The sequence below is a fragment of the Microbacterium sp. ABRD28 genome (assembly GCF_003850245.1).
GTDB lineage: Bacteria > Actinomycetota > Actinomycetes > Actinomycetales > Microbacteriaceae > Microbacterium.
Window position 1 is genome coordinate 898,465 of sequence record NZ_CP031015.1, and the last position, 228,604, is coordinate 1,127,068.

General features: G+C 70.5%; 205 protein-coding genes, 2 tRNA genes, 2 pseudogenes and 1 riboswitch (2 of these 210 running past the window's edge). Of the genes and pseudogenes, 114 read left to right on the forward strand and 95 right to left on the reverse strand.

The features are described from left to right. The 4 genes in view from DT073_RS04520 to DT073_RS04530 are tightly spaced (at most 55 nt apart) and all read left to right on the forward strand, a layout consistent with a single transcriptional unit that may run on beyond the window. Positions 1-661, forward strand: partial view of a GTP pyrophosphokinase gene (locus tag DT073_RS04520; protein ID WP_124292306.1) — the 3' portion only. It extends 53 nt beyond the left edge of the window; only the last 661 of its 714 coding nucleotides appear in the window; the start codon falls outside the window, past its left edge; its stop codon occupies positions 659-661. A gap of 55 nt (positions 662-716) precedes the next feature. After that, positions 717-1,592, forward strand: a complete 876-nt coding sequence (locus DT073_RS15960; RefSeq protein ID WP_205783022.1) for a transposase — start codon at positions 717-719, stop codon at positions 1,590-1,592. A gap of 49 nt (positions 1,593-1,641) precedes the next feature. After that, positions 1,642-2,862: a cation:proton antiporter gene (locus DT073_RS04525; protein ID WP_205783024.1), complete on the forward strand. Its 1,221-nt coding sequence runs from the start codon at positions 1,642-1,644 to the stop codon at positions 2,860-2,862. Further along, on the forward strand, positions 2,859-3,350 hold the full coding sequence (locus tag DT073_RS04530) for a glutaminase (protein WP_124292308.1): 492 nt from the start codon (positions 2,859-2,861) through the stop codon (positions 3,348-3,350). The genes DT073_RS04525 and DT073_RS04530 overlap by 4 nt, the downstream gene beginning before the upstream one ends. A gap of 21 nt (positions 3,351-3,371) precedes the next feature. On the opposite strand, the gene DT073_RS04535 is transcribed toward DT073_RS04530, so the two are convergent. Next, on the reverse strand, positions 3,372-4,118 hold the full coding sequence (locus DT073_RS04535; RefSeq protein ID WP_124292309.1) for a glutamine amidotransferase-related protein: 747 nt from the start codon (positions 4,116-4,118) through the stop codon (positions 3,372-3,374). Positions 4,119-4,196: 78 nt separating this feature from the next. On the opposite strand from DT073_RS04535, the gene DT073_RS04540 reads away from it, so the two are divergent. The 4 genes from DT073_RS04540 to DT073_RS04555 are packed head-to-tail and all read left to right on the forward strand — an operon-like array spanning position 4,197 to position 9,466. Next, on the forward strand, positions 4,197-4,814 hold the full coding sequence (locus DT073_RS04540) for an RNA polymerase sigma factor (protein ID WP_240638766.1): 618 nt from the start codon (positions 4,197-4,199) through the stop codon (positions 4,812-4,814). Next, positions 4,801-5,271, forward strand: a complete 471-nt coding sequence (locus tag DT073_RS04545; protein ID WP_124292311.1) for a hypothetical protein — start codon at positions 4,801-4,803, stop codon at positions 5,269-5,271. Before DT073_RS04540 ends, DT073_RS04545 begins: the two co-directional genes overlap by 14 nt. Before the next feature lie 53 nt (positions 5,272-5,324). Then, on the forward strand, positions 5,325-6,980 hold the full coding sequence (locus DT073_RS04550) for a S8 family peptidase (RefSeq protein WP_124292312.1): 1,656 nt from the start codon (positions 5,325-5,327) through the stop codon (positions 6,978-6,980). Between the two features lie 38 nt (positions 6,981-7,018). Beyond that, the gene (locus DT073_RS04555; RefSeq protein WP_240638767.1) at positions 7,019-9,466 is read left to right on the forward strand and encodes a CHAT domain-containing protein; all 2,448 of its coding nucleotides are present in this window, start codon (positions 7,019-7,021) and stop codon (positions 9,464-9,466) included. A 193-nt stretch (positions 9,467-9,659) separates the two neighbouring features. On the opposite strand, the gene DT073_RS04560 is transcribed toward DT073_RS04555, so the two are convergent. The 5 genes from DT073_RS04560 to DT073_RS04580 form a co-directional block, all read right to left on the reverse strand. Continuing rightward, a complete protein-coding gene (locus tag DT073_RS04560) occupies positions 9,660-10,271 on the reverse strand; it encodes a LysR substrate-binding domain-containing protein (RefSeq protein ID WP_124292313.1) in 612 nt (203 codons plus the stop codon). Positions 10,272-10,316: 45 nt separating this feature from the next. Further along, positions 10,317-10,724, reverse strand: coding sequence for a transferase (locus DT073_RS04565; RefSeq protein WP_124292314.1), 408 nt, complete (start codon positions 10,722-10,724; stop codon positions 10,317-10,319). A 152-nt stretch (positions 10,725-10,876) separates the two neighbouring features. Beyond that, positions 10,877-11,650: a DNA-formamidopyrimidine glycosylase family protein gene (locus DT073_RS04570; RefSeq protein WP_124292315.1), complete on the reverse strand. Its 774-nt coding sequence runs from the start codon at positions 11,648-11,650 to the stop codon at positions 10,877-10,879. Further along, positions 11,643-16,394: an ATP-dependent helicase gene (locus DT073_RS04575; protein ID WP_124292316.1), complete on the reverse strand. Its 4,752-nt coding sequence runs from the start codon at positions 16,392-16,394 to the stop codon at positions 11,643-11,645. The genes DT073_RS04570 and DT073_RS04575 overlap by 8 nt, the downstream gene beginning before the upstream one ends. Positions 16,395-16,483: 89 nt before the next feature. Beyond that, complete coding sequence (locus DT073_RS04580; protein ID WP_124292317.1) at positions 16,484-18,079, reverse strand: ABC-F family ATP-binding cassette domain-containing protein; 1,596 nt, start codon at positions 18,077-18,079, stop codon at positions 16,484-16,486. Positions 18,080-19,108: 1,029 nt separating this feature from the next. On the opposite strand from DT073_RS04580, the gene DT073_RS04585 reads away from it, so the two are divergent. After that, a complete protein-coding gene (locus DT073_RS04585; protein ID WP_124292318.1) occupies positions 19,109-19,453 on the forward strand; it encodes a hypothetical protein in 345 nt (114 codons plus the stop codon). 21 nt (positions 19,454-19,474) lie between these two features. Here the strand turns inward: DT073_RS04585 and DT073_RS04590 are convergent, their stop codons facing one another. Beyond that, the gene (locus DT073_RS04590) at positions 19,475-20,164 is read right to left on the reverse strand and encodes an alpha/beta hydrolase (RefSeq protein ID WP_124292319.1); all 690 of its coding nucleotides are present in this window, start codon (positions 20,162-20,164) and stop codon (positions 19,475-19,477) included. Between the two features lie 87 nt (positions 20,165-20,251). Between DT073_RS04590 and DT073_RS04595 the strand changes: the two genes are divergently transcribed. Both DT073_RS04595 and DT073_RS04600 read left to right on the forward strand, forming a co-directional pair. After that, a complete protein-coding gene (locus DT073_RS04595) occupies positions 20,252-20,875 on the forward strand; it encodes an NUDIX hydrolase family protein (protein WP_124292320.1) in 624 nt (207 codons plus the stop codon). A 9-nt stretch (positions 20,876-20,884) separates the two neighbouring features. After that, positions 20,885-21,721 carry an AlbA family DNA-binding domain-containing protein gene (locus DT073_RS04600; protein WP_124292321.1) on the forward strand — a complete coding sequence of 279 codons (837 nt, stop codon included), beginning with the start codon at positions 20,885-20,887 and terminating at the stop codon, positions 21,719-21,721. A gap of 37 nt (positions 21,722-21,758) precedes the next feature. Here DT073_RS04600 and DT073_RS04605 read toward each other — a convergent pair whose 3' ends face one another. Next, positions 21,759-22,430 (reverse strand): Type 1 glutamine amidotransferase-like domain-containing protein, encoded by a 672-nt coding sequence (locus tag DT073_RS04605; protein ID WP_124292322.1) that lies wholly within the window; start codon positions 22,428-22,430, stop codon positions 21,759-21,761. Positions 22,431-22,614: 184 nt separating this feature from the next. Between DT073_RS04605 and DT073_RS04610 the strand changes: the two genes are divergently transcribed. From DT073_RS04610 to DT073_RS04625, 4 genes are all read left to right on the forward strand, one after another. Continuing rightward, on the forward strand, positions 22,615-23,643 hold the full coding sequence (locus DT073_RS04610; protein ID WP_124292323.1) for a TerC family protein: 1,029 nt from the start codon (positions 22,615-22,617) through the stop codon (positions 23,641-23,643). After that, positions 23,640-24,053, forward strand: coding sequence for a hypothetical protein (locus DT073_RS04615; protein WP_124292324.1), 414 nt, complete (start codon positions 23,640-23,642; stop codon positions 24,051-24,053). The genes DT073_RS04610 and DT073_RS04615 overlap by 4 nt, the downstream gene beginning before the upstream one ends. A gap of 66 nt (positions 24,054-24,119) precedes the next feature. Continuing rightward, complete coding sequence (locus DT073_RS04620) at positions 24,120-24,419, forward strand: helix-turn-helix transcriptional regulator (RefSeq protein WP_124292325.1); 300 nt, start codon at positions 24,120-24,122, stop codon at positions 24,417-24,419. A 9-nt stretch (positions 24,420-24,428) separates the two neighbouring features. Continuing rightward, positions 24,429-25,355, forward strand: a complete 927-nt coding sequence (locus DT073_RS04625) for a nuclease-related domain-containing protein (protein WP_124292326.1) — start codon at positions 24,429-24,431, stop codon at positions 25,353-25,355. 46 nt (positions 25,356-25,401) lie between these two features. Here DT073_RS04625 and DT073_RS04630 read toward each other — a convergent pair whose 3' ends face one another. After that, positions 25,402-26,919, reverse strand: coding sequence for a D-alanyl-D-alanine carboxypeptidase family protein (locus DT073_RS04630; RefSeq protein ID WP_124292327.1), 1,518 nt, complete (start codon positions 26,917-26,919; stop codon positions 25,402-25,404). Between the two features lie 36 nt (positions 26,920-26,955). Beyond that, a riboswitch (TPP riboswitch) is annotated at positions 26,956-27,065 on the forward strand. Here DT073_RS04630 and DT073_RS04635 point away from each other — a divergent pair. From DT073_RS04635 to DT073_RS04645, 3 genes are all read left to right on the forward strand, one after another. After that, positions 27,058-27,702, forward strand: a complete 645-nt coding sequence (locus tag DT073_RS04635; protein WP_124292328.1) for an ECF transporter S component — start codon at positions 27,058-27,060, stop codon at positions 27,700-27,702. It overlaps the preceding riboswitch by 8 nt. A gap of 4 nt (positions 27,703-27,706) precedes the next feature. Further along, the gene (locus DT073_RS04640) at positions 27,707-29,179 is read left to right on the forward strand and encodes an ABC transporter ATP-binding protein (RefSeq protein WP_205783026.1); all 1,473 of its coding nucleotides are present in this window, start codon (positions 27,707-27,709) and stop codon (positions 29,177-29,179) included. Beyond that, positions 29,176-29,964, forward strand: a complete 789-nt coding sequence (locus DT073_RS04645; protein ID WP_124292329.1) for an energy-coupling factor transporter transmembrane component T family protein — start codon at positions 29,176-29,178, stop codon at positions 29,962-29,964. The genes DT073_RS04640 and DT073_RS04645 overlap by 4 nt, the downstream gene beginning before the upstream one ends. A 22-nt stretch (positions 29,965-29,986) precedes the next feature. On the opposite strand, the gene DT073_RS04650 is transcribed toward DT073_RS04645, so the two are convergent. Together DT073_RS04650 and DT073_RS04655 are read right to left on the reverse strand one after the other, a co-directional pair. Next, positions 29,987-30,496, reverse strand: a complete 510-nt coding sequence (locus DT073_RS04650; protein WP_124292330.1) for an SRPBCC domain-containing protein — start codon at positions 30,494-30,496, stop codon at positions 29,987-29,989. Continuing rightward, positions 30,493-31,227 carry an aminoglycoside 3'-phosphotransferase gene (locus tag DT073_RS04655; protein ID WP_124292331.1) on the reverse strand — a complete coding sequence of 245 codons (735 nt, stop codon included), beginning with the start codon at positions 31,225-31,227 and terminating at the stop codon, positions 30,493-30,495. Before DT073_RS04655 ends, DT073_RS04650 begins: the two co-directional genes overlap by 4 nt. Before the next feature lie 178 nt (positions 31,228-31,405). On the opposite strand from DT073_RS04655, the gene DT073_RS04660 reads away from it, so the two are divergent. The 4 genes from DT073_RS04660 to DT073_RS04675 all read left to right on the forward strand — a co-directional run bounded on the left by DT073_RS04660 (position 31,406) and on the right by DT073_RS04675 (position 34,943). Then, the gene (locus DT073_RS04660; RefSeq protein ID WP_124292332.1) at positions 31,406-32,440 is read left to right on the forward strand and encodes a TerC family protein; all 1,035 of its coding nucleotides are present in this window, start codon (positions 31,406-31,408) and stop codon (positions 32,438-32,440) included. 111 nt (positions 32,441-32,551) lie between these two features. Beyond that, on the forward strand, positions 32,552-33,313 hold the full coding sequence (locus tag DT073_RS04665; protein WP_124292333.1) for an SDR family NAD(P)-dependent oxidoreductase: 762 nt from the start codon (positions 32,552-32,554) through the stop codon (positions 33,311-33,313). Continuing rightward, positions 33,310-34,116 carry an enoyl-CoA hydratase/isomerase family protein gene (locus DT073_RS04670; protein WP_124292334.1) on the forward strand — a complete coding sequence of 269 codons (807 nt, stop codon included), beginning with the start codon at positions 33,310-33,312 and terminating at the stop codon, positions 34,114-34,116. The genes DT073_RS04665 and DT073_RS04670 overlap by 4 nt, the downstream gene beginning before the upstream one ends. After that, positions 34,113-34,943 carry an SDR family oxidoreductase gene (locus tag DT073_RS04675; protein WP_124292335.1) on the forward strand — a complete coding sequence of 277 codons (831 nt, stop codon included), beginning with the start codon at positions 34,113-34,115 and terminating at the stop codon, positions 34,941-34,943. Before DT073_RS04670 ends, DT073_RS04675 begins: the two co-directional genes overlap by 4 nt. Here the strand turns inward: DT073_RS04675 and DT073_RS04680 are convergent. Beyond that, positions 34,883-36,262 carry a flavin monoamine oxidase family protein gene (locus DT073_RS04680; protein ID WP_124292336.1) on the reverse strand — a complete coding sequence of 460 codons (1,380 nt, stop codon included), beginning with the start codon at positions 36,260-36,262 and terminating at the stop codon, positions 34,883-34,885. The genes DT073_RS04675 and DT073_RS04680 overlap by 61 nt on opposite strands. Positions 36,263-36,343: 81 nt before the next feature. Here DT073_RS04680 and DT073_RS04685 point away from each other — a divergent pair, with 81 nt between their 5' ends. Then, the gene (locus DT073_RS04685) at positions 36,344-36,916 is read left to right on the forward strand and encodes a TetR/AcrR family transcriptional regulator (protein WP_124292337.1); all 573 of its coding nucleotides are present in this window, start codon (positions 36,344-36,346) and stop codon (positions 36,914-36,916) included. A 13-nt stretch (positions 36,917-36,929) separates the two neighbouring features. Here DT073_RS04685 and DT073_RS04690 read toward each other — a convergent pair whose 3' ends face one another. Beyond that, positions 36,930-37,397, reverse strand: coding sequence for a GNAT family N-acetyltransferase (locus DT073_RS04690; RefSeq protein WP_124292338.1), 468 nt, complete (start codon positions 37,395-37,397; stop codon positions 36,930-36,932). Between the two features lie 197 nt (positions 37,398-37,594). Between DT073_RS04690 and rlmN the strand changes: the two genes are divergently transcribed. The 7 genes from rlmN to DT073_RS04725 all read left to right on the forward strand — a co-directional run bounded on the left by rlmN (position 37,595) and on the right by DT073_RS04725 (position 45,200). Continuing rightward, complete coding sequence (gene rlmN / locus DT073_RS04695) at positions 37,595-38,824, forward strand: dual-specificity RNA methyltransferase RlmN (RefSeq protein WP_124292339.1); 1,230 nt, start codon at positions 37,595-37,597, stop codon at positions 38,822-38,824. Between the two features lie 54 nt (positions 38,825-38,878). Next, the gene (locus tag DT073_RS04700; RefSeq protein ID WP_124292340.1) at positions 38,879-39,784 is read left to right on the forward strand and encodes an ABC transporter ATP-binding protein; all 906 of its coding nucleotides are present in this window, start codon (positions 38,879-38,881) and stop codon (positions 39,782-39,784) included. Beyond that, the gene (locus DT073_RS04705) at positions 39,781-40,623 is read left to right on the forward strand and encodes an ABC transporter permease (RefSeq protein WP_124292341.1); all 843 of its coding nucleotides are present in this window, start codon (positions 39,781-39,783) and stop codon (positions 40,621-40,623) included. Before DT073_RS04700 ends, DT073_RS04705 begins: the two co-directional genes overlap by 4 nt. Before the next feature lie 44 nt (positions 40,624-40,667). Beyond that, the gene (locus DT073_RS04710; RefSeq protein ID WP_124292342.1) at positions 40,668-42,665 is read left to right on the forward strand and encodes an ABC1 kinase family protein; all 1,998 of its coding nucleotides are present in this window, start codon (positions 40,668-40,670) and stop codon (positions 42,663-42,665) included. A 107-nt stretch (positions 42,666-42,772) separates the two neighbouring features. Continuing rightward, a complete protein-coding gene (locus tag DT073_RS04715; RefSeq protein WP_240638768.1) occupies positions 42,773-43,702 on the forward strand; it encodes an aldo/keto reductase in 930 nt (309 codons plus the stop codon). A 23-nt stretch (positions 43,703-43,725) separates the two neighbouring features. Continuing rightward, complete coding sequence (locus DT073_RS04720; RefSeq protein ID WP_124292343.1) at positions 43,726-44,739, forward strand: aldo/keto reductase family protein; 1,014 nt, start codon at positions 43,726-43,728, stop codon at positions 44,737-44,739. Continuing rightward, on the forward strand, positions 44,739-45,200 hold the full coding sequence (locus DT073_RS04725) for an NUDIX hydrolase (protein ID WP_124294353.1): 462 nt from the start codon (positions 44,739-44,741) through the stop codon (positions 45,198-45,200). The genes DT073_RS04720 and DT073_RS04725 overlap by 1 nt, the downstream gene beginning before the upstream one ends. A gap of 7 nt (positions 45,201-45,207) precedes the next feature. On the opposite strand, the gene DT073_RS04730 is transcribed toward DT073_RS04725, so the two are convergent. The 6 genes and pseudogenes from DT073_RS04730 to DT073_RS04755 all read right to left on the reverse strand — a co-directional run bounded on the left by DT073_RS04730 (position 45,208) and on the right by DT073_RS04755 (position 51,163). Further along, the gene (locus DT073_RS04730) at positions 45,208-46,053 is read right to left on the reverse strand and encodes a hypothetical protein (RefSeq protein WP_124292344.1); all 846 of its coding nucleotides are present in this window, start codon (positions 46,051-46,053) and stop codon (positions 45,208-45,210) included. 38 nt (positions 46,054-46,091) lie between these two features. Further along, positions 46,092-46,613 (reverse strand): ribonuclease H family protein, encoded by a 522-nt coding sequence (locus DT073_RS04735; protein WP_235015001.1) that lies wholly within the window; start codon positions 46,611-46,613, stop codon positions 46,092-46,094. Between the two features lie 37 nt (positions 46,614-46,650). Continuing rightward, on the reverse strand, positions 46,651-48,180 hold the full coding sequence (locus tag DT073_RS04740) for a carboxylesterase/lipase family protein (RefSeq protein ID WP_124292346.1): 1,530 nt from the start codon (positions 48,178-48,180) through the stop codon (positions 46,651-46,653). Next, positions 48,180-48,659, reverse strand: a complete 480-nt coding sequence (locus DT073_RS04745) for a GbsR/MarR family transcriptional regulator (protein ID WP_235014999.1) — start codon at positions 48,657-48,659, stop codon at positions 48,180-48,182. Before DT073_RS04745 ends, DT073_RS04740 begins: the two co-directional genes overlap by 1 nt. Next, a complete protein-coding gene (locus DT073_RS04750) occupies positions 48,652-50,259 on the reverse strand; it encodes an ABC transporter permease (protein WP_240638769.1) in 1,608 nt (535 codons plus the stop codon). The genes DT073_RS04745 and DT073_RS04750 overlap by 8 nt, the downstream gene beginning before the upstream one ends. Next, positions 50,256-51,163: pseudogene (locus tag DT073_RS04755) on the reverse strand (ABC transporter ATP-binding protein). Before DT073_RS04755 ends, DT073_RS04750 begins: the two are co-directional and overlap by 4 nt. Positions 51,164-51,309: 146 nt before the next feature. On the opposite strand from DT073_RS04755, the gene DT073_RS04760 reads away from it, so the two are divergent. The 8 genes and pseudogenes from DT073_RS04760 to DT073_RS04795 all read left to right on the forward strand — a co-directional run bounded on the left by DT073_RS04760 (position 51,310) and on the right by DT073_RS04795 (position 58,372). Continuing rightward, positions 51,310-51,954: a GntR family transcriptional regulator gene (locus DT073_RS04760; RefSeq protein ID WP_205783027.1), complete on the forward strand. Its 645-nt coding sequence runs from the start codon at positions 51,310-51,312 to the stop codon at positions 51,952-51,954. Then, a complete protein-coding gene (locus tag DT073_RS04765; protein WP_124292348.1) occupies positions 51,951-53,477 on the forward strand; it encodes an MmgE/PrpD family protein in 1,527 nt (508 codons plus the stop codon). The genes DT073_RS04760 and DT073_RS04765 overlap by 4 nt, the downstream gene beginning before the upstream one ends. Continuing rightward, positions 53,477-54,385, forward strand: a complete 909-nt coding sequence (gene prpB / locus DT073_RS04770; RefSeq protein ID WP_124292349.1) for a methylisocitrate lyase — start codon at positions 53,477-53,479, stop codon at positions 54,383-54,385. The genes DT073_RS04765 and prpB overlap by 1 nt, the downstream gene beginning before the upstream one ends. 40 nt (positions 54,386-54,425) lie before the next feature. Next, on the forward strand, positions 54,426-55,616 hold the full coding sequence (locus DT073_RS04775) for a bifunctional 2-methylcitrate synthase/citrate synthase (protein ID WP_124292350.1): 1,191 nt from the start codon (positions 54,426-54,428) through the stop codon (positions 55,614-55,616). A 116-nt stretch (positions 55,617-55,732) separates the two neighbouring features. Beyond that, positions 55,733-55,960 (forward strand): annotated as a pseudogene (locus DT073_RS16050) (hotdog fold thioesterase); the annotation flags it as partial. Between the two features lie 109 nt (positions 55,961-56,069). After that, on the forward strand, positions 56,070-57,242 hold the full coding sequence (locus tag DT073_RS04785; RefSeq protein WP_124292351.1) for a thiolase family protein: 1,173 nt from the start codon (positions 56,070-56,072) through the stop codon (positions 57,240-57,242). A 19-nt stretch (positions 57,243-57,261) separates the two neighbouring features. Continuing rightward, entirely contained in the window at positions 57,262-57,819 is a 558-nt protein-coding gene (locus tag DT073_RS04790) for a DEAD/DEAH box helicase family protein (RefSeq protein ID WP_124292352.1), read from the forward strand. A 103-nt stretch (positions 57,820-57,922) separates the two neighbouring features. Further along, the gene (locus tag DT073_RS04795; protein ID WP_124292353.1) at positions 57,923-58,372 is read left to right on the forward strand and encodes an NUDIX domain-containing protein; all 450 of its coding nucleotides are present in this window, start codon (positions 57,923-57,925) and stop codon (positions 58,370-58,372) included. On the opposite strand, the gene DT073_RS04800 is transcribed toward DT073_RS04795, so the two are convergent. Further along, positions 58,362-58,742, reverse strand: a complete 381-nt coding sequence (locus DT073_RS04800) for a hypothetical protein (RefSeq protein ID WP_124292354.1) — start codon at positions 58,740-58,742, stop codon at positions 58,362-58,364. The two genes, DT073_RS04795 and DT073_RS04800, sit on opposite strands and share 11 nt — an antisense overlap. 378 nt (positions 58,743-59,120) lie before the next feature. Here DT073_RS04800 and DT073_RS04805 point away from each other — a divergent pair, with 378 nt between their 5' ends. Further along, complete coding sequence (locus tag DT073_RS04805) at positions 59,121-60,119, forward strand: DUF2332 domain-containing protein (protein ID WP_124292355.1); 999 nt, start codon at positions 59,121-59,123, stop codon at positions 60,117-60,119. A 91-nt stretch (positions 60,120-60,210) separates the two neighbouring features. Here DT073_RS04805 and DT073_RS15815 read toward each other — a convergent pair whose 3' ends face one another. Continuing rightward, entirely contained in the window at positions 60,211-60,384 is a 174-nt protein-coding gene (locus tag DT073_RS15815) for a hypothetical protein (RefSeq protein WP_164478145.1), read from the reverse strand. 37 nt (positions 60,385-60,421) lie between these two features. Then, on the reverse strand, positions 60,422-61,117 hold the full coding sequence (locus tag DT073_RS04810) for a Pr6Pr family membrane protein (protein WP_240638770.1): 696 nt from the start codon (positions 61,115-61,117) through the stop codon (positions 60,422-60,424). 302 nt (positions 61,118-61,419) lie between these two features. On the opposite strand from DT073_RS04810, the gene pulA reads away from it, so the two are divergent. Continuing rightward, a complete protein-coding gene (gene pulA, locus DT073_RS04815; protein WP_124292357.1) occupies positions 61,420-67,434 on the forward strand; it encodes a pullulanase-type alpha-1,6-glucosidase in 6,015 nt (2,004 codons plus the stop codon). Positions 67,435-67,509: 75 nt separating this feature from the next. Here the strand turns inward: pulA and DT073_RS04820 are convergent, their stop codons facing one another. Both DT073_RS04820 and DT073_RS16145 read right to left on the reverse strand, forming a co-directional pair. After that, positions 67,510-67,887, reverse strand: a complete 378-nt coding sequence (locus tag DT073_RS04820) for a bleomycin resistance protein (protein ID WP_124292358.1) — start codon at positions 67,885-67,887, stop codon at positions 67,510-67,512. Between the two features lie 25 nt (positions 67,888-67,912). Continuing rightward, the gene (locus DT073_RS16145; protein WP_268815541.1) at positions 67,913-68,047 is read right to left on the reverse strand and encodes a hypothetical protein; all 135 of its coding nucleotides are present in this window, start codon (positions 68,045-68,047) and stop codon (positions 67,913-67,915) included. A 362-nt stretch (positions 68,048-68,409) separates the two neighbouring features. Between DT073_RS16145 and DT073_RS04825 the strand changes: the two genes are divergently transcribed. After that, a complete protein-coding gene (locus DT073_RS04825) occupies positions 68,410-69,027 on the forward strand; it encodes a hypothetical protein (RefSeq protein ID WP_124292359.1) in 618 nt (205 codons plus the stop codon). A gap of 170 nt (positions 69,028-69,197) precedes the next feature. Here DT073_RS04825 and DT073_RS04830 read toward each other — a convergent pair whose 3' ends face one another. Further along, positions 69,198-72,689 carry a choice-of-anchor I family protein gene (locus DT073_RS04830; RefSeq protein ID WP_124292360.1) on the reverse strand — a complete coding sequence of 1,164 codons (3,492 nt, stop codon included), beginning with the start codon at positions 72,687-72,689 and terminating at the stop codon, positions 69,198-69,200. A 232-nt stretch (positions 72,690-72,921) separates the two neighbouring features. Between DT073_RS04830 and DT073_RS04835 the strand changes: the two genes are divergently transcribed. Genes DT073_RS04835 through DT073_RS04845 form a run of 3 tightly spaced genes read left to right on the forward strand, consistent with a single transcriptional unit; the run spans position 72,922 to position 75,730 of the window. Then, positions 72,922-74,052, forward strand: a complete 1,131-nt coding sequence (locus DT073_RS04835) for an acyl-CoA dehydrogenase family protein (RefSeq protein ID WP_164478146.1) — start codon at positions 72,922-72,924, stop codon at positions 74,050-74,052. Further along, a complete protein-coding gene (gene mmsB, locus DT073_RS04840) occupies positions 74,049-74,957 on the forward strand; it encodes a 3-hydroxyisobutyrate dehydrogenase (RefSeq protein ID WP_124292362.1) in 909 nt (302 codons plus the stop codon). Before DT073_RS04835 ends, mmsB begins: the two co-directional genes overlap by 4 nt. Then, positions 74,954-75,730, forward strand: coding sequence for an enoyl-CoA hydratase-related protein (locus DT073_RS04845; RefSeq protein ID WP_124292363.1), 777 nt, complete (start codon positions 74,954-74,956; stop codon positions 75,728-75,730). The genes mmsB and DT073_RS04845 overlap by 4 nt, the downstream gene beginning before the upstream one ends. 1 nt (position 75,731) lies before the next feature. Here the strand turns inward: DT073_RS04845 and DT073_RS04850 are convergent, their stop codons facing one another. After that, complete coding sequence (locus DT073_RS04850; RefSeq protein WP_240638771.1) at positions 75,732-76,262, reverse strand: MarR family winged helix-turn-helix transcriptional regulator; 531 nt, start codon at positions 76,260-76,262, stop codon at positions 75,732-75,734. A 102-nt stretch (positions 76,263-76,364) separates the two neighbouring features. On the opposite strand from DT073_RS04850, the gene DT073_RS04855 reads away from it, so the two are divergent. The 6 genes from DT073_RS04855 to DT073_RS04880 all read left to right on the forward strand — a co-directional run bounded on the left by DT073_RS04855 (position 76,365) and on the right by DT073_RS04880 (position 82,894). After that, entirely contained in the window at positions 76,365-77,141 is a 777-nt protein-coding gene (locus tag DT073_RS04855; protein WP_124292364.1) for an electron transfer flavoprotein subunit beta/FixA family protein, read from the forward strand. 7 nt (positions 77,142-77,148) lie between these two features. Further along, on the forward strand, positions 77,149-78,126 hold the full coding sequence (locus DT073_RS04860; RefSeq protein WP_124292365.1) for an electron transfer flavoprotein subunit alpha/FixB family protein: 978 nt from the start codon (positions 77,149-77,151) through the stop codon (positions 78,124-78,126). Positions 78,127-78,357: 231 nt separating this feature from the next. Beyond that, the gene (locus tag DT073_RS04865; RefSeq protein WP_353681946.1) at positions 78,358-79,890 is read left to right on the forward strand and encodes a cytochrome b/b6 domain-containing protein; all 1,533 of its coding nucleotides are present in this window, start codon (positions 78,358-78,360) and stop codon (positions 79,888-79,890) included. A gap of 93 nt (positions 79,891-79,983) precedes the next feature. Continuing rightward, on the forward strand, positions 79,984-81,315 hold the full coding sequence (locus tag DT073_RS04870) for a sensor histidine kinase (protein ID WP_124292367.1): 1,332 nt from the start codon (positions 79,984-79,986) through the stop codon (positions 81,313-81,315). Further along, entirely contained in the window at positions 81,303-82,010 is a 708-nt protein-coding gene (locus DT073_RS04875; protein WP_124292368.1) for a response regulator, read from the forward strand. The genes DT073_RS04870 and DT073_RS04875 overlap by 13 nt, the downstream gene beginning before the upstream one ends. Continuing rightward, positions 82,007-82,894 (forward strand): DUF4097 family beta strand repeat-containing protein, encoded by an 888-nt coding sequence (locus DT073_RS04880; RefSeq protein ID WP_124292369.1) that lies wholly within the window; start codon positions 82,007-82,009, stop codon positions 82,892-82,894. The genes DT073_RS04875 and DT073_RS04880 overlap by 4 nt, the downstream gene beginning before the upstream one ends. Here DT073_RS04880 and cofE read toward each other — a convergent pair. Continuing rightward, the gene (gene cofE, locus DT073_RS04885) at positions 82,870-83,703 is read right to left on the reverse strand and encodes a coenzyme F420-0:L-glutamate ligase (protein WP_124292370.1); all 834 of its coding nucleotides are present in this window, start codon (positions 83,701-83,703) and stop codon (positions 82,870-82,872) included. The two genes, DT073_RS04880 and cofE, sit on opposite strands and share 25 nt — an antisense overlap. A 7-nt stretch (positions 83,704-83,710) precedes the next feature. Continuing rightward, on the reverse strand, positions 83,711-84,217 hold the full coding sequence (locus tag DT073_RS04890) for a GNAT family N-acetyltransferase (protein WP_124292371.1): 507 nt from the start codon (positions 84,215-84,217) through the stop codon (positions 83,711-83,713). A 118-nt stretch (positions 84,218-84,335) separates the two neighbouring features. Here DT073_RS04890 and DT073_RS04895 point away from each other — a divergent pair, with 118 nt between their 5' ends. Next, entirely contained in the window at positions 84,336-84,896 is a 561-nt protein-coding gene (locus DT073_RS04895; protein WP_124292372.1) for an acyl-CoA thioesterase, read from the forward strand. A 6-nt stretch (positions 84,897-84,902) separates the two neighbouring features. Here the strand turns inward: DT073_RS04895 and DT073_RS04900 are convergent, their stop codons facing one another. After that, entirely contained in the window at positions 84,903-85,202 is a 300-nt protein-coding gene (locus DT073_RS04900) for a DUF7882 family protein (RefSeq protein ID WP_124292373.1), read from the reverse strand. Between the two features lie 135 nt (positions 85,203-85,337). Here DT073_RS04900 and DT073_RS04905 point away from each other — a divergent pair, with 135 nt between their 5' ends. After that, positions 85,338-86,108 carry an EAL domain-containing protein gene (locus DT073_RS04905; protein ID WP_164478147.1) on the forward strand — a complete coding sequence of 257 codons (771 nt, stop codon included), beginning with the start codon at positions 85,338-85,340 and terminating at the stop codon, positions 86,106-86,108. Between the two features lie 60 nt (positions 86,109-86,168). Here DT073_RS04905 and DT073_RS04910 read toward each other — a convergent pair whose 3' ends face one another. Next, positions 86,169-86,438, reverse strand: coding sequence for a hypothetical protein (locus tag DT073_RS04910; RefSeq protein ID WP_235014993.1), 270 nt, complete (start codon positions 86,436-86,438; stop codon positions 86,169-86,171). A gap of 48 nt (positions 86,439-86,486) precedes the next feature. Here DT073_RS04910 and DT073_RS04915 point away from each other — a divergent pair, with 48 nt between their 5' ends. After that, positions 86,487-86,780 (forward strand): DUF7882 family protein, encoded by a 294-nt coding sequence (locus DT073_RS04915; protein ID WP_124292375.1) that lies wholly within the window; start codon positions 86,487-86,489, stop codon positions 86,778-86,780. Between the two features lie 26 nt (positions 86,781-86,806). Here DT073_RS04915 and DT073_RS04920 read toward each other — a convergent pair whose 3' ends face one another. Then, positions 86,807-88,753 (reverse strand): bifunctional diguanylate cyclase/phosphodiesterase, encoded by a 1,947-nt coding sequence (locus tag DT073_RS04920; RefSeq protein ID WP_240638772.1) that lies wholly within the window; start codon positions 88,751-88,753, stop codon positions 86,807-86,809. Between the two features lie 145 nt (positions 88,754-88,898). Here DT073_RS04920 and DT073_RS04925 point away from each other — a divergent pair, with 145 nt between their 5' ends. The 8 genes from DT073_RS04925 (at position 88,899) to rocD (ending at position 97,860) form a co-directional block, all read left to right on the forward strand. After that, complete coding sequence (locus DT073_RS04925) at positions 88,899-89,453, forward strand: hypothetical protein (RefSeq protein WP_124292377.1); 555 nt, start codon at positions 88,899-88,901, stop codon at positions 89,451-89,453. Positions 89,454-89,474: 21 nt separating this feature from the next. Beyond that, entirely contained in the window at positions 89,475-93,188 is a 3,714-nt protein-coding gene (locus tag DT073_RS04930) for a proline dehydrogenase family protein (RefSeq protein WP_124292378.1), read from the forward strand. Beyond that, positions 93,188-93,661 (forward strand): GNAT family N-acetyltransferase, encoded by a 474-nt coding sequence (locus DT073_RS04935; RefSeq protein WP_205783029.1) that lies wholly within the window; start codon positions 93,188-93,190, stop codon positions 93,659-93,661. Before DT073_RS04930 ends, DT073_RS04935 begins: the two co-directional genes overlap by 1 nt. 276 nt (positions 93,662-93,937) lie before the next feature. Next, positions 93,938-94,390 carry a hypothetical protein gene (locus DT073_RS04940; protein WP_240638773.1) on the forward strand — a complete coding sequence of 151 codons (453 nt, stop codon included), beginning with the start codon at positions 93,938-93,940 and terminating at the stop codon, positions 94,388-94,390. Next, positions 94,390-94,614: a helix-turn-helix transcriptional regulator gene (locus DT073_RS04945; RefSeq protein ID WP_124292379.1), complete on the forward strand. Its 225-nt coding sequence runs from the start codon at positions 94,390-94,392 to the stop codon at positions 94,612-94,614. The genes DT073_RS04940 and DT073_RS04945 overlap by 1 nt, the downstream gene beginning before the upstream one ends. Before the next feature lies 1 nt (position 94,615). Further along, positions 94,616-95,608, forward strand: coding sequence for an NAD(P)-dependent alcohol dehydrogenase (locus tag DT073_RS04950; protein WP_124292380.1), 993 nt, complete (start codon positions 94,616-94,618; stop codon positions 95,606-95,608). Between the two features lie 123 nt (positions 95,609-95,731). Beyond that, positions 95,732-96,637 carry a dimethylargininase gene (gene ddaH / locus DT073_RS04955; RefSeq protein ID WP_124292381.1) on the forward strand — a complete coding sequence of 302 codons (906 nt, stop codon included), beginning with the start codon at positions 95,732-95,734 and terminating at the stop codon, positions 96,635-96,637. Continuing rightward, positions 96,634-97,860 (forward strand): ornithine--oxo-acid transaminase, encoded by a 1,227-nt coding sequence (gene rocD / locus DT073_RS04960; RefSeq protein WP_124292382.1) that lies wholly within the window; start codon positions 96,634-96,636, stop codon positions 97,858-97,860. Before ddaH ends, rocD begins: the two co-directional genes overlap by 4 nt. A gap of 6 nt (positions 97,861-97,866) precedes the next feature. Here the strand turns inward: rocD and DT073_RS04965 are convergent, their stop codons facing one another. Then, positions 97,867-99,447, reverse strand: a complete 1,581-nt coding sequence (locus tag DT073_RS04965; protein ID WP_240638774.1) for a molybdopterin-dependent oxidoreductase — start codon at positions 99,445-99,447, stop codon at positions 97,867-97,869. 190 nt (positions 99,448-99,637) lie between these two features. On the opposite strand from DT073_RS04965, the gene DT073_RS04970 reads away from it, so the two are divergent. After that, positions 99,638-103,681, forward strand: coding sequence for a carbohydrate binding domain-containing protein (locus DT073_RS04970; RefSeq protein ID WP_276310445.1), 4,044 nt, complete (start codon positions 99,638-99,640; stop codon positions 103,679-103,681). A gap of 88 nt (positions 103,682-103,769) precedes the next feature. Continuing rightward, positions 103,770-104,945, forward strand: coding sequence for an alpha/beta hydrolase (locus tag DT073_RS04975; protein ID WP_124292384.1), 1,176 nt, complete (start codon positions 103,770-103,772; stop codon positions 104,943-104,945). A gap of 9 nt (positions 104,946-104,954) precedes the next feature. On the opposite strand, the gene DT073_RS04980 is transcribed toward DT073_RS04975, so the two are convergent. Further along, positions 104,955-106,166 carry an ATP-grasp domain-containing protein gene (locus DT073_RS04980; protein WP_124292385.1) on the reverse strand — a complete coding sequence of 404 codons (1,212 nt, stop codon included), beginning with the start codon at positions 106,164-106,166 and terminating at the stop codon, positions 104,955-104,957. A gap of 95 nt (positions 106,167-106,261) precedes the next feature. On the opposite strand from DT073_RS04980, the gene DT073_RS04985 reads away from it, so the two are divergent. The 4 genes from DT073_RS04985 to DT073_RS05000 all read left to right on the forward strand — a co-directional run bounded on the left by DT073_RS04985 (position 106,262) and on the right by DT073_RS05000 (position 111,304). Then, complete coding sequence (locus tag DT073_RS04985; RefSeq protein ID WP_124292386.1) at positions 106,262-107,935, forward strand: circularly permuted type 2 ATP-grasp protein; 1,674 nt, start codon at positions 106,262-106,264, stop codon at positions 107,933-107,935. Further along, entirely contained in the window at positions 107,929-108,861 is a 933-nt protein-coding gene (locus DT073_RS04990; RefSeq protein WP_124292387.1) for an alpha-E domain-containing protein, read from the forward strand. Before DT073_RS04985 ends, DT073_RS04990 begins: the two co-directional genes overlap by 7 nt. Next, complete coding sequence (locus tag DT073_RS04995; RefSeq protein ID WP_124292388.1) at positions 108,858-109,703, forward strand: transglutaminase family protein; 846 nt, start codon at positions 108,858-108,860, stop codon at positions 109,701-109,703. Before DT073_RS04990 ends, DT073_RS04995 begins: the two co-directional genes overlap by 4 nt. Positions 109,704-109,822: 119 nt before the next feature. Continuing rightward, positions 109,823-111,304 (forward strand): radical SAM domain-containing protein, encoded by a 1,482-nt coding sequence (locus DT073_RS05000; RefSeq protein ID WP_124292389.1) that lies wholly within the window; start codon positions 109,823-109,825, stop codon positions 111,302-111,304. 296 nt (positions 111,305-111,600) lie between these two features. Here DT073_RS05000 and DT073_RS05005 read toward each other — a convergent pair whose 3' ends face one another. The 4 genes from DT073_RS05005 to DT073_RS05020 are packed head-to-tail and all read right to left on the reverse strand — an operon-like array spanning position 111,601 to position 115,743. Further along, positions 111,601-112,752, reverse strand: a complete 1,152-nt coding sequence (locus tag DT073_RS05005; RefSeq protein ID WP_124292390.1) for an ABC transporter ATP-binding protein — start codon at positions 112,750-112,752, stop codon at positions 111,601-111,603. Then, on the reverse strand, positions 112,749-113,633 hold the full coding sequence (locus tag DT073_RS05010) for an ABC transporter permease (RefSeq protein ID WP_205783031.1): 885 nt from the start codon (positions 113,631-113,633) through the stop codon (positions 112,749-112,751). The genes DT073_RS05005 and DT073_RS05010 overlap by 4 nt, the downstream gene beginning before the upstream one ends. After that, the gene (locus DT073_RS05015) at positions 113,630-114,508 is read right to left on the reverse strand and encodes an ABC transporter permease subunit (protein WP_240638775.1); all 879 of its coding nucleotides are present in this window, start codon (positions 114,506-114,508) and stop codon (positions 113,630-113,632) included. The genes DT073_RS05010 and DT073_RS05015 overlap by 4 nt, the downstream gene beginning before the upstream one ends. Beyond that, the gene (locus DT073_RS05020) at positions 114,505-115,743 is read right to left on the reverse strand and encodes an ABC transporter substrate-binding protein (RefSeq protein ID WP_124292391.1); all 1,239 of its coding nucleotides are present in this window, start codon (positions 115,741-115,743) and stop codon (positions 114,505-114,507) included. Before DT073_RS05020 ends, DT073_RS05015 begins: the two co-directional genes overlap by 4 nt. A gap of 93 nt (positions 115,744-115,836) precedes the next feature. On the opposite strand from DT073_RS05020, the gene DT073_RS05025 reads away from it, so the two are divergent. Next, positions 115,837-116,601 carry a TVP38/TMEM64 family protein gene (locus tag DT073_RS05025; protein ID WP_124292392.1) on the forward strand — a complete coding sequence of 255 codons (765 nt, stop codon included), beginning with the start codon at positions 115,837-115,839 and terminating at the stop codon, positions 116,599-116,601. Continuing rightward, positions 116,594-117,223, forward strand: coding sequence for a CDP-alcohol phosphatidyltransferase family protein (locus tag DT073_RS05030; RefSeq protein WP_124292393.1), 630 nt, complete (start codon positions 116,594-116,596; stop codon positions 117,221-117,223). The genes DT073_RS05025 and DT073_RS05030 overlap by 8 nt, the downstream gene beginning before the upstream one ends. A 10-nt stretch (positions 117,224-117,233) precedes the next feature. Here the strand turns inward: DT073_RS05030 and DT073_RS05035 are convergent, their stop codons facing one another. Further along, a complete protein-coding gene (locus DT073_RS05035) occupies positions 117,234-118,715 on the reverse strand; it encodes a dihydrolipoyl dehydrogenase family protein (RefSeq protein ID WP_240638776.1) in 1,482 nt (493 codons plus the stop codon). Positions 118,716-118,810: 95 nt separating this feature from the next. On the opposite strand from DT073_RS05035, the gene DT073_RS05040 reads away from it, so the two are divergent. Further along, complete coding sequence (locus tag DT073_RS05040) at positions 118,811-119,506, forward strand: class I SAM-dependent methyltransferase (protein ID WP_124292394.1); 696 nt, start codon at positions 118,811-118,813, stop codon at positions 119,504-119,506. Positions 119,507-119,598: 92 nt separating this feature from the next. Here DT073_RS05040 and DT073_RS05045 read toward each other — a convergent pair whose 3' ends face one another. Next, positions 119,599-119,778, reverse strand: coding sequence for a hypothetical protein (locus DT073_RS05045; RefSeq protein ID WP_124292395.1), 180 nt, complete (start codon positions 119,776-119,778; stop codon positions 119,599-119,601). Next, entirely contained in the window at positions 119,775-121,427 is a 1,653-nt protein-coding gene (locus DT073_RS05050; protein ID WP_124292396.1) for an MFS transporter, read from the reverse strand. Before DT073_RS05050 ends, DT073_RS05045 begins: the two co-directional genes overlap by 4 nt. A 158-nt stretch (positions 121,428-121,585) precedes the next feature. On the opposite strand from DT073_RS05050, the gene DT073_RS05055 reads away from it, so the two are divergent. Both DT073_RS05055 and DT073_RS05060 read left to right on the forward strand, forming a co-directional pair. After that, on the forward strand, positions 121,586-122,824 hold the full coding sequence (locus tag DT073_RS05055; protein ID WP_124292397.1) for an amidohydrolase: 1,239 nt from the start codon (positions 121,586-121,588) through the stop codon (positions 122,822-122,824). A 3-nt stretch (positions 122,825-122,827) separates the two neighbouring features. Next, on the forward strand, positions 122,828-123,127 hold the full coding sequence (locus DT073_RS05060; RefSeq protein WP_124292398.1) for a hypothetical protein: 300 nt from the start codon (positions 122,828-122,830) through the stop codon (positions 123,125-123,127). Here the strand turns inward: DT073_RS05060 and DT073_RS05065 are convergent. Further along, positions 123,119-124,048 (reverse strand): hypothetical protein, encoded by a 930-nt coding sequence (locus tag DT073_RS05065; protein WP_124292399.1) that lies wholly within the window; start codon positions 124,046-124,048, stop codon positions 123,119-123,121. The genes DT073_RS05060 and DT073_RS05065 overlap by 9 nt on opposite strands. A 94-nt stretch (positions 124,049-124,142) precedes the next feature. On the opposite strand from DT073_RS05065, the gene DT073_RS05070 reads away from it, so the two are divergent. Beyond that, positions 124,143-125,591 (forward strand): MFS transporter, encoded by a 1,449-nt coding sequence (locus DT073_RS05070; protein ID WP_164478149.1) that lies wholly within the window; start codon positions 124,143-124,145, stop codon positions 125,589-125,591. A gap of 18 nt (positions 125,592-125,609) precedes the next feature. Here the strand turns inward: DT073_RS05070 and DT073_RS05075 are convergent, their stop codons facing one another. Next, positions 125,610-126,974, reverse strand: a complete 1,365-nt coding sequence (locus DT073_RS05075) for an MFS transporter (RefSeq protein WP_124292401.1) — start codon at positions 126,972-126,974, stop codon at positions 125,610-125,612. Further along, positions 126,971-127,402, reverse strand: coding sequence for a MarR family winged helix-turn-helix transcriptional regulator (locus DT073_RS05080; RefSeq protein ID WP_240638777.1), 432 nt, complete (start codon positions 127,400-127,402; stop codon positions 126,971-126,973). The genes DT073_RS05075 and DT073_RS05080 overlap by 4 nt, the downstream gene beginning before the upstream one ends. Before the next feature lie 548 nt (positions 127,403-127,950). Between DT073_RS05080 and DT073_RS05085 the strand changes: the two genes are divergently transcribed. Then, the gene (locus DT073_RS05085) at positions 127,951-128,817 is read left to right on the forward strand and encodes an alpha/beta fold hydrolase (protein WP_124292402.1); all 867 of its coding nucleotides are present in this window, start codon (positions 127,951-127,953) and stop codon (positions 128,815-128,817) included. Between the two features lie 162 nt (positions 128,818-128,979). Here the strand turns inward: DT073_RS05085 and DT073_RS05090 are convergent, their stop codons facing one another. Continuing rightward, a complete protein-coding gene (locus DT073_RS05090) occupies positions 128,980-130,497 on the reverse strand; it encodes a DEAD/DEAH box helicase (RefSeq protein WP_124292403.1) in 1,518 nt (505 codons plus the stop codon). A gap of 379 nt (positions 130,498-130,876) precedes the next feature. On the opposite strand from DT073_RS05090, the gene DT073_RS05095 reads away from it, so the two are divergent. The 5 genes from DT073_RS05095 to DT073_RS05115 all read left to right on the forward strand — a co-directional run bounded on the left by DT073_RS05095 (position 130,877) and on the right by DT073_RS05115 (position 136,314). Beyond that, the gene (locus DT073_RS05095) at positions 130,877-132,478 is read left to right on the forward strand and encodes a glycoside hydrolase family 6 protein (protein WP_124292404.1); all 1,602 of its coding nucleotides are present in this window, start codon (positions 130,877-130,879) and stop codon (positions 132,476-132,478) included. A 242-nt stretch (positions 132,479-132,720) separates the two neighbouring features. Further along, a complete protein-coding gene (locus DT073_RS05100; protein ID WP_124292405.1) occupies positions 132,721-133,335 on the forward strand; it encodes a hypothetical protein in 615 nt (204 codons plus the stop codon). A 9-nt stretch (positions 133,336-133,344) separates the two neighbouring features. Next, on the forward strand, positions 133,345-134,394 hold the full coding sequence (gene lplAB, locus DT073_RS05105) for a lipoate-protein ligase LplAB (RefSeq protein WP_124292406.1): 1,050 nt from the start codon (positions 133,345-133,347) through the stop codon (positions 134,392-134,394). Continuing rightward, positions 134,391-135,317 (forward strand): DNA-methyltransferase, encoded by a 927-nt coding sequence (locus tag DT073_RS05110; protein ID WP_124292407.1) that lies wholly within the window; start codon positions 134,391-134,393, stop codon positions 135,315-135,317. Before lplAB ends, DT073_RS05110 begins: the two co-directional genes overlap by 4 nt. Positions 135,318-135,327: 10 nt before the next feature. Further along, on the forward strand, positions 135,328-136,314 hold the full coding sequence (locus tag DT073_RS05115) for an LLM class F420-dependent oxidoreductase (protein WP_124292408.1): 987 nt from the start codon (positions 135,328-135,330) through the stop codon (positions 136,312-136,314). A gap of 106 nt (positions 136,315-136,420) precedes the next feature. On the opposite strand, the gene DT073_RS05120 is transcribed toward DT073_RS05115, so the two are convergent. After that, positions 136,421-137,911, reverse strand: coding sequence for a carboxylesterase/lipase family protein (locus tag DT073_RS05120; RefSeq protein WP_124292409.1), 1,491 nt, complete (start codon positions 137,909-137,911; stop codon positions 136,421-136,423). Between the two features lie 117 nt (positions 137,912-138,028). Here DT073_RS05120 and DT073_RS05125 point away from each other — a divergent pair, with 117 nt between their 5' ends. From DT073_RS05125 to DT073_RS05135, 3 genes are read left to right on the forward strand one after another with little or no spacing between them, the layout of a single operon-like run. Next, entirely contained in the window at positions 138,029-138,868 is an 840-nt protein-coding gene (locus DT073_RS05125; RefSeq protein WP_124292410.1) for a sugar phosphate isomerase/epimerase family protein, read from the forward strand. Then, positions 138,865-139,992, forward strand: coding sequence for a Gfo/Idh/MocA family protein (locus tag DT073_RS05130; RefSeq protein ID WP_124292411.1), 1,128 nt, complete (start codon positions 138,865-138,867; stop codon positions 139,990-139,992). The genes DT073_RS05125 and DT073_RS05130 overlap by 4 nt, the downstream gene beginning before the upstream one ends. A gap of 4 nt (positions 139,993-139,996) precedes the next feature. After that, positions 139,997-140,590: a TetR/AcrR family transcriptional regulator gene (locus tag DT073_RS05135; RefSeq protein ID WP_124292412.1), complete on the forward strand. Its 594-nt coding sequence runs from the start codon at positions 139,997-139,999 to the stop codon at positions 140,588-140,590. 19 nt (positions 140,591-140,609) lie between these two features. On the opposite strand, the gene DT073_RS05140 is transcribed toward DT073_RS05135, so the two are convergent. The 3 genes from DT073_RS05140 to galT all read right to left on the reverse strand — a co-directional run bounded on the left by DT073_RS05140 (position 140,610) and on the right by galT (position 143,980). Beyond that, positions 140,610-141,446 carry an alpha/beta fold hydrolase gene (locus tag DT073_RS05140; RefSeq protein ID WP_124292413.1) on the reverse strand — a complete coding sequence of 279 codons (837 nt, stop codon included), beginning with the start codon at positions 141,444-141,446 and terminating at the stop codon, positions 140,610-140,612. 123 nt (positions 141,447-141,569) lie between these two features. Further along, positions 141,570-142,763 carry a galactokinase gene (galK, locus tag DT073_RS05145; RefSeq protein ID WP_124294364.1) on the reverse strand — a complete coding sequence of 398 codons (1,194 nt, stop codon included), beginning with the start codon at positions 142,761-142,763 and terminating at the stop codon, positions 141,570-141,572. A 17-nt stretch (positions 142,764-142,780) separates the two neighbouring features. Next, positions 142,781-143,980, reverse strand: a complete 1,200-nt coding sequence (gene galT / locus DT073_RS05150; RefSeq protein WP_124294363.1) for a galactose-1-phosphate uridylyltransferase — start codon at positions 143,978-143,980, stop codon at positions 142,781-142,783. Between the two features lie 43 nt (positions 143,981-144,023). Here galT and DT073_RS05155 point away from each other — a divergent pair, with 43 nt between their 5' ends. Next, positions 144,024-145,070 carry a LacI family DNA-binding transcriptional regulator gene (locus DT073_RS05155; RefSeq protein WP_240638778.1) on the forward strand — a complete coding sequence of 349 codons (1,047 nt, stop codon included), beginning with the start codon at positions 144,024-144,026 and terminating at the stop codon, positions 145,068-145,070. A gap of 5 nt (positions 145,071-145,075) precedes the next feature. Here DT073_RS05155 and galE read toward each other — a convergent pair whose 3' ends face one another. From galE to pgm, 3 genes are all read right to left on the reverse strand, one after another. After that, positions 145,076-146,056 (reverse strand): UDP-glucose 4-epimerase GalE, encoded by a 981-nt coding sequence (gene galE, locus DT073_RS05160; RefSeq protein WP_124292414.1) that lies wholly within the window; start codon positions 146,054-146,056, stop codon positions 145,076-145,078. Between the two features lie 36 nt (positions 146,057-146,092). Next, positions 146,093-146,650, reverse strand: a complete 558-nt coding sequence (locus DT073_RS05165) for a LacI family DNA-binding transcriptional regulator (protein WP_124292415.1) — start codon at positions 146,648-146,650, stop codon at positions 146,093-146,095. Between the two features lie 94 nt (positions 146,651-146,744). Further along, positions 146,745-148,385: a phosphoglucomutase (alpha-D-glucose-1,6-bisphosphate-dependent) gene (gene pgm / locus DT073_RS05170; RefSeq protein WP_124292416.1), complete on the reverse strand. Its 1,641-nt coding sequence runs from the start codon at positions 148,383-148,385 to the stop codon at positions 146,745-146,747. Positions 148,386-148,454: 69 nt separating this feature from the next. Between pgm and pheA the strand changes: the two genes are divergently transcribed. Then, positions 148,455-149,429: a prephenate dehydratase gene (pheA, locus tag DT073_RS05175; RefSeq protein ID WP_124292417.1), complete on the forward strand. Its 975-nt coding sequence runs from the start codon at positions 148,455-148,457 to the stop codon at positions 149,427-149,429. Between the two features lie 58 nt (positions 149,430-149,487). After that, positions 149,488-150,732 (forward strand): low temperature requirement protein A, encoded by a 1,245-nt coding sequence (locus DT073_RS05180; RefSeq protein ID WP_124292418.1) that lies wholly within the window; start codon positions 149,488-149,490, stop codon positions 150,730-150,732. On the opposite strand, the gene DT073_RS05185 is transcribed toward DT073_RS05180, so the two are convergent. Beyond that, positions 150,711-151,193, reverse strand: a complete 483-nt coding sequence (locus tag DT073_RS05185) for a MarR family winged helix-turn-helix transcriptional regulator (protein ID WP_124292419.1) — start codon at positions 151,191-151,193, stop codon at positions 150,711-150,713. The genes DT073_RS05180 and DT073_RS05185 overlap by 22 nt on opposite strands. Positions 151,194-151,275: 82 nt before the next feature. Here DT073_RS05185 and DT073_RS05190 point away from each other — a divergent pair, with 82 nt between their 5' ends. After that, a complete protein-coding gene (locus DT073_RS05190) occupies positions 151,276-153,465 on the forward strand; it encodes an MMPL family transporter (RefSeq protein ID WP_124292420.1) in 2,190 nt (729 codons plus the stop codon). A gap of 220 nt (positions 153,466-153,685) precedes the next feature. Here DT073_RS05190 and DT073_RS05195 read toward each other — a convergent pair whose 3' ends face one another. The 5 genes from DT073_RS05195 to DT073_RS05215 form a co-directional block, all read right to left on the reverse strand. Continuing rightward, the gene (locus DT073_RS05195) at positions 153,686-154,777 is read right to left on the reverse strand and encodes an LLM class flavin-dependent oxidoreductase (RefSeq protein WP_124292421.1); all 1,092 of its coding nucleotides are present in this window, start codon (positions 154,775-154,777) and stop codon (positions 153,686-153,688) included. A 17-nt stretch (positions 154,778-154,794) separates the two neighbouring features. Continuing rightward, positions 154,795-155,469 carry an NADPH-dependent F420 reductase gene (locus DT073_RS05200; protein ID WP_124292422.1) on the reverse strand — a complete coding sequence of 225 codons (675 nt, stop codon included), beginning with the start codon at positions 155,467-155,469 and terminating at the stop codon, positions 154,795-154,797. 109 nt (positions 155,470-155,578) lie between these two features. After that, the gene (locus DT073_RS05205) at positions 155,579-156,931 is read right to left on the reverse strand and encodes a cryptochrome/photolyase family protein (RefSeq protein WP_124292423.1); all 1,353 of its coding nucleotides are present in this window, start codon (positions 156,929-156,931) and stop codon (positions 155,579-155,581) included. Between the two features lie 40 nt (positions 156,932-156,971). Continuing rightward, a complete protein-coding gene (locus DT073_RS05210) occupies positions 156,972-157,826 on the reverse strand; it encodes an alpha/beta hydrolase fold domain-containing protein (protein ID WP_124292424.1) in 855 nt (284 codons plus the stop codon). Between the two features lie 33 nt (positions 157,827-157,859). After that, positions 157,860-159,239, reverse strand: coding sequence for a diacylglycerol/lipid kinase family protein (locus DT073_RS05215; RefSeq protein WP_124292425.1), 1,380 nt, complete (start codon positions 159,237-159,239; stop codon positions 157,860-157,862). A gap of 44 nt (positions 159,240-159,283) precedes the next feature. On the opposite strand from DT073_RS05215, the gene serS reads away from it, so the two are divergent. Together serS and DT073_RS05225 are read left to right on the forward strand one after the other, a co-directional pair. After that, entirely contained in the window at positions 159,284-160,558 is a 1,275-nt protein-coding gene (gene serS / locus DT073_RS05220; RefSeq protein WP_124292426.1) for a serine--tRNA ligase, read from the forward strand. Beyond that, positions 160,555-161,475 carry an HAD family hydrolase gene (locus DT073_RS05225; protein ID WP_124292427.1) on the forward strand — a complete coding sequence of 307 codons (921 nt, stop codon included), beginning with the start codon at positions 160,555-160,557 and terminating at the stop codon, positions 161,473-161,475. The genes serS and DT073_RS05225 overlap by 4 nt, the downstream gene beginning before the upstream one ends. 15 nt (positions 161,476-161,490) lie before the next feature. Here DT073_RS05225 and DT073_RS05230 read toward each other — a convergent pair whose 3' ends face one another. Next, complete coding sequence (locus DT073_RS05230) at positions 161,491-162,582, reverse strand: hypothetical protein (RefSeq protein WP_124292428.1); 1,092 nt, start codon at positions 162,580-162,582, stop codon at positions 161,491-161,493. Positions 162,583-162,773: 191 nt separating this feature from the next. Here DT073_RS05230 and DT073_RS05235 point away from each other — a divergent pair. The 3 genes from DT073_RS05235 to DT073_RS05245 all read left to right on the forward strand — a co-directional run bounded on the left by DT073_RS05235 (position 162,774) and on the right by DT073_RS05245 (position 164,348). After that, positions 162,774-162,858 (forward strand) — tRNA-Ser (locus DT073_RS05235). A 112-nt stretch (positions 162,859-162,970) separates the two neighbouring features. Continuing rightward, on the forward strand, positions 162,971-164,185 hold the full coding sequence (locus DT073_RS05240) for an LCP family glycopolymer transferase (RefSeq protein ID WP_240638780.1): 1,215 nt from the start codon (positions 162,971-162,973) through the stop codon (positions 164,183-164,185). Positions 164,186-164,256: 71 nt separating this feature from the next. Continuing rightward, positions 164,257-164,348: transfer RNA gene (locus DT073_RS05245), tRNA-Ser, on the forward strand. 10 nt (positions 164,349-164,358) lie between these two features. On the opposite strand, the gene DT073_RS05250 is transcribed toward DT073_RS05245, so the two are convergent. Both DT073_RS05250 and DT073_RS05255 read right to left on the reverse strand, forming a co-directional pair. Continuing rightward, positions 164,359-164,679, reverse strand: a complete 321-nt coding sequence (locus DT073_RS05250) for a DUF222 domain-containing protein (protein WP_124292430.1) — start codon at positions 164,677-164,679, stop codon at positions 164,359-164,361. A gap of 115 nt (positions 164,680-164,794) precedes the next feature. Continuing rightward, entirely contained in the window at positions 164,795-166,504 is a 1,710-nt protein-coding gene (locus tag DT073_RS05255) for a DEAD/DEAH box helicase (RefSeq protein ID WP_124294366.1), read from the reverse strand. 209 nt (positions 166,505-166,713) lie between these two features. Here DT073_RS05255 and DT073_RS05260 point away from each other — a divergent pair, with 209 nt between their 5' ends. Continuing rightward, a complete protein-coding gene (locus DT073_RS05260; RefSeq protein ID WP_124292431.1) occupies positions 166,714-168,072 on the forward strand; it encodes a hypothetical protein in 1,359 nt (452 codons plus the stop codon). Here DT073_RS05260 and DT073_RS05265 read toward each other — a convergent pair. Continuing rightward, the gene (locus DT073_RS05265) at positions 168,035-168,781 is read right to left on the reverse strand and encodes a maleylpyruvate isomerase N-terminal domain-containing protein (RefSeq protein WP_124292432.1); all 747 of its coding nucleotides are present in this window, start codon (positions 168,779-168,781) and stop codon (positions 168,035-168,037) included. The genes DT073_RS05260 and DT073_RS05265 overlap by 38 nt on opposite strands. 133 nt (positions 168,782-168,914) lie before the next feature. On the opposite strand from DT073_RS05265, the gene DT073_RS05270 reads away from it, so the two are divergent. From DT073_RS05270 to DT073_RS05285, 4 genes are read left to right on the forward strand one after another with little or no spacing between them, the layout of a single operon-like run. Beyond that, positions 168,915-169,430 carry a thioredoxin gene (locus tag DT073_RS05270; protein WP_164478150.1) on the forward strand — a complete coding sequence of 172 codons (516 nt, stop codon included), beginning with the start codon at positions 168,915-168,917 and terminating at the stop codon, positions 169,428-169,430. A 9-nt stretch (positions 169,431-169,439) separates the two neighbouring features. After that, positions 169,440-170,180 carry a cytochrome c biogenesis CcdA family protein gene (locus tag DT073_RS05275; protein WP_124292434.1) on the forward strand — a complete coding sequence of 247 codons (741 nt, stop codon included), beginning with the start codon at positions 169,440-169,442 and terminating at the stop codon, positions 170,178-170,180. After that, positions 170,137-170,967: a response regulator transcription factor gene (locus DT073_RS05280; RefSeq protein WP_124292435.1), complete on the forward strand. Its 831-nt coding sequence runs from the start codon at positions 170,137-170,139 to the stop codon at positions 170,965-170,967. The genes DT073_RS05275 and DT073_RS05280 overlap by 44 nt, the downstream gene beginning before the upstream one ends. Further along, on the forward strand, positions 170,964-172,169 hold the full coding sequence (locus DT073_RS05285; protein ID WP_124292436.1) for a sensor histidine kinase: 1,206 nt from the start codon (positions 170,964-170,966) through the stop codon (positions 172,167-172,169). The genes DT073_RS05280 and DT073_RS05285 overlap by 4 nt, the downstream gene beginning before the upstream one ends. On the opposite strand, the gene DT073_RS05290 is transcribed toward DT073_RS05285, so the two are convergent. The 7 genes from DT073_RS05290 to DT073_RS05320 form a co-directional block, all read right to left on the reverse strand. Next, entirely contained in the window at positions 172,099-173,778 is a 1,680-nt protein-coding gene (locus DT073_RS05290; RefSeq protein WP_124292437.1) for a thiamine pyrophosphate-binding protein, read from the reverse strand. The genes DT073_RS05285 and DT073_RS05290 overlap by 71 nt on opposite strands. Before the next feature lie 184 nt (positions 173,779-173,962). Beyond that, positions 173,963-174,769, reverse strand: coding sequence for an HpcH/HpaI aldolase family protein (locus DT073_RS05295; RefSeq protein WP_124292438.1), 807 nt, complete (start codon positions 174,767-174,769; stop codon positions 173,963-173,965). Next, a complete protein-coding gene (locus DT073_RS05300) occupies positions 174,754-175,539 on the reverse strand; it encodes a 2-keto-4-pentenoate hydratase (RefSeq protein ID WP_124292439.1) in 786 nt (261 codons plus the stop codon). Before DT073_RS05300 ends, DT073_RS05295 begins: the two co-directional genes overlap by 16 nt. Before the next feature lie 18 nt (positions 175,540-175,557). Continuing rightward, positions 175,558-176,703: a 3,4-dihydroxyphenylacetate 2,3-dioxygenase gene (gene hpaD / locus DT073_RS05305; RefSeq protein WP_124292440.1), complete on the reverse strand. Its 1,146-nt coding sequence runs from the start codon at positions 176,701-176,703 to the stop codon at positions 175,558-175,560. A 10-nt stretch (positions 176,704-176,713) separates the two neighbouring features. After that, positions 176,714-178,228: a 5-carboxymethyl-2-hydroxymuconate semialdehyde dehydrogenase gene (gene hpaE, locus DT073_RS05310; RefSeq protein ID WP_124292441.1), complete on the reverse strand. Its 1,515-nt coding sequence runs from the start codon at positions 178,226-178,228 to the stop codon at positions 176,714-176,716. An 18-nt stretch (positions 178,229-178,246) separates the two neighbouring features. Further along, positions 178,247-178,948, reverse strand: coding sequence for a GntR family transcriptional regulator (locus tag DT073_RS05315; RefSeq protein WP_124292442.1), 702 nt, complete (start codon positions 178,946-178,948; stop codon positions 178,247-178,249). Beyond that, positions 178,930-180,429 (reverse strand): fumarylacetoacetate hydrolase family protein, encoded by a 1,500-nt coding sequence (locus tag DT073_RS05320; RefSeq protein ID WP_124292443.1) that lies wholly within the window; start codon positions 180,427-180,429, stop codon positions 178,930-178,932. Before DT073_RS05320 ends, DT073_RS05315 begins: the two co-directional genes overlap by 19 nt. Positions 180,430-180,546: 117 nt before the next feature. Here DT073_RS05320 and DT073_RS05325 point away from each other — a divergent pair, with 117 nt between their 5' ends. The 4 genes from DT073_RS05325 (at position 180,547) to DT073_RS05340 (ending at position 184,433) form a co-directional block, all read left to right on the forward strand. Continuing rightward, positions 180,547-181,929: an MFS transporter gene (locus tag DT073_RS05325; RefSeq protein WP_124292444.1), complete on the forward strand. Its 1,383-nt coding sequence runs from the start codon at positions 180,547-180,549 to the stop codon at positions 181,927-181,929. A 59-nt stretch (positions 181,930-181,988) separates the two neighbouring features. After that, entirely contained in the window at positions 181,989-182,216 is a 228-nt protein-coding gene (locus DT073_RS05330; protein WP_124292445.1) for an RNA-binding S4 domain-containing protein, read from the forward strand. 64 nt (positions 182,217-182,280) lie between these two features. Next, positions 182,281-183,498 carry an FAD-binding domain-containing protein gene (locus DT073_RS05335; RefSeq protein ID WP_124292446.1) on the forward strand — a complete coding sequence of 406 codons (1,218 nt, stop codon included), beginning with the start codon at positions 182,281-182,283 and terminating at the stop codon, positions 183,496-183,498. After that, positions 183,495-184,433 (forward strand): DUF2207 domain-containing protein, encoded by a 939-nt coding sequence (locus DT073_RS05340; protein ID WP_124292447.1) that lies wholly within the window; start codon positions 183,495-183,497, stop codon positions 184,431-184,433. The genes DT073_RS05335 and DT073_RS05340 overlap by 4 nt, the downstream gene beginning before the upstream one ends. On the opposite strand, the gene DT073_RS05345 is transcribed toward DT073_RS05340, so the two are convergent. Beyond that, positions 184,349-185,743 (reverse strand): MFS transporter, encoded by a 1,395-nt coding sequence (locus DT073_RS05345; protein WP_124292448.1) that lies wholly within the window; start codon positions 185,741-185,743, stop codon positions 184,349-184,351. The two genes, DT073_RS05340 and DT073_RS05345, sit on opposite strands and share 85 nt — an antisense overlap. Before the next feature lie 74 nt (positions 185,744-185,817). Continuing rightward, on the reverse strand, positions 185,818-186,960 hold the full coding sequence (locus DT073_RS05350; RefSeq protein WP_124292449.1) for a serine hydrolase domain-containing protein: 1,143 nt from the start codon (positions 186,958-186,960) through the stop codon (positions 185,818-185,820). A 61-nt stretch (positions 186,961-187,021) separates the two neighbouring features. On the opposite strand from DT073_RS05350, the gene DT073_RS05355 reads away from it, so the two are divergent. After that, positions 187,022-187,561, forward strand: coding sequence for a PadR family transcriptional regulator (locus DT073_RS05355; protein ID WP_124292450.1), 540 nt, complete (start codon positions 187,022-187,024; stop codon positions 187,559-187,561). A 66-nt stretch (positions 187,562-187,627) separates the two neighbouring features. Here DT073_RS05355 and DT073_RS05360 read toward each other — a convergent pair whose 3' ends face one another. Then, positions 187,628-188,254 carry a LysE family translocator gene (locus DT073_RS05360; protein ID WP_124292451.1) on the reverse strand — a complete coding sequence of 209 codons (627 nt, stop codon included), beginning with the start codon at positions 188,252-188,254 and terminating at the stop codon, positions 187,628-187,630. A gap of 116 nt (positions 188,255-188,370) precedes the next feature. Between DT073_RS05360 and DT073_RS05365 the strand changes: the two genes are divergently transcribed. Then, positions 188,371-188,823 carry an Lrp/AsnC family transcriptional regulator gene (locus tag DT073_RS05365; RefSeq protein WP_124292452.1) on the forward strand — a complete coding sequence of 151 codons (453 nt, stop codon included), beginning with the start codon at positions 188,371-188,373 and terminating at the stop codon, positions 188,821-188,823. On the opposite strand, the gene DT073_RS05370 is transcribed toward DT073_RS05365, so the two are convergent. From DT073_RS05370 to DT073_RS05400, 7 genes are all read right to left on the reverse strand, one after another. After that, complete coding sequence (locus DT073_RS05370) at positions 188,783-191,407, reverse strand: AMP-binding protein (RefSeq protein WP_124292453.1); 2,625 nt, start codon at positions 191,405-191,407, stop codon at positions 188,783-188,785. The genes DT073_RS05365 and DT073_RS05370 overlap by 41 nt on opposite strands. A gap of 55 nt (positions 191,408-191,462) precedes the next feature. Further along, positions 191,463-192,173 (reverse strand): hypothetical protein, encoded by a 711-nt coding sequence (locus DT073_RS05375; protein ID WP_124292454.1) that lies wholly within the window; start codon positions 192,171-192,173, stop codon positions 191,463-191,465. Between the two features lie 31 nt (positions 192,174-192,204). Then, on the reverse strand, positions 192,205-192,744 hold the full coding sequence (locus DT073_RS05380; RefSeq protein ID WP_124292455.1) for a flavodoxin domain-containing protein: 540 nt from the start codon (positions 192,742-192,744) through the stop codon (positions 192,205-192,207). Between the two features lie 10 nt (positions 192,745-192,754). Next, entirely contained in the window at positions 192,755-193,147 is a 393-nt protein-coding gene (locus DT073_RS05385; RefSeq protein WP_124292456.1) for a TM2 domain-containing protein, read from the reverse strand. Next, complete coding sequence (gene mgtA / locus DT073_RS05390; protein ID WP_124292457.1) at positions 193,144-195,744, reverse strand: magnesium-translocating P-type ATPase; 2,601 nt, start codon at positions 195,742-195,744, stop codon at positions 193,144-193,146. The genes DT073_RS05385 and mgtA overlap by 4 nt, the downstream gene beginning before the upstream one ends. Before the next feature lie 16 nt (positions 195,745-195,760). Next, positions 195,761-196,513 (reverse strand): SDR family NAD(P)-dependent oxidoreductase, encoded by a 753-nt coding sequence (locus DT073_RS05395; RefSeq protein ID WP_124292458.1) that lies wholly within the window; start codon positions 196,511-196,513, stop codon positions 195,761-195,763. A gap of 108 nt (positions 196,514-196,621) precedes the next feature. Next, positions 196,622-197,386 carry a universal stress protein gene (locus DT073_RS05400; RefSeq protein WP_353681947.1) on the reverse strand — a complete coding sequence of 255 codons (765 nt, stop codon included), beginning with the start codon at positions 197,384-197,386 and terminating at the stop codon, positions 196,622-196,624. A 102-nt stretch (positions 197,387-197,488) separates the two neighbouring features. On the opposite strand from DT073_RS05400, the gene DT073_RS05405 reads away from it, so the two are divergent. After that, on the forward strand, positions 197,489-198,355 hold the full coding sequence (locus DT073_RS05405) for an aldo/keto reductase (RefSeq protein WP_353681948.1): 867 nt from the start codon (positions 197,489-197,491) through the stop codon (positions 198,353-198,355). Positions 198,356-198,395: 40 nt separating this feature from the next. Here the strand turns inward: DT073_RS05405 and DT073_RS05410 are convergent, their stop codons facing one another. Continuing rightward, complete coding sequence (locus DT073_RS05410; RefSeq protein WP_124292460.1) at positions 198,396-199,286, reverse strand: SDR family oxidoreductase; 891 nt, start codon at positions 199,284-199,286, stop codon at positions 198,396-198,398. A gap of 137 nt (positions 199,287-199,423) precedes the next feature. On the opposite strand from DT073_RS05410, the gene DT073_RS05415 reads away from it, so the two are divergent. Continuing rightward, the gene (locus DT073_RS05415) at positions 199,424-201,235 is read left to right on the forward strand and encodes a glycoside hydrolase family 15 protein (RefSeq protein ID WP_124292461.1); all 1,812 of its coding nucleotides are present in this window, start codon (positions 199,424-199,426) and stop codon (positions 201,233-201,235) included. Positions 201,236-201,248: 13 nt separating this feature from the next. Here the strand turns inward: DT073_RS05415 and DT073_RS05420 are convergent, their stop codons facing one another. From DT073_RS05420 to DT073_RS05455, 8 genes are all read right to left on the reverse strand, one after another. After that, entirely contained in the window at positions 201,249-202,802 is a 1,554-nt protein-coding gene (locus DT073_RS05420) for a GMC oxidoreductase (protein ID WP_124292462.1), read from the reverse strand. Then, the gene (locus tag DT073_RS05425; RefSeq protein WP_124292463.1) at positions 202,799-204,172 is read right to left on the reverse strand and encodes an alpha/beta fold hydrolase; all 1,374 of its coding nucleotides are present in this window, start codon (positions 204,170-204,172) and stop codon (positions 202,799-202,801) included. Before DT073_RS05425 ends, DT073_RS05420 begins: the two co-directional genes overlap by 4 nt. After that, the gene (locus DT073_RS05430; RefSeq protein ID WP_124292464.1) at positions 204,169-205,068 is read right to left on the reverse strand and encodes an SDR family oxidoreductase; all 900 of its coding nucleotides are present in this window, start codon (positions 205,066-205,068) and stop codon (positions 204,169-204,171) included. The genes DT073_RS05425 and DT073_RS05430 overlap by 4 nt, the downstream gene beginning before the upstream one ends. A 122-nt stretch (positions 205,069-205,190) precedes the next feature. After that, positions 205,191-205,919, reverse strand: a complete 729-nt coding sequence (locus DT073_RS05435) for a 5-oxoprolinase subunit PxpA (RefSeq protein ID WP_124292465.1) — start codon at positions 205,917-205,919, stop codon at positions 205,191-205,193. Further along, positions 205,916-207,412, reverse strand: coding sequence for an amidase (locus tag DT073_RS05440; RefSeq protein ID WP_124292466.1), 1,497 nt, complete (start codon positions 207,410-207,412; stop codon positions 205,916-205,918). The genes DT073_RS05435 and DT073_RS05440 overlap by 4 nt, the downstream gene beginning before the upstream one ends. A gap of 19 nt (positions 207,413-207,431) precedes the next feature. Then, positions 207,432-208,418, reverse strand: a complete 987-nt coding sequence (locus DT073_RS05445) for an ABC transporter permease (protein WP_205783033.1) — start codon at positions 208,416-208,418, stop codon at positions 207,432-207,434. Next, positions 208,415-209,926, reverse strand: coding sequence for a sugar ABC transporter ATP-binding protein (locus tag DT073_RS05450; protein ID WP_124292467.1), 1,512 nt, complete (start codon positions 209,924-209,926; stop codon positions 208,415-208,417). Before DT073_RS05450 ends, DT073_RS05445 begins: the two co-directional genes overlap by 4 nt. A 48-nt stretch (positions 209,927-209,974) precedes the next feature. Then, complete coding sequence (locus DT073_RS05455; RefSeq protein ID WP_124292468.1) at positions 209,975-211,069, reverse strand: sugar ABC transporter substrate-binding protein; 1,095 nt, start codon at positions 211,067-211,069, stop codon at positions 209,975-209,977. 131 nt (positions 211,070-211,200) lie between these two features. Between DT073_RS05455 and DT073_RS05460 the strand changes: the two genes are divergently transcribed. After that, on the forward strand, positions 211,201-211,980 hold the full coding sequence (locus tag DT073_RS05460) for a FadR/GntR family transcriptional regulator (RefSeq protein ID WP_124292469.1): 780 nt from the start codon (positions 211,201-211,203) through the stop codon (positions 211,978-211,980). A 12-nt stretch (positions 211,981-211,992) separates the two neighbouring features. Here DT073_RS05460 and DT073_RS05465 read toward each other — a convergent pair whose 3' ends face one another. From DT073_RS05465 to DT073_RS05475, 3 genes are read right to left on the reverse strand one after another with little or no spacing between them, the layout of a single operon-like run. Beyond that, on the reverse strand, positions 211,993-213,294 hold the full coding sequence (locus DT073_RS05465) for a glycosyltransferase family 2 protein (RefSeq protein WP_124292470.1): 1,302 nt from the start codon (positions 213,292-213,294) through the stop codon (positions 211,993-211,995). Then, positions 213,291-214,262 (reverse strand): hypothetical protein, encoded by a 972-nt coding sequence (locus DT073_RS05470; RefSeq protein WP_124292471.1) that lies wholly within the window; start codon positions 214,260-214,262, stop codon positions 213,291-213,293. Before DT073_RS05470 ends, DT073_RS05465 begins: the two co-directional genes overlap by 4 nt. Then, a complete protein-coding gene (locus DT073_RS05475) occupies positions 214,259-215,200 on the reverse strand; it encodes a WcbI family polysaccharide biosynthesis putative acetyltransferase (RefSeq protein ID WP_124292472.1) in 942 nt (313 codons plus the stop codon). Before DT073_RS05475 ends, DT073_RS05470 begins: the two co-directional genes overlap by 4 nt. Before the next feature lie 167 nt (positions 215,201-215,367). Here DT073_RS05475 and DT073_RS05480 point away from each other — a divergent pair, with 167 nt between their 5' ends. Genes DT073_RS05480 through DT073_RS05495 form a run of 4 tightly spaced genes read left to right on the forward strand, consistent with a single transcriptional unit; the run spans position 215,368 to position 219,390 of the window. After that, complete coding sequence (locus tag DT073_RS05480; RefSeq protein ID WP_124292473.1) at positions 215,368-216,417, forward strand: glycosyltransferase; 1,050 nt, start codon at positions 215,368-215,370, stop codon at positions 216,415-216,417. Further along, positions 216,414-217,568 carry a glycosyltransferase gene (locus DT073_RS05485; protein ID WP_124292474.1) on the forward strand — a complete coding sequence of 385 codons (1,155 nt, stop codon included), beginning with the start codon at positions 216,414-216,416 and terminating at the stop codon, positions 217,566-217,568. The genes DT073_RS05480 and DT073_RS05485 overlap by 4 nt, the downstream gene beginning before the upstream one ends. Further along, positions 217,565-218,569 (forward strand): glycosyltransferase, encoded by a 1,005-nt coding sequence (locus DT073_RS05490; protein ID WP_205783139.1) that lies wholly within the window; start codon positions 217,565-217,567, stop codon positions 218,567-218,569. The genes DT073_RS05485 and DT073_RS05490 overlap by 4 nt, the downstream gene beginning before the upstream one ends. After that, positions 218,566-219,390 carry a glycosyltransferase family 2 protein gene (locus tag DT073_RS05495; protein ID WP_124292476.1) on the forward strand — a complete coding sequence of 275 codons (825 nt, stop codon included), beginning with the start codon at positions 218,566-218,568 and terminating at the stop codon, positions 219,388-219,390. The genes DT073_RS05490 and DT073_RS05495 overlap by 4 nt, the downstream gene beginning before the upstream one ends. Before the next feature lie 18 nt (positions 219,391-219,408). On the opposite strand, the gene DT073_RS05500 is transcribed toward DT073_RS05495, so the two are convergent. After that, positions 219,409-219,678: a hypothetical protein gene (locus tag DT073_RS05500; protein WP_124292477.1), complete on the reverse strand. Its 270-nt coding sequence runs from the start codon at positions 219,676-219,678 to the stop codon at positions 219,409-219,411. A gap of 277 nt (positions 219,679-219,955) precedes the next feature. Here DT073_RS05500 and DT073_RS05505 point away from each other — a divergent pair, with 277 nt between their 5' ends. Together DT073_RS05505 and DT073_RS05510 are read left to right on the forward strand one after the other, a co-directional pair. Then, positions 219,956-221,665, forward strand: a complete 1,710-nt coding sequence (locus tag DT073_RS05505; RefSeq protein ID WP_124292478.1) for an alpha-keto acid decarboxylase family protein — start codon at positions 219,956-219,958, stop codon at positions 221,663-221,665. 73 nt (positions 221,666-221,738) lie between these two features. Next, the gene (locus DT073_RS05510) at positions 221,739-222,434 is read left to right on the forward strand and encodes a TMEM175 family protein (protein ID WP_124292479.1); all 696 of its coding nucleotides are present in this window, start codon (positions 221,739-221,741) and stop codon (positions 222,432-222,434) included. A 13-nt stretch (positions 222,435-222,447) separates the two neighbouring features. Here DT073_RS05510 and DT073_RS05515 read toward each other — a convergent pair whose 3' ends face one another. Both DT073_RS05515 and manD read right to left on the reverse strand, forming a co-directional pair. After that, positions 222,448-222,981, reverse strand: a complete 534-nt coding sequence (locus DT073_RS05515) for a gluconokinase (protein WP_240638782.1) — start codon at positions 222,979-222,981, stop codon at positions 222,448-222,450. Continuing rightward, positions 222,978-224,216: a D-mannonate dehydratase ManD gene (manD, locus tag DT073_RS05520; protein WP_124292480.1), complete on the reverse strand. Its 1,239-nt coding sequence runs from the start codon at positions 224,214-224,216 to the stop codon at positions 222,978-222,980. The genes DT073_RS05515 and manD overlap by 4 nt, the downstream gene beginning before the upstream one ends. Before the next feature lie 159 nt (positions 224,217-224,375). Between manD and DT073_RS05525 the strand changes: the two genes are divergently transcribed. Continuing rightward, the gene (locus tag DT073_RS05525) at positions 224,376-225,362 is read left to right on the forward strand and encodes a LacI family DNA-binding transcriptional regulator (RefSeq protein WP_124292481.1); all 987 of its coding nucleotides are present in this window, start codon (positions 224,376-224,378) and stop codon (positions 225,360-225,362) included. 60 nt (positions 225,363-225,422) lie between these two features. Beyond that, positions 225,423-226,397: a hypothetical protein gene (locus tag DT073_RS05530; protein WP_124292482.1), complete on the forward strand. Its 975-nt coding sequence runs from the start codon at positions 225,423-225,425 to the stop codon at positions 226,395-226,397. Here DT073_RS05530 and DT073_RS05535 read toward each other — a convergent pair. Both DT073_RS05535 and DT073_RS05540 read right to left on the reverse strand, forming a co-directional pair. Beyond that, positions 226,365-227,234: an ABC transporter permease gene (locus DT073_RS05535; protein WP_124292483.1), complete on the reverse strand. Its 870-nt coding sequence runs from the start codon at positions 227,232-227,234 to the stop codon at positions 226,365-226,367. The two genes, DT073_RS05530 and DT073_RS05535, sit on opposite strands and share 33 nt — an antisense overlap. After that, a complete protein-coding gene (locus DT073_RS05540; protein WP_124292484.1) occupies positions 227,231-228,208 on the reverse strand; it encodes an ATP-binding cassette domain-containing protein in 978 nt (325 codons plus the stop codon). Before DT073_RS05540 ends, DT073_RS05535 begins: the two co-directional genes overlap by 4 nt. A gap of 174 nt (positions 228,209-228,382) precedes the next feature. On the opposite strand from DT073_RS05540, the gene DT073_RS05545 reads away from it, so the two are divergent. Then, positions 228,383-228,604: the 5' portion of a MetQ/NlpA family ABC transporter substrate-binding protein gene (locus tag DT073_RS05545; RefSeq protein ID WP_124292485.1), read on the forward strand. Its footprint extends 774 nt past the window's final position; 222 of the gene's 996 nt are visible here — the first part of the coding sequence; it begins with the start codon at positions 228,383-228,385; its stop codon lies off the right edge, out of view.

The window sequence follows — 228,604 nt, forward strand, 5'->3', positions numbered from 1 at the left end:
GCGCGCGCTCCGCGACGAGATGCAGCGGTTCCTCCTGGAGTACCGCTTCGGCATGCAGGAGATCGAGACGAAGATCGCCATCCTCCGCGATGAGTTCCTGTACCTGCACGACTACAACCCCATCGAGCATGTCTCGAGCCGGGTGAAGTCGCCCGACAGCATCGTGGACAAGGTGGCGCGCAAGGGCATCGATCCCGAGTTCGCCGCGGTCCGCGAGCACATCACCGACATCGCGGGCGTCCGCATCACCTGCAGCTTCGTCACCGACGCCTACCGGCTGTTCGACCTGTTGACGCGCCAGGACGACGTGACGGTGCGCACCGTGAAGGACTACATCACCGACCCCAAGCCGAACGGCTACAAGAGCCTTCACGCGATCGTGGAGGTGCCGGTGTTCCTCTCCACCGGTCGTGTCACCGTGCCGGTGGAGGTGCAGTTCCGCACCATCGCCATGGATTTCTGGGCGAGCCTCGAGCACAAGATCTACTACAAGTACGACCGGCAGGTTCCCGAGGGACTGATCGAGAGTCTGAGGGATGCCGCCGACACCGCGGCCGAGCTCGACGCCCGCATGGAGCGGCTGCACCGTGAGCTGCACGCGCCGGCCGTCCCGCCCGCCGAGCCGGCACCGGTGCCACGCCGGGGCGCGCTGGCGGTCTGACGCCGCGCGACAACCCCGCCCGGTCGGCGTGAGCGGCACGGGGCAGAATGGGGCGATGGCCGGTGGTGCGGGCGACGAGAACGGCGGCGACGCCGGCGAGCTCGATGCCGTCGCCGCCGAGCTCTACGCCCTACGCCCCGACGAGTTCACCGTCGCACGCAACGCCCGCGCCCAGGCCGCGTCGCGGGCGCTCGGCACCCGCATCCGCGCCCTCCGCAAGCCCGCGGCCTCCGCCTGGGCGGTCGACCTGCTGGCCCGCGAGGGCCTCCTCGCCGAGGTGCTCGAACTCGCCGCGGCGCTGCGCGAAGCGCAGGACGACCTCGACGCGCGGGAGCTGCAGCGCCTCGGCCGGGAGCGCCGCGCTCTGGTCCAGGCGCTCACCCGCCAGGCGGTGTCGCTCGCCGCAGATCAGGGCGTGACGGTGAGTGCGGCCGCGCGCGACGACGTCGCCGCGACGATCACCGCCGCTCTCCTCGACCCGCTCGCCGGTGCGGCGGTCGCGACCGGGCGCCTCATCCGGCCCCTCGAGGCGACCGGCGTCGATCCGGTCGACCTGTCCGAGGCCGTGGGCGGCAGCATCCCCGGGGTTCCCGACGCTCCGGCTCGCCCGGCTCGCACGGATGATCTCGCCGCGCGCCGGGCCCGCAAGGCCGCCGAGCAGGCGGTGCGCGCAGCGGAGCGCGGCGCGAGTGACGCCGAGCGTGAGCTCGCCCGGGCCGCCGCCGTGCTCGCCACAGCGACGGAACGTGCCGAGCACCTCTCCGACCGGGTGGAGGAACTGCGTGCGCAGCTTGCGCGCGTGGAGAAGGATGCTCGCGCCGCCGCCGACGCGCGGACGGCGGCCGAGGGCGCGCGCGCCGCCGCCGCCGAGCGGGTCGACGTCGCGCGCCGCACCCTCGAAACCGCCCGCGAGGCCCTTCCCCCGGAATGATCGCCGCTCTGCGCTGACTCGCGACCCGCCGCTCGCTACGCTGAGCGACGTGAACGGGTTGGACATCGCCGCCGTGGTGATCGCGCTGGTCGCCGTCGCGGCGCCGCTGCTGGTCCGCGGCCTCAGCCGCTGGGTCGCCGTGCCCATCGTGGTGTTCGAGCTCCTCCTCGGGATCCTCGTCGGGCCGCAGGTTCTCGGCTGGGTCGGCGAGTCGGCGTTCATCGACTTCCTCAGCGAGTTCGGGCTCGTCGCGCTGTTCTTCATCGCCGGCTCCGAGATCGAAGCAAGCGCACTGAGAGGGCGGAGCGGCCGCTTCGCGTGGTTGGGCTGGGCGATCAGCATCGCCGTCGGCGTGGGGATCGGCTTCGTCCTCTCCCCGGGCGAGGCCGGCGTCATCATCGGCATCGCGCTGGCCTCCACGGCGCTCGGCGCCCTGGTGCCGATCCTCCGCGACAGCGGCGACCTGCCCACCCCGTTCGGCCGCTCGGTCATGGCGGTCGGCACTGTCGGCGAGTTCGGTCCGCTCATCGCGATCACCCTGTTCCTCGGCGGACGCGACATCGGCACGGCGACCGTGGTCCTCCTGGTCTTCCTCGTCGTCGCGGCCGGTGCGATGGTGCTCGCGTACCGGATGCCGCAGGGCCCGCTCTACACGGTCGTCACCGCCACCCTCCACACCTCGGGCCAGTTCGCCATCCGGGTGATGTTCCTCATCATCGCCGCGCTGGTGGTGCTGAGCGTCATCCTCGGTGTCGACGTGCTGCTGGGCGCCTTCGCGGCCGGGGTGATCTGGCGCCTCCTCATGCGAGGGGCGGGCGAGAAGCAGCGCAAAGACGTCGAGACCAAGGTCGAGGCGGTGGCGTTCGGCTTCCTCATCCCGGTGTTCTTCATCGACACCGGCATCGAGTTCGATCTGGCGAGCTTCATCGCCGAACCCCTGCTGATCCTGGCCGTCCCCGTCGCCCTCATCGGGCTGCTGGTCGTGCGGGGGCTGCCCTCGATGCTGGCTGCGCCGCCGGGATCGAGTGCGCGCGACCGCGTGGCGACGATGTTCATGGGTGCGACCGCTCTGCCCATCATCGTCGCGGTGACGACGATCGGCGTCGACGAGCAGGTGCTCGACGGGTCCACGGCGGCGGTGCTGGTCGGGGCCGGGATGCTCTCGGTCCTCCTCTTCCCGCTCCTCGCCGCGATCACGCGCGGGAAGCGCGCGAGATCCGCAGGCGACAGTCTCGAGTGGGATTCCGCCCCGATGGCCGATCCCGCGTGAGCTCCCTCGACGATCTGCTCGCCGCCGCCCGTACGCGGCTGGCCGACGCGCCGCGTGAGGGGCTCGGGGAGCTGCTCCCCCCTCGGCGCCTGCTGGGCATCCCGCGCGCTCCCCGGATCGTCCGGCGGGGCGCCGCGTGGCATCTCGGAACACTCCTGCTCACCGACGACGAGCTGCTGGCGACGGGTGACATCCTGCGTGCGCGCGCCGAAGTGCGGCGCGGGTTCACCGCCGAGTCGCAGCGGCAGCGGGCGGCGCTGGCCGCGGCGGCTCGACGGGGCGGGTTCGCCGAGGGCGAGACCGTCCACGTCGGATGGCAGCGCCTGGACCTCGACGCGATCGGCCGCGGCGTCGCATCCGGCCCGGTGAAGATGGTCGACGACGAACCATGCGTCCGGTGGAGCGCGACCGGCGGCTATGTCCCGCTCGCGGGATATCTCGACGAACGGGTCGGACTGCTCATCGATCCCCCCGGAGGGGCGACCTGAGCGCTCCTGCCGGAGCAGGTGTCAGGCCGGTGCGCCGAAGCGCGCACCGAACGCGGCGAGCAGGCGAGCCGGTTCGCTGACCGGCGTGGCGAGCACCCGCTCGGCGATGACGTCGTAGTCGCGCGCGTCGTAGTAGCCGTCATTGCGGTAGACCTGCATGCGCTCGGTGAAGGCCCTCGGGGTCAGCTCGGGGTGGAACTGCGTGGTGTAGAGCCGATCGCCGACGCGGTAGGCCTGCACCGGGCAGGCCTCGTTCGTGGCGAGGTGCACCGCGCCCGTCGGCAGGGCGGCGGTGCCCTCCTTGTGGCCGGTCAGAGCCGAGAACGTCGACGCGAGCGAGGCGAAGAGCGGGTCGTCCTGCGCGGCGGGCGTCAGCGACACGTCCGTGGGGCCGGCATCCTCGGGGAATCCGCGGCTGACCTGGCCGCCGAGGAGGCGGGTGACCACGCTGATGCCGTAGCACGTGAACATCGCCGCGAGGCTGTCGCCCCCGGCCGCGGCAGCGGCGACCCGCTCGAGGTCGCGCTCGACGCGGCGCTGCACCTCGGTCTTCGACGACTCCGGGTCGACGACGTTGAAGGGGCTGCCGCCGATCACCACGGCGCGGTAGGTCTCGAGCGCGTCATCCGGCAGAGGAGAGCGAACCAGATCGTGGCGATGCATCCGCTCGGTGCCGACACCCATCGCCTCACGGAAAGACGTGTATTCGGCCTCTGCCGCAGCTTCCTGGGGCCGCGCGCAGAGATAGAGCAGATCGGCGGAGGTCACCCGTGAAGTTTAGGTCGGCCGAGGATGTATCACACGCCCGGGTGGTGCCTCTGTTCGGGTGTGGCCACAATGGGCGCTATGACGCATGCTGACGCGGATGCCGGGGTCGACCCTGCCCGCCCCCTGCGTTGGGAGCTCGCCGCCACCCTGTTCCAGCGGTGGCGAGACGGTGACCGCAGCGCGATGGACGATCTCGTCCGACTGATGACCCCGACCCTGTGGCACGTGGTCCGGGCGTACGGCATCGACGCGGCGCTCGCCCAGGACGTCGTGCAGACGACGTGGCTGACCCTGGTGCGTCGGCACGAATCGATCGTCGAGCCCCTCGCCGTCTCGGGCTGGCTCACCACCACCGCCCGCCGCGAGGCGTGGCGGGTCGGTCGCCAGCAGCGCCGTGCCGACCCCACCGAGGTCGACGACCTGGAACCGCATCTGCCGACCCAGGAGTCGGCCGAGCGGACGGCGCTTCGCGACGATGCGTCGCGGCGTCTCTGGGTCGCGGTGGCCCGACTCAACGAACGCTGCCAACGCCTGCTGCGCGTGGTCGCCTTCGACGAACGACCCGATTACGCCCGCATCGCGACAGATCTCGCGATGCCGATCGGCTCCATCGGTCCGACGAGGCAGCGGTGTCTCGGCAAACTGCGGGCGATCCTCGCAGAGGAAGGAGAGGACGGCAGAGATGACGACGGATGACTCCGCCGATGCCCGTCTGTTCGCACGGCTTCGCGCGGTGTGGGAGGAGGTCGACCCGATGCCCGCGAGCCTGGTCGATCGGATGGTCGCCGCCGTGGCGGTCGAAGACCTCTCCCGCGAATACGCGCTCCTGACGCTCGTCGAGGGCACGCTCTCGGCGACACGCGGCGACGCCGATACGGCCACGCTGCAGTTCAGCGACGGCCGCACGAACGTGCTGCTGCACCTCTCCGTCGCCGACGACGGCCGTCGCCGGGTGGACGGCTGGGTCGATGCGGCCCCGGTGTCGATCCGGCTCGTGCAGCAGGCTCGCGAGTGGACGACGGATGCCGGCGAACACGGCCGGTTCGCCTTCATCGACATTCCGCCGGGCCTGACCCGCCTCCGACTGTCGCTTCCCGGCGTGCAGGGGGAGACCGACCCCCGCGAGTTCCAGACCCCGCAGTTCGAAATCTGATCCTGCCGCGCCCGCGGGCGCGGCCTCGCCCATGATCGAGGAGACGCTTCACCATGGTCCGACCCGACGGAACACCTGATTGGCGCGATCGCGTCGACGCCGCCCGCCCCCGCGGGGTGCCCCTGGATCCCACCAGCGAACGCGTCGAGGGGGTGCGGCCCTACCCGACCGCATACGACCCCGACCATCTCCTCCTCACCGACGATGAGCTGCTGGACGAGATCCTGTCGATCCTCCGCGGCGCGGCCGGCGACTTCGGATGGGGTGTGCGCCTGGAGACGGTCAGGGGTGAGCGCCTCACCGACGAAGCGGCGCGGGAGCGCGCGGGCGCCGCGCGGCGCGAGCTCGGTCTTCCTCTTGTGCTCGTCGCGCGGATCTTCCCCGACCCGCAGCCTGATCGCGACGACGAACCGGTTCCCCCCATCGACGCGTGGCGGCTGCTGCAGCGGGCGCGCGGCCGTTCGGGGAAAGGACTGCCGGGGGTGGGGCTCGACCACATCATCTCCATCGACCCGTACGGGTCGACCAATCCGTACGGGTCGACGAACCCCTACGGGTCGACGAACCCCTACGGTTCGACGAACCCCTACGGTTCGACCAACCCCTACGGGTCGACCAACCCCTATGGGTCGACCAACGCACCCGGACCCGGTTCCTACGCCTACCCCGGTTCCGGTGGTCGCGAGGTGGTGTCGTACATCGGAGACCCGCCTCGCCGCGACGACGAATCGATCACGGGGCGGCGCCCCGTGGTCGCCTTCATGGACACCGGATGCGGGCGGCACGCCTGGCTGCCCGACAGCATCGTCGATCGTCATCTGCACAACGGTGGTGAGCCGGTCGGCGTCGTGGGGGCGGCCACCGACCCGGAGGAGATCGGCGACGTGTCAGGCCCCTTCGACGGCTTCCTCGACCAGGCCGCGGGACACGGCACCTTCGTCGCCGGGGTGGTCCGGCAGATCGCGCCTGACGCCGATCTCATCTCCATCCGCGTCGCCGACAGCCAGGGGACCCTCTTGGAGGGTGAGTTCCTCGAGGCCGTGCGGACGGTGGCGGAACTGGTGATCCGCTACGCCCGCGGTGAGGGTGGTCGGCCGATCGACGTGCTGAACCTCTCCCTGAGCTACTACCACGAGACGCCCGAGGACGGTCAGTTCGACCAGACGCTGGTGACCTACCTGGTGGCGGCGCGCCGCCACGGCTGCGCGGTCGTCTGCTCCGCCGGCAACGACGCCACCGACCGCCCCGCGTTCCCCGCGGCACTGTGGCAGTGGCCGGATGCCGACTTCACGGTCGAGGACCCCGATGACGCCGCACCGCACCTGTCGGTCGGAGCGCTCAACCCCAACGGCAAGAGCGTCGCCCTTTTCAGCAACGTCGGCGACTGGGTCCGCGTGTACGCCCCGGGGGTCGCCGTCGTCAGCTCGGCGCCACCGCTGAACGGGGGCATCCAGGCCGGCACCCGAAACGACCGCTACGGCCTTCGACGCGAGACGATCGACCCCGATGACTTCACCGGGGGCTTCGTGATCTGGAGCGGCACCTCCTTCGCCGCCCCGCATATCGCGGGCGCCCTTGCCGAGATGGTCGGGGTGGGGCTCATGGACGGCTCGCTCGATGACAAGCCCGAACCGCGGGTGAAGGCTCTCCGCAAGGCCGGTGCGAAGCTCGAGAAGCAGTGGAAGGGCACGACGCGGGCACCCGCTTGAGATCCCCGGTGGCGAACCTGTCTGCGCGAAGATGAAGGGTGGCCACGAGAAGCGCCGACGATCTGCACCGACTCGCCGTCGAGTTGTGCATCTCCGGACGATACGCGCGCGCGCTCCGCGTGCTTGCGCAGGCCTCCGGCCGCACCGCTGATCCCGACCTCCTCGCGCGCATCGAGGGGACCCGGGCTCTGGCGTTGCAGCGCACCGGGGCGCCCGCCGACGCCGAGCAGGTGCTGCGAGGAGCCCTTTCCGCACGCGGACTGACGACGCACACCCGCGCCATCCTTCGCGGGCAGCTCGGGGCGCTGGCGATGTACGGCGGACGGCTCGACGAGGCCGAGCGCCTGTTCGGCGAGGCGATCCAAGCCCTGGACGAGGTCGACCCTCTCGCCTCCGCCCGGGTGCGGATGAACCGGAGCCTGGGACGGATGCAGCTGCGCGATCTCGAGGGGGCCGCGGCGGACGCCGAGTGGGCTGCCGCGCGCTTCGCCGCCTCGGGCCTCGCGACCGACGAAGCGCACGCCCGGCACAACCTCGGCTACATCGCCCTCCTCTCGGGTGACCTGGTCACGGCGCTGGAGGCGATGCTCACGGCTCGCCCCGCGGCGGCGACGACCCCCGTCGCGGGCGCGGTGGGCGACATGGACCGAGCCGAGGTGCTGCGAGAAGCGGGGCAGACAACCGAGGCCGAGCGCCTGCTCGAGCGCGTCGCGGCCGTCTTCGGCGCCCACCGGATGCCGCAGTCGCGGGCGGAGGCGGAGTTCCAGCTGGCGCGATCGCTCCTCACTCACGACCCCGAGCGTGCGCGAAAGGTCGCGCTCGCGGCATCCCGCAGATTCCAGCGCCTCGGGAACGAGGCCTGGGCGCACCGGGCGGAGGCGATCCGCCTGCGTGCCCAGCTGCACACGTCACGCCCTGGGTCGAGGCCGGAGCTCGCCGAGCGGGTGGAGGAGACCGCGGCCGGTCTCGGGCGGGCGGGGTTCCGCGGCGAGGCGACCGCGCTGCGTCTGACCGCCGGCGCGGCCGACCCCTCGCTCGACGCGCGTCGCGTGCGCATCGGTGAGGATGCCCCCCTGGAGGTGCGCCTGATCGCCCACGAAGTGAGGGCCGCGCGCGCCCGGCGACGGGAGCGGTACGCCGACGTGCGACGGCATGCGGCGCGGGGGATCGACACCCTGGCATCGTGGACGGCGACCTTCGGGAGCCTGGATCTGCAGACCTCGGCGGCGATGCACGGTGCGCGGCTCATGTACGCCGGCCTCGACGCGGCGCTGCGCTCGCAGGACCCGGAGGTGGTGTTCGCGTGGACCGAGCGCGCCCGGCACCTCAGCCATCAGTCGACTCCGCTGCGCCCGCCCCCTGACCCGCAGCTGGCTGCCGAGCTCGCGGAGATGAGGACGATCCGCGCGGAGCGGCCGGGGATCGACTGGCTCGACGATCCGCGCGCGGCCGAGCTGCGGGAACGCGCGCGCCGACGGCAGTGGGCGGGAACCCGTGCCGGCGAGGCGTCGGAGCGCGCGACGCTGCAGACCCTGCGCGAGGTCCTGGGCGCCGATACCGCGGTGTTGAGCTTCCTGTACACCGGGGCCGAGCTCGCCGTCCTGGTGACGGACAGTGAGCAGGACAGCCTCATCCGGCTCGGTGACCCCGACCGGGTCAGCCGGCTGCTGCCGGGACTGCGTGCGGATCTCGACATGGCGGCCGCGGTGCGGTCGGGCCCGATGGTCGCCGTCGTTCAGGCCGCGCTGCAGACCCGGTTGGCCGAGATCGGCGCCGACATCCTCGATCCCGCGCTGGCACGCACCGATCGCCGGCGACTCGTGCTCACCGTCCCCGGCATCCTCAGTGGTGTGCCGTGGGGGATGCTTCCGTCGATGGCAGGACGGGTGTTCACGGCGGCGACGTCGGCGACGCGCTGGGTGCGCGCGATGTCCGAGACGCCCGTGGTGGGAGGTTCGACCGGGTTCGTCGTCGGGCCGGGCGTGCCGCGTGGCGAGGAGGAAGTCGCCAGGGCGGGGGCTGCCTGGCCGTCGTCGGCGACGCTGCTCGCCGACGACGCGACGGTGCGCGCGGCGGCCGGGCTGGCCGCGTCGTCGGGCATCCTCCACATCGCCGCGCACGGCCGCCACACCGCTGACAATCCGCTGTTCTCGGGTTTGGAACTCACCGACGGCGTGCTCTTCGGATACGACATCGACCTCATCCCCGAGGTTCCCCGCGTCGTGGTGCTGTCGGCGTGCGAGGTCGGGCGGTCCTCGGTGCGGTGGGGGGAGGAGGCGCTGGGCATGGCCCGCATCTGGCTGCACGGCGGAGCGGAGTCGGTGATCGCCGCACCTGTCCGGGTGGCCGACGACGACGCATGCGAACTGCTGGCGGTGATGCATGAAGGCCTCGCCGCGGGCGAGGCCCCGGCTGAGGCGCTTGCTGCGGCCGCGCGACGGACGGGAATTCGGGCACCGTTCCAGGTGCACGGCCGCGGCTTCTGAAAAAACTTGCACGCGGCGTGTATCAGGGGACCGACGTGCCGCTCCGACACTGTGAAGCGGCAGTGAGTGCGGTCGGCCGAAGCCCGACCGGGGGGCACTCGAGGATCTGCCGGGGGGCGCGCTCCCGCGGGGCGTGATGATCCGTGTCGCTTCCGGGGGTGTCGCGGGAGTTTCGGTCCGCGGCACCCCTGTATCACGTGCGCGAAGAACGGGCGCTGCGGCCGCGAACGATGCCGATGAAGGTCTGGATGTGGGCCTCGATCTCCCCGTCGGGAGGATCGATCGGCCACGCGAGACCGACGGATGACACGGGGCCGTCGCTCAGCGGACGGAACGTCGCATCTCGACGATGGTGCAACCGCGCCAATGACATCGGGACGATGACGATCCCGGCACCGCTTGCTGCGGTGGCGATGGCCTCTGCGGTGTCGAGCGAGCCACCGAAGGTCGCTGCTGTCGTGCCCGCCACCTCGACACCGAGCACATCGTCCGACGGAGTGAAGACGGTCTCTCCGGCCAGATCGCCGGAGCTCAACTCGTCGGCAACGGTCAGGTGGGAGTCGGTGGACATCACGACGACGGGCTCTTCGTCGTAGAGAGGGATGAGATGCAACCCCGCCTTGTCGATCGGCTGCCGTACGAGAGCCGCGTGGACCTCCCCCGCAACGAGACGACGACGCTGATCTGACACCGAGATCGGCACGAGCTCGAGCGCGACCCGCGGCATCCGCTCCCGCCAGATCCCGATCCACTTCCCGGGGGTGGCTCCGGGAACTGCACCGAGAAGGAAGGGCCGCGCCGTCATGCGTTCAGGCTAGCGGCGGCAGCCGGAGCTGCGCGGCGGATGAGATCAGGCGGCCAGTCGGAAACCGCGGCGGTCGGTCGCCACCCGCTCACCGTCGGCGATCGTCTCGTCGTCGCGAATGAGGGAGTTCACCGCGACCCGGGCGTTCGCACCGATGTTCGTGCGGACGCCGATGCGTGCGCCGCCGCCGATGACCGCGCCGGGTCCGACGTGAGCGTGGGGAGCGATGTGGACCTCGGGGCCGATCATGGCCTCCGCCTCGATCCACGCGCCGCGCCCGATTCGGGCACCGGCGGCGATCTGGGCACCCGGTTCGACGTAGGCGCCGGCCTCGACGATGGCGGTCGGGTGCACTTTCGCGCCGTGGGCGATCAGTCCGCGCCCGTTGACGTGCTTGCGGTAGCGGAGCGTCTCACCCTGGTCGTTCTCGATGTCGACGTAGTTCTTACCCACGATCTCCTCCTTCAGCGCGGTTGTTGCGCCGAGTACAGATACAACCGATGCCTGCACAGATACATTCCCTCGCATCAGCCTTCTTGGATGCAGGGGCTTGCAAAGTCTTCGTCGCGGAGGTAGGCAGCGGATGGGTGGACGGGCTCGACAGATCAGGTCTGACAGACCGGGCACCAGAAGATGATGCGCTCCCGCGTCGGATCGGCCCCGAGTTCTCCGCCGATGATCTGCGTGCCGCATCGTCGGCAGGGCCGTCCCTCACGGCGATAGACCCAGGTGCTCTGACCGGGGCGCGAGTCGCCGGTGAACGTCCGACCCGAGCGATCGCGGTTGGCCCGGATCATCCGTGCCCCGACATCGAGCAGTGCCGCCGCGTCGACCTCGGGTGCGGGGGTGGTGGGACGGATGCCGCGGACGAAGAGGATCTCGTTGGCGTACTCGTTGCCGAACCCCGCGACGTTGCGCTGCTCCAGCAGGGCGACATGGATCTCGCGGGGGTCTGCGGAGACCCGTCGTGCCGCCTCGGCCGGGTCCCAGTCCTTCGACAGGGGATCGGGGCCGAGGTGATCGACGAGCTCGCCTTCGCGTTCGGTCGGGACGACGGCGATGTCCGCCAGGTCGAATCCGACGGTGTCCCATTCGGTCGTGCCGACGATCGCACGGACCTTGTACCCGGGCTTGCGCCACCTCCCGCCGCGGCGATAGACGTGCCACTCGCCCTCCATCTTCAGATGGCTGTGCAAAGTCCAGGAGCCGATGCGGTGCAGGATGTGCTTGCCCCGCGGAACCACCGCGTGCACGGTCTCACCGGACAGGTCGACCGTCGCCACCTGCGGAACCCGCAGATCGAAGCGCGCCACCGGGTGACCGGCGAGTGCCTCGTGGAGCCGCCGCGCCGCACGGAACACGGTGTCGCCCTCAGGCACGGCGCCCCGGTCCTCCCGCACCGGCTGCGGCCGCGGTGGCGCGGCGCAGTGTCAGACCGCGCGGGCTCTCGACGAAACCGGCCTCGCGCAGGGCGCCTCCCACGGGCGTGCCGAGAACGAACGAGCCGTTGACCTGTTCGATCGTCACCGTGTCGAGCCGGCGCGCGGCGATCGTCGCGGCCAGGTCGCGCGCTGCCGACTGCAGTGAGGCGACATCATCGGTGAAGGCGAGGGTCGATTTGCCCCCGCGCTCGACGTACAGCACCAGACGACCGTCGACGAGGACGACGAGGCCGCCGGCTTTCCGGCCGGGGCGGTGGGAGACGCCCTCGACCCGAGGCCAGCCAAGAGCGGCGCCGTAGGGGTTGGCGGGGTCGGTCGCAGCGAGGGTGACGGCGGCCCGTGGCGGCGGGTCGGCCAGAGCGGCGAAGTGGCGCAGGCGATCGACCGTGCTCGACGCGGCGAACTGGGCGGCGCCGAGCTTCTCGATCACGTACCCGCGTCGGCAGTGACCGGCCTCCTCGAAGCCCGCGAGCACCCGGTAGGCCTGAGCGAAGCCGCCCGGCATCCCCTCGGATTGGACGGAGCCGCGCGTCACCACCCCGTAGCGGTCGAGCAGCAGGCTCGCCGCCGCCGTCGCCCGCAGCGCGGGGTCGGGCTCGACCGCGGGAAGGAGCGCCCAGCGCCCGCCGATCGCCGGCGGGCGCGGCGGTGCCGACGGGGTGACACGGGGCAGGGCCGCGCCGCGATACATCCGCGCGCGCGGCGCACGCCGGCTGACGCGGTGGGCCTGCGAGCCACCGGCGAGAAGGGTGCGAATGGGCGCGAAGGTGTCGTTGGTGACGCGACCGGTCCACGTCAGCGCCCAGAGGGCATCGATCACGGACTGCTCGTTCTCGGCGTCGGCCAGTGAGCGCAACTGAGCCGCGAAGTAGGCGCCGCCGGCCTCGAGCACCTCGATGATGCGCGCTTCGAGCGAACCCTCGGTGAGCTCGTCCTCGGTCGGTGCGAGCGTGAGCGGCACGGAGTCGGCCGGATGCAGGGCGATCCAGCCGTCGCGCCCGGGAAGCGACCCGTGTCCGGACCAGACCACCTCGCCGCTGGTGGTCAGCTCATCCAGGAGGGCCGGGGTGTAGTCGCTGACCCGCGAGGGGAGGATGAGCGACTCCCATGCGCTGGCCGGGACGGGAACCCCCGCCAGCTGCTCGACGACGGCGGCGACGCCGTCGATGCCTTCGAGGGGCCGGGTGACATGCTGCCATTCGGGCAGGAATCGCGCGAAAGCGTCGGGGGGAACGGGCTCGACGCTGCCACGGATGGCGGCGAGCGAGCGCATCCGCAGGCGGCGCAGCACCTCGCTGTCGCACCACTCGGCCTCCTCGGCGCGACCGGTCCGGTCGTCGCCCACGGGAAGGAAGAACCCGCTCGAGAGGCGCCCCTGCGCTTCGAGGCGCTGCAGGGTGAGGCGGGCGACGGCGGTGCCGATGCCCAGGCGGGTGGCGACGTCATCGGTTCGGAACGGGCCGTGGGTGCGCGCGTAGCGCGCGACGAGGTCGCCGAGCGGATCGGCCAACGGCTCGAGGAACGCCACCGGGATGCCCACGGGCAGGGCCACGCCGAGAGCGTCGCGGAGACGGCCGGCGTCTTCGATGCCGGCGACGCGGGGCACACCGCCGATCGTGACGGGGATCGCGCGTCGCGACTCGACGAGGGCGTCGAGCAGTGCCTGGGCGGTCTTCCGCTCGGGTGCGGCGGATGCCGCCCCTTCGTCCGGCTGAAGGCGCGCGGTCACGTCGTCTGCGTCGAGCGGCCCGAGCAGTCGCAGCAGATCGGCGACCCCTTCGATCCCCTTCACTCGGCGTTCCGGGTCGAGCCGTTGCACTTCGCGTTCGAATTGCGTGATGACGTCGGGATCGAGCAGCTCCCGCATCTCGACCTTGCCGAGCAGTTCGCCCAGAAGCGCGGGGTCGACCGACAGGGCGGCAGCGCGACGCTCGGCGAGCGGCGAGTCGCCCTCGTACATGAACGCTCCGACATATCCGAACAGCAGGTCGCGAGCGAAGGGGGACGGCTGGCTGGTGGTCGTCTCGATCAGCCGGATGCGACGGTCGGCGATGCTCGCAGCGATGCGCAGCAGCGCCGGCAGGTCGTACACGTCCTGCAGCACTTCGCGGAGTGTCTCGAGGATGATCGGGAAGGTCGGGTAGCGCCGCGCGACCTCGAGCAGCTGGGCGGCACGTTGACGCTGCTGCCACAGCGGGCTCCGCCGGTTGGGGTTCGTCCGCGGCATGAGGAGGGCGCGGGCGGCGCATTCGCGGAACCGGGAGGCGAACAGCGCCGACCCGCCGACCTCGTCGGTGACGATCTGCTCGAGCTCGTCGGGTTCGAACACGAACAGCTCCGCGCCGGGCGGCTCGGCCGTGGCATCCGGCACCCGGGCGATGATGCCGTCGTCGCTGGCGACGGCCGCGCCTTCGACGCCGAGGCGCTCGCGGATCCGGGCGTTCACCGCGAGCGCCCAGGGCGCGTGCACCTGCATGCCGAACGGGGAATGAAGGATGACACGCCAGTCGCCGACCTCGTCGCGGGAGCGCTCGACCGTCAGCGTGCGGTCTGTCGGGAGGGATCCGGTCGCCTCGCGCTGCTCGGCGAGGTAGGTGAGGAGGTTCTGCTGCGCGTGGGGGTCGAGCCCCGCGGCGTCGAGGCGCTGCGCCGCCTTCTCGGGCCCCGCCGAGGTCACTTCTCGGGAGAACTTCCCGAGGGCTTCGCCGAGTTCGGCGGGGCGACCGATCCCGTCACCGTGCCAGAAGGGAAGCTTGCCCGGCTGGCCGAAGGCCGGCACGACGTTCACCCGATCGTGCGTGATCTCCACGATTCGCCAGCTGGTCGTGCCGAGCGTGAACACGTCGTTGACGCGGGATTCGTAGACCATCTCCTCGTCGAGCTCGCCGACGCGGGCGTTGCTGCTCTCGCCGGCGACGAACACCCCGAACAGCCCCCGGTCGGGGATCGTCCCCCCACTCGTCACGGCGATCCGCTGGGAGCCGGGACGACCGGTGAGGGTGCCGTGGTCGCGATCCCACACGAGCCTCGGCCGAAGCTCGGCGAACTCGTCCGACGGGAAGCGCCCGGCCAGCAGGTCGAGTGTGGCCTCATAGGCGGAGCGGGGGAGGGTGCGGAAGGGGGCGCTGCGTTTGACCGTCTCGAACCAGCCCTCCACGTCGATCGGTCCGAGGGCGCATGCGGCGACGGTCTGCTGGGCGAGGATGTCGAGGGGATTCTGCGGGACGGCGATCGCCTCGATCTGTCCGGCGAGCATCCGCTCGGTGACGATCGCCGTGTGCAGCACATCGCCGCGGTGCTTGGGGAACAGGGCGGCGCGGCTGACCTCGCCCACCTGGTGGCCCGCACGCCCGATGCGCTGCAGCCCCGATGCGGCCGACGGCGGAGCTTCGACCTGGATGACGAGATCGACCGCGCCCATGTCGATACCGAGCTCGAGGCTCGACGTCGCCACGACGCAGCGGAGCACGCCCGACTTCAGCTCCTCCTCGACCTGGGCGCGCTGCTCCTTCGACACCGAGCCGTGGTGGGCCTTCGCGAGAACGGCGGGCGCGCCGGCCGACGACCCGGCCTGGGCCATCATCGCCGCCGGGACCGTCGGATCGGGGACCTCGGCGCCGATGCGCTCGGCGTAGATCTCGTTCAGCCGACCGGTCAATCGCTCGGCGAGACGTCGAGAGTTGGAGAACACGATCGTCGATCGGTGGGCGAGGATGCGGTCGACGATCGCCTCCTCGACGTGCGGCCACAGCGACCCGGTCCGCTCCTCCGGAGCGGAGTCCGGTGCGTACCAATCGCCGGAGGCGTCGCCGCCGTCCACCGGTTCGGGGGGTGCTCCCGGCGGCGGTGGCGGATTGAGCATGTCTTCGACGGGCACCACCACGCGCAGGTCGAACGCCTTGGCCGATCGTGGTGCGACGATCTCGACCGGTTGCGACCCTCCGAGGAACCGGGCGACCTCGTCGATCGGACGGACCGTGGCCGAAAGGCCGATGCGCTGCGCCGGCGCCGCGCCCGCATCGTGCGACTGACGCAACGCGTCGAGGCGTTCGAGGCTCACCGCCAGGTGCGCGCCGCGCTTGGTGGCGGCCACCGCGTGCACCTCGTCGATGATGACCGTGTGCACCTCGCGGAGAGTCTCACCGGCCTGGCTGGTGAGCATGAGGTACAGCGACTCGGGCGTCGTGATCAGGATGTCGGGGGGATCGGTGACGAGCTTGCGGCGGTCGCTCGATGAGGTGTCACCCGACCGCACACCGACGGTGACGTTCGGCACAGGCTGGCCCAGGCGCCGGCCCGATTGGCCGATGCCGACCAGCGGAGAGCGGAGGTTGCGCTCGACGTCGACCCCCAGGGCCTTCAACGGCGAGATGTAGAGCACCCGGGTGTGGGCAGGCGGAGTCGCCCGGGCGCCGCGGCGGCGACGGGGAGCATCGTCGGAGGTCGTCGCCGGGGCATCCTTCTCCCGGAAGATGCGGTCGATGGCCCACAGGAACGCCGACAGCGTCTTGCCCGAGCCGGTCGGTGCCACCACGAGTGCGTGCTTGCCGTGGGAGATCGCATCCCATGCCCCGGCCTGCGCCGCGGTCGGTTCGGCGAAGGCGCCACGGAACCAGTCCTGGGTCGCAGGACCGAAGCGGCCGAGCACCTCAGGTGCCGCCACCGTCGAGGCGTCGCTCATCCCTCCATCTTCCCGCGCACCTCCGACATCGGGGCGGGCTTGACCGGACCCCTCCTCATTCCCCGTCCTGCGGGTTCTCTCCGCTGAGGTCAGAGCTCTTCCAGCGCACCGTCCCGCAGCTCGAGCACGAGGTCCACGCCGAGCCGGCCGAGGAACGCGTCGTCGTGGCTGACGACCAGTACCGCCCCCCGATACGACGAGAGTGCTGCGACGAGCTGGTCGACGGTGTCGAGATCGAGGTTGTTCGTCGGTTCGTCGAGCACCAGAAGGTGAGGTGCCGGGTCGGCCAGGAGGAGGCGGGCCAGCGCCACCCGGAATCGCTCCCCGCCTGACAGCGCCGACACCGGGCGGTCGACCGCCGCGCCGCGGATGAGGAATCGGGCGAGCCGGTTGCGCAGTTCCACCGTGCCGGTGTGCGGCGCGGCGGCGGCGATGTTCGCGAGCACGGAATCCTGATCGTTCAGCCCGTCGACCCGCTGCGGGAGGTAGCCGATCCGGTCGGTGTGAGGTTCGATCAGGATGTCGCCGACGGAACCGCCCCCGCCGACGAGCCGTTCCAGCAGGGTGGTCTTCCCCGCCCCGTTGGGGCCGACGAGGGCCACCCGTTCTGGGCCCTGGATGATCCACGCGCGCTGATCGCCGGCGATGGTGGCGATGCGGCGTCCCGCCGCGACCCCCGGGTCGGGCAGGTCGATGCGCACCGCGTCGTCGTCACGGATCCGACGCTCGGCGAGGTCGAGGGCTGCACGGGCGGCCTGCTCGCGGTCTGCCATCTCGCTGCGGTACTTGCCCGCAGACACCTGGGCGGCCCGCTTCAACCCGCCCGCGACGATCTTCGGAACGCGCTTCTCGCGCTCTGCCTTGCGTCCCATCGCCAGGCGGTGCGAGATCTTCGTCTCGGCTTCGATGCGGTCGCGGCGCTCTCGGCGGTAGTGCTGAGCGGCGGCGCGCTCGGCCTGGCGCGCCGCGTCTTGTTCCGCATCGAGCCAGGCTCGCCACTGCGAGTAGGGCCCGCCGAACACCGACAGCGTGTGGTCGTACAGCTCGGCGGTGTCGTCCATGCGCTCGAGCAGGGAGATGTCGTGGCTGACGACGATGAGCGTTCCCTGCCACTGGTCGACCAGGTCGTAGAGGCGGTGGCGCGCATCGCGATCGAGGTTGTTCGTCGGTTCGTCGAGCAGGGTGATGGCCGCCCCGCCCGCGCGGAGGCCCGCGATCGCGGCGAGCACGGCCTCGCCGCCCGAGAGCTCTCCCACGCGGCGGTCGAGCATGTCGGGCTGGAGGCCCGCCTCCGCGAGGGCGGCGTGACAGCGCGCCTCGATGTCCCAGTCGTCGCCGACGGCGTCGAAGTGCCGCAGGGCGACATCGCCGGCCTCGATCGCGCGGACCGCGCGCAGGGCCGGGCCGGCGCCCAACAGGTCGGCGACGGGGATATCGACGTCGAGCGTCAGCCGCTGCGCGAGGGTCGCCACATCACCGGTGCGCTGGATGCGCCCCGCAGTCGGGATGAGATCGCCGGCGACGAGGCGGAGGAGAGTGGTCTTGCCCGTGCCGTTTCGGCCGACGAGGCCCGTGCTGCCCGCGGGAAAGGAGCCCGAGACGTCGCGGAGCGCGACCGTCCCGTCGGGCCAGTGGAAAGAGACGTCGTCGAGGACGACGGAGGGGTGAACGGATGACTGCGGCACGAGGCCTCCCGGGTGTCTGAGGGATGCGCAGACACCGGGCGCCGAAATGCGGCAGAGAAGACCTGACGGATGCGGCGGGTCGACGGTGTTAGCGCGTGAACGCGGAGCCGTCGGATACCTTCACCGGATTTCCTCACGTCGGGGACAGGACCTGAACACTGTAGCGGGTCATCCCGGGCGGCGCGCAAGGGTGACGCGGCCTCGACCCGTCGAGAAACGCTGCCCGTGGGCCGTGCGGGCCGCGCTTTCTGACGGCTCGCGGGGTGAGTCGCGCTTCGGGCGCGCCGGCGCGTAGCCGACCCGTCGAGAAACGTCGCCCTCGCGCCGTGCGAGCCGCACTCTCTGGCCGGTCGCGGGGCGAGCGGCGCTTCGCGCGCAAGGGTGACGCGGCCTCGACCCGTCGAGAAACGCTGCCCGTGGGCCGTGCGGGCCGCGCTTTCTGACGGCTCGCGGGGTGAGTCGCGCTTCGCGCGCGCCGGCGCGTAGCCGACCCGTCGAAAAACGTCGCCCTCGCGCCGAGCGAGCCGCACTTTCTGGCGGGTCGCGGGGCGAGCGGCGCTTCGCGCGCAAGGGTGAAGCGGCCTTGACCCGTCGAGAAACGCTGCCCGTGGGCCGTGCGGGCCCCACTTTCTGACGGGTCGCGGGGTGAGTCGCGCTTCGCGAGCGCCGGCGCGTAGCCGACCCGTCGAAAAACGTCGCCCTCGCGCCGAGCGAGCCGCACTCTTTGACGGGTCGCGACGGGATGCGCCGCTTCGCGCGGTAAAGGCCGGGTCGCGCGGAGCGCGCGGCAGCGCGCGCTGTGGGCCCCACGGCCCGACGGCCCGACGGCCCGACGGCCCGGCGATTCGGCCACCCGTCAAGAAGTGCTGCCTTGGCGATGCGCGAGCCGCATATTGTGACGGGTCGCGTGCCGCGCGCCATCGACCCGGCGACCCGATCGCGCGCCCCTCGCACTCTCCGCCGAGGGGCGGAGCGGAATCCGCCCGGCGAGGGACGCGCACAGCAGACGCCGCGCATAGCGTGAGGCCCATGGTCGAAGACGAAGGCGCCGACGGGGATCGCCCCGATCGGCGGGCAGGGGGATGGATCGGCGGGATCGCCATCGGAGTCGCCGTGGGCGTGGCCATCGGTCTGGCGCTCGGCAACGTCGGCGTGGGCATGGCGATCGGCGCGGGAATCGGAATGGTGCTCGCCCTGGCGTTCGGCGCGGCCCGGTCGCCGTCGAGGCGTCGCCCCGATCGCTCGGGTGGAGGGGAGGCCGCCGGAGCTACGGGGGCTGCGACCTGGGATGATCGGCACTCCACCGACGGCGGCTTCGACGGAGGCGCGGGCGCCGGCGGCGACGGGGATGGCGGGGGCGGCGGAGGCGACTGACGCCGACCCTCTCGGCCCGACCTACCCGGCCCCGGCCTCGGTCTCCGTCATCGCGGCGAGGCGCTTGTCGAGGAAGACCTGCACATCGCGCAGCTCGTCCTCCGAGACACTGTGGGTGAGCCCCGGGTACAGCCTCCCGCTGAGGTCGACATGCTCGGGGAGCCAGCTCGTGGTGTGGTCCACCAGAGCCGCGGGGATGACGTCGTCGCGGGAGCCGCGACCCCAGAACACCGGCGGACGCCGGGCGGCGAGGGCGGCGTCGCCGGGAAGCGCACCCGGCGTGACGTAGCCCGACAGGTTCACCGCGAAGGCGAACCGCTCGTGGTCCAGGCGCAGCGCCTGCAGGGCGACGGCGGCGCCCTGCGAGAATCCCAGGAGGCCGACGCTCGTCGCCGGCGCGGACGCGGCATCCAGCCAGTGCAGGAATGCCTGCGCAGCCGACGTGACGGCCCCCGGATCGCGGCTCTGCAGACCCTCGATGGGGTACCAGGAGTATCCGGGTGAGGGCCACGGCGGGGTCAGCGGCGCCCGCACCGCGGCGACGACGAAGTCGGACGGGAGGAAGGGGACCAGCCCGAAGAGGTCGCGCTCATCGGCGCCGTAGCCGTGCAGCAGCACCAGCAGCGGACGCCCGGTGCGGTCATCGGGATCCGCCGACCACAGCACCAGGTCGTCATCGAGGGCGAGGGTGGGAGCGGGCTCGTCGGACATGCCGACATCCTTCCAGAGGTCGCCGACAGCTCCGCCCCGGCGTCCCTGCTCCTCGGTGATCGCGACACCTCGGGGTATACATGACCTATGCCGGTGCGCACCCCTGATCCCGACCCGAGCGAGAACGACGACGCCCGCAGCGCTCGCCGCGATCCGCTCGACGGGCTCGGCGGCGGTTCGACGGGCTCGTCGGCCAACCCCGGATGGCTGAGCGACATCGAGCTGGCCGAGGCCCGCCGGCGCCTCCCGATGCTCTACGTCGAGGCCATTCCCGTCCGCACCGACGGCATGGGGCAGGTGATCCAGGTCGGCATCCTGCTGCGCGCGACCCCTGTCGGCGAGATCACCCGCTCGATCGTGTCGGGGCGGGTGCGGTACGGCGAAACGGTTCGCGACGCGCTGTTCCGCCACCTCGAGAACGACCTCGGGCCGATGGCTTTCCCGCTGCTGCCACCGCAGCCGGTGCCGTTCACCGTCGCCGAGTACTTTCCCCTCCCCGGCGTCAGCGCCTTCCACGACGACCGGCAGCACGCGGTGTCACTGGCGTTCGTCGTTCCGGTCACCGGCACGTGCGAGCCGCGTCAGGACGCCCTCGAAGTCACCTGGCTCTCGCCCGACGAGGCGTCGTCCGATGCTGTCGCGGCCGAGATGGAGGGGGGCCGGGGAACCCTCATCCGCCTCGCGCTGGCGAGCGTGGGCGCGCTGCGCTGAGAGGGACGGATGCCGCAGAGCCCCCTCCTGGTCGACTTCGCCGTCGCGCTGCCGATCTCCGTCGGCATCGCCTATCTGCTCGCCCGGCTGATCCTGGCGATCTTCGGTCGCCGGTTGTCCCTGAGCGTCACGGCGATGACACTGATCTCACTCCTCGGGTTCAGTGTCGGCATCTTCCTGGCGGGCATGTTCCTCTACGGCCAACGACTCTGGATGCCCACGACCCTCCTCCTCACCTTCGGAACGAGCCTCGGTCTGTCGTTCCTCGTCGCGTCGATCGTGGCCCTCACGCAGCGCGGGGTGGGCGACGCTGACATCTCGGCGCTGCTGCGGGCGGGAGAGTCGGAGCGCGCGGAGTTCAAGGAGACGGCGCGCTGGAACGTGCGGGAGAGTAAGAAGGATGCCCGGATGGAGCTCGCGATCGCGAAGACGATCGCCGCGTTCCTCAACAGCCGCGGCGGCGTGCTCGTCATCGGCGCGAACGATGCCGGTCAGGCGGTGGGACTCGACCGCGACCTCGCGACCCTGCGGACGCCCGATCACGACCGATTCGAGCTGTGGCTGCGCGACATGCTCTCCACGGCGCTCGGTCGGAACGCGGCGGCGCTGCCGCGCATCCGGTTCGTCAGCGTCGCTCCCGGCGACGCGGTCGTCTGCGCCGTGGAGTGTCCGCCGTCGCCGAAGCCGGTGTTCCTCGCAGGAAGTGGGGGTGGTGCGACGACAGAGCTCTGGATCCGGGTGGGCAACTCCACCCGGGCGCTGCCGGTCGATGAGGCCCTGGAGTACGTGCAGCGGCACTGGCGCCCGACGCTCGCGTCGGTCTTGACGGGGCGCCCCGCCGGCTGAGCCGCGCGCGGATCCTCCCCGCGCGCAGGACGCGGCGTCACTCGCGAAGGACGGTCCAGCTGCCCTCCGACACGATTCGTCCCTCGCCGCCGGTCACGGCGATCGCAGTGTCGTCGTCGATCGCGAAGGCACGGTGGCCGATGTCGGCTGCCCACTCGTGGGCACGTTCGAGGGTGTTCGACTCCCAACCCGGGTAATCCAGGTGGGGGAAGATCGAGAAGTCCACCAGGCCCAGCGTCTCGTCGCCTTCGTCGGGTCGCCACTCGACGAAGCGCGACCCGATGCGCGGGGTCAGCACCATGCTCCCCGCGCTGACGCCGACCCACACCGTATCGGTCAAGGACGGAAGGATGTCGGCGAGCCCGGACTCCCGCAGCCAGTGTGTGAGGAAGACCGCCTCACCGCCGTCGACGAGCAACGCGTCCGCCTCTCTGACCCAGGGCACCCACCGATCGCGGTCGATGCTCGGGAGTGCGGTGAGTTCCAGCATCCCGAGCGAGCGCCAGCCGAGCCCCGTGAGCGCCGATTCGCCGGGGGAGCGAGCGGCGACGGTTCGCCTCGCGGTCTGCGGCGAGCACAGGGGATGACCCCACTGGGCGGTCGGGATGACGAGCGCATCCGATTCTTCGATGGGCTTGCCGAGCATCTCGACCAGAGCGGTGCGGATCGTGGGGTTCGTCACGCCGCCGGATGTCAGGAGGAGCCTCACGATCGCACCCTACGCTCCGTCTTCCCGCCGCACGAGCTTGCCCCTGAAGCATGAAGTGTGCTTCACTGTTTCTCGAAGGGGAGTAATCCTCGCGACGCATCGACAGTACGGTCACCCGACGTGACCCGGTGCGTGGGGCGATGAACGCCGATGAGACCTTCACGACATTCGTGGAGGTTTTCTCATGTCCGTCCCGCTCTGGGCCTGGTTCGTCGTCCTCGGCGTGATCGTCGCCATGCTCGTGGTCGATCTCGTCGCCCACCGCAAAGCCCACGTGATCGGCATCCGCGAAGCAGCGGCCTGGTCGATCGTCTGGGTGCTGTCCGGCATCACCTTCGGCATCGTCGTCTGGAACTCGTGGGGTGCGGAGTTCGGTCAGCAGTACTTCGCCGGATATGTGATCGAGAAATCCCTCGCCGTCGACAACGTCTTCGTCTGGGCGATCATCTTCGCCGCCTTCGCCGTCCCGCGCGAGTACCAGCACCGGGTGCTCTTCCTCGGTGTTCTCGGAGCTCTAGTGTTCCGGGGGATCTTCATCGCCGCCGGCGCTGCGCTCATCGAGAACTTCTCGTGGATCCTCTACGTCTTCGCCGCGTTCCTCATCCTCACCGGCATCCAGATGATCCGCACCCGCAACGAGCACGTCCACCCGGAGAAGTCGCGGACGCTGAAGCTCTTCCGCCGCTTCGTGCCGATGACCGACGCCTACCACGGGCAGCGCTTCCTGATCCGCAAAGCCGGCGTGCTGGTCGCCACACCTCTTCTTGCGGTGCTCGTGCTGGTCGAGGTGACCGACATCATCTTCGCTGTCGACTCCATCCCGGCGATCTTCGCGGTCACCAGTGAACCCTTCCTCGTCTTCACCGCCAACGCGTTCGCGATCCTGGGCCTTCGGGCGATGTACTTCCTTCTCGCCGACCTCATCCACCGCTTCCGCTACCTCAAGATCGGGCTCGCGTTCGTGCTGGTCTGGGTCGGCGTGAAGATGGCCCTCCTCGACGTCGTGAAGATCCCGACCCTCGTCTCGCTCGCGGTGGTCGCGCTCATCATCGCCGTCGCCATCACCGCTTCCCTCATCGCCACCCGCGGTCAGGGGCGCCGGGAGATCGAGGTGGAGTCGGCGGGAGCCTTCCGTCTCGCGACCGAGGAGGAGATGGCCGAGCTCGAGCCGGTCTTCCGCTCGCGTCGCGCCATGGCCGGGAGCCGGCGGTGAGCGAGACCACCCGAACGCGTCGGCCCCGCGCGGCTCTCCTCATCGCCCTCCCGGCCTTCGGGCTCGTCGCTCTGCTGATGCTCCCCTTCGTCAGCGCACCGTCGAGCAGATGTGGCAATCCGTTCGGGTGCGGCAGCGTGCGAAACGCCGGGGAGTCAGACCTCACCGTTGTCGCTTTCCTGGCCGACGGCACGGAGCGTGCCACCTACGCCATCGCACCGGATTCCCGCGATCTGCTGCTCGGAGTCACGAACGAGATCCTGGTGCCCGAGGCGTCCTGCCTCACGGTCCACGGCGGACCTTTCTGGTCGGACCGGACGGTGGTGCAGACCGCCGGCGACCCGGCGCGAGTGCCGATCGATCACTGGGGCGCGCGGGTCGACCTGCAGGGCGGCGCCTGCGCCGGCTGACGAGGGATCGATCGACGACGGCGGCCCGGGTTGGCATCCCGTCACCCGGGCCGTCACAATCGTGTGATGGCGAGCGGCGGAGCGTGGACATTCCTCACCCACCACGCGCACGTCCTCGTCGCCGTCGCCGACAACAACGACGTCACCCTCGCCGAGATCGCCCGCATCGTGGGGATCTCCGAGCGGTCAGCGGTGACGATCCTCAACGACCTCGTCGCCGAGGGCTACGTCGAACGCGAGCGTCGCGGGCGTCGCAACCACTACACGGTGCGTTCGAGACGACCCCTGCGGCATCCTTCGAATGCCGGTCATACGATCGGCGACCTGATCGGCGCTCTCAGCCGAGTCTCGATCAGCAGCGCATAGCCTGAAACGGTGTTCGACAGTCCGTTGTCCGCCTCGGCCTACGAGGTGCTGCAGGTCGACCCCGCCGCCGATGACGAGACGCTGCGCCGCGCCTACCGCCTGCGGCTGCGGCAGACCCACCCCGACACCGGGGGCGATGCGGCGGTGTTCGTCCAGGTGCAGCGCGCCTGGGAACTCGTCGGCACCGCCGAGGCCCGCGCCGCCTACGACCGCGGGCACGGCTTCGGCGCCGAACCGGCACCGGAATGGTCGGGATGGCGCCCGCCGGCGCCCCGCGCCGACACGCGTCCCCGCGCCCGGTCGTACGGGCACCCGGGGGGATGGCGTCGCGAGCGATACCTGACCCTGGTCCGCGAGTGGGTCGGACGTGGTGTCACCGTGGACGATCCCTACGACCCGGCGCTCGTCCGCTCCGCGCCCCACCACCTGCGCCGGCTGCTGGCCGACGCCCTCGCCGAGGAGGAGACCGCCCGCACCGTCGCCGACCTCGGCATGGGCTACACCGTGTGGCACGACGTCGCCGCCTCCGGTCGCGATGGCGACCCCGACGTCAAGCTCGACCACATCGTGCTGGGCCCGAGCGGGCTGTTCGGGATCCTCTCCGAGGACTTCGGGGGACCGGTCGGGGTCCGCCGAGGCGAGATCGTCGGCGACGGCATCCCCGAGGGATCCGTCGCGGGATTGCTGTCGCGGATGCGGGTGGTCTCCCGCGCCGCGAGGGTGAAGTTCACCGGGGCCGTCGTGGTGCTCCCCGACGAGGACGTCACCGAGATGATCCAGGAGCTCGGCAAGGTCAAGGGCGTCCCCGTGGCGCTCGTCTCGCGAAGTGCCCTGGCCACGGTGCTGCGTCGAGGGCTGCCCGGCGCGCGCGCCATCGGCGGCACGGAACTGTTCGAGATCCGCACACGGCTCCAGCACACGGCACAGTTCGTCTAGGCCGATTCGCCTGGGACGATGCCCCGGAGCCGCGACGCCGCCGCGCTCAGCCGGTCAGGCCGAACAGCTCCAGCGGGTGGGTGAGTCGCCACCAGAACGACGGATCCTCGACGTCCTGCGCGAGCTCGAGCCCGACCACGCTGTCATCGAGCGCACCGGTCGCGGTGAGCGCGCCGACGGTTTCGCCCTCGGCGCGCGCGTCGTCGAGGTCGAAGGTCGACTCCACGGTCGCCGATCCTCCGTTCCACGCGATCACCGTGGCATCCGCCGCCGTCACGACGGGAACGTCCTCGCCCCACGCGGTTCGCACATACCCGGCCGTCGTCCCGGCCGGTACCGCGACCGTCGGCTGCAGTTCGGCCTCGAGCTGCGTGTACAGGGCGCGGGATGCCGCGAGGCGCGCCTCGTCGTCGGGCTGACCCAGGACGGCGGCGTAGAGGGTGATCGGGGTCTCGGCGACGGTGATGTTCTTCGCCGACAGCAGACTCCAGCGATCGAGCGTGCCGGTCTTGATGCCGACCACTCCGGGGTCGGCGAGAAGTCCGTTGGTGTTGGTCACGAGCCCGGCGCCGGGAAGTTCGACGGCCTGCTTGGCGACGATCTCGGCGACGACCGGGTTCGCGAGGGCGCGCTGGGCGAGCGGGATGAGGGCGTCGGGGCTGGCGCTGTTGCGCTCGTCGATGCCGGTGGGTTCGACGATCGTGATCCCGTCGATCCCGTGTCGGTCGAGCCAGCTCGCCGCCGCGTTGGCGAAGACCGCGTCGGTGGGGTACAGGTACGACGCGAGGCGGTCGGCGTAGTTGTTCGCCGATCCGATGAGGATGCCCTCGAGCATCTGATACATCGAAAGAGTGCCTCCGACGGGAACGTCGAGGGCGGACTCGCCGCCGGCCAGGTAGTCCCAGTACTCGTCGCTGTCGCGACCGGTGAAGCGGAACTCCGGACCCGGCTCGCCGGGGCCGAGCTGGAGCTCGTCGAGGACGACGAGTGCGGTCACGACCTTGGTGATGCTCGCGATGGCGTCGCGGTCGGCGCTGGATGCCACCGGCCCTCCGATGCCCTCGACGGCGACCGCAGCGCTTCCCTCAGCGGGCCAGACCGGCGCCGCCGCGGGCGCCGCGGCGGGGAGCACCTGCACGGCTTCGACCTCGGGGGCTACGGCGTAGAGGGGCCAGAGCCCGGTGGTGGCGGCGTAGCCGCCGATGAGACCGAGGATCACCGCGGCGGGAAGCAGCACGCCCGGACGGAGGATCGAGCGGCGCGGAGCGCCGGCGAGCAGGTCGGGCCCCACCGGCACGTACGGCACGCCCCCGCCGGAGAGGTCGGTGAACCCTGGGGGGCGGGCGAGGATCGCGGACTCGTCGACCCAGGTGAGCGCGGTGGGATGCCGCGACGCGGCGACGATCGACGGCTCGGCAAAGCTCGATCTCGTCGGTGACGGGGCGGCATCGCCCTCGGGTGCGGTCAGCACTCCGGCATGAGACGGCGACTCCGCAGCATCGGACTCCCCCTGGTGCCGGCGCAAGGCGCGACGCGTGAGGGGGTGCCGGTCGTCCTCCGCCATTCGCCTACGCTACAACGCCGACGGCGATATGATGATCGCCGATACCACGGGAGTCCGGCGAGCCGGGCTGAGAGGGAGCGAATCGCGCTCCGACCGTCGAACCTGATCTGGGTCATGCCAGCGCAGGAAGGAGTACTGATGCATACGCACACGTCCACGACCGGGTCCGCCCCGTCGACCACCGGCGCCGGAGGCGGCCACCGCTTCCGGTGGCGCGTCATCGACATCGTCATCGCGAGCGTCCTCGGGGTCGCGGCGGGTCTGGTGTTCCTGCTGTGGAACATCGCCTACCTCGGGCCGAGCAACGTTCTGAGTCCGCTGCTTCCGGGTCTCCAGGGCCTTCTCGACGGCCCGTGGCTGTTCGCCGGAGTGCTCGGAGCGCTCATCATCCGCAAGCCCGGCGCGGCGATCTACACCGAGACGCTCGCGGCGGTCGTCTCGGCCCTCGTCGGCAACACCTGGGGCGGCTTCCTCACGATCGAGGCAGGGCTCGTCCAGGGCCTCGGCGCCGAGCTCATCTTCCTGCTGTTCTTCTACCGGCGCTGGAGCCTCCCGGTCGCCGTGCTCGCCGGCATGGGCGCGGCGCTCGCCGGCGGCATCAACAACCTGATCCTCTGGTACCCGGGCTCGGGGGGCCTCTTCATCACGGTGTACCTCGCCAGCACGCTCGTCTCGGGGGCGCTCATCGCCGGGGCGCTGTCGTGGGTGCTCGCACGGGGCCTCGCCGCCACCGGCGCACTCGACCGCTTCGCGATGGGGCGCGAGGCGCGCGCCCGCGTCTAGACCGGTGGACTCGACCGGTACACGTCCGGGGGCGCTGGAGGCGCGCAGCTGGGGGTGGCGACACGCCTCGCGTCGCGCGTGGGCGCTGAACGACGTCACGGTGCGCATCCATCCGGGGGAACGCGTGCTCGTGCTCGGCGCGTCGGGGGCGGGCAAGTCGACCCTCCTGCACGGGTTCGCCGGCGTGCTCGGCGAGGGGGAGGACGGCGAGCGGGCCGGCGAGCTCCTCATCGACGGGGCGCCGGCGGCCCAGGCCCGCGGGCGGGCGGGACTGGTGCTCCAGGACCCCGACGCCCAGGTGATCCTCGCCCGCGTCGGCGACGACGTCGCCTTCGGCTGCGAGAACCTCGGCGTCCCGCGCGCGGAGATCTGGCCGCGCGTGCGGGCGGCCCTCGACGCCGTCGGGCTCGACGTCCCCCTCGACCGCCCGACCAAGGCGCTCTCGGGTGGGCAGAAGCAGCGGCTCGCGCTCGCCGGGGCGCTGGCGATGCGTCCCGGCATCCTGTTGCTGGATGAGCCGACCGCCAACCTCGACCCGCTGGGCGTGGTCGAGGTGCGCGACGCCGTCGCCCGCGTCGCGGCCGAGACCGGGATGACGCTGGTCGTGGTCGAACACCGGGTCGAGGCGTGGCTCGGGGTCGTGGATCGGGTGATCGTGCTGGGTGGTGCCGGTGCGGGCGCGGGGGGAGTCATCGCCGACGGCGCACCCGACGAGGTGCTGCGCCGCGACGGCGCGGCGCTCGCCGCGCAGGGGGTCTGGGTGCCCGGTCGGCCGCCGCGCCATCCGGCGCCGGCGTCCCTGCCGCCCGGTCGCACGCTCCTGGAGGCCCACGACCTCGCAGTCGCACGCGTGCGCGACACCCCCGTGGCCCGTGTGGAGCGGGCCACCGTGCGGGAGCGCGGCGTGCTGGCCGTCACCGGACCGAACGGCGTGGGCAAGTCCACGCTCGGGTTGACGCTCGCGGGACTTCTGCCCGCGGCATCCGGTGCTCTTCTGGCGACCGAGACGCTCTCCGACGGAGCGGGGCCGACGCCGATCCGGTGGAGTTCGCGGGCGCTTCTCACCCGCATCGGCACGGTGTTCCAGGAGCCCGAGCATCAGCTCCTCACGCGCACCGTGCGCGACGAGCTCGCCGTCGGGCCGCGTGCGCTCGGCATGGCCGAGCCCGACGTCGAGGCGCGGGTCGACGACCTGCTGCGGCGGCTGAGGCTCGACCACCTCGGCGCCGCCAACCCGTACACCCTCTCGGGCGGTGAGAAGCGCCGCCTGACGGTCGCGGCGGCGATCGCGACGCGGCCGCGCGTGCTCGTCCTCGACGAGCCGACCTTCGGGCAGGACGCCCGCACCTGGAGCGAGCTCGTCGCGTTGCTTGCAGAGCTCCGCGACGCCGGGACGGCGATCGTCGCGATCACGCACGACCGCGAGGTGGTGCGCGCGCTCGGCGCCGACGAACTGGAGATGGGGGCGGTCGGATGACGCTCGAGCGCACCCGCGCGCGCACCGGCCCGGTCGCCGCGATCAACCCCGTCGCCAAGCTCGGCGCGGCGGCACTTCTGACCGTGCCGCTCGTGCTGACCCTCGACCCGGTGTCGGCGGGGGTGGCCCTGCTGCTCGAGTTCGCGCTGTTCCCGTTCGCAGGCCTCGGCTGGCGCGAGTTCTGGCGGCGCACGTGGCCGGTGTGGCTCGCCGCACCCCTCACGGCGCTGACGATCGCGCTCTACGGCGAGACGTCGGGACGGGTGCTGCTGGAGCTGTTCGTCGTCCGCGTCAGCGAAGGGTCGCTCGAGCTGGCGTTCGCCACGATGCTGCGCGTGCTCGCCATCGCGCTGCCCTCGGTCGTGCTGTTCGTCACCGTCGACCCCACCGACCTCGCCGACGGGCTCGGCCAGGTGCTGCGGCTGCCCTCGCGCTTCGTGCTCGGGGCGCTCGCGGGGCTGCGCATGGTAGGGCTGTTCCTCGACGACTGGCGGGCGCTCGAGCTCGCGCGCCGCGCGCGCGGCGTGGCCGACCGCGGCCGGGTGCGCCGATTCCTCGGCATGGCCTTCGCGCTGCTCGTGCTGTCGCTCCGCCGCGGGGCGACGCTCGCCACGGCGATGGAAGCCCGGGGCTTCGGCGCGCCGGGCCGCCGCACCTGGGCCCGGGAATCGACGTTCGGCCCACGCGAGTGGGCGCTGCTGGCCGTGGGCGCCGCCGTCGGAGGGATCGCCGTCGCCGCGGCCGTGCTCGCCGGGACGTGGAACCTCATCCTCGGCCCGTCCTGACCCTGCGGCCGCGCGGCCGGTGTCAGCCCGCGTCGACCCTCAGGTACTCCTCGCGGAGCGCGGGGTAATACGCGCTCCACTCGATCTCGGCGACGTCGCGCCCCTCGCGCGCCGCGACGAGCCGGTCGAGGTAGTACTCCCAGCCGGGGCCGATCGAGCCGACGTCCTCACCGCCGTCCAGCCGCTGGCCGAACGAGAGCAGGGTCTCGCCCTCGTCCTCCCTGAGCTCGAACCACAGGTGCCAGGTCCCTTCGCCGACAGCGGTGTCGGCGACGAGCCGCCGTGGCTTGTCGCACTCGCGGATGGTGAAGGTCTCGGCCGGCACATTCTCACCCTCGGCGGTCATGCGGAACATCACCTGCCCGTCGGCCGGGTCGCCCTCCCACGTGCCGATCCACCGCTCGAGCCGGTCGGCGTCGGTCAGGTCGCGCCACACCTTCTTCGCCGAGGCGGTGAACGTCCTCCGCAGCACCAGGTGGCGCTCATCGTCGATGGTCTCGACCGTTCCGGTCACCCGCGGGGTATCTGTCATGTCGCGTTCCACAGCTCTCGGTAGTACGTCATCCGACTCCGGTCCGGGGCGATGCCGTAGGCCTCGAGCAGAGTCTCGGTCCATCCTGGCCCATAGTTCCACTCCAGGCTCATCGCGGCGACGGCGATGTCGGCCCAGCGGTCGGCGACGCCGAGCGCGCCGAGATCGACGTGCCCCGAGACGGTCCCCTCGTCGGTGAGCACCGTGTTGGGGCTGCAGGCGTCGCCGTGGCAGACCACGAGGTCCTCCTCGTCGGGTGCCTCCCGCAGAGGCTCGGGCACACGGATGCCGCGGCGCGCCGCCCCCGCGAGACGATCGGCGACCCGCCACGAGAACGGGCAGTCGGTCACGGGGAGCCGGTCGTGGAGCGATCGGAGGCCCACCCCGATCGCCGACACGGCGATCCCGGGTGCCGCGATCCACCGCGGCGCGACGGCACTCTCGCCCGGGAGAGCCTCGGTGACGAGCCACTCCTCGTCGTCATCTCCGCCCCGCGCGATCACTCTCGGCACCGGTGTGAATGCGGCCGCCCACACCAGGCGCTCCGCCTCCCCCTCGACGGTGGTCTCGGCGTTTCTCGGTCCCCACTTCACGTAGCGGATGCCGGCGGCCCCGGTCGCGCGGAAGGTCAGCCCACCCAGTCCGTTCCGCCAGACGGGTATCAGGTCGTCAGAGCCGGCGAGATGGCGCACCCGCGTGGGCACCACCACCTCGTCCGTCGGAATCGACACGCGAGCCACCCTAGCCCGGCGGGGTTTGGTACCCTGGTACCCGCAACAAGGGGAGTACTCCCGTTTGCGGCGTGCCCGTCAATACGAATCCGATGCAGCGTTCCGGGCCGCCGACCCACTCTGGGCGGAGGAGACCTTGGGCGGTACGACGCCTGCCCTCACTCTTGGAGCATTTTCCGTGGACATCACTCCTCTCGTCTGGATCATCACGATCGCGGTCACCATCGCGTTCTTCATCTACGAGTTCTTCGCCCATGTGCGAAAGCCCCACGAGCCGAGCATCGGCGAGTCGGCCCGCTGGTCGGCCTTCTACATCGGCCTCGCCCTCATCTTCGGCGTCGTCATCGGCATGGTCTGGGGTTGGGACTTCGGTGGCGAGTACTACGCCGGCTACCTCACCGAGAAGGCGCTGTCGATCGACAACCTCTTCGTCTTCCTCATCGTCATGACCGGGTTCGCGGTGCCGAAGATCTATCAGCAGAAGGTGCTGATGATCGGCATCGTGATCGCGCTGGTCATGCGTGGAGCGTTCATCGCGGTCGGTGCGGCCCTCATCGAGAACTTCTCGTGGATCTTCTACATCTTCGGGGCGCTGCTGCTGTTCCTGGCCTACCGACAGGCGTTCTCGCACGGCGAGTCCGACCCCGCCAACGGCAAGTTCATGACGTTCGTGCGTCGTCACCTGCCGGTCAGCGACGAGTACAACGGCGACAAGCTGACCGTCAAGAAGGACGGTCGTCGGTTCGTCACCCCGATGCTGCTCGTCATCGTCGCGATCGGGTTCGTCGACCTCATCTTCGCCGTCGACTCGATCCCCGCGATCTACGGTCTGACCGAGGAGGCGTACATCGTCTTCGTCGCCAACGCATTCGCCCTGATGGGTCTGCGTCAGCTGTACTTCCTCATCGGCGGTCTGCTGGAGCGCCTGGTCTACCTCGCACAGGGTCTCGCGGTCATCCTCGCCTTCATCGGCGTGAAACTCGTCTTCCACGCTCTCCACGTCAACGAGCTGCCCTTCATCAACGGCGGCGAGCCGCTGCTGTGGGTTCCCGAGATCCCGATCTGGCTGTCGCTGCTCTTCATCGCCGGCACGATCACGGTGGCGACGATCGCGAGCCTCATCAAGACCCGCAACGACCGCGAGGCGAAGGACCGTGAGCAGATCGAGGGCGAGCCGGTCGTCGTCGCGAAGGACGAGTCGCGCGGCTCGTGACGTCTCGGCGAACCCGTTAGCCTGGTGTCAGCGATACGGCGGTGACACTCAGTCCCATGGAGACTGACACGCCGTGTCGCTGACAGGCGGAACGGTTCGAAGGGGAACGGCATGGAGATCTCGGGCGCAGCAGCCCTCGTCACCGGCGGCGCGAGCGGGCTCGGCCTCGCCACCGCCGACAGACTCGCCCGCGCGGGTGCCGTCGTGACCATCGTCGATCTGCCCTCATCGCCCGGAGCCGAGGCCGCGGCCGGCTTCGGTGGGGCCTTCGCCCCCGCCGATGTCACCGACCCCGAGCAGGTCGCCGCCGCGGTCGCCACGGCGGCGAGCACAGGACCGCTGCGCATCGTCGTGAACTGCGCCGGGATCGCCCCGCCGGCCAAGGTGCTCGACCGTGACGGCCGGCCCACGCCCCTGGCCGACTTCGAACGCCTCATCCGGGTGAACCTCATCGGCACGTACAACGTGATCGCGCAGGGCTCCGCGGCCATCGCCCGCACCGAGCCCACCGCCTCCGGAGACCGGGGCGTCATCGTCAACACCGCCAGCGTCGCCGCCTTCGACGGGCAGATCGGTCAGCCGGCCTATGCGGCGAGCAAGGGAGGCGTGCACGCCATGACCCTTCCGATCGCGCGCGAACTGGCCCGCCACGCCATCCGGGTCGTCACGATCGCCCCCGGCATCATGGAGACCCCGATGCTGAAGGGCCTGCCGCAGGCGGCTCAGGACTCGCTCGGCGAACAGGTGCCCTACCCCGCGCGCCTTGGAAGGCCCGACGAATACGCCTCCCTGGTGCAGCAGATCGTCGAGAACGGCTACCTCAACGGCGAGACGATCCGCCTCGACGGCGCGATCCGGATGGCTCCCCGATGACCGGCGTCGCCGAGGACAGCATCCTCCTCGCCGTCGCGGACGACGGCCTCGCCCGGGTCACCTTCAACCGCCCCGCGCGGTTGAACGCGATGGACTTCGCGATGGCCGAACGCTGGCGCGAGATCGCCCACCGGGTGGCCGACGACCCCGCGATCGGCGCGGTGATCCTGGATGCCGCGGGGCCCGCCTTCTGCGCGGGCGGCGACGTGGTGGCGATGTCGACCAGCGGGGCTTCCGGTGACGACGTCACCGCCAGCGCCCACGTGATCCACGACGGCATCCGCACCCTTGCTCTGTCGGACACACCCATCGTCGCCGCCGTGCAGGGCGCCGTGGCCGGCGGGGGCCTCGGGCTCATGCTCACCGCCGACTACATCGTGGCCACCGACGCGGCGCGCTTCGTCAGCCGCTACGCCAACATCGGGCTCACCCCCGACCTCGGGGTGACGACGCTGCTGCCGGCGGCGGTCGGCCAACGGCGTGCCCTGCAGCTGCTGCTCCAGGACCGCACGCTCACTGCGGAGGAGGCCCTCAACTGGGGTCTCGTCGCCGAGGTCGTGCCCGCCGCCGAGCTGGCCGCCCGGGCCGAGGCGATCGCCCGCACCTGGATCGACGGCGCGACCGCAGCCTTCGGGCAGGCCAAGCGCCTGGTCCGGCAGGGGGCGGATCGCCCCTTCGAGGCGAACCTCGACGACGAGGCCGCCACGATCGGCGCCCGGTTCGCCACCGACGAGGCGCGCACCCGCGTCGCGGCCTTCGCCGCAGCATCCCGTTCACGATCCCGCTCGGAGGAGACCCGATGACCCTCGCCGGAAAGACCATCCTCATCTCGGGCGGCAGCCGCGGGATCGGCCTCGCGATCGCGCTGCGCGCGGCGCGCGACGGCGCGAACATCGCGCTGCTGGCCAAGACCGACACCCCGCACCCGAAGCTCGAGGGAACCGTGCACACCGCGGCGGCCGCGATCGAAGAGGCCGGCGGGCGGGCTTTGCCGATCGTCGGCGACGTGCGTAACGACGATGACATCACCGAGGCGGTGCTGAAGACCCAGGGCGAGTTCGACGGCATCGACATCGTGATCAACAACGCCAGCGTGATCGACCTGTCGCCCTCGCTCGACCTCGCGGCGAAGAAGTACGACCTCATGCAGGACGTCAACGTCCGTGGCACCTTCATGCTCTCGCGGGCGGCGGCGCCGATTCTGCGCGAGGCGGCCAACCCCCACATCCTGTCGCTCTCGCCGCCGTTGAACCTCAGCCCGCGCTGGCTCGGCGCGCACACCGGCTACACGCTGGCGAAGTACGGCATGACGATGGCGACCCTCGGCTTCGCCGCGGAGTTCGCCGAGGCGGGGATCGCGGCGAACACGCTGTGGCCGCGTACCACGATCGCCACGGCCGCGGTGCAGTTCGCCCTCGGGGGAGACCGGATGATGCGGGCCAGCCGCACGCCCGAGATCTACGCCGACGCCGCGTACGAGGTGCTGACGAAGCCGTCGCGGGACTACACCGGACAGACGCTCATCGTCGAAGACGTGCTCGAAGCCGCCGGTGTGACCGACTTCTCGCGCTACGCGGCGGTGCCGGGAACCCCCGACTCCGAGCTCTTCCCCGACATCTTCCTCGACTGACGCGTCGCTGCGACGATCTCGTCGGCGGCGCGCTCTCCCGAGCGCACGGCGCCCTCCATGTAACCCGACCACTCGGTCGCCGTCTCGGTGCCGGCCCAGTGCACGTGGCCTCGCGGATGGAAGGACACCGGTGGGACCGACGAGCCGGGCGACGGAATCGAGCTGTAGCCGCCGCGGATCCACGGGTCGTCGGTCCAGTCCTTCCCCACGACATCGAGGGGGCGCAACGTCTCGTCGCCGAGCACGGGGACGAGTGCCTCGAGAACGCGGCGGTGGCGGACCGCATCGGAGAGCCCGCGGAGGTGATCGGCATCCCGTCCGGCGGCGATGAAACAGAGGCGCCCTCCGCCGCTCGGCGGGGAGATGTCGGTGGCCAAGCCGGCCGGCCCGTGGGGGAGGAGGACCGTGCCGGACAGGCCGCGATCTCGCCAGAAGGGCCGCTCATAGTGCGCGATCACCTTCACGATGCGCCCGCGCCGCTGCGAGGCGAGCCAACGAGCCAGGTCGGGATCCGGCGGAGGCGACAGGGCGATGTCGCGACCGAGGGAGGGGGGAACGGCGACGAGCGCTCGGCGCGCGCGGACGGCACCGGTCGCCGCTTCGACGACCACCCCCGTCGCGGTGTCGTCGATCCGATGCACCGGAGAATGGAGCCGCACGTCGAGGCCGGCGGCCATGCGCGCCACGAGGGTACCGGCGCCTTCGAGGATGAGATCCTGCTGCGCGCCTCCGTCGAAGCCGAGCACCGACCCCAGTCCGCCTGATGACGCCACACTCTCGATCAGCACGAGTAGTGAGATCTCGGAGGGCTCGACGCAGAACACCTCCCGGAGCGCAGCCGCCGCCAGGTCACGGGCGCCGCGGTGGGGGATCCGCGTCGCGATCCACTCGGCGACGGTCCGCTGATCGAGGGCGTCGATCAGCGCGCGCCGGGGAGCGGTAGAGAGTCGCCGCCGCCAGTTCGCCAGGTCGAGGACGGCTGGAATCATCGCCAGGCCGCCGACGATCAGTGAGGCATCCGGCACCGGTCCAAAACGTCGCGTGCGACCGTGCCCATCGACGACGACCGCGCGGCCGCTGGTGAAGGACGGATAGTCCGTGAGGCCGTGCTCTCGCAGGAGTGCGTTCATCCGGGTCTGCGACGGACCGATCCACTGCCCGCCGAGGTCGACCGTTCCGCCTGCGAGCTGCGTCGTCTGCGCGCGTCCACCGACGCGGCCCGACGCTTCGAGCACGACCACTCGATGACCTCGATCGTGAAGTCGCCGGGCGGCGCTGATTCCGGCGAAGCCGGCGCCCACAACCGCGACATCCCACATGCCAACCCCTTCCGCAGGTTATACAACAAGCGTTGTAAAACAAGCGTTGCACGAAAATGAGCCGACGTGCAAGAGTGACGTATGCCGAAAGTCGTCGACGCAGCGACCCGTCGCCGGGAGATTCACTCCGCGGCCTGCGCGCTCGCCGTGGAGGCGGGTTTCGCCGGCGTGACCATCCGCGCCGTCGCCGCACGGATGGGGGCGTCGACGAGCGTCGTCACGCACTATTTCCCCAGTCGCGAAGAGCTGGTCTCTTCCGCCCTCGATCAAGCCCTCGATCGTTTCTGGCAGGGCCTTCCCACCGCCCCACCCCCCACCGGGGGACCGATGGGAATCCAGGCCTTCGTGGAGCACGCCGTATTCTCCTCTGCGCCGGAACTGCGCGACGTGTGGATGCGTGCCGTCGTCGATGCGCCGGGCGACCCCGTCGTCCGTGCCTCGCTCGACCGCTTCGACCGCCGGTGGGACGCCACGGTGTCGACCCTCGTCGATGCATTAGCCCTCGACGAGGCCGCCACCCGGTTGCTCATCGATCAACTCGACATCATCGTGTCCGGTGCGGTGACGACCGGCGTCGAAGGCGTCCCCGACGCCGACCGTCGCGCGGCGGTGTCGTCGCTGCTCGCCCATCTGCTCGTGCGGGGGTCGGGGTGAATCCGTGTCGTTCTCAGGCGAGGGGTTTGCGGAGGAACACCTGGTCGCTGCCGTGACCTGGCACCCGCTGCGTCTCGCGGTAGCCCTCGCGCTCGTAGAGGCGGAGGTTCGCCTCGCTCAGCGACCCCGTGAAGAGCTCCGACTCGGTCGCGCCGGCCGCGCGGCCCCGCTCCTCGAGAGCCTCGAGGAGTCGCGAGCCGACGCCCTCGCCCTGCACGTCGGGGGCGATGGAGATCCGCCCGATGAGGAGCAGCCCGTCATCCACGCGTGCGCGGGCGGCGCCCACCATCCGGTGACCCACGTGCGCGACGCAGCCGAGATTCTCGGCGAGCTCATGCTCGACCTCTTCGAGGGTCTGCGTGAACGGCGGCATCTCGACGCTCCCGTAGATGAGCGCTTCCGACACGAACGCCGCGCGCTGGAGCGTCAGCACCTCGCCGGCGTCGGACGGACGGATGTCGCGGATCTGCAGCTCACTCACGCTCCCACGGTACGCCGCGTCGTCATCGCTTTCTGAGCGACCTGACCGCTGTGACCGCGTCCGTCGCCACAACCCGTCGATTTCTGCGATGTGGAACGCGTTCAGCGGACACTTTTCGACGGGTCGTGACCGCGCCTCGCCCCCCGACGGGCCGCGGAGGCAGGTTTCGCCCAGGAGGCCCCCGGTACCCTGGGACGGTGACCGAGAATCCTCCTGCCCGCGGCACCGCTGGGCCCGTCCGCCAGGTGCGGCCCCGCACCGAGGGGTGGAAGCAGCAGAAGGATGCCGACGGCCGCCCGCTCCTGCAGTTCGCCAGCCCCAAACGGGGTAAGCCCCCGGTGCACCTGGCCGACCTCACCGCCGAAGAGCGCGCCGCCAAGGTGACCGAGCTCGGCCTCCCCGCGTTCCGCGCCAAGCAGCTCGAGACCCACTATTTCCGCCATTACACGAGTGACCCCGGCGAGATGACCGACCTCCCGGCATCCGTCCGTGACGACCTCGTCGCCGGGCTCCTGCCGCCGCTTCTCACCGAGGTGCGCCGCCTGCAGACCGACCGGGGCGACACGATCAAGTTCCTCTGGAAGCTCCACGACGGTGCGCTCGTGGAGTCGGTGCTCATGCGCTACCCCGGCCGCATCACGCTGTGCGTGTCGAGCCAGGCCGGATGCGGCATGAACTGCCCGTTCTGCGCCACCGGCCAGGCGGGTCTCACCCGCAACATGTCGGCGGCCGAGATCGTCGACCAGATCGTGCGGGCCAACCGCCTCATCCGCGAGGGCGGGCTCGGCAAGCCCGACCACCCCGACGAGCGCGTCACCAACATCGTCTTCATGGGCATGGGCGAGCCGCTGGCCAACTACGCACGGGTCATGCAGGCGGTGCGCGTCATGATCGACCCGCAGCGCGGGCTCGGCATGAGCGCGCGTGGCATCACGGTGTCGACGGTGGGACTCGTGCCGGCGATCCGGAAGCTCTCGGCCGAAGAGATCCCCGTCACCTTCGCCCTGTCGCTCCACGCACCCGACGACCACCTGCGCGACGAGCTGATCCCGGTGAACTCGAAGTGGAAGGTCGATGAGGCCCTCGACGCCGCCCGCGAGTACTTCGACAAGACCGGGCGCCGCGTCTCGATCGAGTACGCCCTCATCAAGGACATGAACGATCACGCCTGGCGCGCAGATCTGCTGGCCGAGAAGCTCAACGCCCGCGGTCGCGGCTGGGTGCATGTGAACCCGATTCCGCTGAACCCCACGCCGGGGTCGGTCTGGACCGCGTCGGAGCGGAGCGTGCAGAACGAGTTCGTGCGGCGCTTGAACGCCGCGGGCATTCCGACCACCCTCCGCGACACGCGCGGCAAGGAGATCGACGGCGCCTGCGGACAGCTCGTGGCCACCGAGGCGGATGTCGCGGCGGCGGCCTCCAGCTGATCGGCGACCCGACAGATTGTCCTCGAAGGCCGCGAGATACGGCATGGTCGGAGTATGACGAGTGTTGTCGAGGTCGAAGACCTCACCAAGACCTACCGCGGCGGCTTCCAGGCGCTGAAGGGCGTGAGCTTCGACATCCGCCGTGGCGAGACCTTCGCGCTCCTCGGCCCCAACGGCGCCGGCAAGAGCACGACCATCGAGATCCTCGAGGGGTACCGCGACCGCTCGGGTGGCGAGGTGCGGGTGTTGAAGGTCGACCCGCGCCAGGGGGATCTCCGCTGGCGGTCGCGGCTGGGCATCGTGCTGCAGAGCACGGGGGAGGCGCCGTCGGCGAGCGTGAAGGAGCTGCTGTCGCACTTCGCATCGTTCTACCCGCGGGCGCGGAAGGTCGACGAGGTCATCGAGGCGGTCGGGCTCTCCGAGAAGGCGAAGACCTCGGTGCGCAAGCTCTCCGGTGGTCAGCGTCGGCGTGTCGATGTGGCCCTCGGCATCATCGGGTCGCCCGAACTGCTCTTCCTCGATGAGCCGACCACCGGGTTCGACCCCGAAGCCCGGCGGGTGTTCTGGGAGCTCATCCGGGGGCTCCAGCGCGAGGGAACGACCATCCTGTTGACCACCCACTACCTCGATGAGGCCGCCGAGCTCTCCGAGCGCGCGGCGATCGTCGTGGGCGGCAAGCTCGCCTCGCTCGGTCCGGTCGGTGAGCTCGGCGGGGCCGAGGCGCGCATCCCGATCGTGCGGTGGCGCCAAGACGGCCGAGTCCGCGAGGAGCGCACCGAGCATCCGGGACGCGTGGTCGCCGACCTCTACGACGCGCTCGGTGCCGAGCCCGAGGGGCTCGAGATCGTGCGACCGAGCCTCGAAGACGTCTATCTGTCGTTCGTGGAGGGCGAAGCGGGCGACGACGCCGCGCCCGAGCCCGGAGGCGACACCGAGACCGTCACGGAGGTGACCCGATGAGCACCACCCGCGCATCGCACAAGGTGTCGTTCGGGCCGAGCCGTACCATCCGCCTGGGCCTTCGCCGCATCGCCTTCGAGGTGCGCGCCTACTTCCGCCAGGGCGACTCGGTGTTTTTCACCTTCCTCTTCCCGGTGCTGTTCCTGTTCATCTTCGCGGTGGCCTTCAGCAGCAGCACCTTCGGTCCGCCCACCGACGAGGTCACCGCCGCCGGGTATTACCTCCCCGCCATGCTCGCCGCGGGCCTGCTGCTCTCGGGCACGCAGCTGCTGGCGATCGACATCGCCATGGAACGCAGCGACGGCACCCTCAAGCGCCTGGGGGGCATGCCCCTCTCACCGGTGTCGTACTTCATCGGCAAGCTCGGCCAGGTGCTGGTGACCGGGGTGTTCCAGGCTGCTCTGCTGCTCGTGATCGCCGCGGTGTTCTTCGGCGTCACCCTCCCCACCGACCCCGAGCGTTGGCTGACCTTCGCCTGGGTGTTCCTCCTCGGTGCCATCACCTGCGGTGTTCTGGGGATCGCCCTCAGCGCCCTTCCGCGCAGCGGCCGGAGCGCCACCGCGGTCGTCATCCCGATCGTGCTGGTGCTGCAGTTCATCTCCGGTGTCTTCATCCCCTTCGACACGCTGCCGGAGTGGCTTCAAAACTTCGCCGGGATCTTCCCGCTGAAGTGGATCGCGCAGGGGATGCGCTCGGTGTTCCTCCCCGAGGTCTTCGCCGACGCCGAGCCGGGCGGATCGTGGCAGCACCAGGAGACCCTCATCGCGCTCCTCATCTGGCTGGTGGTGGGTCTGATCCTCGCCCGACTGACCTTCCGGTGGATTCGCAAGGACGGCTGAGCGTCCCGCCTGACACCGCCCGCCAGCACTGACACAATCGACCTATGCCGGCCTGGGTGATCGTAGGTCTCCTCGCGATCGTGTTCGCGCTCATCGCGACGTGGGTGGCGCGTCGCCTCCTCGACCGGCGGATCGGCGAGATCCGGGCGCTCATCCTCTCCGTGCTCGTCTTCCTCATCAGCGCGCCGGTGGCGCTGTGGATGCTGCAGCGCTCGGGCGTCCTCGACGCCGACTTCGCGTTCGCCGTCCAGGGGTTCATCGCCCTGGCGTTCCTCGCCCTGACGCTCGGGTGGATGCTCGCGATCGTCGTCGCCGTCATCATGGCCGTGGAGTTCCTCTGGCCCTCCCGCGGCTTCCGCAACCCTGTCACGGCCTTCCGCCAAGCCCTCCGGCGACGCGACCGCGCTCGCCGTTACGCGCAGATCGTCGCGATCGGGTCACGACACGGGCTGGGGCTCTACCAGCGTCATCGTCGCGGCGACGGCGACGATCTGCCGACAGCCCTCGTCGCTGCTCTCAACCAGGCGGGGGTGACGTTCGTCAAGCTCGGGCAGACCCTGTCCACCCGCGAGGACGTGCTTCCGCCCGAGTTCGTGCGCGCCCTGTCCACCCTGCAGATGGATTCGACCGCCATCCCGTGGACGGAGGCGGAGGCGGCGATCATCGCCGAGCTGGGGCGGCCGCTGGACGAGGTGTTCGCGGCGGTGGAGGAGCAACCCCTCGCCGCGGCATCCGTCGCACAGGTGCACGCGGCCACGCTGCTGTCGGGGGAGGAGGTCGTGGTCAAGATCCAGCGACCACGGGCCCGCGCGCAGGTGACGACAGACCTCGACATCCTCGAGCGTCTGGCCGCCGACGCCGAACGCCGCATGGAGTGGGCCCGCGACTACGGACTGCGCGCACTCGTGGTCGAGTTCGCGCGGGCGCTGCGTGACGAGCTCGACTACCGCGTCGAAGCGGCGAACACCGAGCTGCTGCGCGGGGCCATCGCCCGATCCAGCGACTCGCAGGTGTCGGTCCCGAAGGTGTACGCGCAGTTCACCACCACACGCATGCTCGTTCTCGAGCGGGTGACCGGAACCCCTTTCAGCCGCCTGAGCCCCGGTGAGCTCCCGCCCGATCGGGCCGTTGCGATCGCCGACCGCGTCGTGGACGCCGTGTTCGAGCAGATCGCCGTCCGGGGCGTCTTCCACGCCGACCTGCACCCCGGGAACCTGGTGCTGCGTGATGATGACAGCGTCGCGCTCGTCGACTTCGGAGCCATCGGCGTGCTCGAACGCAGCATGCGCCACCTCCTCGTGCCCTTTCTGATCGCGATCCTCAACGAAGACGACATCGCCGCCACCGACGTCGTCCTTCTGCTGTGCGCGCCGGCGCGCGGCACATCGGCAGATCGCGCGGCGCTGCAGCACGACATCGGGGTGGTGCTGACCCGCATCCACAACGACACCAACGACCAGAACGTCTTCCGGGCTTTGATCGATGTGCTGCGGGCGCACCGACTGGCCATGCCGCCGTCGCTGCTTCTGGTCTTCCGCACTCTGGCCTCGCTCGAAGGGTCGATGCGACGGCTGCAGGCCGACTACGACATGGTCGGCCATGCACTCAGCCGCGCACCCCACACGGCGCGACTGATGAACACCCCCCGCGACCTCCTCCTGTCGGCACAGTCCAACGGTGCGCTGCTCGTGGAGCAGCTGCGACGCCTGCCCCGCCGAATGGAGAACCTCGGCCGGTCTCTCGAGGACGGCGCCTTCGTCGTGCAACTGCGTCGTTTCTCCAACCCGTCGGAGCGCAGCTGGCTCGACGGCCTGCTCGGTCAGGTGACCGTCACCATCGTGGGGATCGCGCTGCTTCTCATGGGCATCCTGCTGGCCGTCGCCGACGGCGGACCGGAGCTGACGACCCAGGTGGCGGTCTCGCCCTTCCTCGGCAGCGTCGTGGCTCTCGGCGGCTTCCTGCTGCTGCTGCGAAGCCTCCGACGTGCACTCCGTCTGCGAGGCGACGTGCTCGAGGGTGACGCGTCAGACGGCGAAGCTTGACGCCTCGCCGCGCCGTTGTCCACCGGGAACGCGCCGGCCACCCACCGCCTAGTGTGGGGGAGCACGCCCGGGACACCGAGCGCACCGACTCCGAGAAGAGGACCGCTGTGAGAAAGATCACCCTGGGAGCGAACGACGCCCCCAACGTCGTCCTCGGTGTCATGCGCATCGCCGACAAGACCGACGAAGAGGTCCGCGCGCTCGTCGCGGCCGCCCGCGACGTCGGCATCGACTTCTTCGACCACGCCGACGTCTACGGCAACGAGCTGCACGGCTGCGAGTCGCGCTTCGCCGATGCCCTCCAGCTCTCCCCGTCCGAGCGCGAGCAGATCACCCTCCAGACCAAGGCGGGAATCGTGAGAGAGGGTCCGTACTTCGACTTCTCCTACGACCACCTCGTCACATCGGTCGAGGGGTCGCTGCAGGCGCTGAAGACCGACCACATCGACATCCTGCTCCTGCACCGGCCCGATGCGCTCGTCGAGCCCGAGGAGGTCGCGCGCGCGTTCGATCACCTCGAGAGCTCGGGCAAGGTCCGCGCCTTCGGCGTCTCCAACCAGACTCCCGCCCAGATCGAGCTGCTGAAGACCGCGGTCAGCCAGCCGATCGTGGCCAACCAGCTGCAGCTGTCGATCACGCATGCGCCGACCGTGGCGCAGGGGGTCGCGGCGAACATGGCGGGCACCGAGCAGTCGATCGTCCTCGACGGCGGCGGGATCATCGACTACTGCCGCCTCCACGGCATCACGGTGCAGGCCTGGTCGCCCTTCCAGGCCGGCTTCTTCACCGGCACCTTCCTCGGCTCCCCCGACTACGCCGATTTGAACGCCGTCATCGACCGCCTCGCGAAGGCCTACGACGTCCCCGCCATCGCCATCGCGACGGCGTGGATCACGCGGCATCCGGCGAACATGCAGGTCGTGCTCGGCACCACCACCATCGAGCGCGTGCAGGGTGCCGCGCTCGGTTCCGACATCCCCCTCACGCGGGCCGAGTGGTACGAGCTGTTCCGTGCCGCCGGATACCGCGTGCCCTGAACCGCTCTCGAAGGAGGACCCACGTGGTCGCATATCGCTATCTCGGAAACAGTGGACTGAAGGTCTCGGAGATCACCTACGGCAACTGGGTGACACATGCCTCGCAGGTCGAGGACGACGCCGCCGTGAAGACGGTGCACGCCGCGCTCGACGCCGGCATCACCACCTTCGACACCGCCGACACCTACGCCAACACCGCCGCCGAGGTGGTGCTCGGGAAGGCGCTGGAGGGTCAGCGCCGGGAGTCGCTGGAGATCTTCACGAAGGTGTACTTCCCCACCGGGCCGGGTGGACCCAACGACACCGGGTTGAGCCGCAAGCACATCATGGAGTCGATCAACGGGTCGCTGAAGCGACTGGGCACCGACTACGTCGACCTCTACCAGGCGCACCGATTCGACGACGAGACACCCCTGGAGGAGACCTTCCAGGCGTTCGCCGACGTCGTGCGACAGGGGAAAGCCCTGTACATCGGCGTCTCGGAGTGGACCGCCGAGCAGCTGCGCGAGGGTCACGCCCTGGCGAAGAGCCTCGGCATCCAGCTGATCTCCAACCAGCCGCAGTACTCGATGCTCTGGCGGGTCATCGAAGGCAAGGTCGTCCCCGCGTCGGAGGAGCTCGGCATCTCGCAGATCGTGTGGTCGCCGATGGCCCAGGGCGTGCTCAGCGGCAAGTACCTCCCCGGCCAGCCGGTGCCGGAGGGATCGCGCGCGACCGATGAGAAGAGCGGCGCGCAGTTCATCAAGGGGTTCCTCCGCGACGAGGTGCTCGAGGCCGTGCAGCGACTGAAGCCGATCGCCGAGCAGGCGGGGCTCACCATGCCTCAGCTCGCGATCGCGTGGGTGCTGCAGAACCCCAACGTCGCCGCCGCCCTCGTGGGCGCGTCGCGCCCCGAGCAGCTCGCCGACACCGTCAAGGCCTCGGGTGTCACACTCGACGCCGACACGATGTCGGCCATCGACACCGCCCTCGGCGGCGCCGTCTTCGACGACCCCGAGCACACCTACGGGGTGTCGCCGAAGCAGCGCCTCACGTGATGCGCAGCGCCGGCATCCTTCTCTTCCGGCTCGGCGGGCACCCCGAGGTGCTCATCGCCCACATGGGCGGGCCGTTCTGGGCGAAGAAGGACGCCGGCGCGTGGTCGATCCCCAAGGGCGAGTTCGACGACGATGAGGCGCCGTTGGATGCCGCCCGGCGGGAGTTCCGCGAGGAGCTCGGCGTCGAGGCGCCCGAGGTGGACTACGCCGAGCTCGGCACCTACGCGTACTCGTCGGGGAAACGCGTGACGGTGTTCGTCGGTGACGGCGCGGGCTTCGACGCCCCGACGGCGGGGTTCGGCGAGTTCGAGATGGAGTGGCCGCCCCGCTCGGGCAAGCGGGCGGTGTTCCCCGAAGTCGACCGGGCCGAATGGGTCGGGTTCGACGTGGCGCGTGAGCGCCTCGTGAAGGGCCAGCGCCCCGCCATCGACGCCCTCCAGGCCCGGCTCGCCGCGGTGTGATGCCGGTCTACTGGGTGCCCGGCGCCGGAACCGCCGTGCGCGTGGGTTCCGGCTCGGATGCCGCCTGCGGATCCACGCCCGGACGGGCAACGACCTGCCCGTCGGGCTCGAGGGTGTAGCCGACGTAAGCGACCTCGCCGGGGGAGGCGGCGTCGAACTGCGGCGCGGGGAAGACGAGGGTCTTGGGCAGCGGGGCGAATCCCCAGATCGCCGGGTCGAGACAGACCGTCACCGCTGACGGGTCGCTCTCGACGATCATGCAGAACCGGTCGTCCTCGGTCGGACCGGCGCCGACGAGGCGCCCGTAGAGCGTGCCGTAGGGCAGGAATTCGTCGTAGACCACGCGGGATGCGACGCCCTCCGCGCCCGGGAGGGTGAGGACTTCATCCCGCTTGCCGTCGAAGTAGAGCTCGTAGGGGTTCCGATACGACGCGTCGTCGAGCGCGAGGCGCTCCGCGGCGGCGTCGGCGGCGTCCTGTCGGATGATCGCGATGTCGTCACCCTCGGCCGGCGCCGGTGTCCCCGTGATCGATGTCACGAGGGCGGCGCCGCCGAGCGCCAGTGCGGCGGCCCCGGCGACGAGGAGCAGGGTGGGCCGCCGAGCAGAGCGACGGAGGGGATCGGATGCCGCTGCCGCGGCGTTCGCGCCAGGATGATGGTCGACAGGGTCGTCGTCGACCGGCCCCTGGACCTGCTGGGGGGTGGGCCGCGCCGCAGCGGTCTCCAATTCGCTCAACCGGGCCAGCGCCGCCGGGTCGGTGTCGATGTCGGCGTCGGGTCCGTACGCGCGCCGCTGGAGCGCGCGCAACTCGGCGCGCTCGTCAGCACGCAGGCGGTCGGGCTCCTCTGCCACGTTTCCAGGCTAGAACCGCCGCGCCGCGTCGGGGCCGGTCAGCGTCCGTTCTTCGGCGCCGCCGCGACATCCAGCTTCGGATGGGAGCCGAGTGATGACCACGCGCTCTCCTTGCCTTCGGCGGCGTGCTCGGCGGCGCGCACCGCGCGCTCGTCGGCCCAGGCGTTGAGCACGTGACCGGAGTGGCCGCGCACGTGCTGCAGCACGACGTCGGGGAGGCCCGCCGCGCGTCGCGCGTCGCGCGCGGCGATCAGCTGCTCGAGGAGGTCGCGATTCTTCGTCGGCGAGCCGGTCGAGGTCTTCCAGCCGCGGCGGCGATGCCCGTCCATCCATTTCGTGTACGTGTCGATGGCGTACATCGAGTCGGCCTGAACGATGAGGTCGGCGACCTCGCGGTGATCCTCGATCGCGCGCAGCAGGCCGGTGAGCTCGCCGATGTTGTTCGTGCCGAGCGCGATCGAGCCGGCGGCCCAGTGGCCGTCCTCGCCGACCCATGCCCAGCCCGTCGGGCCGGGGTTGCCCTTGCAGGCGCCGTCGGTGGCAACGGTGTAGCTGGTCACCCCGATACGCTACCCGGGCTCGGACCCGCACCCGCACTCACGGGAAGGCCAGCACCTCGTCGCCCCAGCTCTCGCGCAGCTTCTGATCGAGGTCGGGCACGACCCGGTCGACGCTCTCGATGACGAGCGTCGCCCGCTCGGCGGTGTCGTAGGGAGGCCAGGCCTCGGCGTCGGCGGCATCGGGACTCCCGCCTGCGGCGAACGCGACCCATCGTTCGCGCATGCGGCCACCGATCCGCTCGGCGTCGCGGCGGCCGCCGAGGCGGAAGGTGATGTCGTGGGCGTTCGCCCCGAGGGTTCCCCAGACGTACGCCAGCTCCGAGCCGTGCGTCGCCCCGATCCGCAGCAGCTTCAGCATCGGGGTGGCGTGGTCGAAACGGTAGAGCCAGGTCGGAGCGCGACCACTGTGTCCCTCGGCGACCCAGATCGTCGGCATGCGGAAGCCGATGTCGCGCGCGATCCCCATGCCGATGGCATGGTGCCGCACCCCTTCATACGCGGCGTGCACCTCGGCGCGCGTGGGCACCTCGAGCTCGGGGCGCTCGTGCGAGAGGTCGGCGATCATGCGGTCGATGTCGGCGTCGTCTACGGGGAGCAGCGGCGATTTCATCATGCGGAACAACGACGCCTCGTCGCGGTTCGTGCCGATGAGCAGCGGGACAGGATGCCCCTCCCCACGCGCCAGCACCGCAGCGGGGGCCTCGGGAACGAGATCGCCGTCGATCACGGGGGCGAAGGCGATCGTGCCGGGCTCGGCTGTCGGAATGGCCGCGAACACCGCCATCTGCGCGGCGACGATCGCCGATGGCGTCGCGGCTCGGAGGCCTGCGACGTCGGTGACGCCGAGCTCGGTGAGCAGGCGGTCGGCGATCCCCGCGGCGCGGTCGGCGTCGTAGACGCTCGAGGCCGGCGACGACTCGGCGATCGCCCGCCAGAAGAGGCCCTCGGCTGCCGGGCTGGTGAGGAGGGTCGTCACGAGCCCCCCACCGGCCGACTCGCCGAACAGCGTCACGCGGTGGGGGTCGCCGCCGAAGGCGGCGATGTTGTCCTGCACCCACCGAAGGGCGAGCAGGATGTCGCCGAGCGCCGGGTTGGCGGCGAAGCCCTCATCGGGGAACACGCGCGTCAGATCGAGGAACCCCAGGGCGCCGATGCGGTAGTTGATCGTCACCACGACGGCGCCCGCGCGTGCAAGTGCCTCGCCGTCGTACATCGCCTGGCTGCTCGCCCCGAAGATGTACGCGCCGCCGTGGAGCCACACCATCACCGGTGCGGCGCGGTCGCCCGCGGCATCCGGACTCCAGATGTTCAGCGTCAAGCAGTCCTCGTCGGTGGGGGTGTCGGCGGGGAGCTTCACCGCCGGGGTGTGACCCTGGGGAGCGGCAGGCCCGAACGCCCGCGCCTCGACCGGTCCCGACGCGGGTGGGGCCGCCTCGGAGGGTCGCCACCGCCCCTCGCCGGCAGGGGAAAGGGCATATCGGATGCCGCGCCAGCGGCGGACCCCGCCGGCCAGGCCGTCACCGTGGAAGACGCCCGCAGGGGCGGTCGCCGTGGCGGTGTCTGTCATCAGCTCGGGCTCCTGCCGGTCGATTCCTGCCATTCCACGACGAGCTCCGGCATCCGCTTCTCCAGGTAACGGAGGAACCCGGCGATCTCCCGTGCACGTTCGACCGATGCCGGCGCATCGGCGTTGTCGTCGGCGATCGCGTCGATGTCGTCGGCGAGGCGTCCGTACATGGGGGTCTGGGAGACGACCATCGAGCGCCAGCCGTCGTCGATGAGGTCGAAGCGCGCGACGCGCTCGCCGGGGCGCGAGAGTCGGTGCACCATCCGCATCGACTCCAGGTAGCGGACCGCGCCGGAGACCGCGGCGGGGGAGACGCCCAGGCGCGACGCGAGTTCGGCGGCGGAATACCCCTCGTCGGGTGAGCCGACGAGGGCCATCATCACCCGTGCGGGCATGCGGGGCATCCCCGCGGCGGCCAGCATCGCCGCTGCCCGCTCCGCGCGCTCGACGCCGGGGTGGGACCTCTCCGGTTCAGCCACCCGTGGCAACTTCCCTGCGTCGCATGAGCATCAGGGACGACGCTACCCCGGCGACGGCGAGCACGACGAGCCAGGCGCTGCCGTTCCAAGCGACGCCGTCCGCGGCCGGCACGGGTGCCGCGGCGAACGGCGAGAGCGAGACGATGTCTTCGTCGAGGCCCAGCAGTGCGCCGAACAGGGCCAGCGATGCCGCCGCGATCACCAGCACCCACCCCAGCGTCGTCGTCGCGCGGGGGAGGAGGGTGAAGATCACCGCGGTCAGGACGGGGAAGACCGCCGCTCCGAGGACCTGACCGGCGCCTGCGACCACCACGTCCGGGAGGATGGCGGGGTCTCCGCCACGCGCGAGGAGGGCCAGCGTCGCGGCCGCCACCGCCGCGGCGACGATGACGACGATTCCCGCGAGAGCGGTGGCGAGGAAGGCGCCGAGCCACCTCGCGCGCGCAACCGGGGTCGCCAGCGTCTGCTCGGCCGTGCCGTGCGTCTCCTCCTGGCGGGCGCGCTGCACCGTCTGCACCCCGAAGCACGCCGCCAAGGTGCCCACCATCACGAAGAAGGTGACGACGAGTCCCTGATCCATCGAGCCCTGCGCGGCAAGCCGATCGAGCATGTCGGTGACGGCAAGGTTCTGTGTGGCGATCTCGTCGATGACGTCGCCGAGCGATGTCGACAGGGCTCCGACGACAGCAGCGCCGACGACCCAGGCGAGCAGGGATCCGGCGCTCACGCGCGTCGCCAGCCCGAGCGGGCGGGAGAGGAGAGCGGATGCCGCGGCGCGGCCCGGACGCGGAGAGATCACGCCGGCGCCGAGATCGCGGGTGGCCTGGAGCGCGGCGGCGAGCGTCAGCAGCGCCACGCTCACGCCGACCGCGAGGAGGATCGGCCGCGCGTCGTCGTCGGCGAAGGGCCGCACGTTCTCTGCCCACGCGAAGGGCGACATCCAGGCCAATCCCGAGCTCTCCATCCGGGTGAGGTCGTCCGACGGCGTGCCGACGGCGTTGCCGATCCCCGCGGCGAGGAAGGCGACGAGGATCACCCCGACCGAGAAGGAGTTGGCCGCGCGCGAGCTGCGGAACAGCTGCGCCGAGACGAGACCGACCCCGAGGAACACGGCCGCCGAGGACGCGAGGGCACCCCCGAGCGCGACGCTGCCGCCTGCCCCGAGACCCGCCGCGATGAATGCGGCGGTGGTCGCTCCCCCCAGGAGCACGCAGGCGATCAGTCCGTGGGCGACCGTCGCGATGAAGGGCGCTCGACGACCGGCGGGAGTGGCCGACACCGCGTCGGCGCGTCCCGTTTCCTCCTCGGCGCGCACGTGGCGAACGGCGAGGAAGCTCGCCATGAGCGCTCCGAGGAGGACGAGGAACGGGAGGATGGTGAAGACGAGGAATGCGCCTTCGCTCGCCCCGGACGGCAGTCCGCGGAAGAGGAGGATGGCAGGGTTCGCCAGCGCGACGGCCAGGAGCGTCTGTCGTTCGGATTCGGCGGCGAACGCTTCGCTGACACCCGCGGTGGCCGAGAAGCACAGGGCTGCGGTCGCGAGGATCCACACCATCAGCTGCACACCGTCGCGTCGCAGACGCTGGGCCAGGAGGATCACGACGCCTCCACGGGCTCGTCGCCGTAGTGGCGCAGGAACAGCTCCTCCAGGCTCGGCGGCTCGATGCGCAGACCCTCGACGCCGAGACCGGACAGTTCGGGAAGCGCGGCGGTCACCCGGTCGCTGTCGAGCGACATTCGGACCCGCCCGCCCTCCACCTCGACGTCGTGCGCGCCCGGGATGGCGGGGACGGCTCCGTCACGGGCGGAGAACGAGACCGAGGTGCGGGTGAGGTGGCGAAGTTCGGCGAGGGTGCCGGATTCCACGACCCGACCCGCCCGGATGATCGAGACGTGATCGCAGACCTGCTCGACCTCGGGGAGGATGTGGCTGGAGAGCAGCGCCGTCGCCCCGGATTCCTTGGCTCGCTGGAGCTCGGTGCGGAAGACCAGTTCCATCAGCGGGTCCAGGCCGCTGGTCGGCTCGTCGAAGATGTACAGGTCTGCGGGCACGGCGAAGGCGGCGATGAGCGCGACCTTCTGTCGATTGCCCTTCGAGTAGGTGCGGCCCTTCCTGCGCGGGTCGAACTGGAAGACCTCGCACAGTCGCTCGCGTTCCGCGCGGTAGCGGGCGTCGTTCCGGCCGGCGCCGCGCAGGCGGGAGAGGAAGTCGATGGCCTCTCCTCCGGTGAGGTTCGGCCAGATGCTCACGTCACCGGGAACGTACGCGATTCGGCGGTGCAGGCGCACCGCGTCGCGCCACGGATCGCCGCCGAGCACGCGCGCGTCGCCGGACGTGGCGCGCGCGAGGCCGAGAAGGATGCGGATCGTCGTCGACTTCCCCGCCCCGTTCGGGCCGAGGAATCCGTGAACCTGTCCCGGGGAACGTGGAGGTCGAGGCCGTCGAGAGCGGCGACCCGCCCGTATCGCTTGACGAGGCCGTGCGTGCGGATGACGTCTGTCATGCGGGTGACGCTACACGCGTTTCACGAATTTGTGAATAGTGTGCGCTGCGGCCCGGTGTGTATACGTCGCCGACACCATCGCCGCATCGACCCCGTCAATTCGGCGAATATGTATACACTGGTGCTGACCACGGGAGGTGATGTGTGTGCGAGCGAGTGATCGGGCGTACGCGACCCTCCTCGACGAGATCCAGCAGGGGGTTCTCGCGCCGGGCACCGTCCTCGGCGAGGTCGAGCAGTCGACCCGTCTCGGGGTGAGCCGCACACCGCTGCGCGAAGCGCTCGCGCGCCTGGTCTCCGACGGGCTCGTCGTGCAGCAGTCCCCCCGCGTGACGGTGGTCGCACCCATCGACTCCGACGACATCCGCGCCCTCTTCGAGGTGCGCCGCGCCCTCGAGGAGGCCGCTGCCCGCGCGGCCGCCCGCAGCCACCACCGCCGGCGCTTCGCCGAGTTGGCCGAGAGCTTCGCCGAGGTGGACGTCAGCAGCGCGGCAGCGCGTGAGGAGTACTACGCCCTCATCGCGCGTTTCGATGCCGCCCTCGACGCCGCGCACGGAAACGACTACCTCACCGCCGCCCTCCGCACCGTCCGCACACACCTGGTGCGGGTGCGTAGGCTCGCTCGCGAGCACACCGGCCGCTTGGCGGCATCCGTCTCAGAGCACCACCTGATCGCGCAGGCCATCGCCGACGGCGACGCCGACCTCGCCGCGCACGCCACGCACGTCCACCTTCACCACGCGCTCTCGCACGTGATCGCATCCCCCCGCACCCAGCAAGGAGCAGCATGACCGTCACCCACCATCTGCGCGTCCACCGCAGCGATGAACACCTGCCGCGCGAGGGGCAGCTCGCCTGGCACATCGCGGAGGTGGCCGCCGACCCCGTCGAGGTCGACGCCGACACGACCGACATGATCATCAACCGCATCATCGACAACGCCGCGGTCGCGGCCGCGTCCCTCACGCGGGCGCCCGTGAGCGCCGCACGCCAGCAGGCGCTCGATCACGCGGTGTCGGTCGGTGGCGACGGCGCGACGATCTTCGGGTGCGCGCTCGAGCGGCGCACGAGCCCCGAATGGGCGGCGTGGGCGAACGGCGTGGCCGTGCGGGAGCTCGATTATCACGACACCTTCCTCGCCGCCGACTACTCGCATCCGGGCGACAACATCCCGCCGATCCTCGCCGTGGCTCAGCACGTCGGTGCCGACGGGCGGGCGTTGCTGCGCGGCATCGCCACGGGATACGAGATCCAGATCGACCTGGTGCGCGCGATCTGCCTGCACAAGCACAAGATCGACCACGTCGCCCACCTGGGCCCGTCGGCGGCCGCCGGGATCGGCACGCTGCTCGACCTTCCCGTCGAGACGATCTACCAGGCTGTCGGTCAGGCCCTGCACACCACCACGGCCACTCGGCAGTCGCGCAAGGGAGAGATCTCCACCTGGAAGGCCCACGCGCCCGCGTTCGCCGGAAAGATGGCGGTCGAGGCCGTCGACCGTGCGATGCGCGGCGAGACCTCGCCCTCGCCGATCTACGAGGGTGAAGACGGCGTGATCGCCTGGATGCTCGACGGCCCCGACGCCTCGTACGACGTGCCCCTGCCCGCCGCGGGAGAGCCGAAGCGCGCCATTCTGGATTCGTACACCAAGGAGCATTCGGCCGAGTACCAGGCGCAGGCCTGGATCGACCTGGCGCGGAAGCTCCACGGCGAGCACCCGGCAGCGACCGATCCCGCGAACGTAGCCTCGATCGTGCTGCACACCTCGCACCACACCCACTACGTGATCGGATCGGGCGCGAACGACCCGCAGAAGTACGACCCCACCGCGTCGCGCGAGACCCTCGACCACTCGATCCCGTACATCTTCGCCGTCGCCCTCCAGGACGGCGGCTGGCACCACGTCGACTCGTACACGCCCGAGCGCGCGGGGCGGGCCGACACGGTCGAGCTCTGGCAGAAGATCACCACGGCCGAGGACGCCGAATGGACTCGCCGCTACCACTCCGACGACCCGAACGAGAAGGCCTTCGGTGGTCGCGTGGTGATCACGCTCACCGACGGCACCGTGATCGAAGACGAGATCGCCGTCGCCGACGCGCATCCTCTCGGGGCGCGGCCCTTCGCGCGGGACGACTACGTGCGCAAGTTCCGGCTGCTCGCCGAACCCGTGCTCGCGCCCGAGGAGATCGAGCGCTTCCTCGGGCTCGCCGAGCGCCTCCCCGAGCTCACCGCCGACGAGGTGCGGCAGCTCTCGATCGTCGCCAAGCCCGGGGTGCTGGCCACCGCGCCGGCGCCGAAGGGCCTCTTCTGATGCTCTACTCGACCGTTCCCGCGCATGAGAAGCGGCGCGCGTTCCGTGAGCGGCTGCGCTCGGGCGAGCTGCTGCGCTTCCCCGGCGCCTTCAACCCGCTGTCGGCGCGCCTCATCGAACGGAAGGGCTTCGAGGGCGTCTACATCTCGGGGGCGGTGCTCTCGGCCGACCTGGGGCTTCCCGACATCGGGCTCACGACCCTCCCCGAGGTGGCCGGTCGCGGTCAGCAGATCGCGCGCATGACCGACCTCCCCGCGCTCATCGATGCCGACACCGGGTTCGGCGAGCCGATGAACGTCGCCCGCACCATTCAGACACTCGAAGACGCAGGGATCGCCGGCACCCATATCGAGGATCAGGTCAACCCGAAGCGCTGCGGTCACCTCGACGGCAAGTCGGTCGTCGACAAAGACACGGCGATCAAGCGCATCCGCGCAGCGGCGGACGCGAGGCGCGACCCGAACTTCCTCATCATGGCGCGCACCGACATCCGTGCCGTCGACGGGTTGGATGCCGCCATCGACCGCGCCCGCGCGCTGGTCGACGCCGGAGCCGACGCGATCTTCCCCGAGGCTATGCGCGACCTGTCGGAGTTCGAGGCGGTGAGGCGCGCGATCGACGTGCCGATCCTGGCGAACATGACCGAGTTCGGCAAGAGCGACCTCTTCTCGGTGGCGCAGCTTCGGGATGTCGGTGTGAACATCGTCATCTGGCCGGTGTCGCTGCTGCGGATGGCGATGGGGGCGGCGTCGCGCGCCCTCGATACGCTCGTCGACGAGGGTCACCTCACTTCGAAGCTCGGCGAGATGCAGCACCGCGCCGACCTGTACGACCTCATCGACTACGAGCAGTACACCCATTTCGATCAGGACGTCTTCAACTTCCAGATCGACACCACCGGTCGTTGAGCGAGCGAAGCGAGACGAAACGCCAGCAAAGGAGCACCGCATGACCGAACCCGACATCAAGAAGGGCCTCGCCGGCGTCGTCGTGGACTACACGGCGGTCTCGAAGGTCAACCCTGAGACGAACTCGCTGCTGTACCGCGGATACCCGGTGCAGGAGCTCGCCGCGACCCAGCCGTTCGAGGCGGTGGCCTTCCTTTTGTGGAACGGCGAGCTGCCCACCGGTGTGGAGCTGGCGAAGCTTCGCGCGACCGAACGCTCGTACCGCGCGCTCCCCGCCGACGTACGGGCCGCGATCGACCTGGTTCCGCTCGATGCGCACCCGATGGACGAGGTGCGGACCGCTCTCAGCCTCATCGGCGCGCGGGATCTCGCCGGTACCGGCTCGGTTCTCGACGCGAGCGCGAGCGCCGAGGAGAACCTCGCGCGCAGCATCCGTCTCTTCTCCGTCCTGCCGGCCATCGTCGCCTATGGGCAGCGGCGCAGGCGGGGTCAGCAGCCCGTCGCGCCGCGGGATGACCTCGACTACGCGGCGAACTTCCTCTGGATGACCTTCGGCGAGGAAGCCGATCCGGTCGTCGTCGACGCGTTCAACCGGTCGATGATCCTCTACGCCGAGCACTCGTTCAACGCCTCGACCTTCACCGCGCGGGTGATCGCGTCGACGCTCAGCGACCTGTACTCGGCGGTCGTCGGCGCCGTCGGCGCCCTGAAGGGACCGCTCCACGGCGGGGCGAACGAAGCCGTGCTGCACATCTTCGACGAGATCGGCTCGGCCGAGAACGTCGTGCCGTGGCTCGACGCGGCGCTCGCCGAGAAGCGCAAGATCATGGGATTCGGACACCGCGTCTACAAGCGCGGTGACTCGCGGGTGCCGACGATGAAGGCCGCGCTCGACACTCTCGTCGCGCACTACGACCGGCCCGATGTGCTCGCGCTCTACGAGACGCTCGAGTCGGAGTTCGTCTCGCGCAGGGGCATCTACCCGAATCTCGACTACCCGTCGGGCCCGGCGTACAACCTGATGGGCTTCGACACCCTCACCTTCACGCCGCTGTTCGTCGCGGCGAGGATCGTCGGGTGGACGGCGCACGTGATCGAGCAGCTGGGTGCGAACGCCCTCATCCGGCCGCTTTCGGAGTACAACGGCCCCGACGAGCGGCACGTCGAGGGGTATGTGCCCGACGAGGCCGTGCTGGCCGTCGCCGATCGTCCGGAGGAGTCGGCGGGGTGAGTGTCTGGTTCGGCGATGTGGCCGCCGTCGACCTCGATGCGATGGCGCCCGGCACGATGATCGAGAACCTCGGCATCGAGATCGTCGAGGTGCGGGATGACGCTCTTGTCGGCCGGATGCCGGTGGATCACCGCACCACGCAGCCGGCGGGTGTGCTGCACGGCGGGGCGTCGGTCGCCGTCGCCGAGACGCTGGCGTCGTGGGCCGGATACCTCGCCGTCGACCGGGAGAAGTTCCACGTCGTGGGGCAGGAGATCAACGCGAACCATTTGCGTCCGGTCTCGTCGGGGTGGGTCACCGCCACCGCGTCGCCGGTGCATCTGGGCCGACGGGCGCACGTGTGGGAGATCCGGATCGTGGACGACGCGGACAGGTTGGTCTGCATCTCGCGGTGCACCCTCGCGGTGATCGAGCAGCGGAGCTCGTACGCCACCCGGATCGGAGGCTGGCGCTGTGAGGTCGGCGGTGATCGTCGACGCGGTGCGCACGGTCGCGGGGCGCGGGAAGCCGGGCGGTGCGCTGTCCGGGGTGCATCCGGCGGATCTCGCCGCGGGGATGCTGGAGGGCCTGCTCGAGCGGAACGGGCTGGAGTCGGCGCAGGTCGACGATGCGATCCTCGGATGCGTGAGCCAGATCGGCGATCAGGCGATGAACATCGCCCGGCAGGCGGTGCTCGCTGCGGGGTTCGACGAGTCGGTTCCGGCGACGACGATCGACCGCCAGTGCGGATCGAGTCAGCAGGCCGTGCACTTCGCCGCGCAGGGCGTGATCGCCGGTGCGTACGACATCGTCATCGCCGGGGGAGTGGAGTCGATGAGCCGCGTGCCGCTCGGCTCTTCGCGTCAGGGCGGGTCTGTGTCATCCGGTCTGCGAGCACGGTATCCCGAGGGCCTCGTGAACCAGGGAGTGTCGGCGGAGTTGATCGCCGAACGCTGGAACCTGGGACGCGAAGAACTGGATGCGTTCGCCGCCGAGTCCCACCGACGCGCTGCCGCGGCGTGGGGCGATGACCGATTCGCCTCGCAGCTGATCCCGGTCGCGGGTGTCGAATCCTCGATGGATGAGACGGTGCGGGCTCAGACGACGCCGGAGAAGCTCGCGGGGCTCGCGCCCGCCTTTCGCACCGATGAGCTCGCGGCGCGCTTCCCGGAGCTCGAGTGGCGGATCACGGCGGGCAACTCGTCGCCCTTGACCGATGCCGCGTCGGCGGTGCTGATCATGAGCGAGGAGCGGGCGCTCGCGCTCGGGCTCGCACCGCGGGCGCGGTTCCACGCCTTCGCCGTGGTCGGCGATGATCCGCTGATGATGCTGACCGGACCGATACCGGCGACAAGGCGGATCCTCGAGCGGAGCGGGCTGTCGATCGACGACCTCGACGTGTTCGAGGTGAACGAGGCGTTCGCGTCGGTGCCGCTCGCCTGGCTGGCCGAGGTCGGCGCCGACCCGTCGAAGCTGAACCCGTGGGGCGGGGCGATCGCCCTCGGTCACGCGGTCGGGGCGTCGGGAACGAGGCTTCTCGGCACGATGCTGGCGTACCTCGAGGCGACGGGCGGACGCTACGGCCTGCAGACGATGTGCGAGGGCGGCGGCATGGCCAACGCGACGATCATCGAGCGGCTCGGCTGAGTCGCGCTACCGTTCCCGCATGCGCATCGTCGTGTCGGGCACGCACGCCGCGGGCAAGAGCACGCTCATCTCCGATTTCGTGGAGCGGCATCCTGCTTTCGTCGTCTTCTCCGACCCCTTCGACCTCATCGACGAGCGCTGGGACGGTCCGCATCCGGCGGCATTCGCCGCGCAGCTCCGCATGGCGGCGGATCGTCTGCGGCACCCGGAGGCTGCGGACCTGATCGCCGAGCGCGGACCGCTCGACTTCCTCGCCTACCTGTGGGCGCTGGATCGGATGGATGTCGCCGACGTCGCTCCCGAGCTTCTCGACCGCGCGAGAGCGATCACCGCTGAGGCGATGCACCACGTCGATCTCGTCGTCGTCCTCCCTCTCGCTGCCGACGACGTCGACGGACCGGCCCCTGACGAGGACGGAGAGTACGCCGAGCTTCGCGAGATGATGAACGACATCCTTCTCGACCTCGTCGACGATGAAGACCTGGTCGGTCCGCGCGCTCGCACCGTCGAGATCGGCGGCGCGCGCGAAGCGCGACTCGCGGCACTCACCGACGCTGTCGACCGGTTCGGTCGTTGACCGAGGAGCGCAGCGACGAGACGAAACGCGGTGGGATGTCGTTTCCTCTCGCTGCGCTCGCTCAACCACCGGCTCGGGCGGTGACGCCTGCAAGCATGGTCGTGTGCCGGCATCCGACTACATCCAGTCCCTCCGCTCCCGGATCGGTCACGATCTTCTGCTCCTGCCGGGCGTCACCGCCGTCATCCGAGATGGCGAACGGATGCTGCTGGTCCGGCACGCCCACTCGGGAACCTGGAGCCTCGTCGGCGGGGCCGTCGAACCCGGTGAGGAGCCTCTCGAGGCCGTCATGAGGGAGGTGCGCGAAGAGCTCGACGCCGAGATCGACGTGACGGGCATCGTCGGCGTGTACGGCGGTGAGCCGCTGATGGTCACCTACCCCAACGGCGACCGGGTGGGGTATGTGACGACCGCCTACGAGTGCGTGCTGCGGACGCCGCCGACCCCGGACGGCGTCGAGCTGGTCGAGATCGGATGGTTCGCGCGACGCGACATCGCTTCCCTCGACCGCCGCGGCTGGATCGACCGGGTGCTCGCCGACGTCAGGGGTTGAGGCGGTCGGTCTCGGCGATCAGGTTGAGGCGAGTGAGAAGGAGATCGCCCGAGCTCTCGATCGCGCCGAAGGCGTGTGCGGTGACGAGCATCGCGATGAGCGAGACCGCGAGGATGGCCGGCAAGGCGTAATGACGGCGGACGGTCAGGACGACGACGAGGACCGCCGTGAGGATCGCGATGGTCTGCCCCGAGACGGTAGCCGCGTGCATGCGGAACGCCGAGTCGACGGTCAAGGCGCCGTACCCGTTGAAGGCGGCCGAGAGGGCGAAGGGGATCAGCAAGACGCCGACGACGAAGACGATTCCACGGCTGACCGGACGGCGTGGCGGCGCGATGGCGGCCGGCTCGACCGTCGACTGCTGCGTCATGGTGCGACCCTAGCCTCCGGGCCTCTGCGGGGCCAGGGTTCGGATCCTGGCGGTGGACGGCGAGCCCGTCGCCCGACGGGGTCGTGCGAGACGCCCGCACAGCTCCTCTCCACCGCGCAGATCGCTCGCCCGGAGGGCATTTCTCGGCGGTCGAACGCGAAATCTGAGGAGTTATGCCGATGCCGCCGTCCCCAACTCCTGCAGATTCGGCGCAGAACCCGGGGATTCGGGACTTCGCGGCCCGACGTCGCGTGAACTGCAGGAGTTCGGGACGCCGCGCGTCGCGCGCGGAAGGCGGCTTGGTCCCGTGGTGGGGTCGATCGCGGCGTCGCGCCAGCCCACTACGGGCGTGTCATCGACGCTTGGTAGCGTTCCGGCATGCCCGACTCCGACCTCGACCGAATCGCCGTCGGCTACCGACGGTTCGCCGACCTCGAAGCCCGCGGCACCTCGGCGATCTATGAGGATTGGGCGCGCGCGATCGCGGATGACCCCGAGATCCTCGCGCTCCTCGCCGAACTGCCGCGGCGCAAACAGCAGCCGCACCTGATCTTCGCCTGCGCGCGCCTGCTCGGCGCGCCGGTCGGCCCATTTCCGCCGCTTCGAGAATGGATGCTCGCCCACTGGCCGGAGCTCCGCGCGGAGGCGCTCGTGCGCGCGACGCAGACGAACGAGGCGGGGCGGTGCGCGGTGCTTCTCCCCGTGCTCTCGCGGTTGCCCGGTCCCCTCGCCCTCATCGAGGCCGGTGCCTCGGCGGGGCTCACCCTCTACCCCGATCGGTACAGCTACCGCTATGGCGTTGGGGGCCACATCCGCGCGCTGGATCCTGCCGATGGGACGAGCGGTGCCATCCTCGAATGCACCATCGATGAGGCGAGCGTTCCCGAGAGGCTCCCTGAAGTCGTCTGGCGGGCGGGTATCGATCTCAACCCGCTTGATATCACCGACCCCGCCGCCCTCACCTGGCTCGAGACCCTCATCTGGCCCGAGCACGATCACCGTCGCCGGCGCCTGGACGCCGCGGCGGCCATCGCCGCGGCCGACCCGCCGCACCTCGAGCAGGGCGACATCCTCGAGCGTGTTCCCGATCTCGTTACGCGCGCACCACGCGGTGCCCGCGTGGTCGTCTATCACAGCTCGGTCGTCATGTACCTCGATGCCGAGCGCCGTGCCGCATTCGCCGACCTCATGCGCAGCCTCGACGACGTCACCTGGGTGAGCAACGAGGGGTCCGACGTCTTCACCGATATCACCATGAAGGCAGGGGTGGATGCCGGTGGCCGCAACATCCTCGCGGTGAACGGCGAACCGCTCGCCCTCGCGGGCACGCACGGGCAGAGCTACGAGGCACTCCCCGGCGCAGCGCTCAAGGTCTGATCCCCTTTCCTGCGGAGATGCGCGCTCACGCGGATCATCGCGAGCGCCTGAGCGCAACAAGCGTCGCGAGCGCGTCGCGCGTGGGCGCGGCTCAGTCCCGCAGGTAGCCCGTGGCGGGGTCGATCTCGGCCAGGAACCCGGCGATGTGATCGCGGGCCTCGGCGTCGGTGAGCGCCGCGCCGTCGGTGCGTCCGATGGCGAAGCCGTACCCCGTGTTCGGGCCGCTCAGCCAGGCGAAGTGATTCGCGCCTTCGTGCAGGGTCACCTCGAAGGTCTCGCCCTGGACCCTCAGGACGTGTGACTCATTCCCGAACATCATCCGCCCGCCCGCGCACCAGCGACGGGAGCCGGTGGTCGGTCAGGGTGAGGATGATGGCCAGCACGATGCCGATCGCGAGGACGACGAAGGAGTTGAGGATCGATGCGGTCAACCCGATCTCGGTGACGTCGAGGAACGGATACGGGTACCACCCGGTGACCGCCCCGTGGAGGAAGGTGTACACCAGCCACAACACCGGCCAGATGAAGGCGAGGAGCGTCGTCGTCCACGAGATGCGGGGCCGCGGCCCGAAGATGAGCCAGCCGACGAGTGTCGCCCACGGCGCGATGTAGTGGAAGCCGATCGTGGCGACCAGCGCCCAGCCCTGCGGGTCGACGAGGCGGGCGAGGACGGTCTCGTAGACGAGGCCGGTGATGATGATGCCGAGCAGGGCATCCATCCGGAGCACCCGCCACACCTTCCCGTCACGGTGCACGTTCAGCATCAGCGCAATCGACGTCGCGAGCACGAACAGGTTGCTCTGGATGGTGAAGAAGCTGAACAACCTGACCAGCCGTGTGCCGATGGGTCCGGTCGCGTTCGATCCGGAATTCGCGTCCTGTCCACCGGTGAGGATCAACACGATCTGAATCACCAGCGCGATGGCGACGACCACCGCGATCGCGCCGTACCAGGCCCGCGCGACCCGCACGCGGACGTCCTGTCTCTTCTCCGTCACCGTCGTCGTCATGTCTTCCCCCGATCCTGAAAAGCTTTCCCCAGCCCGGCACATCGTATCCATCTGCCTGTGGGCCAGGGGACAACCGGAGAGAGGTGGCGTCATGCACCCAGCGCAGATCCGCCTCCCGCTCAACTGCAAGCGATTGCGGGGATGAGGCAACAAACCTCGTCGCACCCGCGCAAAACCGCAACGTTAAGGGATTCTCATGATGTAAGCGCTTGCAAACAGAACGCTTTCCCAGGTACGGTCACCCGGAGTCCCCCATCCGCACGTCGCCGTGCCGCCCCTTCAGGAGCCCCGTGTCGAAGCCGACCTCCTCCCGTGTCCGCCGCGTTCTGGCCGCCTTCACCGGCGCCGCGCTCGTCCTCAGCGGGAGCGTCGCGCTCACCCCCGCGGCCACGGCCGCGACCCCGCCCGACGATGCGCGCACCGTCGCCCTCGTCGGCTCCCTGCAGTCCGAGCTCGGCTGCTCCGATGACTGGCAGCCCGACTGCGCGGCCACCGAGCTCGCCCTCACCGACACCGAGGGCGTGTACGCGGCCGAGTTCGAGGTGCCCGCCGGCACCTACGAGTACAAGGTCGCGCTCAACGACGCATGGGATGAGGCCTACGGCCTCGACGGCGGCGCCGACAACATCCCGCTCACGATCGCCGGGCCCACCACCCTGCGCTTCACTTTCGACGACACCGTCGACCGAGTGGGTCTCGAAGCGCTCAGCCTCCGTGGCGGCTACGACGACGCGGACGACGCGCTGGTCGCATCGCCGGTACGCCAGCCGGGCAGCGACGAGCAGTTCTACTTCGTCATGACCGACCGGTTCGCCAACGGCGACCCGACGAACGACACCGGAGGCTTCGAGGGCGACCGCCTCGCGACCGGGTTCGACCCGACCGACAAGGGCTTCTTCCACGGCGGCGACATCGCCGGTCTCCGCGCGAACCTCGACTACATCGAAGGTCTCGGAACGAGTGCGATCTGGCTGACCCCGAGCTTCGCCAACCGCCCGGTGCAGGGCGAGGGCGAGAACGCCAGCGCCGGGTACCACGGCTACTGGGTCACCGACTTCACCCGCATCGACCCGCACCTCGGTACCAACGAAGAGCTCGAGGCCCTCATCGCCGAGGCCCACGACCGCGGCATCAAGGTCTACTTCGACATCATCACCAACCACACGGCCGACGTCATCTCCTACGCGGGGGGCCAGTACTCCTACATCGACCAGGCGACCTCGCCCTACCTCGATGCGGCCGGCAACGCCTTCACCCCCGATGACTACGCCGGCGGCGACACCTTCCCCGAGCTCGACCCCGCGACATCCTTCCCCTACACCCCGGTCATCGCCGAAGCCGATCAGAACGCCAAGACCCCCGAGTGGCTGAACGACCCGACGCTGTACCACAACCGCGGCGACTCGACCTGGTCGGGAGAGTCGGTCACCTACGGCGACTTCTCGGGCCTCGACGACCTGATGACCGAGCACCCCACGGTGGTCAACGGCTTCGTCGCGGTGTACCAGGACTGGATCGACCTCGGCATCGACGGGTTCCGCATCGACACCGCCAAGCACGTGAACTTCGAGTTCTGGGAGACGTGGTCGACCGAGGTGCTCGACTACGCCCACGCGCAGGGCAAGCCCGACTTCTTCATGTTCGGCGAGGTCTACGACGCCGACCCGGTGAAGCTCTCGCCCTACGTCCGCGACACCGACATGAACAGCGTGCTCGACTTCGCCTTCCAGTCGTCGGCCATCAGCTTCGCCGCGGGCAACAGCGCCAAGGGTCTGCAGAGCCTGTACGCCGGCGACGACCGGTACACCACCCCCGACAGCTCGGCGACCGCGCTGCCGACCTTCCTCGGCAACCACGACATGGGCCGGGTCGGATACTTCCTGAAGAACACGGATGACGCGCTGGCGCGCGACCTCCTCGCCCACGAGCTGATGTTCTTCGGCCGCGGCCAGCCGGTGGTCTACTACGGCGACGAGCAGGGCTTCGCCGGCGCCGACCCCGGAAACGACAAGAGCGCCCGCCAGAGCCTCTTCGCCAGCCAGGTGGCCGAGTACCAGGAGCAGACGCTCCTCACCGGCGAGACCGCGGGCTCGGTCGACCGCTTCGACACCGACGCCCCCGTCTACACCCACATCGCCGCGCTGTCGCAGCTGCGAGAAGACCACCCGGCGCTGTCGACCGGGGCGCAGATCGAGCGCTACGCCGACAACGGCGCGGGTGTCTACGCCTTCTCACGCGTCGACCGCGACGAGAAGACCGAGTACCTCGTCGCCCTGAACAACACCACGGCCGACAAGACCGTCGAGGTGACGACGTTGACGGCGGATGCCTCGTTCACCCCGATCTACGGCACCGACCAGGGCCTCACGACCGATGCCGCCTCAACGGCGTCGGTCACCGTCCCCGCCCTCTCGGCAGCGGTCTATCGCGCCGACGCGACCGTCACCGCCCCCGAGGCCGCACAAGAGATCTCGGTGTCTGCACCCGCCCCGGGCGCGGCGCTGACGGGTCAGGTGGCGATCGCAGCGGATGTCGCCGACGCGACCTGGCAGGAGACGAGCTTCGCCTGGCGGGTCGTCGGGTCCGACGAGTGGACCTCGCTCGGCACGGCCGAGGACACCGACCCCCGCGTCTTCCACGACATCCGCGGCCTCCAGACCGGCACGCTGGTGGAGTATCGCGCGGTCAGCGTCGACGCCGCGGGGCAGCGTTCGGCGGCGTCGACCTACGCTTCGGTGGGTAACGCCGTGACGCTCGAGGTGCCCGAGGTTCCCGAGTCGCCGATCGACATGGTGACCGTGCCCGGAAGCCTCAACTCCGAGATGGGTTGCGCGGGCGACTGGGCCCCCGGCTGCGAGGCGGCGAAGCTCACCCTCGGCGCCGATGGCATCTGGAAGGGCACCTTCGACCTTCCGGCAGGGGACTACGAGTACAAGGTCGCCCTCAACGGATCGTGGGACGTCAACTACGGCGCGAACGGTGTGCTCGACGGGACCAACATCGCCATTACGCACGCCGGTGGTCCGATCACGTTCTACTTCGACCCGCGCTCGAACATCGTGCAGTCCACCGCCGAGGGTCCGATCGTGACGGTCCCCGGGTCGATGCAGGACGAGCTCGGCTGCGCCGGCGACTGGGCGCCGGACTGCCTCGCCACCCTCATGGCCGACGGCGACGGCGACGGCGTCTACGAGTTCACGACCGATCAGATCCCCGCCGGCGCCTACGAGGCGAAGGTCGCGCACGGCCTGAGCTGGGATGAGAACTACGGCGTCGGAGGCACGCCCGGGGGCGGCAACTACAGCTTCAGCGCCGCTGACGGCGAACTCATCGTCTTCCGCTACGCCCTCGACACCCACCTGCTCGAGATCGAGGTGACGAACCCGCCGCTCGCGGGCACCGGTGAGCTCCGTGCGCACTGGATCGACGAGAACACCCTCGCCTGGCCGAGCGACCTCGGTGCGGACGCTGCTGACGCGACCTGGCAGCTGCACGCCTCGCCCGCGGCATCCCTCGCTCTCGAAGACGATGAGATCGTCGGCGGCGACGCGTTCGATCTGACCGTGATCGACGGAGGACTGACCGAGGATCAGCAGGCGCGGTTCCCGGCGCTTGCCGACTTCGTCGCGCTCGAACTCTCGGATGCCGACGCCGCGGCGCTGCTCAAGGGGCAGCTGATGGTGTCGCAGCGGGGCGCCGACGGCGCGGTCGCCGCGTTCACGGGTGTGCAGATCCCCGGTGTGCTCGACGACCTCTACGCCGGCGCGGTCGCCGACGTCGACCTCGGCGTGACCTTCGACGGCGACGTGCCGACCTTCCGCCTCTGGGCGCCGACGTCGCAGTCCGCGACCCTTCTGACCTGGGACGCCGGGGGAGACCCGGCCGACGCCGAGCGGCATGAGGCCGAGTGGGACGCGGCATCCGGTGTCTGGACCGTCGAAGACGGCAGCGCCCTCGCAGGTGCGGAGTACCTCTGGGAGGTCGTCGTCTACGCCCCGTCGACCGGAACGATCGAGACCAACCGGGTCACCGACCCGTACGCGGTCGCCCTGACGCTCAACTCGACCGCGTCCGTCGCCGTGGACCTCGCCGCCGACGACTGGCGTCCCGAGGCGTGGGAGGAGACCCCGGCGCCGGTCATCGACCGCCCGGTCGACCGCGCGATCTACGAGCTCCACGTCCGCGACTTCTCGATCGGTGACGCCACGGTCCCCGAGGAGGAGCGCGGCACCTACCGGGCCTTCACGCGCGACAGCGCGGGCACCGCACAGCTGCGCGAACTCGCCGACGCCGGCATCAACACCGTGCACCTGCTCCCGACCTTCGACATCGCCACGATCGAGGAGGACCGTTCGCAGCAGGCGCAGCCCGACTGCGACCTGGCTTCGTACGGCCCCGCCGACACCGCGCAGCAGGCCTGCATCGAGGCGATCGCCGACGCCGACGGCTTCAACTGGGGCTACGACCCGTACCACTTCTCCACGCCCGAGGGCTCGTACGCCGTCGACGCCGAGGGCGGCGCGCGCGTGCACGAGTTCCGCGAGATGGTCGGGGCGCTGCACGGCATGGGGCTCCAGGTCGTGCTCGACCAGGTGTTCAACCACACCGCCCAGTCGGGTCAGGGCGAGAAGTCGGTGCTCGACAAGGTCGTGCCGGGCTACTACCACCGCCTGAACCTCGCTGGGGGAGTGGAGACCTCCACCTGCTGCCAGAACGTCGCGACCGAGCACGAGCTCGCCGAGAAGCTCATGGTCGACTCCGTGGTGCTGTGGGCCAAGCAGTACAAGGTCGACGGATTCCGCTTCGACCTCATGGGCCACCACTCCAAGGCCAACATGCTCGCGGTGCGCGCCGCGCTCGACGAGCTGACCCTCGAAGAGGACGGCGTCGACGGTTCGGCGATCTATCTCTACGGCGAGGGCTGGAACTTCGGCGAGGTGGCGAACAACGCCCTGTTCGAGCAGGCCACGCAGGGTCAGCTCGGCGGCACCGGCATCGGCACCTTCAGCGACCGGCTGCGCGACGCCGTCCACGGCGGCAGCCCCGTGGCCGGTGAGACGGTGCAGCAGCAGGGCTTCGGCACCGGGCTCGGCACCGACCCCAACGGGGTGCCCATCAACGGCACGCCGGAGGAGGCGCTGGCCGACCTCGGACTGCAGACCGACCTGGTCAAGCTCGGGCTCGCGGGGAACCTCCGCGACTTCACGCTCACCGATCACACCGGTGCGGTGAGGGCCGGCGACGAACTCGATTACCGCGGGTCGCCCGCCGGCTACGCCGAGCAGCCCGACGAGATCATCACCTACGTCGACGCGCACGACAACGAGACGCTCTACGACCTGTCGGTGCTCAAGCTTCCGGCCGACACGGCGATGGCCGACCGGGTGCGCATGAACACCCTGTCGCTGGCGACGACCGCGTTCGCCCAGACGCCGTCGTTCTGGCACGCCGGCACCGAGCTGCTGCGCTCGAAGTCGCTGGACCGCAACAGCTACAACTCCGGCGACTGGTTCAATCGCATCGACTGGACCGGGCAGGAGTCGACCTTCGGCTCGGGTCTCCCGCGGGCGGCCGACAACGAGGACAAGTGGGCGATCATGAGCCCCCTGCTGGCGGATCCGGCCCTGAAGCCCGCTGCGGCCGACATCGCCGCCGCCGAGGCATCCGCCCTGGATCTGCTGCGGACGCGCGAGGATGTCGACCTGCTGCGCCTCGGATCGGCGGCTCTCATCCAGGAGAAGGTGTCGTTCCCCGGCAGCGGCCCGGAGGCCCCTGCGGGCCTGTTGGTGATGCTCATCGACGACCTCCTCGGCGAGGATGTCGACCCCGAGCTGAGCGGTGCGCTGGTGGTCTTCAACGTCTCGCCCGACGCGGTCTCGCAGAGGCTGCCCGAGCTCGAGGGGCGCTCGTTCGCCCTCGCGCCGACGCTCGCGGACGGCACCGACGAGGTCGTGAAGTCCACAGCGTGGGATGCCGCGACCGGCGACCTGACCGTGCCGGCGCGCTCCGTGGCGGTGCTGGTCGAGGACCAGGCCGACGGCGGGTCCGGCGAGGAGCCCGGTGAGGGTCCCGGCGACGGATCCGGTGAGGGCCCCGGTGACGGATCGGGCGAGCAGCCTGGTGCAGGGTCCGGTGGCGGGTCGGATGACGACGGCGCGTCGACCGGCGGAGACTCGGCCGCCCCGGGTCTGCTGGGGGTGACCGGTTCGGAGCTGCCGTTCGGCCTCGCCATCGCGGCGGTGCTCCTCCTTCTCGGAGGGGCGCTGATGGTGATCCTTCGTCGGGCGGCGGCGCGGCGCGGCTGACCGCCCGTCACAGCGGACCACGTCGGGGTCGCGCAGGGTCTCACCCGAGATGTCCTGCGCGACCCCGACATCGGCTTACGCCGGAAGCGGCGAACCGACCCGAACCAGATTGCCGTCGGGGTCGACGAGCGCGAACTCGACCAGGCCGTACTCGGTGGTGGCGGGCGGCGTGATGCGGTGGCCGGTCGCCGCGTCGGGAACGACATGCGCTCGCCACTGCTCGTACAGCGATTCGGCGTCGTCGACGCAGAGGTAGCACATGCTCGCCGTGGTCAGCGGGTCGAGCTCGGGGTCTTCCGAGAAGTGAAGCGCGATGTCGCCGCGCGCGAGGATCAGGTAGTGCCACTCCTCGGGGGGCCGTGATCCGCGATCTTCGAAGCCGAGCGCCTCGTAGAACCGCAGGGTTCGCCGCAGATCGCGGCTGAGCAGGATGGGGACGGCCGACTCGCGCACGACGCCAGGCTAGCGCTGCCCCGCGTCAGAATCCGTCGAGCACCGGGCCGCCGAAGATCAGCAGCGCCGCCGCGGCCACGGTGGCAAGGGTGGCCAGCAGCAGTCCGATGACGAGGACCGTGCCACCGATGGAGAGCAGGAAGGCCGTCGATTTACTCATACCTCGACGCTAGGAATCGGATGCCGCGACGGCATCGGCCCCGGGGTGTATCCCCGTCCCTCGCGAGGATGACCTTCGCCGCCCGCGCGGCCCGTCACGGCCCGCCGCGGCTCGCTCCCACGACGACCCGTCGCAGCTCGCTCCCGCCGCGACCCGTCGAAAAGTGCGGCTCGTCGCGGGTCACGCCCGCCGTTTCTGACGGCTCGCGGGAACCGGCGTGGTTCGCGCGGCTCGCTCCCGCCGCGACCCGTCGAAAAGTGCGGCCCGTCGCGCGTCGCGACCGCGGTTTGTGACGGCTCGCGGGAAGGGGGACGGGGAGAGCGGGCCGCGCCTCGCCCGGTGGCCGGGGGTAGCCTGCTCGCATGCGGCGCGGCACGACGTGGATCATCGGTGGCATCGGCCTCATCCTGAGCGGGGCTCTCGGGCTCCTCGGTGCGGGTTCTGCGGGCCTTGCGGGTTCGGGCGTACTGGCGATCGTGCAGAACGTCGCGTTCGCGGCATCCGCTCTTCTTCTGGCCGTCGGGATGACGCGAGCCGACAGCGTCGTCGCCCGGCGACCGACCGGTGTCGTCGCCGTCGCCATCCTCGCGCTGTGGCCTCTCATCGCCGAAGGCGCGGCCGCGGCAATCGGCGCCGTGGAGCCGAATGCCGCAGCCGCGTGGACGGTGCTCGGCTACGCGTCGATTCTCGTCCCGACAGCCGCGGGACTCATCGCCGCGGTCGCAATCCTGCGCGCTGGCACCGTGCCCGACCCGTGGCGGTGGGCGCCGATGTGGGTACTCGCGTTCCAGGTCGGGGCCTGGGCGCTCACGCAGGCGCTCGCGGTCGCCCTCGGGCCCGATGTACTCAGCATCAACGGGGTCTTCCTGCTTCTGGGAGCGGTCGCGTTCCTCGCGGGGACGCTGGGGTTTGGCGTTCTGGCCGTCATCCTGGGGTCGCGTCGTCGCGGCGCGACCGTCGAGGTCTATCGGTCCTCGTGACCCGTCAAGAAGTGCGGCTCGGAGGACGCCGCACCAGCAGATCGTGACGGCTCGCGGCGGATCTGGTCTCCGAGCGGAGCGCAGAAGGACGAAGGCGCGGCCAGAGCCGGAAGCCGGAAACGCAGGAAGGCCCCCGGACCGTGGTCCGAGGGCCCTCCGCGTTGTGTGGGTTACTCGCCGGCGGGGGTGGTGCGGCGGCGGAGGGCGAACAGCACGCCTCCCGCGACCAGCAGCAGCGCCGCGCCCAGGGCGGCGCCGAGCGGCAGCTCCGCGCCGGTGACACCGAGCTGACCGGCGGTCGAACCCGTGCCCGAACCGCTGCCCGTGCCCGAGCCCGAACCGTTACCGGCCCCGGGGGTCGATCCGCCGTCCCCATCACCGGGTGCCGGGGTCTCCCCAACGACCGCGCGGCCGAGCGGCGCCGGCTCGACGACCTCGAACTCCTCGAAGTACGCCACGGATGCCGCGAGGTCGACCTGACCGGAGTCGGCCACGTTCGTGCCCTCGGCCAGGGTGAAGAAGTTGTCTCCACCGGCCGCGAGGAACGAGTTGGTCACGATGGTCAGCTCGTCGTCGGCGCCGATCGCCTCACCGTTCAGCGACATCGACAGGATGCGCGAGCCGGCGGCGGCGTTCGGGTCGTAGATGTAGGAGAAGCCCTCCGACACACCCAGGTGCAGCTTCGGCCGTGACGAGCCTTCGGGCTGCCACTGCTCCTCGAGCACCTGCTCGAGCTGCGCACCGGTGAGAGTCAGCGTCACGAGCGTGTTGGCGAACGGCTGAACGTTGGCGACGTCGCGGTAGGTGACCGTGCCGTCCTCGCCGAACAGCAGGTCGGCGCGGAGGCCACCCGGGTTCATCAGCGCGATCTGCGCAGGCGTGCCCGCGTACGACTCGTTCGACGTCGCCCACAGGTACATGTCGGCCACGAGGTTGCCGAGCGACGACTCGACGCCGCGGTCGTCACCCGGAGGGGTGCCGCCCCGGACGATGTCGCCCGTGATCGACCCGACCTCGACGCTGCCGAGCTCGTCGGCGACCTCCACGGCGTCGGCGACGATCGCCTCGACCTCGGGGTCGGCGGCGAACAGCGGCGCGTCATCCTCGCCGACGAGGGGCACCAGCGACCCGCCGATCGAGACGAGCTCGCCGGAGGTGGTGTCCACGGAGATGTCGAGCTTGCCGAACATCGTTCCGTACTGGTTCGCCTGGATGACCGGGCGCTCCGTTCCGGCGACACCGTTCACCGGCACCTCGCAGGCATACGGCTGATGGGTGTGACCCGACACGATCGCGTCGATCTCCGCCGATGCGCCGTTCACGAGCGCGGCGTAATCGCTGTCGCCCTGCGCGATGGTGGCGCAGTCCTCGGTCGGTGCCCCGTCGTGGGTGAGCAGCACGATCACGTCGGCGGCGTCCGTCTCGGTGATCTCGGCCGCGACGCGGTTGGCCGCCTCGAGCTGATCGCCGAACTCGATCTCGGTGATGCCCGCGGGGCTCACGAGGGTCGCGGTGTCGGCGGTGACGGTGCCGATGAAGGCCACCCGCACGCCGTCGACCTCCTCGACGACGTACTCCTGCAGCGCGGGCTCATCGGTCCCCGCGAGGTACACGTTCGCGCCCAGAGCGTACGGAGCCCCGGCGACCTCGTCGCCCTGGCCGTAGCGAGGGATGACGCGATCGACCAGATCGGCGAAGCCGGCGTCGAACTCGTGGTTGCCCACGGCTCCCAGGTCGAGGCCCGCCTCGACCAGTGCGTCGATCGTGGGGTTGTCCTGCTGGATGAACGACGTGAACGTCGACGCGCCGATCATGTCGCCCGACGAGACGAACAGCGTGTTGGGGTTCTCCGACTCGAACTGCGACACCGCACCCGCGATCACCGCGGCGCCGGCCTCGCCGTTGCCGAAGTTCGGCTCGATGCGACCGTGGAAGTCGTTGATCGTCAGCACCTGCACGTCGGTCGTGGTGTCGAGGGTCGAGTCCACCGAGTAGACGGTGGTCGTCCCCGAGACCTCGTTGCCGACCGCGAGGAGCGGAGCGCCGGTGGGGGAGTCCTCGGCGGCGACGAAGGCGATGCCCTCGGGGCCGAGATCGCCCGCGGCGGCGAGGCCTGCGGCATCCGTCGCGTCCTCACCCGACACCGAGAAGTCGCGGTTGTTGAGGTAGGTGACGAACGAGGCATCCGCGGGACTGCTCAGATCGAAGACCATGATGCCGCCGACGCGCTCGAGGCCGACGAACGCGTAGGGCACGCCGTCGATCTCGCCGACCGTGACGCTCTCGGGCTCGGGGCCCTTGGCGTCACTGCGCGTGTCGAACTCGGACGCGCCGTGGTCGGAGTTGAAGTTCGCGGGAACAAGCTCGGCGGTGATGCGCTCGAAGGCGTCACCCGAGTCCCAGACCAGCTCGCCGGCGGTGTTCCAGATCGAGAACGAGCGCGCGCCGTAGGAGAAGAGCTCCTCGTAGCATCCGTCGGTCTCGTTGAAGCCGTCTTCCTTCGACACGGCCAGGCGACCGAGGTCGGCCGTTCCGGTCAGCGACGCGAGCGGGCTGTCGGCGCACACGGGGCCGTATCCGTCGGCGGCGAGGTTCGCCACGCGCGACTCGTCGATGTAGTCACCCCACTCGCGCACATCCCCCTCGTTCGCGGTGACGAGGTAGGTCGCGCCGCCGGCGGTGTACGAGTCGATGGCGTCGGGCATGTACATGCCGTTCAGGCCGGGGTAGGTGTCGATGTTGACGGCGGGGCCGTCGGCGGTGCCGTCGCGGTCGCTGGCGTCCAGGCCCGCGCCGTCGACGCCGTGGTCCTTGGTGCCCAGCGGCACGATCGCCGCCACGGTCGCCGACGCGAGGTCGACGACGGCGAGCGAGTTCGCCTCCTGCAGCGTGACGTACGCGGTGGTGCCGTCGACGGTGATGTACTCGGGCTCGAGGTTGCGGCTCACCGGCAGGTCGCCCGCCGGGTTCGGCCCGAACACGCGCACACCCTCGGGGAGGGGCAGCGACCCGCCCTCCTCGAAGTCGCGGAAGTCGGCGGTCGCGACGTCGTCAGCCGTCGGCGCGGTCAGCGTGTCGGGGAGGCTCACCACGCTGATCGACCCCTCGGGGTCGACGGTGAAGTCGTCGGAGGGCTCACCCTCGTTGGCTGCCACGGCGTACTGCCCGTCGGCCGAGATGGTCACCATGTCGGGCAGCGCCCCGACGGTCACCGAGCCGAGCGTCGCCGATGCAGCATCCGCCGCGTTCGCGTCGAAGAAGAGCAGCGACCCGGCGTCGGTCTTCACCGGCGCTTCGAGGGCGATGACACCGAGCCCGTCCTCGCGGACGGCGACGGAGTTCGCCACGCCGGTCCCGGCGATCTCGAACTCCTCGGTGATCGCGGTCGGGTCGGAGTAGTCGAGCACGTCCACGGTCGCCGCCTGCGCGTTGACCACGAAGAGGCGGTCGCCGTAGGCGGCGACGATCTCGGCGGCGCCCTCGTCGAAGACGCCGGTTTCGAACGAGCCGAGCGGCGTCAGCGACAGCGCTGCGTCGTCGGCGGAGGTGGTGATCGCATCGGTGACGATGGCGCCGAACGCCGCGCCCGGCGCGAGCGCCAGGGAACAGGCGACGGCCGCCGCGGTCAAGCCGGCCGCGGCGCGTCGATGAGATGAAGGCATGCATGTCCTCAGGTCGGGCGTGCCGGGGCGCACGCTTCTCGTGTCTAGCCAGGGCACGTTTCGAATGGGTGAACCAGCCGGAAACGAACTGATACTCCGGAGACCTCGTAAATACATGGATGTCCATCTAAAATGATCAACGTGCCAAGGACGGCACGGAAGGAGCGGACGGATGTCGCAGACGATCACCCCCCACGCAAGCGAAACGCCATCGCGGCCGCAGCCGGTCGCCATGACTGAGGAGGATCGTGCCGCCATCCTCGAGGCGGTGCGCGACTTCGCCGCCACCGAGATCGCCCCCTATGCGCTGGAGTGGGACGAGAAGAAGATCTTCCCGCGAGACGTCCTCGCCCGTGCCGGCGAGCTGGGCCTGGGCGGACTGTACGTCGCGGAGGACGTCGGGGGCACCGCCCTTGCGCGCGTCGACGCGGTGGCGATCGTCGAGGAGCTCGCTCACGCAGACCCCTCGATCGCCGCGTACATCACGATCCACAACATGGTCGCGTGGATGATCGACACCTTCGGCACCGACGCACAGCGTGAGGAGTGGCTCCCGCGTTTGACGGCCATGACCGACTTCGGCGGCTACTGCCTCACCGAACCCGGCGCCGGCTCCGATGCCGCAGCCCTCACGACCAGCGCCGTCCGCCAGGGTGATGACTACGTCCTCACCGGCGTGAAGCAGTTCATCTCCGGCGGCGGCGAGGCATCGGTCTACGTCGTGATGGCGCGCACGGGCGAGCCGGGTGCCAAGGGGATCACCGCGTTCCTCGTCCCCGGCGACACCCCGGGGCTGTCGTTCGGTCCGAATGAGAAGAAGATGGGCTGGAACGCCCAGCCCACCCGTCAGGTCATCCTCGACGAGGTGCGCGTCCCCGCCGCGAACATCCTGGGTGAGGAGGGTCGCGGCTTCCGCATCGCCATGACCGCGCTGAACGGTGGCCGCATCAACATCGCCGCGTGCTCCCTCGGCGGTGCGCAATGGGCGCTCGACCGTGCGATCCGCTACGTCCACGAGCGGTTCACATTCGGCGAGCCACTCGCCGAGAAGCAGGCGGTGGTCTTCGCGCTCGCCGACATGGCGACCGAGCTAGGTGCCGCGCGTGCCATGGTGCGGGATGCCGCGCTGGCGCTCGACCGGCACGACCCCGATGTCGCCATGCAGTGCGCGATGGCCAAACGATTCGCCACCGACGTGGGATTCCGCGTCGCCAACGACGCGCTCCAACTGCACGGCGGCTACGGCTACCTGCACGACTACGGCATCGAGAAGGTGGTGCGCGACCTGCGCGTGCACCAGATCCTCGAGGGGACCAACGAGATCATGCGCGTCATCATCGGCCGCGAACTGCTGGGGGGATGACGGTGCGCACCGCCTTCCTCGGACTCGGCCACATGGGCGCCCCGATGGCGCGGAACCTCGCCGCAGCGGGCCACGAGGTCATCGGATTCGATGTCTCGACCGCGGCGCGCGAGAGCGCGGCGACGGCAGGCCTGTCGGTCGTCGACGCACCGCACGAGGCGGTGGCCGAGGCATCCGTCGTCCTCACCATGTTCCAGACCGGGCGTCAGGTCATCGACGCCTATGAGGGCGGACTCCTCGCCGCAGCACCCGCCGACACGCTCTTCATCGACTGCTCCACGATCTCGGTCGAGGATGCCCGCCTCGCGCACGGACGCGCCGAGGCGGCTGGTCACCGAGCGCTCGACGCGCCGGTCTCGGGCGGGGTCGTCGGCGCCGAGAACGCCACCCTGGCGTTCATGGTCGGGGGAAGTGAGGAGGACTTCGCCGCGGGAGAACCGCTGCTGTCGGCCATGGGTCGCCGAGTGGTGCACTGCGGCGGCGCGGGTCTCGGGCAGGCGGCGAAGGTCTGCAACAACATGATCCTCGCCGCCTCGCAGATCGTGGTCGCCGAGGCCTTCGTGCTCGGAGAGCGGCTGGGGCTCAGTCACCAGGCCCTGTTCGACGTCGCGTCGAACGCGTCGGGTCAGTGCTGGGCGCTCACCACGAACTGCCCCGTACCGGGACCGGTGCCGACGAGCCCGGCGAACCGCGACTACCAGCCGGGCTTCGCCGGAGCCCTCATGGCCAAAGACCTCGGACTCGCCGCCGACGCGATCGCTCACACGGGTGTCGATGCCCGCGTCGGACTGCTCGCCCGTGATCTGTACCGCGCATTCGCGGACGGCGCCGGGGCCGGGCAGGATTTCTCCGGGATCATCACGATGATCCGATCCGGAAGCGACGACCCTGGAGGACGAGGATGACCGAATACGAGACGATCCTGGCCGAGACGCGCGGACGGGTCGGGTGGATCACGCTGAACCGGCCGAAGGCGCTGAATGCCCTGAACACGACGGTGATGCGCGAGATCGTCGACGTGACGACCCGGTGGGACGCCGATGACCGCATCGGTGCGATCGTCGTCACCGGCTCGGAACGGGCCTTCGCCGCCGGTGCCGACATCAAGGAGATGGAGGAGAAGTCGGGCCTGGAGATGCACATGACCGATCACTTCGGCGGCTGGGCGCGATTCGCGGCGCTGCGCACCCCCGTGATCGCGGCCGTCTCGGGCTACGCACTCGGCGGCGGGTGCGAGCTGGCGATGATGTGCGACATCATCCTCGCCGCCGACACCGCCGTGTTCGGCCAGCCCGAGGTGAACCTCGGTGTGATCCCCGGCATGGGCGCGACGCAGCGCCTCGTCCGCGCCGTCGGGCCCTACAAGGCCGCCGAGCTCATCCTGTCGGGGCGGAACATGACCGCCGACGAGGCGGAGCGCGCAGGGCTGGTGTCACGTGTCGTGCCGGCATCCGATCTCCTCGAGGAGACGACCGCGCTCGCCGAGTCGATCGCGTCGAAGTCGCTGCCGTCGCTGTACGCCGCGAAGGCGGCGCTGGATGCCGCCCAGGAGACCTCGCTCGCCGAGGGACTGCGTTTCGAGCGGCAGGCGTTCGCCGCGCTGTTCGACACCGCCGACCAGAAAGAAGGCATGCGCGCGTTCCGCGAGAAGCGTCCGGCGGAGTTCCAGAACCGGTGAGCTACAGCGGTTCGGGGGTCGGGCGCGGGTCGTCGAAATCGCCGGCCGCGCGGCGCATGCGGGCGATGATCGAGACGAGCTCGTCGGTGTCGTCGGCGCTCAGGCCCGGCTCGGAGAAGACCTGGGCGTTGAGGGCTGCCGTGGCGCGTTCGGCGAGGTCGCGCCCGGCATCGGTGAGGACGACGAGCGTGGCCCGCCCATCGACGGGGTGCGGCTCGCGACGGACGTACCCGTCGGCCTGCAGCCGGTCGACCGTGTTGGTCACACTCGTGGGATGCACCTGCAAGCGGGCGGAGGCTGACGCCATGGGCATGCGCCCGGCGCGGCTGAAGCTCAGGAGGGTCAACAGCTCGTACCGGGCGAAGGTCAGGCGGAACGGGCGGAGCGCCGCATCCACCCGCGCGAGCATCAGCTGCTGGGCGCGCATGATCGACGTGACGGCGGTCATGCCGGCAGCGGCATCCGTCCAGCCGTGCGCGAGCCACTGGCGTTTCGCTTCGGCGATCGGATCGACCGGCAGACGTCGGGCCACGGCGACTCCTTCCCGCTCCCACGGTACCGGGATCCCGGCCCGAGTCCCGGCTGCCGCCGGCACCCGCGGCAATAGACTCGATCAGACGGACAAGGAGGCTCCATGAAGATCGTGGTGCTGATCAAAGAGGTACCCGACACATGGGGCGATCGGAAGCTGAGCCTGGAGACCGGGCTCGCCGAACGCGACGCCAGCGATCGAGTGCTGGATGAGATCTGCGAACGCGCCCTCGAGGTGGGCCTTTCGTACGCCGACGCGCATGAGGGCACCGAGGTCGTCGTGCTGTCGATGGCGTCGGAAGCGTCGACGGCGACGGTGCGAAAGGGTCTTGCGATGGGGGCGGCGTCGGCGGTGCACGTGGTCGACGGCGACCTTCTCGGCGCCGACATGGGACTGACGGCTGAGGTGCTCGCGGCGACGCTCCAGCGGATCGGATTCGATCTCGTGATCGCCGGCAACCTCTCCACCGACGGCTCGGGCGGGATGATCCCGGCGATGGTGGCCGAGATCCTGGATGTGCCGAGCGCGACGAATCTGACGTCGGTCGAGATCTCCGACGGCGCCGTCGAGGGTGTCCGGCTCAGCGATGCCGGCTCGATGCGGCTGCGGGCCGAACTGCCGGCGGTGGTCTCGATCACCGAGGCGCTCCCCGACGCGCGGTTCCCCAATTTCAAGGGCATCATGGCCGCGAAGAAGAAGCCGTTCGAGACGCTCAGCCTCGCCGACCTCGGCCTCGACGCCGCCGATCCCGAGGCGGCTCGCTCGATCGTCATCTCGCTGGCCGAGCGGCCGCCGCGCGAGGCGGGCGTGAAGATCGTCGACGAGGGCGACGCCGGGCAGAAGCTCGCCGACTTCCTCGCTGAGAACCGGCTGGTGTGAGGGCGTGATGGCTGAATACGCGGATGACGCGATCCTGGTCCTTCTGGACGTGATGCCCTCGGGTGAGCTCGCAAAGAGCGCAGCGGGGCTCATCGGGGCGGCTGCTGCGGTGGGGACACCGGTGGCACTCGTGGTGACGGACGACGGCGCTGCGGTCGCCGCGGCGGCCGCGGCGCTCGGCGCCGGCACGGTCCTCGTCGCGGCCCCGGGAGAGGGCCTCTCGGTTCCGGTCGTCGATGCGCTCGACGCCGCCGTGGCCGAGGTGCGGCCCGATGCCGTGCTGATCTCGCACTCGGTCGAAGGTCGCGAGGTGGCCGGACGCTTCGCCGCACGCTCCCGCTCGGGTCTGTGCGCTGACGCGGTGGGCGTCTCCCGCGACGCCGAGGGCATCGTCGCGCACCACTCCGTCTTCGGGGCGGCCTACAACGTCGATGCGGCGGTCACCTGGGGTGCGCCGGTCATCACCGTGCGGCAGGGCGCCATCGAGGCGCGCGCCGAGGCGGTGGCGGCGCCGGTCGTGGAAACGCTGACCGTATCGGGGTCGGGCCGGCGCGCGGCATCCGTCCTCTCGGTCGAGGAGGCCGTAGCGACGTCGAGCCGGCCGGAGCTCCGAGGAGCGACGAAGGTCGTCTCGGGGGGCCGGGGACTCGGATCGGCTGAGAAGTTCGCGCTCGTGGAGCAGCTGGCCGACGTGCTCGGCGCCGCCGTGGGGGCCTCACGGGCGGCCGTCGACGCCGGCTATGTTCCCCAGTCGTATCAGGTCGGGCAGACCGGTGTCTCGGTGTCGCCGCAGCTGTATGTCGCTCTCGGCATCTCGGGTGCGATTCAGCACAAGGCGGGCATGCAGACGGCCAAGACGATCGTCGCGATCAACAGGGACGGCGACGCGCCGATCTTCGGGATCGCCGATTTCGGTGTCGTGGGTGACCTCTTCACCGTCGTGCCGCAGCTGATCGAGGCGCTCGAGGCGAAGAAGAAGGCGTAACGGATGGCGACGTTCGCGCGGACCATGCGTCGTGGCCTGCCCCGGGTCGCCGGCGGCGACCCCTGGCCTCCGCCGGGTGAGGTGCCCCCGGTCGTCGAGGAGCGGCCGGCCGTTGAGGCCCCGCCGACTGAACCGCGAGCGCGGCGGGTCGAAACGCCCGCCGACCCGTCAGAAAACGTCGCTCCCGCGGCATCCGGGCAGCAGAAATCGACGGGTCGCGAGCCCAGGCGGATGCGACAGGGTCTGCCTCGGGTCGTCGGCGGTGAGCCGTGGCCACCGGCTGCGGCCACGCCCGGAGGCGCCCCGTGGCCGCAGACCGGCGAGGCGACCGGCGCGCCCAAGCCCGCGGCCGCGGCCGCGGCCGCGGCCGGCCGGGCGGACGCGCGGGCGGGCGCGGAGCGAGCGGTGACCCGCGAAACACCCGCCGACCCGTCAGAAAACGTCGCCCCCGCGGCATCCACCCCGCAGGAATCGACGGCTCGCGGGGGAGAGAGGGTCCGACGCGGGCTTCCTCGGGTCGCGGGCGGTAACCCGTGGCCGCCGGCTGATTTCACGCCGCGCCCTCGTGCTGCCGCAGCGCCGCCAGCCGATGCGTCGGCGCGTGCTGCCACCCTCGTCGCCGACCCGGCAGAATCGGAGGCTCCCGCACCATCGGGGCAGCAGGAATCGACGGCTCGCGACGGTGACGCAGGCGTCCCCGCTTCGACCGCTCCCCCCGCATCGGCGGATATCGCCGTCGCGTCCGCGCCCGCGGGCCCCCGCGCCCCGTTGCCGTTCACCCCGACCGTGTTCCCCGGTGCCGCGGCATCCGTTCGTCCTGCCCCGCCTGCCGAGCCCCGCCGCATCGGTCCGTACACCCCGCTCCAGTGGGCGGGGGTCGCCGCCGTCGGCGGCTTCACGCTGCTCGTCGCGGCGGGACTCGTCGTCGTGATCGTGCGGTTCCTCCTGAGCATCCCGCCCCTGCAGGGGTTCGTGGAGCAGTTCCCGGGTGAGTACCACCTTCCCGAGTGGGCACCGGTCGGCATTCCCGCCTGGCTCGGCTGGCAGCACTTCTTCAACGTCTTCCTGATGGTGCTGATCATCCGCACCGGGCTCCAGGTGCGCACCGAGAAGCGGCCGACGGTGTTCTGGAGCCCGAAGGGCAACAAGCGCCGCAAGATCAGCCTCAACCTGTGGCTGCATCAGGCGCTCGACGTGCTGTGGGTGGCCAACGGCATCATCTACATCGTCCTGCACTTCACCACCGGTCAGTGGGTGCGCATCGTGCCGACGAGCTGGGAGGTCATCCCCAACGCCGTCAGCGCGGGCCTGCAGTACCTCTCGCTCGACTGGCCGACCGAGAACGGCTGGGTCAACTACAACTCCCTGCAGCAGCTGGCGTACTTCGCCACGGTGTTCATCGCAGCGCCGCTGGCGATCATCACCGGAGTGCGCATGAGCGGCTTCTGGCCGAAGGACGCCGCGCGCCTGAACCGGCTTTACCCGGTGGAATGGGCGCGTAAGGTGCACTTCCCGGTGATGCTCTACTTCGTGGTCTTCATCATCTTCCACGTGACGCTCGTCTTCGCCACGGGCGCTCTTCGCAACCTCAACCACATGTACGCCGCCCAGGGGTCGGTCGACCCGAACGCCTATGCCGACAACTGGGCGGGGCTCCTCATCTTCATCCTGTCGCTCGGCATCATCGTCGCGGGGTGGGTCGCCGCCAGACCCCTCGTCGTCGCGCCGATCGCCCGCCTGTTCGGCACAGTGAAGAGCCGGTGAGCGGGCGGGATCACCGCACCGGGGGATAACCCCCGGTGAAGAGTCCGGATGCCTCGGGCGCGCCGAACGGGCGGCAGTTCTACCGTGGGTGTCATGACCACAGCACCTCTCACCCCCGCCGCGCCGCGTGAGGCACCCAGCCCCGCGCCGGCGCGCCCCGCGAAGGTGAAATCGCAGATCGCCTCGCCCTCGCGCATCGCCTTCGCCATCGCCCACCTCGCGGCGCTCGGCGTCATCGGCTCCGCGCTCTTCGGATTCCTCTTCTCGCTCCTCGGCCTCGGTCTCGGCTTCCTCCTCGTGATCGGCATCGGGCTGCTCTTCCTCGTGGGCCTCGTCTACGTGCTGTTCGCGCTCGCCTGGCTCGAAACCGCCCGCATCGACGGGCTCTACCACTTCGGTCTCACCCCGAGGCGGCTGCGCCGCAGCGGCAGCCCCGGCTTCGGCGGCTGGATCCGCTCCCTGGGCCAGCAGGCGATCGATCCCGGCATGTGGCGGGCCATCGCGAACCTCGCCGTGGCCACCCTCCTCGGCGGGATCACCCTCTTCCTCTTCCAGGCGATCTCGAGCGGCATCGTCTTCACCTTCAGCCCGCTCTTCGCCGACGACGGCGTCCTCCGGCTCTTCGGAACGGGTTTCGTCGTCGCGAGCGGCTGGGCGGTCGTCGCCGGCATCCTCGTCGTCGTCCTGGCCGCGGCCGGCATCGTCGGCCTCGCGATCCTGCACGGCGTGCTCGCCCGGGCGATCATGGTGCCCTCCCGCGAAGCACAGCTGGCTGAGGAGGCCCGGACCTCCAACGCGCAGCGGGTCGGCGCGGTCCGCGCCGCCGACGTCGAGCGCACCCGCATCGAACGCGACCTCCACGACGGCGTCCAGCCGCGGCTGGTCTCGGTCGGGATGACGCTGGGCCTCGCCCAGCAGAAGCTTGACACCGACCCGGCCGCCGCGAAAGAGCTCATCGCCGAGGCGCACACCTCCACGAAGGCCGCCATCACCGAGCTCCGGCAGCTCGCCCGCGGCATCCACACGTCGGTCCTCGACGACCGGGGTCTCGACGCCGCTCTTTCCGCCCTCGCGGCGCGATCGGTGGTGCCGGTGCAGCTGGATGTGCGGATGGACGGGCGCTGCTCGCGAGATGCCGAGGCGGCGGCGTACTTCGCCATCGCCGAAGCTCTCACCAACGCCGCCAAACACGCCCGTGCGTCGGAGTGCCGTGTGGTCGTCCGGCTCCGAGACGAGCCGCAGACCGGATCCCGCACCCTGTGGGCTCGGGTCGAGGACAACGGCGTCGGTGGTGCCCAGGTGATCGCCGGTGGCGGCATCGACGGCATCATCAACCGGGTGCTGGCCGCCGGCGGCACCGCGCGACTGGACAGCCCCATCGGCGGGCCCACCTCGGTGGAGGTGAACATCCCATGCGCGTCCTGATCTGCGAAGACTCCGCGCTCCTGCGCGAGGGCCTCAGCCGTCTCCTCGACGACGCCGGCCACGAGATCGTTGCCGCCCTTCCCGACGCCGAGCACCTCGACGACACGGTGGACGAGGTGGCCCCCGACCTCTGCATCCTCGACGTCCGGCTCCCGCCGACCTGGTCGGACGAGGGCATCCGCGCGGCCCTCTCGCTGCGGGCGCGACTGCCGCAGCTGCCGGTGCTCGTGCTCTCGCAGTACGTGGAGGAGCGCTACGCCGCCGACCTCATCGCCGCGAGCGGCGGGGCCCTCGGCTATCTGCTGAAGGACCGGGTCGCCGATGTCGGGGAGTTCCTCGACGCGGTCGGCCGGATCGGCGAGGGCGCCACCGTCCTCGACCCCGAGGTCGTCGCGCAGCTGCTGGCCCGACGTCGCCGGGACGAGCGGATGCAGCGGCTCACCGACCGGGAATCCACGGTGCTGGCCCTCATCGCCGAAGGGCGATCGAACCAGGCCATCGCCCGCACGCTGCACGTCAGTGAGGGGAGCGTCGAGAAGCACATCACCGCGGTCTTCCAGAAGCTCGACCTCGAACCCGACGACTCCGGCAACCGCCGGGTGCTCGCCGCCCTCGCCCATCTCGAACACGGCGGCCCCGCCGCCCCCGCACCGCGTCCGCAGAGCGGACCCTTTCAGACAGGAACGAACCGATGAGCACCGTCCCTCCTCCGGCCCCGGAGCCGGCACAGCCCACTCCGCCGACCGGGTCCGAGCGCCCGACCCGGCCGGACGCACCCCGTTCCGCCGCGCCCCGCGTGGTCGCGACCCTCGTCGGCGCCTTCGGCGCCCTGGTCATCCTCGGAACCCTGGGCACCGCCGCTGTGGGGACGGCTTCGGCTGCCGTCACCGGTGGCGGCGGCGGGAGCAGCTCCGGCGACAGCACCGTCGACGCCACCGGGGTGACCGAGGTGGAGACCGAGGTGGGAGCCGGGAGCCTCAGGATCGAATTCGCCGACGTCGATGAGGCCACCCTCGAGGTGACGCGCGGGTGGGGCGCCGATCAATGGCGCCTCGAGCGCGTCGAAGACACCATCCGGGTGTCCTCGCCTGACCGATGGTGGGGCGGATGGATGTTCGGTGACCGGTCGGAGGCGGTGCTCACCCTTCCCGACACCCTGGAGGGGCTCGACGCCGACCTGACGATGAACGCGGGCGACCTCCGGGTCGTCGACGGTGACTTCGGCGAGCTCGACCTCGACCTCGGCGCGGGCAGCATCGACATCACCGGCTCTGCCCGTTCCGTCGACGCGACGGTGTCGGCCGGTCAGGCCGACCTCGAGCTGTCAGATGTCGCCGAAGCCGACGTCACGGTCAGCGCGGGCGATATGGACCTCGTCCTCACCGGTACGCAGCCGGGCCAGATGACGTTCGACGTCAGCGCGGGACGGGTGACCGCGACCGTGCCCGAAGGCGAGTACGACATCACCTCCGAGGTCTCCGCAGGCGACTTCGACAACGGCCTCGGCTCGACCCCGGGCGCCCGCAGCACCGTCGAGGTCAGCGTCACCGCCGGTCAGGTGGAGCTGCGCGCCGGCTGAGCATCTTCCGCCTCCGCACCATCGACCCCGGGCTCACCGGGACCGCCGAGGGGTTCCTGACCGGCACGGCCGGCAGCGAACCCCTCGGCGTAGGCTTCGTCGGCGCCGAGGCGGAACATGTCGCGCTCCCACGGCCGCACGATCGACCGCGCACCGGGGAGATCGAGGTCTCCGACCAGGTCGCCACGGCCGCGGACGACGGCGACGGGTCGGCGTCCGACCTTCCCCTTCACCAGATCCGCGGCGGCGCACAGTTCGTCGGCGACGCACGGCATCGTCACCGCGAGGGGCCGGCCCTCGGCATCGGTCGTCCCTCTGAGGTCTTCGAAGACGGCCACTCCGCCGGCGCCGATGGCGTGATCGGTCTGACCTTCGCGCCATGCGCGTCCGAGCGTGTCGGAGATGAGCACACCCACGCGCACGCCCAGGCGTGCGCGCAAGCCCGCCGCGAGTGCCCGGGCGGACCGGTCGGGATCTTCGGGCAGAAGCAGCACCGTCCCCTCGGGGGTGTTGGACGCATCCACCCCGGCCGCGGCGGCGATGATGCCGAGACGATTCTCGACGATGCGGGTCACGTGTCCGCTCGGACCTTCGCGCCGCGCGACCACCCGCACCGACTCCGCGGTGATGGCGTCCTCGCGATCGTCTGCCTGGACGAACCGGCCCTCGGCCTTGGACACGACCTTCGAGGTGACCACGACGATGTCGCCATCCTGCAGGGTGTCGGCGGCAGCGGTGCCGATCACCGCGATGAGATCGTCACCCGTGGTGATCTCGGGGATGCCCTCCAGCGCCCAGACGCTCAGCACGGCGGGTTCAGCGGACGAACCGGACCTCGGTGAGCGTCTCGCCGAGGAAGGGCTCGGTGTGCGAGGCGCCGTCGAGGCTGAAGCCGTTGCGCTCGTAGAAGCGGTGCGCACGAGGGTTGTCTTCGGCGACCCAGAGGTACAGGGGCTCACCGTTCTCGACCGCGGCGTCGAAGAGCTTCTGTCCGATCCCCTTCCCGTGATACGCATCGAGAAGGTAGATGAAGTACAGCTCGCGGTTGCGGGGCGCATCTTTGTCGCGGGCCGGTCCCGAGCCGACGAACCCGACGATCTCGCCGTCGACCAGGGCCGCGCTCATCTTGAACTCGGGTCCCTGGACCGCCCAGTGGGTCCACAGTTCGGCCAGCCGGCGGGGGGAGATCTTCTCCAGCGCCGCCTTGCTGATCACCTGGTCGTAGGTCTCATGCCAGCATGTGGCGTGCACCTGGCCGAGAGCGACGGCATCGACGTCTCGCACCGGCCGCACCACGACATCCGTTCGCAGTTCAGCGTCCATGGCCAGACTCTACGCGCGGGTTCCGACGTCGCGAAATCGAGCGGGATGCCGCAGGAAAACTGTCGATCCTGCACAACCGAATCGGCGGAATCATCGTTCCTGGCTACGATCCGAGACCGTGAACGTCCTCTGGCGCACCCTGCTCGTCCACCTCCTCGCGCGCCTGCGCCTCCGTCGTGAGGGGTGGTTGACCTTCCAGGACGTCGGGCGCATCCGGCTGACCACCCTGCCGACCGACATCGACGTGCTGCGCCACATGAACAACGGGCGCTACCTGTCTCTGTTCGACCTCGGTCGCTGGGACCTGCTGGTGCGCACCGGGATGGTCGACGCGATGCGCAGGCACGGGTGGTACGGGGTGGTCTCGAGCGAGACCGTCACCTTCCGCAAGTCGCTGGAGCTCTGGCAGCGCTTCGAACTCCAGACCAGGATGCTGGGACACGACGATCGCGCGCTCTACCTCGAGCACCGGGCGCTGGTGCGCGGTGAGATCTACGCGAGGGCCATCATCCGTATCCGGATGCTGAAGCGGTCGGGCGGAACCCTTCCCCACGAGGAGCTGTTCGCCGCGGTCGGTCGCCCCGAAGGGATGCCGGACGTCGAGCCCTGGGTGCACGACTGGGCCGCGGCATCCGCTCTGCCCTCGACCCGTCAGCCGGCGCCCAGCGACTGGAGCTGAGCCGGTCTACTCTTCCGGTTCGGGGACGATCGTCAGCCCGCCCGGTGAATTCGCCGACTTGGACAGTGCGTCCAGCCACGCGGGGTTGAGTTTAGGTGTGCGGCTGCCGAAGTACTCGAACGCCACCGGGATGTTCGGGCTCAGCCACACCGAGGTGCGGCCCATGCCGTTGCGGGTGGGGTCGGTCCAGGTGAAGGAGAACTGTTCGCCACGGCGGAGCTTCGACCAGACCACGGCCTGCAGGTGCGCCAGGACACGGTCGTCCAGCGCGACGGTCAGTTTGGAGTCGTAGGTCAGAGTTCCCATCGTGACCAGCGTAATCTGCCGCGGGGCCGCAGCGATCAGGTCGGCAATGATCCGGGGTGCGTGTCGCATTATAGGTACGTCACGCCTGTTTGTCTGGTGTTGCTCGAAATGGGCATACTTGTGACCCTGAGAGACATGGACCCCTGTGCAACCCTCGCCACCGAGTTGCGCGCGGCCGTGCCCGCCGGCGGACTCTCCATAGAGTTCCAGCCCATCTTCGACCTCGATGGTTCCGGTCAGCCGGATCGCCCCGTCGCGGTGGAAGCTCTCTGCCGCTGGCATCATCCTCGATTCGGCATGATCTCGCCCGTGCATTTCATCCCCCTCGCCGAGACCCACGGCATCATCGCCGACCTCGGCGCCGCCGTGCTCACCCGCGCCGGCAGACAGGTCGCCGCATGGCAGCGTGCCGGTCACGATCTGGGCCTGTCGGTGAACGCTTCGCCGTCGGAGTTCTCGGCCGCGTGGGTCGACACCGTCGCCCAGCGCGCCGACGAGCTCGGGCTGTCGGCGGGCAGTCTCACGATCGAGATCACCGAGTCGCCCGCGCCGCAGTTGCTGCCGCGCGTGCTCGCGGTGCTCGAGCGTGCCCGTGCAGCCGGCCTCGGCCTCTCGATCGACGATCTCGGCGCCGGCGACACCACGACCCCCATGCTCGACGCGCTGCCGCTGACCGAGGTGAAGATCGACCGGTCACTGACCCAGCGGGCCGATGCCGAGGCGGATGAGGCGGTCGCCGCCGCGGTCGAGCAGGCGCGGCGGAACGAATGGTCCGTCGTGGCCGAGGGGATCGAGACTCACGACGACCTCGAGCGCGCGCGTCGCCGGGGGTGCGACCGGGGCCAGGGGTTCCTCCTGGGTAAGCCGATGCCTGCGTCGGAGCTAACCGCTCTGCTGTCGGCCTGACCGGTCGCGACGACCCCGCCAGAAGAGGCGTCGAGCGACCGAGCGGATGATCGGGGGCCGTCAGATCCCGCTGTAGTCGTCGATCACCATGTCGGTGTCGTCGTGGGCGTTGCCGTGGGCCTGCTCGGACGGGACGTCGATCTGCGTCCAGGTGACGGGCATGCCGGGGGAGAAGAGGATGTCGATGCCCGGGCCTCCGCGCAGCGGCGGGATGTTCACATACCCGCCCCCGGCCTTGATGGCGTCGAGGATCTTGCCCTTGAGCTCGGTGACCGGGTCGGGAAGGAAATAGTCACGCCCGTCGACGGTGAGTCGGTTCACGATGGCCATCGCACCAGAGTACGGGAACGCGTCACGACGAACGTAGGATCGACAACGATGGGTACCTTGCACTATGGCGCGCCTTCGGTCGCCGTTCCGATCGATGACCGCACGCTCGCGCACCTCGAACTCGTGATCGTGGCCAAGCTCCGCCGACGTGAGAGCACGTCGCTGGCCGTGATCGACGACGACACCAACCGGCGCCAGGCGCTGTGGATCTCGCCCGCGAGCACGCTCCGCTTCGAATACGACGGGCCCATGCCCGAGATCAACAAGGCCTGGCTGCAGGACCTCGTCGACTCGGCCAACTCGCCCGGTGGTCTGCGGCTCCTGCCCGAACCCGGCGCCTGAGCTCGTCACCGGCGCCGATGCGCCGGCTAGCGCGAGACGCGACCGCGCCCGGCGCGCTTGGCGCGGTACATCGCCGCGTCGGCGGCTTCCAGCAGCTCTGACGAGGTCGGCCGCTGGGCTGCGGCGACAACCCCCGCCGACGCCGTCATCCGGATCGACAGATCCTCGACCACGACTGGCTCAGCGAGGGCGAGGAGCGCGCGCTCGGCGATCGTGTGCGCGTCGGCCTCGTCCACCTCACGGCAGATGAGGATGAACTCGTCGCCACCGAAACGAACGATGACGTCCTCGGATCGGGCGCTGTGGGTCAGGCGCTTGCTCACGGCCACGAGCACCGCGTCGCCGACCTCGTGCCCATGGGTGTCGTTGACGGCCTTGAAGTCGTCGAGATCGACGAAGATCATGGCGACGCCGTGCTCGGTCTCGCGCAGGAGCTCCTCGAGCCGGTCGTCGAGGAATCGGCGGTTGTGAAGACCCGTGAGCGGGTCGTGGAATGCCAGCTCGGCGAGTTCCGCTTCGTTTCGTCGTTCCATGGCCGCGCGGATGTCGAGGGCCAGGTCCTCGGCGTCCTTCACTAGGTCGCCCCACGGGAGGCTCCGCCCCGTGACGCTCTCCTTCCACGCCGAGAACGACCGACGCGGCGACAGCGGGTGGTCGCGATTTCCGGCGGTCTGATCTCCCAGCCAGTTCACCTCGCGCGTCACCTCGCCGCGCACGAATACGAGGCAGTCGTTGGGCTCTCCGAGCGAGACGCTGAGGATCCCGGCGACACCGGGGATCTCGACCGCGAGCTCGGGACGCTCGATCGGCAGCGCCTCCGAGCTGAAGGGTGCGGTACCGAGGTCATCGACGACCGCGCCGAGCAGCTCGGGTTCGGGCACGTCGCCGATCGTGCGGGCCACGCCGCCCAGGCGCAGGTAGGCGCCGTCGGCCGGCACCGCGTCGAGCACGGTCTTCGGCCCGTCCAGAAGCGCCGCGTGCACGTCGAGTGCGCCGTAGAGCGGTGCGACGACCGCAGACCGGCGCTCTCGGGCCGAGAGCTGTCGACGAAGCTCGTCGATCTGGCGGGCCGCGGTGAGCTGCATCGTGACCTGGCTCGCCAGCACCTCGAGCGAACGACGGAGAAGCACCGGCACCCGCCGCACAGTGCGATGCGCGCATGTGAACATGCCGACGAGTCGGTCATCGGCGACGAGCGCGAACGAGACCGTGGCTGCCTGGCCCATGTTGCGCATGAACTGCAGGTGGTGCGGCGACACGGCCCGCAGCTCGGTGGTGGTCAGGTCGAGGGGGCCGAGCTCGGGGAGGAGGGTGACCAGCGCCTTGCCGTCGTCGTGGGTGTCGACGATCGCCCGCGATCGCTTCTGCAAGTAGAGGGCGCGCGCCTGCGGGGGGATGTCGGATGCGGGGAAGTGGAGACCCAGGTACGACTCCATATCGGGTTCGCGCTCGTCCGCGACGATCTCGCCGTGGCCGTCGTCGAAGAAGTCATAGCACATCACCCGGTCGAAGCCCGTGATGGCCTTGATCTCGGCGGCGGCCCGCCGGCGCAGCTCGGTGGCGTCGACGATCCCTGCGAGGCGCTGGATCGCGGTGACGACGCCGGTGCGCACGTACTCCAGGTCGGGGACGGTCGGCTCGAGCTCGATGATGACGGGGTCGCTGCCTCGGTGCACGATCGCGTCGTGCTCGGCGTCGTTGAAGCGCACCCGGATCGGGTCGAGCGCGACGCCGTGCGCGTAGGCGTCGCGGAGCCGGTCGTCGCCGATCTCGTTGATCGTGAGCCCGAGGACGTCGGCAGCATCCTCGCTGGCGACCGTGACCGTGTCGGTCTGCGCGTCGACCGCGAGCAGGGTGCCGAACGACTGGATGCGACCGGGGGTGGCGAGCGGCTCGGTCGAACATTCGAGGAGCCGCTGATGCTCGTCCGGACCCCACGCGCTGTCCGTCGGGGTGAATGGGGTGGTGTTCACCTGTGCCTTCCCTTGCGAGAAGAGTCCGCCCGAAGCGACGCCACAATCCGCGCAGCGTCCATGGTAGGCATAATTCCTCCTACCGCAGGGCCGCCCGGTGCACAAGCACCTTCCCCGCAGCCCTTGCACGCGGTTCGGTGGGAACGTGGACACCACTACTCTCATCTGGGTCGTCGTCGCCGTCGTCGCCGTTCTCGTCATCGCGGGGATCGTCATCGGGCTGGTCGCTCGCCGGCGCTCCACCGCGCACCGTGAGGCGCAGCATCGCAAAGCCGAGGAGATCCGCGAGAAGGCTCGCGAGTCCGAGATCGCGGCTCAGGAACGCGAGGCCGAGGCAGCGCGGGCACGCGCCGATGTCGCTGCTGCGACCGCCGACGCAGAGCGCGCGAAAGCCGATGCCGCCCGAGCGGAGGTCGAAGCGCGCCGGCGACAGGGTGACATCGCCGAGCACGAGGCGGATGCTGCCGAGAGACGAGCCGAATACGAGGAGAGCCTGGCCAAGGCCGATGAGATCGATCCGCTGGTGAGCGACCGGGAGCGGACGGCGCCCGCCGACCATGCAGGAGACGAGCCGGCGCCGGCCGCCGACCGTCGATACGATCGGCACGATGGCCCGCTCATCGACACCGGAGAGGGTGACAGGACGGACCGGACCGACACGCGCACAGACCGTCGCGATCCCGGCGCAACCGGGGCGTGATCGCGTTCTAGTCTGGATGCCATGGTGACCGACCCCTTTCGGGGCGATACCGACCTGGCGGCATCCGGCGACGATCTCGCCGAGAGCGCCGTGCAACTGGCGCAACGGTGGATCACCGAGAGCGCCCAGGTCGATGTCGACCCCTCCGCCGCCCGCCTCGCCGGTGTTCTGAAAGACCCCAACGGTCTGCCCTTCACGATCGGGTTCGTCGACGGCGTGATGCGTCCGGAGAGCCTCGGCGCCGCGGCATCCCAGCTCCATCGTGTCGCGCCGCTGGTGCCGGACTTCCTGCCCTGGTATCTGCGCGGCGCCGTGCAGGTCGGCGGTGCGGTCGCTCCGGTGCTGCCGACGCCGGTGGTGCCTCTGGCACGTCGGGCGCTCCGCGAGATGGTGCGCCACCTCATCGTCGACGCCCGGCCGAAGAAGCTCGGCCCCGCCATCGCCGAACTGCGCGCGTCCGGCGCGCGGCTGAATCTGAACCTGCTCGGTGAAGCCGTCCTCGGCGAGGACGAGGCACTGCGCCGACTCGACGGGATTCACGACCTCATCCGCCGACCCGACGTCGACTACGTCTCGGTGAAGGTGTCGGCGATCGCCAGTCACATCTCCATGTGGGCCTTCGACGAGGTCGTCGACAAGGTCGTCGACCGGCTCATGCCTCTCTACCTGTCGGCGGCGTCGGATGGCACCTTCATCAACCTCGACATGGAGGAGTACCGCGACCTCGACCTCACCATCGCGGTCTTCACCCGCATCCTCGAAGACCCGCGTCTCGCCGATCTCGACGCGGGGATCGTGCTGCAGGCCTACCTCCCCGATGCGCTTCCGGCTCTGCGGGAACTCACGGCGTGGGCGCGGGCGCGCGTGCGCGGGGGAGGCGCGGGCATCAAGGTGCGCCTGGTGAAGGGCGCGAACCTCGCGATGGAGAGGGTCGACGCGGTCATGCACGGCTGGGAGCTGGCGACCTACGGCTCGAAGCTCGACAGCGACGCCAACTACCTGCGCTGCCTCGACGAGGCGCTGCGCGCCGAGAACGCCGCCGCCGTGCGGGTGGGTGTCGCCGGGCACAACCTCTTCGACATCGCCTATGCGTGGCTGCTCGCCGGCGAGCGCGGGGTGCGCGACCGGGTCGAGTTCGAGATGCTCCTGGGCATGGCGCAGGGTCAGGTCGAGGCGGTCTCGCGCGAGGTCGGCCCGGTGCTGCTCTACGTGCCGGTCGTCGCCCCCGACGAATTCGACGTCGCCATCAGCTACCTCGTCCGCCGACTCGAAGAGAACGCCTCGAGCGAGAATTTCCTCTCCGCGGCGTTCGACCTCGCCGACGACCCCGCCCTGTTCGAGCGTGAGCGCGAGCGATTCCTCGCCTCGGTGGCGCGCGCGAGCGACCCCGATCTGCCGACGGGTCCGAACCGGACCCAGGACCGCACCGGTTCCGGAAACGACGACACCAGCGCGACGGATGCCGCCCGAGGCGCCCTGCTGAGACCGACGTCGGAAGCCGACGACGACGGGCTGACCCGCGAAGTGCTCGGGATCGCCCGCTCGGTCTCGGTCGACCCGGGAGAGACCATTCCGATCGCGCCCGAGGTCGGCGGGATCCTCTTCGGCGGCCAGGAGATCGTCGAGACCGCGGTCTACGCGGCACGCGAGTCGGGACCCGCCGCGCTCGGCGCACCCGGTTTCGCGAACGCGCCGGACTCCGATCCCGCGCTTCCCGCCAACCGAGGGTGGGCGCGCGAGATCCTCGGTCGTGTCTCGGGGTCGCAGGCGGGCGTCGGCACGATCGCCGCGGCACGGCTCGAGGACGCCTCGGAGGTCGAGGCCGTCATCGACCGGGTGCGGTCCGCGGCGGAGGCCTGGGGCGCGAGGGCAGCCGCTGACCGCGCCGAGGTGCTCGCCGCGGCCGGCCGGGCACTGGAAGCGCGCCGCGCGGGACTCATCGAGGTCGCCGCGTCGGAGACCGGGAAGGTCTTCGCCGAGGCCGACGTCGAGGTGAGCGAAGCGATCGATTTCGCCCACTACTACGCCGCCACCGCTCGCGAACTCGACCGGGTCAGCGGTGCGGTCTTCGTACCGGCGCGACTCACGGTGGTCGCGCCGCCCTGGAACTTCCCCGTCGCCATCCCCGCCGGCGGGGTGCTCGCCGCACTCGCCGCAGGGTCGGGCGTGGTCTTCAAGCCCGCGCCGCAGGCGCGCCGCTGCGCCGCCGTGGTCGCCGAGGCGCTGTGGGAGGCGGGGGTGCCCCGCGATGTGCTCTCCCTGGTCGACATCGAGGAGGGCGAGCTCGGACAGCGCCTCATCTCGCACGAGGGCGTGGATCGCGTCATCCTCACCGGCTCGTGGGACACCGCCGCCCTGTTCCGCTCCTGGCGGCCCGATCTGCCGCTCCTGGCCGAGACCAGCGGCAAGAACGCGATGATCGTCATGCCGTCGGCAGACCTCGACCTCGCGGCATCCGATGTGGTCAAGAGCGCCTTCGGGCACGCGGGCCAGAAGTGCTCGGCAGCGTCGCTGGTGATCCTCGTCGGGCCCGTGGCCCGCTCGCAGCGATTCCTGCGGCAGCTGGTCGACGCCACGACATCGCTGCGCATCGCACCGCCCACCGACCCGCTCGCCGAAGTCGGCCCCGTGATCGAGGCGCCGCGGGGCAAGCTCGACTGGGCTCTCACCACCCTCGACGAGGGGGAGAAGTGGCTCGTCGAGCCACGCGCGCTCGACGCGTCCGGGGAGTACGAGGGGCGCCTGTGGCGGCCGGGCATCCGCACCGGCGTCAGGCCCGGGTCGCGGTTCCATCGCGAGGAGTTCTTCGGGCCCGTGCTCGGCGTCATGCAGGCCCGTTCGCTCGCCGAGGCGATCGAGCTGCAGAACGCCGTCGACTACGGGCTGACCGCAGGGCTGTACACCCAGAGCCCCGACGACCTCGCGGTCTGGCTCGACCGCGTCGAGGCCGGCAACCTCTACGTCAATCGCGGCATCACCGGCGCGATCGTGCAGCGGCAGCCGTTCGGCGGGTGGAAGCGATCATCGGTGGGGGCCGGCGCCAAGGCCGGGGGACCGAATTACCTCATCGGACTCGGATCGTGGCGGCCCTCCACCGGGGCGCCGCCCTCGGCGACCCTGCACCTGCGTGGGCTGGATTCGCGCATCACGACGCTGATCGAGGCGGCGCAGCCGACGCTCGACTACCAGGCCTTCGAGTGGCTGCGACGCGGGGCGCTGTCGGACGCCATCTCGTGGGACCGCGAATTCGGTCGGGTCAAGGACGTGTCGCAGCTCGGTGTGGAGCGAAACCTCTTCCGCTACCGCCCCGTCGGCGTCGCCGTCCGGGCGACCGGAGATGCCCCGTGGCAGGCGCTCCTGCGCGTGATCGTCGCGGCGCTTCGCGCCGGGTCGGAGGTCACCGTCAGCGCACCGGTGGGCATGCCGGCGGGGGTCCGCCGCGTGCTCGGCGAGGAGCAGGTGTCGGTGTTCGTCGAGAGCGACGAGGAGTTCGAGGCCCGCATGGTCGAGGCGCGCCCGGCGCGCGTGCGGCTGGTCGGGCCGCCGGCCTCCGTCAACGCGGCGCAGGCGGCGCTCGCCGACGCCCTCGCGGGCGACCCCGACGTCGCGGTGTACGCCGGCGAGGTCACGACGGCGGGCAGGATCGAGCTGCTGCCGTTCCTGCGCGAGCAGTCGGTGACCATCACCGCGCACCGCTTCGGCAACCCCGACCCCTGGTCGGCCGAGGTCATCTGATGCCCCGTGAGGTCCGTCGCCTCGAGGCGACGGACGTCGAGAGGATCGAGGCGGAGGAACCCGCGGGCCAGGGCTTCGTCCGCGCGATGTGGAAGCTGCAGCAGCGTGACGAGTCCGTCCTGATCGTCGCCTGGGTCGACGGGATGCCGGTCGGCTCAGCGCAGCTCGATCTGCGGACCGATCCGTGGGAGGTGAAGAACCTCAACGTCGACGAGCGCGCTCGTGGCGAGGGGATCGGAACCGCGCTGATGGCGGAGGCCGAACGGCTGGCCGCCCCTTCCGGGCGCCTGAGCGTCGGCGTCGGTGTCGACAACCCTCGGGCGCGTGCCCTCTACGAGCGGCTCGGGTTTCGCCCGACCGGACAGGAGAGCACGACGACGTACGAGTACGTGGATGAGCGCGGCGTGCGCCGCACCGCCACCGAGACCGACGTGCTGCTGATGAAGGACCTCGCGGCCGCTCCTTCCGCCTGAGCGAGGCTCGCACTGTCCCGAACTCCTGCAGATCGGGCGTCGGCGTGGCCTGCAAACGCTGACCGACGGTCTCCACGTCGGTTCTGCCGGAGTTGAGGACAGCGGCCGCCGGCGCAACTCCTCAGATTCCGCGCCGAACCGGCAAGAAACCGCCGTCGCCCGGGCGCGCGGCGCCGATTCTGAGGAGTCGTGCAGGTCGCCGCCGCGCCGCAGCGCGGGATGTAAAAGATTCTTGACACCCACGGCGTCCCGCCCTACGCTGAGTGTCAAGAATCTTTGACATCGGAGGTCGCCATGGCGTACATGGAGCGGACGATCTGGGCCCAGCTCATCGCGAGCGTCGTGGGCCTCGTGGTCTACCTGTCGCTCGTCGTGCCGCAGCTGTTCACCACCCCGGTCGGCGAGATCGCCTGGGTGTGGCCGATGATCGGGACCATCGTCGGCGCCATCGTCCTGTCGATCGTCCTCAGCATCGTGTGGGGCATGGTCGCACGGATGCGCGATCCCGAGCTCGAGCACACCGCCGACCAGCGCGATCGCGAGATCGAGCGGTTCGGCGAGCGGATCGGCCAGAGCTTCCTCGCGATCGGCAGCATCATCGCGCTGGTCCTCGCGATGGTCGAAGCGCCCTGGTTCTGGATCGGCAACGCCCTATTCCTCGGGTTCTTCCTCTCCGCGGCACTCGGAGGCATGGCGAGGCTCGGCGCCTACCGGACGGGCCTGCCGTGATGGTCCGCCCCACGAAGGTCACCAACACCATCCGCGCCGTGCGCGAGGCCGCCGGGATGACGCAGGCCGAGGTCGCCCGCCGCGTGGGCGTCACGCGCCAGACCCTCATCGCCATCGAGCAGGGACGGTACTCCCCGACGCTCGAGCTCGCGTTCCAGCTCGCCCGCGTCTTCGACGCGCGCCTCGACGACCTCTTCCACTACCCCGACACGTCGGAGGACTGACATGACCACCCACACGATCCCGCAGACCATGACGGCTTGGCGCCAGCACGCCTACGGGCCGGCCGCCGTCGTGCAGGCCGAAACGATCCCTGTCCCCACCCCCGGTCGCAAGGAGGTGCTGCTGAAGGTCGCCGCCGCGTCGCTGAACTCCGGTGACATCCACCTGATGCGCGGCGAGCCGCGCGTGGTCCGGCTCTTCTTCGGGCTGCGACGCCCACGCACGCGGGGCCGGGGGATGGATGTCGCGGGCACGGTCGTCGCGCTCGGCGCCGACGTGACGGGGCTCGCCGTCGGCGATCTCGTCGTGGGGGCCGGCGACGAGACGCTGGCGGAGTTCGTCACGGTGAAGGCGGAGCGACTCACCGCGCTGCCGGCGGGCCTCGACCCGGTCGTCGCCGCGACGCTGCCGATCGCGGGCAACACCGCGACGACGATCCTCGACACCTGTCGGGTCGGGGCGGGGTCGACCGTGCTGCTCGTCGGAGCCGGGGGCGGAGTCGGCACCCTCACCGCCGCGCTCGCCGTCGCGCGCGGCGCGGAGGTGTGGGCGACCTGCGGTGCGCGGGCCGAGCAGACCCTCCGAGATCTCGGGGCCCTGCGCGCCCTCGATTACCGCACCCACGACATCGCCTCCCTTCCCGCCGCAGCCTTCGACGCCGTCGTCGACATCGCCGGCGAACTCCCGCTCGAGGCGCTCCGCGACCGTCTCCGCGACGGCGGTACCGTCGCCCTCGTCGGGGGCGACGGCCATCCCTTCTGGGGACCGTTCCCACGGATCATCCGCTCGCTCTTCCTCAGCCGCCGCGCGCGGCGGTTCCGTTCGGTCACGGCCGTGACGAAGACCCCGGTGACGGCTGAGCTGCTGAGGATGACGGCGGCCGGCGTCATCCGTCCCGTCATCGAAAGGACCTACCCCCTGAGCGACGCCGGAGCAGCGATCGCCCATGTCGACGCCGGGCACACGGTGGGCAAGGTCGTGGTCGTCGCCGACTGAGCGCGGCGTCCCAGGCGCCGGCAAGGGGGCCGTGGCACAATGGTCCCGGCGTGCCCGGGTCGACGGCTTCGAAGCCCCGCCGGGCCTCTGGACAGCGTCCGCCGCACCTTCGCAAGGAGACCGATGTCCACTCAGAACACCGCGCCGACCGTCGAGGCCACCGCCGCCACCGCGAGCTCCACGGGGCGCATCGCCCAGCACCGCCGCTATCTCATGTGCCGGCCCGAGTTCTTCACCGTGAGCTACACCATCAATCCGTGGATGGAGCCGGCGAACCCCACCGACACCGCCAAGGCCGTCCGGCAGTGGCAGGCTCTCTACGACGCCTACCTCGAGCTCGGCCACGAGGTGGAGCTGATCGACCCCATCGAGGGCCTCCCCGACATGGTCTACACCGCCAACGGCGGGTTCCTCATCGACGGCATCGCCTACGGCGCGAAGTTCCGCTTCGACGAGCGGGTGCCCGAGGGGCCGGCGTTCATGGAGTGGTTCCGCGACAACGGGTACGACGTCGTCGTGCCCCGCGAGGTGAACGAGGGTGAGGGTGACTTCCTGCTCGTCGGCGACACCATCCTCGCCGGCACCGGCTTCCGCTCGACCGGTGACAGCCACCGCGAGGTGGGCGAGGTCTTCGGCAAGGAGGTCGTCTCGCTGAACCTCATCGACCCGCGGTTCTACCACCTCGACACCGCGATCGCGGTTCTCGACCCGGTCGAGGGACCGGGCGGGGTCCAGCGGGCGAACATCGCCTACCTCGAGCACGCGTTCGACGAGCGCGGCCAGGCGATCCTCGCCGAGCGTTATCCCGACGCGATCCGGGTGTCGGATGACGACGGCGCGGTGTTCGGGCTGAACTCGGCCAGCGACGGCTACAACGTCATCATCTCCCCGCGGGCGACCGGCTTCGAAGCGCAGCTGCGCGAGCGCGGCTACAACCCGATCATGATCGACCTGTCCGAGCTCCTCCTCGGCGGTGGCGGGATCAAGTGCTGCACCCTCGAGCTCCGCCGCGGGACGGAGGGATCGTGAGCATCTCCGAACTCCCGACCGACACCGCGACCCTGCGGGTGATCGACGCCGAGGAACAGCACCTCGCCCACAACTACCACCCGCTGCCCGTGGTGGTCTCGCGCGCCGAGGGCGCGTGGGTCACCGATGTGGAGGGCAAGCGTTACCTCGACCTGCTGTCGGCGTACTCGGCACTGAACTTCGGCCACGGTCACCCCGCCATCGTCGCTGCCGCCCAGGAGCAGCTCGCCCGTGTGACCCTCACCAGTCGCGCGTACCACAGCGACCGGTTGGGCGCGTTCGCCGCTGCGCTCGCCGAGCTCTGCGGGAAAGACCTCGTGCTGCCGATGAACACCGGCGCCGAAGCGGTGGAGACGGGCATCAAGGTCGCGCGCGCGTGGGGCTATCGCGTGAAGGGCATCGCCCCGGATGCCGCGACGATCGTCGTCGCGCACGGGAACTTCCACGGGCGCACCACCACGATCGTCGGCTTCAGCGACGACCCGGTCTCGCACGATGACTTCGGCCCGTACGGCGGCGGGTTCGTGCACGTCCCGTACGGCGACGCCGCGGCGATCGAGGCCGCGATCGACGAGAACACGGCGGCAGTGCTCATCGAGCCGATCCAGGGCGAGGCGGGGGTCATCATCCCGCCCGAGGGGTACCTCCGCGCGGTGCGGGAGATCTGCACCCGGCGCGGCGTGCTGTTCATCGCCGATGAGATCCAGTCGGGGCTCGGACGTGTGGGAACGACCTTCGCGTGCGACCGCGAAGAAGTGGTGCCCGACGTCTACCTGCTCGGCAAGGCGCTCGGAGGCGGCATCGTGCCGGTGTCGGCCGTCGTCGCCGACCGGAACGTCTTGGGCGTCATCCGCCCGGGTGAGCACGGGTCGACCTTCGGCGGCAATCCGCTGGCCGCCGCGGTCGGCACGCGCGTGGTCGAGATGCTCCAGACCGGTGAGTTCCAGAAGCGTGCCGCAGCCCTCGGCGAGCACCTCGAGGCGAAGCTCGGCGAGCTCGTCGGGCACGGTGTCACCGAGGTGCGCATCGCGGGGCTGTGGGCCGGGATCGACATCGACCCCGCCGTGGGCACCGGCCGCGAGGTGGCCGAGCGGCTCCTCGCGCGCGGGGTGCTGGCGAAGGACACGCACGGGCAGACGCTCCGCATCGCGCCGCCCCTGGTCATCCGCGCGACCGAGCTGGACTGGGCCGTCGAGCAGCTGAAGCTCGTCCTCGCGGGCTGAGCCGCGTCAGAAGACGTCGACAGGGAACTCGTGCCAGCCCGTCGCGCCGTCGGGTACGACGCCGGCGACCTCGGAGGTCTGCGTCTCGCCGAGCGCGTTCGTGGCGCGGCAGCGCAGCACATGACGCCCCGCGGTCGCACGCCACGGCAGGCTCCACTGCACCCACGTGTCATCCGAGATGGCGGTCGCGAGGGTCGCCTCCTCCCACGGCCCGTCGTCGACCTGCACCTCGACGCGCGAGACGCCGACGTGCGGCTGCCAGGCGACGCCCGCGATGACCGTGTCGCCCGCGCTCAATCCCTGGCCGGGACGCGGCACGTCGATGCGTGACTGCAGCTTCACCGGGCCGCGCTCCGACCACCCGCGGTCGGTCCAGTAGGCAGTCGCCCGATCGAACCGGGTGACCTCGAGGTCGACGACCCACTTCGTCGCCGAGACGTAGCCGTAGAGCCCCGGCACGACCATCCGCACGGGGAACCCGTGTTCGAGGGGCAGGGGCTCGCCGTTCATCCCGACGGCGAGGATCGACCATCGGTCGGGGTCGGTGAGCGCCTCGAGCGGCGTCGAGGCGGTGAAGCCGTCGATGGAGCGCGAGAGCACCATGTCGGCATCTGCCGTCGGGCGAGCCCGCGCGAGGAGCTCCCGGAGCGGGTAGCCGAGCCACCGTGCGTTGCCGATGAGGGTGCCGCCGACCTCGTTCGACACGCACGACATCGTGGCGTACCCCTCCTCCAGCGGCAGGGCGACGAGCTCGTCCCACGTCAGGGTGACCTCGTTCTCGACCATTCCATGAATCCGCAGCGACCAGTCGGCGGGGTCGACCTGCGGCACCACCAGCGCGGTGTCGATGCGATAGAACGACGCGTTCGGCGTGATGACGTCGGCCAGCCCTGCGATGTTCAGCTCGGCACCGGCGGGGATGGGGGATGCCGCGACCGCAGGTGTCGGCAGACGCAGAGCCGACCGAATCGCCGCCACCGCACGGCTGCCGCCGCTGACCAGCGTCGCACCGAGGACGGCGACGAGTCCGATCGCGGCCGCACCTCCCGTCCAGGCGAGGAAACGCCGGCGGTCCATCTGCGGGGAGTGGTCGAGCGGAGCGTCCCGGGTCGCCGCGTCTGATCGGTCGATCGGCTGCGCGGGCAGCATCCGCACCAGCATCCGCAGCGTCACGGCCATCGTGCCGCCGGCGATGAGAGAGGGGAGCCAGGACAGCGGCCCGGCGTCGGCGCGGGTGAGCGCCACGGCGGCGCCGATGACCCCGAGAGCGACGCCGATCACCACACCCATCGGAGGGCGGCGGCGCTCGAGCAGACCCGCGATAGCGGCGACCGCGAGCAGGACCACAGCGATTCCGGTCAGCAGCGCGATCTTGTCGGCCGTTCCGAACCACGCGATCGCGGTGTCTTTGGCCCAGGGCGGAGCGGCGTCGATCAGGGCGCCGCCGATGGCGGCGAAGGGACTGGATGACGGCGCGATGAGCGCTGCCGAGAGTTCGCCGAGGCCCGCTCCGAGAAGAGCCGCGACGGCACCGGCCGCCGCGGCGAGCCATCCGTCCCGGGTTCCTGCGCGATGTGCCCTCGCCACGGTTTCGAGCCTACGGCGCCCCGCGCCGCCGGGCGCGGGGCTGGTGATTACGGAAGGCTTACGTCGATCTCGGGTTGACGCGGCGCGGCCGTTCTGCCTACGGTGCTCGTGCCGAGAAAGCGCCTCCCCCCACGATCCGGCGCGCTCGTCCTGCTGAACGCCGCCGTTTCCGATCGACAAGGACGTCACGTTGCCTCGCCATGCCCCCTTCGTCCGCGTGAGCGCGACGGCCGCCGCCGTGGCCCTGCTGCTCACCGGTGTCTCACCCGCCGCCCATGGGGCGGAGTCCCTTGAGACCTTCCGCGATTTCGAGTCCGGAACCTCCGACCACATCCAGTGGGGATCGGCCGGAGCGGGGGTGCAGACCGTTGCCGACGCCGGCACGGGCTCGTACCCAGATTCCGGGCCGAACACCCACGTGCTCAGCTACGGATTCGACGTGTCCGCCGCCGGCGCGTTCGGCGGCATCGGGTTCGAGCGCCCCGCCGATGTGCCCGCCGTGGACTGGGCGGCCTACGACGGCGTGCAGTTCTGGATGCACGGCGACGGTACGCAATCCAGCATCCAGGTGGAGATCATGGATGCTGCGAGCGCCGACGCCGGCGTCTCCGACCGGTGGGACACGGTCGTGCCCGTCGGCAACGGGTGGAGCCTCGTGAAGCTCCCCTGGTCGGCATTCGGATTCGCCACCGACTACCAGGACGGCGGCGCACCGAATGACGGCACGCTCGACCTCGACTTCGTGCGCGGTCTGCTGTTCCCCGCGAACGCGGGAGCTGCGACCGTGAAGATGGACGCCATCTCGCTGTTCTCCGCCGACGGACCGGTCGCCGCGACCGTCGGCTTCGACCGCACCGCGACGAGCGTCACCGAGGGTGAGACCGCGACCCTTCCGGTCTCGCTCAGCCGCGCGGCCGAGGGTCCTGTCACCGTCGAGGTCGTCACCTCCGACGGCACCGCGATCGCGGGGACCGACTACACCGCGATCGCCGAGACGATCACGATCCCCGCGGGGACGACCGGCGTCGACGTCGAGGTGGGTACCACTGCCGACGAGGAGGTCAACGGCAACCGCACGCTGACCGTGTCGCTCGCGACCCCGGCGGGCGCCGATCTCGGTGTCTCGACCGCGACGATCACCATCCGCGACGACGACGCCGCGCCCGCGGCGCCGATCTCGCTCCTGACCGACACCGTGGAGGATTTCGAGGCGGAGTTGGTGTTGGGGGATCCGGCGGCGGTGCCGCCGTTGGGGTGGTTCGCGGCGCAGGGTGCGGGGAATGTGCCCTCGATCGAGCGGGTGGCGGATGCGACGCGTCCGGGTGCTGCTGAGGGCAATGACGTGCTGCAGCTGGGCTTGGACACGTCGTCGTGGGCTGTGGTGATCGACAACTTCACCGATGGGACCTCGTGGGTGCCGCAGGACTGGTCGGCGTACCGGGGTGTGGGGTTCTGGATGAAGGGCACGAACTCGGGTGCGCCGATGTTCGTGGATCTGCTGGACAACCGCAACCCCGGTTCGACGGTGGATGACGCGGAGCGGTTCTCGGTGCAGTTCGTCGACGATTTCACCGGGTGGCGGTTCATCGAGCTGCCGTTCGAGGACTTCGCCCGCAAGAACATCGGCAACGGGGCGCCCGATGACGGTCTCACCCTGACCGAGGTGCACGGGTTCGGGATCGGCGTCGAGCAGACCTCCACACCTGTCACCCCCGTCATCCGACTCGACGACATCGGACTGGTGGAGTACCAGCAGACGGTGGAGGATTTCGAGGCGGAGTTGGTGTTGGGGGATCCGGCGGCGGTGCCGCCGTTGGGGTGGTTCGCGGCGCAGGGTGCGGGGAATGTGCCCTCGATCGAGCGGGTGGCGGATGCGACGCGTCCGGGTGCTGCTGAGGGCAATGACGTGCTGCAGCTGGGCTTGGACACGTCGTCGTGGGCTGTGGTGATCGACAACTTCACCGATGGGACCTCGTGGGTGCCGCAGGACTGGTCGGCGTACCGGGGTGTGGGGTTCTGGATGAAGGGCACGAACTCGGGTGCGCCGATGTTCGTGGATCTGCTGGACAACCGCAACCCCGGTTCGACGGTGGATGACGCGGAGCGGTTCTCGGTGCAGTTCGTCGACGATTTCACCGGGTGGCGGTTCATCGAGCTGCCGTTCGAGGACTTCGCCCGCAAGAACATCGGCAACGGGGCGCCCGATGACGGTCTCACCCTGACCGAGGTGCACGGGTTCGGGATCGGCGTCGAGCAGACCTCCACACCCGTGACCCCCATCATCCGACTCGACGACCTGACCCTGGTCGGTCAATCGGATGCCAACCGTCCGCTGCAGCTGAACTTCGCCCGATCGACCTTCGTCGTGGCCGAGGGTGACACCGCTGCGGTGGAGCTGCGACTGTCGCGGGTGTCGGAGGAGGACGTGACGGTCTCGTACGCGACCGAGGTCGCCGAATACCGCACCTCGACCGAGGACCTGCCGGCGACGGCGGACCGCGATTTCGTCCCGACCAGCGGCACGGTCACAATCCCGGCAGGTGAGCAGTCGGCCGTGATCGAGGTCGCGACGATCGACGACGACAAGGCCGAGGTCGACGAGACGTTCGTCATCCGCCTGTCCGAGCCTGTCGGCGCCGAGCTCGGGATGTCGGCGATCGGACGGGTGAGCATCACCGACACCGACGTCGCCCCCGACGGCATGCTCGAGGACTTCGAGTCGGGCGCGGGTCTGCTGCGTCCCACCGGCGAAGCGGAAATCTCAACGCGCGAGATCGCCGCGGGCGACGACGGCGCGTATGAGGGCCAGTCGTCGTTCGAGAACGTGCTCGACATCGAGGGCGCGGGCGGGTTCGCGCGCGAACTCGAGCAGTCGCAGGACTGGTCGGCCCGCGAGGGTCTCGGGTTCTGGTACCGGGGCGCCGGCGACGGGCGAACGGTGACGGTGGGCCTCGACGACGGCACCACCGAGCGCGTCGGGCCCGAGGGCTGGGAGCTGGCGTGGTCGGATGAGTTCGATGCCCCGGCAGGGACGCCCGCAGACGAGCGCTGGTGGACCTACGAGACGGGAGGCTGGGGCTGGGGCAACGACGAGCTGCAGTACTACACCGACTCGACCGAGAACGCTGCGCACGACGGCGAGGGCAACATGGTCATCACCACGCGTGCCGTGGAAGACCCTGCGGCCTCGGGCCTCGAGTGCTGGTACGGACCGTGCGAATACACTTCTGCTCGCCTCATCACCGAGGGCAAGGTCGAAGCGCTCCACGGTCGCATCGAGGCGCGGGCGCAGATGCCCGACGGTGAGCCGGGGATCTGGCCGGCGATCTGGTCGCTCGGAAACGACTTCCGCGACGTCGGATGGCCGCAGACGGGTGAGATCGACGTGATGGAGTACGTCGGGAAGCTTCCCGACGAGATCTTCGGAACGATCCACGGTCCGGGCTACTCCGGCGGCAACGCCTACGGTCAGACCTACGACTTCGGCGAGGACCTCAGCAATCGCTGGCTGACCTTCGCGGTGGAGTGGGAGACCGAGGAGATCCGCTGGTACGTCCAGCTCGAGGACGGGGAGGAGATCCTGTTCCACACCGCCACGCCCGAGGACGTCGCGCCGTCGGAGTGGGTGTACGAGCACGCATTCACGTTCCTGATGAACATGGCCGTCGGCGGCAACTTCGGCGGACCGCTGGGCGCCGACCTGACCTTCCCGCAGGAGCTGAAAGTCGATTACCTGCGTGTCTTCCAGGCACCGGATGACGCGGAGCGCTTCCGTGCCTCGTTCACCGACGACGTCGCCGGCTGGCGATACGTCGAGGTGCCCTTCGACGCCTTCGAGCGCAGCGATGAGCAGCCTGAAGGTGCGCCTGACGACGGACTGCAGCTGACGTCGGTCTCGGGCTACCGCGTGTCGACCGATCAAGCGGAGGCGGTGGCTGTGGACCGCCTTCAGGTGCTGACGGAGATCACGGACCCCGTCCCGGGTGTGGATCCGGGCCCCGACCCCGGCCCCGACCCGGGAACCGACCCCGGCGCCGGCCAGCCCGGCGTGCCCGGCGCCGGCGCTCCCGGCCAGCCCGCGGCCGGCGAAGGTCCGAGAGGCGTCCTGGGCGCGACCGGCGCCGAGGGGCCGTGGGCGGCAGTCGCTGCCGGGCTGACCCTGCTGCTGGCGGGTCTGGTCCTGGCCCTGCGTCGAATCGTGCGTCGACATGATCTCGGAGGCTCCGAGGTCTGAGGCGACCCTACGGCGCCGCGCCGGTCTTCCCGACGGTGCGGCGCCCTCGGCGTTTCGCCGCGGCATCCGGATGCGAAAGAGTAGCCCCATGGCGGCACGGCACGGCGAACGCATCGAGACGGTGCGGCGCCCCGATACCTCGGATGCGCCGGCCTTCGACCTCACCTACGTGCGCTCGGGGCCCCGGGGCGCGACGCCGGTCGTCATCCTTCCGGGCGGCCCGGGCCTCGCCTCGGTCCGTCCCTACCGCAGCGTCCGCCGGATCGCCACGGGCGGCGGGCTGGACGTCGTCATGGTCGAGCACCGTGGCGTCGGCCTCTCGCGGACCGACCTCGCCGGAGCGGCCCTTCCGCCGTCGGCGATGCGCATCCTGGCGGTGCTCGACGACGTCGCTGCGGTCCTCGACCATGAAGGCATCGAACGCGCTGTCGTGGTCGGCTCGTCGTACGGCAGTTATCTGGCGTCGGGGTTCGGCGTGCGGCATCCCGACCGTGTCGAACGGATGCTGCTGGACTCGCCCCTGCAGTCCACGGGCGACATCGCGCTCGAGCGGCAGCGCGTGCGTGAACTGTTCTGGGATGCGGGCGATCAGCTCTCGGCAGATGTGCGCACGCTCGTGGACCGCGGTGAGGACGAGCGGTCGGTGCTCGACGTGGTCCGCGCGGCGTACGAGCTGGCGGGGCCCGAGCTGGCCGCCGCACTTGCGCGCCGGCGGATGCGGCGCGGGCCGCCGCTGACCTGGAAGGCGCTCGAGGCGTACGCCGGCCGCGGCGACGACATCGCCCGCATCCCCGGGATGTACGAATTCGACCTGGCCGGGGTGATCGCCTTCCGCGAGCTCGCCTACGGAGCGCCGCTCGACGGCCTGCCGCTGGACCCGGCCTCGACCTACGCGCCGCTGGCGCCGCGGTTCCCCGCGTTCGCGGGGGAACCCTACGACCTCCCCGCGCAGATCCCCGCCTTCACCTGGCCCCTGGTCGTCCTCAGCGGCACACGAGACCTCCGCACCCCGCCGGCGATCGCCGAGCGGACCGCCCGGAGAGCCCGGGACGCCGTGCTCGTCACGCTCGAGAACGGACACAGCGCGCTGGACACCCACCCGGTCGCCCTCCTGAACGCCGTCCGCCGGCTCGTGCGGGGCATGCAGCACCGCCTCCCCGATGAGAGCGGCGTGCTCGAGCGGCTGCCACGCCGCGGCGCGGGTGCGCGCCTTCCGGCCCTGCTCCAGGCGATGTCGCGCGCGGAGGGACTCCTCGGTCGCTGAACGCGCGAGTCAGACCCGACCGGCGTGGACCGCGTCGAGTGCGGCGGCGTCGGCGGAGCTCATCCCGTCGATCGGCTCGCCGTTCCACACGATGTCGTCGCCCAGGGCGGCGAGGATCTCCTTGCGGTCACCGTGCTGGATCTTCGCCCCGTGGACGATGGTCGCGGGGCTCCACATCATCGCCAGGCTGTCGTGCCAGCCGCTTCCGACATCTTTCACGTGCAGCAGGTCGTGCAGCGAGGTCGGCAGGTGCGACAGCGGTTCGGCGAAGCAGTCGGCGACCACCGCGAGCGTGATCTCCCGCTCCGCGCCGGGCTGGGCGACGACGGGCTCGTCGACGTCGCCGGCGAGGGCCCGGTCGACGTCGGCGGCATCGAGCAGGATGACGCCGTTGGTGGGTCGCGGGTTGCATTCGATGATGCGCAGTCCGTCGCTGTGATCGACGAAGTCGAACGACAGCTGGCCGGTGAACCCCGGATCGAGGGAGTCGACGATGCGCTGGGCGTATCCGAGGGTGTCGGTGCTGTCCACGGCCAGAAAGGCGATCGCCGTGCTGTGCGCCCACTGCTCCGCGGCCACGTACGTCGTGTGGGCTGTCACACGGCCGTCGACGATGATGCTGTACGAGCACACCATCGGCCCGTCGACGAAGGGCTGCACGAGCCAGGGCTGCTCGGGGGTGGGATGACACTCGTCCACCGGCGTCTTGCCGGCGAGGGGGCCGGTGTTGGTCAGCAGACCCACGCCGCCGCGTGAGAACGCCGCCCGGGCGAAGTAGCGGGGGAAGCGGGCGATGGTCTCGACGAGCTCCTCGTCGCTGGTGACCACCACCGTCTCGGGGATCGGGACGCCCGCCTCCTCGGCGAGCCGCTGGAAGCTCGCCTTGTCGTGGAGGCGCGCGAGATCGCCGAAGGTGCCGGTGAGCACCCGGACACCGTCGGGCAGATCGTCCTGGCGCGCGGCGAGGTAGAAGACCTCCTCGAACGTGGGGATGATGACATCGATCTCGTGCGCGGCGACGAAGGCCGACACCTCGGCGATGAAGGCGTCGGTGGCGAACCGCGGCGAGGAGGTCACCAGGTGGCCGGCGGCGAACCGCGAATGGCTGCCGACCGCGCCGCCATAGGTGTCGCTGGCGTAGACGGTGTGTCCGATGCTCCCGAGCTTGCGGATGAGATCCAGCGCGAAGGTGTTGCGGGAGCTGGTGACGAGGATGCGCATGGCGTCCTTCCGGTCGAGGTGCCGCTCAGCCTAGCGAGGTCGGCTTCGGCCGGGTCGAAACACTGCGGCAACACGCCCCGGACTAGGCTCGGGGCATGGGTGACCTGTTCGACGGCTACGGTGCCACGCTGACGCCCCGTCGGTCGCCCGCGGGGGTCGCCCCGTTCGACGAGATGTTCGCGGTGTCGCGGAACGGCTCGGCGGGGGCGGAGTCGCGGGAGGCCTATCGCGAGCTCCACCAGGCCTTGGCGCAGATGACCCAGGAAGAGCTGCGCGGGCGCACCGAATCGCTCGCGAGCTCCTATCTCGCCCAGGGCGTGACTTTCGACTTCGCCGGTGAAGAACGGCCTTTCCCGCTCGACGCCGTGCCGCGCATCATCGCCTTCGACGAGTGGTCGCGCATCGAGGCGGGGGTGAAGCAGCGCGTGCGGGCTCTCGAGGCGTTCCTCGACGATGCGTACGGTCATCAGCACTGCGTGCGCGACGGGGTCCTCCCGGCGCGCCTCATCGCGTCATCCCAGTACTTCTACCGGCAGGCCGCCGGCATCCACAGCGCCAACGGCGTGCGCATCCAGGTCTCGGGGATCGATCTCATCCGCGACGAGAACGGCGAGATGCGGGTGCTGGAAGACAACGTGCGCGTCCCGTCGGGTGTCTCGTACGTCATCTCCAACCGCCGCGTCATGGCCCAGACCCTTCCCGAGCTCTTCGTCTCGATGCGGGTACGGCCGGTCGGGGAGTATCCCAACAAGCTCCTCGCGGCGCTGCGGGCCTCGGCCCCGCCCGGGGTCGAAGAGCCGAACGTCGTCGTGCTGACCCCCGGTGTGTACAACTCGGCGTACTTCGAGCACACCCTCCTCGCCCGCCTCATGGGCGTCGAGCTCGTCGAGGGGCGCGACCTGCTCTGCATCGGCGGCAAGGTGTTCATGCGCACGACCCGCGGGCCCAAGCGCGTCGACGTCATCTACCGCCGGGTGGACGACGACTTCCTCGACCCGCTGCAGTTCCGCGCGGACTCGATGCTCGGGGCTCCCGGGCTCATGCTCGCCGCACGACTCGGCAACGTCACGATCGCCAACGCCGTGGGCAACGGGGTCGCCGACGACAAGCTGATCTACACCTATGTGCCCGACCTGATCCGGTACTACCTCGCCGAGGAGCCGATCCTGAAGAACGTCGACACCTGGCGGCTGGAAGATCCGGGTGCGCTCGAAGAGGTGCTCGACCGCCTCGACGAGCTCGTGGTCAAGCCCGTCGACGGGTCGGGCGGAAAAGGCCTGGTCGTCGGTCCCGACGCCTCCCCGGCCGAGCTCGAGGCGCTCCGCCACCGACTGCTCGCCGATCCGCGAGGGTGGATCGCCCAGCCCGTGGTCATGCTCTCGACCATCCCCACCCTCGTCGAGGACGGGATGCGTCCCCGCCACGCCGACCTCCGGCCCTTCGCGGTCAACGACGGTGAGGACGTCTGGGTGCTCCCCGGCGGGCTCACCCGCGTGGCGCTCCCCGAGGGGCAGCTCGTGGTCAACTCCAGCCAGGGCGGCGGCTCGAAGGACACCTGGATCGTCGGTGGTTCCGCGCCGTCGCACGTCGAGTACGGGCAGGGGGCGGGCCTGGCCGGGCTCGTCGCCGATCAGGCGGCTACGGTCACCGCCGCCATCCCGATCATCTACGACGAGCAGGACGAGGTGACCCACTCGCCCCAGGACCGCCCGCGCACGCGCACCGAGCAGCAGGAGCAGCAGCAGCAGGGGAGGGATGACGCATGCTGAGCCGCATCGCTGAATCGCTGTTCTGGATCGGGCGGTACATCGAGCGGTCCGACGGCACCGCGCGCATCCTCGACGTCCACCTCCAGCTGCTGCTCGAAGACCCGTGGATCGACGAGGACACCGCGTGCCGCTCCCTGCTGAGCGTGATGGGTTCGTACCCGCTCGAGGGTGCAGACCGGGTCGGTCGCGATGACGTGCTGCAGCGTCTTGCGGTCGACCGGATGAACCCCGCGAGCATCGCCTATTCGATCTCGGCGGCCCGCGAGAACGCCCGCCGTGCGCGCGAGATCGTCTCCACCGAACTGTGGGAGACCCTCAACACCACCAGCGCCCGGATGCCGCGGCGCCTCCAGCGCGACAAGGTGCACGAGTTCTTCCAGTGGGTGCGCGAGCGCGCGGCGCTCGCGGTCGGCGTCGTCGACTCCTCCACCAGCCGCGACGAGGCCTGGCAGTTCTTCACCCTCGGACGCAGCATCGAGCGCACCGACATGACCGCGCGTCTGCTCGCGACGAGGTCGCTGACCGAGGCATCCGGTCCGTCCTGGACGACCATCCTGCGCTCGTGCGGTGCCTATGAGGCGTACCTGCGCACCTACCGGGGCATGCCGAGCGCGCGCAACGCCGCCGAGTTCCTGCTGCTCGACCGGCTCTTCCCCCGCTCGATCATCTACTCCATCCAGCTCGCAGAGGAATGCATGAGCGCCATCGATCCCCGCGCCGATCGCGTGGGGCACTCCAACACCGTGCTCCGCGCGCTCGGGCGCATCCGCAACGACCTCGAGTACCGGCCGGTCAGCGAGATCCTGAACGAGCTTCCGCATCACATGCAGCGCGTGCAGAAGGTGACGCGCGAGGCATCCGAGGCGATCAAGTCGCGGTTCTTCCCCACGCAGGCCGAGCCGAGCTGGATCGGGGAGATCTCGTGAAGCGCCTCCGCATCGAGCACTCGACCGGCTTCTCCTACCAGGGGAACGTCTCGGCGTCCTACAACGAGGCGCGGATGCTGCCGGGATCGACCGACAGCCAGTTCGTCCTGAACTCCTCGCTGGACATCGAGCCGTCCACATCCGTCAATCACTACGTCGACTACTTCGGCACGCGTGTGGCGTCGTTCGACGTGCTCTCGCCGCACGCGGCACTGCAGATCACCGCGCGCTCCCTCGTGGAGGTGCGGTCGCGTCCGATCGCGCACACGCCCCTCACCTGGCACGGGCTCGGCGATGAGGCAGCGGCCTCGGTGGCGACCATCGAGCAGCTGGGTCAGACCGCACGCACCCGGCCGCACCCGGAGGTGGCGGAGCTCGCCCGCTCGATCGCCGCCGAGCACACCCATCCCGGTGAAGCGGCCCACGCCATCTCCATCGCCGTCGGCGACGCCGTCGAGTACATGCACGGCGTCACCGGAGTGCACTCCACTGCGAGCGATGCATGGACGGCGCGCAAGGGCGTCTGCCAGGACATCACCCACATCACCCTCGGTGCCCTCCGCGAGGTGGGGATCCCGGCGCGCTACGTCTCGGGCTACCTGCACCCCCGGCCCGACGCGGAGGTCGGTGTCGCGGTCACGGGCGAGTCGCACGCCTGGGTGGAGTGGTTCGCCGGCGACTGGCACGGATTCGACCCCACGAACAACATCGAGATCGGCGATCGCCACGTGCTCGTCGGACGGGGCCGCGACTACAACGACGTGCCGCCGCTGCGCGGGGTGTACGCGGGGCCGTTCAAGAGTCAGCTCAACGTGAAGGTCACCATCACGCGGGAGATGTGACCCTCAAAGCGTCGATCCGATCCGCGGATCGCGACGAAACACCATCGAGGCGGAAACCGCCTCCGCGTTCTCGCGCCGTGGCGCCGAACGTGACGACGACGACACGGCAGGGTGGACCAATGAGTTTCCGGCAGAGTCTGCGCGAGTTCGAACTGGCCACGCGCCCGATCCATCCCGAGTCGAAGGCGGCGTTGGAGAAGCGCTGGCGAGAGCTTCCGCCGCACGCGCAGACCGACAATCAGCTGCTCGGTCGCTGTGCCGTCGGATGCGAGGGGACCCACGGCGTCTTCCCGAAGTGCAACCTCACCTGCTCGCCGTGCTACCACTCCGCCGACGCGAACAAGGTGCGCATCGACGGCGCGCACACCGTCGACAACGTCGACGAGCAGATGCGGTATCTCCGTCGCATCCGGGGCCCGCGTGCCCACGCGCAGCTGATCGGCGGCGAGGTCAGCCTCCTTCCGGCAGCCGACCACGCCGCAGCGCTGCTGGCGATGCGCGCCCAGGGGCGCGAGCCCATGTCGATGACCCATGGCGACTTCGACTACGACTACCTCCTCGACGTCGTCCTCGATGACGAGGGCCGTCCGCGATTCGACAAGGTGTCGTTCGCGGCCCACTTCGACTCGCTGATGCGCGGCCGTCGCGGGGCGGTGCGGCCCCGCAGCGAGGCGGAACTCCACCCGTTCCGCGAGGAGTTCGCGCGGATGTTCGTCGATCTCAAGCGCGACCACGGGGTGAACCGTTACCTCGCGCACAATATGACCGTCACGCCCTCCAACGTCGACGAAGTCGAAGAGGTCACGCGCGCCGTGCTGGAGATGCCGTACGACATGATGTCGTTCCAGCCCGCCGCCTTCATCGGCGACGACCGGCGCTGGCGGGAGGACTTCGGCGAGGTCACGATCGACAAGGTCTGGGAGCGCATCGAGAAGGGCGCCGGGCAGAAGCTGCCCTGGCAGGCGACGCAGTTCGGCGACCCCCGCTGCAACCGTTCCACGGTCGGGGTGCGGGTCGGTGGCGTCTTCGCGCCGCTGCTCGACCCCGAGGACCCGAAGGACATCGCCGCCCGCGACCGATTCCTCGCCCACCACGGCGGAATGGTGTTCGGGGATGTGCCCAAGCCCGTGCTCGCCATCAAGGTCGCCCGCGCCGCGCTCGCGCACCCCGGCGACATCCCGCCCCTCATCGGGCTCGCACGCCGGGTCGTGCGTCGTGCCGGTGGTCTTCGCCGCATCCTCCGTGCCGCCCGTCGCGGGAAGCTGTCGTTCAAGACGTTCGTCGTGCACAACTTCATGGACGCCGAGCAGGTGGCGCCGGCGTGGGAGCTCATGGAGAAGGGCGTCGTCTCCGATGACCCGGTGCTGAAGGAGACGCAGGAGCGCCTCGGATCGTGCATGTATGCCATGGCGCACCCCGAAGACGGCCGACTTGTGCCGGCATGCGTCCAGCACAGCGTGCTCGACCCGCTCGAGAACGTCGAGCTGCGTCGCGTGCTGCCGCTCGTCGGCGCCGGTGCTGCCGGTGCGGTGTCGCCGTCGGTCGTCTCCCGCCCGTCGGGTCTGACGCCGGTGCGCAGCACCGGCCGCGCCGGCGCCTGACCCGCCGCCCCCTTTTCGCTTCCCCCGTCACGTTCCGCCCCGCGGCGGGGCGATTCGGGGCCGATGTCGTCGGGGGAGCCGGAGGGTGGCGCGGGCGCGGGCTTCCCCCGTCACGTTCCGCCCCGTGGCGGGACGATTCGGGGCCGATGTCGTCGGGGGAGCCGGAAGGTGGCGCGGGCGCGAGAAGGCTTCCCCCGTCACGTTCCGCCCCGTGGCGGGACGATTCGGGGCCGATGTCGTCGGGGGAGCCGGAAGGTGGCGCGCTGTGGCGCTGGCGCGGGCGCGCCGGGGGCGGGTCAGCCGGCGACGACGTGCGCGGTGCCGGTGGGGATCGTAAGGTCGACGCGCTCGCCCAGCCGCGGTGCTCCGGCCGCGGTGACCTCGGCGTGCAGCAGCACCGTCGGTGTCACGCGGACGGTGAGATCCATCCGCGCGCCCGAGGCGCGGGCCGACTCGACGGTTCCGCTCCACCGCGCCTCCTGCGCGGGTGCCGGGGTGACCGTCTCCACCGCAAGTGGCGCCCGTCCGGCGCCATCCGCACGAGGGCCCGGCCGGCCGGGGCCGGCGAGCGGATGCTGCGATGTCGGCGCCTCCGCGGAACGCCGCACCTGCACGTCCTCCTGTCGGACGATGAGCACGGCGGGGCCGGACACCGCGGCATCCGGGACCGGGATCTCGCCGAGGGCGCTGGTGTGCACTCCGCCGGCGATCACGCCCGGAACGAGGTTCCGCGCCCCCATCAGCTCGGCGACCCGCACCGACGTCGGCGCGCGGTACGCCCCCGCGATGTCGCTCTCGTGCTGCAGCACGCCGCCATCGAGGACGGCGATGCGGTCGGCGACCCTCGAGGCCTCGTCTCGATCGTGTGTGACGAGCAGGATCGTGGGGCCGACGGTCAGTCGCAGTTCGTCAAGAAGCGCATGCATGTCGGCGCGAAGCGCGGGGTCCAGGGCGCTGAAGGGCTCATCGAGCAGGAGCACCGCCGGCTCCGCGGCGAGGGCCCGGGCGATCGCCACGCGCTGCTCCTGCCCGCCGGAGAGCTCGTCGACCCGGCGCGTCCCGAAACCGCGCAGCTGCACCATCTCGAGGAACTCCGCGGCACGGGATCTGGCCGTGCGTCGCGACTCGCCCCGCACCCGCGCCGAGAACGCGACGTTGTCGAGCACCGAGAGATGGGGGAAGAGGAGGGATTTCTGGAACACCATCCCCACGCCGCGGCGCTCGGCGGCCACGCCCGCCACGTCGTGGCCGTCGATCAGGACGCGCCCGGCGTCGGGGGCTTCCAGCCCCGCGACGAGCCGCAGCAGCGTGCTCTTTCCCGACCCGCTCGGGCCGAGGACGGCGGTGCACGACCCTGCCGCGACGTGAAGGGTGACGTCCGAGACCGCCGTCGTCGGCGCGCCACGGAAGCGCTTGGAGACGGCGTCGAGGGTGAGTGAGGCGGTCATGCCGGAATCCTCTCCGGGGTGGGCGAGCTGGTGCTTGCGGCGGGCGTGGATGCGGTCGGCGTCGGCCGACGGCGCCCGAGCGACACCGTTGCCAGCAGAAGGACGATGGGCGGGATGATGGCCGCGAGCGACATGACCGCCACGGCGGCGTCGTTTCCGACGGCGGCTGCGGCGCCCGCGACGACGAGGGGGAGCGTCACCAGTTCGCCGGCGCCGACGATGACGGTGACGAGATAGTCGCTCCAGGCGACGAGGAATGCCAGGAAAGCCGCGCGCGCGAAGGCGGGGGCCAACAGCGGCACCTGCACGCGCAGCAGCACGTCGCGGCGCGACGCCCCGAGCAGCCGGGCGTTCTCCTCGTACGACATGTCGTAGGCGCCGTACGCGGTGCGCATCACGAACGCGGTGTAGGGGAGGGCGAGGACGACCAGCACCAGCACGGTGCCGGCGACCGGGGGCACGTAGGTGCGCAGCAGCACCACGTTGACCCCGAGCACCGCGGCGAAGGGCGGCAAGGCGATCGGCGACAGAAGCAGCGCCGCGACGGCGCGGGGCCACGGCACGCTGCCGAAGGTGAGAGCGCGGGCGGCCAGAGCGCCGAGCGGGGTGGCGATCGCGGCGACCGTCACCGCCAGGACGGTGGAGGTGACGAAGGCGGGGGCCGCACCGAACCCCTCCGCCGCGACGAGACCCCGGGTGCCCCACGCCGTCGGAAGCGGCGAGGGGAACGACCAGCGGTCGGCGCCGGCCCAGAGTACGAGCGGCAGGAACGGAAGGGCGAACCACACGATGAGCAGGATGCCGGTGGCCAGACGCACCGCCCGGCCGGCGCCGTGCGAGACGACCAGGGTCGATCCGGACGAGGCCGTCCCCGCACTCATCGCCACACCGCCGTTCGCCGCAGGATCGCGAACGTGCCGGCCACGACGGCCAGCGCGATCGCCGAGGTGACGACGGCGACGGCAGCGGCGTCGGGCCGCGAATCCAGGGAGACACCTTGGAACAGCCGGACCGCGAGGACGGGAAGCGGCTCGGGGTAGGTGCGGCCGAGGAGCCACGACACCTCGTAGGAGGCCAGGGCGTAGACGAAGCTGATCGCCGAGCAGATCAGCAGCGTCGGCGCGGTGAGGGGAAGGAAGACGCGACGGAACCGCTGCCAGCGTCCTGCTCCCAGAAGTGCGGCGCTCTCGTCGTACCGCGCGATGCGGGTGGCGAGGGTGCCCGTGACCACGAGCGCGATGAAGGCGGACTCCTTCCACGCGAACTCGGCGATGGCCGCGAGCCAGAGGGGGCCGCCGACGAACGCCGGCCAGGCTTCGGGCGGAACCCCCAGCATCCGCGAGAGCATTCCCCCGTCGGCGAGCAACAGCCCGATCGCGGCGGCGCCGATCAGGTGGGGGACGGTGACCGTCGCGGCTCCGAGCGCAGCAACGACGCGCCCGCCCCAGCGACCCGAGACGATCACGACGGCGGCGGCCATGCCGATGACGGCGGCGATGAGCGTCGAGGCTCCGGCCACCCAGAACGACACGCCGACCGCCGCCCAGAGCGCGTCGGGGTCACGGGTATAGGCCGCGAACGACAGCTCGGCCTCACCGACGACGGGCAGGAGCCCGAGACTCTGCAGCACGGTCGCGCCGAGGCCTCCGCCGACCACGAGCGCGGTCGCCGCCACTGCCGGAAGCACCATCAGCGCGCCCGCCCGGCGGTGCCGGGCGGACTGCGCAGGACGGGCGACCAGCGGGGTGAGCGTCACCGGCCGAGAACCTCCGTGCGCCACCCCTCGTCGATGGCGGGAACCCACTCGGCGGCGAGCTCGGCGTGGGCGTTCTTCGACAGCACCTCGTACGGGGGCACCACCGGCGAGGCGGGCAGCGTGTCGAACAGCGCCCGATCGCCCGGTTCCAGGCCCTCGATGTCGAGGACGGTGAACTGTCCCCAGACCTCGGGCTCGGCCTTGGCGACCTGCTGCTGCACCGACAGGGACTCGTTCGCGACGACCATCGCGCCGGCGACGGCGTTCGAATTGGCGGGAAGGCCGAGGAAGCTGGCGTTGCCGACGGTGCCGTCGGCGAGTTCGAGCACCTTCGTCCCGGCGGGGTAGGTGCCGTCGGCGACGAGTCCGGTGAGGGTGGCGGGGCCGTAGGTCATCATCATGTCGACCTGACCGTCGGCGAAGAGCTGGCCGAGCTCGGCCTCATTCGCGGGATACGTGTCGCCGCCGCGCCAGAGGCTCGGCGCGAGATCGGTCAGGCGGTCGTACAGCGCCGGCGTGAGCTCATCGAACGCCACCTGCGAGAAGTCGACAGGCACCTCGTCGGCGCCTCCCGATACGCTGGCCAGCACCTCGCGCACGAACACCGAGCCGGTGAAGTCCGGCGGCGCGGGGTAGGTGAATCGTCCGGGGTTGGCTTCCGCCCACTCGAGCACCTCCGCCATCGACGTGGGGACGTCGGTGACGGTGTCGGCGTTGTAGACGAGGGTGAACTGCGCCTTGTGCCAGGGGGCCTCGCACCCGTCGACCTCGGTGCCGAAATCGGACAGCAGCAGCGGGTCTTCGGGATCGGTGTTCGCCATGTTCGGCAGCAGATCCGTCCACCCGCACAGCCACGCGTCGGCCTCTTTGCCGGTGCGGAAGTTGTCGCCGTTGACCCAGATGAGGTCGACGGTGCCGTCGTCTCGTCCAGCCTGGATCTCGGTGAAGACGCGGTTGAGGGCGTCGCGGGTGTCGGTCACGGGCACCCGCTCGAGGGTGACGCCGTACTCGGCGACGGCCGGGGCGAGGATGTCGTCGACGTAGGCGTTGCCCTGATCGTCTCCGCCGTACATCCACAGCTGCACCGTCTGGCCGTCGGCATCGGCCAGGACCTGATCCCAGCTGTCGGGCACCTCGCCGCCGGGGGCTGCAGGGGCGGAGCACGCGGCGAGGGCCAGCGCGGGGAGCACGAGGGCGGCGACGGCGAGACGCCGGCGGCGGGATACGAGGTTCATTGCAGTGATCCTTCCAGGTGTTCGGGCCTCGGCTATCGTGAGCGGGTCCACACCGACCGAAACCCCGACGAGAGCACAGACGACGAGAGGCGCATGATCACGCGAAATCGCCGCAGCGTTTCCCGGGGTGCGATCATCCGATTGATCTCTCTCGGTGTCTTCGTCGCCGCGGCGGTTTCGGTTGGACTGCTGCTGCCCCCGCTCGATGTCGACGGCCTGCGCGCCCTGTTCGGCGACCTCGGGTGGACCGGTCTCGTGGCGTTCGCGGCGATCTACGGGCTGCTCACCCTCTCTCCCGTGCCGAAGGGCGTGTTGAGCATCGGTGCGGGCGTGGTGTGGGGGTTCGGCGTCGGGGTGCTCGCCGTCTACGCCGGGGCGCTCCTGGGGGCGACACTGGCCTTCTGGGCGTCGCGGCTGCTCGGACGCGACGCCGTCGCGCGGCTGATGGGACGTCGGGCCGCCGCCATCGACGACCTGTTCGAGCGTCGTGGGTTCCTCTCGATCCTCGGGCTCCGCCTGGTGCCGGTCGTGCCGTTCACCGCCCTGAACTACGCCTCCGGCCTCACCGGCGTCAGATATCCCGCCTACGCCGCCGCGACCGCGGTCGGCATCATCCCCGGCACGGCGGCCTACGTCGCGCTCGGCGCGTTCGGCATCGAGGCAGGGCCGCTCTTCTGGGTCGCTCTGGGGGCGCTCGGCGCGCTGTCCCTCATCGGGGCGGCCGCCGGGGTGGTCGTGCAGCGCCGCCGCGTGCGTGCGCGCGCCGCCGGCGCGGCATCCGATGCTCCCGCCGGCTCCGAACAGAGAGCGGCGACCGGCCTGGAAGACCGGAGCGGACGGGGGGCCGAGCATGCTTGATGCGGCGCTGCGACCCCGCCTCGCGCGGCCACTCGAAGCCCTCGCGGCTCTGCTCGACCGGCCGGGGATCACGCCCGACCGTCTCACCGTCGCCGGACTCGTCCTGGGTCTTGCCTCCGCGGTGGGCGCGGCGTTCCAGCTGTGGATCCCGGCGCTGGTGCTCTGGCTCGTCTCCCGTGTCGTCGACGGTCTGGACGGCACGCTCGCGCGGCGTCGAGCGGCCGCCCGAGGGGAGGCGCGGGGCGGCACCCACGCGGGCGGCTTCCTCGACATCGCCGCAGACTTCGTCGTCTACGGGGCGACCGTCGTGGGGGTCGCCATCGGAGCGGCCGCCGGCGGAGCGCCGTGGTGGCCGTTCCTGCTCGTGCTCCTGGCCTACTACGTCAACGGCACTGCATTCCTGGCGTTCTCGTCGATCGCCGAGCGGGCCGGGCGCCGCATCGACGACGGTCGCTCGCTGTCGTTCCTCGGCGGGCTCGCCGAGGCGACCGAGACCATCGCGGTGCACGCGCTGTGGCTCATCCTGCCGTTCTGGGCGGCCGAGATCGCCGTGGTGTGGGCGGTGATCGTCGGGCTCAGCGCGACGCAGCGGATCGTCGTCGGCTACCGGGCACTGCGCTGACCGGGTCGGGTCAGAGCGCTGCGCGGCGGGCGTGCCGCCGCCGGAGGAATCGGATGCCGCGGCCGACGATTCCGCGATCGAGGCCGTCCTGCGCGGCGCCGATCGCGGCGTTCCAGGCGGCGTCGGCGTAGGTGGGGTAGGCGTGGATCGTGCTCGCGAGGGCACGAACCGAGACTCCCGCGGCGATCGCGGTCGTCACCTCCCCGAGTACTTCGCCCGCGCGGGGGCCGACGACGGACGCGCCGCGCAGCCGTCCGCGGCGGTCGATGACGAGCGTGGTGTGCCCGGCGGTGTCGTGGTCGGCGATGGCGCGGTCGACGTCGTCATGCTCCGTGGTCACGACACGCAGACCCTGCGTGCGGGCATCGGCGGGTGCGACGCCGATCGCGCCGACCTCGGGGGCGGTGAAGGTCACCCGCGGCACGGCCGCGACATCCACCCTGCGCGAAAGACCGAGAACGGCGTTCGTCGCCGCCGTGCTGCCGAAGAAGCCCGCGGTGTGGGTGAACCGCGGCAGCGGGGTCACGTCGCCGGCCGCGCGGATGCGCGGGTTGGAGGTGCGCAGCGTGCGGTCGACCTCGATGTCGCCGTCGGGCGTGAGGCGCACCCCCGCCTCTTCGATCCCCAGGCCCTCGACGGCGGCGCGACGGCCGAGCGCCGCCAGCATCCGATCGAAGGCGACCTCCGTTCCGTCCGAGAGGTGCGCGGTGCCGGCACCAGCGGGTCCGACAGGCGTCAGCGCCGTGACCGTCGTGTTCACCCGGACGTCGACGCCGTCGCGGACGAGGGCGTCGTGGACGATCCGACTCGCCGCGGCATCTTCCCGGGGAAGGATCCGCTCGCCCCGGTGCGCCAGCGTGACCCGCGTGCCCAGGCGCGCCATCGCCTGCGCGAGCTCGCACCCGATCGGTCCGCCGCCCTGCACGAGCAGGGTCTCGGGCCGGCGCTCGAGATCCCAGAAGGTCTCGTTGGTGAGGATCGGTAGATCGGCGGCGCCCGGCACGTCCGGCGTCACCGGGTGGCTGCCGGTGGCGATGACCGCGTCGCGGAACCGGAGGCGGTGTCCGTCGACCTCGAGTTCCGTCGGGCCGGTGAACCGCGCGCGACCGGTGAGCACGAAGACGCCCTTGGCCACCAGGGCCTCGGGGGCGTCGACGGGCTCGATGTGCGCGATCGCAGCGCGGACGCGGGCCATCACCCGCGCGAAGTCGACGGTGACCCCCGTGACCTCGACGCCGAGGCGTGAGGCGGTACGGGCGGTGTGGGCCGCGTGCGCGGCCGCGATGAGGGCCTTCGAGGGGACGCAGCCGGTGTGGAGGCATTCGCCGCCGAACCGCGCGGCCTCGATCAGGAGGGTGCGTGCGCCCAGGGAGGCCGCGGTCCGGCTGGCCACCAGGCCGGCGCTCCCCGCGCCGATGACGACGAGATCCCAGTCGCCGGACGCGTCGGCGGGGGAGAGGATGCGGGCGCGGCGAGACGACGGGGAGGTCACGGGCGTCAGCCTACGCGGCGGCCCGAGGGGTGGGCCGCCGGTGGCATCATCGAGGTCACCGGCTCGACTCGCGCCGCCCGATCCGAGGAGAACCGATGGCCAGGCCTTTCCGCCGCTACAGCGCCGGCGCTCGGTGGTACGACCTGCTCTCGGGGGAGCGCTGGGTCTACCGGGCGGGTCGGGTCGCCGGGATCGGGCTCATGGATCTGCGGGCCGGGGACGTCGTCCTCGACCTCGGTTGCGGCACGGGCCTGAACTTCCCGCTGCTGCACGCCGCCGTCGGCGACCGCGGGCGCATCGTCGGCGTCGACCGCAGCACCGACATGCTCGCCGTCGCGCGGGAGCGGGTGCGCCGCGAGGGGTGGACGAACGTCACGCTCATCGAGGCGGACGCGGCCGAGCTCGACGTCGAGGACGTGCGGGCGCGGGTCGCCGAGGCCACCGGGCGTGGGCGTGCGGGCGCCGTCGATGCGGTGCTGTCGACCTATGTGCTGAGCGTCATGCGCGGCGGGGCCGCCGACGCGTGGCGACGGGCGGTGACGCTCGTGCGGCCCGGGGGCGTTCTTGCCGTGGTCGACATGCAACCGCCGACCGGACGCTGGCGGATCCTCGCGCCGCTCGCGCACCTCGCCTGTGCTCTCGGAGGTGCCGACATCCATGCCCGAACGTGGCGCTTCGTCGCGCGCGACGCCGCACCCGGTTCGGTGCGCGAGGTCACGGTGCGCGGTGGCCATATCGTCGCGGCCGTCGGTCGCTTGCCCGGAGAGGACGTTCCCGCCACCCGATCGTGATCACGGATGCAAGACCCGTGGTGCAGGTGTCGCAGGGTGGGGGATGAGGCGCCGCCGGGCGGGTCTGCCCGCCATGCGTCACCGCAACGGAGTCAGCCGGTCGGTGCGTCGGGGTCGAGGGCGCGGATCTGATCCTCCTCGACGGCGTTGTCAGCCTCGAGGCGGTTCTCGGTCTTCTCGTCGCCGCCGGCGGGTCCGTCGCCGGAGGTCTCGCCGACAGGGGTCTCGTCGGTCTGGTCGTGCTCGTCGGGACGGTCGTGATGCTCGCTCATGTCTCCACGGTAGGCCCGGGCACCCGATCGCTCGCAGGGCTTGCGCCGGCCTCCTCATCGGTGCGTGACCGCCCGCCGGTCCCACCGGCACCGCTCCCCAGCGATGCCGTGGCGGCGAGGCCGATCACGAGGAACCCGGCGGCCGCCCACGTCGCGTAACGGGTGCCGTCCGAGAACGCCTCCGCCGCGGCATCCGCGATCTGAGCCGTCTGGGGATTCTCACGCAAGCCTGCGATCGCGCCCCCGGCACTGTCCACCACCGACGAGACGACCTGATCGCGCTGCGCGGCCGGGACCCCCTGGTCATCGAGCGAGGCCGTGAGGGCGGCGGAGGTGCTGGTGAAGAGGATCGTGCCGAGCACCGCGATGCCGAGTGCCGCACCGACCTGGCGCGCGGTGGACTGCGTGCCCGACGCCTGGCCACCCTCGGCGACCGGCACATCGGCGAGGACCACCCCGGTCAGCTGCGCGGTGGCGAGACCGACCCCCAGGCCGTAGACGAAGAGGAAGGGAAGCAGGAGCACCCAGTTCGCGTCGGGGGTGATGACGAACCCGAGGCCGCCGATGCCGATGATCTCGGCGACGAGGCCCAACCGCACCACCCACACCGGCGCGACCCTCCCGCTCGCGGCGCCGGCGAGGCCGCTCGCCACGAAGGATCCGATCGCGAGCGCGAGGAGGATGAACCCCGTCTGCAGGGCGTCGAAGCCCAGCACGAACTGCAGCCAGAGCGGGAGGGCGAGGATGACGCCGAACTCGCCGAGCGAGACGATTGTCGCCGCGATGTTGCCGTTGCGGAACGACGGGATGCGGAAGAGGTCGAAGCTCAGGAGCGTCGAGCGCCCGAGCCGCCGGCGTCGCAGACCCCACGCGATGAAGGCGATGAGCCCGAGCACCGCGATCGCGAGGGCGATGGGAACGGGGGAAAGATCCCACGGCCAGGTGATCCCGGCGAGCTCGATCGAGCCGTCCGTCGTCCACCAGCCGTAGTTGCGCCCCTCGATGAGACCGAACACCAGCGCGGCCATCGTGATCACCGAGAGCACGGCGCCGACGGCGTCGGTGCGGCGGGTGTCGGTGCCGCGCGACTCGGCGACGGTCACCATCACGCCGACGAAGATGAGGATGCCGAGGGGGATGTTGATGCCGAAGGCCCAGTGCCACGAGAACGCGGTGGTCAGCCAGCCGCCGAGGAGCGGGCCGACGGCGGCCATGCCGCCGATCGTCGACCCCCACACTGCGAAGGCGATGCCCCGCTCGCGACCCCGGAAGGTGGCGTTGATGAGCGACAGGGTCGTCGGCAGGATCATCGCCCCGCCCACACCCTGGACGAAGCGCGCGGCGATGAGCATGCCGCCCGAGGTCGACAGGGCGGCGAGGATCGAGGATGCCGCGAAGATGACCACGCCGATCAGCAGCATCCGCTTCCGGCCGATGCGATCGGCGACGCTGCCGAAGACCAGCAGGAGCGCGGCGAAGACGAGGGTGTAGGCCTCTTGGACCCACTGCACCTCGGTGGAGGAGATGCCGAGGTCGTCGACGATCGCGGGGATGGCGACGTTGACGATGGTGGAGTCGACGATGATGAGCGACACCGCGATGCTGATGAACACCAGGCCCGCCCACCGGCGGCGCGACAGATCTGCCATATCGCTAGATTATCTAGTTATTGTTTCGAGTCAAGCTTCGTGGGGCGTCGAGACACCACCTCCCCGCCGAGACGACACCTGACGTGGTCGGTCTCGGCGGAAACCTGCCGTCTCGGACGAGCGGCGGCAGAGCAGCGCCGCGCGCCTAGGGTGGAGGGATGTCTGACGCACTCGCGATCACCGGTGGTTACGTCGTCCCCGTCGTCGGGGACCCGATCGACGGGGGGACGGTCGTCGTCGTCGACGGTGTCATCACCGCCGTCGGTGGTGCGGAGACCGAGGTTCCCGACGGCGCCCGCGTCGTGGATGCGACGGGGAAGTGGGTGCTCCCCGGGTTCGTCGAGGCCCACGGACACCTCGGCGTCCACGAGGACGGCGAGGGATGGTCGGGCAACGACACCAACGAGATGACCGACCCCAACGGCGCCCGCTTCCGGGCGCTCGACGGCATCGACATCGAAGAGGTCGGCTTCCGCGACGCGCTCCGCGGCGGGGTGACGACAGCGGTCATCAAGCCCGGATCGGGAAATCCCATCGGCGGGCGCACGGTGGCCATGAAGACCTGGGGTGGCCGCACGGTCGACGAGCAGGTGCTCGCGCACGACGTGTCGGTCAAGTCCGCCCTCGGTGAGAACCCCAAGCGGGTCTACGGCGAGAAGAAGCAGACGCCCTCGACCCGCCTCGGGGTCGCGGCGGTGCTGCGTCAGGCGTTCGTCGAGGCGCGCACGTACGCCGAGAAGCGCGCGGCCGCGGCGACGAAGGGCGAGCCGTTCGAGCGCGATCTCGGCAAGGAGACCCTGGCGTCCGTCCTCGAGGGCGACCTGCTGTGGGACCAGCACTGCCACCGCCACGACGACATCGCCACCGCGATCCGCCTCTCGGAGGAGTTCGGGTACCGCCTCGTCGTCAACCACGGCACCGAGGGGCACAAGATCGCCGACGTGCTGGCGGAGAAGGACATCCCGGTGATCTTCGGACCGATGCTGACGTCGCGTTCGAAGGTCGAACTGCGCGACCGGGCGATCGGCAACCTGGCGCTGATCGCCGCCGCCGGCGTGAAGGTCGCGATCACCACCGACCACCCCGTGGTGCCGATCGAGCAGATCCGGTTGCAGGCGATCCTCGCCGTCCGCGAAGGTCTCGCCCCTCGGACGGCGCTCGAGGCTCTCACCGTCAACCCCGCATCGATCCTCCGCTTGGATGATCGGGTGGGGGCGCTCGCCGAGGGACTCGACGGCGACGTCGTCGTCTGGTCGGGCGATCCGCTCGACGTCGACTCGGCCGTCGAGCAGGTCTTCATCGGAGGCGCGCCGGTGCTCGAGCCCGCGGGCGACGATTCCGCCCCGCGGGTCGTGGAGCGCTGGGAGCGCTTCGGCCGACGCTCGTGGATGGCCTGAGGAGTGGATGCCACGCCGCCGGCGACCCGGCGCATCCAGCTGACCCTCGGCAGACCGGCCCTGACGCTGTGGGCCGGCATCCGCCCGACTCTGGTGATCGGAGGCCGCGGGCAGCCGGTCCAGTGGGGTGCGGGCACCTGGCAGGTGGCGGCGGACGAGCCTGTCGAGCTCGGCGTCTACCTCTTCGCCCGCGGCTGGCGATTCGGTGACGCGCAGGTGATCCTCTCCGCGGCCGACCCGCCGACCCTGCACTACCGCGCCCCGATCCTGTTTTTCGGGCGAGGCCGATTCACTTCAGGCTGAGCGCTCCGCGTCGTCATCCTGCGCGCTCAGTCCGACCGGCACCCCGGCCGCGCGACGCGCAGCGCGGTCGACGCGCTGCGTGCGCACGATGAAGATCGTCAGTCCGATCCCGACCGGGATGAGCGCGAGGCCGACGATCCACGCCGCGTCGGCGAGGTACGAGCCCGGATCGGTGAACAACAGCAGCGTGTTCTGCGCGGCTTCGAGGATCGACCCCGCGCGCGCCTCCTCCGCGCCCCACACGATGAGGGTCGGGACGAGGAAGACGAGGATCAGCAGCCACGCGAGGGCGATGTTCGCCCGCCGCACCCGGACGGCGTGCTTCGGCGACAGGTCGTTCATGTTCGCCGCGGCGAAGTCGCGGGGCCGGCGGTAGGCGAAGATCAGCACGACGAGGAGGGTCGCGACAAGCCCCGCGAGCATGCCGAGGAACCAGCCGGCGAGGAACGGCAGCACGAACGGGTGCGGCTCTTCGAACCAGTAGTGGAAGCCGCTCGGCCGACGCGACGAGGCCATCGCGCCGGCCACGGACGGCACCCACGTGGTGACGAATCCCGCGGCGGCGGTGAGGAAGGCGACCACCGGGCTGTAGACCATCGTGCGACGGAGCGTGTCGAGTACGTTGCCGCCGCGGCGCCAGAGCACCTGCGTCACCACGGCGAACGTCGCGAGCATCGGACCCGCGAACATGCCGTTGCCGATCAGAGCGTCTCCGTCGGCATCGGCGGCGGCGAACACGGTGGACACGACGGTGAGGATGACCGCGAGCACCGTCACGGTGAGGACGAACGGGTTGCTCAGAACGTGCCGGAGCGGCGGGAACGGGTTCGGCTCGTTCGATCCGGTCGTGGCTCCCGAGTTCGAGCGCGCGGGTGTGCGTCCCGACGGAGACGGGGGATTCGGCTGACCGGAAGCACGCATCCCGACATCCTCTCAGGCGCCGAGGTGTGATCGTTCACCCCCCATTCACGTGTCGGAGCCCCGCGCGGCCATGACGTGTCGACAGGATGCGGGCATGCGAGAGCGCGCGGCCCTTCGATTCCTCGACCGGCTGAGATTCGGCCCCCTCCACCGGCGGGTGTGGTGGCTGTCGGCCATGGGCATTCTGCTCGACGGCTTCGACTTCTTCATCGTCGGTGTCGCGGTGCCGCTCATCGTCGCCGACTGGGGGATCACCCCGCTCGAGACGGGGCTTCTCACCAGCGCCGCGGTGGTGGGTGCCATCTTCGGCGCGGCGATCATGGGGCCGCTCTCCGACCGCATCGGGCGGAAGCTCGCGTTCCGCATCGACCTCGGCATGTTCGTCGTCTTCGCCGTCGCCTCCGCCCTCGCCCCCGACATCTGGTGGCTGATCGCCTTCCGGTTCCTGCTCGGGGTGGGGATCGGCGCCGATTACCCGATCGCAGCGAGCTACGTCGCCGAGATCTCACCGGGGCGGCTGCGTCCGAGGCTGCTGATCGGAGCCTTCAGCTTCCAGGCCGTGGGGCAGCTCCTGGGTGCGCTCGTCGGGCTCGTCGTCCTCACCGTCGATCCGCACCCCGAGGCCTGGAGATGGATGCTGGCGGCCGGCATCGTCCCGGCGGTCATCATCGTGGCCCTCCGCCGGGGAGTGCCGGAGAGCCCGATCTGGCTGGCTTCCCAGGCGAGATACCTCGAGGCGGCCGCGGTGATGAGCCGGTTCGCCGGGCGCCAGGTCGTCGAGACAGAGATCCGGGATGTCTCGCCCTCGGCGGATCACCCCGTTCTGGTGCGCGCGACGGGGATCGTGCCGACCGTGCGCAAGCGCGCACTGTTCGCGGGCGAGTACCGGAAGGCGACCGCGCTCACGACCGTGCCGTGGTTCTTCATGGACATCGCCACCTACGGGGTCGGTGTGTTCACCCCGACGATCATCGCCGCACTCGCGCTCGGCTCCTCGGCGAGCACCCCGTTCATCGCCGATGACATCACCTCGACCGAGGGCGCCGCCGTGCTCGACCTGTTCCTCGTCGTCGGCTTCGCCGCTGCCATCCTGCTGGTCCGGCGTCTGGGACTCATCCTCATGCAGTCGGTGGGGTTCGTCGTGATGGCGGTGGCCCTGCTCGCGCTCGGATCGACGCAGCTCGTGGCGCCGTCACCGGTGCAGGTGGCGGTCATCTTCCTCGCGTTCGCCGCGTTCAACCTGTTCATGAACGGCGGACCCAACGCCACCACCTTCGCGATGCCGACCGCGGCGTTCCCCGCCGAGGTGCGCGGCGCGGGCGCGGGTTTCGGTGCCGCCGCGGGGAAGGCCGGCGCGGCGGTGGGCACCTTCTTCTTCCCGATCCTGCAGGCAGAGCTCGGCCTCTTCGCCACGCTCTCGATCATCGCCGGCGGGTGCCTTCTCGCCGCCGCGGCGACGATTCTCTTCCGACACCAGGTGCGTCGCGAGCAGGTGATCCGCGATGCCGCGGGCGATGCCGATCTCGTGGGTGTGATCGGGTAGCGGTCTGCGCAGGCGGGGTCAGCCGGCGCGCCGGGCGGGGGCCGGTCGGCCTTTGTCGCCGATCGGCAGCGCGATCGGCGTGGTTTCGGCGACTTCGTCGCTGAACTCCTCCGGCGAGGCCTGAACCACCGACAGCGGGCGGGTCTCGTCGATCGTCAGGCGGAAGCGGGCGTTCTCCCGGCGGTGCAGGCGTCCCGAGACGATGAGCCAGGTGGCACCGATCGCGAAGGCGACGAAGCCCGCGCCCGCGCCCAGCAGAATCGCGGCGCGGGGGCCGAACTCCGCGGCCACCCAGCCGACGATCGGCGCGCCGATCGGTGTGCCGCCCATGAGGATCGCCATGTAGAGGGCCAGCACGCGACCGCGGAGGGCCGGGTCGGTCGTGGTCTGCACGTATCCGTTCGCGGTGGTCAGCATGGTCACGACGGCGAAGCCGGTGAACATGAGCGTCACGGCATACAACCAGTAGACGGGCATGAATGCCGAGACGACGGCGGCCACCACGAACAGCAGCGCGCCGCCGATCACGACGCGGATGCGGGCCCGGTCGCGGCGTGCCGCCAGCAAGGCGCCGAACAGCGACCCGATCGCGAGGATCGAGCTGAGCAGGCCGTACCCGTCGGCGTCCCGGCCGAACTCCAGCGCCATGGTCGAGGCGAAGATCGGGAAGTTCATTCCGAACGCGCCCAGGAGGAACACCATCGAAAACGTCACGATGAGGTCGGGGCGGCGGGCCACGTACCGGAAGCCGTCGGCGAGCCGCGAGGCGCCGGGCGCCTTGATCCGGGGGATGAGTTCGTGCGGGCGGATGAGGGCGAGCGCGACGATCATCGCGAGGAAGGTGGCGCCGTTGAGCAGGAACACCCACCCGGTGCCGACGGCGACGATGACGATACCGGCCACGGCGGGTCCGATCATCCGGGCGCCGTTGAACGACGCGGCGTTCAGTGCCACGGCATTCGAGGCGTTCTCGCGTGCGACCAGATCGGAGACGAAAGCCTGCCGGGCGGGGTTGTCGAACGCGGCGATGACGCCGAGTGCAAGCGCGAAGGCGTACATCAGCCACAGCGTCATCACGCCGACCAGCAGCAGGATGCCGATGACGATGCCGAGCACCATGAGGAGGCTCTGGGTCACCACGAGCAGTCTCCGCCGGTCGAACCGGTCGGCGACCCAGCCGGTGACGCCGACGAGGAGCAGCGGGGGTGCGAACTGCAGGGCCATCGTCACGCCCATCGCCGCGGCGTCGTTGTCGGTCAGCTGCGTGAGCACCACCCAGCTGAGGGCGGTGGCCTGCATCCACTGGCCGATGTTCGACACCAGCGCGCCGATGAACCACACGCGGTAGTTGAAGATCGAGAACGAACGGAACATCGCGCTCATCGGTCGGCCACCTTCCGCATGAGGTCGGCGGCTTCGGCGAGAAGGCGGCGGTCGGCCGGCGTCAACTCCGAGAGAGCCTGCTCGAGCCACGCGTCGCGGCGGCGCACGGTCTCGTCGACGACCTCGCGGCCGGCGGGGGTCAGGGTGATGTTGACCTTGCGTCGGTCGGTGTCATCCGGAGTCCTGGTGAGGTACCCGGCTTCTTCGAGGCAGTTGACCGTCCGGTTCATCGAGGGTGCGGTGACCCGCTCGCGCTCGGCGAGTTCGCCGAGGGTGTGCGAGCCGAACATCTTCAGCACGGCGAGCACGGCGAACTGCCCGTCGCTCATGCTGTCGATCGCGCGTTCCGCGCGAAGCCTGCGGGCGAGGCGGAAGGTCGCCATGCGGAAGTCGGATGCCTCGTCGGACAGGTTTTCGGGGGTGCTCATGCTATTCCTTAGCCTAGCTCATTAGTCTTGCTAAGTGTTGGAGTCGGTGCGAAGACCGCCGGGCAGCACGGGCTCGCGTCGCGACGGCTCTTCCCGTGCCCTGCGCAGCGGCCCGTTCGTCCCCCGTCGCTCCCACGCCGTCGGTCCCACGCCGTCGGTCCCACGCCGGTAGCTCCCACGCCGCCGCTCCCACGCCTCCGCTCCACGGGTCGCCCCCACGTCGATTCGTTCGTCGCAGATGTACGCAAAAGGGGGGTTCCGCCGTACATTTCCGACGAGCGAACGAAGGGAGGGGGCGGGGGCGCGGCGGGGAGCGTCGCGCCCGAGGGGCGAGCGGGAAGGGGCGGTGCGCAGGATGCGAGGCGCGCAGTCGCCGGTGGACACAACCCCCGCCCGCCGCTTCCAAGCCGTTCGTTCGTCGCAGATGTACGCCAAAGGGGGGTCACGTCGTACGCCTCCGACGAACGAACGAACGAATGGAGGGGTGGGAAGGGGCGGTGCGCGAGCGCGAGGGATGCGCGGGCGGGTGCCGCGGCTAGGCTCAAGCCATGCCCGAGTTCATCGACGCACACGGCATCGCGATCGTCTACGACGTCCACCCGGCCGAGACGCCCGCGCCTCGGGCCGTCGTACAGCTGCTGCACGGCGTCGGCGAGCACGCCGGACGTTACACGCGCCTGACGCAGACGCTCACCACCGCGGGGTACACCGTGTACGCCGATGACCACCGCGGGCACGGTCGCACGGGCCTGCGGCAGCACGACGGCGACCACTCCCGACTCGGCCGGCTCGGTCCCGGGGGCATGCCGGCCACGCGCGACGCGGTCTGGCAGTTCACCGAGCTCATCCGCGACGCCCACCCGGACCTGCCGCTGATCCTGCTCGGGCACTCGTGGGGTTCGTTCCTTGCGCAGATGCTGCTCAACCGTCACCCCGATGCCTACGACGCCCTCGTCCTCAGCGGCTCGGCGCTCATGTGGCCCGGGTCGCTGAATCCCGGCGACCTGAACGCGCCGTGGGCCGGGGAGGGTGCGACCGGGGTCGAGTGGCTGTCATCCGACGCGGAAGTCGGTCGTGACTTCCTCGACGATCCGCTGACGACCACGACGCCGCTGCGGAAGCTGTTCGGACTCATCGACTCCGCACGGCTGTTCGAACGCCCGGGCCGCGGACTCGCGCAAGCGGCCGGTCATGACATCCCCGTGCTGCTGATGGTCGGGCGCGATGACACCGTGGGCGGTCCGCGGAGCGTCCATCGCCTCGCCGCGGCCTACCGCGAACGGTCGGGGTTCGCCGATGTCACCACCCTCGTCTACCCCGACGCGCGGCACGAGATCTTCAACGAGGTGGTGCAGGCCGAGGTGCGTGCCGACCTGCTGGCGTGGCTCGACCCGCGCTTTCCCGCGCGGGACTGAGCCGCAGCCCGTCGCCGGCCCGTCGCCGGCCCGTCGCCGTCGTCGGAGAAACGCGCCGTCGTCGCAGGATCCGGGCGGATTCCTGAGACGCTCGCGCGATTCTCCGACGGCGATGACGGAACAGACGAGTGGATGCCGCGATGCGGCCGCCGTACGCGCGACTCAGCCGCGCGCGCGGCGCGGCCGGCGGGTGCCTCGCTGGATGTCGGCGACGGTGCTGCCGGTGGTGAAGCGGGGGGCGGTCTGAGTGCGGGCGCCGCTGCCGGCGGACTGACCGGCGCGGGCACCGTTCTGCCCCGACCGCGCGCCGGCGGTCGAGCCTGCGGCGCGCTCGCCGGACTGCGCGGAGCGCTCGCCCGCCGGGCGCCGTCCGCGGGAGCGACCCCGGCCGCCACCGGCGCCGTCCGCGTTCCGCGCGGAACCGTCACCCGAGCTCGAGCGACCGCGCCCGCCGCTGCCGTTGCCGCTGCCTCCGCGACCCGACGAGGCGACGACCGGCGCCGGGGTGACGTGTTCGGCGACGGCGCCGACGAGCGCGGCGACCGTGGTGTCATCGGCCGCGACCTGCTCGAGGGGTGCGGTCACGTGAGCCTTGCGCAGCAGATCGCCGACCTCGCGACGCTGGTCGGGTGTCGCGACGGTGACGACGACGCCCTCGGCGCCCGCGCGGGCGGTGCGGCCCGAACGGTGCAGGTACGCCTTGTGCTCGACCGGCGGGTCGACGTGCACCACGAGCTCGACCTCGTCGACGTGCACACCGCGCGCGGCGACGTCGGTCGCGACGAGCACGCGCACGCCGCCCTGGTCGGCGGGGGCGCCGAAGGCGGCGAGGTTGCGCTCACGAGCGTTCTGACCGAGGTTCCCGTGCAGGTCGACCGCGGGGATACCCGCGGCGGTGAGCTGCTTGGCGAGCTTCTTGGCCTGGTGCTTGGTGCGGGTGAAGAGGATGCGACGCCCGCGGCCCGACGCGAGGTGGCGCACGAGCGCCGCCTTGCCGTCGGAGGGAACGACGAAGACGCGGTGGGTCATGACGCCGGCGGGGACACTCTCCTCGTCGACCTCGTGGCGCACTTCGTTCTGCAGGAAGCGGCGGACGAGCGCGTCGACGCCGCGGTCGAGCGTGGCGCTGAAGAGCAGACGCTGCCCACCCTGCGGGGTGGCGGCGAGGATGCGGGTCACTCCGGGGAGGAACCCGAGGTCGGCCATGTGGTCGGCCTCGTCGAGCACGGCGATCTGCACGGCATCCAGCCGGACGACTCCCTGCTTCATGAGGTCTTCGAGGCGCCCGGGGCAGGCCACGACGATGTCGACGCCGCGGTTCAGCGCCTGCTCCTGGGGCTTCTGGCTGACGCCGCCGAAGACCGTGGTGACGGTGAGGTTCGCGGCGGCGGCGAGCGGCGCGATCGTCGCGGCGATCTGGGTCGCGAGCTCGCGGGTCGGGGCGAGCACGAGGCCGCGAGGGCGGCGAGGCTCGCGGCGGCCCCCCGCGAGACGGGCGACCAGTGGCAGCGCGAACGCGATGGTCTTGCCGCTGCCGGTGCGGCCCCGGCCGAGCACGTCACGGCCGGCGAGGGAGTCGGGGAGCGTGTCGCGCTGAATCGCGAAGGGCTCGGTCTTGCCGTCCGCGAGGAGGACGGCGGCGAGGTTCTCGGGCACGCCGAGAGAGGTGAAAGAAGACATGGATGCTTTCGATGAGGCCCGGCGCTGCGAAGCGAGCGAAGAGCAGAAGGAGGCGACGGCGCGGGATCGCGCATCGGTTCGCCGTTCGTCGTGTGGCGGATCGGGGAACCAGCCGGTGGCCTCGCGAGAGGCGGAAGCGTGACGACGACGCAGCAGCGAGGACGCTACATCCCGACAGTAACACGCGTCACCGAGAACCCGCTGACACGGGATGCCTCGCGCGACGCCGGCCGCGGCGATGTAGTATCCCCGCCACGGGGAGAGGTCTTGGACCCTCGGTACGGGTCCGCGAGTCCTTCCATCATGGCGGCAGGATCACCTGTTCGCGTCCGTCTCGGCGCAGCGTCGTGGCGGTCGAGGAAGACCGAGGAGTACGGCGATGCGCGACCCATTCCCCCGTCGGCGGATGCCGCGTGTCGTGACGACAGCCATCGTCGCCGTGGTGACGGCTGCGATGGTCGTGCCCGCATCCGCGGCGACGGCCAACGATCGACCGCCGGCCGCACCGCTCCACTCGAATCCGTTCAGCACGACGCTGCAGGCGGCGCAAGGACTGACCGGCCAAGCCCGCACCGATGCCCAGCTGCTCGGGAGCATCCCGTCCGCCGAGTGGTTCACCGGGGGGACGCCCGAGGAGGTCCGCGCGAGGGCCGCGGCGTATGTCGATACCGCCACCAGCGCGGGGGAGACGCCGGTGCTGGTCGCGTACAACCTGCCGTTCCGCGACTGCGAGCAGTACTCCGCGGGAGGTGCAACCGACACGGCTGCGTACACCGCCTGGATCGCGGGCCTCGCAGCGGGTATCGGCAGTCGACCCGCGATCGTGATCCTCGAGCCCGACGGCTTGGGCGTCATCCCGTATTACACGACGATCGGTGGCGTGGCCGAATGGTGCCGTCCGGTCGGTTTCGACTCGAAGACCGCCGCCGCGGATCGCTTCGCACAGTTCAACAGCGCAGTCGACACCCTCGGCGGCCTGGCATCGACATCCGTGTACCTGGACGGCACGCACAGCGACTGGCTGAGCGTGGCCGACATCACCGACCGCCTGCTGAAGGCGGGGGTGCAGCGCGCGTCCGGCTTCTTCCTGAACGCGTCGAACTTCCAGTTCACCGCCAACGTCGAAGCCTTCGGCAGATGGGTCTCCTCATGTCTGACCTACGTCACAAAGGTCAAGCCCGGCGGGTTCAGCGAATGCGGCGACCAGAAATGGAACGGCGGCCCGGCGACCGGCTGGTCGGGGGTGGCTATGACGAACACCGGGCAGTGGAGCGCCGGTGCGACAGACCCCGCCCTCAACACGGCGGGGGTCGACTCGCGTTACGCAAGCATCTTGGCCGGCGTGCAGCCCACCACGCCGTTCGTCATCGACACCAGCCGCAACGGGAAGGGTCCGTGGCAGCCTCCGGCCGGTACCTACCGTGATCCGGAGGTGTGGTGCAATCCGCCCGGACGAGGTGTCGGCGCGCGCCCGACGATGCAGACCGGCAAGCCGCTGGTGGACGGATACCTGTGGATCAAGGTCCCTGGTGAATCGGATGGCCTGTGCTTCCGAGGCACCGGCGGCCCCCTGGATCCTTCGCGCGGGGTGGCGGGACCGGCTGCCGGAGCGTGGTTCCCCGCTCAGGCGCGCGAGCTGGTCTCGCTCGCGCAACCGACGCTGGCTCCCCTCACCTGCACCGTCACCGTCGACGTCACGCGCTCCAGCTCCGGCTTCTCTGCGTCGATGGTCGTCCGCAATGACAGCACGCAGACCCTCCGCTCGTGGGCGTTGCGCTGGAACGCCGATCCCACCCAGCAGGTGCGCCGGGTCATCCCCGGCACCTTCATCCAACAGGGGAGCAGAGTGACGGTGACCCCGCCGCTGTACCTTGCATCGCTCGCGCCGGGCAAGACGACGAAGTTCAGCATCTCGGGGGTGGGCGCGGCCACCGAGCCGTGGCTCGCCCGCGTGAGTGACAAACCCTGTTACACACTGTGAACCCAGTTGCACGCTGGGAACGAGGTGTCATTCCGAAGCGCTGGAGGAACGGGGCTCTCTCCGGCTTTCGCCGTCGCACCACGCGGGGCGGTGCGCGCCACGGTCGTGATCCTGAGCGCCGCGGCGGCGTTCGCCGTTCTCTTCGTGGCCGATCCGGCGGAGGAGCCGGCACGAAACCCCGCACTGCTCATCGCTGTCTTCTCCCTCGCACTGGAGCTGTGTCGTCGACGCGGATGTCGGTCGTGCCCATCACCTCGTCGGCCGGGCTGAAGCGATCGGTGACGGTCGACGCGGGCGACCACCCGGGCGCATCGCCGCTCCGTGTCCTCGGACGGCTGTCGACGTCGGATGCTGTGTGGTCCGTCGTTCCGTTCCTGGCAGCGGCGCTCGCGCGCACGGTCACGCGGATCGCCGTCGGGGCGTCGGAGGCGATCGAACTGGTCTTCATCGGCCTCGGCGCCGGCCTGTGGATCATCGGCTACGGTGCGGGGTGGTCGCTCGGCGCACTGGCCGTCGCCGCCATCGCCACGGCGATCCGCCTCACCAGAGCCCAGCGGGCGGGCCAGGCGGTCTCCTGGTCATGGTGGCTGATGCCGCCGATCCTGCTTCTCATCCCGACCGCACCTGTGCTCATGAGTGCCTACTCCCTGCTGACGGGCGCGTCCTATTCCGGACGCGGCATCGGCCTGCTGATCGAATTCTTCATGGACGACGGCCGCTTCGCGAGCGGCCCGGAGCTCGTCGTCCTCTGGTGCGGGAAGCTGGCATTCGTGGCGCTCGGGATCGGCGTCGCCGCGCTCGCGGTCGATCGCGTGCGGCATTCGCGGGCACGCCGACCCGGGTCCGGGTCGGCATAGGCTGAGGCCATGCACGGCGAGTACAAAGTCCCCGGCGGAAAACTCGTGGTCGTCGACCTCGATGTGCGGGGCGGCCGCATCGCCGACTTCCGCCTCGCCGGCGACTTCTTCCTCGAGCCCGACGATGCCCTGCCCCTCATCGACGCCGCCGTCACGGGGCTGCCGGTCGAGACCGACGTCGCGGGCATCGCCGCCGCAGTCAGGGCGGCACTCCCCGCCGGGGCGCAGCTGCTGGGATTCACGCCCGAGGCGGTCGGCACCGCCGTGCGCCGCGCGCTCGTCACCGCGCCCGGGTGGCGCGACTTCGACTGGGAGGTCGTTCATGACGCCCCGGTCTCGCCCCGGATGAACCTGGCGCTCGATGAGGTGCTCACCGAGCGCGTCGGCGACGGTCGGCGCCGCCCGACCCTGCGACTGTGGGAGTGGAACGAATCGGCCGTCGTGATCGGATCGTTCCAGTCGTATCGCAACGAGGTCGACCCCGAAGGGGCGAACCGTCACGGGTTCGATGTCGTCCGGCGCATCTCGGGCGGCGGGGCGATGCTCATGGGCGCCAACTCGATCGTCACGTATTCGCTGTACGTGCCGGCCTCGCTCGTGGCGGGCATGACCTTCGCCGATTCATACGCCTTCCTCGACGATTGGGTGCTGCAGGCCCTGCGGTCGCTCGGCGTCGAGGCGGTCTACCAGCCGCTCAACGACATCGCCTCGCCAGAGGGCAAGATCGGCGGTGCCGCGCAGAAGCGACTCGCCAACGGCGGCGTGCTCCACCACGCCACCCTCAGCTACGACATGGACGGTCAGGTGATGACCGAGGTGCTCCGCATCGGCCGCGAGAAGCTCAGCGACAAGGGCACGGCGTCGGCCGCCAAGCGGGTCGATCCGCTGCGGCGGCAGACGGGCCTGCCCCGCGAGGCGATCATCGAGCGCTTCATCGAGACTTTCTCCACGCTCTACGGCGCCGAACCCGGCGCGGTCACCGATGAGGAGTACGCCGCGGCTCAGGCGCTCGTCGAGAGCAAGTTCGCCACCTCGGCCTGGCTGCATCGCGTGCCGTGACCACCCCGTCTCCACCCGCAGCGCCGCGGGGCTCGGTCACCGTCCACCACGGCGACAACCTCGACGTGATCCGGAACTTCCCCGACGCGTCGTTCACGCTGATCTACCTCGACCCGCCGTTCAACACCGGACGCATGCGGGAGCGGAGCGTCGAGCGCGCCCGCGCGACCGTTCCCGAGGCCCCGGCGGGCGTCGTCCGGCGCGGGTTCCACGGGCGCGAGTACGAGCGGCTGCGCGGCGACCTCCGCACCTACGACGACCGATTCGACGACTACTGGGGGTTCCTCGAGCCACGCCTGGAGGAGGCCTGGCGCCTCCTCGCGCCTGACGGCACGCTGTACCTGCACCTCGACTTCCGCGAGGCGCACTACGCCAAGGTGCTGATGGACGCCCTGTTCGGCCGCGAGAACTTCCTCAACGAGCTCGTCTGGGCCTACGACTACGGCGCGAAGACGCGGCGCCGCTGGCCGACCAAGCACGACACGATCCTCGTCTACGTCAAGGACCCCGATCGCTACTGGTTCGACTCCGACGGCGTCGACCGCGAGCCCTACATGGCTCCAGGCCTCGTGACCCCCGAGAAGGCCGCGCGCGGCAAGCTCCCCACCGACGTCTGGTGGCACACCATCGTCCCCACCACCGGCCGGGAGAAGACGGGCTATCCGACGCAGAAGCCCGAGGGGATCCTCCGCCGCATCGTGCAGGCCTCGAGCCGCCCCGGCGACCGGGTGCTCGACTTCTTCGCCGGGAGCGGCACGACCGCCGCCGTCGCGGCATCCCTCGGCCGCAATGCGGTGCTCGTCGACGACAACCCTGCCGCGATCGAGGTGATCCGCCGCCGCATCCCCGACGCGGAGCTCGTGACATCCGTTCCTCTCGAACAGGTCGCCCGATCGGATGCCGCCCTGGAGCCGCTCCCGTAGGCTGAGGCCCGTGCGATACGGACTCTTCATCCCCCAGGGCTGGCGCCACGACCTCGTCGACATCGAACCCGCCGATCAGTGGCGGGTGATGCGCGAGCTCGCGCAGCACGCCGACCGCGGTCCGTGGGAATCGCTGTGGGTCTACGACCATTTCCACACCGTGCCTGTGCCGAGCGAGGAGGCGACGCACGAGGCGTGGACGCTGATGGCCTCGTTCGCCGCGGTGACCGACCGAATCCGTCTCGGCCAGATGTGCACGTGCATGGGGTACCGCAATCCCGCTTACCTGGCGAAGGTCGCCGCCACCGTCGACATCATCTCGGGCGGACGCACCGAGATGGGAATCGGCGGCGGCTGGTACGAGCACGAGTGGCGGGCCTACGGCTACGGGTTCCCGAAGATCGGCGATCGTCTCGGCATGCTCGAGGAGGGCGTGGAGATCATGCGCCAGGCCTGGACGACGGGCACCGCCACGCTCCACGGTCGTCACTACGACGTCGACGGCGCGCTCGTGCGCCCGCTGCCCCTGCAGGAGGGCGGGATCCCCCTGTGGATCGCGGGCGGCGGCGAGAAGGTGACGCTCAAGATCGCGGCGAAGTACGCGCAGTACACGAACTGGTCGAGTGAGCCGGAGGAGTTCACCCGCAAGGACGAGATCCTGCGCGCCCACGCCGACGACCTCGGTCGCGACCAGGCCGAGATCGTGCGGTCGGCGAACTTCAACACCGTCATCGGTGAGAACGAGAAGGATGTCGCGGCGCGTCTGGACCGCATCGAGCAGCGTGTCACCCCCTACCTGGGCGATCGCACCGCGGCCTTCATGGCCGAGTACCGCTCCGACCGCGGCCTCGTCGGCACCCCCGAGCAGGTCGCCGAGCGCCTCGCGGCGCTCCGCGAACGCGGTCTCGGCTACGCCATCCACTACTTCCCCGAGCACGCGTACGACCGCTCGGGCGTCAGCGAGTTCGAGCGTCAGGTCGTCTCGGCGCTGCGCTGAGCTTCCACTCTCCCGCGGGCTTCCACGCTCCTGCGGGTCTCAGCCCGCTGTGGATCCGCCCGAGCGCGGATCTCCGCGCGAAGGAGGATGTCCGAGCGGCGCCGCATCACACGAGCGCGGCGACGCTCGCGTAGGCGTCCCGCACCACGTCGGGTGCCGAGGACGGGCCGCCGAAGACGCGCGCCGTGCCCGGGGCGCTCGCCCACGTCGGCCACCCCGGGTCGCGGTCGCGGACGAGTGCCACTGCCGAGCCGTGCACGGCGTCGGCGAGACTGCGGGGCGGGTCATCGCCGGCGATCGCCGACACCCCGTCGAGGTCGAGGCCGTCGAACCAGAACGGCACGTCGAGGCAGTGCAGCGACCATCTGCGGGTCGGCGACGGCCACGAGAAGGCGTACACCCACGTGTCGGCCCCGCCGCGCGCGTCGGCGGCGCGCACTACGGTCGAGCGGAAGATGCTGTCGCTGATGAAGCGTCCGATCACGGCCGCGCCACCCTTGCGCCGCTGCGACCCGTTCGCGGCGAGGTAGGGTCCGACGACCTCGGGATCGACGCCGATCCGTCGCAGCAGGAGCGCCGCCGGAATCAACCGCAGCGGCACGCGGATCCCGTCGGTGATCATCGTGAACTCGTCGTCGGTGGCCCCGACGACGAGCGCCTTTTCTGCGCCCACGCAGGCGCGAAGCGATTCGATCGTCGCCCGGGGGAGGAGCTCGCCGTCGATGACGGGCCCCCAGGGGAGTCCGTCGCGGAGGATGCCGGTCAGCGGCGCCAGCGGATCCCTCGACGCCACCTTCGCGGCATCCCGCTGCAGCGCGAGCAGCCGCTCCTCGGATACGGATCGGAACCCCTCGAGGGTGGCGGCGACGTCCGCCAGGTCGGCGAGGCGCTCCGAGCGCTCCCGGGCGAGCGGCGCCGGGATGTCGCCGAGGGCGGGTGAGAGCGCCCACGCCGCATGGAAGAGGTGCTGGGCGGCCGGCATGCCGAGGAGGGTCAGGACCGCCCCGCCGCCGGCGGATTGCCCCGCGATCGTCACGCGGGACGGATCGCCGCCGAAGTCGCGGATGTGCTGCTGCACCCACTCCAGCGCGGCGAGCCAGTCGCGGACCCCCCGGTTGCTCGGCGCCCCGGGGATCTCACCGAATCCGTCGAAGCCGAGGCGGTAGGAGACCGTGACGGTGACGACCCCGTCGCGGTTGAATGCGCGCCCGTCGTACCAGGGGCTCGCCGGCGACCCCGAGGTGAAGCCGCCGCCGTGGATGTAGACCAGCACCGGCAGCGCCGCGTCGGCGTCGCCGGGGCACGGGGTGAAGACATTGACGTTCAGGGTCGACTCGCCCTCGACCGAGGGCTCGGGGATCAGCGTGATCCCGGTGTCGCCGCGCTGAGCGGTGGCACCGTATGCCGTGGCGTCGCGCACACCGTCCCACGGTGGGACAGGGGAAGGGGGTGCGAAGCGCCTCTCGCCGACAGGCGGGTCGGCGAACGGGATGCCGAGGAACGCTGCGGATGATCCGGGATCGCCCGGCTCTCCCCGCCACAGGCCCCGCACCGCGCCGCAGGAGAGGCTGATGACCGCATCGTTCACGCTGGTCATCGTACGGCGTCCGTCGTTCGCCACCACAGAGCAGAAAACCTCCACGTGGAGGTTTTCTGCTAGCCTCGCCTCATCGTCCCGATCGGTCGACAGATCGACGTGAGAAGAGAGGTCGCGATGGCGCATCCGGAAGTCCTGCCCGAAGCGTCGGTCCAGCTGTACACCCTGGCCGAGCAGTTCACCGCCGATCCCGGCCGGTCTCTCGACCGCCTCGCCGAGATCGGGCTGCGTCACGTCGAGGCGTTCGCGTTCGTCGACCGGCCCGACGAGATCCGCGCGGCTCTCGACGCCAGCGGGCTCGACGCCCCGACAGGGCATGCGCCCCTTCTCAGCGACGAGCTGTGGACGCCGGACGGCGCCATTCCCACTCCGGCGCCTGAGATCGTGCTCGAGGCCGCCGCGCGGATCGGCCTGCAGACCGTCTTCGACCCGTTCGTGCCGGTGGAGCGCTGGCTGACCGAAGACTCGGTGGCCGAGCTCGCGGAGCGCCTGAACCGCGCCGCCGACCTCGCCGCGACCTTCGGGCTGACCGTGGGCTACCACAACCACTCCCAGGAGTTCGTCGCGAGCTTCGACGGCGTCACCGCCTACGAGCGCTTCATCTCCCTCACCGATTCACGCGTCGCCCTCGAACTCGACCTGTACTGGGCGGCCGCCGGCGGGCAGGACGGCCCCGCCCTCGTGTCGCGCCTGGGTGAGCGGCTGCAGGCCGTGCACGTGAAGGACGGTCCTGTTCCGGCATCCAATCCCTTCGCCCCCGATGCTCCCGCCTTCGGCTCCGGCGCGCTCGAGCAGCGTCATGCCGGCACCGGTGAGGTGCCCCTGGCCGCGGCGCTCCGCGCCGGCGAGGGCGCGATCCGCTACGCCGTCATCGAGTACGACAACCCGCCGGGCGACGTCTTCGACGACATCGCCGCCAGCCTCGCCTTCCTCCGCGACGGGGGGTTCGTGCGATGAGCGGCGCGGTCGGCGTCGGCGTCATCGGCGCCGGGGTCATCAGCGACACCTACCTCGAGAACCTGCAGTCCTTCCCCGATGTGGACGTCGTCAGCGTCGGCGACCTCCTCGTCGATCGCGCCGAGGCCCAGGCTCGCAGGCACGGCGTCCCCCGCTGGGGAAGCGTCGACGATGTGCTGGCGGATCCCGACGTGCAGGTCGTCGTCAACCTCACGATCCCCGCCGCGCACATCGAGGTGTCGATGCGTGCGATCGGGGCGGGCAAGCACGTGTGGACAGAGAAGCCGATCGGTCTCGATCGCGACGGCGCCGCCGAGCTCCTCGCCGCCGCGGCGGCGGCCGGACTCCGGGTCGGTTCCGCCCCCGACACCGTCCTCGGTCCCGGTTTCCAGACCGCCAAGCGCGCGATCGCCGCGGGCGTCATCGGCGAGCCGCTCTTCGCGCAGACGGTGTTCCAGACGCAGGGGCCCGACCTCTGGCATCCCGCACCGCAGTTCCTCTTCGCCCGGGGCGCCGGGCCGCTCCTCGACATGGGCCCGTATTACTTCACGGGACTCGTCAGCCTCTTCGGCCCCGTCGACCGGGTGTCGGCCGTCGGCCGCAAGGCGCGCGCTGAGCGCGTCATCCACACCGGGCCGAACGCCGGCGCGACGTTCCCGGTCGAGGTGCCGACCACCGTGCAGGTGGTCATCTCCTTCGAGAGCGGTCGGCAGGCGCAGAGCCTGCTGAGCTTCGACTCGGCGCTCGAACGCACGGGCGTCTTCGAGGTGCACGGCACCGAGGGGTCGATCGTCCTGCCCGACCCCAACCAGTTCGCGGGGCGGATCGCCTACGTCACGCCGCTGGGGGTTCTTCGCGACGGCATGAGCGTCGAGCAGGAGTGGATCGACATCGCGCAGGAAGGCGTCGTCGTGGGGCGCGGGCTCGGCCTGCTCGACATGGTGCGCGCGATCGCCGAGGGGCGTCCTCACGTCGCGAGCGGCGACCTGGCGCTGCACGTCCTGGACGTCATGCTGTCGGCGGAGCAGTCGATCGAGACCGGCGAGTCGGTCCGCGTGGCGAGCACCGTCGACCCGGTGCCCGTCATCGACGGGGACTTCGACCCCCTCGCCCGGACCCTCTGAGGAGATGGCCGCGGAGTCGGCGTCGCCGGGGAGCCGGGGCGCCTCACCGAAGGGCATCGCGCGGCGGCAGGAGATCCTGGACCGCGCGATCGAGGTCTTCGCGCAGCGAGGATCGGACCGCACGAGCCTCCGCGCGATCGCGACCGAGGTCGGGGTGACCCACGCCGCCCTCCGCCACTACTTCGGGTCTCTCGAGGAGCTGCTCGTCGAGGTGTACCGCCAGGCCCAGCGCGATCATGCCGTGGAGCTGTCGGCCGGGATGACGCCGACCGAGCTCATGCGGCTGTCCGCCGAGCGCAACCGCGAGATCCCGGGTCTCGTGCAGCTGTATTCGACCCTTGTCGCGACCGCGCTCGAGGACGGCCGCCCCATCGCCCGCGACTTCGTCGCCGCGCGGTTCGAGCGCCTCCGGGAGGAGCTGGCCGAGCAGGTGCGCCGCACGCAGGCATCGGGCCGGATCCGCGCCGACGTCGATCCCCACGAGGTGGCTGCTCTCGTCATCGCCGCTTCCGACGGCCTGCAGTCGCAGTGGCTGCTCGAGCCGACTCTCGACTACGAACGCATCCTGGCACTGCTGGACCGGCTTCTCTCGCAGTGAGCTCCCGCCCGGGCGGGGTTCAGGATGCGAGGAACTTCAGCAGCGCCTCGTTGACCTCATCGCCGTGGGTCCAGAGCATGCCGTGGGGGGCTCCCTCGATCTCGACGTAGGTCGCATCCGGGAGCATCTCGCGGAAGCGCCGCCCCGTGGCATCGATCGGCAGGATGTTGTCGGCCGTGCCGTGGACGATCAGGGTCGGTACGTCGATCTTCTCGATGTCGGCGCGGAAGTCGGTCGGCCAGGTGAGCGGCGCCGCCGCGATCGCGGTGTTACCCGCGCGGTTGGCGGTCTGAACGCTCGCGTCGACGGCCTCCTGCGAGATGCGGGAGCCGAGGTGCTCGTCGAGGTTGTAGAAGTCCGTGAAGAATCCGGTCAGGAACGCGTAGCGGTCGTTCTTCACCGCTGCGGCAGTCTCATCGAAGAACTCCTGCGGGGCCGCGCCATCGGGATTCTCGTCCGTCTTGAGCAGGAAGGGCTCCAGGGAACCGAGGAAGGCGGCCTTGGACACCTGGCCGCTGCCGTACGTCCCCAGGTAGCGGGCGATCTCACCGGTGCCCATCGAGAAGCCCACCAGCACGGCGTCGGCCAGGTCGAGGCGCTTCATCAGCGCGTCGAGGTCGGAGGCGAAGGTGTCGTAGTCGTAGCCGGAGCCGACCTTGCTCGAGGCGCCGAACCCCCGACGGTCGTAGGCGATCACGCGATAGCCGGCATCCAGCAGAGCCGCCTGCTGCTTGTTCCACGATTCGCTGTCGAGAGGGAAGCCGTGGATCAGCACGACCGCCTGACCCGACCCCTGGTCGGTGTAGAAGAGCTGGATGTCCGACGAGTTGTCCGTTCCGACGGTGACGAAAGCCATGCGGGTTCCCTACTGTTCACGATGTGCACCGGTATCGACGAGCGCCGCGGCGCCGACCGTCAGCGTAGAACGGCGGAGGTGGTGGCGGGAGGTCTTGCGCGCCGCCGGGCGGGGGAGTAGGCGTCACGCCTCGCGGCGCGCGCCCTCGGCGGCGGTGACCGCGAAGATCGTCGGTTCGTCGAAACCGCTGCGGGCGAAGGCCCTCGTCACGGTGTCGGTCACCTCGGGAACGCGGTCGCGGTCGACCAGCGCGATCGCCGCGCCGCCGAATCCGCCACCGGTCATCCGCGCTCCGATCGCCCCCGCCTCGAGCGCCGCATCGACGGCGGTGTCGAGTTCCGGAACCGAGATCTCGAAGTCGTCGCGCATCGATGCGTGCGACGCGACGAGCAGCTCGCCGATCGATCGAGGACCGTCGGCCCGCAGCATCCGCACCGTGTCGAGCACCCGCTGATTCTCGGTCACCACGTGTCGGACACGCCGGAAGGTGACGTCATCGAGCTCGCGCTCGGCGCGGGCGAGGTCGCCGACCCCGAGATCGCGGAGAGACGCGACACCGAGCGCCGCCGCACCCGCCTCGCACGAGGCGCGGCGCTCACCGTACCCACCCGAGGCGTGGGAGTGCTGCACGCGGGTGTCCATCACGAGCAGGGTGAGCCCCGCGGCATCGAACCCCAGGTCGACGATCTCGACCTCGAGGCTGCGGCAGTCGAGCAGGATCGCCGCGTCGGCGGCCCCGAGGATCGAGGCCATCTGGTCCATGATGCCGGTGGGGGCGCCGACGGCCTCGTTCTCGGCACGCCGTCCCGCGCGCGCCAGGGCGGGCCGATCGAGACCCAGCTGCCACAGATCGTTCAGTGCGATGGCGACGGCGCCCTCGATCGCCGCCGACGACGACAGGCCGGCACCGACGGGCACGTTCGATGCGATGGCGATGTCGAGCCCGGTCGCGTGGGCCGCTGCGGCATCGGGGGCGGACTCGCCCAGTGCCCAGGCGACGCCGAGCGGGTAACGTGCCCACTCGGTGATGCTCTCGCGGCGGGCGGGGAAGAGGGTCGGAAGATCGTCGAGCGCGACGACCACCGGCTCGTCGGCGAAGGTCGAGGTGACCCGCAGCACCCCCTCGGTGTTCGGGGCGACGGCGGCCGCCGTGCGATGAGGGATCGCCAGCGGCAGCACGAACCCATCGTTGTAGTCGGTGTGCTCGCCGATCAGGTTGACGCGCCCGGGCGACGACCAGACACCGGCAGGCGCGGCGTCGGTGAGGCGGGCGAGGGCGTCGAGCGCCGCGTCGCGGGGGGCCGGGGTCGCGGCCATGGCGGGGGAGGGGTTGGTCACAGGGTCACCTCGGGAACGGATGCCACGGCCTCGCGCAGGCGCTCGGCGGCGGACTCGGGCGGGATGTCGCCGATCCACGCCCCCATCGCCGCCTCGGAACCGGCGAGGAACTTCAGCTTGTCGGCCGCGCGACGCGGCGACGTCAGCTGGAGGTGCAGGCGCGCGCTGTCGCGCGCGACGTGGACGGGGGCCTGGTGCCAGGCGGCGATGTAGGGGGTGGGGGAGTCGTACAGGGCGTCGATGCCGCGGAGGAGGCGGAGGTACAGCGGCGCGAGCTCATCCCGCTCGGCCGCCGTGGTCTCGGCGAAGTCGGCCACGTGGCGATGGGGGAGCAGGTGCACCTCGATCGGCCAGCGGGCGGCGAAGGGCACGAAGGCCGTCCAGTGCTCGCCGGTGAGGATCACGCGGTCCGATGCCCGCTCGCGGTCGAGGATGCGCGCGAACAGATCGGGTCCGGTCTTCTCGATCGAGCGCAGCAGCGCCTGCGTGCGCGGGGTGACGTAGGGGTAGGCGTAGATCTGCCCGTGCGGGTGGGCGAGCGTGACGCCGATGGCCTCGCCGCGGTTCTCGAACGGAAAGACCTGCTCGATTCCGGGAAGGGCCGAGAGAGCGGCCGTGCGATCGGCCCAGGCCTCGATGACCGTCCGCGCACGGATGGGGGTCTGCGTGCCGAACGAGCCCTCGTGGGCGGGGCTGAAGCAGACCACTTCGCAGCGGCCGACCGAGGTGCGGGTGCGGCCGAGCGAGAGCTCGCCGAGATCTTCCAGGTCGAGCGGCGGGTCGACGGCGGCGGGAGCGTCGCCGTGCGCGGTGCTCAGGGCCGGCCCGAACGACGGCGACCGGTTCTCGAAGACCGCGACGTCGTAACGCGAGGGGATCTCCGACGGGTTGGTGGGCGTCTGCGGCGCGAGGGGATCGAGCTCGGCCGGCGGCAGGAAGGCGCGGTTCTGGCGGGAGGCCGCCACCGAGATCCAATCGCCGGTCAGGACGTCCAGCCGCATGGTCGCGGTCTCGGGGCGAGGGTCCAGGGCGCGCGCGTCGACGGACCGCTCCGGGCCGAGGGTCGTGTCGGGGTCGTCGAAGTAGATCAGCTCGCGTCCATCGGCGAGGCGGGTCGAGCGCTTGGTGACACCTCCGGTCAGGTCCTCGACATCGGGGGTCGTCGACGGGGCGTCGGGGGCGCCGAACTCCTGCATGTTCACGTCAACACGATAGCCGGAGGGTCATGGTAACGTCAACATGCTCCGAATTGCCGGAGTTGTGTCGGTGGGAGTGGGCATGCGTCGAGTGTCGATGGCCGATGTCGCCGCGGCGGCCGGGGTATCGGGTCAGACCGTCTCCCGGGTGGTGAATGCCAGCCCGCGGGTGGATCCGGCCACGCGGTCACGGGTCGAGGAGGCCATGGCCCGGCTCGGCTACCGCCCCCACCGGGCAGCGCGGGCTCTGCGCACCGGCCGCACTCAGACGATCGGCCTCGTCGTGGCCACCCTCGGCACCGTGGGGAACTCCCGCATGCTGCAGGCTGTGGCGGCGGCCGCCGCCGGGCGCGGGTACGGCCTGGCCGTCGCCACCGTGGCCGGACCGGAGTCAGCCGACGACGCCTTCGCGCGACTCGCCGATCAGGGGGTCGACGGCGCCGTCGTGCTGAACGAGGCGACGCCGTTCGCCGCGGCGGTTCCTGCCGCCGCGGGCTTCCGCCTCGTCCTCGTCGACGCGCCCGTCGTTCCGCGACCGAGCGGGGGAGAGTCGTCGGGAGTGCACGTCGTCCAGACCGACCACGCGGCGGGCGCCTACGAGGCCACCGCCCACCTTCTCTCCCTCGGTCATCGTCGTATCGCGCACATCGCCGGGCCGTCCGACTCGTTCGCCGCCGCGGAGCGGGAGCGGGGATGGCGGCGGGCCCTCGCCGAGGCCACGCTGCAGCCGGGCGCGCCGGTGCGCGGCGACTGGAGCGCAGCATCCGGTCATGCCGCCGCCGGCAGCCTCGGCGATGCCACCGCCGTCTTCGTGGCGAACGACCAGATGGCGCTCGGCGCCCTGCGGGCCCTGGCCGACGCCGGCCAGGAGGTGCCGCGCGATGTCAGCGTGGTCGGCTTCGACGACATCGCCGATGCTGCGCAGTACCGTCCTCCGCTGACGACCGTTCGTCAGGACTTCGATGCCCTCGGTGCGAGGGCCGTCGCCGTTCTCATCGACGATGTCGAGTCGACGGGTGTCACGGCACCGATGGTCGAGACGCTCACTCCGACGCTCATCGTCCGAGCCAGCACCGCTCCTCTGCGCTGACCGGATCAGACGGTCGCGGCGCGTCGCGCCTCCCACCCGGTGCGGACCATCTCGTCGACGCTGTAGCGCATCTTCCAGTCGAGGTCGCGGGCGGCGAGCTCTCCGGTGGCGACGATGCGGTCGGGGTCGCCGGGGCGGCGAGCGCCGATCTCGGGCGTGAAGTCGATACCGGTGACCCGTGCCATGGCGTCCATGATGTGGCGCACCGACAGGCCGTCGCCCGAGCCCAGGTTGTAGGCGGCCTCGACAGGATCGCCCGCGGTCAGGCGCTGCGCGGCGACCGCGTGCGCGGCGGCGATGTCGGCGACGTGAACGTAGTCACGCACGTTCGTGCCGTCGGGGGTGTCGTAGTCGGCGCCGTTGATGCGGGGGGTGCGTCCCTCGATCAGCGCTTCGAAGACCAGCGGGAAGAGGTTGTGCGGTGAGGTGTCGTAGATCGCGCGGTCGCCCGAGCCCACCACGTTGAAGTAGCGCAGCGAGGTGTGGCGAAGGGGAGCGGCCGTCTCGGCGGTGGCGACCGCCTGATCGCGGATCAGCCACTCGCCGATCAGCTTCGACTCGCCGTACGGGCTCGCGGGGCGCTTGGGGAGGTCCTCGGTGACGAGCGGCACGTCGGGGGTGCCGTAGACCGCGGCGCTGGAGGAGAACACCAGGTTCGCCACCCCCGCCGACTCCATCGCCTCGAGGACGATCCGCGTGCCCTCGACGTTCTGCGCGTAGGTGTGCAGGGGCCGCTTCACCGAGACGCCGGCGTACTTGAAGCCCGCGACGTGGATGACGCCCGTGACGGCGTGGTCGCGGAGGGTCTGCTCGACGAGCTCGCGGTCGAGGATGCTGCCCCGCACGAACGGGACGCCGTCGGGGACGAATCCCGGGTGACCGCTGGAGAGGTCGTCGATGACGACGGGGGGAAGGCCCGCGGCATCCAGAGCTCTGACGATGTGCGCGCCGATGTAGCCGGCTCCGCCGGTGACAAGCCAAGACATGGCTCCATCCTGCCGCACGCGGTGGCAGAGCCCGGATCAGTCCTCGGGGAGGTTCCGGACCACGCGGATGGCGCGGGCCGCCGCATCCGCGTCGTCATCGACGCTTTCGGGGGAGAGCGTCACCACTCTCGTCCCCATGGCCTGCAGCGCGCTGATCTCGGCCGCGACAGGCCCTTCGACCCCCGCGACGCCCGCCCCGAGGATCAATCCCTGGGGCCGCTGGCCGCGCAGGGTCTGCAGGATCTTGCGCTCCCGCTCGGGGTCGCCGCCGGTCTCGGCCACGGTGAGGATCAACCCCGCCGCCTCGGTCTCGCGCGACAGCGCGCGGGTCAGCGCGCCGAACCTCTGATCGGTCATGTCGGTGACGACGAACGCCGTGATGGCCGAGGCGCCGCGCGCGATCGCCTGCGCGGCGACGTTGGCGGTGTAGCCCAGCTTCGTCGCGGCCGCCTCCACGCGGACCCGGTAGCTGTCGGCGACCTTGCGATTCGATCCGTTCAGAACGCGCGACGCAGTCGCCAACGACACCCCCGCTTCGCGGGCGACATCGTGGAGAGTGGGTGCACCTCGGGTAAGTGCGACGCTCTCGGTCACACGCTCAGTGTATGCCCCGCGGGGTCGACGCGGGCAGAAGAATTCGGTACGCTCCGCGCCGGTCGATGACGCGCGAGTGAGCGGGCGTGTCGGATCAGCCGTCGAGGGCCGCCGAAACGACCGCGCGTGCCTCCTCCTGCACCTGCCGAAGGTGCTCCTCGCCGCGGAGCGACTCGGCGTACAGCTTGTAGACGTCCTCGGTGCCCGACGGGCGTGCGGCGAACCACGCATCGGCCGTCTGCACCTTCAGGCCGCCGATCGCCGCGTCGTTCCCCGGTGCGTGCGAGAGCTTCGCGGTGATCGGGTCGCCGGCGAGCTCGGTCGCCGTGACGGCGTCGGGAGACAGCTTCGACAGCTTCGCCTTCTGCTCGGGTGTCGCGGGCGCGTCGACGCGCTGATAGGCGGATGACCCGAACTCGGCCTCCAGCTCGGCGTAGCGCTCCGACGGGGTCTTCCCGGTGACCGCGAGGATCTCGGCGGCGAGCAGGCACAGCAGGATGCCGTCCTTGTCGGTGGTCCACACCGTGCCGTCCTTCCGGAGGAACGAGGCGCCTGCCGACTCCTCTCCGCCGAAGGCGACCGAGCCGTCCAGAAGCCCGGGAACGAACCACTTGAACCCCACCGGCACCTCGTAGAGGCTGCGGCCGAGCCCGGCGACGACCCTGTCGATGATCATCGACGACACCAGGGTCTTGCCGACCCGCGCCCCGGCGGGCCAGTTCTCGCGGTGGGAGAAGAGATAGTCGATCGCGACAGCGAGATAGTGGTTCGGGTTCATCAGCCCCGCGTCGGGGGTGACGATGCCGTGCCGGTCGGCGTCGGCGTCGTTGCCGGTGAGAATGTCGTAGTCGTGACGCTTGGCCACGAGCGAGGCCATCGCCGACGGTGACGAGGGATCCATGCGGATCTTCTCGTCCCAGTCCAGCGTCATGAAGCGCCAGGTCGGATCGACGTCGGGGTTCACGACCGTGAGGTCGAGCTCGTACATCTCGGCGATGCGCGCCCAGTACTCCACCGAGGCGCCGCCGAGCGGGTCGGCGCCGATGCGCACGCCGGCCGAGCGGATGATGTCGACGTCGATGATGGTGGCGAGGTCGCGCACGTACGCTTCGCGGAAGTCGTAGCTTCCGACCGTGTCAGCGTCGATGTCGCTGTACTTCCTGCGCGCGACGCCCTCGAGGCCGGCGGCGATGAGCTCGTTCGCGCGGTTCGCGATCCACCCGGTCGCGTCGGTGTCGGCCGGTCCGCCGTGCGGCGGGTTGTACTTGAACCCGCCGTCGGCGGGTGGGTTGTGGCTCGGAGTCACCACGATGCCGTCGGCCCGCCCGGGGTCATCCGCGCTCTTCCCGCGGTTGTAGGTGAGGATCGCGTGGCTGAGGGCCGGTGTCGGGACCCACGAGTCGCGGGAATCGACACGGACGTCGATGCCCGCCGCGACGAGCACCTCGATCGCGCTCCGCTCGGCGGGGAGGGAGAGCCCGTGGGTGTCGCGCCCCAGGAACAGGGGACCCTCGATGCCCGCCATCCGCCGGTAGTCGACGATCGCCTGCGTGGTGGCGAGGATGTGGTCCTCGTTGAAGCTGGTGTTCAGCGACGATCCGCGGTGACCGCTCGTGCCGAACGCCACGCGCTGCGCGGGGACGGAGGCATCGGGTTTGCGATCGTAGTAGGCGGAGATGAGGGCGTCGATGTCGATGAGATCGGAGGCCTCGGCGGGCTTTCCTGCGCGCGTCATGCCCCCAGTCTGCCCCGATCGGGCCACCTCCCGCACGGGTTGACATGGCGGGTGGCTAGGCTGAACGCCGTGACTTCCGACGCCGCCGGGACCGAGGCATCCGTTCCCACTCGCCGGACCTACAGTTTCCTCGGCCCCGCCGGCACCTTCACCGAGGCGGCGCTCGCGCAGGTTCCCGAGGCCCGGGGACAGATCTGGCGGCCCGTGCACAACGTCGGTGAGGCCCTTTCCGACGTCATCGACGATCGCGCGCACGCGGCGATGATCGCGATCGAGAACTCCGTCGACGGCGGTGTGTCCACCGCCCAGGACGCCCTCGCCACCGTTGCGGGTCTCCGGATCATCGGCGAGTACCTCGTGCCGGTCGACTTCGTGCTCGTCGGGCGCCGAGGAGTGCGGCTCGAAGACGTCTCACTCGTCTCGGCGCACCCGGTGGCCTACGCGCAGTGCCTGCAGTGGCTGACGCGGACCCTTCCCGCCCACGCGCACATCCCGGCATCCAGCAACGTCGCCAGCGCCCTGGGCCTTCTGGACGGCACCAGCGATGCGGATGCCGCGATCGCCCCGCCGGGGATCCTCGAGCACCACGACCTCGAGCTTCTCGCCGAGAAGATCGGCGACAACCTCAATGCCGTGACCCGGTTCGTGCTGGTCGGCAAGACCGTGGCGCCGCCCGATCCGACCGGAGCCGACAAGACATCGCTCATCGTCGAGCTTCCCGATGACCGCCCGGGGGCGCTCCTGGAGATGCTCGAGCAGTTCGCCACCCGCGGGATCAATCTCTCGCTCCTCGCCTCACGGCCGATCGGCGACGAGCTCGGCCGCTATCGCTTCGTCATCGACGCCGACGGCCATGTCCATGACGAGCGCATGGCCGATGCGCTGCTGGGCCTTCGCCGCTTCAGCCCGAAGGTGATCTTCCTCGGTTCGTACCCGCGGGCCGACCGAGCCGTCGTGCGCTATCCCGACCGGTACTCCGACGACGTCTTCGTCGAGGCGCGCGACTGGCTGCGAGGACTCCTCAGCGGCGAGCCCGAGCACTGATCGACCGCCGACGGCATCGGGTGTTCCTCGGGCTGCTCCCCGGTCCTACACTGACCTCGTGAGCCCCGCAGACCCCCCGGCTCCGGCCGGCCGCCGCCCTGGTCGGGTGCGCCTGCCGCGGCCGATGACCACGGGCGAGGACAGCCGGGTCACGACGTTCGAGCTGTTCTTCGATCTCGTCTACGTCTTCGCGTTCACGCAGGTCTCGCGGCTGATGGCAGAGACGCACAATGCAGCGGGTATCGCGCAGGCTCTGATCATCCTGGCCCTGCTGTGGTGGACCTGGGTGGGTTACGCGTGGCTGGCGAACCGGCTGCCGGCGGACCAGCCGTTCCTGCGCACCGGGATGACCGTGGCGATGATCGGCGTCTTCCTCTGCGCCCTGACGATCCCCGAGGCCTTCGACGACTTCGACGGTGGGCTCTACGGCCCCATCGTGTTCGCCGTCGCGTACGCCGTCGTGCGCCTGGTGCACCTCATCCTGTTCTTCGTCACCGCGACGGATGATCCGCCGCTGCTGCGGCAGCTGATGGTGTGGAGCGTGTCGTCGGTGCTTCCCGCGTGTGCCGCGCTCATCATCGGTGCCGCGATCGGTGGAGAGGTGCAGGCGTGGGTCTGGGCCCTGGCGATCGTGTTCGAGGGGCTGGGCACCCGGGCGCTGTCACCCGGTGGGGGCGGGTGGCGCATCCACTCGGTCGCCCACTGGTCGGAGCGTCACGGTCTCATCGTGATCCTCGCCCTCGGCGAATCGATCGTCGCGATCGGGGTCGGGGTGGCCCGCGAGCCGATCAGCGTGCCGATCATTCTCGGCACCGCGACCTCGATCGTGATCTCGGTGCTGCTCTGGTGGTCGTACTTCCGCCGACTGGCGACGGTGGGTGAGCACGCACTCGCCCGGTTGTCCGGCGGGCCCCTCGTCAAGCTCGCCCGTGACGCATACTCCTACGTCCACTTCCTCATCGTCGCAGGTATCGTCCTGGCCGCCCTCGGCATCGAGGACGCGATGGCCCACATCACCGACACCGAACCGCTGGGATGGTTCGGTGCGGCCGCGCTCGGCTCGGGCATCGCCCTGTTCGCCGCGGGGACGGTCTGGTTCGCCGTGCTGGTCGGAGAACGTCGCCCGTACTTCCGTGGTCTCGAGGCGGTCGTCGCCACCGCGTCCATCCCGCTCCTGGCGGTGCTCCCCCCTGCGGCGGCGTTGACGGCGGCGGTCGTCCTGATGGGCGTGGTCGCGGGCGCGGAAGGCTGGATACACCTCCGCGCCGATCGCCGCGAAGCTCAGTCGTCGACGGCTGCGTGAGCCCGGTAGGTCGCGACCACCCGTGACAGGTAACGGGCGATGACCTCCTGCTCCTCGGCCGTGAAGTCGTCGAGTTCGCGGTCGACGTCCTGGATCATCGGCGTCAGCATGCCGAGTGCGCGGACGCGGGATGCGGGCGTGGGAACGACCATCACCCCCCGGCGATCGGTGGGGTGCGGTTCGCGCGTGACGTGACCGAGCGCGACGAGCCGGTCCACGGCGGTGGTGGTCGACGCCGTCGAGATCCCGAGACGCTTGGCCAGCTCGCTCGGCGTCAGGGGGCCTGTCGTCAGGAGATGCACCATCGCCTCGAGGTCGGTCGGATTGACCGTGAGCTCCCGACGCATCCGCTCTTCGAAGAGCTCGCTGACGTCGAGCACTTCGCGCAGCAGCGTGGTGGGCGCGCGGAACCCGGGCGGGCCGGGGGGTGCCGGCGCTGACGGGACTTCCGCTGCGTGCACCGTGCCAGTATAACTGCGCTAGTCTTCCTCATATCTAGCCTTTCTAATTAAATCCCTCTCATCGACACACAGGAGACGACGGATGACCGGGTATGTGCGCTTCATCACCGCAGCCAAGACCTCGTGGATCGTGCTGGTCCTGGCTGCCGCCGCGGCGGCGGCGCTGTTCGCCTGGGGAAGCGGCGGCGAGTCCGACAACGCCCCCGCTGTCGGGCTCCCCGATTCCGCGGAGTCGGTGCAGGTCGACGAGCTGCTCGACGAATTCCCGAGCGCCGACACCACCTCGGCGTTCCTGGTCTTCGAGGCCGAGGGCGACGAGCTGAGCGCCGAGACTCTGGAGACCATCAACGGCAAGGTGTTCGGCGACCTGGTCGACTTCACCCCCGACGGGTTCGTGCCGCCGGCGCAGGTCTCGGATGACGGGCGGGTCGCGCTGGTGATCGTGCCGCTCGATCCCGAGACCGGCATCGAGGCGCAGTCCGAGCGTGCGCAGGAGATCCGGGATGCCGCCTCCGCCGACCTCGGCGACGACGTGCGCGTGTACTTCACCGGTCCCGAGGGCTTCGAGGTCGATCTCGCCGCGGTGTTCGCCGGGGCCGACATCACGCTGCTGCTCACCACTGTGGTCGTCGTCGCGATCCTCCTCCTCATCACCTATCGCAGTCCGTGGCTCTGGCTCGTGCCGCTGACGGTGATCGGCGTCGCCGATGCGCTGGCGGGCATCGTGGCACGCAACGTCGCCGCCGCTGTCGGCGTCGAACTCGACCCGTCGATCACCGGCATCCTCTCGGTGCTCGTCTTCGGTGCGGGCACGAACTACGCCCTCCTTCTCATCGCCCGCTACCGCGACGAGTTGCGGCTTCATGAAGATCGCCGCGAGGCGATGCGGCGGGCGGTGCGCGGCGCCGGCCCCGCGATCATCGCGAGTGGATCGACCGTCGCGCTGGCCCTTGCGACACTCCTCTTCGCCGAGCTCGCGGGCAACCGGGCCCTCGGACTGGCCTGCGCCGTGGGGATCGTGGTCGCCATGATCTTCGCGCTGGCGGTGCTCCCGGCCGCCCTCGTGCTGTTCGGGCGAGGGCTGTTCTGGCCCTACATCCCGCGGTTCGGGTCGCGCGACGCCATTTCGCGGAGCCCGTGGGGCAAACTCGGGCGCGCCGTCTCGCGCCGCCCCGCGATCATCGCGATCAGCGGATTCGTCGTGCTGGGCGCCCTCGCCTCGGGCGTGTTCTTCGTGCAGACCGGTCTGTCGCAGAACGACCGGTTCCTCGACAAGCCCGAGGCGGTCGTCGGTCAGGAGATCATCGCCGACGCGTTCTCGGCAGGTGCCACTTCGCCCGCCACGGTCGTCGTCAGCAGGGATGACGCCGAAGCGGCCATCGCAGAACTCGAGACCATCGATGGGGTCGACGCCGCAGTGATCGCCGAGGAGACCGACGACCTCGCGCGCATCGATGTCACCCTCGACGCCAGCGCCGAGACCCCGGAGGCGTACGCCGCCATCACGGCGATGCGCGCCGCGCTCGATGATGTGGGTGCCGGCGACGGCCTGGTCGGCGGACTCGACGCTCGCTCGCTCGACGTCGCCGACGCGCAGGCCCGCGACCAGGCGCTGGTGATCCCGCTCATCCTGGTGCTCGTCTTCATCGTGCTCGTCGTGCTGCTGCGGGCTCTCGTCGCGCCGCTGCTGCTGCTCGTCGCCGTCGTGGTGAGCTTCTTCTCGGCGGTCGGGGCGAGCTGGTGGCTGTTCCAGACGCCGCTGTTCGGCTTCCCCGCGATCGACACGAACGTACTGCTGTTCAGCTTCCTCTTCCTCGTCGCCCTGGGCGTGGACTACAGCATCTTCCTCGTCACCCGGGCCAAGGAGGAGGCCGACCGGCTCGGCATCACCCAGGGGATGATCCGGGCGCTGGCCGCGACCGGTGCCGTCATCACCAGCGCCGGCATCCTGCTCGCCGCTGTGTTCGCCGTCCTCGGGGTGCTGCCGCTCATCACCCTCACGCAGATCGGCATCATCGTCTGCATCGGCGTGCTCATCGACACACTGCTCGTCCGGACTGTCATCGTGCCCGCGCTGACCTTCCTCCTGCGCGACCGGGTGTGGTGGCCGCGTCGTCCGAAGCTCAGCGACGCGGACGCGGCCGCGCAGGGCGCAGACGCGTTCGCCGACCCGCTGGAGGTCGAGCGTCGCCGGGCCGCCGCCGCGGCGGCGTCGGGCGAAGCCGAAGCCGGCGACCCGTCGAAGGAGGCGCCCGCCGTCGCGGGGCGCTGACGAGGAGCGCGAGCCGCGCGACGCGGCCTCGGAGATCGGCGCAGCCTCGGCCCACACCCCCCGGATGGGCCGAGGTTGTGCCGATCTCCGAGGCTGCGTCGTGGGCCCAGGTCTCGCGCTGCGGAGGTCCTTCGCGCTCCTGCGGATCACGCAGGGCACGTCGAGCCTCTCGAATGCGGACGTCCGCGCGAAAGGGGGACCGGGAGCGCCGAGACGTCGCTCAGCCCGCGAGTGCGGGCGCCGTCCCTGCCGACGCCGCGTCGGCGCGAGACGCCATCGCCTGGGCGAGGAGCGTGAGCGACTGGGTGCGCCCCGCCGCGGCATCCCTCTGTTCTGACGCGAACGCTCCCGCGATCGGCGACACCATGACCTCGTCGACCCCCGCGCGTGCGGCGAGATCGGCCAGGCCCGCCGCCACGTCGTCGCCGGTGCCCACGAACCAGGTCGCGCGGGCGGCTGCCATGATCTGATCGGCCATGGGGGAGAGCGGCGCCGCGCTCTGCGCGTCTTCGACGGTCTCGAGCGGGGTGAGGGTCTGGTTGGTGCGCAGCCGCACCATCATCCGCAGCTGCGGCAAGGCTCGCGCCTCCGCCTCTTCCGAGGTGGGGGCCGCGACGATGTTGGCCGTGACGAAGGTACGCGGATTCGGGTGCGCCTCGGAAGGCCGATACTGGTCGCGGTACAGCTGCAGGGCCCGGTCGAGGCCGGCACCGGAGAAGTGGTTGGCGAAGACGTAGGGGAGACCGAGCGAGGCGGCGAGCTGGGCCGAGTAATCGCTCGAACCGAGCAGCCAGACGTCGGGGGCGTTCTGCGCCGCCGGGGTCGCGCGCACCTCGTACGTGCTGCCGGAGGTCAAGCGGATCGCCGCGCCATCGGGTGAGGTGAGCGCCAGGATGTCGCCGATGTGGTCGGGGAAGCGTTCGACGTCGCTGGTGGTTCCCGACATCCGCAACAGCTGGCTGATGACCGGATCGCTGCCGGGCGCCCGTCCGATGCCCAGGTCGATGCGGCCGGGCGCGATCGCCTCGAGCGCGGCGAACTGTTCGGCGACGACGAGGGGGGAGTGATTGGGAAGCATCACCCCGCCGGACCCGACCCGGATCCGCGAGGTGCGCGCCGCGGCTGCGGCGATCAGCACCGGTGGTGCCGTCGAGGCGACGGCCGGCATGTTGTGGTGCTCGGCGAACCAGTACCGCGCGTAGCCGAGACGTTCCGCGGTCTCGACGAGGGTGAGGGATGCCGCGACCGCCTCGGCACTGGTCTGACCGGCGCGCACCGGCACGAGGTCGAGGACCGACAGGGTGATGCTCATACCGAAGGGTGCTCCGATCAGGGAAGGCGGTTCGCTCGGGCGAGGTTCTCGCGCATCTCGTCCGCGGTCTGACGCTGCCCGTACCCCGGGCGGTCGCGCTCGAGACGCCACGACTCGCTGAGCGGGCCGGCGTTGACGGTGTCGAAGCCGAGCTCGTCGTAGAGGCGTGTCATCGTCTCGATGGCCTCCGGGAAGTCGCTCGCCGTACCGAGCGCGCGGCGGTTCGGCGTCCCTGCGGGCGAACCGTCGGTGGTGATCTGCGTGGACATGATGTTGTTGAACGCCTTGACGACCTTCGAGGTCGGGAGGTGGTCCTGAAGAAGCTGCGAGGTCGTGGTCTCGCCGCGGTCGAGGGCCTCGATGTGGCCGTCGCGCTCGAAGTAGTAGTTGTTGGTGTCGAGCACGATCTTGCCGGCGAGCGGTTCGACGGGGATCGCGCCGATCGCCTTCAGCGGCACGGTGACGACGGCGATGTCAGCGGCCTCGGCGGCTTCCTCTGCCGTGGCGGCGCGGAGCTTCGGGCCCACCTCGTCGACGAGATCCTTGAGCGTTTCGGGTCCGCGGGAGTTCGCGATGACGACGTCGTAGCCGACTCCGGTGAATGCGCGTGCGAGCTGGCTGCCGATGTGTCCGGCGCCGATGATTCCGATGGTGGTCATGTGTGTGGCCAACGGACGGACCCCGTTGGGCATTCCCGCCGTGCGGGTGTCCCGAACTCCTGCAGGATGGGCCCCAGCCGCCGTCGCGGCCCCGATCACCGCCGCTTCGGGCGGGTATTGCAGGAGTTAGGGACACGCCCCGTCAGCGCGGCGCGCGCTTGACCGCCTCGTACGCCTCCAGCGCCGCCTTGCGCGACTCCTTCAGGTCGACGATCGGCGCGGGGGCGTCGCCGGAGGCGTGTTCGGGCGCCCAGGTGCGGATGTATTCGCGCTTCGGATCGAACTTCTCGGCCTGCAGCTCGGGGTTGAACACCCGGAAGTACGGGGCGGCGTCGGCGCCCGACCCCGCGACCCACTGCCAGCTGAACGGATTGTTCGCGGCATCGGCGTCGACCAGGCAGTCCCAGAACCACTGCTCGCCGCGCCGCCAGTCGATGAGGAGGTTCTTGATGAGGAACGACGCCGTCACCATCCGCACCCGGTTGTGCATCCAGCCCGAGACCCACAGCTCCTTCATTCCGGCATCGACCATCGCCACGCCGGTCTCGCCCCTCTGCCACGCCCGCAGGTGCGAGGGCTTCAGCCGGGGCCACGGGAAGGCGTCGAACTCGCGGCGGAGGTTCACCGTCGCGAGGTCGGGGTGGTGGAACAGGGTGTGCCAGGCGAATTCGCGCCACCCGAGCTCGGAGAGGAACCGGCGGGGGTTCCCCTCGTCGACCGCGGCAGCCCAGATCTGGTGGGGGCTGAGCTCGCCCCAGCGCAGGCGCGGCGACAGCATCGACGTCGACCCCGACGCCGGTTCGTCGCGGCTCCGATCGTAACCGCCGAGGTCGCCCGCGATGAACTCCTTCAGCCGCCGCTTCGCCGCCGCCTCGCCCGGTGTCCACCGCTCGCGCAGGCCGCCGGCCCAGTCGGGCGAGGTGGGCAGCAGCTCCCAGTCGTCGAGGTCGTCGGAGTCGACGCGTCCCGAGAACCCCGGCACCTCGCGGGGTTCGGGCAGCGGTGCCCGCGGCGCCGGCAGCGACAGGCACGCCCGCCAGAACGGGCTGTAGACCGAGAACGGCTTCCCCGCCCCGGTCTTCACCGTCCACGGCTCGAACAGCAGCGACGCGGCGAACGACTCCACCGTGACACCGTCCTCACGCAGGCTCGCCTTCAGATCGGCGTCGATGTCGCGTTCGGGCAGGCTGTAGCGCCGGTTCCAGAAGACCGCGCCCGCACCGGTGTCGGTGACGAGAGCGGGAAGGACATCGGATGCCGCGCCCCGCCGCAGCACGAGCGTCGCCCCCTTGGCGGCGAGGTCGTCGCCGAGCGAGGTCAGCGAGTGGTGGAGCCACCACCTCGCAGCCCCGCCGAGCGCGCGCACGCCGGGGGAATCCTCGTCGAGCACGTAGACGCCGATGACGGGCGCGTCGCGGTCGAGCGCCGCGCGCAGCGCGGGGTTGTCGCCGAGGCGGAGGTCGTCGCGGAACCAGACGATCGAGGGCGCAGCCATGCACCCATCCTCGCGCGGCGGAGCGCACCCGGGGGTGAACTCAGCTCGACGAGCCGCCGGAGGACGCGTCGCGGATCCAGGAGCCCGCCCGCGCCATCGCCTCGCCGGCTTCGGGGAACACTCCGACCCAGATCGGCCAGACATGCTGCATCCCGTCGCCGACGACGAGGTCGCCCCGCACCGAACGCGCGACCAGCCGGCGGGCATCATCGAGGAGGATCTCGTCGCTGCCCGCGAACGCCAGCAACGGCGGAAGGCGGCCCCCCGACGCCAGCGCGGGCGAGATCCGCGGATCGCGCCGATCGTGCGTCCCCGCGTACCAGCCGGCCATCTCGAGGAGGCTGTCGCGGGTGCATTCGATGTCGACGGCGGCGTTCGCGTCCATCGTGCCTCCGGAACAGGTGAGATCACCCCAGGGCGAGAAGAGGATGAGCCCGTCCGCGCCTTCGGCGGATCCCACCGCTGCAGCCAAGCCTCCCCCCGACGAGTCCCCCGCGACGAACCTCGGCAGGTCGGCGGGGAGCGCCCGGAAGGCGGCCGTGGCATCGTCGAACGCGGCGGGGAAGGGGTGCTCCGGGGCCAGGCGATACGACGCCACCCACACTTCGGCATGCGCGGAACGCGCCAGGTGGCCCGCCGTCTTTCGGCGCGACGCCGGAGATCCGAGCATGTAGCCGCCGCCGAAGAGGTAGAGGATGCGCGCACCGATCTCGCCGTCGGTCGGGCGGACCCGAAGCCCGAGCGGATGCGTTGAGAAGGTCACGCCGCTCGGTTCCGCCGTGGCATCCTCGGCGTGCTCCCCCGCGGCCCGACGCGCCGCAACGGGGAGGGACACCTGCTGCGGCGCTGCGGCCATCTGCGCCCAGAAGGCGCGCGCTTCAGGTGATGCCGCCATGCGAGACACCGTAGCGACGGGTGGGGGGCTTCGCTAGAGGCCCTCGACCTTGTGCCCGCGGGGGAGGGCGAGGAGGAGCGAGGCGGGCTCCAGTCGCACGCGCACCTGAGCGGCCTCACCGAATTCGTCGCCGTCGAGCTGCACGGGGTGGGGCTCGGAGGTCGCGAGGTCCACGCCCAGGCCGCGCGAGTACCGCACGGCGTTGTCTTTCGTCCGCAGCGCCATCACGCGACGTCCGCTCCGGAACCGCCGGAGGAAGCTGTTGTCCCACGCGACCCGGCGCCAGACGAAGATCCAGCCGAGGAGGCCCTTGGGTTGGATGAAGACGATGTCGAGGTTGCCGTCGGCGACCGACGCCTCGGGGATCAGCTCGAGTCCCGCCGGAAGTGACCCGCAGTTGGCGAACAGCACGCTCTGCACGCGCGCCGCATGGATGCGGCGCTGAGGCAGCTGGTACATCAGCCGGAACGGCTTCGCGGCCGGAAGCGACCGGGCCACGCCGTCGACGTACGCCACCCAGCCGACCTGCTTCTTCAGTTTCGGGTTGGTGTTGGCGATCATCGCGGCGTCGAGGCCCATGCCGCCCATCACGACGAACGCGTGCTCGTCGACCTTCCCGTCCTCGCGTCGGAGGCTGGCGAAGCCGACATCCATCGCCAGCGAATCGCCGTCGAAGGTCGCCCGGATCATGGCGTCGGGGTTGTCGAGGGGGAGGAGGAGATTGCGGGCGAGGAGGTTCCCGGTGCCGCTCGGGACGATCGTCAGGGGAACGCCGGTGCCGGTCATCGCCTCGGCCACGGCGCGCACCGTGCCATCACCACCGGCGACGAGCACGGCGGTCGCACCTTCTTTCAGAGCCTGGCGGGTGACGTCGTCGCCGAGGTCGTCGACCGTGGTCTCGTAGAACAGCGGCTCCGACCAGCCCGCCTCCTTCGCGGCGCGCTCGACGCGTGCACGCAGGTCGTCGGCATCGACCTTGATGGGGTTGTACACCAGGGCCGCCTTCGGGCTCGGGCGCCCTTCGGTGTCGGCCATCGGGGCGGGTTCGCCCTCGGCCGACACGCGGCGGGCTTCGCCCTCTTCGCCGTCGGTGGTGTCGGGCTCGACGTCGTCGGGCTCGCGGATGACGTCGTCGGGGGCGGCGGCCTCGGTCGGGTCGGGCGCGCCGGTCGAGCCCGGGGCGTTCGAGGACGTTGTGCCGCTGTCCATCTCCTCGTCGTCCAGGAGGTCGCCCGTCAAACCGTCGCCCTCCGGAAGGTCACCCTCGGCGATCTCCTCGGTCTGCTCGGCGAGCTCCTCGTCGGCGGCCTCGAGCTCGGGCTCGTCGGGGCCGTCGGAGTACACCGCATCGGACGGGTGCGGCGGGTCGGCGCGGTCGGGCGCCTCTTCGTTGTCGTTCTGTCCCCCTGGCATGCACTCAGACTAGGACCCGGGAGGCCGGTGATTAGACTCGTTCCGTGATCGATCCCGTGCTTCTCCGCGACAATCCCGAGCTGGTCAAGCGCTCGCAGGAGGCACGGGGGGAGTCGGCGGACACCGTCGATGCCGCCCTCGACGCCGACCGCGCCCGCCGCGCCGCCATCACCGCGTTCGAGGAACTGCGCGCGGCGCAGAACGCGCACGGCAAGCGGGTGGCGCAGGCTCCCAAAGACGAGAAGGCCGCCCTCGTGGCCGAGGCGAAGGAACTCAGCGAGCGCGTCAAGACGGCCCAGCACGCCGTGACCGCCGCGGAGGAAGCTGCCGACGCCGCTTTCGCGCGCATCGAGAACATCGTCATCGACGGGGTGCCCGCCGGTGGCGAAGACGACTTCGTGACCCTCCGCACGCACGGTGAGACGCCGACGTTCGACTTCGCACCACGCGACCACCTCGAGCTCGGCGAGCTCCTCGGGGCGATCGACATGGAGCGCGGCACGAAGGTGTCGGGCAGCCGGTTCTATTTCCTCACCGGCATCGGCGCGCGCCTGGAGCTCGCGCTCATGACCCTCGCCCTCGACCGCGCGCTGCAGGCCGGATTCACGCCCCTCGTGCCGCCGACTCTGGTGCGGCCCGAGGTGATGCGCGGCACCGGATTCCTCGGTCAGCACGCCGACGAGGTGTACCACCTCGAGGATGACGACCTCTATCTCGTGGGCACGAGCGAGGTTCCCCTCGCCGGCTACCACATGGACGAGATCCTCGACCTCTCCCGGGGTGCCAAGCGCTACGCCGGCTGGTCGACCTGCTACCGCCGCGAGGCGGGTTCGTACGGTAAGGACACGCGGGGCATCATCCGCGTCCACCAGTTCAACAAGCTGGAGATGTTCGTCTACACCACCGTCGATGAGGCCGAGGCCGAGCACCAGCGTCTCGCCGACATGCAGGAGGGCATGCTGCAGGATCTCGGCCTGTCGTACCGGGTGATCGACGTCGCCGCCGGCGACCTCGGCTCCAGCGCCGCACGCAAGTACGACATCGAGGCGTGGGTGCCCACCCAGAACGCCTACCGCGAGCTGACCTCGACCTCCAACTGCACGACGTACCAGGCGCGGCGCCTGAACATCCGGCACCGGCTACCGGCCGACGAGGGCGGCAAGACCCAGTTCGTCGCGACCCTCAACGGCACCCTCGCCACCACCCGGTGGATCGTGGCGATGCTCGAGACCCACCAGCGCGCCGACGGCTCGGTGGTCGTGCCCGAGGTGCTCCGCCCCTACCTCGGCGGCCTCGAGGTCATCGAGCCGGTGTCATGACCGCCGAGTCTGCCGAGACCGGCCTCCCCGACACGGGCGAGATCGAACGCACCGAGCAGGAGGACGCTGCCGAGCTCGTCGAGGATCTCTCGACGGGACCCGACCGACCGGATGCCGCGGGCCAACGCCTTCTCATCGTGCTCGACATCGACGGCACCGTCCTCCTTGAAGACGAGACGCTCAGCCCCGGCGTCGTCGACGCCGTCGCGCATGCCGGCTCCGTCGGCCACGAGGTGATGCTCGCCACCGGACGCAGCTGGGAGTCCACCCGAGGCATCCTCCGTGTCCTCGACATCGCCCCCGAGTACGTGGTCTGCTCCAACGGCGCGATGGTGATGAAGCGCGTCGACGCCGATGAGGTGCGTTACGAGCGGTGGCACACCGAGACCTTCGACGCCACCGAGGTGCTGCGCCTGCTGCGCGAGCACCTCCCCGACGCGCGGTACATGGTCGAGCTGCCCGACGGCAGCCGGCTCTACACCGAATACCTCGAGGATTGGAACCTCGCCGGCGCCCGTCGGGTGTCGTTCGACGAACTCGTCGCGCAGCCGGTCTGTCGTGTCGTGGTGGTCTCGCCCGGAGACAGCGAAGACGACTTCATCGAGCTCGTCGAGCGCGTGGGGCTGAACGAGGTGTCGTACGCGGTCGGCTGGACGGCGTGGCTGGATGTCGCACCCCAGGGCGTCGACAAGGGGACCGCACTCGAGCTCGTTCGCAAGGAGCTCGGCATCGACCCGTCGCGCGTGCTCGTGATGGGCGACGGGCGCAACGACGTCGGCATGTTCGAGTGGGCGCTCCAGCACGGCGGCCGTGCCGTCGCCATGGAGCAGGGGCCCGACGAGGTGCGGGCCGCCGCCGGCGAGGTCACGAGCACCGTGCAGGCCGGCGGCGTGGCCGCCATCCTCCGCGCGCTGTAACCGGGCACGGGGCCGTCAGCGGAACATCATCTTCTCGTAGAGGGTGCGTCCGGTGACGTGGTCGGTGAGGTCGTCGAGGCGGATGTCGAGGTCGATGTCGGCGTTGAAGTCGTAGTACATCGGGTGCTCACCGGCGTGCAGCAGCGCACCGACGCCGTGCCGGGGCACCTTCAAGTCGAGCGACTCGATCAGCGTCGGGTTGGTCACCGTCATCGCGATCGACCCCCGGTCGCTTCGCCACGTCCACTCCATGCGCGTCGGGTAGGACTGGTGCCCCGGTCCGGGCACGTCGCCACTCGTGGTCAGCCGGAGCGGCACGAGGTCGTCGGTGATGACAGTGTCGCCCTTGGCGAGGAAGAAGGTGGGGATATTGATCTCGCCGAAGCCGAAGAGGCCCTTCGTCGTCATCCGCACGTACACGAGCGTGTAGTCGCCCACGTGCGCACGGCCCCAGTACCAGTGGTCGAGGAAGGACCCCATCAGATGATTGCCCCAGTTGTGGTCGTGATAGGCGCTTCCCGTCAGTTGCCGTGTCGTGCCGTCCTCGGTGATCGTCGCGTGCGCCGTGCCGTAGGGCACGGGCACGACCCAAGCGAGATAGCGGTCCTTGGCCTGTCCGAAGTAGGTGATGCCGGCTCCCGGTCGCCATGACGGCGCCGCGCGATCGATGTGCACGTCCGCGACGATGTCGTCGGCTTCGATATGCAGGTCGTAGGTGCGGAGGTCGCCGGTCACGCGGCTCGGACCGATGCGTACATCGCAGCCGTCGGTGGCGGCGGCGAACTCGTCGGCGGGGAAGGTCGGCTCGAGGTGCCGGCGGGTGCCGTCGGGCAACTGACGGATGACGAGGACGGTGGGCGTCAGCGGACCGGACGGATCGGTGTGCGGCTTGTTCGAGAACGTGACGACGAGGGTCGATCCGTCATCGAACTGGCAGTCGAAGTACCACCACTCGAACGTCGAATCGGCGGCTGCGGCAGCGCGGTACCCGTCCTCCCACGGCTCGACGGTGTCGGACGTCAGGCCGAGGGCGGCGAGACCCTCATCCTGCGAGTGTTGAAGCGTCGCACGGATCTCGGGGGTGTCGGGGATGTCGTGCGCGGCCATCGTCGGTCCTTTCGCGTCGGGTCGCGGATGAGGTCATCTTGGCAGGGCGGACCGGCGATGGTCGAGTGCCCCGAAGAGGCGGGCGGGCGCGCCTCCCAGGGCTCTGCCAGGCGCTGTGGGAAGAATGAGGGGTTGGCGCTGTCGACTAGACTCGACGCCGATTCGAACGGATGCCGCAGGGCGTGCGTTCGGGAGGGTTGTCCGAGCGGCCGATGGAGCTGGTCTTGAAAACCAGTGGGCAGAGATGTCCCGTGGGTTCGAATCCCACACCCTCCGCTTCCTACCCGTGAGGACCCGAGTGAGTCAGACGAGCAGAACCGGTGCGCGTGGGCGCAAAACGGTCGCCCGACACGGTCGGCTGCGGTCGCCGCATCCGTTCGCCTCGCTGATGAAGATGCTCGGCATCGTCGCGGCCGTCGTCCTGGTCTCGGGACTCGGCGTCAGCGCCTACGCCTACTACGACCTGACCACGAGCTTCGCGTCGGAGGCTGTGGAGCTCGAGGGCCAGGGGTCGGTCCCGCCCGACATCGGGGCGATCGAGGGCGGGGTCAACCTGCTGCTCGTCGGCACCGACGAGTGCGAGCCGGAGTACGCCTATCTGTTCGGCGACCGCTGCACCGGACCCGACGCCGAGGGCCAGCTCAACGACGTCAACATGCTGCTTCACATCTCCGACAACCCACGTCGGGTGACGGTCATCTCGTTCCCGCGCGACCTCATGGTGTCGATCCCCTCCTGCACGCGCGAGGACGGCAGCGAGACGGGTGGATCGAGCTACGAGCAGATCAACTCCGCGTGGAACTACGGGGGCCTCAACTGCGTGGTGAAGACGGTGTCGCAGCTGAGCGGCATGAACATCCCCTTCGCGGCCAAGGTCAGCTTCGGCAACGTCATCGACATCACCGACGCGATCGGCGGTGTGGACGTCTGCATCGGCAACGGGGGAATGCGCGACCGCTATACCGGCATCGACTGGGCGGCGGGGCCTCGCAACGTGCAGGGCGTGGAGGCCCTTCAGTTCCTGCGCACCCGCTACGGGCTCGAGAACGGCAGCGATCTCGCGCGTATCAGCAACCAGCAGCAGTACATGTCGTCTCTGGCGCGCAAGCTCGTCAGTGAGGAGGTGCTGACGAACCCCTCGACGCTGCTGCGACTGGCGACCACCGTCGTGGACAACGTGACGCCCTCGCAGAGCCTGACCAACCCGGTGACGATGGTGCAGATCGCACGCGCCGTGCAGGGCGTGCCGTTCGAGGAGATGGTGTTCGTTCGCTATCCCGTCTTCGACGACCCCTCCAACCCGAACCGCGTGGTGCCGGATGAGGCGGCCGCGGAGCAGCTGTGGGCGGCCCTGGAGGCCAACCAGCCGCTGCAGCTGACAAGCGACCCGAACCTCAGCGGTGGCGTCATCACGGCCGATCCCGCCCCGACCGATGCGCCCGCCGAGGGTGAGCCGACCGAGCCGACTGAGCCCGTCGAGCCCACGGAGGGTGCCGCGCCCGTCGAGCCTTCGCCGACCGAGACCGCGGCCGTGCTGCCCGACTCGATCCAGGGTCAGACCGCCGCGCAGGAGACGTGCTCGGCCGGGAACCTCTCGGGCTGAGCTCGGTTTCGGTGTCGCCCGCGGCACCCGTTATGATGGCTGAGCGCGTCCGGGTTTCTGCTCGGATGCCTGGAGACGTCGCATAGTCAGGCCTAGTGCACCACCCTGCTAAGGTGGAGTCCCCTCACGGGGACCGAGGGTTCAAATCCCTCCGTCTCCGCCACCGCCCACTGTCAGTTCGCGCTTCGTGCACGCCATTCGGACAGGGCCTCGTCCACCCGGTCGGCGAGGATGAAGAACGCATCCGCGCCCCGCTGTTCTTGCGTGCGTCTGTTGGGTGTAGCCCCGGGGAGGAAGCTGCGCATGTCGTCGGCGCGCAACTTCGCCTCGATCCGTCCGAGGGCATGAAGAAGCGCGGCGCCGCTGTCACCGCCGATCGTTCCTGTGAGCGTGGCCATTCCATCGGCGTCTCCGTCGCTCGGCTTCAGTGAAAGCAAAGCTTCGAGAATCAGCACCGCGGGTTCGTCTTCTACGAGGACATCGTTGATCGTCATTGCGGCACGCTATGTCACGCCTCCGACATCCATCGGAGCTCGCTGAAGAGGCAGGATGACCTTCGACGCGTCGGTGCGTGTCACGAGCGTCGGCTCCAGCGCGTGGGGGTGTCCTTCACGCGCGCGGCCCGCGTCGGGGCCTGTCGTCGTCGCGACGCGGCCGGCGCCCCGGGCCACCCGTGTCGAGCCGCAGCTCGATGAGCCGTCCCGAGATGCGGGTGCTCTCGAGCCGGTCGAGCGTGTCGCGGGACAGATCGGCGGGGAGCTCGACGAGCGAGAAATCCGGCCGGATCTGAATGGCCCCGAAGTCGTCGCGTTTGAGGCCGCCTTCGTTGGCGAGTGCTCCGACGATCTGGCGCGGCTCGACACGATGGCGTTTGCCGACGGCGATGCGATAGGTCGCCATCCCCTCGCGAGGAGTGCGGGGTCGGCGCTCGGCGCCGTCGCCCTCGCGGTCGAAGCGGGCTGGGCGTTCGCCGCGGTCACGGGTGAACCCCTCGCGGCGGCGCGGCTCGGGATCGGGCTCGAGCAGAAGCGGCGATTCGCCCTGCGCGACCACGGCGAGGGCGGCCGCGACATCGACTTCGGGAACGTCGTGATGACGGACGTAGTGCGCGACGATGTCGCGGAAGCGGTCGATGCGCTCCGTCTCGGCGAGGGCTGCGGTGATGCTGTCGTCGAAGCGCGCGAGTCGCGTGACGTTGACCTCGTCGACGCTCGGCAGAGGGATCTCGGTGAGCGGATGACGCGTGGCGCGCTCGATCGCACGCACGAGCCCACGCTCGCGCGGCGTGACGAAGCTGATCGCGTCGCCTGACCGTCCGGCCCGCCCGGTGCGGCCGATCCGGTGCACGTACGACTCGGTGTCGGTAGGGATGTCGAAGTTCACCACGTGCGAGATGCGCTCGACATCGAGTCCGCGGGCGGCGACATCGGTTGCGACGAGGATGTCGAGCTTGCCCGCCTTGAGTTGATTGATCGTCTTCTCGCGCACGGGCTGGGCGACGTCGCCGTTGATCGCGGCGGCGGAGTAGCCGCGTGCGCGGAGCTTCTCGGCGATCTCCTCCGTCACGCTCTTGGTGCGACCGAAGACGATCATGCCGTCGAAGTTCTCGGTCTCGAGGATGCGGGTGAGCGCATCCATCTTCTGGGAGAACGACACGATGAGGTAGCGCTGGGTGATCGTCGACGACGTGGTCGTCTTGGTCTTGATCGTGATCTCTTCGGGGTCATGCAGGTACTGCTGGGAGATACGCCGGATGGCCGCAGGCATCGTCGCCGAGAAGAGCGCGACCTGCTTCGTGGCGGGAGTGTCGGCGAGGATCGTCTCGACATCCTCGGCGAAGCCCATCTTCAGCATCTCGTCGGCCTCGTCGAGAACCAGATACTTCAGCGCGGTGAGGTCGAGCGTTCCCTTGTCGAGGTGGTCCATGATGCGCCCGGGGGTTCCGACGATGATGTGCACGCCCCGTCGAAGGGCCGACAGCTGCACACCGTAGCCCTGGCCGCCGTAGACGGGCAGCACGTGCACACCGCGCCGGTGGGATGCGTACTTCTCGAAGGCTTCGCACACCTGCAGCGCGAGTTCGCGCGTGGGGGCCAGCACCAGCGCCTGCGGTGTCTTCTGCGACAGGTCGAGTCGATCGAGGATGGGCAGCGCGAATGCGGCGGTCTTGCCCGTGCCGGTCTGTGCGAGGCCCACGACGTCTCGACCGGCCAGAAGGGTCGGGATCGTCGCTGCCTGGATCGCCGAGGGTGTCTCGTAGCCGACGTCGCGCAGCGCCGCGAGCATCGCGTCACCCAGCCCCAGGTCGGCGAAGGTCATCGAGGCGGACTCGTGCGGAGCCTCTTCCTCGATCGGGGCGTCGGGCGTGGTCACCCTTCAAAGTATTGCGGACTCTCCCCGCCCCGGCAGGGTCCCACCCGCAGGATCTCGTTCTCGAACAGGGACCCGACGCTTGTCGGACCTCCGATACGCGCGGCGTGACCAGTCCGTGACCCACACGCGGGCTCCCAACCGCCAGGATGAGCCGTATGACAGGCCCGGGCGACTCTTCCGAACTGGCGGCGCTCAAAGACCGCGTGCGCGCGTTGGAGAACGAGAACTCCGCACTCGCGGCCGCGGCGAAGCCGGTCCGCGTCGTCGAGGGGTCGCGGTGGCGGGCCGTCGCGTCCGCGCTCCTCATCGTCGTCGCCTCCCTCCTCCTCCCGGTGACGATCGTCGCCGCGTGGGCCCGGATCCAACTGGTGGACGAGGATGCTTTCGTGCAGACTCTCGCGCCGCTGGTCGACGACCCCGCGGTCCAGCAGCTCATCATCGACGAGACGCTCGACGCCATCGGCGAGCAGGTCGACTTCGAGGCGTTGACGGCGGATGTCTTCGACGGCATCGCAGACCTCGGCCTCCCACCGCGGGCGGAGGCGGCGCTCGGGCTGCTTCAGGCCCCGGCGGCGAACGGGTTGGAGAGTCTGGTCGCAGGAGCGGTGACGACGGTCGTCGAGTCGGATGCCTTCTCGGATGTGTGGGCGACCGCCACGCGGGCCGCGCATCGCGCGCTGACGGTGTCCGCCACCTCCGACGGCGGGGGAGTGGTCGTCCGCACTGACGACGGCGTGGGCATTCAGCTGGGGGCGATCGTCGAGCGCGTCCAGCAGGTGCTCCTCGACCGGGATGTCGCGATCGCTCAGCTGATCCCCGAAGTCGACCGGGTGATCATCGTCGGCGATGGGGAGGGACTGCAAGCCGTTCGGCTCGGATACGCCCTGGCGGTGACGGTGGGGACGTGGTTGCCGATCGTGACCCTCGCCCTGGCGGCGGGCGGCATCCTGCTGGCGCGCCGGCGCAGCAGAGCGGTCATCGGCGCCGGCATCGGCTTCGCGCTCGGAGCCGGAAGTCTGGCGGTGTCGTTCCTCGTGGGAGGCGCCGCCGTCGGTATCGTCGCCGAACGCCTCGACCTCTCCCCCTCGGCACTGGAGGTGATCTACGGACGCTTCGTCGACGCGATGCGCGAGACCGCGGTCGTCTTCACTCTGATCGGTGTGCTCCTCATCGTCGCGGGCTGGCTCGCCGGACGCTCGACCTCTGCGGTCCGCGTGCGGGGCAGCATCCACAGCCTCGATTCGGCCGCGAGACGCGGCCTTCAGGAACGAGGACTGAACACCGGGCGATTCGGGTTGTGGCTCACCGAGCGGAGAAGACTCGTCCGGGGCATCGTCGCCGTCGTCGCCGTCATCTGGCTGTTCCTGCTCCGTCCGATCGGACTCGGCGACGTCTTCCTCGTCGTGGTGACCGGCGTCGTCATCGCATGGATCCTCGAGCTGCTTCAGCGTCGGCCGGAGGAGGGGCCAGAGCTCATCACGGATGCACCGGAGCGCGCGCGAACGCCTCGATGACCGAGGTATCGCCGTCGACGGCGTAGCGATCCGGCTGCGCAAGGGGGTGGCCTCGCTCCCAGACGAACAGCGCAAGCTCACCGGCCGTAGCCGTGACACGCGCTCCTTCGATGCCGCGAGGAACCGCGTGCACCTGCCAATCCGTGCTGAGGGTCCAGGTTCGGTCGACGTCGGCCGCCGCCAGCATCAGGGCGGCGGGGAGCGGGTCGAGAGTGGCGCGGCTCCGGGCCAGGAACACCTCGAAGAGTTCGTCGACCGCGTCAGCGTATTCCGCGGCGGACAGCTCGGGCGCGACGCGCCACGTCTCGCCGCCCGCGGCGCGGAGATCGATCAGGTGCTTCGTCGTCTCGAAGACCATCCTTCGCCGCCAGAACCCGACGCGGCCATCCGGGCGGCCACCGATCACCCAGCAGGGGCCGTCGGGATCTGCGGCACGCAGGGCGGCCAGAAGCTCGTCTCGACAGGATTCGTACCACGCACGAGACGGGTCGGAAGGATTCGCGGACAGGGTGGCTCGGTCGACCGGAACCCTCGTGCGGACGATCTCCGCCGCCCACCGATGGATGCCGCCGAGATGCGTCACCAGCGATGACACCGTCGGCCAGCGCGACCAGCCGATCGCCGCATTCGCGTCATGCTCGTCGATCTCGGCGGCGAAGGCCGCGCTCGCCCTCTCGAACGCGCCGAGGTGAACGTTCGAGTCGAACATGGCTCGACGCTACCAAGGCGTCCGTGCCCATCCGTCACGGAACCGTAAGGACTTCCCTCCCTCCCGGGTCGACCGGGTGGCTACCGTGAAACAGGAGGGCGGAGAGAACAGCCGCCGGAACGGATCGGTCACCATGAGAACGCGCATCACCGGGATCGCCGCGCTCGTCGTCGCGGGGGGCCTGGTCCTCGCGGGCTGTGCGAGTACGGAGGCGGCGTCCACGCCCTCCGCGTCGAGCACCCCCGCCATGTCCGACGCCTCGACGCCGAGCGCCGAGCCGATGGCCCCCGAAGAGACGTCGTCGTCGATGGAGCCGGAGCCGTCGGAGCCCGCCGCCGTCGCGGAGGGGGCCTACCTCGACTACTCCGACGGAGCGATCGAAGCCACGCCCGGGCAGAAGGCGCTCTTCTTCCACGCATCCTGGTGCCCGCAGTGTCGCGCACTCGATGAAGACCTCCGGGCGATGGGGGCGCCGGACGACCTCACCGTCTTCAAGGTCGACTACGACAGCCGCACCGACCTTCGTCAGAAGTATGGTGTGACCCTGCAGACCACGGTGGTCTTCGTCGATGACGACGGCGAGCAGATCTCCTCGAGCGTCCTCTACGAGGACCCGTCGGTCGACTCGCTCGTCGCCGCGATTCCCTGAGCCGGTCCGATGACCGCTTCGCTCCTCGGCGCGCTGGCCGCAGGCATCCTCACCGTTGCGGCGCCCTGCGTTCTGCCCCTCCTGCCCGTCATCGTCGGCGGGTCGATCGTCCGCGGCGGCGACGCGCGGCGCGCGAGGTGGCGGCCCTATGTCATCGCAGCGTCGCTGGCCGTCAGCGTCGTGGCGTTCACGCTCGCCCTCAAAGCGACCACGGCTCTCCTCGGCATTCCGCCGCAGGTCTGGCAGATCATCTCGGGTGCGATCGTCATCCTCCTCGGTCTCGACCTCCTCTTCCCGGCGATCTGGGATCGGATCTCGGGGCGCTTCGGCCTGCAGGCGCGGACGAACACCGCGCTCGATCGCTCCGTTCAACGCCAGAGTTACGCCGGCGACATCCTCACCGGCGCCGCTCTGGGGCCCGTCTTCTCCAGCTGCAGCCCGACATACGCGCTCATCGTCGCAGCCGTTCTGCCGGTGTCCTTCGCCGAGGGGGTGACGTATGTCCTCGCCTATGCGCTCGGGCTCGCCGGTATGCTCCTGCTCATCGCGCTCCTCGGCCGCCGCGTCGTCCAGCGGCTGGGTTGGATGGCGAAGCCGGACGGCTGGTTCCGCCGCACGATCGGCGCGATCTTCATCCTCGTCGGCATCGCCGTGATCACCGGGTTCGACAAGCAGCTGCAGACCTGGATGCTCGACGCCAGCCTCTATGACCCCATCGCTCGATTCGAGGAGTGGATCGGTGCCGGCTGAGCCATCCTCGCCCCAGGAAGCGACCGACGCCCTGCTCGTCGGTCGCAGTGTGCTGCTCGTCGACGACGACCCCACCGTGCTGGAGGTCAGTCGTGCCTACCTCGAACGGGCCGGCTTCACCGTCCACACCGCGATCGACGCCTTCTCGGCCCTCGAACGCGCCGCGACCCTTCGGCCCGACCTTCTCGTCCTCGATCGAATGCTTCCCGGCGTGGACGGGCTGGAGGTGTGCCGACGGGTGCGCGCTTCACGCCCGGACGTCCCCGTCATCATGCTCACGGCCCTGAGTGCCGAAGACGATCGGATCGAGGGGTTGGAGGCGGGCGTCGACGACTACCTGGCCAAGCCGTTCTCGCCGCGTGAGCTCGCCCTTCGCGTCCGCACCGTCCTGCGCCGGGCGCTCGCGGCCGAGCGCTCGCCGCAGACGCCGGGCGAGGCGGTGCTCGACCGCGGCGCGCTCCGGATCGACACCGCGGCCCGAACCGTCCTCCGCGGCGGCGACGAGCTGGTGCTCACGGCTCGGGAGTACGACCTCCTGGTCTACCTCGCCCGACGTCCCGGCAGGGTGTTCACACGGGAGGCTCTCCTCGAGGCCGTCTGGGGGTGGTCGCACGGCGATCCCTCCACGGTGACGGTGCACGTGCGCCGGCTGCGGGAGAAGATCGAGGCGGACGCCGCGCACCCGACGATGCTCGTCACGGTGTGGGGATTCGGATACCGCTTGGATCTGCCCGGTTCCGGCGCGGACGCGCGAGAGCAGGATCGACGACGGGGACCGGACTCGTGACCGCGCCGGATCTTCTGATCGTCGTGGCCTCCTCGGCCGGGATCGCCGCCGCTGTCGGCATCGCGGCCTGGGCTCTGCTGAGGTTCTTCGCCGGCGCGAGGATCATCGTCCACGTCATCACGGTCGTCGTCGCCGCGGTCGCTGCCGTCGTCGGCGGGGTGCTCGTGGCTGCTCAGGCGATGTACCTGTCCGAGACCGACGTGCAGCTCGCCCTCGCCATCGCCGTCACGAGCGGGCTCGTCGCCATCGTCGTCGCGGTGCTGCTGGGAGCGCGGATCAGCCGTGCGGCGGGGGCACTCGGCGACGCGGCGCGCGACCTGGGGGCCGGTATCGCGGTGTCATCGGCGGAGGCGACCACGCTGCCGGTGGCGGAATTCCGTGCGGTGCTCCGGGAGCTGGCCGCCTCGGACGCGCGGCTGCGCGAGGCGCGAGATGAGGTCGAACGGCAGGCTGTCGCCCGGCAGGAGCTGGTGGTCCGCATCGCCCATGACCTCCGCGTGCCGCTCGCCGGCATCCGAGCCCAGGCGGAGGCGCTGCAGGACGGGCTCGCACCCGACCCCGACCGCTATCTCGCGCAGATCGCCGCGCAGGTCGACCGCGTCAACCGGCTCGTCGACGACCTCTTCGCCGTCTCACGCATCGACGCCGGAGCGCTCGCACTCCGCCGCCAGCCGACCTCCCTCGGAGACCTCGCCAGCGACGTCGCGGCCAACGTGCGCGCCGTCGCCGAGGCCGCGCGCATCGAGCTCGCGGTCGATGTGGCTGCCGACGCGACGGTGGAGGTCGACCCGTCGGAGTTCGGTCGCGCGATCGCGAACGTGATCGCCAACGCCCTCCAGCATGCGCCCGCCGGCGGTCACGTCGGCGTTCGCGTGGACGCCGGCGGTGACACGGCTCGGGTGACGGTCACCGACGACGGCCCCGGGATCGCCCCCGGTGATGTGGAGTACCTCTTCGATCCCGGATGGCGGGGCACGACCGCGCGGTCCCCGCACGCGCTGGACCTCGGGGGCGGTGCGGGGCTCGGGCTGGCGATCGCGCGCGGTGTCGCACGCGCGCACGGGGGAGACGTGACCACGGTCGCTCTTCCCGGGCGTCGCGGTGCTGCCTTCGTGGTCGAGATTCCGCTGCTCAAGCCCCTGCCGTCGCCGGCAGGGTCACGCCGTTCACCCGCAGGATCTCCTCCTGGTACGGCGCGATGACGGTGCCCGAGATCCGGCAGTCGAGCACGAGGAAGCGGCGCTCGTCTGCGGGTGTCGCCGCCCACGAGGCGAGGCGGTCGAGGTCGTCCATCCGCTCGACGACGACACCCTCCGCCCCCACTCCGGAGGCGAGCGCGGCGAAGTCGACCTGAGGGATGAGCATCGGCCCGCGGGCGAGGCCCTTCAGCCCGTACAGGTTGATCTCCGCCCCGTAGGCGGCGTCGTTCCAGACCACGGCGAGGCCGCGGCCCTGCGCGACCCGCACGGCGGACTCGAGGTCGGCGAGGGCCATCAGGCCGCCGCCGTCGCCGGTGGTGAGGACGACGGTGGCCTCCGGATGCGCGAGCGCGGCGCCCGGCACGGAGGGCCAGCCGAGGCCGATCGACTGGTAGGCCGTGCCGACCATCATCATCCGATCCGGTGAGGCGACCGGCCAGTACATGTTCGCCCAGCCGATGAAGTGCCCGCCGTCGGAGACGACGACCCGATCGGCGGGCAGGAGCTCGCCGATGCGGGCGGCGACCGAGCGCGGGTCGAGCCGGCCGTCGGGAGCGACGCCGTCGCCCTCGTCGTACCGGCGCAGCGGCGCGAGATCGACCGACTCGCGCCAGCCGCTCGGCGAACCGCCGAGCCGGGCGAGCTCGGCGACGAGCTCCTCGGCGACGAGCCCCGCGTCTGCCCGGACGTAGCCGCCGACATGCGGATGGGTGGCCGTGGGTGCGAGGTCGACCTGGAAGATGCGGGCGCCCGGCGCGAAGAGTTCGCCGAACCGCATCGTGAACTGGTTGAGCGACGCGCCGAACACGACGGCCACATCGGCCTCGCGCACGAGCTCCATCGCGCCTTCGGCGCCGAAGCCCCCGGTCACGCCGAGGTCGTACTCGCCACGGGGGAAGATCCCGCGGGCCAGGGACGAGCTGGCGGTGATCGCCCCGGTCGCGTCGGCCAGAGCGCCGAGCGCCTCGGCTGCGCCGGCGATCCAGGCGCCGCGACCGGCCAGCAGGAGGGGGCGCTCGGCGTCGCGGAGCGCTTGGGCGATGTCGCGGACGGCGGCTCGGGCGAAAGCGCTGGCCGGTGCCTGCGGCTCGGGCAGGCGCGGCGTCGGTGCATCGGGCACGGGGCCCGCCTCGCGCGTCACGACGTCGTAGGGGATGGCCAGCACCACGGGCACCCGGTAGGTCAGCGCGTGCTCGATCGCGATCACGGTGGTGGCGGCGGCATCGGCCCGACCCACGGTGTAGGTGCGGACGCCGACCCCGGCCGCCAGTGCGATCTGGTCGACGTCCCAGGCCCGGGGCCCTGAGGTGGGGGCATCTCCCACCACGAGCACGAGCGGCACGCGGGCCTGGGCCGCTTCGGCGAGGGCGGTGAGGGTGTTGGTGAAGCCGGCGCCGTAGGTGGCGGTGGCCGCGGCCAATCGGCCGGACGCGCGGTGGTAGGCGTCGGCGGCGACCACGGCGCCGGCCTCGTGGCGGACCGCCGTGAAGGTCGTGCCCGCCTCGCGTTCGAGTGCGTCGAGGAAGTAGGCGTTGCCGTTGCCCATCACCCCGAAGACATGCTCGACGTGGTGGGCGAGGGTCGCGGCGACGTGTGCGGAAACAGTGGACATGACGGAGCCTTTCGGCCCTCACGGGGGTGAGGACGACGTACGGATGCGGGAACCGTATGTGTCTCACACGTGCTGCGCACGGCTGCGTGCCCTTTTTTCGAGCACCGGCCCGATTGTGCGGGCCGGACGGTCAGATCATATACGAAGCGGATGCCGCCGACCAGGCGGACCACACCGACCGGCGTCAGTAGCTCGAGCGCTCCGGGTCAGCCGTATCCGCAGGCGACCACCGCGCCGCCAGTGCTTCGGACGTGCGGGCGAGAATCGCCACATCGGCTGCCACGAGCACGAAGGAGGCACCCTGGTCGAGGTAGGACTGCGCAGTCTCGGGGTCGAAGGCATTGACACCGACCGGCGTGCCTGTCGCGAGGACCGCGGCGAACGCGCGATGCGCAGCAGCGACGACGTCGGGGTGCGTCTGCTGACCCAGCAGCCCGAGGGAGGCGGCGAGGTCGCTCGGTCCCACGAAGACCCCGTCGACCCCGTCGACCGCGGCGATCTCTCCGGCGGCCGCGACCCCTGCCGCCGTCTCCACCTGGACGAAGAGCGACACGTGCTCGTCGGCGTCGGTGAGGTAGCCGTCGATCCGGTTCCACCGGGCCGAGCGCCCCAGCGCCGACCCGACGCCGCGCTGCCCGCGCGGGGGATAGCGCATCGCCGACACCGCGGCTTCGGCGTCGGCCTCCGACGACACCATCGGCACGAGGATGTTCTGCGCACCGAGGTCGAGCACCTGCTTGATGACGACCGGGTCGTTGCTCGGCACACGGACCACCGGCGTGATGGGGTACGCCGCGACGGCCTGCAGCTGCGCGAGCACCGACTCCAGACCGTTCGGGGCGTGCTCCATGTCGATCAGCATCCAGTCCAGGCCCGATCCCGCGCAGATCTCGGCCACGAGGTGCGAGCCCGAGCACACCCACATCCCTGCGAGCGGCCGAGGGGATGCCGCGAGTGCGGCCCGGAAGGTCGGACTCAGACGAAGCGGCATGTGATCTTTCCCATCGGTCCGTAATCGCACAGCACTTCGTCGCCGGCTGCCACCCACATCGGCCGGGTGAACGAGCCGGCGAGGATGATCTCTCCCGCCTCCAGGCGCGCGCCATGCTGGTGGAACTTGTTCGCCAGCCACGCGACGCCGGTGGCGGGATGGCCGAGCACGCCGGCGGCGACGCCGGTCTCGACGATCTCGCCGTTGCGTGAGAGCACGCCGGGCACCCATCGCAGGTCGATCTCATCGGGGCGCTTGTGCACGTCGCCGAGCACCATCGCGCCGTAGGCGGCGTTGTCGGAGATCGTGTCGACGATGGTGCGACCTTCCAGCTCGATGTGGGAGTTCAGCACCTCGAGGGCGGGGACCGCGTAGTCGATCGCCGCGAGCGCGTCGTCGAGCGTGCAGCCGGGGCCGTGGAGGGGGCGGCCGAGCACGAACGCGAGCTCGACCTCGATACGCACGTTGGAGAACCGGGAGGCGTCGATCTCGTCGCCCGAGCGGAAGACGGTGTCGTCGAACATGACGCCGTAGTCGGGCTCGCTGATGCCTGTCGCCTCCTGCATCGCCTTGGAGGTGAGACCGATCTTGCGACCGACGAGTCGGCGCCCGGCCGCGATGTTGCGGTCTCGCCAGACGCCCTGGATCGCGTAGGAGTCCTCGACGGTGGCGTCGGGGTAGCGGGCGGTGATCCGCGGGATCACGCCGTTCGTGCGGTCGGCCTCGGCGAGCTCCGCGGCGATCTGCGCGATGGTGTCAGCAGGCAGCATCCGATGTCCTTCCGCGGCTCAGAGCTGGTTGCCGAGTTTGAACTCGCCGTCGCTCCGCTCCGGCGCCCGGGTGTACGAGAAGCCGTCGGCTCCGATGGTCACCGCCATCTCGGACGAGTCGGTGCGGGCGACGACCGGCTGCGGGTTGCCGTCGAGGTCGAGCACGAGTGAGGCCTCGGTGTACCAGGACGGCACGACGGGGTTTCCCCACCAGTCACGGCGCTGGTTGTCGTGCACGTCCCAGGTGACCACGGGGTTGTCGGGATCGCCGGTGTAGTAGTCCTGGGTGTACACCTCGACGCGGTGCCCGTCGGGATCCCGCAGGTACAGATAGAAGGCGTTCGAGACGCCGTGACGGCCGGGTCCGCGCTCGATCCGGTCGGACAGGCGCAGGGCGCCGAGCTTGTCGCAGATCGCGAGGATGTTGTGCTTCTCGTGCGTGGCGAAGCAGACGTGGTGCATGCGCGGGCCGTCACCGCCGGTCATCGCGGTGTCGTGCACGGTGGGCTTGCGCCGCATCCAGGCGGCGTAGACCGTGCCTTCCTCATCCTGGATGTCTTCGGTGACGCGGAACCCGAGGGACTGCATGAAGTTCACCGCCCGGGGAACGTCGGGAGTGACCTGGTTGAAGTGGTCCAGACGCACGAGCTCGCCGGGGCTGTGCAGGTCGTAGCGCCAGGAGAGTCGCTCGACGTGCTCGGTGGCGAAGAAGAACTCGTAGGGGAAGCCCAGCGGATCGACCACCCGCACCGAGTCCCCGATGCCCCGGGTGAACCCGTTCGGCTCGCGCCGCACCTCGCACCCGAGCTCGGAGTAGAACGCGACAGCCTTATCGAGGTCTTCGGCCGAGCGCACGCGGTAGGAGAACGCGGCCACCGCCGCGATCGGGCCTCGACGCAGCACGAGGTTGTGGTGGATGAACTCCTCGGTCGACCGCAGGTAGATCGCCTCGTCGTCCTCCTCCGTCACATGCAGACCCAGCACGTCGACGTAGAACTCCCGGGATGCGGCGAGGTCGGTGACGACGAGCTCCATGTAGGCGCAGCGCAGGATGTCGGGCGCCGGAGAGGCCGGGGTGGGGATGGGGTTCGCCGACTGGATCGGCGCTTCCTGGCCCACCCAGAAACCGGAGGAGGTCAGGGTCATGTCGTCGCGGTGGCTCATGTCAGGGTCCTTACTTGCCGAACGTCGGGTTGTGCACCGTGCCGAGCGTGATGTGCACGGCCTGCTGATCGGTGTAGAAGTCGATCGAGCGATACCCGCCCTCATGTCCGAGGCCGGAGGCCTTGACCCCGCCGAAGGGGGTGCGGAGGTCGCGGACGTTGTTGGAGTTCAGCCACACCATGCCGGCTTCCACCGACTGCGAGAAGTTGTGCGCGCGCTTCAGATCGTTCGTCCAGATGTAGGCCGCCAGACCGTACTTCACACCGTTGGCGAGCTCGAGCGCCTCTTCCTCGGTGTCGAAGGGGGTGATCGCGACCACGGGGCCGAAGATCTCCTCCTGGAAGATCCGCGCGTCCGGCGCGACATCGGCGAACACCGTCGGTTCGACGAAGTTGCCGGTCTCGAAGCCCTCGGGGCGGCCCCCGCCGGCGACGAGGCGTCCCTCGGTCTTGCCGATCTCGATGTAGCCCATGACCTTGTCGAAGTGCTCGGGGTGCACGAGCGCGCCCACCTCGGTGCGGGGGTCGTGCGGGTGGCCGACCCTGACCCTCTTCGCCTGCGCGGCGTACCGCTCGACGAACTCGTCGTAGATCTCCCGCTCGACGAGGATGCGGGAGCCGGCGGTGCAGCGCTCGCCGTTCAGTGAGAAGACGCCGAAGATCGTCGCGTCGATGGCGGCGTCGAGGTCGGCGTCGGCGAAGACGACGGCGGGCGACTTGCCACCCAGCTCCATCGACAGGCCCTTGAGGTGGGGCGCCGCGTTACCGAAGATGATCTGCCCGGTGCGGCTCTCACCGGTGAAGGAGATCAGCGGCACGTCGGGGTGCTTCACCAGCGCGTCTCCAGCCTCTTCGCCGAGACCGTTGACGAGGTTGAACACGCCGGTCGGAAGGCCAGCCTCCTCGAAGATGCCCGCCCACAGCGACGCCGAGAGCGGCGTGAACTCGGCGGGCTTGAGCACGACGGTGTTGCCGGTCGCGAGGGCGGGTCCGAGCTTCCACGACTCGAGCATGAACGGCGTGTTCCACGGCGTGATGAGGCCGGCGACCCCGATCGGCTTGCGGTTGACGTAGTTGATCTGGCGCCCCGGCACCTTGTAGGTGTCGTCGGACTGCGCGACGATCAGGTCGGCGAAGAAGCGGAAGTTCTCCGCCGCGCGGCGCGCCTGGCCGAGAGCCTGGGTGATCGGCAGGCCCGAATCGAACGATTCCAGTTCGGCGAGGCGGGCGTCGCGCGACTCGACGATGTCGGCGATGCGGTGGAGGATCCGCGAACGCTCGCGCGGCAGCATCCTCGGCCACGGCCCCTCGGTGAACGCCACGCGCGCGGCGGCGACGGCACGATCGATATCGGCCTTCTTTCCGGCCGCTGCGGTGAGGTAGGTCTCGTTCGAGACCGGGTCGAGCACATCGAAGGTCGCGCCGTCGAGCGAGTCGACGAACTCGCCGCCGATGTAGTGCTGGATGTGGCCGGGCAGATCAGCGGGCACATGCCGCTCGGTGGTGCGCGCAGCGGTGTCTGTCATGGTGCTCCTTCGCGAGGGTCAGAAGGCCGGGAGGCCGAGGGTCTCGTCGGGGTGTTCGTGGATCATGTAGGCATCGAGCGTCGCCGAACGGTGGCGCCGTGCGGCTTTCTCGATCTCGCCGAGGGGTGCACCGGTCTCGATGAGCCGCAGGATGTTCTCGTGCTCCTGGACGGACTCCTGCGCACGGCCGGGGACGAAGCTGAACGTCGAATCGCGCAGGTGCCCGAGACGCCCCCACTCCGCTTCGACGAGCTCGAGCATCCTCGGGTTCGCGCACTTGCCGTAGAGCGTGGCGTGGAACTCCTGGTTCAGGCGGGTGAAGGAGCGCGGGTCGAAGTCGGCGAGCGATTCGATCATCCGCTCGTTCACCTGCCGGGCATGACGGATGTCGTCGATACTCAATCGCCGCGCGGCCAACGCCGTCGCGGTGCCTTCCAGGATCGACAGAGCCTGCATGCTGAACCGGTACTGCGTGTCGTCGACCATCGAGACCCGCGCCCCCACATTGCGCTCGAACGTCACGAGCCCCTCGGCCTCGAGCTGCCGGATCGCTTCGCGCACCGGCACCACGCTCATGTCGAGCTCGGCGGCGATGGTGCCGAGCACCAGCCGGTACCCCGGAGTGAACTCCTGCGACGCGATACGCTCCTTCACCCAGTGGTAGGCGCGTTGCGACTTGCTGAGGCTCGATGCCGGTGCGGTCACCTCTCCGCTCGCCATGCGAGGTACCGTTCCTTCCACTCGCCGGTGAGCGGGAAGAGTCCGTCGACCGGATGCCCCTGGGCGACCTGTTCGGCGATCCAGCCGTCTTCGACCTCCTGCTCCAGGGCCGCATCGACGATCTCTTCGACCATCGACGGCGGGATCACGATGACGCCGTCCGCGTCGCCGACGAGGATGTCGCCGGGCTGGACGGTGGTTCCACCGCACGCGATCGTGAGGTCGGCGTCCCACGGCACGTGGCGGCGGCCGAGCACCGCGGGGTGCGCGCCGGCGGTGTAGACCGGAATGCCGACCGCAGCCACGGCGTCGACATCTCGGACGCCGCCGTCGGTCACGATGCCCGCTGCGCCGCGGGCGTGTGCGCGGATGGCCAGGATGTCGCCGAGCGTGCCCGACCCGGCCTCGCCCCGCGCTTCGATGACCAGCACCTCGCCGTCGCCCACCGCGTCGAAGGCACGCTTCTGGGCGTTGTAGCCGCCGCCGTGGCTGTCGAAGAGGTCTTCTCTGTTGGGAACGAAGCGCAGCGTGCGGGCCAGGCCCACGAGCTTCTTTCCGGGGTGGAGTGGGCGGACGCCGTCGATCGTGACGTTGTTCAGGCCGCGCTTGCGAAGCTGCTGCGACAGCCCCGCGACCGGGGTGCGCTCGAGCTTGGCGCGCACGTCGGCTGACAGCCCCGAGGTCGGATCGGCGCCCAGCCCCGCAGCCTCGCGTGAACCCCACGCCTCGGCTCGCTGCAGGTCGTCGACGGCGGGAAGGGAGCCGACGCGGGGGTCGAACCCCTTTTCGCCCTGCACGACCGTCGTGCGCAGCCTCCCGGAGGAGGGGGCGCCGGGCGCGTTCGGGGCGTCCACCTCGACCTCGACGACGTCGCCGGGGACGACGACCGACGATCCCGCCGGCGTGCCGGTGAGGATGACGTCGCCGCGTTCGAGGGTCATGTGCTGAGACAGATCGGCGACGAGCTGGGCGAGGGGGAAGATCATCCCGGCGGTGGTGTCATTCTGTGCCAGCTCGCCGTTCACCCAGGCGCGGACACGGAGGCCGCCCGGATCGATCTCGCTCGCGGTGATGAGTCGAGCGCCGATCGGGGTGTAGCCGTCGCGGCCCTTGGAGCGGACGTTCGATCCCTTGTCATTCGCGCGCAGGTCGTAGAGACCGAAGTCGTTGGATGCGGTGACCCATCCGACGTGCGCCCAGGCCTCGTCGACGCCGACACGGCGGGCGTCGCGGCCGATGATCAGCGCGACCTCTGCCTCGAAGGCGAGCAGCTCGGTGCCGGCCGGGCGCTCGATGGTGTCGCCGGAGGCGGCCACGGAGCTCGATGGCTTGAAGAAGTAGGACGGCGTTGCGGGGCGGCGTCCGCGCTGGTCGGCACGCGAGGCGTAGCTGAGGTGGATCGCCACGATCTTCCCCGGGCGCTGGGGGAGCGCAGAGAAACGCCGATCGGCGGCATCCGTCACTGCGATGTCTTCAGTCATGAGCTCCCTCGCTTCCGCACTTGCGGCATATTCCAAATCGTATATTATCGACACCGCACCGGCAAGCGAGACATCGTGCACCGCCGGAGACAACGTCGTCACGAGGAGTCACGGAAGATGAGCGAGACATCGCAACAGGGGTTCACGCCCACCGGCACGATCAGCACACCGACGGACCGCCGCCGCGTCGTGTTCGCCACCGTGGTGGGAACCACGGTCGAGTGGTACGACTTCTTCATCTACGCCCAGGCGGCGGGACTGGTCTTCGCCCAGCTGTTCTTCGCGCCGCTCGGCGAGACGATGGGCATCATCCTGTCGTTCCTCACGGTCGGGATCAGCTTCCTGTTCCGCCCGCTCGGCGCCTTCCTCGCCGGTCACTACGGTGACAAGTACGGGCGCCGGATCGTGCTCGTGATCACCCTCGTGCTCATGGGGGTCGCGACGACCCTCGTCGGCCTCCTGCCCACCTACGCGGCCATCGGCGTCGCCGCGCCCATCCTGCTCATCGTCCTGCGTATCCTGCAGGGCGTCTCGGCAGGCGGCGAGTGGGGCGGCGCGGTGCTGATGGCCGTCGAACACGCCCCCACGCGCAAGCGCGGGCTCTTCGGCGCGTCACCGCAGATCGGTGTGCCGATCGGCCTGCTCCTCGCGTCCGGGATGATGGCGCTGATGTCGGTCCTCGCCCCCGGGGACGCCTTCCTCGAGTGGGGGTGGCGCGTGCCGTTCCTCTTCTCGATCGTGCTCATCCTCGTCGGCTACTACATCCGTCGCCGCGTCGAGGAGAGCCCGGTCTTCGTCGAGCTGGCCGAGCGCAAGGAGCGCACCCGCACCCCGATCGCGCAGCTGTTCCGCAAGCACGCCCTGCTGGTCTTCATCGCCGCGCTCGTCTTCGCCGGCAACAACGCGGTCGGCTACATGACCACCGGCGGCTACATCCAGAACTACGCGACCAACCCCGAGGGCCCGCTGGCGATGGAGCGCAGCAGCGTGCTCCTCGCCGTCACCGGTTCCGCGGTGTTCTGGCTGGTCTCCACCTGGATCGCCGGATGGCTCAGCGACAAGATCGGTCGCCGCACGACGTACATCGGTGGATGGCTCCTGCAGCTGGTGGGGGTGTTCACCCTGTTCCCCCTCGTGAACACCGGTGACATCGGTCTCCTCTTCGCCGGGTTGGCGATCCTCGCCATCGGGCTCGGCTTCACCTACGGCCAGCAGGCGGCGTACTACGCCGAGCTGTTCCCGGCCTCCATCCGGTTCTCGGGAGTGTCGATCTCGTACGCGATCGGCGCCATTCTCGGAGGCGCGTTCGCCCCGACCATCGCAACCGCCCTGGTGCAGGCGACCGGTTCCACCTGGTCGGTCGCCCTCTACCTCGCGGGGATGACGGTGCTGGGCCTGACGGCGACGCTCGTGCTGCGCGACCGCACCGGCATCCCGCTCGGTCCTGATTTCGAGGCGGAGCAGGCCAAGAGTCCGATCTACGGGATGGTGAAGGCCTGACCCCTGACCGGCGGGCCGTGCCGCGGGCGCGCTGCCGCGTGTCGGGTTAGCATTCGAGGATGCCGGATGCGACGCCGATCACCGACGTCTCGATCGGGGGCGAGAGCATCCGCCTCGGACAGTTCCTGAAGTTCGCCGGCGTGCTGGACTCAGGCGGTGACGTCAAAGAGGCGATCATCGACGGGTTCGTGAGGGTGAACGACGAGGTGGAGCGCCGCCGGGGGCGGCAGCTCCAGCTCGGCGATGTCGTGGCATTCGAAGGTCGCCGGGTACGCGTCTGCGCATGATCGGCTGCGTCCCCGGCGTCTGCTGACGACCCTCGCCCCATCGGGAGCGACACATAATGGCGGCATGTTCGATCCCACCCGGGCGGCCGGCCTCGAGGCCCTGAGGGATTTCGTGCCGAGAGCGGGATCCGCCTACGCACGCCAGCGCAACATCGACACCGGTCCCCACCGCACCAACGTGTCGACGCTGTCGCCCTACATCCGGCACCGACTGGTGACCGAGCGCGAGGTGGTGACGGCGGTCCTCGAGGCGCACAGCCTGTCGGCGGCCGAGAAGTTCGTGCAGGAAGTGATGTGGCGGACGTACTGGAAGGGGTGGCTCGAGCAGAATCCGGAGGTGTGGCGGCGCTATCGGCAGGACGTCGCCGAGCTCATCGACGCAGGCAGCGCAGACACGCCGGAGTACCGTGACGCGGTCTCCGGACGCACCGGCATCGACGCGATGGACGCGTGGGCCGGCGAGCTCGTCGAGACCGGGTATCTCCACAACCACACCCGCATGTGGTTCGCGAGCATCTGGATCTTCACCCTGCGTCTGCCGTGGCAGCTCGGCGCCGACTTCTTCTACCGGCACCTGCTCGACGGGGATGCCGCATCGAACACCCTGTCGTGGCGTTGGGTCGCGGGCCTTCAGACGGTCGGGAAGACCTACCTCGCCACCGCCTCGAACATCGCCCGCTACACCGAGGGTCGCTTCCACCCCGAGGGGCTCGCCACCAGCGCCCCGGCCCTCTCCGAGGAGCCGCTGCCCCCGCGCTCGCCGATTCCGTCGGTCGAGACTGCAGTGTCGGGCGAACGGCTGGGCATCCTGTTGCACGAGGAGGATCTCGCCCTCGACAGCCTTCGCGGCGAGCACCCGTGGCTCGACGGCGGCGTCGTCGCCATCGCCGCGTCCGCGGATGCCGAGGCTCGCTCCCCGATGGGAGCGTCGGACATCGTCCGCGCCTTCACCGCCGGCGCCCTGGCCGATGGTCTCGACAGGGCGGCGCCGGCAGCCACCGCCCTCGTGCTCGGCGTCGATCCGGCCGCGGCGGTGGTCGAGTGGGCGGCGGCCGAGAATCTCGACACCGTCGTAATGCCTTACGCGCCGGTCGGTCCGGTGGAAGAGCGGATGACCGCGCTTCGCGCAGGCCTCCGCGACGGTGGCATCGCGCTGCGAGCGGCACGACGTGACTGGGACTCACTGGCGTGGCCGCATGCCCGCCGCGGGTTCTTCCCCTTCCGCACGCAGATCCCGCAGCTGCTGTCGCAGCAGGGCATTCCCGCGTCACCGGGACGATGACGCGCACCATCCTCCCGTCGAAAGGATGGCGCCTGCGCTCTGCGCTGGCCCTCGCCGCCACCATCGGGTTCGCGACCGCCGGCGCCCCCGCGATCGCGGCGATCTCGACCGACGGCGAGGGTGTCGTCGTCGAGAGCATGCGGGCCGACTACGGGATCACCCGCGGGCAGAACGGTGTCAGCGCCCTCACCGTCGCCGAGACGTTCGTCGCCCGATTCCCAGCGTCCGGTGAGAGTCGCGGCATGCGCCGCGACATCGCCGAGTCATCGGACGGCGCGGCCCGGGTGCTCCGATGGATCTCGGTCACCGACACCGACGGGTCGCAGCGACCGAGCGAGGTCGACAGCTCCGACGGTGTCTCCTCGATGACGGCGTTCGCTCCGGACGGCCTCCGCGGAACCCAGAGGTTCGTCTTCACCTACACCGTGGACGGTGTCGTCGCCGTCGGCGACGGTGCGCAGGTGCAGGAGTTCACCTGGGCCGTGAACGGGCGGGAGCGTTCGCCTGCCGTGGGCGAGGTGCGCGCGACGTTGCGCGTGCCGGAAGAACTCGTCCCTTCGATCGAGGGTGAGCCTCGGTGCCTCATCGCGCCGGAGGGATCGTCGCGGACCTGCGACCTGACGGTCGAACCGGGCCAGCTCGGCGCGGTGCTGATCGACGTGTCGGCAGAAGACCTCGCGGCGGACGAGGCTCTGACGCTTGTCGTGGGATTCGCTCCCGGTACCTTCGCGGCCGTCGAGGAGGACTCGGGTGGATGGGTCGGGTGGGTGCTCGCCCTGACGGGGGCCGCGGCGCTCAGCGTGGGGGCCTGGCTCGTCGTGGTGCGAAGAAGACGTCGAGAACCTCCCGCTCAGGACGACCGCTCAGGACGGAAGAGTCCGGCCCGATCGGCGAGGAGCAGCGCCACGCCCGAGACCACGAGGATGGCCGAGTAACCCACGAGCACGACGCCGATCCCCGAGGTCGTCGGCTTACCCCCGCCGATCGCCTCGATCACCCCCGACACGATGACCACGCCCAATCCGCCGAGCGCGACCACCGGCATGAGCAGGAAACTCGTCGCCTCTCCCGACATGCGCGGAGGGACGACCGTCTGCACGCCGATCTGCGCGGCGGAGAAGGTCATTCCGCCGGCGAGGCCGGCGGCGAACATGGCGACGCAGTACAGCGGGAGCGTGTCGACGAGCATGGCCGACAAGCCGACCGCGGTGAGGGCCGTGGTGGCGCCGAGGACCCGGATCGCCGACCACCGCTGGCAGAGCCGGCCGGCGATCGGGCCGGCGATGGCCACCCCCGTCGATCCCGCGAGGAAGTACAGCCCCGCGACCTGCGGATCGAACCCGCGAATCGACTGCAGCGTGAACGTCGCCGTGACGATGAGCACGTTCGTTCCCATGTTCCCGATGGTGCCGACGCTGAGAAGGGCGAGGTAGGCGCGGTTGCGGAGCAGGGAGGCGTGGATCAGCGGATTTCGGGCTCGTCGCTCGACGAGAACCCACGCGACGAGTCCGCACAGGCCCACGACGATCAGGCCGGATGACAACGCTGCCGCCCAACCGAGGTCCGGAACGTTGTCGATCCCGACGCTGACCAGACCGAGGCCGAGGACGACCGTGATGACTCCGGCCCAGTCGATCGTGCGCAGCGATGTACCGGCCTCGGGATTGCGCGAGTCCCGGACCCGCATCGTGCCGACGGCGGCGATCGTCGCCAGCGGGACGTTCAGCCAGAAGACCCACGGCCACCCGACCGTGGACGCGAGCAGTCCTCCGACGATGGGACCGAGGGCCGTACCGAGCCCGGACACCCCGATCATCCACCCGAGCGCGCGGGGTCGTTCGGCGTCGTCGGTGTCGTTGGTGATCAGTGCGAACGCGTTCGGGAGGATGAGCGCCGCTCCGACGCCCTGCACCAACCGACCGGCGACGATCGTGACGACATCCCCGCTGAGCGCGCAGAGGACGGATGCGCCGGCGAAGAGGGACAGACCGGCGATGACGGCAGCCCGTCGGCCGATCACGTCGCCGACCCGCCCCGCCGGTACGGAGAACGCCCCGAGCGAGAGCATGTACGCCGACAGCACCCATTGCAGGTCGGTGACCGAGGCGCCGAACGCCGCGGCGATCGACGGCAGCGCCAGGCCGAGAGAGAAGAAGTCCAGCTGCACGCAGAGCAGCGCGACGCCGACGGGGAGGAATCGCAGCACAGAGCGCCGTGGGTACACCGCAGGGGGCGTGGCGGTCATCAGTCATCCTCGGGGCTGCTGAGCTCATGTTAGCCAGGACACGGCTGGGTGAACACCCGCGTCCGACGCGGCTTTCACGTGCGGGGGCCGGTCCGGCTCAGCCGCGAGCTCCGGAGGAGGAGACGCTCGATATCGATCAGGGTCCGAAAACTTCGGACCATCTCTCGCGTCGACCCGAAGTTCATCACGATGTGGGCATCGTGGGTCGCGTCGTGGAACACGTGCGTTGCGAGCACGCCGATGTGGCCCGTGGGCCGAGGGTAGCCGCGCAGGAAGGGACTGAACCCCTCGAATCGGATCTGCATCATCCCTGAGCCATACCGGATGCCCGGCCTGAACCGACTGCGCGGCGCTCCGAGGAACGACAGGTGCTCCGCGCTGACGAGCCTGCCATCGTGGAGAGCGGCGCTGAAGCGGAGAAGATCCTCCGTCGTACCCACCACGCCCCCGCCGGCCCAGTCGCAGCTCACGCTTCGGGCGGTGGTCAGATCATGCTCTCCGATGCGGATCGGTGCGATCTCGCGTGTGGGCGCGGCAGCCGCTCCTGGCCGTGCAGTCGCTCCCGTCGGTCCGCGGTCCCGTGCGCTGCGCGAGCGGTACATGAGGAAACTGTCGGGCATTCCGACTTCGTCGAAGATGCGGCGATGCAGAAGCTCGTGGAACGCGCTGCCGGCGGATTCCTCGAGAGCACGCCCCAGAAGCACGTAACCGGTGTCGGAGTAGTGGAATCTCTGGCCGGGAACCCCGACCGGGCGCTGGTGTTCCCGGCTGAAGTCCAGGAGGTCGCGAGGCGTCCAGAACCGGTCGCGGTCGCCGATGACCAGGGCGAGGAACGGTCGCCCGTGCAGGACTCTGCCCCCGAAGTAGTCCGCGACGCCCGCGGTGTGCTGGAGGAGATGACGCACGGTCGCGCCGCCCGCGACGTCCTTCGCATCGTCCGACCGGAAGAGGCCCTGGATCTCGTCGCGTGGGAGGAGCTGGCTCACCGGGGTGTCCAGGCCGAACGCACCGCGCGCCACTTCCTGCATCACCAGCGTGGCGGTGAAGAGTTTGCCGACGCTGGCCGCGTGAAACGGTTTGGCACCGCCGTACTGGTGGTCGATCCCGAGCCGAGGTGCCCGCACAGCGACCTGGGGTGGGCCGAGCGCGCGCCGCCGAGCTGTCACCGCCCCAAGATGCTGTTCCAAGCGCTCGTGGAAATCCGTTGCGGCGTCCATGCTGTTCTCCTTTTGTGGACATTATGAAACGTAATATAGCTAACGGGAGTATGCTGGAGAAGTGAAGTTCGTGGTCCTGGGGATCCTCCTGATGTCCGGCCCGCAGACCCTCTATTCGTTGAACAAGGAGTTCGAGCGCGGGCCGTCGCAGTTCTACCGGGCGAGCTTGGGCAGCCTGCAGACTGCGCTGAAGGGGCTGCTCGACGCCGGTTGCGTCACCGTGCTCGCCGCAACAGAACGGGGGCGCGCCAAGAAGTACTACACGGCGACGGATCTTGGAGAGCAGACTCTCCACTCGTGGATCCGGTCCGATCAGGTCGGCACCGATCTCGAGGTGGCCGCCCTGTCTCGCCTCTTCTTGCTCGGTCTGGTCGATGACGCCGCCGAAAGGCGGGCCATCCTCGGCCGCATCGCCGAACAGATCGACGAGGAGTTGGGGCGGCTCGAAGCGTTCGCCGACGACCTCGATCAGCAGATCAGCATGCTCCCCGCGGCGCAGCAGGCAGCCGTCCGATACCGCCGCGCGACCCTCGACTACGGGCTGATGGCGCATCGGGTGGGCCTCGCCTGGTTCCGGGAGAGGGCCGCCGAAGAGGCGTGACGGTCGCTCGGAGACCCTCACCGCGGCGGCGTGGGTGGGTCGTTGCCCCGCGCCGATGGCAGGGCGTCAGCTCACGGCGTGGACGACCCTCTCCGCGAGGAGAGCGACACCCATGACGATCATGGCCGCCCCGGCCAGGCGGGTGGTGAGGCGTCCTGCGCCCGGCCGGGCCTGCGAGATCCGGCGCGCGGAGAATCCGAGCGCCAGGTAGACCACTGTGCACATCGCGATGTACACCGCGCCGAGGGACATCAGCTGCGCCGCGAGCGGCCAAGCTGCCTCGGCGCGGGTGAACTGCGGCAGGATCGCGACGAAGAGCAGCAGCGCTTTCGGGTTGAGGGCGCTCACCCCCATCCCGCGGATGACCACACTCCCGGGTCCGGCGACCGGGATGCCCTCGACCTCGATGCCGGTGGCGGTGCTTCGCAGAGTCCGGACGCCGAGAAAGACGATGTAGGCACCGCCGCCCACGGTGAGCAGGTCGAGAGCCAGGGGAGCGGCGGCAACGATCGGCCCGAGGCCGGCAGTCACGACGGCGGTGATCACGACGTATCCGAGCACGATCCCGGCCACGGGAGGTATGACAAACCGCTCGCGCGCGCCGGTGGCGAGGATGTAGGCCCAGTCGGGTCCGGGAACGAGGATGAGGGCCACCGCGAGGGTGGCGAAGGCGAAGAGAGAGCCGATCTCCATGGCGCGGTGCTCGATTCTCGAACAGGGGCAGGGGCGGCACAAGGGTATTCGGATGATGGAGAAATGTGCTTGCTGATTGAGTGAGAGAACAGCGTGATCATGCAAGAATCTGAGATATGGACGCGCTTGATCGGGAGATCCTCTCGCAGCTGCAGGGTGACGGGCGCGTGAGCGTCACGGCGCTCGCCGATCGGGTGGGCCTCAGCCTCTCGGCCTGCCACCGCCGCATCCGGGAGCTCGAGGCATCCGGGGTCATCGATCGCTATCGCGCAGTGATCGCGCCGGAAAAGGTCGGGCTCGATTTCGAGGCGATCGTCTTCGCCACCCTCGGTCGCACCGACCTAGAGACGATCGCCGAGTTCGAGCGGGCGGTGGCAGCCGTCCCGAACGTCATCGAAGCTGAGCGGCTGTTCGGCGAACCTGATTACGTCCTCCGGGTCGTCTGCCGGAACCTGTCGGCGTATCAGGCGCTCTACGACGAGGTCCTCGGCGGCCTCCCGGGCGTTCAGCGGGTGGCGTCCACCCTTGTCATGAAGCGGATCGTGTCGGGACGGCACCTGCCGCTCTGACACGCGATCGGAACCGGGCGAGCACGCCCCGTTCGATCGCCCGGTAGAGGCACCACGCGGCGACCCCCACCACCAGAGACAGCAGCGTGCCGGCGAGCGGCGCGGTCTCCTCCCACGCCGGGAAGACCTGCCAGTGGGTGAGGTAGATGAACAGCGACGCCCCCGCCAGCGTGGTCACGGCGGGCACCAGCATCCGAGGCACCGTGACCGCCGGAATCCACAGCAGGACGAGGATGCCGGCGATGATCACGCCTTCACGGGCGGGATTGCCCACGAAGCCCGCCGAGCCGACCACGGCGACCGCCGATAGGGCGACACGCTGACTGACGCGGGTGGCCCGGGCCGCAGCCCATCCGAGCACCAGCAGCCAGCCGGCTGCCGCGATGGTGTACCGCTCGACGAGGCCCGTCTCGACGCCGGTCACCGCGAATCGCACCGCGAGCGCGACCGTCAGCAGCCCGACCGCGCAGCCGAACGGGTGAGCGCGCTCGAGCCGGTCGGCGCGGGGCCAGGCGAACAGGGCCGCGAGGCCGAGCATGCCCCAGACCGCGAATTCGAGGAACCAGAAGCTCCACTGGATGCTCCACTGCTCCTGACCGGGGAGGAAGCCGTTGACGAGGGCGACTGTCGTCGGGGCATAGTGCCCGGTCAGAAGCGTGACCGCGCCGATCCAGACGACCGCAGGGATCGCGATCTGGGCCGAGGAGCGCAGCAGGGCGCGTGAGCGGCCAGAGCGGTCGGCCAGCTGGAAGCGGGCGAGATTGAAGCCGAGCACCGCCAGCAGGAGGTGGGCGCCGCCCTGCACCGAGAACAGGTCGGCGTGCGAGCCGACGATGAGAACGATGGCGGCCGCGCGAAGGACGACCGCGGTATCCAGACGCGCGTGGCGGCGTGTGCGATTCCGGGCGACCTGCTCGACGGCAGTTGCCGGCGCTCCGCGGGGAGTGGCGTCGCCGTCGTCCACGCAGAGCCCGGCGAGCGCGGCAGGAGACAGGCTCGGCCAGTCGTGGGGAAGCATACCGAGCAGCGACTCCAGTCGCACCGCGACCTCGACATAGCTGAGCGAGTCGCCGTCGAGATCGGAGAAGGAATGGTGTTCGGTCGCGTCGGGACGTCCGAGCAGGCGTGCGTAGAGGTCACGGATCGTCGTCGTCGTCACTGGACCCGCAGCGGTCTCGTCATCCTGCGGTCGGACAGTGGCGAGCGCGCGGCCATGTCGTTCCAGAGCGCTGCTGTCGTTCTTGCCACTCCGGGTGCGCGGAAACTCAGTGATCCTGTGTACGTCGATGACGTGGGGAGGGATGCCTGCGAACTCGGCAACGCGGCGTCGCGCCTCGGCCGCGAGGTGGTCGACCAACACGAAGATGATCAGTCGGTCGTCGACCGCGACCGCGCGCGCCGGGATCCCCTCTTCGGCGAGATGCGTCTCCACGCGGTCCAGATCGATGCGCAGACCGAAGAACTTAGCGAAGCGGTTGAGGCGCCCGACGATCTCGATGAGACCGTCGTCCCGGCGCCGCGCGACGTCTCCGGTCCGCAGCGTCATAGTCGTGCGGCCCCGGGCGAAGTCCGAGGGGTCGTGGGCGTAGCCCATCATCACGTTCGGTCCTCGGTAGATGAGCTCCCCGGTCGAGGGATCGATGTCGAAAGCCCCTCCCGGTATCGCACGCCCGATCGTCTCGGGTGCGGTCTCAGCCAGACTCGGGGGGAGGTAGCCCATCCGCGCCGTCGCTTCCGTCTGCCCGTACATCACGAACAGCTCGAAGCCGCGCTCGCGCCCGAGCCGGGCGTAGCGGCGCACGCGGTCGGGAGGGAGGCGCCCGCCGGCCTGCGTGACATAGCGCAGGCGCGCGAGGTCGCGGTGGGCGAAGCCGCTGGCATCCAGGAGATCGAAGGTATGCGGAACGCCGGCAAACGAGGTGGCTTCCGACTCGACGAAGTCCTGCCAGAAGTCGTCTTCGGTGACACTGCGTTCCGTCAGGAAGACGCTGGCGCCGACCGCCAAGTGGCTGTTCAGCACGGAGAGGCCGTAGCAGTAGTGCAAGGGCAGGGTCGTCGCTGCGCGGTCGACCGGAGTCAGTCGGAGGTACTCCGCGATCGCAGCCGCGTTGCTGTGGAGGTTCTCCATCGACAGTCGCACGAGCTTCGGCGAACCGGTGGAACCGGATGTACTGGCCAACATGGCGAGGTCGGGGTGGAAGACGTGGCGCGAACCGTCGCGACGGATGTGCAGCGCGCCCGATGCGGGATCGTCTGCCACGACATCCGGATCGAAGCGGTCGATCAGCTTCCGACGGTGCCCTGACGCGTCTTCGCCGTCGGCGAGAAGGAGGACAGGGTGCCGTCCTTCGAGGGCGGCGAGGTAGGTGATGACGGGTTCGATCGCGTTCGCGGCGGTGATCATGACCAGGCGCCGATCGCTGCCCAGTTCCGCTCCGCGCTGCTCGACGCGTCGGGAGAGCTCGGCGTAGTCGATGCGTCGATCGGAGGTGATCAACGCCGGATGATCGGGGTCGCCGGTGAACAGCCGGCGCGCCCGCAGGAGGCGCTCGCGCGCGAGGGAGGGCGTGGCAGCAGAAGGCATCAGGTAAGGATAACCTAACCCGGCCGCCCGCCCGTTCCCGGGGCGGTGCTCCCCCCTACCGACTCGCCGTTCCCGCGCCGCCGGGCTGCGAGGTGCCCGACTCGCCCTCGTGGAGTCGCTGCCGGTGGGTGTGAACGGCGTTCCAGATCAACACGCCGCCGGCGACGATGACGGCGACCGGCCAGACGTACGTCAGAGCGGTGAACCACTCCGCGGCCGTGAAGAGGATGACGATCGCGCCGCCGGCGAGCACGCCGGCGGGAATCCACGCCCACCACCGGCGCTGCGCACCCCCTGGCACCAGGGCGACCAGAGCGAAGGTGGCGGCGGCGCCGAACAGGAACGTCGCGCCCACCACGGGGCCGGAGGCCGAGCCCGCCAGCCAGGTGACCACGGAAAGGGTCAGCAGCATTCCGGCCGGAATCACCGCCCACCACCGCTCGGTGTCGCGCAGGTACACCGCCGCGAAACCGACGCCCAGAACCGCGAGCATCGGCACCTCCGTCCACTGCCCGAGTCCGGCGGGATCGAGCTCCATCACCATAGTGATGGCCGCGCCGATCAGCGCGGCGCCGGGGATCGCGGCCCACCACGACGGGCGGTCGGCGAAGAACACGAACCAGAACGTGGCGCCGCCGGCGAGCAGAACGCCGGCCCAGATGAGCGACGGAACCGTGGCCACCTCGGTGGCCTGGATCAGCAGCAGCGCCCCGGCCACGAGGACAAGGGCCCCGAGGATGATCTGAACCGAGAGCCGTTTCATCATGTGCTCCTCTGTGCCGGCGGGCCTCGGGTCGTCAGGCGCTGACGACCGGACGCCCGATGCGTTCCTGCGCGCCGAGCTCGTGCGCGATCGAGGCCGCCCACATGCGGATCGCCGACCAGTCCCGCGCATCACGGGTGTCTTCCGGGGTGTTGCGCACCATGGCGTTCTCGATGAACCCGTGCGGCTCGGTGGGAAGTCGACCGCCGAACACGACATGCCCGCGCACCCCCAGGGATTCCGCGCGGGTCAGTACCCGCGGCGGCTCCTGCCAACGGAGGTCGTCCTCGGTGGGTCGCGTCGCCTGCTCGCCGAAAGGCCCGGAACTGAAGATCCAGAACGGCATCCGCCGCAGGCGGTCCGACTGATCCTTGAGGAAATGCCGCGCGGGCCGCAGCCACCGGCCCGCGTACACCGCACTCCCCAGGATCACCGCATCCGCATCGGACGCGTCCGTGTCATGGGCGGAGCGACAGAGCACATCGAGGCCGTACGCCAGGAGTTCGTCGGCGATCGTCTCGGCGATCTCCTCGGTCGATCCGTTCTTGCTGGCATAGGTGACGAGAACTTTCATCGCGGGCTCCTTACTGTCCGATGGCGGCGGCCAGCGCGGCGATGGCCGAGTTGATGATGCCGCCGAGAAGGGCGACGCCGGCGAAGGCGCCGGTGACGATCCACGCGGTCTTCTTGGCGCCTTCGTATCCGTAGGGCGCCCGACCGTCGGCGTCGCGCGCCAGACCGGCGAGCAGCAGCACGAGATCGATGACATACCAGATGCCGAGTCCACCGGCGGTGAGGAGTTTGAGGATGCCGGTGCCCACCTTGCCGAGGTAGAACCGGTCCACCCCGAGGAAGCCGAGAAGAAGCGAGAGAAGCCACGCGGCGACAAACGAGCGCGAGCTTTCCGACGCCACCGGTACGAGGGCCGGCTTCCCCACCGCCGAGGCGGCAGACCAGGCCGGAGGATCAGATGTCATGCGCCCAGGATCGAGCGCGTCGCGTCGGTGGGCGGGGGTCGAAGGTCCCGCCGCCTCGGTTCGCGCGGGGGACGGCGGACCAGGATCGCCCAGAACGCACGCTTGGCCGCTTCCGTCGTGGCGAGGTACGCCAGCACGGTGATGATGACGATGAGGATGAGCGGAGGCGGCAACGGAACCAGCTGCAACGGCGGGCCGAGGGCGGTGTAGGGCAGGGCGAGGGTGACGCCGACGATCACGATGCTGGACACGGCCAGCGCGCGGCCGGGGCGGCTGCGGTAGAACGGGCCGTGGGTGCGCAGAACGAAGAGCACTCCGACTTCGGTCAGCACCGAACAGACCAGCCAGGCGGTGCGGAACTCCACGGCGCCGGCGTGGAACACGATCCGCAGCACGGCGAAGGTAGTCAGGTCGAAGACGCTGGAGAGGATGCCGAAGACGATCATGTACGTGCGGATGAGCCGGACGTCCCACTGCTGGGGCCGAGCCGTCTGCGCCTCGTCCACGCGGTCGGTGGCGATGGTCATCGCCGGCAGGTCGCTCAGCAGATTGACCAGAAGGATCTGTCCTGCCAGGAGCGGAAGGAACGGCAGGACGGCGGCGGCGACGGCCACACTCAGCATGTTGCCGAAGCTGGCACTCGTGTTGACGTAGATGTATTTCATCGTGTTGGCGAACGTGCGACGTCCCTGACGGACCCCGTCGAGGATCACGGCGAGGCTCTTGTCCAGCAGGACGATGGCCGCTGCCTGCTTGGCGACCGGGACCGCCGAATCCACCGTCATACCGATGTCCGCGGCGTGGAGGGAGGGTGCGTCGTTGATGCCGTCGCCGAGGTATCCCACGACATGGCCCGTCCGGCGGTACGCCCGGATCACCCGCTCCTTCTGCACGGGGTTCATTTCGCAGAACACCGAGATCGTCTCGACGAGGCGGCCGAGGGCGGCGTCGCCGATCCGGTCGATCTCGTCGCCGATGCACACCCGCGTCGCGTCCAGACCCACCTCTCGGGCGATGCATCGCGCGGTCAGGTGGTTGTCGCCGGTCACCATCCGCACCGAAACCCCGGCAGCTGCGAGAGACCGGATGGTGTCGGCGGCGTCGACCTTCACGGGATCGGCGAAGCAGAGCAGACCCAGGAAGGTCATCCCTCTCTCATCGTCGGAGGTCGGATTCGAGGCATCGGGCATGGAGCGCGTGGCGACGGCCAGCACCCGCTCGCCGCGGGCGCTGCGCTCGGCGACGGTGCGCCGGATGTCGGTCACCGCCGCATCGAGGGGCACGATCGATCCAGCGGCCATCGCTGTCGCGCACACGGCCAGGATCTCGGGAACGGCTCCCTTGGTGATGAGGACGGGTCTTTCCGTGGCCGATGCGACCAGCACGCTCTGACGCTTGCGGAGGAAGTCGTACGGCACAGCACCGCGCAGGATGACGCCTCCGGGGTCGCCTCCCGAGGCGATGAGCGCATCGTCGATCGGGTTGCGCCAGGCCGTCTGCAGCGTCGCATTGACGACCGCGAGCCTCTGGACTTCCGGGTCCTCTGCGCCCTGCCCGTTCAGGGCGGTGAGGAGGTGCATCTTCCCCTCGGTCATCGTTCCGGTCTTGTCGGAGCAGAGGATCGTCATCGCGCCGATGTCTTCGATCGCGTCCAGGCGACGCACGATGACGCGCTGTGCCGCCATCGCACGCGCTCCGACCGAGAGGCTGATCGCGACGATGGCCGGAAGCAGCTGGGGCGTGAGGCCGACGGCGAGAGCGAGGGAGAACAGCGCCGAATCCAGAGGCGGGCGCTGCAGGAGGAGGTTCACCACGAAGATGACCACGACGAGCACGGCCATCACCCGCGTGAGCAGGAAGCCGAATCGCGTCATCCCCCGTTCGAATCCGGTCTGCGGCGCTTTCCGCGCCAGTTCTGCGGCGATCCCGGCGAAGGCCGTCGACGAGCCGGTGTGGACGACGAGCAGTCGGGCCGATCCCGACGCCACGTGGGTGCCGAAGAAGGCTGCGCCGCCGCGTCCGTCCACGAGGGGATCGAGGTCGGAAACCGCGCACTTGTCCACCGGAAGGCTCTCACCGCTGAGTGCGGATTCGTCGACGGTCAGGCCGCGCGCGCTCAGGATCAGGCAATCCCCGGGGATGACATCCCCTGCGCGCACGTCGACCACGTCTCCGGGCACGATCGATGTCCCTCGAACAGTGACCGCGACGCCATCTCGGAGCGCGGTGCACGTCGGGTCCACCGACGCGAGAAGTGCCGCCAGAGCCTTACCCGCACCGCGTTCCTGAACGAAACCGAGGACCCCGGAGATCAGCAGGATCCCGAGGATGATGCCGGCGTCGGTCCAGTCTCCGAGCAGTCCTGAGAGCACGGTCGCGGCGACGAGGATGACCTCGATCGGGTTGAGGAACTGGCGTGCGAGGAGCCGTCCCCACCCGTCGTCCGTTCGCGTGGGTATGCGATTCTCGCCGTATCGGTTCAGCCGGGCCAGGGCCTCGGCCGAGGTCAGCCCGTTCTGCGTCTCACGGGGTGCATCACCGATCCGACGCATCTCCTCCACCCAGAACGCCTCGCCGGTGCTCGGTGCGCAGGACACGACGACTCGCCGTGCGTCAGACGGCGGCCCAGCCGCCGTCGACACTCAGCACGGCGCCCGACACGTTCGAGGAGTCGTCGCTCAGCAGCCACGCGATGGCCGATGCCAGCTGTTGCGGCTGCGCCACGGGCGGCAGATTGGTCTGGAACAACGGTCCGAGCCGCTGCTGCGCCCACTCGGAGTGGAAGGGTGCCTCGATGCTCGTGGCCACCGGCCCGGGAGCCACGACGTTGCAGCGCACCCCCTTGGGCGAGTAGAAGAACGCCGTACTCCGGGTGAAACCGTTCACCGCGTGCTTGGACGTCGTGTAGGGCGTCCCCGCCGCAGATCCCCGCTGTCCGGCCTCCGACCCGACATTGACGATGCTGCCTCGACCCCGTTCGACCATGCCCGGAAGCACCGCGCGGGTGAGCCGCATCATCCCGGTCAGGTTCACGGCGAGCACCCGATCCCAGGTGGCGTCGTCGATCTCGGCTGTGGGTTCGAAACCGTCCATGATGCCGGCGATGTTCGCCAGGCCGTCGATCTGCGCACCGGCGGCGCCGAGGATGCGAGCTGCGGCCTCGGGGTCGGTGATGTCGGCCGCGACGACGACGAGGCGGTCGTCGGCCGCTTCGGGAAGGTGCGCGAGTCTTTCCTCGAGAGCGTCCACGGCGATCACGCGGGCGTCCTCGCTGAGCAGCCGCTCCACCGTGGCGCGGCCGATACCGGCCCCGGCGCCGGTGACGATGACGGTCCGGCCCGAGAACCGATGCGAATCGTTCGACATGGACGTTTCCTCCCTGGTCTCCCCGGCATCCGGCCGGTCAAGGTCAGTGCATCGCGGGGGCCGCGTCGGAAGCGGGCCGAAGGTCCTGCGGTGGGCGTGGCCGACCCGTCACTCCTCGCGCTCCGCCGCGACGCACACCGGGGCGCGCAGGTGCCACAGCGACGGAACGCTCACCGACCCCAGCAGTGCGCTCGAAAGCGGGCCGCGGCGGTGCGATCCGACGACGACGAGGGAGGCGTCGGCGGCGACCGACTGGATGACCGCCACGGGATCGCCCTGTGGCACCCACTCCGGACGGACCTCGATGCCGGACGCGATGCTCCTCGCCTGCTCGCAGGCGCGATCCAGCGCCCCCCGGTCGGCCCCGACATGCACCACGACCAGCGGTTCGCCCGAGAGCTCGGCTTCGCGCGCGGCGATCAGGACGGCGGCGTCGGATGTCTCGAGATCGATTCCGACCACGACCGGCCCGTCGGGCCGTTCCCCGTCGGACGGCACGAAGACGACGGGCGACACCGCCCGCGCGGCTGCGCGCACCGGCATCCAGCCGTGAAGGAGGTTGTGAAGCGGATCGCCGCGCCTGATGCCGAGAGCCACGAGGTCGGCTGCCCTGTCGTATTCCATGAGCGCCTCCGGCATGGTGCCGATGACGATGTGGGTGTCGACGGCGATGTCGCCCGACGCCGACCTCAGATACGCGGCCGCCAGCTCGGTCTGCGCCTCGACGTCGGAGGAGCCGCCGATCCCGAACCGCGTGACCGCGACGAGATGGACACGGAGGGGGATGCGCGCTGCGCGGGCGGCGACCCAGTCGAGGAGAGCCATGGAGGCCACCCCGGGTTCGATACCCACCACGATCGTCTGCTGTCGCACCTCGTTCTCCGATCTGCCGCCCTCACGCTATGGCGCTGCGACGGACGCGTTCGGACCGAAAGTCCCGTCACCGGGCGTCGACGGGCCAGCTAGCATGAGGCTGTGTCCGCGTCGCACGCCGTCGATCCTCTGGTCAGCCATGAAGGCGGCGACGACCGCCGCATCCCCCTGAACGATGGGCACCGGATGCCTCGGGTCGGCCTGGGCGTCTACAAGATGACCGATGACGAGGTGGCCGCTGCCGTCGCGCTGGCTCTCGACGCGGGGTACCGCGCCATCGACACCGCCGCGATGTACGGCAACGAAGCAGGTGTCGGAGCGGCGCTGGCGGCGAGCGATGTGCCCCGTGGCGACGTGTTCGTCGCCACGAAGGTGCGCTTCGAGGACAACGGGTACGACTCCACGCTGCGGGCGTTCGACGACAGCCTCGTCAAGCTCCGCACCGACTACGTCGACCTCTACCTCATTCACTGGCCGGCGCCGCTGCGCGACCGGTACGTCGAGGCGTGGCGCGCGCTGATCCGTCTCCGGGAAGAGGGGCGGGCCCGCTCGATCGGGGTCTGCAACTTCCATCCCGAGCACCTGGACCGGATCGTCGCCGAGACCGGTGTGATTCCCGCGGTGCACCAGGTCGAGCTGCACCCGCGCTTCCCTCAGCACCGAGTGCGCGCCTATGACGCCAACCTCGGCATCATCACTCAGGCGTGGTCGCCCTTGGCCCGGGGCCGTCTGCTCGATGAACCGGTGCTGACGAGGATCGCCCGGGCGCACGGCGTCACGCCGGCTCAGGTCGTGCTGCGCTGGCATCTGGAGAACGACGTCACCGTCATTCCGAAGTCGGTGAACCCCGACCGGATTCGGCAGAACCTCGATCTGTTCGGCTTCTCACTGACCTCTGCTGATCATCGCGCGATCGCCGATCTCGAGACCGGTGAGCGCACCGGTGTCGACCCGAACGATCGCAACTGATCGGGTCGGCACCGGTGCGGCGGAGACAACGCCTCCGGGGTCAGTGCACCGGCATTCCACCGGTGACCGCGATGGTCTCGCCGACGACGTAGCTGGACTCCTGCGAGGCGAGGAAGACGAACGCCGGGGCGAGTTCGACCGGCTGGCCCGCGCGGCCCATCGGGGTCTGCGATCCGAACTCTTCGATCTTCTCGTTCGGCACGAACGCCGGCTGCAGGGGCGTCCAGATGGGGCCCGGCGCGACGCCGTTCACGCGGATGCCGCGCTCGATCAGCTGCTGCGACAGGGCGCGGGTCCAATTCGCGATCCCGGCCTTCGACACCGCGTACTCGGCGAGCGAGGGCGAGGGCTGGAAGCCCTGGACGCTCGAGGTCGTGATGATGGACGCCCCGGGCTTCAGGTGCGGCGACGCAGCTTTGGTGAGCCAGAAGAGCGGGTAGATGTTGGCCTTCACGACGTGGTCGAGGGTCTTGGTCTCGAAGTCGTCGATGCTGTCGACCGTCGGCATGGTGCCGGCGTTGATCACCAGGATGTCCAGTCCCCCGAGGCCCTCGACGGCCTTCTCGACGATCTCGATGTTGGTCTGCTCCTCCTGCAGGTCGCCCGGCAGGAGCACGGCGACCCGGCCCTCCTTCTCGATGAGGGCGGCCACCTCCTCGGCCTGGGCCTGCTCTTCGGCGAGGTAGCTGAGGGCGACGTCGGCGCCCTCGCGGGCGAAGGCGATCGCGACGGCGCGCCCGATACCCGAGTCCGCCCCGGTCACCAGAGCCTTCCGGCCGGGCAGGCGCCCGAAGCCGACGTAGGTCGTCTCGCCGTGGTCGGGTGCGGGGTCCATCTTGTGGATGTCGCCGGGCGCGCTCTGCTGCTGCGGCGGGAAGGGCGGGCGCGGGAACTGGGTCGTGGGGTCCTGAGGGGTGTACATGTTCGCCATGCCCGCCACGCTAGGCGGGAGGACGGATGCCGGGGCCCGGGGTTGCGCGCGGGCCGAGACCGCGATACGGCGCTACCTTCCGACGCCTCCGGGCGCAACCCTGCCGCGAATGCGTCGACCCTTCGTAGCCTGAACGCGTGACCCCCGCATCCCCCTCGCACAGCGACCTGCGCGATTACGCACCCATCGGCGACGGCCGCACGATCGCGCTCGTCGGTCTTCGGGGTCAGATCGACTGGCTTCCGCTGCCGAACCTCGACTCCCCGCCGGTCTTCGCCCGCATCCTCGACGACGCCACCGGCGGGTGCATCGAGCTCGCGCCTGTCGGGGAGTACACCGTCCGCCGGCGCTACGTCGCACGGACGAACGTGCTGCAGACGACCTTCACGACGCCGTCGGGGCGCGCGCGGGTGACCGATGCGCTGGTGACCGGCGTGGCGGGGCGTCTGCCGTGGGCCGAGCTCGCGCGCCGCATCGAGGGTGTCGAGGGCAGTGTCGAGTTCCAGTGGGCCGTGCAGCCCGGCTCGCGACTGCAGACGGCGGCGCCGTGGATCGAGCAGCACGAGGGCGCCGCGGTGCTCCGCGTCGGGGGTGTGTCCCTCGCCGTCGTCGGCAGCGAGCACGGCCCTGACGACCCCGACCCCGACGGCGTGACCGGTCCGGTGCTGCGCGGCCGGTTCACGACCGCTGCCGCGTCGCGGCACCTGATCGTCGTCGTCGCCACCGACGGCGAACCCCTCCACCTTCCCGTGCCCGAGAACGTCGACCGCAGCGTCGACCGCACCATCGACGGCTGGCGATCGTGGTCTCGTGAGTTCTCGTACGACGGCCCGTGGCAAGACGCCGTGCAGCGCAGCGCGCTGGCGCTGAAGCTGCTCGTGTACTCCCCGACGGGGGCGATCGCCGCCGCCGCGACCACCTCGCTTCCGGAGAACCCGCGGGGTGGGAAGAACTGGGACTACCGATTCGCGTGGGTGCGCGATCTCGCCTACACCGCCCACGCCCTCGTGCGCTTCGGCCTGCGGGAGGAGACGCACGCGGCGATCTCGTGGCTGCTGCGCACCATTCGCGAGAACGGCCCCGACCTGCACGTGCTGTACTCCCTCCGCGGCGAGATCACGTCGGGCGTGGAGGAGTTCGACGTCGACGGGTGGAAGGGGATCGGCCCCGTCGTCTCGGGCAACCCGGCCCGCGATCAGCTGCAGCTGGGGGTCTACGGAGATCTCTTCGCGATCTGCCGGACGTACGTCGATGCCGGCAACATCCTGGATGTCGCCACCGGACGCATGCTCGCCGACATGGCCGATCGCACCTGCGATCTGTGGCGCAACCCCGATTCCGGCATGTGGGAGCTTCCCGAGATCCGGCACTACGTCTCGTCGAAGATGGGATGCTGGCAGGCGCTCAACGACGCCGCGTGGCTCGCCGAACGCGGGTCGATCCCCGGCAACTCCGACCGGTGGCGCGCCGAGCGCGAGCGCATCCGACAGTGGGTGGCCGAGTTCGGCTGGTCGGACGACGCCGGCAGCTACGTGATGTACCCGGGGTCCGCAGATCTCGACACCTCCGTGCTCCTGCACGCCGAGAGCGGTTTCGATCGGGGCGAGAGGATGTCGGCGACGATCGACGCGCTCACCGCGGCCCTGGGCGCCGGCGACGGACTGCTGTACCGGTACACCGGCATGGCGGATGAGGAGCACACGTTCGTCGCCTCGGCGTTCTGGCGGGCCGGCGCGCTCGCCTGCGTCGGCCGTCACGACGAGGCGCTCGCCGCGATGGATGCGCTCGTGGGCGCCGCCAACGACGTCGGCATCTACGCCGAGATGATCTCCGCCGACGACGGGGCGTTCTGGGGCAATCTCCCGCAGGCCCTCAGCCACCTCGCGCTCGTCAGCGCCGCGCTGACCATCCGTCAGCTCGTGTCGGAGGACGAGCTCGAGGGCCACTGACCCTCGGCTCGCGTCAGGCGGCGCGGGAGCCCAGCATCCGATCCGCCGTCCGCAATGACAGGGCCATCTGCGCCAGACACGGATTGGCCGACAGGGCGCTCGGGAAGGTCGAGTTGTCGCACACCCAGAGGTTCGGGATGTCGTGACTCCGGCCGTCGGCATCGACGACGCCGCGGGCCGGGGCGGAGCTCATCCGGCACGTGCCGAGGGTGTGCGCCGAACGGGCGAGCACACGGATGTCGCGGGCTCCCGCCGCCTCGAGGATGCCGGTGAGGGTACGGGACGCGTGGTCGTCGATGGCCTTCTCGTTCGGCCCCGGGGTGAACGTGACCTCGGCACGGGGCACACCGAACTCGTCGTGCTCGTCCGAGAGCACCAGCCGATTCCGCTCGGCGGGAAGGCACTCGGCATTGATCCCGACGCCGATCGAGAACTGCCACGCGTCGAGGGCCTCCATCAGCTCGCGGCCCCACAGGTCGCCGCCACGCACGAGCATCGTGGCGTGCGTCACCGGCATGACGCCGAGGCTCTGGATGAGATAGCCGCCGGCGAAATCGGCGTCGGCGGGTCGGATGAAGTCCTCGCTGATGAGGGAGGACGGATACCCGCGGTAGCCCCGGACCTGTGCATCGACCCGCCCCCACGCCTGCAGCGCGCCATGCGCGAGGAAATTGCGCCCCACCATCCCACTGGAATTCGAAAGCCCCGTGTGGAGGAGCAGGCGAGGCGTCTCGACCCCGCCTGCGGCCAGCACCAGCGTCGCGCACCGCTGACGCATCTCCCGCCCTTCGCGGGTGTACACCACCGCCACGACCCGGCCGGCACGGTCGAGCTCGATGCCGTGCACTGTGCTGTCGGGGCGTATCTCGGCGCCGGCTGCCACCGCCGCAGGCAGATAGGTGTTCGCCGTCGTCGCCTTGGCGTCGGTGCGATCGCCCTGGTGGATGCTGCCGAGGTTGAGGGTGCGCGAACGGCGGCCGTAGTGCGGCTGGTCGTGGTCGCGGGTGAGGATCGCCGCGGGGGCTGTGGCGCTGCGGATGCCCAGAGCATCGCACCCTTCGGCGACGAGCTCGGCGGGAGCGTTCCGCTCCGTGCCGGGCCAGTGGTACGTCCGCTCCTCGTCCCACGGGTAGGGGGTCGGGCCCGAGACGCCGATGGTGCGCTCGACCTCCTCGATGTAGCGGGTGAGCTCGCCATGGTCGATCGGCCAGTCCTCGCCCACGCCGAACTCGGTCCGCAGCGCCAGATCGCGCGCGTCGGGGCGCGGTGTGAACGCTCCCCAGTGGAGGGTGCCGCCGCCGACCCCGCGGCCGCTGTTGTTCGGCCCGAACGCGGTCGGGGCGTCACCGCCGCTGATCCGCTCCGACATCCAGTTCACGCGCCGACCCTCGACCTCGTCGGGGATCAGCCGGCCGGGGTCGAAGTTCGGGCCGGCCTCCAGCGCCACGACCCGGAGGCCCGCGGCGGCGAGGCGGGCCAGGAGCGGGCCGCCTCCGGCCCCGGTGCCCACCACCACCACGTCGACGGTCTCGTCGGTGGGGTAGGTGCGCATATGGGTGAGATTCATTCGTCGTCTTCCGGAGCGGGGGTGCCGAGGGTGTCGGGTTCCCAGGCTGCGCGGCGGTCGGCGCGCAGCTCGGAGAACCCGGGGTCTGAAGCGGTGATCGCGGTGATGAAACCGTCGAAGCCGAGGCGGGCGGCGGTGGCAGGATGCGACACCCACGCCTGCGCGAGGTCGGAACGGATGTCTTCGAACCACCGCCGGGTGGTCTCGTCGTCCCACGGGGAGCCGGTGAAACCGTTCCCGGCGATGAGGTCGGAGATGAGCTGATCCTGACTGGTGGTGTCTCCCGGCCAGACATCGGCGAGCGCGTCGAGTCCGAGCCGGTAGGCCTCGGCGTCGCGGGGCAGACCCGGTGGGCGCCAGCCGTCGCCTCGGCCGGCGGCGAGTTCGCGGTCGACGACGCGAGCGAGGTCGAACCGGTCGTCGAGGTCGCGCGGCATCAGGCGCGCTGCGATCGACCCGAGAAGGACCAGCTGCCCGCGCGAGAGTGCCCGCGGTTCGGCGTCGGGGTCGTCCGCGAGATGGCGGCGGGAGAGGATGCCGCGGGTCTCGGCATCGGTCCGATCGGAGGCGATGACACGTCCCCAGCTCTCGGGTACGCGGGTGGAGGCCGCCGAGACGGTGTCCCAGAGCCTTTCGATCGCCGCGGCGACCTCGGCCGGGCGCTCGAACAGCAGCAGATGGCCGGCTCCGGGCAACGACGTGACCGTCGCATTCGGCAGGGTGCGGGCGACCAGGCCCGGCTGGGCGTCGGCGCCGAGATCGCCGTCCTCCGCACCTGCGAGGACGACGGCGGGGAGGGCGGAGATGTCCAGGTCGGCGCTGACGTCTTCGCGGCTGCCCTCTTCGAGCCAGCGTCGCCAGGCCAGCGGCGACATCGCCCGCACCTGCGCGATCGCCGCCGTCTCGTCGGCGGGATCCAGCGGCGCGGCGACGTTGTCGGCCACGAACTCCCCTGCGTGCTCTTCGGCGATCGGCCCATCCGTCACCCACGAGAGCATCTGGTCTCGTTTTTCGGTGGCCATGGGCTCTGGAGTGGCCGGAGAGGGGGCGAGCAGGACGAGCCCCGCGAGCCCGAACAGGGGCGCGTCACCGCGGAGGACGCGGTCGGCGACGACGGCGGCGACCTTTCCTCCCATGCTGTGGCCGCAGAGGATCCACGGGCCACCGGTCGCCGTCTGCGCGATCGCCTCGATGACGCCGTCGGCGAGGGCGGAGACGCTGCCGTCCGCGGCATCCGCACGTCCGCCGTGCCCCGCCAGGTCGATGCCGACCACCGCGAGGCCGGGGGAGAGGTGCGTGACGAGGGGGACGGCGGCCTCGGCCGACAGCCCGAGCCCCGGCAGCACGTAGACCGTGCCTTCGGGTCTCACGGGGTGATCATCCCGCCGTTGACGTTCAGCGTCGCGCCCGAGACGTAGCTGGACTCCGCCGAGGCGAGGAACACATATGCGGGCGCCAGCTCGGCGGGCTGGCCGGAGCGCTGGTAGGTGTTCTCGTCGTCGAAGGCCTTCATCTGCTCGTCCGAGACGCCGTCCGAGACCTGCAGGGCGGTCCAGACCGGCCCGGGTGCGACGACGTTCACCCGGATTCCGCGCTCGGCGAGCTGCTGCGCGAGGCCCTTCGAGAGATTGTTGATGGCCGCCTTCGTCGCGGCGTAGTCGAGGCGGTCGGGGGCGGGCTTGTACGCCTCGAGGGAGGCGGTGTTGATGATGCTCGCGCCCGCGCGGAGGTGGGCGAGGGCTGCCTTCGTCAGCCAGAACGGCGCGAAGACGTTCGTGCGGAACGTCAGCTCGAACTGTTCGTCGCTGAGGTCTTCGACCCGGTCGACCGCGATCTGCCGTCCGGCATTGTTCACGAGGATGTCCAGGCCGCCGAGGGCCGAGACCGCCTCGTCGATGACCTCGCGACAGCGCGCGGCGTCCGCGATGTCGGCGATGATCGCATGGCCCCGCGCTCCGGCATCCGCGATCTGCTCCAGGATGTGTGCGGCATCCTCCGTCTCGTCGGGGAGGTGCACGATCGCGACATCGGCGCCCTCGCGGGCGAACGCGATCGCGACGGCGCCGCCGATCCCCGAGTCGCCGCCGGTGACCAGGGCCTTCCGGCCTGCAAGGCGCCCGGTGCCGCGGTAGGTCTCTTCACCCAGGTCGGGAACCGGCTGCATCCGCGCCTGCACCCCCGGCTCGGGCTGGTGCTGCAGCGGTGGCTCGACGCGGGAATAGCGCTTCACCGGGTCGTCGAAGGTGTACTGGTCCCGAGTGCTCATGCGGTCACGATATGTGGCACGAATGGATCCGGGCCGGGCTTGCGGAGCAGGCACTTTTCCGTCAGAGTGCGGGGCGCTCGTCGGCGGCCGCGCGTCACCGCGTCTGTGCCCTCCTCCGAAGGTCAGCGACTGAGCACGTCGATCTGCTCCCGCACGACCCGCGCCACCTCGACAGCGTTCGGAAGATCGGAGTGGACGCAGACGGTGTCGGGGGTGATCGTCCGAACCGCCCCCGACACCGTCGTGAAGATGCCTGACTCGACGGCATCGCGGGTGCGACGCCGCGCGACCTCGGGGTGGGTCGGCTTGGCGCGACGCTCGAGGACCAACCGCCCCTCGTCGTCGTAGTCGAGATCGACGTAGAACTCCGAGAAGAAGCGGACGCCGCTCTCGGCGGCGACGCTCTCGTGGGCGGTGCCGGCCAGGCCGTACACGCCCACCCCGTACTGCCGGGCGACCTCGCACACCCCGCGCATGAGGGCGGGATCCGCCATGGTCATCCCGAACAGCGCTCCGTGCGGCTTGATGTGATGAAGCTCGCCGTCACTCGCCTCGATGAAGGCCACCAGCGCGCCCACCTGGTAGCGGACGAGGTCGCGGACCTCGTCTTCGTCGAGCGCCATCGCCCGGCGGCCGAACCCGACGAGATCCGGAAGCCCCGGATGCGCGCCGATCGTCACCCCCCGTGCCATCGCAGCCCGAACGACCCGCTGCATCTCCCCGGGGTCACCCGCGTGCATTCCGCACGCGACGTTCACCGAGTCGACGATCTCGAGCAGAGCGTCGTCGTTGCCGAACGAATGCAGTCCCACCGCCTCGCCGAGGTCGGCATTCAGTGCGACGCGGCTCATACGTCCGAGACCGCCGCCCGCGGTGCGCGGCGGGCCCCGAGGGTCGCCTCGACGGCGGCCGCGATCCCGATCAGCGGACGCTCGGCGTAGGGCGGTGCCATGATCTCCAGCCCCACCGGCAGGTCGCCCGTGGTGTGACCGGCGGGCACGGTGATCGCGGGGAAGAGCAGCTGGGACGCGATGACGGTATTGGTGGGGTAGGTCAGGCACGTCCAACGGTCGCCGAGGACGTCGGCGTGGGTGGGGGCGGGGAGCTTGGCGTCGGGGAAGACGACGGCGTCGAGGTCGTGCTCGGCCATGACCCCGAGCACCTGGCGCTGGAATGCCGGCTGCGCCAGCACTCGCTGCAGGTACTCCTCATCGTCGGTGGGGTCGAGCGGGCCTGCGACGATCGCTTCGAGCAGGTCGAGCTTCTCGTGATAGTCGCCGCTGTCGACGATCGCCTGCATCGAGGCGACCGGCAGGGACGGACGGGCCTGGACGAAGGTGTTCATGTCGGCCTGCGACCGCGTCGTGTACAGCGACGTGAAGCCCACCTGTTCGTCGAGGCGGTCGATCTCGATGTCGATCAGCTCCGCACCGCCGGCCCGCAGTTCGGCCAGTGCCTTCTCGATCACCTCCAGCGCCGCTGCCCCATCGGGGTCGGTCGTATCGGGGAAGGCCTGGCGGAGGACGCCCAGCCGCGTGCCCGCGAACGTCCCCTCGGCTGCGGCGTCGGCGTACGTGCTCCCGCCCCCGTCGACGACCACCGCGCCGGTGTAGGAGTCTTCGGGGTCGTACCCGACCATCACATCCAGCAGAGCCGCGGCGTCTGCGACCGTCCGCGTCATCGGCCCCGAGGTGTCTTGCGGCGATACCAGCGACGACATCCCGGCCCGGCTGATCAGGCCCGGGGTCACCCGCACCCCCACCAGACCGCAGAACGACGCGGGCAGCCGGATGGAGCCGCCGGTGTCCTCGCCGATCCCGACGAGGGCGAGGTTCGCGGCGACCGCCGTGGCGGTGCCGCTGCTCGATCCGCCCGGATCGCGGGAGAGATCGTACGGGTTCTTCGTGATGCCGCTGCGCGACGAGGTCGAGAACCACGAGGTCGCGAAGTCGGGAAGGGTCGTCTTCGCCAGGATGATCGCCCCGGCATCGCGCAGCCGTGCGATCGCGGTCGCGTCCTTCTCAGGCAGGTAGTCGGCGGCGAGGATGTTGCCGAAGGACGTGGGGATGTCGGCGGTCTCGATCTGATCCTTCACGGCGACGGGCACCCCGTGGAGGGGGCCGACGAGCTCTCCAGTGCGGGCGAGTTCCGCATCCAGCCGATCGGCCTGTGCCAGGGCGTCCTGCGCCACGGAGATGACCGAGTTCAGAGCCGGTCCCGACCGGTCGAGCGCATCGATGCGATCGAGATAGGCCTGGACCAGCTCGCGCGCCGTGAACGTGCCGCGGCGGTAGGCGTCGTGAACGTCGGCGATGGTGAGTTCTTCGATGCGGGTGACGGGCATGGTTCCTCCTCGGTAGGGGTCAGGATGCCGGACGAGTCCGGCGCGGGAGCCGCACGGTGGCCAGCGCGGCGATGATGATGAGGCCTTTGATGATGTTCTGGTAGTACGGGTCGACGTCGAGCAGGTTGAAGCCGTTCTGCAGAGTCGCCAGGATGCCGACTCCCACGGCCGTGCGCCACACCGCGCCGCGACCGCCGGCCAGCGAGGTGCCGCCCACGATCACGACGGTCAGCACGTCGAAGACGAGGTTGGCGCCCATGCTCGCCTGCGCCGAGCTCAACTGCGAGGCGCTGACGACACCGGCGAGGCCGGCGCACACGCCCGACACCGTGTAGGCCGAGCCCACGACCAGCGAGGTGCGGATGCCCGAAAGGCGGCTCGCCTCGAGGTTGCCGCCCACGGCGTAGATGCTCTGTCCGTAGGCGGTGTAGGCGAGCACGAGTCCGCCGACGACCATCAGGACGATCGCGAGCATGCCGGAGTACGGGATGCCGGCGAGTCGACCTGCGCCGAGGATTCCGAAGTCGGCGAACCCGACGACGAAGGGACGGTTGCCGGTGAGGACGAGGGCGACGCCGCCGAGGACCAGCGACGAACCGAGTGTGGCGATGAACGGGTTGACCCGCAGCACGGTCACCACGACGCCGTTGAGCGCGCCGGCGAGCGCGCCGACCAGGACCGCGACGCTGAAGGCCACGAGCGGCGCCTGGGTCTGGCCGAGCCCTGCCGCGACGACGGCGCCGAGGGCGAAGATCGCTCCGACCGACAGGTCGAACCCGCCGGTGATGACCACGTACGTCATGCCCACACCCATGATCGCGACCGGTGCCCACTGACTGAGCACGTTCATGAGGTTGCCCGGGGCGAGGAACGCCGGCTCGGCGATCGCCACGATCGCCACGAGTGCGACCAGGGCGATCACGACGCCGGAGGAGCGCAGACGTGCGCGGACGTCGGCAGGAGTGGGCGTGGCGCTTCCGGGGGTGCGCGAGGGGGCGAGGGTCATGCCGCAGCCTTTCGCTGAGCGCCGGTGAAGGCATGGGTGAGGATGTCGTGCACCGCCGCGCCCGCGCTCAGCTCGGCGACGGCTCGGCCCTGCGACAGCACGAGGATCCGGTCGGAGTGGCGGGCGATCTCCTCCAGTTCACTGCTCACCCACGCCACGGCCATCCCCTCGTCGGCGAGGGTCCGCAGCATCCGGAACACCTGCGCTTTCGCGCCGACATCGATCCCGCGGGTGGGTTCGTCCAAGAGCAGCAGGCGCGGTGATCGGCTGATCTGACGTGCGAGAAGCACCTTCTGCTGGTTGCCGCCGGAGAGCGTGCCGACGGGGACGGCGAGGCGCTGCTCGGGCAGCGCGACCCGGGCGGTGAAGCGGCGCGACCAGCGCAGCAGACCACGCCGGGTGACGATCCCGCCCGCCGCGGCGCGACGGAACGCGCCGAGGGCGACGTTCCAGCTCGAGGGACGCTCGAGCACCAGGCCCTGTACCTTGCGATCCTCGGGGGCGAGGGTGATACCGAGTCGCTGGGCACGGCGCGGGGTCGACGGCCAGCGGACGGCTCTTCCGGCCACCTCCAGGGTTCCGGTGCGAGCGCGGTCCGCGCCGGCGAGAGTGCGCAGGAGGCGGCTTCGCCCCGATCCCACGAGACCCGCGATGCCGACGATCTCCCCGGCTCTCAGCTCGAGATGCGGCAGGTCGACGCCGGGCGCGCGGAGTCCTTCGACGCGGAGGGCGACCTGGCCGGGCGGACGGGCGGGCGCATCGGCGGCATCCAGATCCACGGCGCCGATCATCGCGGCGACGAGAGCATCGGCGGTCCACGCCGCCGAACCACGGGTCTCGACGACCCGTCCTGCCCGCATCACCGACACGTCGTCGCAGACGTCGAGGACGGCGTCGAGGTCGTGGGACACGTAGATCACTGTCACGCCTTTGCCGCGGAGGTCGCGGATGACGCCGTGCAGGCGGGCGATGTCGGCGGGACCGAGGGATGCCGTCGGCTCGTCCATGATCACCAGGCGCCGATCTCGCGCGAGGGCGCGCATGATCTCCAAGAGCTGCTGCTGGGACGTCGAGAGATCTCCGGCTCGGGCGGAGGCGTCGATCTCGACGCCGAGCCGCATGCACAGATCGGCGAAGCGTCGGCGAGCGCCGCGGCGGTCGAGAACGGGGCCGCGCCGTGGCGGCGCACCCAGGAAGACATTGTCCGCCGCGGTGAGCCCGGGAACGATGGTGAGTTCCTGGTAGATCATCGCCACTCCGGCGTCGGCGGCGGCGTGCACGTCGGGACGGACCGCCACGGTGTCGACACGAACCCGGCCCTCATCCGGCGCGATTGCTCCGGCGACCACCTTCATCAGGGTGGACTTGCCGGCGCCGTTCTCGCCCACCAGACCGTGGACGCTTCCGGCGGCCACCGTGAGGTCGACCGCGTCGAGCGCGGTCACCCCGGGGTAGACCTTGCGGACGCCTCGGATCTCGAGGGCCGCGGCGGATGAGGGCCGTGTCATGACTGAGTGCTCCTTGAGGTGCCGGGGGGATTCCGTCGGGAACTGCACTCAGTACTCGGGGGTGAAATCGGCCGCGTTCTCGGCGGTGATGAAGATCTCACCCGGCCCGTCCACGACGACGGGGGCGTCGCCGAGGAAGGTGAAGCCGGGGGTGGACTCCCCGGTCGCGATGGCGCGAGCCAGCTGGACGAAGCCGTACGCCGACTCCTCATAGGGAAGGAGGACGCTCGTTCCGCTCCACACGCCCTCGGCGACCTTTGCGACGCCGTCGGCGGTGCCGCCGACGCTGTAGATGCGCACGTCCACACCGGGGGTCTTCCCGGCCGCGACGACGGCCTGCTCGACGCCGCGGGTCATGTCGTCCCAGGACGACACCACGATCTCGACGTCGGGGTTGGCGGCGAGGGCGTCCTGCACGACCGTGAGTGCGACGGCGGGATCGAAGTTCCCCGGCTGGTCGGAGACGACGGAGACGTTCGGATACGCCTCCGCCGCCGCCGCGATGGCGTTCTCCCACCGGGTGAACAGGTCGCTGCCCACGAAGCCTCCCACCGCAACCGCCTCGCACTCGCCCTCGCAACTGGCGAAGGCGTTCTCGACGTGCTGGCGGAAGAACGACTCGGACTGCATCGCCACGAACCCGACGCTGCCCTCCGTGTAGTCGGGGTTTCCGCACATCGGGCTGTTGATGGTGGCGACGGGCTTGCCGGTCTGCTGCAGCAGCTCGAAGTCCGAGCATCCGGAGGTGGAGGTGACAGGCGAGAAGAGGTAGCCGTCGAAGCCGCGCTGGATGGCATCCTGCACCTGCGACAGCTGGGTGGCGGGATCGAAGGCGGCATCGAAGACGACCAGTTCGGCGTTCGCGGCGTCAGCCATCTCCTGCGCGCCCGCGAGGCGCGTCTGGCAGTAGGCGTTCGCCGCGACGCACTCCGACAGGTAGGCGATACGAGCCCCCTCCAGATCGGGGAGCCCCGCCTCGAGGTAGTCGACGGTGGCCGTCATGGCATCGGCATCGGCGGTCGCGGTCATCGGAGGGGCGGTAGTGTCGGCGCTGGGATCGGCGGCGGGGGAGGGTGCGGTGCATGCGGTCAGGGCCAGGGCGGCCGTGGCGACCATGGCCGCGGCGAGGGTACGGCTCTTCATGGTTTCTCCTTGCGAGGGACGACATCGTCGGGCGGAACGTCATTGTCCAACATTGAACATACGAATTATTACTTCGAGATACCCTGCGTGTAAACCATGTGTTTCGATGGGGAGGAAACCGAGGGAGCGGAATGGGAACCTTCACGCCGCAGCCGCTGGGCCGCAAGGACGCCTCCGGGCAGATCGCTCGCCAGCTGCGCGCGGCGATCTCCAGCGGCGTCTGGTCGCCCGGTGAGCGTCTTCCGTCAGAGGGGGAGCTCGCCGAGGCTTTCGACGTCGCCCGGGCGACCGCCCGAGAGGGCTTGAAACTGCTGTCTGCCACGGGCCTGGTGGTCTCCAGCCGCGGCAGCAACGGGGGAACGTTCGTTTCGGTCCCCGACTCGGAGGAGGTCGCCGAGCAGCTCGCCGACGCCATTCAGCTCTGGTACCGCGCCGGAAACGTGTCGGTGCGCGACGTCGACGAAGCGCGCTGGGTTCTGGAGATGCACTGCGTCGAGCTCGCGGCCCTCCGCCGCGACGACACTGACCTCGCCGCCATTCGCGAGCCGGTCGAGGCGGGGAAGGATCTCAGCCTGTCGATGCCCGACTGGCTCGATCTGGATCTGACATTCCACACCGCCATCACGCGCGCGGCGCGCAACCGCATCCTGGAGTTGGCGATGACCTCGGTCCATCTCGCGCGTCCCGCCACGAATTCCGTCTTCGTCGACCAGCTCGATCGTGAGCGGGTCACGCGGCAGCACGAGGACATCTACCTCGCCATCGCCGCAAGCGATCCCGACGGTGCTCGTGCCGCGTTCCAGCGGCATGTGGAGTATCTCGATGAAACCCGTCGAGCGGCTCTGAAGGAGACGAGCCCCGACACCGTGCTGGTCTCCACGCTGCCGCCGATGCGGCACCATCGCGACTAGGAGACGCCGGCGTCAGCGGAAGGAGTCGGGTCCGCCCCATCCGCCCACCCAGGCCTCGATCCGAGGATCGTCGCGCACCGGGAACACTCCGGATGCGACGACGGATGCGACGCGGAAGGCGGATTCGGTGCCCCACCGTTCGGCGCGCTTGGTCGCGCGGCGCGAGCGGAGCGCGCCGAGGTGTGTGCCTGTGTCGTCGGTGAGGCGGAGCGTTCCGACGTCTCCGGTGCCCAGCCGATCGACGAGATCGATGAGCCGGGCAGGGTCGGTGATGACGAATGGCCGGTCGACGCGGAGGGCCACCCGAGCATCGGGGAGGGCTCCCCACGACACCCGGGGGTCGGGAAGGGGCGAATCGACCCCGTCGTCGAGCACCACCCGTGCCCGGGGGAAGGCCGCGAGCACGGAGTCGACCGTGAGGAAGAGCGCCGCCGCGGGAGGAGAGCCCGCGACGTGCACGACGAGGTCGGGCGCGGTCGGCAATAGGCCGCGCGGCGCGGAGCCGCGGACGGGGATGTCGCGGGCGAGGCGGATCGACTGCGCGTTGGCACGCGGGATGTCCGAGCCGTCGCGCTCGGACCACTCCGGGCCGTCGTGCCATGCGACGGCGTCGGGCACGTGGGCGAAGACGGCGCCCGCCTGCCAGGCGCGGTGTGCGAACTCCCAGTCCTCGCCGCCGTACGCGGTGAACGACTCGTCGAAGCCGTCGACGTCGTCGTACAGGCGCCGCGAGCAGGCCATGACGGCGCCGATGATGAAGCGATACGACCGGTCGTCGGCGTCGAGCAGGTTGCGGGTCTGCGCATACGCGTCGCGGAGCCAGGTGGGCTCGGCCAGTTCTCGCTCGGCGGCCGCTTCGGGAAGGGGAGCGTCGCGGCGCAGGGCGCCGAAGTCGGCGTGGCGTCGCCGGCCCACCGTGACGGCCTCGGGGAGGAGCGCCGGCAGCCGGGTCAGTCGACGGACGTACGCAGGCTCGGGTGCCGTATCGGCGTCGAGGAAACACAGCACATCGCCCGAGCTGGCGCGCACGCCGAGGTTGCGCACGGCGGAGAGACGGAAGCCGCGGTCCTCCTGCCGCACGAGCCTGACACCGGAGGGAACCGCGACCTCTCCGGGGCTGCCGTCGTCGGCGACGATGATCTCGATGAGGTCGGCGGGGTAATCCTGCACATCCAGCGCGTGGAGGGTGCGGGCGAGTTCGGCGGGCTGGTCGAAGTGGGCGACGATCACCGAGACCCGGGGGAGCGGCTCGGGGGTGACGCCGTCGAGGGAGTCCCAGCAGTTCCCGACGATCCACGGTTCGCGGGCCGTCATGGCAGATCGTCCCACCAGGAGAGGTACGCGTCGGCGACCTCGGCGAGGGAGAACGGCACCGTGCTCAGACCGTGTCGGGTGGACTCCGGGTCGCCGGCCGCGACGCGGAGGGCGGTCGCGAGGTCCGCGGGGTCGGCGGTGTGCAGCGTTCCCGGGCGCAGCCGCGCCATCTCGTCGACGTAGCGGTTCCGCTCGGCGACGGGGCGCCGGCCCCACCCGATCCAGGTGGCGAGCGAGCCCGAGGCCGAGACGTGGCGATGCGCGACCACGGGCACCGAGACGGTGCGACCGCGTCGGGCGAGCTCGGCGTCATCGAGCCATCCGGTCACCTCCACCTCGACGCCGAGCGCGTGCGCGCGGCGGACGAAGGTCTCGAGATCGGCGGCGTGGCCGTCGGAGGCCCGGCCGAGCACCGTCATCCGTGGCAGGCCCGCCTGCGCCGCCGCCAGGGCCACCTCGTCGTGACCCTTGCCCGGGTAGAAGAAGCCGAGAACCCCGACGGTGCCGTCGAGGGGACCCGCGCCGGTGCTGCCGGCGATATCGACGGGAAGGGGGATGCTGGTGACCGACCTCGCGCGGATGTCCGCCTCGCCCAGCAGCGCGAGCTCGTGATCGCTGTTGACCGCGACGGCGCGGGCGGCGGCCGCGACGGCGGCGTAGGCGGCCTGCCGACGCGGGAGGTTCCGCGGTCCGTCCGATGGCTGGGGCACGTCGTGCAGCGTGACGGTGACGGGTCGCCGCCGGGCGAGGGCGGTGACGCGTTCGGCCGCGGACTCGGGCGATTCTCCCCACAGGCGATCGGTGAACTGCACATGGACGGGCGTGCCCGCCTCGACGCCCGGTTCGTGGGCCACGTCGATCACTCGCACGCCCAGGCGTTGCGCCGCGATCGTCCCAGCGAGCTGCCGGCCGTACACGGCGACCCCGTGCGTGCCTTCGTGCGTGACGAGGGACGGCGCAGCGATCATGACCGCCACCGGGCGAGGAGGGGCGCGAGGCGCGTGAGCGCTGCATCGACGAAGGCCGGGTGGGCGGCATACCAGCGTCGATGGGCCTCGCGCACGTCGGCGTCGTCGACCGGTCGGCCCTCCACCAGCCAGTGGGTGCGCGGGGGCTCCGTAAGCGACCAGGCCTCGACGACCTCGGGGATGAGGGGGCTCCGGACCGATGCGAGGAGCGGACGCCCCGGATCGTGCACCGGTCCGTCGAGGCCGAGCGCCTCGAGCACGCGCGCACCGAGGGGCAGCCAGATCGCGTTGCCGGGGTGGTTCACCGTGCGGGCGTGCTCTGCGGTGAGATCGCCGTTTCGACCTGTGCCGTACAGGTCCGAGACCGGCACGTCGATGTGCTGCTCACGGGCGCGGAGCTCGCCGAGCGAGTCTTGCGCGACCCTGCGGACGTCGCCGGGTTCCAGCGCGGTTCGCGTGGCGATCCCGCCCGCCTCTGCCAGGGTGCGGACGTCGTGGTAGGCCACGATCGGCGGGTCTTCGTCCACGCCCGGCACCCGGATCGCGGCCTGGAACGGCTGGAGCCCCGCGAAGCGGACCGACGGCACGGTCAGCACGGCGCCCTCCGTCGCGGCCGCGAGCTGTCGGGTGCCCAGGGGGAGGCCACGGTAATCGGGTCGGATCGGCTGGGTCACCACGTACGCCGCATCCGTGATGATCTCGTGGAGTCTCGCGGCCTCGTCGGCGGTCATCTCGTGCACCGGAGGCACGCGGAGGAAGCGCCGATCCGGGGCATCCAGCACGATCCGCAGGGATTCGGCCTGGCAGTTGCCGACGACGACCCCGTACCGATCGGGCACAGGAGACAGCCCGAAGAACTCGGCGTAGTGCTGCTGCCGCGTTATCACCGAAGGGTCGCCCGGCGCAACGGCGGCGGGCACATTCGGGGCACCGTTCATGATGTGAACGTAGCTTGTCGATGACGTCGTCCCTCCCTCGCCCGTATCCATTGCGACGTCTGCGCGGATCTGGTACCGCGGAGCGCTCGACGGGCGGAGGGAGAGAAGAAATACGCACCGACACCGGCCTCGTCCGCATCGCCTCGATCCCTGCCGCGCATCCCTACGTGGACGCGATCACCGACCGCCGTTTCGTGGAAGTCCTGCCCGATCCGCCCGTCCCCGGCGCTCCCGACGGCCAGTGGTGGCCGCCCGTCGCTCTGACGACGGGGTGGCTGCGAGCCAACGCCGACCACCTCGACGCGCTGCACGTCCACTTCGGACTCGAGTCGTTCTCGCCCGCGGAACTCCGAGCGGCGCTCGCCACCGCTCGTGACCTCCGCCTTCCGGTCATCTACACCGTGCACGACCTGGAGAATCCGCAGCTCCTCGACCAGACCGGCTACGTCGACCTGCTCGACGTGATCATCCCCGCCGCGGACCACCTCACCACTCTCACCGCCGGCGCCGACGCAGAGGTCGGGCATCGCTGGGGCCGCGAATGCGCGGTGATCCCCCACCCCTTGCTGGCCGGCGACGGCGGAGACGCGCGCACGCCCGCCCCGCGCAGCGAGGAGGTGCGCGTCGGGATGCACCTGCGCGACCTCCGGCCGAACATCGACGCTGCGGGCGCCGTGCGTGCTGCGGCGGCGGCCGCCGACCTGTTCGAGGGCGACGAGACGCCCGTGATCATCGAGATCCTCATGAACGAACGGGTGCGCGACGCCGAGCTCGCCGTGCGTCTCAAGACGCTCGCCGCGCAGCACCCGTCCGTGCACCTGCGACGCACGGCTCGCATGACGGATGTCGACGTCGAGGCGTGGCTCGCCGAGCTCGACCTGTTCGTCGTGCCGTATCGCCACGGGACGCACTCGGGGTGGGCGGAACTGTGCTTCGACCTCGGGGTGCCCGTCGCGGGCACCGCGGTGGGTCACATCGCCTCGCAGCATCCATCGTCCTTCTCGATCATCGACCTCGACGACCCCGCGACGCTGGCCGCGGCGATCCGTCGTGCTCGGGTCTCCCGACAGGCGGCGGACGAGCCGGCCGTGCGCGACGCCCGTCGCCGGGCGCGCCTGCGCGAGCGCGACGAGGTGCGGGCCGCGCACCTCGCGCTCTACCGGCGCGCGATCGACGAAGGTGCGCGGCGTCGTCCTGCCGAGGAGGGGCGGCGATGAGCGGGGTCGAGCGACTGCGGATCCTGGTGGTCGCGCCGGAACGGCACGCGCTTCGCCAGCCGCACGCAGGCGGCCTGGAGGCGGTGGTCTGGAATCGCGTGCGGTGGCTGCGGCGGCAGGGACACGCGGTGTTCCTGTGCGCGGCCGATGGTTCGGACTTCCTCGGGGCGCACCCGGAGCTGCGGCTTCCGAGCCCGCGCTGGAACCGGCCCGAGGACGCCTCCGACTCGCTGAGCCCGCGAGGGCACGAGCAGCGGATGGGTGAGGCGTTCCACCGGGTGCGGCATCTGCTCGCGACCGGCGTGCTGCCGGTCGATGTCGTCGACAACCACAGCCTTCACCCCGATCCGATCCTCTGGAGCCGCGACCTCGGGCTGCCGGTGGTGACGACGTTGCACACGCCGCCGCTGCCGGGAATGGTCGAGGCTTCCCACCGCCTGTCCGGCCGGGAGCCTCACCGTTTCCTCGCCGTGAGTCAGTTCACCGCCCGGGCGTGGTCGCAGGCCGGCGTCGACTCGTTCGTCTTCGCCAACGGCGTCGACGCCGACCAGTGGCGCCTCGGTCCGGGCGGGCGGGACTGGGTGTGGTTCGGGCGGATCGTTCCCGAGAAGGCGCCGCACCTGGCGATCCGCGCGGCCCTGCGGGCCGGGGCTCACCTGCGGATCGCCGGCCGGATCGGCGACGTGACCTATTTCACCAGGGAGATCGAACCCCTCCTCGGCGGGGGCATCGACTACCTCGGCCCGATGAGCCTCCCCGCACTGAGCGCGGTGATCGGCGCCTCGGCCGTCGCCCTCGTGACCCCCGTGTGGGACGAGCCGTTCGGGCTCGTCGCCGCTGAAACGCTCATGACCGGTACCCCGGTCGCCGCTTTCGACTCCGGCGGAATCGGCGAGGTCCTCGCCGGCATGCCCGCCACGGCCGTCGTGCCGGCCGGCGACGTCGGCGCGCTCGCGCGCGCCGCCGCAGGCCTCGCCGGGCTCTCGCGATGGGGTCTTCCTCGCGGCGGCATCCGGGATGCCGCAGCGGCGCGCTACTCGCTGGAGCAGCGCCATCGCGAGATCGAGCGGGTGCTGTCGGTCGCCGCATCCGGTTCGGGGGTTCCTGCGCTCGCCTCGGCGGATGTCGTGGGCACGGCGGTCGGGGCGTGATCGGCTGGTACGTCCATCACCACGGCTGGGGGCACGCCACCCGTCTCCGGGCGATCGTTCCGCACCTCGACGACGAGGTCACCGTGTTCTCCTCGCTGCCCGAGCCGATCGGCCTCCCCGCCGGCGCGCGATGGATGAGGCTCCCCTCCGATGCCGACGACATCATCGGCGTGGACGGCGCTCGGCGCCCTGCGCGACACTTCGGTGACGAGACCGCGCGCGGATCGCTGCACTGGGCGCCGATCGCGCACCCCGGGCACCGCGCACGGCTCGCGGTCATCGCCGACTGGGCCGCCGCGGGCGAGGTGTCGGCCTTCGTCGTCGACGTGAGTGCCGAGGTCTCGGCGTTCGTGCGGCTGCTCGGGATCCCGACCGTGGTGGTGGCCCAGCCGGGCCGCCGAACGGATCGTCCGCACCGGATGGCGTACGAGATGGCCGACTGCATCCTCGCACCGTGGGCGGCCGGCACGATCCCGGCCGAAGGCCTGGCAGGCTTCGACGATCGCGTCCGACGTGTCGGCGGGGTGTCGCGGTACGACGGGCGGGGAGCGGGCCACGCGAGCGGCCGACAGGTGCTGTTCCTGGGGCGGACCGTGGATGATGTCGTCCTGCGTCGGGCGATCGCCCTCCTCCGCGCCGACGGGTGGAGCGTCGAGACGGCCGGGACCGGGGATGGTGATCGCATCGACGACGTCTGGCCGATGATCGCCCGCGCGCAGGTGGTCGTGAGCGCTGCCGGGCAGAACAGTGTCGCCGATCTCGCCGCCGCGAATGCGCGCGCGGTCGTTGTGCCGCAGGAGCGGCCCTTCGACGAGCAGGGCGAGACCGCGCGCGTCCTCGCCGCCGGCGGATGGGCGGAGGTCGCACCGCCATCGGTCGATCCCGAACAACTCGTCGGGCTGGTGACGCGCGCCTCCGATCGCACGCCGGACTGGAGCGGCTGGCAGGTGCGAGGGGCGGCCGCGCGTGCGGCCGCCGTCATCGGCGAGGTGCGCGTGTGACCGGGCGCGTGGCGGTCATCACCGCGTGGTCGCGCGACCGCGAGGACCATCTGCTCCGCCAACGGCGCTTCCTTTCGAGCGTCTCGGCTCCGGGGACGGAGATCCTCCGCGTCGACGTCGGGCTGGACGCCGATCCCGCGGCGACGCCGCCGGGCGTCGTCGCCGGGCACGTGGCGCCCGGACCCCACGGCGTGCGCGTGGGCGCCGCGCGGAACGAGGGTGCGCGGATCGCGCTCGACCACGGCGCAGAGGTGCTGGTGTTCCTCGACGTCGACTGCCTGCCGGGCCCCGAGCTTCTTCGGCGGTACGTCGAGGTGCTCCGCGGCCATCCGTCCGACATCGCCTGCGGACCGGTCACCTATCTCGCGAGCGTCGAACGCCCCGGCCGGCCCGACCAGCTCGATGCGATGACCCGGCCCCATCCGGCGCGGCCGAGCCCCGCCCCCGGGGAGAGCCGGCCGGGGTCGAGCACGGAATACGACCTCTTCTGGTCGCTCTCCTTCGCCGTCACGGCCGACACCTGGCGTCGCCTCGGCGGATTCGACGAGGCCTACGAGGGCTACGGGGCCGAGGACACAGATTTCGCCCGGCGCGCGCGGGCCTCGGGCGTCGGCCTGAGATGGGTCGGCGGGGCACACGCCTACCACCAGTGGCATCCGGCGGGCTCACCGCCCTGGCATCATCTGGACGACATCCTGCGCAACGGCGCGCTGTTCGCGCGTGCCTGGGGCGAGTGGCCCATGAGGGGCTGGATCGATGCGTTCGTCGCGGCGGGTGCGGTCGAGGAGCACGCGGGCGGGTTCCGCCGCGCGGCGGTCTGAGGGATCAGGAGAGGCGGGTCACCAGATGGTGCCGCCGCCGATGGAGATGCCGCCCCACGTGAGCAGGACGAAGATCGCCGCGAAGACCACCGGGGCGATGCCCTTGCCGCTGCGTGCCAGGCCCTTCAGCAGGGCGATCACGACCAGGACGGCCGCGACGAGAGACAGACCCCCGCCGAGGATGAGTCCGATGAACAGCGGGATCGGCATGAGGACGAGGCCGGCGAGCCCGACCCAGAAGGCGGCCCAGGCGGTGGGGTTGCGGGTGCGTGCGGCGGCGTTCGACATGCCTCGATACTGTCAGAGCCGGGCCGCCGATGCGCCGAGGCCGCGATCTCGAGGGGGAACCGTGAGCGGAGCGCCGTGGCTGCCGCGTCCCTGACTCCTCCATCTCGGGCGAGATCCGAGGATTCGGGGGGCGCATCACCGACCGCCGGCCCGTTCTGCAGGAGTTCGGGACCGCCGCCGATCGGGACGGCCGAGGCGCGGCATCGGCGATCGCCGCTAGCGTGAGGGCGGCGGCGCCAGGCAGGGGTCCTGAGGTCGGCGAACGGGGGAGATGACGATGACACAGGTGGGACCGGAGCCGGCGACGCTTCCTCCCGTCACCGGCTACACCGTGGGCGACTACCTCCTCGACCGGCTCGCAGGCGCCGGCATCCGGCACCTCTTCGGCGTTCCCGGCGACTTCACCCTGTCGTTCCTCGATCACGTGCAGGCCCACCCCGACGTCGAGTGGGTGGGTTGCGCGAACGAACTGGGCGCCGGGTGCGCCGCCGACGGCTACGCACGACTGCACGGGCTGGGGGCGCTCTGCACCACCTTCGGCGTCGGCGAGCTGTCCGCGATCGCGGCCCTCGCGGGCAGCCGCGCCGAGCACGTCCCGGTCGTGCACGTGGTGGGGGCGCCGACGACGGCCACCCAGGCGGCGGGGCGCGCGACGCATCACACGCTCGGCGACGGCGACTTCGGCCACTTCGCACGCATGACGGCGGAGGTCGCGGCAGCCCACGCCACGGTCACCGCGCGTGGATACGCCGACGAGATCGATCGTGTGATCACCGAGGCCCGAGATCGTCGCCTCCCCGGCTACCTCGTGCTGCCGGCCGACGTCGCGGCGGCACCCGCCTCTCCTCCGGCGGGGTCGCTCCCGGAGCATCCCGGGGTCACCGACGCCGGCGTGGCGGCGGACTTCCGTGCCCGCCTGATCGAGCGGATGACGCAGGCGTCGACCGTGACGCTCCTCGCCGACATCCTCGTCTCCCGACTCGGAGCCGAGCAGCACCTCCACCGGGTGACCGCCCTCGGTGTGCCGCACGCGACGCTCCTGTGGGGGCGTCGCGTCGTCGACGAATCGGCGCCCGCCTACCTCGGCTCCTACCTGGGGGCCTCCAGTGACGAGCACGTGCGCACCGCCGTCGAGGACGCCGATCTGCTCGTCATGGCCGGTGTGCAGTTCACCGACCTGACCAGCGGCTTCTTCTCGCAGCGCATCGACCCCGCACGCGCAGTCGAGATCGGCGGCGAGGCGGTCTCGTGGGACGGCCGCCTCTTCTCGCCGCTGGCGATGACCGACGCGCTGGACATCGTGGCCGAGGTCCTCATCGAGACGGGCGCGGGCGGGCGCGCAGTGGCGACGGCCCCGACGGCACCCGGCGCAGCGGCCGCGGACGAAGCAGACAGCCCTCTCGGTCAGGACGCCCTGTGGCGTGAGGTCGCCGACTTCCTCCGACCCGGCGATATCGTCTTCGCCGATCAGGGCACCTCGTTCTACGGCATGGCCGATCATCGGCTGCCGGGCGGGGTCACCTTCGTCGGTCAGCCTCTCTGGGCCTCGATCGGATACACCCTGCCCGCCGTCCTGGGGGCGGCGCTCGCCGCCCCCGATCGACGCCCCGTGCTCCTCATCGGCGACGGCGCCGCCCAGATGACCGTCGCGGAGCTCGGCACCCTCCTGCGTCGCGGCATCCCCGCCGTGGTGGTCGTCGTCGACAACGCCGGGTACACGGTCGAGCGTGTCATCCACGGTCCGAACGCCGCCTACAACGACATCGGCAGGTGGGACTGGGTGATGCTGATGAGGGCGATGGATGCCACAGGGTCGGCGAGCGGCATCCGTGTCGCCACGGCGGCGGGGTTGCGGGCCGCGCTCTCCGAGGCGCGCGAGTCCTCGTCGCTGACGCTGATCCAGGCGGTCGTGCCGCCGCAGGACGTGCCACCGGTGCTCCGGACGATCGCGGCCGCGGCGGCGGCCGCGAACCGGCCGAAGAGCTGATCGATCGCGTGGGGTCGCGGGCACCGCCCCTCGCCACGGCAGACTGGCGGCGGAGCGACCAGGGGAGGCGGCGATGGCCGGGAAAGAGACGCACGAGAGTGCGGGCCCGACGAAGTCCGCCGCGAGACGCCCGCGCGTTCCCGTCTCTGCGGAGCGGCTGAAGGCCTTCACCGACGCCGTCGTCGCCATCGCGATGACGCTGCTGATCCTGCCCCTGATCAACACGATCGGCGATGCGTCAGAAGAGGGGCAGTCCACGGCTGACTGGATCGGCGCGAACCTGGACTCGATCACGCTCTTCGCGCTGAGCTTCGTGCTGATCGCCACCTTCTGGATGAGTCACCACCGCCTGTTCGCCCTCGTCGAGCATGTGACCGACCCGTTGCTGTGGATCACGGTGGCGTGGATGCTGACGATCGCGTGGCTCCCCGTCGCCACCGCCCTCACGGGGCAGACCCGTCGAGACGCCCTGCAGCTCGTCGTCTACATCGGCACGATGGCGCTGACGTGCCTCACCCTCGCAGGCGCCCGCCTCTACCTGCGGGCCCACCCCGAGCTCCATCGCATCCCTGAGATCGGCATGCGGCGGGGGCTGCTCGCCGACCTGTTGACGACCGGGATGTTCGTCGTCGCACTCGTGATCGGTATCGCGCTTCCCGAGATCGGCTATTCGGCGCTCTTCCTCATGATCCTCGTCGGCCCGCTGCACACACTCTGTGCGCGAGCGCTCGGGCTCGTCGACGCGGCATCGGCGCCCGACCGGCGCTGATGAGCGCGGCGAGTCACAGGGTCGGCGTCTGCGCCACCGACAGACGCCGCAGCGCGGCGATCGCGTCGCGGGTGACCTCGCCGGGATCGCCCTCGACCGACACGGCGGCGCCGCGCTCATCGGCCTGAAGCGGCTCGAGGGTCTGCAGCTGCGACTCCAGGAGCGCCGGCGGCATGAAATGCCCCGCCCGGTGGCTCAGCCGCTCCGCGACCCGGCCACGGGTGCCGATGAGGTGGATGAAGGCGACGTCGGGTCGCTGGGCGCGCAGGGCATCGCGGTAGACACGCTTGAGCGCCGAGCAGGCGATGACCGTGGCCGGCTGGTCGGCGTCGGCCAGCCGCGCGGCGACGCGCGCGAGCCACGGCCACCGGTCGTCGTCGGTGAGCGGCTCGCCCCGCGCCATCTTCTCCCGCGCCTCGTCGGAGTGCAGGTCGTCGGCGTCGACGAAGGGGACGTTGAGCGCTGCGGCGAGGGCGATCCCGACGGTCGTCTTCCCGGCGCCCGAGACGCCCATGACGACGACGGGGGAGTGAAGGGCGTCGGTCACCAGTCGTGCACCGTCCCGTCGAGCAATCGGTTGTAGGGCAGGTATGCCTGCTCGTAAGGGTACTTGCCCGCTTCGTCGACGTTGAGTTCCACGCCGAGTCCGGGCTGATCGCCGGGGTGCAGGTATCCGTCCGTCCAGGTGAACGACTGCTCGAACACCTGATCGGTCTTGGCGCCGTGCCGCATGTACTCCTGGATGCCGAAGTTGTGGATCGCGAGACCCAGATGCATGGCCGCGGCCATGCCGACGGGGGAGATGTCGGTGGGGCCGTGCATGCCAGACTTGATCTGATACATCGCGGCGTACTCCAACGTCTTCTTCAACGCCGTGATGCCACCCATGTGGGTCACCGCTCCGCGGACGTAGTCGATGAGCTGGTCGCGGATGATGTCTTTGAAGTCCCAGATCGTGTTGAAGATCTCACCGATCGCCAGCGGCGTGGTCGTGTGCTGTCGCACCAGACGCAGCGCCTCCTGGTTCTCCGCCGGTGTGCAGTCCTCGAGCCAGAAGAGGTCGTAGGGCTCGAGGTCCTTACCCAGGCGCGCGGCCTGGATCGGGGTCATCCGGTGGTGTCCGTCGTGGAGCAGCGGGATGTCGGGACCGAACTCGTTGCGCACCGCCTCGAACACGCCGGGGAGGTGGGTGAGGTACGCACGGGTGTCCCAGTCCTCTTCGACCGGCTTCGCGCCGCGGCGAGCCGGCTCATGGTCGTAGCGTACGGAGGCGTCGCCGACATCGGCGCCCTGGGCGGCGATCCCGTAGATCGCCTTGAGCGTCGGGACGCCCGTCTGCACACGGATCGCCCTGTACCCCTGCTCCTGGTGCGCCCGGATCGAGTCGAACAGCTCGGGCAGCTCCTTGCCCGACGCATGCCCGTACGCCATGAGGCCGTTGCGGCTCGCGCCCCCCAGCAGCTGATACACGGGCATCCCCGCCGCCTTGCCCTTGATGTCCCACAGCGCCATGTCCACTGATGCGATGGCGGCCATCGTGACAGGTCCGCGCCGCCAGTAAGCGGAGCGATAGAGGAACTGCCAGGTGTCCTCGATGCGCGCGGCGTCGGCTCCGATCAGCAGGGGCACGATGTGCTCGCGCAGGTAGGCGACGACGGCGAGCTCGCGCCCATTGAGGGTGGCGTCGCCGAGACCCGTGAGGCCATCGTCGGTAGTCAGTTTCAGCGTGACGAAGTTTCGGTCGGGGCTGGTCACGATGACCTCAGCCTTTTCGATCAGCACGGGGGCGTCCTTCCAGTTCTCAGGATGAGAGTGGGCGCAGCAGAGGCGCAGATTGCACTGCCGCCATGCAAACGCGGATGGCACGAAGCGTCAATAAATTGCCAAACGTTGCCACATGTGGAATATGGGTAGAACAATCGACTCGAGAAGTGAGTAACCGTGCGCATCACTGCGAAAGACGTCGCCGAACGCGCAGGTGTCGCCGCCTCGACGGTGTCGCGGGCGCTGAACTCACCTGGACGCATCAACGAGCAGACGCGGAAACGCATTTTGGACGCAGCCCGCGAGCTCGGTTATTCGGTGGCGCCGCGCATGATCGAACGCAAGGGCCTGGTCGGGCTGCTCGTCCCCGATATCACCAACCCCTTCTACTTCGACATCATCCGGTCGACCCAGGAGCAGCTTCGGATCGCCGGCTTCATGCAGCTGCTCATCGACACGGGCGAGTCCGGTCGAACAGAGGCCGAGATCCTCGCGCAGCTGTCGCAGGTCGTCGACGGGGTCATCCTCTCTGCGACCCGTTTGGATGCCGCGGCGCTGGCGACGGCGGCCGACGCCCTCCCGCTCGCGGTGATCAATCGGCAGCAGGAGGAGATTCCCGGCGTCCTCATCGACATCCGCACCGGCCTCACGCAGGCGGTCGACCATCTGAAGGCACTGGGGCACCGCACCATCGCCTTCATCGCCGGTCCTCCAGGGTCATGGCAGAACAGGTGGCGGTGGAAGGAGTTCGAGGAGCAAGTTCTCGGTCAGGGTCTCACCCCCGTTCTGGTCGGCCCGTACGCACCCACCCGCACCGGAGGGGCGGCGGCCGCTGACGCGCTGCTCGTGACCGAGGCGACAGCATGCGTGGCCTTCAACGACCTCCTGGCCATCGGCATTCTGCAGCGACTACGACAGCGCGGCATCCGCGTGCCCGAGGACATGAGCGTCGTCGGCTGCGACGACATCTTCGGAGCCGATTTCAGCGCGCCACCTCTCACGACCATCGCCGGTGACACCAAGCAGGCGGGACGCCTCGCAGCCAGTCGGCTGATCGCCACGCTCAACGGCGAAGCACCACGCAATGGGACCACCCTCATCCCCACGCACCTGCTCGTGCGGGAGTCGACCGGGCCGGTGCGGACGCATCCTTCTCTTCGCTGAGCCGACCGGATCCCCTCGCGCGGGACCTTCGGCTCCCGGCCGCCCCCATATCGCACGACGATGGTGTCGGATCGGGGGTCGGCGATGGCAGGGATCGAGCAGTCGGGAACACCGGATTCGCACGCCGCGACCGTCGGTCGGGGAGGATCGGGGGTCGGACTGTGGATCGTGCGCGTCACCGCGACCCACGTCGTGACCTATCTCGCGGTGGGTCTCATCGCGGCGCTCGCGATCGACTACGCGAGCGTCTTCGCTCAGCCGGTGGTCCGGGACTACATGCGGGAGTTCGGGTCGGTCGCCTCGTTCGTCGGACCGCTCGTGCAGGTGGTCAGGGGTGTCGTCTTCGCGCTGGTCCTGCTGCCCTTCCGTGCGGTGATCAGCGCGCGCTGGGGGTGGCTGCACCTCTGGCTCCTGCTCGTCGGAGTCGGAATCCTCTCGACGCCGGCGGCTGCGCCCTCCTCGATCGAGGGCGTCGTCTACAGCGCCCTGCCGCTCTGGTACCACGCGCTCGGTCTTCCCGAGGTGCTCGTGCAGCTCCTGCTCTTCAGCGTGGTGGTCGCGTGGTTCACGCGCCACCCCGGTCCCGTCGTCGAAGAGCTTCCAGCGCGCGCCGAGCGACTTCTGCGCGCGCTCGTCGTGGCCTGTCTGTCCTTCGTCGGCTATGCCGTGGCTTCGGTTCTGTTCGCCGTGGCGGTCTCCGCCCCGATCTCGGCGGAGGGCAGTCTCACCTGGTCGGTGCAGGGACTCTTCGTCGCGCCGGTGCTCGCCAACGGGGTCATCGTGTTCTCAGCGGCCGGGTTCCGCGGACAGCCGCTGCGGGTCGGGATGGTCGCCGGGGCCGCCGCATTCGCGACGGGCGTCATCGCGATCGCCGCCTATCAGGCGCTGGTCTTCGGATCGGCGAGCATCGGCTACGCGATCCTTGCTCCCCTCCTCCCCGCGGTCATCGTCGGCGCCATGGTGCGGCCCGCCGCTGACGTCGCGCCGGTGCAGGCCACCGCCTCAGCGACTGAGGGTCGCGAAGCGTCTGATTGACAGCGGCACGAACACGACGAGCATCACGACCGCGAATACGAGGACGTAGATCACGGGATGCTGCAGCGGCCACGCATCCGCCGCGGGCTGCCCCGCCGGCACATTGCCGAAGAGAACCCGCGCGGCCTGCACCAGCGCCGACACCGGATTCCACTCGGCGAACACACGCAGCGGCCCAGGCAGGTTCTCGCTCGGCACGAAGGCGTTGGAGATGAAGGTGAGCGGGAAGAGGATGAGGAACGAGGCGTTGTTGATCACCTCGGGACTGCGCACGACGAGCCCGAGGAAGGCCATCACCCACGAGAAGGCGTACGAGAACAGCATCAGAAGCCCGACGCCCGCGAGGAAGCTCGGCACCGACGATTCCACACGCCACCCCACGACGAACCCGGTGCCCATCATGACCACCAGAGACAGCACATTGATGACCAGGTCGCCGACCGTGCGGCCGACCAGCACCGCCGACCCGTTCATGGGGAGCGTGCGGAACCGGTCGATGATCCCGTCCTTGAGGTCCTGCGCCATCGCCGAGCCGGAATAGGTCGACCCGAACACGATCGTCTGGGCGAAGATCCCCGCCATGAGGAACGAGGTGTAGTTCTCGCCCGGCACGGCGATCGACGAGCCGAAGACGAACGTGAACAGCAGCACGAACATGATCGGCTGAATGAGGGTGAAGACCAGGATGTCGGGGACGCGAACGATCTTCTTGATGTTCCGCCAGGTCGCGACGTAGCCGTCCGACACGAAACGGCTGAGGGCGGTCCCCGGCTCGGCCTCGAGGGTGGTGCCGAGGGCGGCGTCGGATGGTCCGCTCGTCTGTGCTGTCGTGCTCATGCCGCAGCCTCCTCATCCGTGGCGCCCTCGGCGGCATGGCCGGTGAGCTGAAGGAAGACGTCGTCGAGGGTCGGTCGGCGCATGCCGGCGTCGTGGAGCTCGATGCCCGCCGCCGCGACGTCGGCCATGACCCCGCTGAGGGCGGCCGATCCGTCGGCCACCGGCGCGACGAGCGTGCGCTCGCCGTCGGCCACGACGGCTCCGGTGCCGCGACGCCGGAGGATCTCGGTCACCGCATCGGTGTCGCCCCCATCGACCAGGGTGACCGCCACACGCTGACCGCCGACCGATGCCTTGAGCTCATCGGCCGTGCCCTCGGCGATGACTTTCCCGGTGTCGATGATCGAGATCGAATCGGCCAGGCGGTCGGCCTCCTCGAGATACTGGGTCGTCAGCAGGAGGGTCGTGCCGCCGGCGACGAGAGACTCGATGACATCCCAGAGCGCCAGCCTGCTGCGCGGATCGAGCCCGGTCGTGGGCTCGTCGAGGAACAGCACCGGTGGGTTGATGACCAGCGCGCCCGCCAGGTCGATCCGTCGCCGCATACCCCCGGAGAATCCCTTCACCGGCCGGTTCTGCGCCTCCACGAGGTCGAACACCTCGATCAGCTCGCGGGCGCGCTGCGTCGCCCGGCGCCGACCCAGGTGATACAGCAGGCCCACCATCAGAAGGTTCTCGAACCCGGTCAGATTCTCATCCACCGCCGCATACTGCCCGCTCGCGCCGCTCATCCGGCGGATCGCCTGAGGGTCTGCGAGAACGTCGACGCCGCCGATCGTCGCGTGACCGGAGTCGGGTCGGATCAGCGTGGTCAGCACCTTGACGGTGGTGGTCTTGCCCGCGCCGTTGGGACCGAGGAGAGCGGTGACGGTTCCCTCCGGCACCTGCAGGGTCAGGCCGTCGAGCGCTCGCACCTCGGGCGCGCCCTTCGGCTGATACGTCTTGACGAGGTCTCTGGCCTCGATGAATGCCATGGGCGGATGCTACTCCTCGCGTGTGACATCCCGTGAGGGAGGAAACATGACGCTGTGCGACGCCGTGTGACGCCCCCTTGCGAACAGTGACGTCACACTTTGCGACGCCTCCGGGACGGCCCGTTCACTGACTGTCCACAGGCCACGTCCGCAGCATCCAGGAGACCGATCATCATGTCCGCAGAGAACCCCACCCCGTCGGGCGAGAGCGACCTTCGCACCGCCCTCACCGCGCAGAAGAAGAAGCGCCGCACCGCCGCCATCGCGGTCGGTGCGGTCGCCGTCGTCGGCCTCGTCGCCGGCACCGTCGCGATCGTTGCGAATCTCGGGAGCACCGAGCCGACCGCCAACGCAGCGGAGGCGTCCTCGGCCCCCGACGACCTGAGCGTCACCATC

What these genes read in the sequence shown, in the direction of transcription:
- hpaE (WP_124292441.1), bottom strand. Translation starts at nt 178,228, where the DNA reads ATGACAGACACCGCTGCGCGCACCACCGAGCGGCATGTGCCCGCTGAT.
- DT073_RS05205 (WP_124292423.1), bottom strand. Translation starts at nt 156,931, where the DNA reads ATGGCTGCGCCCTCGATCGTCTGGTTCCGCGACGACCTCCGCCTCGGC.
- DT073_RS05210 (WP_124292424.1), bottom strand. Translation starts at nt 157,826, where the DNA reads ATGGCGGCATCACCTGAAGCGCGCGCCTTCTGGGCGCAGATGGCCGCA.
- DT073_RS04950 (WP_124292380.1), top strand. Translation starts at nt 94,616, where the DNA reads ATGACCACCCACACGATCCCGCAGACCATGACGGCTTGGCGCCAGCAC.
- DT073_RS05295 (WP_124292438.1), bottom strand. Translation starts at nt 174,769, where the DNA reads ATGCCGCTTCGTCTGAGTCCGACCTTCCGGGCCGCACTCGCGGCATCC.
- DT073_RS05440 (WP_124292466.1), bottom strand. Translation starts at nt 207,412, where the DNA reads ATGCCCGTCACCCGCATCGAAGAACTCACCATCGCCGACGTTCACGAC.
- DT073_RS04930 (WP_124292378.1), top strand. Translation starts at nt 89,475, where the DNA reads ATGGTGACCGACCCCTTTCGGGGCGATACCGACCTGGCGGCATCCGGC.
- DT073_RS04935 (WP_205783029.1), top strand. Translation starts at nt 93,188, where the DNA reads ATGCCCCGTGAGGTCCGTCGCCTCGAGGCGACGGACGTCGAGAGGATC.
- DT073_RS04585 (WP_124292318.1), top strand. Translation starts at nt 19,109, where the DNA reads ATGGTCGAAGACGAAGGCGCCGACGGGGATCGCCCCGATCGGCGGGCA.
- DT073_RS05280 (WP_124292435.1), top strand. Translation starts at nt 170,137, where the DNA reads ATGACCCCATCGCTCGATTCGAGGAGTGGATCGGTGCCGGCTGAGCCA.
- DT073_RS05420 (WP_124292462.1), bottom strand. Translation starts at nt 202,802, where the DNA reads ATGAATCTCACCCATATGCGCACCTACCCCACCGACGAGACCGTCGAC.
- DT073_RS05535 (WP_124292483.1), bottom strand. Translation starts at nt 227,234, where the DNA reads ATGAGCACGACAGCACAGACGAGCGGACCATCCGACGCCGCCCTCGGC.
- DT073_RS05250 (WP_124292430.1), bottom strand. Translation starts at nt 164,679, where the DNA reads ATGACGATCAACGATGTCCTCGTAGAAGACGAACCCGCGGTGCTGATT.
- DT073_RS05300 (WP_124292439.1), bottom strand. Translation starts at nt 175,539, where the DNA reads ATGCTGCCTGCTGACACCATCGCGCAGATCGCCGCGGAGCTCGCCGAG.
- DT073_RS05155 (WP_240638778.1), top strand. Translation starts at nt 144,024, where the DNA reads ATGCTCCGAATTGCCGGAGTTGTGTCGGTGGGAGTGGGCATGCGTCGA.
- DT073_RS04910 (WP_235014993.1), bottom strand. Translation starts at nt 86,438, where the DNA reads ATGGCCATCGTGAACCGACTCACCGTCGACGGGCGTGACTATTTCCTT.
- DT073_RS05050 (WP_124292396.1), bottom strand. Translation starts at nt 121,427, where the DNA reads ATGGCAGATCTGTCGCGCCGCCGGTGGGCGGGCCTGGTGTTCATCAGC.
- DT073_RS04650 (WP_124292330.1), bottom strand. Translation starts at nt 30,496, where the DNA reads ATGACAGATACCCCGCGGGTGACCGGAACGGTCGAGACCATCGACGAT.
- DT073_RS05040 (WP_124292394.1), top strand. Translation starts at nt 118,811, where the DNA reads ATGGCCAGGCCTTTCCGCCGCTACAGCGCCGGCGCTCGGTGGTACGAC.
- galK (WP_124294364.1), bottom strand. Translation starts at nt 142,763, where the DNA reads ATGGCCGCGACCCCGGCCCCCCGCGACGCGGCGCTCGACGCCCTCGCC.
- DT073_RS05010 (WP_205783031.1), bottom strand. Translation starts at nt 113,633, where the DNA reads ATGAGTGCGGGGACGGCCTCGTCCGGATCGACCCTGGTCGTCTCGCAC.
- DT073_RS04725 (WP_124294353.1), top strand. Translation starts at nt 44,739, where the DNA reads ATGCGCAGCGCCGGCATCCTTCTCTTCCGGCTCGGCGGGCACCCCGAG.
- DT073_RS05335 (WP_124292446.1), top strand. Translation starts at nt 182,281, where the DNA reads ATGTTCGATCCCACCCGGGCGGCCGGCCTCGAGGCCCTGAGGGATTTC.
- DT073_RS04805 (WP_124292355.1), top strand. Translation starts at nt 59,121, where the DNA reads ATGCCCGACTCCGACCTCGACCGAATCGCCGTCGGCTACCGACGGTTC.
- DT073_RS04900 (WP_124292373.1), bottom strand. Translation starts at nt 85,202, where the DNA reads ATGGGAACTCTGACCTACGACTCCAAACTGACCGTCGCGCTGGACGAC.
- DT073_RS05445 (WP_205783033.1), bottom strand. Translation starts at nt 208,418, where the DNA reads ATGACCCTCGCCCCCTCGCGCACCCCCGGAAGCGCCACGCCCACTCCT.
- DT073_RS05365 (WP_124292452.1), top strand. Translation starts at nt 188,371, where the DNA reads ATGGACGCGCTTGATCGGGAGATCCTCTCGCAGCTGCAGGGTGACGGG.
- DT073_RS04880 (WP_124292369.1), top strand. Translation starts at nt 82,007, where the DNA reads ATGAGCACCGTCCCTCCTCCGGCCCCGGAGCCGGCACAGCCCACTCCG.
- DT073_RS04915 (WP_124292375.1), top strand. Translation starts at nt 86,487, where the DNA reads ATGGGTACCTTGCACTATGGCGCGCCTTCGGTCGCCGTTCCGATCGAT.
- DT073_RS05345 (WP_124292448.1), bottom strand. Translation starts at nt 185,743, where the DNA reads ATGACCGCCACGCCCCCTGCGGTGTACCCACGGCGCTCTGTGCTGCGA.
- DT073_RS04870 (WP_124292367.1), top strand. Translation starts at nt 79,984, where the DNA reads ATGACCACAGCACCTCTCACCCCCGCCGCGCCGCGTGAGGCACCCAGC.
- DT073_RS05505 (WP_124292478.1), top strand. Translation starts at nt 219,956, where the DNA reads ATGACACAGGTGGGACCGGAGCCGGCGACGCTTCCTCCCGTCACCGGC.
- DT073_RS05265 (WP_124292432.1), bottom strand. Translation starts at nt 168,781, where the DNA reads ATGTTCGACTCGAACGTTCACCTCGGCGCGTTCGAGAGGGCGAGCGCG.
- DT073_RS05000 (WP_124292389.1), top strand. Translation starts at nt 109,823, where the DNA reads ATGAGTTTCCGGCAGAGTCTGCGCGAGTTCGAACTGGCCACGCGCCCG.
- DT073_RS05350 (WP_124292449.1), bottom strand. Translation starts at nt 186,960, where the DNA reads ATGGACGCCGCAACGGATTTCCACGAGCGCTTGGAACAGCATCTTGGG.
- DT073_RS05315 (WP_124292442.1), bottom strand. Translation starts at nt 178,948, where the DNA reads ATGGCGAGCGGAGAGGTGACCGCACCGGCATCGAGCCTCAGCAAGTCG.
- DT073_RS04545 (WP_124292311.1), top strand. Translation starts at nt 4,801, where the DNA reads ATGACGACGGATGACTCCGCCGATGCCCGTCTGTTCGCACGGCTTCGC.
- DT073_RS05130 (WP_124292411.1), top strand. Translation starts at nt 138,865, where the DNA reads ATGAGCGGCGCGGTCGGCGTCGGCGTCATCGGCGCCGGGGTCATCAGC.
- DT073_RS05430 (WP_124292464.1), bottom strand. Translation starts at nt 205,068, where the DNA reads ATGAGCACTCGGGACCAGTACACCTTCGACGACCCGGTGAAGCGCTAT.
- DT073_RS04865 (WP_353681946.1), top strand. Translation starts at nt 78,358, where the DNA reads ATGCGACAGGGTCTGCCTCGGGTCGTCGGCGGTGAGCCGTGGCCACCG.
- DT073_RS04590 (WP_124292319.1), bottom strand. Translation starts at nt 20,164, where the DNA reads ATGTCCGACGAGCCCGCTCCCACCCTCGCCCTCGATGACGACCTGGTG.
- DT073_RS05190 (WP_124292420.1), top strand. Translation starts at nt 151,276, where the DNA reads ATGACCGGGTATGTGCGCTTCATCACCGCAGCCAAGACCTCGTGGATC.
- mmsB (WP_124292362.1), top strand. Translation starts at nt 74,049, where the DNA reads ATGACGGTGCGCACCGCCTTCCTCGGACTCGGCCACATGGGCGCCCCG.
- DT073_RS04875 (WP_124292368.1), top strand. Translation starts at nt 81,303, where the DNA reads ATGCGCGTCCTGATCTGCGAAGACTCCGCGCTCCTGCGCGAGGGCCTC.
- DT073_RS05085 (WP_124292402.1), top strand. Translation starts at nt 127,951, where the DNA reads ATGCCCGAGTTCATCGACGCACACGGCATCGCGATCGTCTACGACGTC.
- DT073_RS05485 (WP_124292474.1), top strand. Translation starts at nt 216,414, where the DNA reads ATGAGCGGGGTCGAGCGACTGCGGATCCTGGTGGTCGCGCCGGAACGG.
- DT073_RS04905 (WP_164478147.1), top strand. Translation starts at nt 85,338, where the DNA reads ATGGACCCCTGTGCAACCCTCGCCACCGAGTTGCGCGCGGCCGTGCCC.
- DT073_RS05370 (WP_124292453.1), bottom strand. Translation starts at nt 191,407, where the DNA reads ATGCCTTCTGCTGCCACGCCCTCCCTCGCGCGCGAGCGCCTCCTGCGG.
- DT073_RS04685 (WP_124292337.1), top strand. Translation starts at nt 36,344, where the DNA reads ATGCCGAAAGTCGTCGACGCAGCGACCCGTCGCCGGGAGATTCACTCC.
- DT073_RS04825 (WP_124292359.1), top strand. Translation starts at nt 68,410, where the DNA reads ATGCGGCGCGGCACGACGTGGATCATCGGTGGCATCGGCCTCATCCTG.
- DT073_RS05065 (WP_124292399.1), bottom strand. Translation starts at nt 124,048, where the DNA reads ATGCGTGCTTCCGGTCAGCCGAATCCCCCGTCTCCGTCGGGACGCACA.
- DT073_RS04855 (WP_124292364.1), top strand. Translation starts at nt 76,365, where the DNA reads ATGAAGATCGTGGTGCTGATCAAAGAGGTACCCGACACATGGGGCGAT.
- pgm (WP_124292416.1), bottom strand. Translation starts at nt 148,385, where the DNA reads ATGACGCGCGCAGGAAAGCCCGCCGAGGCCTCCGATCTCATCGACATC.
- DT073_RS04890 (WP_124292371.1), bottom strand. Translation starts at nt 84,217, where the DNA reads ATGGACGCTGAACTGCGAACGGATGTCGTGGTGCGGCCGGTGCGAGAC.
- DT073_RS05195 (WP_124292421.1), bottom strand. Translation starts at nt 154,777, where the DNA reads ATGAGCATCACCCTGTCGGTCCTCGACCTCGTGCCGGTGCGCGCCGGT.
- DT073_RS05270 (WP_164478150.1), top strand. Translation starts at nt 168,915, where the DNA reads ATGAGAACGCGCATCACCGGGATCGCCGCGCTCGTCGTCGCGGGGGGC.
- DT073_RS04700 (WP_124292340.1), top strand. Translation starts at nt 38,879, where the DNA reads ATGACGAGTGTTGTCGAGGTCGAAGACCTCACCAAGACCTACCGCGGC.
- DT073_RS04705 (WP_124292341.1), top strand. Translation starts at nt 39,781, where the DNA reads ATGAGCACCACCCGCGCATCGCACAAGGTGTCGTTCGGGCCGAGCCGT.
- DT073_RS05320 (WP_124292443.1), bottom strand. Translation starts at nt 180,429, where the DNA reads ATGACTGAAGACATCGCAGTGACGGATGCCGCCGATCGGCGTTTCTCT.
- DT073_RS04635 (WP_124292328.1), top strand. Translation starts at nt 27,058, where the DNA reads ATGCATACGCACACGTCCACGACCGGGTCCGCCCCGTCGACCACCGGC.
- galE (WP_124292414.1), bottom strand. Translation starts at nt 146,056, where the DNA reads ATGTCTTGGCTTGTCACCGGCGGAGCCGGCTACATCGGCGCGCACATC.
- DT073_RS05140 (WP_124292413.1), bottom strand. Translation starts at nt 141,446, where the DNA reads ATGGCTTTCGTCACCGTCGGAACGGACAACTCGTCGGACATCCAGCTC.
- DT073_RS05340 (WP_124292447.1), top strand. Translation starts at nt 183,495, where the DNA reads ATGACGCGCACCATCCTCCCGTCGAAAGGATGGCGCCTGCGCTCTGCG.
- DT073_RS04800 (WP_124292354.1), bottom strand. Translation starts at nt 58,742, where the DNA reads ATGACGCAGCAGTCGACGGTCGAGCCGGCCGCCATCGCGCCGCCACGC.
- DT073_RS05200 (WP_124292422.1), bottom strand. Translation starts at nt 155,469, where the DNA reads ATGCCCAACGGGGTCCGTCCGTTGGCCACACACATGACCACCATCGGA.
- DT073_RS04985 (WP_124292386.1), top strand. Translation starts at nt 106,262, where the DNA reads ATGGGTGACCTGTTCGACGGCTACGGTGCCACGCTGACGCCCCGTCGG.
- DT073_RS04835 (WP_164478146.1), top strand. Translation starts at nt 72,922, where the DNA reads ATGACTGAGGAGGATCGTGCCGCCATCCTCGAGGCGGTGCGCGACTTC.
- DT073_RS05025 (WP_124292392.1), top strand. Translation starts at nt 115,837, where the DNA reads ATGATCACGCGAAATCGCCGCAGCGTTTCCCGGGGTGCGATCATCCGA.
- DT073_RS04830 (WP_124292360.1), bottom strand. Translation starts at nt 72,689, where the DNA reads ATGCCTTCATCTCATCGACGCGCCGCGGCCGGCTTGACCGCGGCGGCC.
- DT073_RS04540 (WP_240638766.1), top strand. Translation starts at nt 4,197, where the DNA reads ATGACGCATGCTGACGCGGATGCCGGGGTCGACCCTGCCCGCCCCCTG.
- galT (WP_124294363.1), bottom strand. Translation starts at nt 143,980, where the DNA reads ATGCAGGAGTTCGGCGCCCCCGACGCCCCGTCGACGACCCCCGATGTC.
- prpB (WP_124292349.1), top strand. Translation starts at nt 53,477, where the DNA reads ATGCTCTACTCGACCGTTCCCGCGCATGAGAAGCGGCGCGCGTTCCGT.
- DT073_RS04610 (WP_124292323.1), top strand. Translation starts at nt 22,615, where the DNA reads ATGTCCGTCCCGCTCTGGGCCTGGTTCGTCGTCCTCGGCGTGATCGTC.
- DT073_RS05125 (WP_124292410.1), top strand. Translation starts at nt 138,029, where the DNA reads ATGGCGCATCCGGAAGTCCTGCCCGAAGCGTCGGTCCAGCTGTACACC.
- DT073_RS05225 (WP_124292427.1), top strand. Translation starts at nt 160,555, where the DNA reads ATGACCGCCGAGTCTGCCGAGACCGGCCTCCCCGACACGGGCGAGATC.
- DT073_RS05215 (WP_124292425.1), bottom strand. Translation starts at nt 159,239, where the DNA reads ATGCCAGGGGGACAGAACGACAACGAAGAGGCGCCCGACCGCGCCGAC.
- DT073_RS05385 (WP_124292456.1), bottom strand. Translation starts at nt 193,147, where the DNA reads ATGACATCTGATCCTCCGGCCTGGTCTGCCGCCTCGGCGGTGGGGAAG.
- DT073_RS05465 (WP_124292470.1), bottom strand. Translation starts at nt 213,294, where the DNA reads ATGACGGCCCGCGAACCGTGGATCGTCGGGAACTGCTGGGACTCCCTC.
- DT073_RS05290 (WP_124292437.1), bottom strand. Translation starts at nt 173,778, where the DNA reads ATGTCCACTGTTTCCGCACACGTCGCCGCGACCCTCGCCCACCACGTC.
- DT073_RS05260 (WP_124292431.1), top strand. Translation starts at nt 166,714, where the DNA reads ATGACAGGCCCGGGCGACTCTTCCGAACTGGCGGCGCTCAAAGACCGC.
- DT073_RS15960 (WP_205783022.1), top strand. Translation starts at nt 717, where the DNA reads ATGGCCGGTGGTGCGGGCGACGAGAACGGCGGCGACGCCGGCGAGCTC.
- DT073_RS04860 (WP_124292365.1), top strand. Translation starts at nt 77,149, where the DNA reads ATGGCTGAATACGCGGATGACGCGATCCTGGTCCTTCTGGACGTGATG.
- DT073_RS05360 (WP_124292451.1), bottom strand. Translation starts at nt 188,254, where the DNA reads ATGGAGATCGGCTCTCTCTTCGCCTTCGCCACCCTCGCGGTGGCCCTC.
- DT073_RS05090 (WP_124292403.1), bottom strand. Translation starts at nt 130,497, where the DNA reads ATGTCTTCTTTCACCTCTCTCGGCGTGCCCGAGAACCTCGCCGCCGTC.
- DT073_RS16145 (WP_268815541.1), bottom strand. Translation starts at nt 68,047, where the DNA reads ATGAGTAAATCGACGGCCTTCCTGCTCTCCATCGGTGGCACGGTCCTC.
- DT073_RS05045 (WP_124292395.1), bottom strand. Translation starts at nt 119,778, where the DNA reads ATGAGCGAGCATCACGACCGTCCCGACGAGCACGACCAGACCGACGAG.
- DT073_RS05450 (WP_124292467.1), bottom strand. Translation starts at nt 209,926, where the DNA reads ATGACACGGCCCTCATCCGCCGCGGCCCTCGAGATCCGAGGCGTCCGC.
- DT073_RS04665 (WP_124292333.1), top strand. Translation starts at nt 32,552, where the DNA reads ATGGAGATCTCGGGCGCAGCAGCCCTCGTCACCGGCGGCGCGAGCGGG.
- ddaH (WP_124292381.1), top strand. Translation starts at nt 95,732, where the DNA reads ATGTCCACTCAGAACACCGCGCCGACCGTCGAGGCCACCGCCGCCACC.
- DT073_RS04945 (WP_124292379.1), top strand. Translation starts at nt 94,390, where the DNA reads ATGGTCCGCCCCACGAAGGTCACCAACACCATCCGCGCCGTGCGCGAG.
- DT073_RS04620 (WP_124292325.1), top strand. Translation starts at nt 24,120, where the DNA reads ATGGCGAGCGGCGGAGCGTGGACATTCCTCACCCACCACGCGCACGTC.
- DT073_RS05230 (WP_124292428.1), bottom strand. Translation starts at nt 162,582, where the DNA reads ATGGCCGCGCACGACATCCCCGACACCCCCGAGATCCGTGCGACGCTT.
- DT073_RS05540 (WP_124292484.1), bottom strand. Translation starts at nt 228,208, where the DNA reads ATGGCATTCATCGAGGCCAGAGACCTCGTCAAGACGTATCAGCCGAAG.
- DT073_RS04600 (WP_124292321.1), top strand. Translation starts at nt 20,885, where the DNA reads ATGCCGCAGAGCCCCCTCCTGGTCGACTTCGCCGTCGCGCTGCCGATC.
- DT073_RS05375 (WP_124292454.1), bottom strand. Translation starts at nt 192,173, where the DNA reads ATGATGAAACGGCTCTCGGTTCAGATCATCCTCGGGGCCCTTGTCCTC.
- DT073_RS04740 (WP_124292346.1), bottom strand. Translation starts at nt 48,180, where the DNA reads ATGACAGACACCGCCACGGCGACCGCCCCTGCGGGCGTCTTCCACGGT.
- DT073_RS04675 (WP_124292335.1), top strand. Translation starts at nt 34,113, where the DNA reads ATGACCCTCGCCGGAAAGACCATCCTCATCTCGGGCGGCAGCCGCGGG.
- DT073_RS05380 (WP_124292455.1), bottom strand. Translation starts at nt 192,744, where the DNA reads ATGAAAGTTCTCGTCACCTATGCCAGCAAGAACGGATCGACCGAGGAG.
- DT073_RS04765 (WP_124292348.1), top strand. Translation starts at nt 51,951, where the DNA reads ATGACCGTCACCCACCATCTGCGCGTCCACCGCAGCGATGAACACCTG.
- DT073_RS04645 (WP_124292329.1), top strand. Translation starts at nt 29,176, where the DNA reads ATGACGCTCGAGCGCACCCGCGCGCGCACCGGCCCGGTCGCCGCGATC.
- DT073_RS05255 (WP_124294366.1), bottom strand. Translation starts at nt 166,504, where the DNA reads ATGACCTTCGCCGACCTGGGGCTGGGTGACGCGATGCTCGCGGCGCTG.
- DT073_RS05330 (WP_124292445.1), top strand. Translation starts at nt 181,989, where the DNA reads ATGCCGGATGCGACGCCGATCACCGACGTCTCGATCGGGGGCGAGAGC.
- DT073_RS05455 (WP_124292468.1), bottom strand. Translation starts at nt 211,069, where the DNA reads ATGAAGAGCCGTACCCTCGCCGCGGCCATGGTCGCCACGGCCGCCCTG.
- DT073_RS04560 (WP_124292313.1), bottom strand. Translation starts at nt 10,271, where the DNA reads ATGACGGCGCGGCCCTTCCTTCTCGGTGCAGTTCCCGGAGCCACCCCC.
- DT073_RS04975 (WP_124292384.1), top strand. Translation starts at nt 103,770, where the DNA reads ATGGCGGCACGGCACGGCGAACGCATCGAGACGGTGCGGCGCCCCGAT.
- DT073_RS05500 (WP_124292477.1), bottom strand. Translation starts at nt 219,678, where the DNA reads ATGTCGAACGCCGCCGCACGCACCCGCAACCCCACCGCCTGGGCCGCC.
- hpaD (WP_124292440.1), bottom strand. Translation starts at nt 176,703, where the DNA reads ATGAGCCACCGCGACGACATGACCCTGACCTCCTCCGGTTTCTGGGTG.
- DT073_RS05030 (WP_124292393.1), top strand. Translation starts at nt 116,594, where the DNA reads ATGCTTGATGCGGCGCTGCGACCCCGCCTCGCGCGGCCACTCGAAGCC.
- DT073_RS04990 (WP_124292387.1), top strand. Translation starts at nt 107,929, where the DNA reads ATGCTGAGCCGCATCGCTGAATCGCTGTTCTGGATCGGGCGGTACATC.
- DT073_RS04575 (WP_124292316.1), bottom strand. Translation starts at nt 16,394, where the DNA reads ATGAGCGACGCCTCGACGGTGGCGGCACCTGAGGTGCTCGGCCGCTTC.
- DT073_RS05135 (WP_124292412.1), top strand. Translation starts at nt 139,997, where the DNA reads ATGGCCGCGGAGTCGGCGTCGCCGGGGAGCCGGGGCGCCTCACCGAAG.
- DT073_RS05275 (WP_124292434.1), top strand. Translation starts at nt 169,440, where the DNA reads ATGACCGCTTCGCTCCTCGGCGCGCTGGCCGCAGGCATCCTCACCGTT.
- DT073_RS04630 (WP_124292327.1), bottom strand. Translation starts at nt 26,919, where the DNA reads ATGGCGGAGGACGACCGGCACCCCCTCACGCGTCGCGCCTTGCGCCGG.
- DT073_RS05475 (WP_124292472.1), bottom strand. Translation starts at nt 215,200, where the DNA reads ATGAACGGTGCCCCGAATGTGCCCGCCGCCGTTGCGCCGGGCGACCCT.
- DT073_RS05530 (WP_124292482.1), top strand. Translation starts at nt 225,423, where the DNA reads ATGGTGTCGGATCGGGGGTCGGCGATGGCAGGGATCGAGCAGTCGGGA.
- DT073_RS05460 (WP_124292469.1), top strand. Translation starts at nt 211,201, where the DNA reads ATGGGAACCTTCACGCCGCAGCCGCTGGGCCGCAAGGACGCCTCCGGG.
- DT073_RS04790 (WP_124292352.1), top strand. Translation starts at nt 57,262, where the DNA reads ATGCGCATCGTCGTGTCGGGCACGCACGCCGCGGGCAAGAGCACGCTC.
- DT073_RS04680 (WP_124292336.1), bottom strand. Translation starts at nt 36,262, where the DNA reads ATGTGGGATGTCGCGGTTGTGGGCGCCGGCTTCGCCGGAATCAGCGCC.
- DT073_RS05070 (WP_164478149.1), top strand. Translation starts at nt 124,143, where the DNA reads ATGCGAGAGCGCGCGGCCCTTCGATTCCTCGACCGGCTGAGATTCGGC.
- DT073_RS05020 (WP_124292391.1), bottom strand. Translation starts at nt 115,743, where the DNA reads ATGAACCTCGTATCCCGCCGCCGGCGTCTCGCCGTCGCCGCCCTCGTG.
- DT073_RS05095 (WP_124292404.1), top strand. Translation starts at nt 130,877, where the DNA reads ATGCGCGACCCATTCCCCCGTCGGCGGATGCCGCGTGTCGTGACGACA.
- DT073_RS04775 (WP_124292350.1), top strand. Translation starts at nt 54,426, where the DNA reads ATGACCGAACCCGACATCAAGAAGGGCCTCGCCGGCGTCGTCGTGGAC.
- DT073_RS05325 (WP_124292444.1), top strand. Translation starts at nt 180,547, where the DNA reads ATGAGCGAGACATCGCAACAGGGGTTCACGCCCACCGGCACGATCAGC.
- DT073_RS05240 (WP_240638780.1), top strand. Translation starts at nt 162,971, where the DNA reads ATGAAGATGCTCGGCATCGTCGCGGCCGTCGTCCTGGTCTCGGGACTC.
- DT073_RS04845 (WP_124292363.1), top strand. Translation starts at nt 74,954, where the DNA reads ATGACCGAATACGAGACGATCCTGGCCGAGACGCGCGGACGGGTCGGG.
- DT073_RS05120 (WP_124292409.1), bottom strand. Translation starts at nt 137,911, where the DNA reads ATGACCAGCGTGAACGATGCGGTCATCAGCCTCTCCTGCGGCGCGGTG.
- DT073_RS04595 (WP_124292320.1), top strand. Translation starts at nt 20,252, where the DNA reads ATGCCGGTGCGCACCCCTGATCCCGACCCGAGCGAGAACGACGACGCC.
- DT073_RS04550 (WP_124292312.1), top strand. Translation starts at nt 5,325, where the DNA reads ATGGTCCGACCCGACGGAACACCTGATTGGCGCGATCGCGTCGACGCC.
- DT073_RS05410 (WP_124292460.1), bottom strand. Translation starts at nt 199,286, where the DNA reads ATGGCGAACATGTACACCCCTCAGGACCCCACGACCCAGTTCCCGCGC.
- DT073_RS05005 (WP_124292390.1), bottom strand. Translation starts at nt 112,752, where the DNA reads ATGACCGCCTCACTCACCCTCGACGCCGTCTCCAAGCGCTTCCGTGGC.
- lplAB (WP_124292406.1), top strand. Translation starts at nt 133,345, where the DNA reads ATGCACGGCGAGTACAAAGTCCCCGGCGGAAAACTCGTGGTCGTCGAC.
- DT073_RS05510 (WP_124292479.1), top strand. Translation starts at nt 221,739, where the DNA reads ATGGCCGGGAAAGAGACGCACGAGAGTGCGGGCCCGACGAAGTCCGCC.
- DT073_RS04980 (WP_124292385.1), bottom strand. Translation starts at nt 106,166, where the DNA reads ATGCGCATCCTCGTCACCAGCTCCCGCAACACCTTCGCGCTGGATCTC.
- DT073_RS05395 (WP_124292458.1), bottom strand. Translation starts at nt 196,513, where the DNA reads ATGTCGAACGATTCGCATCGGTTCTCGGGCCGGACCGTCATCGTCACC.
- DT073_RS05075 (WP_124292401.1), bottom strand. Translation starts at nt 126,974, where the DNA reads ATGAGCGCGATGTTCCGTTCGTTCTCGATCTTCAACTACCGCGTGTGG.
- DT073_RS05470 (WP_124292471.1), bottom strand. Translation starts at nt 214,262, where the DNA reads ATGATCGCTGCGCCGTCCCTCGTCACGCACGAAGGCACGCACGGGGTC.
- DT073_RS05080 (WP_240638777.1), bottom strand. Translation starts at nt 127,402, where the DNA reads ATGAGCACCCCCGAAAACCTGTCCGACGAGGCATCCGACTTCCGCATG.
- DT073_RS05435 (WP_124292465.1), bottom strand. Translation starts at nt 205,919, where the DNA reads ATGAGCCGCGTCGCACTGAATGCCGACCTCGGCGAGGCGGTGGGACTG.
- DT073_RS04670 (WP_124292334.1), top strand. Translation starts at nt 33,310, where the DNA reads ATGACCGGCGTCGCCGAGGACAGCATCCTCCTCGCCGTCGCGGACGAC.
- DT073_RS04710 (WP_124292342.1), top strand. Translation starts at nt 40,668, where the DNA reads ATGCCGGCCTGGGTGATCGTAGGTCTCCTCGCGATCGTGTTCGCGCTC.
- DT073_RS05055 (WP_124292397.1), top strand. Translation starts at nt 121,586, where the DNA reads ATGTCTGACGCACTCGCGATCACCGGTGGTTACGTCGTCCCCGTCGTC.